Raw genomic sequence first — 228967 nt, forward strand, 5'->3', positions numbered from 1 at the left:
CCGACATCCGGGCGCTGTCCGCCGAGGTCGCGGTGGTGCCGCGGGCCCACGGCAGCGCGTTGTTCGAGCGCGGTGAGACCCAGATCCTGGGCATCACCACGCTGGACATGATCAAGATGGCCCAGCAGATCGACTCGCTGGGGCCGGAGACCACCAAGCGCTACATGCACCACTACAACTTCCCGCCGTACTCCACCGGTGAGACCGGCCGGGTCGGTTCGCCGAAGCGGCGCGAGATCGGCCACGGCGCACTGGCGGAGCGGGCGTTGGTCCCGGTGCTGCCCAGCGTCGAGGAATTCCCGTACGCCATCCGCCAGGTGTCCGAGGCGCTCAGCTCCAACGGCTCCACCTCGATGGGCTCGGTGTGCGCGTCGACGATGGCGCTGCTCAACGCCGGGGTTCCGCTGAAGGCCCCGGTCGCCGGCATCGCCATGGGCCTGGTGTCCGACGAGATCGAGAACGACAAGGGTGAGACCGAACGGCGCTACGTCGCGTTGACCGACATCCTCGGCGCCGAGGACGCCTTCGGCGACATGGACTTCAAGGTCGCCGGCACCCGGGAGTTCGTCACCGCGCTGCAGCTGGACACCAAGCTCGACGGCATCCCGTCACAGGTACTGGCGGGTGCGCTGGACCAGGCCCGGGATGCCCGGCTGACCATCCTCGACGTCATGGCCGAGGCCATCGACGGTCCGGACGAGATGAGCCCGTACGCGCCCCGGATCACGACCATCAAGGTGCCGGTCGACAAGATCGGCGAGGTCATCGGTCCGAAGGGCAAGATCATCAACGCGATCACCGAGGAGACCGGCGCGGAGATCTCCATCGAGGACGACGGCACCGTGTACGTCGGCGCCACCGACGGTCCTTCGGCGCAGGCCGCGATCGACAAGATCAACGCGATCGCCAATCCGCAGCTGCCCAAGGTCGGCGAGCGATTCCTCGGAACCGTCGTCAAGACGACCGATTTCGGCGCGTTCGTGTCGCTGCTGCCCGGCCGCGACGGGCTGGTCCACATCTCCAAACTCGGCCGCGGCAAGCGCATCGGCAAGGTCGAGGACGTGGTGAACGTGGGCGAGAAGCTGCGGGTCGAGATCGCCGACATCGACAGCCGCGGCAAGATCTCGTTGATCCTCGTCGATGAGGAGGGATCGGCCCCAGCGGCCGATGACAAGACGGTAGATGCCGCCACGTCCAGTAACTGATCCGCGCGAGCGGAGCCTGCGCCAGGGTGTCCGCGGCGGCGCATCCTCGACGGCCGGCCCTGCGACGGTGCGCCGCACCGTCCTGCCGGGTGGGCTGCGGGTGGTGACCGAGTACCTCCCGTCGGTGCATTCGGTGTCGGTCGGCGTCTGGGTCGGCGTCGGCTCCCGGGACGAGGGTCCCAGCGTGGCGGGCGCCGCCCATTTCCTGGAGCATCTGCTGTTCAAGTCGACACCGACGCGGTCGGCGGTCGACATCGCCCAGGCCGTCGACGCGGTCGGCGGTGAGCTCAACGCCTTCACCGCCCGCGAGCACACCTGTTATTACGCCCACGTCCTGGACGCCGATCTGGCGTTGGCCATCGACCTGGTGGCCGATGTGGTGCTGAACGGGCGTTGCGCCGCAGCCGATGTCGAGCTCGAACGCGATGTGGTGCTCGAGGAAATCGCCATGCGCGACGACGACCCGGAGGACAGCCTCGGCGATGTGTTCCTCGAGGCGATGTTCGGGAGGCACCCGGTCGGCCGGCCGGTGATCGGCAGTGTCGAAACGGTGTCGGCGATGACGCGCGCGCAGCTGCACTCGTTCCACATCCGGCGCTACACGCCGGACCGCATGGTCGTCGCGGTGGCCGGCAACGTCGACCACGACGAGGTCGTCGCCCTGGCGCACCGGCACTTCGGCGCCCGGCTGGTGCCCGGACGCACCCCCGTACCCCCGCGCAAGGGAGCCAGCCGGGTGCCCGGGCGGCCCGGGCTGAGACTGATCAGCCGCGACGGCGAGCAGACCCATGTGTCGCTGGGGGTGCGGACCCCGGGCCGGCACTGGGAGCACCGGTGGGCGTTGTCGGTGCTCAACAACGCGCTGGGCGGTGGGCTGAGTTCCCGGTTGTTCCAGGAGATCCGCGAACAGCGCGGGCTGGCCTACTCGGTGTACTCGACCGTCGACATGTTCGCCGACAGCGGAGCGTTGTCAGTGTACGCCGCCTGTCAGCCGGAGCGGTTCGACGAGGTGGTGCGGGTGACCACCGACGTGCTGCACCGGGTCGCCCGGGACGGCATCACCGAGGACGAATGCCGCATCGCCAAGGGCTCGCTGCGCGGCGGACTGGTACTGGGACTGGAGGATTCCGCGTCACGGATGCACCGGATCGGCCGCAATGAGCTGAACTACGGGGTGCACCAGAGCATCGACGAGACCCTGGCCAGAATCGACGCTGTCACTGCCGAGGAGGTCAACATGGTGGCGCGGCGCCTGCTCAACCGGCCGTTCGGGGCCGCGGTGCTGGGCCCACACCGTTCGGAAAAGTCACTGCCGCAACCCCTCTGGGCAATCGCCGGATGAGACGGTAACGTTGCGCCGGTGACTGGACTCTCGCGACGGACACTTCTCATCGGCGGGCTGGCGGTTGCCGGAGCGGGTCTGTGCGGCCTCGCCGCACCCCGGATCGCGCACGCCGCGCCGGCGATCCACCAACGGTTGACCGGGCTGGAGAACGACCACGACCAACTGATCGGCCTGTATGCGGTGGATCTGGGCTCGGGCCGGACCATCGCCCATCGTGAGCACGAATCGTTCGCCATGTGCTCGACGTTCAAGACCTACCTCGCCGCGGCCACGCTGCAGCGGGTGCAGCAGGGCGAATTACAGTTGGATCAACGGATCTTCGTGCCACCGGCGGCGATCGTCACGCATTCGCCGCGTAGCGAGGCGGCGGCGGGCGGACACCTGACCGTCGCCGAATTGTGTGCCGCGATACTGCAGGTCAGCGACAACGGTGCGGCCAACACCCTGTTGCAGACCCTCGGCGGACCGCCGGCGGTGACCGAGTTCGCGCGCAGCATCGGTGACGAGCGCTCGCGGCTGGACCGCTGGGAGGTCGCGCTGAACTCAGCGGTGCCGGGTGATCCCCGCGACACCAGCACACCTCGGGCACTGGGTGAGGGGTACCGCACCCTGCTCGAGGGCGACGTGCTCGCACCGCCCTACCGGGAGCAGTTGGTCGAGTGGATGCGGACCAACGAGACCTCCGCCATGCGGCCCGGCCTGCCGCCCGGGTGGGTCAGCGCCGACAAGACCGGCAGCGGCGATTACGGCACCACCAACGACGTCGGCCTGCTCTACGGACCGCAGGGGCAGCGGGTGGTCCTGGCCATTCTCACCCGGTCGGCATCCGACGATCCCGATGCGCAGAATCCGCGTCCGTTGATCGGCGAGATCACCGCGGCGGTGCTGCCGGAACTACTCGGCTGGCCGTCAGCCCAATAAGGTGGCGGGGTCGCTGTAGGGCAACCCGAGGTCGCCGGCCACCGAGGCGGAGAACAACTCGCCGAAGTGGGTGGCCAGGCCCCGGGCCAGCGCCGGGTCGGCGACGCAGGCCGCCCGCCACCCGTGGTCGGCCAGCCGCACCACATACGGCAGGGTGGCGTTGACCAGCGCGAACGTCGATGTCCGCGGCACCGCCCCGGGCAGGTTGCCGATGCAGCAGAACACGGTGTCGTGGACGTGGTAGGTCGGATCGTCGAACGTGGTGGGACGGGAGTCCTCGAAGCAACCGCCCTGGTCGATCGCCACGTCCACCACCACCGCCCCCGGCCGCATCCCGGCCACGGTGCTGTTCGACACCAGCTTGGGCGCCCGCCGGCCCGGCACCAGTACCGCGCCGATCACCAGATCGGCCTGCCGGACGGCGTCGTCGACGTCCAGGGCGGTGGAGAACCGGGTGCGGACCCGGCCGCCGAGGGCGACGTCGAGGCTACGCAGCCTGGCCACGTCGATGTCGAAAACGGTGACCGCGGCGCCCATTCCGGCGGCCGTGCGGGCGGCGTGCGCACCGGCGGTGCCGGCGCCGATGATCACCACGTCGGCCGGCGGAACGCCGGGCACCCCGCCCAGCAGCACCCCGCGGCCACCGCCGCCACGCATCAGGTGGTAGGCCCCGGTCTGTACGGCCAGCCCGCCGGCGACCTCGCTCATCGGCATCAGCAGCGGCAGCGCCCCGTCGGCGGTCTGCACCGTCTCGTAGGCGATCGCGGTGGTGCCGGCTGCCAGCAGGGCCTCGGTGGTCTGCCGGGACGCAGCCAGATGCAGATAGCAGAACAACACCTGACCGGAGCGCAGCAACGGCTGCTCCTGTTCGGTCGGGTCCTTGACCTTCAGGATGAGATCGGCTGTCGCCCAGATCGTTTCGGCGTCGTCACTGAGCTGGGCGCCGGCTGCGGCGAACTGGTCGTCGGTGATGGACGATCCCAGGCCGGCTCCGGACTCCACGAGCACCTGATGTCCGCGGCGCACCAGTTCCGCCACGCCGGCCGGGGTGATCGCGACCCGGTACTCGTGGGGTTTCGTCTCGGTCGGCACACCGATGCGCATGTCCTACTCCTCGCTGGTGAACGCCCCAGGCGGGCGCGCGTCACCATACGCGCACGGGATCGGACAGCGTGTCGGCAGGGTGGTCACCACGCGGTCCATCGTCTTACGGGCCCGGCCCGATCCGGACCCCGCCGTGGCCGCGGCCTGGCACCGGCGGGCGGGAACCGGCGGTTAGGGTTGGGTCATGCGAGTCGGAGTGCTGGGCGCCAAGGGCAAGGTCGGGGCAACCATGGTGCAGGCGGTGCAGGCCGCCGACGACCTCACGCTGTCGGCGGAGGTCGACGCCGGGGATCCGATCAGCGCACTGGTAGACACCGATACCGAGGTGGTCATCGACTTCACCCATCCCGACGTGGTGATGGACAACCTGAAGTTCCTGATCGACAACGGGATCCACGCCGTCGTCGGCACCACCGGGTTCACCGACGAACGACTCGACCGGGTGCGCGACTGGCTGTCGGCCAAACCGGGTGTGGGGGTGCTGATCGCCCCGAACTTCGCGATCGGCGCGGTGCTGTGCATGCAGTTCGCCCGGCAGGCGGCGCGGTTCTTCGAATCGGTCGAGGTCATCGAACTGCACCATCCGCAGAAGGCCGACGCCCCGTCCGGCACCGCCGCCCGGACCGCACGGTTGATCGCCGATGCGCGAAAAGGCATGCCGCCGAACCCCGATGCCACCAGCACCGCGCTGGACGGGGCTCGCGGCGCCGACGTCGACGGCGTCCCGGTGCACTCGGTGCGGCTGGCCGGCCTGGTCGCCCACCAGGAGGTGCTGTTCGGCACCCAGGGGGAGACGCTGACCATCCGCCACGACAGCATCGACCGCACCTCGTTCGTGCCCGGGGTGCTGCTCGCGGTGCGCAACATCGCCAGGCATCCGGGTCTGACCATCGGGATCGAACCGCTGCTCGACCTGACATGAGCGACCCTGACAGCAACGACGGGGGCGGCCGGGCGCTGCGGATCCAGCTGCTGATCGGCTTCATGTGTGTGGCGCTGGTCGTCTACTTCGTGCTGCTCGGGCGGCTGGGGTGGATGTTCATCACCTCCGGCAGCGCCGCCGCGGTCGGACTCGGCCTGGCGCTGATGATCCTGCCGTTCATCGGGGTGTGGGCGATGGTCAGCACCCTGCGTGACGGCCTGGCCCATCAACGGCTGGCCCGGATCATCGGGGAGGAGGGTTTCGAGCTCGACGTCAGCGACCTGCCGCGCCGACCCTCCGGGCGGATTCAGCGTGAGGCCGCCGACGCGCTGTTCGAGCAGGTCCGCGCGGAACTGGAAGCCGACCCGGACAATTGGCGGCGCTGGTACCGGGTGGCCCGCGCCTACGACTACGCCGGCGACCGGCGACGCGCCCGCGAGGCCATGCGCAAGGCCGTCGAACTCCAGGAGCGTGACCGATGACCAAGACGCTGCTGATCGTGCACCACACCCCGTCGCCGCACTGTCAGGAGATGTTCGAGGCGGTGCTGTCCGGAGCCACCGATCCGGAGATCGAGGGTGTGGAGGTGCTACGCCGGCCCGCGCTCACGGTGTCGCCGGTGGACTGGCTGGCGGCCGACGGCTACCTGCTCGGCAGCCCGGTGAACCTCGGTTACCTGTCCGGCGCGCTCAAACACGCCTTCGACACCGCCTACTACCAGATCCTCGACTCCACGTCCGGTCGGCCGTTCGGGGCCTGGCTGCACGGAAACGAGGGCACCGAGGGCGCCGAACGCGCCCTCGACGGCATCACCGGGGGACTGGGCTGGCAGCGCGCCGCCGAGACCGTGGTCGTGTCCGGCAAACCCGGCAAGGACGACCTGGAGGCCTGCTGGAATCTCGGTGCGACGGTCGCCGCGACCCTGATGGAGTAACCCGCGTGAGCGGCGCGGCGCTACGCTACTGAACCCGACACACCATGATCTCGACGGAGGCATCCCATGCCCGGTATCGCCGAACTCGCCCTGGGCGCCGCGCCGGTCGCCGGCGGGGCGCTGTTGGCCCTGGCAGCGGGCAATCTCAAGGGGCCGGATTTCCGCGGCATGATCGCCAAGGACATGGATCTGCTGGAGCGCATCCCGGTCGAGGACGTCGAGCGCCGGGCCCGGCTGCAGGCCAGCATCAACCAGCGGATCGATGACCTCATCGCGACCACCGAACGCAGCCGCGCGCTGCGCGAGGCGGCGATGTCCTACGGCGGCAATTGGCGCGACATCGTGCTGTTCATCTGCGCGGTGTTGTTCACCCTGGTGTGGTGGCACGTCGACCACGACCGGTCGAACTGGCTGGTGATGTTCGTGGTGCTGATCGGGTTCTGCGTGCTCACCGCGCTCTACGCCGTCCGCGGGATCCTCCGCGCGTTCGGTTCGTTGCGCCGGAATCGTCCGGATTAACCGGACAGTTCGCGGTCGAACAGCGCTCTCAGCGCATCCCAGTGCCGTTCGGCGGCCTGTTCGTCGTACGGCAGATTGTCGGGCACCGCAAACCCGTGGCCGGCCGGGTAGAACTCGATGGTGTGCTCGACGCCGGCGTCGGTCAGCGCCTTGCCGAGGGTCTCGGCGTGGGCGGGCGTGAAGCCGTCGTCATCCTGGGCGCCGGCGACGTAGACGGTGGCCTTGATGCGCTCCGCCAGCAGATGTGGGCTGGTCGGATCGTCGGTGACCAGGCCCGCGGCGTGGAACGAGGCGGCCGCGGCGACCCGGTCCGGGACCCGCCCGGCCACCGTCACCGACATCCGCCCGCCCATGCAGTAGCCGAACACCCCGAACCTGTCACCCTTGACCTCGGGGCGGCTCTGCAGGAAGTCGAAGAACGCCCTCGCGTCGGTCTCCATCATGTCCGGGGTGATGCTGCGGATCATCCGGTACAGCCTGGCGCGTTCGGACGGGTCGCCGAACACCGTGCGCATGTCGAATGGTTCCCACCGGCCGTGCCGGTAGTACACATCGGGCACCAGCACCGCGTAGCCGTAGCCGGCCAGGCGGTCCGCCATCTCGCGCATCAGGTCCCGTGTCCCACCTGCGTCGACGAAGAGCACGACGCCGGGCCACGGTCCGGCGCCGTCGGGGGTGTGCAGGGTCACGGGGCAGGTTCCGTCGGCGGTTGTGACGGTCGCAGAGATGACTGGCATGGCTTCCGTTGTACTCCATCCGGTGCGTGCGAAGTACGAAGTAAGCTATCGCTCGTGCCGATCAATGGGTCGATTCCGACGCCCTACGAAGACCTGTTGCGCCTGGTGCTCGAGCGCGGCACCCCGAAGGCCGACCGCACCGGCACCGGCACCCGCAGCCTGTTCGGCCACCAGATGCGCTACGACCTGTCCGCCGGCTTCCCGCTCATCACCACCAAGAAGGTGCACACCAAGTCGGTGATCTACGAGCTGCTGTGGTTCCTGCGCGGCGACTCCAACGTGCGCTGGTTGCAGGACCGCGGCGTCACGATCTGGGACGAGTGGGCCGACGACGACGGTGAGCTGGGCCCGGTCTACGGGGTGCAGTGGCGGTCCTGGCCGACCCCGTCGGGGGAGCACGTCGACCAGATCAGCGCGGCGCTGGAGCTGCTGCGCACCGATCCGGATTCGCGCCGCATCATCGTCTCGGCCTGGAACGTCGCCGACCTCGACGAGATGGCGCTGCCGCCGTGTCACACGCTGTTCCAGTTCTACGTCGCCGGCGGGCGGCTGAGTTGCCAGCTGTATCAGCGCAGCGCCGACCTGTTCCTGGGGGTGCCGTTCAACATCGCCAGCTACGCGCTGCTCACCCACATGATGGCGGCGCAGGCCGGCCTGCAGGTAGGGGAGTTCATCTGGACCGGCGGCGACTGCCACATCTACGACAACCACGTCGAGCAGGTGCGGTTGCAGCTGAGCCGCGATCCGCGCCCGTATCCGGAACTCGAACTGGCGCCGCGGGATTCGATCTTCGACTACACCTTCGAGGACGTCGTCATCCGGAACTATGACCCGCATCCGGCGATCAAGGCGCCGGTCGCGGTATGAGCGCAGGAGAGTCCCCGCGCGAGGTCGGGCTGATCTGGGCGCAGTCGACGTCCGGGGTCATCGGACGTGACGGCGGGCTGCCCTGGCAGCTGCCCGAGGATCTTGCCCGGTTCAAGGAGATCACCATGGGCCACACCGTGGTGATGGGCCGGCGCACCTGGGAGTCGTTGCCGGCCGCGGTGCGTCCGCTGCCGGGCCGCAAGAACGTGGTGCTGTCCCGCCGGTCCGACTATCCGGCCGAGGGCGCGCAGGTGGTGCACACGTTGGACGACGCGCTCGGCGACGGTGAGACCTGGGTGATCGGTGGTGCCGAGATCTTCGGGCTGGCACTGGAGGTGGCCACCAGGTGCGAGGTCACCGAGATCGAGATCGATCTGCGGCGGCGGGAGGGCGATGCGATGGCGCCCGTGCTCGACGAGTCATGGGTGGGAACCGTGGGGGAGTGGCGCACCAGTAGATCGGGGCTGCGCTACCGGTATTACCACTACACCCGGGTGTGAGCCCGGTGCGCCGGACTCCAGTACGGCTGACCCCCGTGCAGGCCAGGCGTATCGCGGTGGCTGCGCAGGGGTTTCACCAGCCCCGGCCGCGCGGACCGGTGACGCGGGCGCATCTGCGGCGGCTGATCGAGCGGATCCAGGTGCTGCAACTGGATTCGGTGTCGGTGTCGGTGCGGGCGCACTATGCGCCGGTGTTCAGCCGGCTCGGACCCTACGACCGGGACGTGCTCGACCGCGCCGCGTGGGACCACAGCGCCCGTGCGCCGCGGCTACTGGTGGAGTACTGGGCGCATGAGGCGGCGCTGATGGCCGTCGACGACTGGCCGTTGCTGCGCTGGCGGATGCGCCGGTACACGCACGGCAGGTGGGGCACCCACATCGTCAAACGCAACCCGAAACTGGTGGAGGAGGTCGTCGCCGCGGTCGCCGAACTCGGACCCAGCACCGCGGGACAGATCGAGGAGCATCTGGGTACCCGGCCGCGACGCGCCAAGGGCGCCTGGTGGAACCGCAGCGACACCAAATGGGTGACCGAGGCGCTGTTCGCGGCCGGGGTGCTGACGACGGCGACCCGGGTCGGGTTCGCCCGGCACTACGACCTCACCGAACGGGTGCTGCCGGCCGAGGTGGTGAACCGCCGGGTCGACGACGATGAGGCGATCTGCCGGCTGGTGCTGCGGGCCGCCGGCGCACTCGGCGTGGCGACCGAGGCGGATCTGCGCGACTACTTCCGGTTGTCGGCGGCGCAGACCCGGCCTGCGGTGGCCGCGTTGGTGGCGGCGGGGGAGCTGGAACCCGTCGACGTCGACGGCTGGGGCGCACCGGCGTATCTGCGTGTGGGACAGACGATTCCGCGGCGGGACCGGGGCACCGCGCTGCTGTGTCCGTTCGATCCGTTGATCTTCTTCCGGCCGCGGGTGCAGCGGCTGTTCGACTTTCACTACCGCATCGAGATCTACACCCCGGCGGCAAAACGGAAGTACGGCTATTACGTGTGGCCGTTCCTGCTGGACGGACAGCTGGTCGGGCGGGTCGATCTGAAACGCACCGACAATGCCCTGCACGTCGTCGGTGCTTTCCTCGAACCCGGTCAGGAGCCGGCGCGGGTGGCGCCGGCGCTGGCGGCGCAACTGCAGTCGATGGCCTCGTGGCTGGGCGTCGGGGCGGTGACCGTCGGCGAGCGCGGTGATCTCGTCGGCCCGCTCAGCACGGCGATCCGCCGCGGCGATTAGCACAGTGCACCGACAGTTTGGGGGGTTGTGGGGGTGGTTGTCCTCAATGGGGGTTTTGTCCTCAGTCGGGGTGTTGGGGGCTGCTGTGTCGAATGGGTGTTCGATACGGTGGGTTCATGGGTCAGCAGTTCGTCACCGCCGGGGCCGCCCGGGCGCGGGTGGGTGAGTTGCTGGCCGCGGTGGATGCGGCGTATGCCGAGATGCGCGCGTTGTGTCTCGATGAGGTCGGTACCGGGTTTCGGCTGGAGTTGGCCGAGCGGTTGGAGACGCAGTGTCGGATCAATCGGGGGTTGATGTATCGGGTGTTCGCCCAGTTGGCCGACCCGCCTGATGAACCGGCGATGGTGCCGGCGGTCAGAGACCGGTTGTGGGCGCGGTTGCGGATCACCCCTGGTGAGGTGAAACGCCGGTTGCGGGTGGCCGCACTGCTGCGGCCGCGCCGCCGGCTCAGCGGCCCACCACTGCCGCCGGTGTTGGCGCGGGTGGCCGGGGCTGTCGAGTCCGGGCTGCTCGGTGAGGAGCATCTGCGGGTCATCACCACGGTGATGGCTGCGTTGCCGTCGGCGGTGTCGGTGACCGATCGGGAGGCGGTGGAAGCCAGCCTTATCGCCGAGGCCGCCCGAAGTGATGCCGGCATCGTGCGGCAGGTGGGGCGGCGGATCGAGGAGATCTTCAACCCCGACGGGCATTACGACGATCAGGACCGGGCCCGCCGCCGCGGCATCCACCTCGGTGACCAACAGCGTGATGGGATGTCGGCGATCTCCGGGTGGATCGACCCGCAACTGCGCGCCTATCTGGAGGCCGTCACCGCCGCGGTCCGCCCGGGCCGCCATCTACCCCACACCACCACCGATACCACCGGCACCACCGGCACCACTGAGACCACCGGCACCGCCGGCACCGCCGGCACCGCTGCGACGGCCGCCGATACCGCTGCTGACGGGGTTGGGGATATCGATACCGGGGGTGTGGATTTGCGCAGTGCGGCTCAGCGCCGCCATGACGGGCTCACACTCGGGTTGAAGATCGCGGTGGCCTCCGGGCGGTTGGGGTCGCATCGGGGGCATCCGGTGACGGTGATCGTGCGCACCACCCTGGGCGAGTTGAATCAGGCCGCCCACGCCGTGGCCGACCCCAGGGTGTCGATGCCCGGGCCGGCGCGTACCGGGGGTACCGGGGTGCTGCCGATGCGGGAGTTGATCCGTATGGCCGCCGACGCCATCCACTACCTGGCGGTGTTCGACGACCACACCGAACGCCCACTGTATCTGGGCCGGCAGAAACGCATCGCCACCGCCGATCAGCGCCTCATCTGCTACGCCCGCGACGGCGGCTGCACCGCACCCGGCTGCGGTGAGCCCGGCTACCACGCCGAAACCCACCACCAACCCGCCTGGGAGGACGGCGGTCTCACCGACGCCGACCACCTGTTCTTCGCCTGCGGCCCCCACCACAGCGGCCTGACCGAAGGCCGCTGGCAGGCCACCATCACCCCCACCGGCCGACTCGCCTGGACCAACGACCACCACCCACCCACCGTCAACCACGCCCACCACCCCGAAGAACTCCTACGCGCACACACCGACCCACCAGAAGACCCCGGGTGACGGGTTCAGCGATGATTCCGGCCTCGTGCCGAGTCGGCTAGAAGCGGCCGCCGCCGCCGAAGAAGCCGCCCCCGCCCCCGGAGCCGCCGAACGAGCCGGGGCGGAACCCGCCGCCGCCCCCGCCGCCGAAACCTCCGCCGAAGCCGCCCCCGCCACGGAAGCCGCCGCTGAGGATGTTGCCGATCAGGATTCCGCCCAGCACCGCGCCCATGTCGCCGCCGCCGCGCCGGCCGTAGTGACCCAGGTACGCCTGCTGGGCGCGCTGCACATCGGTGTTGGCGAGGCTCTGCGCCTGCGCGGCCAATGCCGACGCGTGATTGGCGTGCGAAATGGCTTCCGCCGGAGCGGATGACCGTTTCGCCTCCGCCGCCTCGATGTGCCGGGTCGCCTCGGCCAACCGGGTGCGGGCCTCGGGACCGATGCTGCCGCGGCGGGTGTCGATGAACGCCGACACCGATCGCACCCGCGACCGGGCGGTGAACAACGCCTCGTCCAGCGAACGCTCCAGCCGGGCGGCCGCCTCCCGGTGCTCCTCGATGGTGGCCAGCAGCTGGTCCAACTCCGCGTCGGCCTCACTCAACGTGGTGAACGCCGTCAACGGATCGGTCGCACCGTCGCGTTGCGCCGCGGTCACCGCGGCCGCCGCGGTGTCGCGGGCGGCCGCCAGCTTGTCGGCCTGATCGGCTGCCGACGGCGGCAGGCCCTGCGCCAGCAGCGCCGCCGCCTGCCGGATCCCGTTCTGGATGTCGTCGATCGCCGCCGGCAGTTCGGCCGCCGCCCGACGGATGTCACCGCCGGCGCTGTCGATCGCATCCAGCAGCGAACGCGCCTGGCCCAGTGCCGATTCCGCCGAACGGACGCACACCACCAGGTCCATCTGCTCACCGGCAACCGGCCGGGCGGTCAGTTCACGCGCCCGGGTGATGTTCCGGTCGGCGAAGTCGAGCCGCTCCCTGGCCTCCGTGACGTTGTCGGCCACCGAGGACAGCGCCGCCGCGTCGAACTCCCGGCGCAGCTCCGCCAGACGCTGTTCGGCCGGGTCCAGCCGGGCGCTGATCTCGACCACCTGCTGGGTCAGCGCATCCAGCCGGGACGGGGCGTTGAGCACCAGTTCGCGCTTCCTGCCGAACGCCTCGGTCTGGGCGTCCAGCTCCCGGTCGGCCTCGGCGGCCGACACGATCACCCGGGTCAGCAGCTCCCGCCGCTGCGCCGGGGTCTCGGGGATCGCGTCGTCGAGCTGTTGGCGGATGGTGAACGCCTGCGCCAGCGCCCGCCGGGCGTTGTCCACCGCCCGGGTGAACGGTTCGGTCGCCTGCGCGCCGAACTCCTCGACGGCCAGCGCCAGCTCGTTGGCGCTGGTGCGTACCGCGTTGTCGACCTCGACGACCATCGACCTGGACAGCTCGTCCAATGTCTCCAGCGACAACGCCGCGAGCGCGTCCGGATCGGTTGGGTCGAGGCTGCGGGCACGCGCTATCTCGGCCTCCCGGCGTCTGCGGGCCCGCCGCGTCGACCACAGCCACAACGCCAGCACCCCGAGCCCGATCACCGCCAGCACGATCAGCACCCCGGTCCACGACACACCCGAACCCGCTCCGGCGGCCTCGTTCAGGCCGGTGGCCGCGGCCACCGCCGCACCTGCCCAGTCACTCTCCCGCAGCGCCGGTTCCACCAGATCGCGGCGGACGTCGTCGACCTCGGAGCCGGACAACCCGGGCGCCGACGGCGACACCAGCAGCGCGTAGGCGCGGTCCACGGTGGCCACCGCGAGCAGGCCGTCGTAATCACCGAGATCGCTGAGCCGGATGGTGCGGGTGGCCCAGTCCACCGCGCTCTGCCCGGAGAAATCCTCGACGTAGACCACCCACAGCCGCAGCCTGCGGTCGGTGTAGAGCTCGTCGACCGCGGCCCGCACCTGCGACATCTCGGCCGGGGACAGCACCCCGGCCTGATCGGTGACATAACCGGGCAGCCGGAACGGGGGCTCGGCAGCGGCCGGCGGGCCGAACAGCACGCCACCGGTCAGCACCAACGTCAGCAGCAACCACGGCACACCAAGCAAACGGGCAATGCGCATGCCGCCAATCTAGTGGCGCACCCGACGTGTCACCGGATCGCGCCGAACGATGCTGGCAGACTGTGCCTTGGTGGTAGCTCGAAACGATCCCTACAGTGACCTCGACCGGCAACGGATGGTGGCGGAGGAGCCCAAGCGTGCCGGGCTGCCCGGGACCGAGGTTCAGCACCGCACCGACTTCGCACGGGACCGGGCGCGGGTGCTGCACAGCGCGGCGCTGCGCCGGCTCGCCGACAAGACCCAGGTGGTCGGCCCCCGGCAGAGCGAGACCCCGCGCACCCGGCTCACCCATTCGCTGGAGGTCGCCCAGATCGGCCGGGGCATGGCGATCGAACTGGGCTGCGACCCCGACCTGGTCGATCTCGCCGGTCTGGCCCACGACATCGGGCACCCGCCGTACGGGCACAACGGCGAGCGTGCGCTCAACGAGCTGGTGGCCGACCACGGCGGCTTCGAGGGCAACGCCCAGAACTTCCGCATCCTCACCCGGCTGGAACCCAAAGTCCTTGACCCGCAAGGCAACAGCGCCGGGTTGAACCTCACCCGCGCGGCGCTGGACGCGGTCACCAAATATCCGTGGCACCGCGGCCCGCAAGGGGGCAAGTTCGGGTTCTACGTCGGGTTCCCAGGCGACGACGCGGCCGCCGCGGAGTGGATGCGCACCGGCGCGCCCCCGGGCCGGCGCTGCCTGGAGGCGCAGGTGATGGACTGGGCTGACGACGTCGCCTACTCGGTGCACGACGTCGAGGACGGGGTGATCTCCGGCCGGATCGATCTGCGGGTGCTCGCCGACGACGACGCCGCATCCGCCCTGGCCAAGCTCGGTGAGGAGTCGTTCGGGGCCAACCGCGACGATCTGCTGGCCGCGGCCGACCGGCTGTCCCGGATGCCGGTGGTGGCGGCGGTCGGCAAATACGACGGCACGCTGGCGGCGTCGGTGGCGCTCAAACGGCTCACCAGCGAACTGGTCGGCCGGTTCGCCAACGCGGCGATCGCGCACACCCGCGAATCGGCCGGCGGCGGGCGGCTGGCCCGCTTCGCAGCCGATCTGGCGGTGCCGCCGACGGTCACCGCCGAGGTGGCGATCCTGAAAATCCTGGCGTTGCAGTTCATCATGTCCGACCCGAAACACCTGCTCGTGCAGTCCGAGCAGCGGGACCAGATCAAGGCGGTGGCCGAGTTCCTGTTCGCCGGCGCCCCGGCGACGCTGGACCCGGTGTTCGTGCCGTACTTCAACGCCGCCGAGGACGATCAGGCCCGGTGGCGGGTGGTCATCGACCAGATCGCCTCGTTCACCGAGACCCAGTTGGAGCGTCTGTTCCCCGCGGCGAGCCGGCTGATCCCCGGCCAGCTCGAGGTGGACTTCTCCTGAACGCTCTCGAGCCGGTGACCACGCCCGGGGCTCTAGACTGAGCCGGTGGCAAGGATCGCGGACCGGGACATTGCGGAGATCCGTGACCGCATCCGCATCGACGAAGTCGTCGGCGATTACGTGCAGCTGCGCCGGGCGGGTGCGGATTCACTGAAGGGCCTGTGCCCCTTCCACGACGAGAAGACCCCGTCTTTCCACGTCCGGCCCAACCACGGCCACTTCCACTGCTTCGGCTGCGGTGAGGGCGGCGACGTGTACGCCTTCATCCAGAAGATCGAGCACGTCAGCTTCGTCGAGGCGGTGGAGCTGCTGGCCGACCGGGTCGGCTACACCATCACCTACACCGGGGCGCCCAGCCGGGTGCAACGCGACCGCGGCAGCCGCAGCAGACTGCTCGCCGCCAACGCCGCCGCCGCGGAGTTCTACGCCGAAGCGCTGGACTCCGACGAGGCCGCGCCCGCCCGCCAGTACCTGCTGGACCGCAATTTCGACGCCGAGGCCGCCAAGCGGTTCGGCTGCGGCTACGCGCCGTCGGGCTGGGACACGCTGACCAAACACCTGCTGCGCAAGGGGTTCGAGTTCAAGGAACTGGAGGCGGCCGGGTTGTCCCGGGAGGGCCGGCGCGGCCCGATGGACCGCTTCCACCGCCGGCTGCTGTGGCCGATCCGGATGTCGTCCGGCGAGGTCATCGGGTTCGGCGCCCGCCGCCTGTTCGACGACGACCCGATCCAGGCCAAGTACGTCAACACCCCCGAGACGGTGCTGTACCGCAAATCGCAGGTGCTGTTCGGCCTGGACCTCGCCAAACGCGACATCGCCAAGGGCCATCAGGCGGTGGTGGTGGAGGGCTACACCGATGTGATGGCCATGCACCTGGCCGGCGTCACCACCGCGGTGGCGGCCTGCGGCACCGCGTTCGGTGACGAACACCTCGCGATGCTGCGCCGGCTGATGATGGACGACCACTTCTTCCGCGGTGAGCTGATCTACGTGTTCGACGGCGACGAGGCCGGCCGGGCGGCGGCGATCAAGGCGTTCGACGGGGAACAGAAGCTCGCCGGCCAGTCCTACGTCGCGGTCGCCGACGATGGTATGGATCCGTGCGATCTGCGCCTGGCGCACGGCGACGGCGCGCTCCGGGATCTGGTGGCCCGGCGAACTCCACTGTTCGAGTTCGTGATTCGCGCCGCGCTCGAGGAACACGATCTGGACAGCGCCGAGGGCAAGGTCACCGCGCTGCGCCGGTGCGTGCCGATGGTCGCGCGGATCAAGGACTCGATGCTGCGCGACGAGTACGCCCGCCGGCTGGCCGGATGGGTGGGCTGGGCCGAGGTCGGTCAGGTGCTCGCCAGGGTGCGGGAGGAGGCCGCCAAGGGTTCCGGGGGTTCCGGGCGTGCCCCGGCCCGCACCCGCGGGGGCCGGCAGCGGATCCCCGACGGCGGTGCGGCCGACGGCAACGGCGACGGCGCCGCGGCTGCGCAGTGGCCCGATCCGGCCGATCCGGCCCTGTGGCCGCAGCGGGAGGCGCTCAAAGCGGCGTTGCAGTATCCGGCGCTGGCCGGCCCGGTGTTCGACTCGTTGACCGCCGACAGCTTCACCCACCCCGGCTATGCCGCGGTGTTCGCGGCGATCGCCGCGGCCGGCGGGGTCTCGGCCGGGGCGGCGAATGTCGGGTCCGGCGCCCAGTGGATCGACGCGGTCCGCGAACACGCCGGCTCACCGGCGGTGGCCAAGCTGGTCAACGAACTCGGGGTGGAGGCGATCAACGTCGACGACGACGAGCGCCGGCACCGCTACATCGGCGGGGTGTTGGCCCGGCTACAGGAGGTCTGGGTGGGCCGGCAGATCGCCGAGGTGAAATCCAAGCTGCAACGCATGTCGCCGGTGGAGCAGGGGGACGAGTACCACGCCCTGTTCGGCGATCTGGTGGCGATGGAGGCCTACCGGCGTAGCCTGCTCGAGCAGGCCAGCGGAGACGACCTCACTGCGTGATCGCCCGGCGCGGGTTATCGTGATCGGGTGAGCAGCATTCGTATGCGGCGTCGGCTGATCGCCGGGGCGCTGGCCGCGGTGGCGGTGGCCGCCCCGGCGGCGCTGACCGCCGCGACCGGCGCCGCGGAGTCCGAGGTCACCGCCGCGCCGCGGTGCCTGGCCTGGTTCGGCAACAAGGAGGACGGCAAGTGCCTGTCGTACTCCAACGGGCAACCGGTGGTCGGCGGAATGCCCGCGATCGGTATCGGCGGCCCCGGTAGCAGCAGTCCCGGGATCTACACCGGTCCGCTGCTGCCCGGAACCACCATCACGCAGCCCATCGGCTGACGGTCACCGCCTGGCGTTGCCGTTGGTCTCCGGCTGCAGCACGGTGGTGTTCGCGTCGATCGCGGCGACCTTGACGAACTGTGGGTCCGGTGACACCCGTTCGGCGATCTTGCGTCGTCCGGCGTCGATCAGCGCCTTGGCCGCCGGGCTGCTCGTCACCGCCCGGTAGGTGCCGGCGATCTGCTCGTAACGCCGCCTACCGGCCTTGGATCCCAGGACGTATCCGACGCCCAACACGATGACGTACCCGATCACTGAGGATTCCTCCCGCACGACTGCATGTGTCGTCCATCCTGCCTCATCGGCAGGCGAACCGTCGGCCCGGACATGGGTACCATCGGACACAGCGGATCCGACCCGCAGGCCCGGCCGGATCCCGGGGGTCCGGCCCCATTGGCGGCGCAGGCCTCACGTACGCTAGAGTCGTCCCCGCCCGCGGGACGAACCGCGCGGCAGGGCAATCCCCTGTAGCTCAATTGGCAGAGCATTCGGCTGTTAACCGAAGGGTTGTTGGTTCGAGTCCAACCGGGGGAGCCACTTCGGACAGGGTGCCCGGCCCCGCGGGCCGGGCCACCGACCGCCGCTTCGTGATCTCCCTCTACTGATTGCGGAAGATCTCGGGAATCTGTTGTCCCGGTTGCTGGCCCTGCTGACCCATCTTGGCCTGCTGCTGGCGTGCGGCCTGGGCCAGTGCGTCGAGCAGGGGATTACCCGACGGCAGCTTCTTGCGCTCCTCGTCGGAGAGTTCGTAGAACGTCCAGACGCCCCAGCTGGCCGGCCGGACATGCATGGTCGCGGGCTTGTTCAGGTTCTGCAGCACCACCGGAATCGGCACCACCCGATCGATCGTGGCCGCGCTGGCCATGTCGTCGGCGATCTTGTCCACATCGACGTCGTCGCCGAGCTGATAGATCAACGCCTGGTTTGTGGTGTGCGCCGGTCCCTGCAGGGCCAGATACCACGCCATCGACACATCTCCTTCGGTCATGGGAATCAGCCCGCTCAGCCTAGTAAGCCTCGGCCCGGTTCGGTGCCCGTCTCAGCGGTACGTGTTCCGTAAGCTCGTCGGCATGCGCAGGGTCAGAGCACGTGTCGCGCCGTCGGGTCCGGTGTCGCTCGTGATCGGGTTGATCATCGGGCTGGTGGCGGGGTGCGGCTGGAGCCCGCCCAGTTCCCAGCCTCCGCCGCCGGACACCTGCACCCCCACCGACGGGCCGGCCCCCGACACCGTCGCGGCCGCGATCGATCAGCTCCCGCGGGTGGACGGTCAGCCCTGGCGGGAGACCGCGCGGGGACACACCCACAACTGCCGGTTGTACTGGGTTCAGGTGATGCCGATCACCGGCCAGGACCGCGACACCCCGCAACAGGTGTTGTTCTTCGACCGCAACTCGCCGATCGGCACGGCCACCCCCGATCCGCGGCCGTATCTGCTGGTGCTGAACTCCGGCCCGGAGACCGTCACGGTGCAGTACCAGTGGCGTCAGGGCGACGACGAGCCGTGCTGTCCCACCGGGATCGGCACGGTGCGGTTCCAGATCGACGACGACGGGCGGTTGCGCGCGCTCGACCCGATCCCCGGCCCCTAGTCCGCCTGCAGAATCCGTTCGGGATGCAGCATCTCGGCGTCGCGCAGCTGTTCGGGGATACCGAAGCCGTCGACGAGTAACTCGGCGTACGGCCGCAGGGTCCGGCAGCGCTCGTTGATACCCCGGGTGACCGCCTTGGCGCGTTCGGTCGACAGGAAGCGGTGTTTGATGAACCAGGCCTCGTCGCGCTCGATCACCGACAACGCGTACAGATCGCACACCATGCCGAGGATGTGCGCGGCCTCCTCGTCCGGGCAGGCGTCGATCCCGGCGACGAACGCCTCCAGGATCACCCGGTCGATGTGCGCCCGGGCCGTGTGCAGCACATGGTCCTGCACGGCGTTGTACGCGTCGAACTCGCTCATCTCCTTGCTCTTGCCCTGCAGGCGGCGGGCCACCGACGACAGCATGTATTCCTCGCGGTCGGAGAACATCTGAAGCTGGGTGCCGCGGTTGAACAGGCTGCCCTCCTCCTCGCTGTCCTGCCGGTTGTCCAGGATGGTCTGGATGATCGGTTGCGCCGCGGTGCGTTTCAGCACCCGGGTGCCGACGGTGTTGGCGGCGAACCGTACCCACTCCACCGGGCTCATACTGCGGACGTCGTCGGCGTAGGCGGTGAGCAGTCCCTTGGCGACCTGCTGCAGCATCACGGTGTTGTCGCCCTCGAACGTGGTGAACACGTCGATGTCGCCGCGCAGCCCGACCAGCCGGTTCTCACCCATGTACCCGGCGCCGCCGCACGCCTCGCGGGACTCCTGGATCGCCCGGCTGGCATGCCAGGTGCCGACCGCCTTGAGGCCGGCCGCCCGGGCCTCCAGTTCGCGCTGCTCCTCGGGATCCGGGTCGTCCTGACTCTGCAGGTCGTGGCATTTGGCCACCAGTTCGTTCTGCGCGAACTGCAGCGCATACGATTCGGCGATCAACGGAAACAGCCGGCGCTGGTGCACCAGGTAGTCCATGATCAGCACCTCGGTGTCGTCGTCGCCGGGACCGGAGAACTGCCGGCGCTGCAACGCGTACCGGGTCGCGATGTCGAGCGCCACCCGCGCTGCCGCCGACGCGCTGCCGCCGACGGTGACCCGGCCGCGGACCAATGTGCCCAGCATGGTGAAGAACCGGCGGCCCGGGCTCTCGATCGGTGAGGTGTAGGTGCCGTCCTCGGACACGTCGCCGTACCGGTTCAACAGGTTCTCCCGGGGAACCCGCACGTGGTCGAACATGATGCGGCCGTTGTCCACCCCGGGCAGCCCGCCCTTGTAATCGTTGTCGGAGGTCGTCACGCCCGGCAGGTCGTTGCCGTCCTCGTCGCGGAGCGGCACCAGCAGACAGTGCACCCCGTGTTGCACCGGCGCACCGTCCTCGTGGGTGATCAGCTGCGCGAAAACCGCTGCCATCCGCGCGGTCTGGGCGGCCCCGCCGATGTAGTCCTTGCGCGACGTCGGGGTGGGGGAGTGGATGACGAATTCCCGGGTGGCCGGATCGTAGGTGGCGGTGGTCTCCAGCGCCTGCACGTTGCTGCCGTGGCCGGTCTCGGTCATCGCGAAGCAGCCCAGCAGATCGCAGTCGATGATGCGGCGCACATACTTGCGGTGATGCCGTTCGGTGCCGAGGTTCTCGATCGCACCGCCGAACAACCCCCACTGCACGCCGGCCTTGACCATCAGCGACAGATCCGACATGGCCAGCATCTCGATCCGGGTGATGGCCGCACCCACGTCCCCGGTGCCGCCGTGCTCCTTGCGGAAACCGTCCTCGGCCGCACCGGCGGCGGCCATGATCCGCAACTGTTCGTTCACCTTGGTGCGGGCGATGACGGTGTTGGGGGTGAAGTGCGGCCGGAACACCTCATCCGAGAGTCTCTCGCGCATCTCGTTCTTGACGTCGCGCCAGCGCCCGTCCAGTGCGTTGCGCAGATGTTCGGCAGTGGTGGTCATACCTGACGGTAGCCCGTGCGGGCCGATGGCAAACCGTGTCTCGAGCAACTGTCCCGGTCGAAGTGAGGATCGAGGTGAGGTGAGCCTGACTGGTCCGGGCCGGCAGCCGTGTCGTTGAATGAGGTATGGGTCCGTCGCGTCACCGGGGGAAGCTGCCACACGAGTTCGACCATCAGCACGGCGATGTCAGCGGCGGCTGGCTGCGGGCGGCGACGTTCGGCGCGATGGACGGATTGGTGTCCAACACCGCGCTGATCGCCGGTGTCGGCGCCGCCGCCGACGCCGAGACCGTGGTGCTCGGTGGGTTCGCCGGGCTGGCGGCGGGCGCGTTCTCGATGGCGCTGGGCGAGTACACCTCGGTGCAGACCGCCAACGAGCAGGTCGAGTCCGAAGTGCGGGTGGAACGGCGGGCCATCCGGATGTATCCCAGGGCGGAGGCCGCCGAACTCGCCAGGTCGCTGCAGGAGATCGGGCTGTCCAGAGAGACCGCCGAACGAGCGGCGGTGGAGATCCACCGCGACGAGGACACCGCCGTCAACGTCCACCTGGTGCGTGAGATCGGGGTCGACCCGCAGGAGACACCGTCGCCGCCCGTGGCGGCGGTGTCGTCGTTCCTGACCTTCGCGCTGGGGGCGCTGATTCCGCTGATCCCGTATCTGCTCGGGTTCGAGTCGTTGTGGCTGGGGCTCTCCGCCGGTGGGCTCGGACTGATCCTGGTCGGCGCGGTGACATCGCGGTTCACCCGCAAACCCCTGTGGTTCGCCTCCGGACGCCAGCTGCTGTTCGGGCTGCTGGCGATCGCGGCGACCTATGCCGTGGGCAGCCTGGTGGGTGCGGTCACCTGAGTTCGGTCGATTCGTGGGGTCGGGATGGCGGGTCGGCGGGCAGAACGGCCGGGTCCGCGGCGTCGGCCAGCAGTTGCCGCATGACGCGGACCGCATCGGCGAGCACCGCGCGGTCGGTGTCGCTGAGCCGGTCGATGTACGGGTCGATCGCGGCGGCGCGGTCCGCGCGGACCTGTGCCAGGGTGCGCACCCCTTCCGGGGTGATGCTGATCCGCACCGCGCGTCCGTCGTCGGGATCGACGGTGCGCGACACCAGACCGGCTTCCTCGAGTCGCCGCACCTGGGTGGTCATCGTCGGCTGTGAACAGTGGTCGAGCACCGCGAGGTCGGAGATGCGCGCCGATCCGCGATCCTGGATCGTCGACAGCAGCCGGGCCTGTGCGACCGGCAGCGGCAGTCGGATGCGCTGGGTGGCCAGTCGGTTGATGCGGGAGACCACCCACAGCAGGTCGGCGCCGAGGGAGGTGCTCGGGTCAACGGCCGGAGGCTTCATATCCACACGGTATCGAGGATTGCTGGGTTCCACCGGACGGGCACCGGGTCCGGGGCCGGCCCGACGGCCGGACCCGGTGTGAGCGGCCTGATGCGACCGCCGGCGCGGGCGGGCTGGCAGAATCGTGCAATGACCATGACCGGGCAGGCGCGCAGGCCACACCGGGCCGGATCTCTGCACCCGGTCGAGTTGGCGCACGCCTCGGTGATGGCCGCGCTCACCGCGGCGACCGCGATCATCGCCGTCGTCGTCCCGTTTGCTGCCGGGGTGTCGCTGCTGGGCACGGTGCCGATGGGCATGCTGGCCTACCGTTTCCGGTTCCGGGTGCTCATCGCGGCCACCGTCGCCGGCGCCACCATCGCGTTCCTGATCGCCGGCATGGGCGGATTCATGACCGTGGTCAACTGTGCCTACATCGGCGGGCTGACGGGAACCGTCAAACGCCGCGGCCGGGGGACCGGCACGGTGCTGGTGGCCGCGCTGATCGCCGGGGCCGCGTTCGGCGCGGCGATCGTGGGGGCGCTGACCGTGCTGTCCCGGCTGCGTCACCTGATGTTCGACACCATCACCGCCAATGTGCACGGCGTGGCGAGGATCATCTCCGGCATTCCCAACATGTCCGGGGCCGGTGAGCGGCTGCGGCGGGATTTCGAGACCATGCTGAGCTACTGGCCGGTGCTGATCCTCGCCGCCGGGGTCATCAGCATCACCGTGGTCACGCTGATCGGCTGGTGGGCGCTGTCGCGGGTGCTGGCCCGGCTGGTCGTCATCCCCGATGTGCACAAACTCGAATCGTTCGAGGACACCGGGCCGGTGGCGCCGGTGCCGCTACGGCTGCGTGACGTCCGCTTCCGATATCCGAATGCCGACCGGGACGCGCTCGGCCCGCTGACCATGACGGTGCAGCCCGGTGAGCACGTCGCGATCACCGGGGCCAACGGCTCCGGCAAGACCACGCTGATGTTGCTGCTGGCCGGGCGGGAACCCACCGCGGGCACCGTGGAACGCCCGGGCGCGGTCGGCCTCGGCCGGATGGGCGGCACCGCGGTGGTGATGCAGCATCCGGAGAGTCAGGTGCTGGGCACCCGGGTGGCCGACGACGTGGTGTGGGGCCTGCCGCCGGGAACCGCCACCGATATGCCCCGCCTGCTCGAGGAGGTCGGACTGGACGGACTCGCCGAGCGGGACACCGGCGCACTGTCCGGCGGTGAACTGCAGCGGCTCGCGGTGGCCGCGGCGCTGGCGCGGGAGCCGTCGTTGCTGATCGCCGACGAGATCACCAGCATGGTCGACCAGCAGGGCCGGGAGGCGCTGATGTCGGTGTTGTCCGGGTTGACCCACCGGCACCGGATGGCGCTGGTGCACATCACCCATTACGAGAGCGAGGCCGAGGCGGCCGACCGCACCATCGCGCTCACCGGCGTCGATGACCGGGGCACCGCCGGCGGCCAGATGGTCGAACACGTCGCCGCACCCGCACCGTCCCCGAACCCTGGCCGGCCCGACGGCGCGCCGGTGCTGCAGCTGACCGGCGTGGGCCACGAGTACGGCAGCGGAACACCGTGGGCGGCCACCGCCCTGCGCGACGTCGACCTGACCATTCACGAAGGCGAAGGGGTGCTGATCCACGGTCTGAACGGATCCGGCAAGTCCACGCTGGCCTGGATCATGGCCGGGCTGACGGTGCCGACCTGGGGCAGCTGCCTGCTCGACGGCGCCCCGGTCTCCGAGCAGGTCGGCGCGGTGGCGATCTCATTCCAGGCGGCGCGGCTGCAGCTGATGCGCAACCGGGTCGACCACGAGATCGCGTCCGCCGCCGGGTTCCCGGTCCGCGACCGGGCCCGGGTGTTGCGGGCGCTGGCCACCGTCGGGCTGGAGCCGGCCCTGGCCGACCGTCCGATCGACCAGCTCAGCGGCGGCCAGATGCGCCGGGTGGTGCTGGCCGGTCTGCTGGCCCGATCCCCGCGGGCGCTGATCCTCGACGAGCCGCTGGCCGGCCTCGACGCGGGCAGCCAGCGGGGTCTGCTGCGGATATTGGAGGAGCTCCGCGCGGCGGGTCTGACCCTGGTCGTCATCTCCCACGACTTCTCCGGGCTGGACGGATTGTGCACCCGCACGGTGCATCTGGAGAACGGGCGGGTCGTTCCGGCGCGGACCACCGCGGGAGGGATGTCATGACCGTCCCCACCCGGCAACGTAAACCCCTGGTGCTGCTTCGTCCGGTGCCGGGCCGCACCGTCATCCACGACCTGTGGGCCGGGACCAAACTCCTGCTCGTCGCCGCGATCGGAGTGTTGCTCACCTTCTACCCCGGCTGGGTGCCGATCACCGCGGTGGCGGTGCTGATCCTGATCGCGGTCCGGCTGGCCCGCATCCCGCGCGGGGTGCTGCCGACGATCCCACGCTGGCTGTGGGTGTTGCTGCTGCTCGGCGCGGTCACCGCCGCGTTCGCCGGCGGCAGCCCCGCCGTCACCGTGGCCGGGACCGAACTGGGGCTGGGCGGGCTGCTGAACTTCCTGCGCATCACGGCGCTGTCGATCGTGCTGCTGGCGCTCGGCGCGCTGATCTCCTGGACCACCAACGTCGCCGAGATCGCCCCCGCGGTGGCCGCGCTGGGCCGGCCGCTGCGGTGGCTGCGCATCCCGATCGACGACTGGGCGGTGTCCCTGGCGTTGGCGCTGCGCGCCTTCCCGATGCTCATCGACGAGTTCCGCATCCTCTACGCCGCCCGCCGGATGCGGCCCAGGCGGGTGCCGGCCACCCGCCGCGGCCGGCACAGGCAGTGGTGGATCGACGTCATCGACCTGCTGGCCGCCGCGATCGCCGCGGCGCTGCGCCGGGCCGACGAGATGGGCGATGCGATCACCGCGCGTGGCGGGGCCGGGCAGTTCTCCGCGCTCACGTCGCGGCCGCGCTGGCCGGACGCGGTAGCCGCGCTGACGGTGCTGGTGATCTGCGGATCGGCGCTGGCGCTGGAACTGACCATCGCCGGAACGAGCTGAACGAAAACCCCACCCCGGGACGGGTTCTCGGGGGACGTCCCGCGCGCCCCGCCCCTGCGGCCGGGCCCGGTCAGGCTACGGTGAAGGGGTGACAGCGCACCGAAATGTCGACGCCGACTTCGTTTCGCTGCCCCGGACCGCCCTCGCCGACGCGGCGCTCACCGCCGCCGTCGCCGCCGGAGCCAGCTACGCCGACCTGCGGATCCACCGCATCACCACCGAGATGGTGGTGCTGCGCGACGGTGAACTGCAGACCGCTGCGGTCGACCGCGAGGTCGGCCTGGCGGTCCGGGTCATCGTCGACGGCACCTGGGGGTTCGCCTCGCATGCCGACCTCACCCCGACCGTCGCCGCCGAGACCGCTCGCCGGGCGGTGCGGGTCGCCACCACGCTGGCGCCGCTGAACGCCGAACGGATCGAGTTGGCTCCCGAACCGGTGTACCGGGATGCGTCCTGGGTGTCGGACTACCGGATCGATCCGTTCGAGGTGCCCGGAGCCGACAAGATCGAGGTGCTGGCCGACTACTCCGCTCGGTTGCTGGCCGGCGACGGGGTGGACCACGTGTCCGCCGGTATGCAGGCCGTCAAGGAGCAGACCTTCTACGCCGACACCTTCGGCTCGTCGATCACCCAGCAGCGGGTGCGGGTCGAGCCGATGCTCGAAGCGGTGAGCGTGGACGCCGACGCGGGCGGTTTCGACAGCATGCGGACGCTGGCCCCGCCCACCGCCCGCGGCTGGGAGGTGCTCGCCGGCGACGAGGTGTGGGACTGGAGCGGCGAGATCGCCGAGATCCCCGAACTGTTGGCGGAGAAGGTCAAGGCGCCCACCGTCACACCCGGTCCCACCGATTTGGTGATCGACCCGTCCAACCTGTGGTTGACCATCCACGAGTCCATCGGCCACGCCACCGAGTACGACCGGGCCATCGGCTATGAGGCCGCCTACGCCGGGACGTCGTTCGCCACCCCGGACAAACTCGGGACGCTGCGGTACGGGTCACCGGTGATGAACGTGACCGCCGACCGCACCGTCGAATACGGTCTGGCCACCGTCGGTTACGACGACGAAGGGGTGCAGGCCCAGCGCTGGGATCTGATCCGCGACGGGATCCTCGTCGGCTATCAACTCGACCGGGTGTTCGCACCCCGGCTCGGGGTGGCCCGCTCCAACGGCTGCTCGTACGCCGATTCACCGCACCACGTGCCGATTCAGCGGATGGCCAATGTCTCGCTGCAGCCGGCCGAGCAGGACGTCACCACAGCGGACCTCATCGCGCGGGTCAGCGACGGGCTCTACATCGTCGGCGACAAGTCGTGGTCGATCGACATGCAGCGGTACAACTTCCAGTTCACCGGACAGCGGTTCTACCGTATCCGCAACGGCCGGCTCGCCGGACAGGTGCGCGATGTCGCGTACCAGTCCACCACCACCGACTTCTGGGGGGCGATGGAGGCGGTGGGCGGACCGTCGACGTGGCAGCTGGGCGGGGCGTTCAACTGCGGCAAGGCGCAGCCCGGTCAGGTGGCGCCGGTCAGCCACGGATGCCCGTCGGCGCTGTTCCGGGGGATCAACGTGCTCAACACGCGGGACGAGGGACGGTGACGGTGATCGGCGCGCAGCAGGTGGTGGACATCGCGTTGGCCGAGGCCGCCCGGCGCGGTAAGGCCGACGAGACCATGGTGCTGGTCACCGACCGGGCCGACGCCTCCCTGCGGTGGGCGGGCAATTCGATGACCACCAACGGGGAATCGGTGAGCCGCACCACGACCGTGGTGTCGGTGGTGCGCAGGGAGAACAGCACCCACGTCGCCTCGGTGCGCTCCAGCGAGGTGGACCCGGCGGCGATACCGGCGCTGGTGGCGGCCTCGCAGGATGCGGCGCTGACCGCGCCGGAGGCCCGGGACAGCGCCCCGCCGCTGCCGGGTGACACCACGCCCGACGACTGGGACGATCCGGTGCCGGGCACCGGGGTGGGCGAGTTCACCGCGATCGCCGACGGGCTGGTCCGCGGCTTCCGCGGCGCCGATCGGCTCTACGGCTATGCCCGCCACATCGTGGAGACCACGTTCCTGGCCACCTCCAACGGGTTGCGGCGGCGCTACACCCAGCCGACCGGCTCGGTGGAGATCAACGCCAAACGGGACGGCGCCAGCGCCTGGGTCGGGCTCAACGCACCCGACTTCACCGCTGTGACAGTGGATTCCATGCTCGAGGAGTTGTCCACCCGGCTGGGCTGGGCGCGGCGGCGAGTCGAGCTGCCCGCCGGCCGGTACGAGACGATCATGCCGCCGTCCACCGTGGCCGACATGCTGATCTACCTCAACTGGCACATGGACGGCCGCGGTGCGCAGGAGGGCCGCACCGCCCTGTCCGCGCCCGGCGGCGGCACCCGGGTGGGGGAGAAGCTGACCGACCTGCCGTTGACCATGTACTCGGACCCGACCGCCGACGGGTTGGAGTGCCTGCCGTTCGTGGCGGTGCCGGCGTCGTCGGACCGGGTGTCGGTGTTCGACAACGGGCTGGCGATCGGCCGGGTGGACTGGATCCGCGACGGGGTGATCAACGCGCTGGCCTATCCCCGAGCCGCCGCGGAGGAGTTCCACGCGCCGGTGGCGGTGCCCGCCGACAACCTGTTGATGACCGGTGGCACGGCGAGTGTGCGGGACATGGTGGCGCGCACCGAGCGGGGGCTGCTGCTCACCACGTTCTGGTACATCCGCACCGTCGACCCCACCACGCTGCTGGTGACCGGCCTGACCCGGGACGGGGTGTATCTGGTCGAGGACGGCGAGGTGACCGCGGCGGTGAACAACTTCCGGTTCAACGAGAGCCCGCTGGACGTGCTGCGCCGTGCGACCGAGGCCGGTGCCAGCGAATACACGCTGCCCCGCGAGTGGGGTGACTGGGCGACCCGGGCGAAGATGCCGGCGCTGCGGGTGCCCGACTTCCACATGTCGTCGGTCAGCCAGGCCCAGTAGGCCGGTACGGGTGCGGCACACCGCCCCATCGGCAAACTGACTCCGCGACGGCACGCCTCAGCTGAGCCGAACCCGCCGCCGGAGCCGGCGGCCTTTCGCACGCACGTGTGTGGGCCGGTGAGCCGCACCCTCGCCGTGCCCGGAATGTGTAGAGGTGGAGAATGGTTCGTCGTGTCACGGGACCGTCGCAGCCGGCCTTGCAGGGTGGTGCCGGCCGGGCCGGCCACCGCTGCCGCCGCGCCGTCCAGGAATTGCACCGACGCCCGCAACGCCGGATACAGCAACATGGCGGCGAGATACCGGCGATGTCGGGGTACACGGCGAACACCTGGACCGCGACCGCGACGGCATCGCCTGCGGGTCCCGCTGACCATCCGGGCGGGCGCACCGTCACTCGCCGGACGCCGCGGTATATCCTCTGCACGTCGGTACGAGGGGCGGTAGCTCAGTCGGTTAGAGCTGCGGACTCATAATCCGTCGGTCGCGGGTTCAAGTCCCGCCCGCCCCACCATGTGTTCTCTCGCGGGAGGCGACCGTCCCGGCACAGCCGGCCGATGCCGTGAGCAGGCGTGAGCAGGATTGTCCGCCACACGGTTGGGGTAGGCAGAAGTCACTGCGGCGGAGCGCTTTTCGTCAACACCAACGCTGCTTCGTCATAGGGGAACAGGCGATAGAACAGGCGGGATCCCGGTGTGATGAGCTGTGCGGCCTCGGCCTTGCTCACCAGCCGCGGGTCGGCCAACGCGACAGCCTTGCCGCGCTTGTGCAGCACCGCCGCGCCGGCGGCCAACACGTTCTTCACCCAGTCTGATTCAGGTCCGTAGCCGACGAGGAAGACGAAGCCGTCACGGGTCGGGAAAACCAAGAGGGGTGTTCGGTACCGCCTACCTGACTTGCGGCCAGTGTGCTCGAGTGTCCCCTGGGCCGGAAGCCAGGGTGTGAGGGCGCGGGCCAGCGGATTGGTCACTCGACGATTGAATTTTGCGACACGTCGCGGCACTCGCATGACAATCCAATCCTCGAACAGGGCGGTGTGGACGGCTGGCTGGTAGTCGAGCGTAGAGCCTGCCGTCGAGATGAGCCCACCTCTGGAGTGGCTCTCCGCTGCAAATGCGCAAACCCCACGTCGGGAGCCCCGACGTTCGACAATGAACGCGCGGGCCGTCCGACGGAGTGCGGCCCCGCGGAGGAGATGGTGCGATGAAGATCCGCATTTCGGGAACGATCAGATTCCTGCTTCTGGGCGCGGTCGCCGCCGCGCTGACGATTGCGCTGGCCGGGGCGCCGACAGCCGTTGCCGACGACCGGCTGCAGTTCACCGGGACGACGCTGTCGGGCACTCCCTTCGACGGGGCGAGCCTGGCCGGCCGGCCGGCGGTGCTGTGGTTCTGGACGCCGTGGTGCCCGTTCTGCAACGCCGAGGCGCCGAATGTCAGCCGGGTGGCGGCCGCCAATCCGGATGTCACCTTCGTCGGTGTCGCCGCCCGCGCCGATGTGGCCGCCATGCAGGACTTCGTGAACACGTACAACCTCGACTTCACGAACCTCAACGACGCCGACGGGTCGATCTGGGCGCGGTACAACGTGCCGTGGCAGCCGGCCTATGTGTTCTACCGGGCCGACGGATCGTCGAGCTTCGTGAACAACCCGACCGCGGCGATGTCCGAAGCGGAGTTGGCCGACCGGGTGGCGGCGCTGAAGAACTGATCGCGCGCACGCCGTGTCCGCGGACCTGCTGGCCCTCGCGTTCGGCGCAGGGCTGGTCGCCGCCGTCAACCCGTGCGGCTTCGTCATGCTGCCCGCCTACCTCGCCCTGGTCGTGCAGGGCGAGGCGACCGGCACTCTCGCCGCCGTCGGCCGGGCGGCCGCGGCCACCGCGGCGATGGCCGCCGGCTTCGTGTTGGTGTTCGGGAGCTTCGGTCTGCTGACGGTGTCCGCCGCGACCACGGTGCAGCGCTACCTGCCGGTCGCCACCGTCGTCGTCGGCGCCGGCCTGGTCGCGCTCGGGTTCTGGCTGCTCATCGGCCGCGAGCTGACCGGCTTGACATCGGTCACCCGGCGGGTGGAGAGGGCGCCCACCGCGCGGATCGGTTCGATGTTCGGCTACGGCGTGAGCTACGCCGTCGCGTCGCTGTCCTGCACGGTCGCACCGTTCCTGGCGGTCACCGGCGCCGGCCTGCGGGGGCAGTCGCTGTGGAGCACGCTGTCGATCTACCTCGCCTACGCTGCCGGGTTCACCCTGATCGTCGGTGTGCTGGCGATGGCCGCGGCGCTCACCCACTCGGCACTCGCGGTGCGGTTGCGCCGAATCGGGCGGTACGTCAACAGGATCAGCGGTGTGCTGTTGGTCGCGGTCGGCGGCTATGTCGCCTACTACGGGCTCTATGAGCTGCGGCTGTTCTGGGGCGGCGCCAACCCGCAGGACCCGGTGATCGAAGCGGCCGCGCGGGCCCAGGGCGCGATCGCGGGCTGGGTACACCGCCACGGCGGAGGGCCGTGGCTGGCGGCGACAGCGGTGCTGATGCTGGTGGTGCTCGCCACCGGGTTCGTCGCCCGGATCCGCAGGTCGGCGCGAAGGTGACCGCGCGTGACACCCGGCCGCAGCCGTCCGACAGGGACTTTGGTCCCGAATACCGCAATGACGAAAGTCCATGGGCACACGGTGATTCCCCGCTTTTCGGCCCTCTTTTCCCGGGACTTCCGGCCCTATCGGCGCATCGGCGCGCAGTGGTCTGATCGCACACGTACGCCCGCGGATCTCAGCTGAAAGGAGGAGGGCGATGAGTGCCATCAGTACTCGGCGTAATCCAGGGGCGTTGCTCACCAAAGCGACGGCCCCGCTGCCGACGGGCGGCGACGAGGCGATCCTGACGGACTTGTTGCTGCCCGGGCACGGGCGCACATTCGTCGACGAAGCCGATGAGGCCGATGAGGTCGGGCTGCTCGATGTCGACAGCGCAGAGCTGATCCCCGACGACCTCACCATGCCGGTCATCCCGAGGCGAGCCGACGAGTTCACCTGCTCGAAATGCTTCCTCATCCTCCACATCAGCCGACTGGCCATGGCCGACGACGGTCAACCGGCCTGCACCGACTGCGTGTAGCGAAGAACCCGGCCATGCGCGCGGACACCAGGCCTTTCGACGACCGGGTGGATGCCGGACGCCGGCCGGCCGAGCGCCTGGCTTCCTTCCGGGGCCGGGACGTGGTGGTGCTGGGTCTGCCGCGCGGCGGGGTACCGGTGGCCTTCGCGGTCGCCAGGGCGCTGCGGGCACCGTTGGATGTCCTGGTGGTGCGCAAGCTCGGGGTGCCGTTCCAGCCCGAACTGGCGTTCGGGGCGATTGGCGAGGACGGCGTCCGGGTGGTCAATGACGCCGTCGTCCGACGAACCCGCCTGACCAGAGCCGACATGGCCGCGGTGGAACGGCGGGAGCGGGCGGAGCTGCAGCGCCGCTCGGAACGCTACCGCGGTGGCCGCAGCCGGATCCCGCTCAGCGGGCGGGTCGCGGTCATCGTCGACGACGGTGTGGCCACGGGCGCCACCGCGAAAGCGGCCTGCCAGGTCGTCCGCGCCGAAGGCGCCGCCCGGGTGGTGCTGGCCGTTCCCGTCGGCCCGCCCGACGTCGCCGAACGCTTCGCCGGATACGCCGACGAGGTCGTGTGCCTGCAGACGCCGCCGTTCTTCTCCGCGGTCGGGCAGGGGTACCGCAACTTCACCCAAACCTCCGACGACGAGGTGATCGCGCTGTTGCGGCGCGCCCGGGCCGACGTCGCGGACACGGCGGCCGCCGACATCGGCGACCCACCGCCGCTGCGCGACGAGGAAGTGCGGGTCGACGCCGGGGGAGTGACGGTGACGGGGCATCTGACCGTCCCCGGACAACCGATCGGAGTCGTGGTCTTCGCCCACGGCAGCGGCAGGCACAGCCCCCGCAACCGATACGTCGCCGACGTCCTGCGCCGGGCCGGACTGGCGACTCTGCTGTTCGACCTGCTCACCCCGGACGAGGAGCTCGATCGGGCCAACGTCTTCGACATCGGCCTGCTGGCCGAGCGGCTCGTCGGCGTCACACAATGGCTGGCCGCCCAGCCCGAGACCGCGGCCCTGCCGGTCGGCTACTTCGGGGCCAGCACCGGGGCGGGCGCTGCGCTGGTGGCCGCCGCAGATCCGCGGGTGCAGGTGGCCGCGGTGGTGTCCCGCGGCGGCCGGCCCGACCTCGCCGGTCAGGCGTTGGGCAAGGTGCGTGCGCCCACGCTGCTGATCGTCGGGGGCCGGGACCGGTTCGTCCTCGAGCTGAACCACCAGGCCAGAGCAGCGATCCCGGCCGTCTGCGAGATCGCGGTGATCCCGGGGGCCACCCACCTGTTCGAGGAACCGGGTGCCCTCGATCAGGTGGCAGAACTCGCCCGGGACTGGTTCACCGACCATCTCAGCCGGACCGGCGCGAGTACCCGTCCCTGACCGAACCAGACATCGCCCTGCACAGCACATCCGGGTTGAGCGGTGATCGCGGGCCCGGCGGCGGGGGAGACGTAGGGCCCCTAGGAAAGAGGACTTCCTTCCCTACCCGCCACGTAGCGCCGATGTTCGGATGGACATGTGTGAGTCGAGCCCGGCCGGACCTCTGAGCCGTCGAAGCACACCGTCGTGCGATCGGCTGTTCGGCCACTGACCTTTTCGGCGACTACGCACACCGGATTTGTTGGTTTGAGCATCATTTGAGGGAATTTTTCGATGGGGAAGGTAGAAACCGTTGGCGCAGAGTCGACTTCAGAATCCGACGGCGATGGGCTGACCGACGTGGCCCGACCGGCGCATCAGCTCGGCCGGCGACTGCGGGTCGCCCTGGTGGCGCCGCCCTATTTCGACGTTCCGCCCCGGGCGTACGGGGGCATCGAAGCGGTGGTGGCCGACCTGGCCGATGCGCTGGTCGCGCACGGCCACGAGGTGACGCTGATCGGCGCCGGTGAACCGGGTACCTCCGCACGCTTCGAGCAGGTGTGGGAGCGCAGCGTGCCGGAGCTGCTCGGCAAACCGCTACCCGAGATGATCCATGCGCTCCGGACGCGACGCGCGATCGAGACGCTGGCCGCCACCGACGGTCTGGACGTCGTGCACGACCACACGCTGGCCGGGCCGCTCAACGCGTCGGCCTACCGCGGGCTCGGATTGCCGGTGGTGCTCACCACACACGGCCCCGTGCACGAGGAGATGTACGACTACTACCGCACCCTGGGCAGCGACGTGCATCTGGTCGCGATCAGCGACCGCCAGCGCTCCCTGGCGCCCGACCTAAACTGGCTGGGCCGCGTCCACAACGCGCTGCGCACCGACGAGTGGCCGTTCCACCCGGAGAAACAGGACTACGCGCTGTTCCTGGGCAGGTTCACCGCCGCCAAAGGACCCGATCTTGCCCTGCACGCCGCGCACCGGGCCGGGATCCCCCTCGTGCTGGCCGGAAAGTGCACCGAGCCCGCCGAGAAGGCCTACTTCCGTGAAACGGTCCAGCCCCTGCTGACCGACGCCGACCTGCTGTTCGGACAGGCCGATGCCCGTGCCAAGCGACGGTTGCTCAGCCGCGCGCGGTGCCTGGTGTTCCCGGTGCAGTGGGAGGAACCGTTCGGCATGGTGATGATCGAGTCGATGGTGTGTGGCACACCCGTCGTGGCGCTGCGCGGGGGCGCGGTCTCCGAGGTCGTCGTCGACGGTGTGACCGGATTCGTCTGCGACGACGCCGCCGATCTCGCCGACGCCATCAAAGAGGCTTCGCGGCTGGACCCGTATGCGTGTCGCCGGCATGTCGAGGCCAACTTCGGAGTGGACCAACTCGCTGTCGGCTACGAACAGGTCTATCGCCAGGCCATGGCTGCGATGGCGACGCCCGGGTCTGACCGCCCGACGTTGGGGATGAGCGCATAGGTCCGCCGCCGGGTGGTGTCTGACACACTGCACCAATGGCGTGGGATTTCAGCACCGAACCCGAGTTCCAGGAGAAGCTCGACTGGGTGAAGCAGTTCTGCGAGGAGAAGGTCGAACCGCTCGATCACGTGTTTCCCCACGCGGTGCGCTCACCCGACCCGGTGGTCAAGGCCTATGTGCGTGAGCTGCAACAGGAGGTCAGGGATCAGGGGCTGTGGGCGATCTTCCTCGACAGGGAACTCGGCGGCCCGGGATTCGGTCAGCTCAAGCTCGCTCTGCTCAACGAGATCATCGGACGCTATCCCGGCGCCCCGCAGATGTTCGGCGCGGCCGCACCGGACACCGGCAACATCGAGATGCTCGCCGCCTACGGCACCGAGGAGCAGAAGAAGCGCTGGCTCGAGCCGCTGCTGAACCAGGACATCTTCTCGGCCTACTCGATGACCGAACCGCAGGGCGGCAGCGATCCGAACCTGTTCGAAACCCACGCCGTGCGTGACGGTGACGAATGGGTGATCAACGGGGAGAAGTGGTTCACCTCGGCGGGCCGCGTCGCCGACATCCTGTTCGTGATGTGCACCAACGGCATGTTCGTGGTGCCGCGCGACACCCCGGGTGTGGAGATCATGCCCGAACCGCGCAACCACAACCACATCATCTACCGCGACGTGCGGGTGCCGCTCGACCACCTGCTGGGGCCGGAGGACGGCGCCAAGGTGCTGGCGCAGCGCCGGCTGGGCGGCGGGCGCATCCACCACGCCATGCGCACCATCGCGCAGTGCAATCTGGCGTTCGACATGATGTGCGAACGGGCGTTGAGCCGGAAATCGCACGGCAAGGTCATCGCCGAACATCAGATGGTGCAGGAGAAGATCGCCGAGTCCTACGCGATGATCAGGATGCTGCGCCTGTACGTGCTGGAAACCGCCTGGAAGATCGACCAGACCTCCACCCAGGAGGCGCGCACCGACATCGCCGCGGTGAAATTCACCATGGCGCGGGTGCTGCGCGAGGTGTCGTTCAACGCGCTGCACATCCTCGGCTCGCTGGGCACCACCGACCTCACCCCGCTGCAGGCGATGTATGCCAACGCTCCTACGATGGGCATCGCCGACGGCGTCGACGAGGTGCACATGGCCACCGTCGCCCGCCGGGTGCTGCGGGACCATGCGCCCCACGAAGGATATTTCCCTACCGAATTCATCCCCTACAAGCGGGAAGCCGCGTGGCGGAAGATGAAACCCGTGCTCGACGCGCGGCCGGACCTCGCCGCATCAGCGGAGGCGTACCAGAGGTACTTCGCCATCCGGCGTCGCTGACGGGCGCCGGGCCGTCACGGCGGACCAAGAATCTCGATGATTCGAACTCTGGCCACGTCCGGACACGGGTGTGACGATCCCTGTCGTGGTCTGTTGTCGCCGGTGAGCGGATCGGAATCGGCTGTGCCGACCGTCCGCGCGTTCTGACCGGCGCTGCCGCGAACGCATCAGACCAAGTCTCTCGCATCATCCCGTAGTCCCAACGCGTCATCCGATGAAAGGAGTATGGCCGTGACCGCCGCTGTCGATACCCCCACCAGGATCACCCCGCTCGAACCGGTCGAGCTCGACTCGAAGACGCTCGGCTTCCCCGAGAACAACGTCGCCTCGATCCCGCCGCTGGCCAGGCACTGGCAGGAGCTCGATCTCCGCGAGATCCTCTCCCGCCCCGCGGCTTTCCTTTCCGTAAGCCAGTCGAACTCGCTGTACAAGCCCGGCGGTGTGCAGTACGCGGAAGGGCACGCCTTCCGCGGCAGCCTGGAGGCCACCGTCAAAGCGGTGCAGGCCGCCCGTGAGGCGTCGAACTTCGTGTCATTCAACTGGATCGGATACTCGGTGTTCCGAAACGACTACCCGAAGACCGATTTCGACCGGGTGCAGTACCACGCCTGGACCGGGCACATCGACGCCACCCCCGAGCAGATCGCCTGGGACAACGAGCTTGTCGCCGAGTTGCGGGAACTGGTTCGGCCCGGCGACAACGAACTGTACGAGACGGCCTTGCAGACCGCGTTCGTCGGGACCGATCTGCCGGGCACCCTGATCCGGCAGAAGGTCGAGGTCGTGGTCATCACCGGCATCCACCTCGACTGGTGCATCGAGGGCAACGCCCGGGCCGCCCGCGACCACGGACTGTTGCCGATCGTCATCGGCGACGCCACCGGCGCGGCCCACCCCGATCAGGAACCCGCGGCGTTCGAGCGGATCAACAACTACTTCGCCCCGGTCATCACGTCCGATCAGTTCGTGGAGTGGGTGACCCGCTGATGGGCAATGTGGGCCTGCTGCTGGTCGGCGTGGTGCTGTTCGTGAACGGTCTGGTGTCGGTGGGGGTGGTCAGCCCGCGCAGCGCCGCCGCCGTTGAACCTCTTCGTGGGGGCCGCGCAGGTGTTGCTGCCGACGTTGATCCTGGTCACCGCGGACGGGAACCCCGAGGTCATCAACGCCGCCTGGCCCAGCTATCTGTTCGGCTTCACCTATCTGTGGTTCGGCCTGATCCAGATCTTTGATCTCGATCCCAAGGGATTCGGCTGGTACAGCGCGTTCGTGGCGGCGATCGCCGCGTTCCACGCGGTGAAATCCGTCGGGTCCGATCCGGTGTTCGCGGTGATCTGGGCGACCTGGACCATCATGTGGACGTTGTTCTTCGTGCTGCTCGGGCTCGGTGTCACCACCGCGGGCCGGCTCGACCTGGGCCATTTCACCGGATGGTTCCTGGTGCTGCTCGGCATCCCGACCTGCACGGTGTCGGCGATCCTGCTGCTGAACGGCGTCTGGGTCACCTCCGCCGGCGCGGGTCTGCTGGCGCTGGCCGCACTGCTCGCCGGTGCGGTGGGGTCCGGTGTGCTGGCCGGCCGCAGTGCCCGGAGATCCGGTGTCGTCGAGGCGGATTCGCCCCGGATATCCGGAGCGGGGGAGCGGGTGCCCCAACCGGCGTAGATCGCCTCTGGACCCGGCCGGCCGGCGAGCCGGACGTGAATCACCTCAGCCGCGAGGTACCTCAGCGCAAGCTGCGCCGCATGGCAGCCGCACATACCGTGTGCGCCCGGACCCGGCGGGGTGGCAGCCGAGCAGACGTACCTGCCCGGGACGCCGATCGTTTAATCGTTTAGGGGTGCAACGTGATCCGTGGTCCGAAGATCAGCTGCCGGATGTCCTTGGCGCCGGTGAGGATGTCGCCGCCGACGTAGTTCGGGTTGAACACCGACATCTCGGTGGTCGACCGGACCGCCATGCCGACGACGCGGTCCCGGAACCCGGGGGCGAACCACTCCAACTGGCTGTTGCGACGCATGTTGGCCAACCGTCATTCGGGCGTGAACCCTTCCTCGTCTAGGCGTTGCAGGCCGTGTGCGTCGGTGAGTTCGGCGCGGAATTCAGGGTGTTGCCAGTCGAACCGCACCCATTCTCTGAGTGGGCGTGGGTTACCGGTCATGGCATCTGCAACCAGCATCGCGCTGCGCCCGTTCGACAATGCAAGAACAACTACTTCGTTGAACGGTTTGCTACCCCGCGATGGTTGGTCCAGAATATTCTCCAGTTCTTCCCAGTTGGCACGCATAGATGTGCCCCATTGACCGTTCCAGATCTCAATGGTTGATGGGGTGAGGCGCAGATAATGGCCACCTCCGTGCGTGAGCATTCGATAAAGGGTTGGAGCACCGAACAACACAAGGGAGATACAGGAGGCCGGAACGATTACTCGCATAACTCCGGTCGGACCGTAGTCAACCATGTTGAGCGGCGCAAAGATCAAATACAATACCGCGGCAAGGAAGATGGCAGCCGTGGATACGCCAAACGCAACATCCACGATTTTCTGAGGCCGCATCGTGACGCCTGTTGCGTCATACTCTCTCCTCGGCCTTGTCCGCCCCGAGGTCGTGTAGGCGAAATAATAGGAAAAACCAAATGACCACATGGCCAGGCCGAGAATGATTGCTGCCGTTGCGAAACTGCCGCGCAGCAACCACACCATCACCCAAACTCCGGAAAAACTCCGAGCCCGGCTAATCCTACTGAAAGGATGAGAACTTTCAGTGGCGGCTTCATCGCGGGCACAAGGTGTTTCCGAGGCAGTTGCCGAGGGTTCGGCCGCCGGCGGATGCAGCGAATACCGCTGGGATGGCTAGCCAGGGACCGCCCGCGGACGTGCCCATGCCGACGTATTCGGCTCCGATGCGGACATAGTCGGACGCCTCCGCCGTGAGCATCGGGATGCCGCGTCCGGCTTGAGCTTCCAGTCCACTCATGCCTGTACTGGCAGTGGTCAAAATGGGATGGTTGAAGAGTTCCAGTGGGACGTCTTCTTCAGGTCGATCCGGAGGTTTGATGGCGATGCTGCGGTGACCGTCGGGATAGCCTCTGATCGTGGTCCGTGTGCCGTTCGCATATTGGATAGTGGTGGAACTCGAACCGGCCCAGTCGTGTAGAGCAGATTCATTGAAAGTCACGGACGTAGCCTTCGAGATGCGACTATTCCGAGGTCGGCCTCGCGGATGAGCTCCGCTGCGATGTCGACTTGACCGGCGAGGGCACGCTGGATGTTGGGATCAACTTCCATGTGCGCTCTCTGTTTCTACAAGATCAGTCGATGCGATAGCTAGACACTAACGGATGCTGGCAGCGGGTTTTTACAGCAATTTCGTCAGGACCGTGGCTCGCGTCGAGCGCCTGCTGATCGATGCCTTACAGGCGGACGCGCTCACTCACCGACGGTGCACGAGGAGATGAACCGCGGGTTAGCGGTGAACAGCGGGCCCGATGACAGTACGCCATAGTTCGACGAAGCCGCTCTTCATCAGCTTTCTGCTGAGGCCGTCCGATACCAGCGCCACGGGGGAGCCACCGTGTGATCGAATTCTATTGCAGCGCCAACGAAGTCGCTTGCCCACTGCGTGAGGATCACGTTGAGTTCGCCTGGTGGGTTACTTCCTGGGCGTCTCCGGATTGCCCGGACCAGCCCGGCCATCAGTCGTGTTTCGCCTCGTAGCGCAGCAGGACCGTGCCGCCGGGAAAAGTGCGGTTTTTCCGACAGGCGCAACGAGATCCATGACGGCACGGTGGGGAAGAACCGGGTGCCGCCGCCCACGACGATGGGCGCCATCACCATCCGGAATTCGTCCACCAGCCCGGCCAGCACGATCGGTGCGGCCAGTGTCGCGCCGGCCACCTCCAGTGTGCCGTCGGTTTCGGCTTTCACTTTCCGCACCATCTCGACCGGATCGCCGCGTTCCAGGCGGGAGTTCCAGTCGACCGTCTCCAGGGTGCGCGAGAACACCACCTTGGGCATATCGTGCCAGACGCCGGCGTAGTCGCTGATCAGGGACGTGGCGTCCGGGCTTGGTCGGCGGTCGGCCAGTACGTGGACATCAGTTCGTAGAGCCGCCGGCCGTAGAACGCGCACGCGGTCTCCCGTTCGACGTCGTTCCAGTACTGGTGCAGTTCCTCGCTCGGTTCGGACCAGTCGATGCTGCCTTGGGCGTCGGCGATGTAGCCGTCCACCGACACGTTGAAGCCATAGATGAGTTTGCCCACGTCATTCAGACCGCACCGGAGGGCCAGACTCATCGCGATGCCACACGGGAGAAATACGAGCGCACGCAGTGCTCATCAAGCTGGTGCCGGCAGTTGACTTCGCGCAGAGTACGCGGAGGGGCGAGCAACAGCAATCATCATGCCGAGCACACCGGCTTCTCCGGTGTGCTCGGTCTGGTCACCGGATTCGCCCTGCTGCTCATGGGCAGATCCAGCGCTCGACTCGCCGTCGATGTCACGGCCCTCGGCCCCGGTGATCGAGTGGTGGACTGCGGCGGTGAAGTTCACCCACCGGCTTGTTGGTTGGAGACAAAAATTGCGGTATACGGTGGGTTATGGCCCAGGCTCCCGACAAGGCTCCGGATGCCGGCAGCTGCTCGAGCTGCTGCGGGACAGCGTCGAGGGCAATATCGACACGATCTTCTCGGCGATCCAGCACGACATCCCGATCGAGGAGGTGGCGCCGCCGACCGCCGCGCTGGAGTACGCCCGACGGCTGGCCCGGCACGGCGTCGAGCCGCACGCCCTGCTCCGCGCCTACCGGCTCGGCCAACAGAAACTCCTCGACATCGTGTTGCACGAGATCCGGTCGCTGGACTGGGAGCGGGAGGTGAGCCTGGAGTTCGTGGTAGGCGTCACCAACGCCACCTTCGGCTACATCGACGGGATCTCCCAGCGCGTGGTGGAGGTGTACCAGCAGGAACGGGAGCGCTGGCTGGAGAACCGCAACAGCCTGCGCGCCATGCGGGTCCGCGAGTTGCTGGACGGGGGAGAGGTGGACGTCGACACGGCGTCCGCGACCGTCGGCTACCCGCTGCGGCGTACACATCTGGCGGTGTGCGTGTGGACGCCCGACGGTTCGGCGGGAGACAACGAGCTGGACCGGCTGCAGCGTTACGTCCGCGGCCTCGCCGAGGCGCTCGGCGCGCCGGGCGACTCCCTGTTCATTGCCCTGGACCGGCTCACCGGATGCGGCTGGATCCCGCTGCCCGGGGACGCGGCCACCGGTGCGGTGGCCGGGGTGCGCCGGTACGCCGCCGAGCATCCCGATGGTCCGCACCTCGCGCTGGGTGATCCGCTGCCGGGCCTCGACGGATTCCGGCGCAGCTACCGGCAGGCGCTGCGGACCCGCGCGGTGGCGGTGGCCGCCGGCGCATCGGCGCCGCGGGTCACCGCGGCGGCGGACCCCGGTCTGTCCGCGGCGGCGTTGCTGACCGGAGACCTCGCCGAGGCGCGGACCTGGGTGCAGGAAGTGCTCGGCCCATTGTCGGCAGACACCAAAAACGATGCCCGGCTGCGCGAGACCCTCGGGGTGTTCCTGCGGCACGGGTCCAGCTACACCGCCGCGGCCGATGAGCTCAACCTGCACTTCAACACCGTCAAGTACCGCGTGCAGCGGGCCGTCGAACGGCGCGGCCGGCCCATCGTCCCTGATCGGCTCGATGTCGAGCTGGCCTTGCTGATCTGTCAGTGGTTCGGCGCCGCGGTGTTGCGGCCGCAACGCTGACCGTGCTTGGCCGGAAAGCGATTTCGACGCCACCGGCCTGAGGTGACACCCTTGGAAGAGACATCCTGGAGCAGACACCCCATCCGGCAGAAAGGATCGCGAATGACCTCGTCGTCCGGCGGCTCGCGTGTCGGCACCCGATTCGGACCCTACGAACTGCGGTCGTTGATCGGCGTCGGGGGAATGGGGGAGGTCTACCGGGCCTACGACACGGTGCGCGGCCGGATGGTGGCGCTCAAACTGTTGCGTCCCGAACTGGCGGCCGACCCGAACTTCCAGGAGCGGTTCCGGCGGGAGTCGCGGCTGGCGGCGCGGCTGCAGGAGCCGCACGTCATCCCGGTGCACGACTTCGGCGACATCGACGGGGTGCTCTACATCGACATGCGGCTGGTCGACGGGGCCAGCCTGAAGGACATTCTGCGCAGCTCAGGTCCTCTCGAGCCGGCCCGGGCCGCCGCGATCATCAAACAGGTGGCGGCCGCGCTGGACGCCGCCCACGCCGACGGCCTGATCCACCGCGACATCAAACCCGAGAACGTCCTGCTCACCGCGGATGACTTCGCCTACCTCGTCGATTTCGGCATCGCGCATGCCGGCGGCGACGCCGGCGTGACACGGACCGGGATGCTGATCGGCTCCAGCGCGTACATGGCGCCGGAGCGGTTCGCCAACGGCCGGGTCGGGCCGGCGGCCGACATCTACTCGCTGACCTGTCTGCTGTACGAGTGCCTCACCGGCCGGCCACCATTCGACACCGGTGACCTGCAGCAGCTAATGAGCGCACACATGTTCGCGCCACCGCCGCGGCCCAGCGCGGTGCGCCGCGGCCTCGACCGCGGCTTCGACGACGTCATCGCCACCGGGATGGCCAAACAGCCCGAAGCCCGGTTCGCGACGGCCGGTCAGCTCGCCGCGGCCGCCACCGCTGCCGCGGAGGCGCACGCCACACCAGCCGCCCCGGGCCCGTCGCCCGCCCCGGCGCCGACGCTGCAGTTCACCCAGCCCTATCCGCCGGACGCCACCGGCTACACCCCCTATCCGCCGGAGCAGTCGGCGTTCGGGCAGACGCCGCCCGGAACGAGCCGGCGGGCCACCGGCGGATCACGGCTGACCCGGGCGCAACAGGTGGTGGTCGCGGCGGTGATCGTGCTGTTCGGGGTGGCCGCCGGACTCGCGGCGGTGCTGGTGTCCGACCGGGACGGCCCTGCGCCGTCATCGCAGCTCGCCGTGCCGCCGGCGCAGACCACCGAGCCGACCGGGACGACCGCCGCGCCGACGACCGGCCCGACCCGCAGCTCCACCCCCACGACCCCGACGACCCGCACGACTCCGACGACCACCACATCCCCGGAGCGCACCTCGCCGGTCCCGTCCGCATCCCCGGCGACACCACCGGCGACCCCGCCCACATCCCCGACATCGCCGGTGGCATCCCCGGTGACACCGGCAGCGGTGCCCGGCGCGGATCGTCAGGGCTTCATCGGGCACGCCGCCCGGTGCGATTCGGGCAGCACGCCGGCGGCCATGGTGCGCACCGACAACTCACTGGCCGTGGTCTGCGAAACCCGGTCCGGAGATTACTACTACCGCGGGGAACGGCTCAGCGACGGCGCGAGCATCGAACTGCGCAACGCCCGCCCGGCCGGTGACGGCTTCGACGCCGTCAACCCCGCCGACGGCACCCGCTACGAGGTGCGCCCCGATCGGCTCACCATCATCAGCAACGGCCGCATCGACGCGAACGAACCGGTGCAGCAGTACGCGGGGCGCTGAGGCGGCCCGGTGTCACCAGTGCCAGACGGACATGTCGCCCGGCGGATACTCCATGCACACATCGGTCGCCGCGGCGACCACACCCTTGTTGTTGAAGAAGATCTTCGCCCAGTTCGGCCACCGGAACGCCATCGGCTCACCGTAGATGTTGGTGGCGATCTCCTCCGAGTAGGCGCGGCGCTCGGCCGGGCTCAGCGAGTAGAACCAGTGGATGCGGTCGCGGGCGCCCTGCTGCACATCGGCCGGCTTGTTGTTGTAGTCGATCATGTACCGCTCGTAGTACACCGGCCGGGTGTCGCGCACCGCGGCGAGGATCTGTTCGGCGTCGCAGGTGGTGTGGATCATCCGCCGGGGAATCGGATAGTCCTCGGTCGAATCAGCCGCGGCCACACCCGGAGCGACCGCCGCGCCACCCGCGACGAGCAGCATGGCGATACCGGACCGCACCACGTTCTTCACGTCGAACCCCCGCTTGGCTTGCATCTTGGTCAATTCCCGGGTCCCTTCCGTCAGTTCCGGGCGGCGGCCGCTTCGAGCACGTGCCGGTTCTCGGGGCAGTAGAAGTCGATGGCGGCACCGAGGAACTGCCACGCCTGTTCGGTGGTGCTCTCTCGATGCAACTGCGCCTCGACGAACTCCGCCGACTCGAAGGCGTCGTGGTCGATGCCCCGGTGCAGCCGCTTGCAGGTGATCTTGGCGATCCACGCGTTGTAGTCCCGCTGGCCGTAGATGCCGAAAGTGTGCAGGTGGCTGGCGAAATCCGTGTCCCTATCGGCTTGCGCCACCGGGGCGAAACCGATAGCGGCGCAAGCCAACACCGCTGCCATCAGGAGACGTTTCATACCGACACCCTATCGGTCGTGGCCGGCCCCCGAGGCGGTACCGACGGCCAAGGTTGCGGAACCGGCCGTTTCCGCACGAACTGCGGCCACCAGAACCAGCGGCCCAACAGGGTGGCGATGGACGGCATCATGAACGAGCGCACCACGAAGGTGTCGAACAGCAGACCCAACCCGATTGTGGTGCCCACCTGGCCCATTACCGTCAGATCGCTGACCACCATCACCATCATGGTGAGGCCGAACACCAGGCCGGCGGCGGTGACCACCGAGCCGCTGCCGCCCATGGCGCGGATCATCCCGGTGTTCAAGCCGGCGGGAATCTCCTCCCTCAGGCGGGCCACCACCAGCAGGTTGTAGTCCGCCCCCACCGCCAACAGGATGATGAGCGCCATCGGGAACACCATCCAGTGCATCTCGAGCCCGACGATGTATTGCCAGATCAGCACCGAGACGCCGAAAGACGCGGCCAGCGAGAGGGTTACGGTTCCGACGATGACCGCCGCCGCCACGACCGCCCGGGTCAGGATCAGCATGATGATGAAGATCAGGCAGACCGCGGCGATCGCGGCGATGATCAGGTCGTACTTGGTGCCGTCGGACATGTCCTTGAACACCGCTGCGGTGCCGCCCAGATAGACCCGGGAACCCTCCAGGGGCGTGCCCTTGATCGCCTCTACGGCCGCCTTCTTGATCGGCTCGATCTTTGCCAGACCTTCCGGCGTCATCGGATCGCCCTGATGGGAGATGATGAACCGGACCGCGTGCCCGTCCGGCGACAGGAACTGCTCCAGACCCCGCTGGAAGTCGGGGTTGTCGAACGCCTCCGGCGGCAGATAGAACGAGTCGTCGTTGCGGGCCTGGTCGAACGCCTCACCCATGGCGTTGGCGTTCTCCTGCATCTCGGCCATCTGATCCTGCAGGCCGGCGTTGGTGGCCTGCATCGTCAGCAGCATCGACCGCATCGTCTTCATCGTCGCCACCGTGGTGGGTAGCAACGTGAGCATCTGCGGCATCAGATCGTTGAGCCGATGCATGTGCGGCAACATGTTCTGGATGTCGTCGGTCATCGTGTTGATGCCGTCGAGGGTGTCGAACACCGACCGCATCGCCCAGCAAACCGGGATGTTGTAGCAGTGCGGCTCCCAGTAGAAGTAGTTGCGGATCGGCCGGAAGAAGTCGTCGAACTCCGAGATGCTGTCGCGCATTTCGGCGACGTGCGCGGCCATCTCGTCCATGTCTCGGACCATGTTGTCGGTGGTCTCGACCATCTCCTCCATCAGCGCGATCATCTTGTCCATGGTGTCGATCATCAGCTGCATCTCATCGGCCTGGACCAGCATGTCGGCCATCCGGTCCTGCATGTACTGCTGATTGAGGATCTGCAGCGTGCCCTGCTGGCTGATCATGAACGGGATCGAGCTGTGTTCGATCGGGGTGCCCTCCGGGCGGGTGATGCCCTGCACCCTGCTGATGCCCTCCACCTGGAACACCGCCTTGGCGATCTTCTCGATCACCAGGAAATCGGCCGGGTTGCGCAGGTCGTGATCGCTCTCGATGAGCAGCAGCTCCGGGTTGAGCCGGGCCGGGTCGAAGTGCCGCTCGGCGGCCTCGTAGCCCGCGTTGGACGGGAAGCTGGCCGGCAGATAGTTGCGGTCGTTGTAGTTGGTGCGGTAGCCGGGCAGCGCCAGCAGACCCACCAGCGTCACCGCGACCGTAGTGACCATGATCGGACCGGGCCACCGGACCACCGAGGCGCCGACCTTGCGCCAGAATCGGACGCGGGCGGCCCGCTTGGGCTCCAGCAGCCCGAATCTGGTGGCCACCGTGATGATCGCCGGCCCCATCGTCAGCGACGTGACGATCAGCACGATCATCCCGATGGCCAGCGGCGGGCCCAATGACTGGAAGTACGGCAACCGGGTGAAGCTCAGGCAGAACGTCGCCCCGGCGATGGTCAGACCAGACGCCAGGATCACGTGGGCGGTGCCGCCGAACATGGTGTGATAGGCGGTCGCCCGGTCCGCGCCGACCGAGCGGGCCTCCTGATAACGGCCGATGAGGAAGATCGCGTAGTCGACCGCGATCGCGATCGCCAGCGTCACCAGCAGGCTGGTCGCGAAGGTGGAGAGCCCGATGATGTTGTGGTAGCCGAGGAACGCCACCACGCCGCGGGTCGTCAGCAGCCCGATCAGCACCATGAACAGGGCGATCAGCACCGTGATGACGGACCGGTAGACGAACAGCAGCATGGTGGTGATCACCAGGAAGGTCAGCGCCTCGATCACCCGCAGGCTGCTGTCGCCGGCCTCCTGCTGATCGGCCGACATCGCCGCGCCGCCGGTGACGAACGCCTGCACCCCCTCCGGGGCCATCTCCTCGGAGACGGTGGCGATCATCTCCCGGACCGTCTCGACCGACTCGTTGGCCAGCGCCTCGCCCTGGTTGCCGGCGAGTTTCACCTGCACATAGGCCGACTTGCCGTCCGGGCTCTGCACACCGGTCGCGGTGAGTGGGTCGCTCCACAGGTCCTGCACGTTCTCGACGTGCGCGTCGTCGGCCTCCAGCCGCTTGACCAGCTCGTCGTAGAAGGCGCGGGCGTCGGCGCCGAGCGGTTCCTCGCCCTCCAGGACGATCATCACCTGGCTGTCCGAGCTGCCCTCGTCGAACAGTTCGCCGACGCGCTTCATCGCGACCATCGACGGCGCCTCGTCGGGGCTCATCGACACCGCACGCATCTCGCCGACGACCTCGAGCTGCGGAACCGTGATGTTGAGCAGCGCGATCAGCGCGATCCAGCCCACGATGATGGGCAGCGACAGCCGGCGGATCCAGGTCGAGATGAAGCTGGGGCCGTGGGTGGAGACCTTGATGTCGAGGCGGTCGGTGGGCGCCTCGTCGGTACGCACGTGGCCGGGGTTCGCGGTCATGCGGACTTCTCGATGCAGTACGTCTGGGCGTTCACGCCGGTGGAGACACTTTCTACTCGGAGCTCACCGTCGACGATGATGCGGCAGCCGATGTGGTCGGCGTTGCCCTGCGCCACGATGTGCGCCAGCGCCGACGGTGCGGTGGTGCTGAGGGTGATGGACCAGGGCAGGGTGACGTCGTTGACCCGTTGGGTGCGCGCGTCGAGGTCGAGATAGTTGATGTCGACGACCGCGCCCGGCGTGCCGAAGATCTCGTACGTCACCACCTTGGGGTCGAACGGCTCCGGATCGTCGGCGAACACGATCGGCGTGACGATGTGGCTCTCCGCGGCGAAGATCTGGCGGACGCGATCGACGGCGAAGGCACCGACGGCGACCACGGCCGCGATGAGAAGGGGCATCCAGAACCGTCTGAGCGTTTTGATCATCCGAACCCCTGATGTCGGCTGGTCTGCTGAGCTAGGGTCACTTCACCGGGCGGTGCCCGACGGCACGGTGACGGTGGCGGCAGCGATGCGGCGCTCCCCGCGAAGTGCCGCGCTGCCTGCTGCCAGGTTCTCGCTCCGGCCGGATTTCGCGCTGCTCGCTCGCACTGTTGAACCCTTCCCGGCGTTAGTCGACTGAAACGTTAGCACGTCAAACTAGGACGTTAGCCTACATAACTTATTTGTGGACACCCCGTCGGGGCTCCGTGTCGGCCGAGGCTGCGCCGGGAACTGACCACACCGTGAGCAAACAGTCCCGACCCGCGCATCTCGACCCGGTCACGGCAGCGTATCAATTCGCTACGGCGCTAAGCACATTGACCAAGCGGGAAACTACTGTCAGGCCGGTGTCCGGGTTTCCGGCCCACGGTGCCCGGCACGAAAGGTCTGACATGTCGGCTCTCCGTCGAGTGATATCCGCCACTGCAGCCACGGCAGCCGTGTCGTTGCTGCTCGCGCCGAGTGAGCTGACCCCGCCGGCGGCCGCCGACCCCTGTTCGGTGCCGACCGGTCCCGCCGCGAGATCGCTGACGCCGAACTTCCCGCAGCTGCCGCTGCTGCACCTGCCGATCGGGCGCAAGCCGGCGTTCCTCAACGGCGACACCAGCGCCGCCGCCCGCCAGGAGGCGGCCACCGCCGACGCCGCGGTCGCGCCGGACACCCCACCGGCGGCGGCGGAGGCCCCGGAGGCCGAGACCGCGACGATCGTGGACTGGATCACCGGGCCCAACAGCACCTCCTACACCCGTTTCGGTATCTCCGGCACCGATCTGGGCATCATGTGGGACAACGGATCCGCCACCGAGCCGCAGGTGCTGATCGCCTTCGGCGACACCTTCGGCGACTGCGGGGTGCCGGGTCAGGAGTGGCGCAAGAACGCGCTGTTCCGCAGCTCGGACCGCAATCTGGCGGACGGCATGACCATTCCCGACCCCCGGTACGGCGACGTGTACGCCGGGTCGCCGGTCACCCGGGAGCGGCCCGACTTCTCCCGGCAGGTGATCGCCAGCCTCGGTCTGGCCGCCCAGGAGGTCACCGTCATCCCGACGGCCGGGATCTCCGTGGGCTCAACGCAGTACGTGAACTTCATGTCGGTGGCCCAGTGGGGCGCGCCGGGACAGTGGTCGACGAACTTCTCGGCGGTCGCGGTGTCCACCGACAACGGCGAGACGTGGACGGTGCCGCGGGAGAGCATCCGGCCGGCGTGGTTCAACTCGGTGCCCGGGGTGCCGTTCATCTGGGGCTACCAGAACTTCCAGATGGGCGCCTACCTGCGGCACAACGGTTACGTCTACGCCTACGGCACCGGCGCGGGCCGCGGCGGGATGCCGTTCCTGGCCCGGGTGCCCGAGCACTCGGTGGCGAACCTGGCGGCCTACGAATACCACACACCGTTCGGTTGGCTGCGTGGGCTGCCGTTTCTGGCGATCCAGGTGGTGTGGGCGCCGAGCAGCGAACTCTCGGTGGCCTGGAACGACTACCTGCAGAAGTTCGTGATGCTCTACACCAACACCGCCAGCAGTGTGGTGATGCGGACCGCGGACAAACCGGAGGGGCCGTGGAGTGCGGCGAAGACCATCGTGACGTCCACCCAGGTGCCCGGCGGCATCTACGCGCCCTACATCCACCCCTGGTCGAAGGGCCGGGACCTGTATTTCACCCTGTCGCTGTGGTCGACCTACAGCGTCATGCTGATGCGCACCACGCTGCAGAAGTGATCCGCACGCCGCGCCCGGCCGACCGGTCAACCGGCGGCCCGGGGGCGGACCGCCGGAACCGCGGCCAGCAGCGCGCGGGTGTATTCGTGCTCCGGCGCGGCGAACAACTCGGCCGCCGGGCGGTACTCCACCGTCTCACCGGCCCGCAGCACCAGCACGTCGTGGCTCATCCGCTCGACCACCGCGAGGTCGTGCGCGATGAACAGGTAGGTCAGTCCGAGTTCGCGCTGCAGATCGGCCAACAGGTCCAGAACCCGGTCCTGCACCGAGACATCAAGTGACGCAGTCGATTCGTCGAGGATGAGCAGATCCGGATCGGTGGCCAGCGCACGGGCCACACTGACCCGTTGCCGCTGTCCGCCGGACAGCTCATGCGGATAGCGGGCGCCGAAATCGGCCGGCAGACCGACCAGTTCGAGCAGGTCGGCGACCCGCCGGCACCGGGCCCGGTCGCCGTCGGCCAGGCCGTGCACCCGAAGTGGCTCGGAGATCGAATCTATAACCCGCATACGGGGATTCAACGAGGAGAACGGATCCTGGAACACCAGGCTGATGCGTCGGCGCAGCCGCCTGCGGTCCCGGCCACGGACACCGAACAGATCCACACCGGCCAGGGTGGCGCGGCCGGCGGTGGGGCGCACCAACCCGGTCAGCGCGGCGGCGACCGTCGACTTGCCGGAACCGGACTCGCCGACCAGGCCCAGAGTGGTCCCGCGCCGGATAGACAACGACAGATCCGAGACCGCCCGCACCGTGGACCGCCCGGTCGGGGTGGACACGTCGTAGCGCACCTGCAGACCCTCGACCCGCAACAACACCTCGGTCGAGGTCACCTGCGGAGGCCCACCGACGCCGAGCCGGGGCCGGGCGTGCAGGAGTTCACGGGTGTAGGGGTGTCGCGGCCGCTCGAACACCTCGGCGATGTGCGCCTGCTCCACCGCGGCGCCGTGCCGCAGCACGGTCACCTCGTCGGCGACCTCGCCGATCACGCCGAGGTCGTGGCTGATCCACACCACCGCGGTGCCGAAGTCCCGCTGCAGCTCGCGGACCAGTTCGATGATCTGCGCCTGGGTGGTGACGTCGAGCGCCGTGGTCGGCTCGTCGGCGATCAGCACCTCCGGGTCACACGCCAGCGCGATCGCGATCATCACCCGTTGCCGCTGCCCGCCCGACAGCTGATGCGGGTAGGACCGCAGCCGGGCGGCGGGATCGGGCAGCCCGACCGCGGTCAGCAACTCCAGCGCCCGGCCCCGCGCCGCCCGGCGGGTCATCCCGCGGTGCGCCTCGAGCACCTCGGTGATCTGCCGTTCCAGGGTGAGCAGCGGGTTCAGCGAGGTGCCCGGATCCTGGAACACGAAACCGACCCGGTTGCCGTGCACACTGCGCAACAGCCGCGGCGGCGCGCCGATCAGTTCGACGCCGCCGACCGTGGCCGAACCCGTCACCACCGCGCCAGGGGCGTCGAGCAGACCGGCGGCGGCCAGCACCGTCATCGACTTGCCGGACCCGGATTCGCCGACGATGCCGAGGGTCTGACCGCGCGCCACCGCGAAGGAGACACCCCGCACGATCTCCCGGCGACCGATCCGCACCCGTAGATCGCGGACGTCGAGCACCGGGCCGGTCACCACGCGCTCCCGGCCCGCCGACCGCGGCCCGGTCGCTGCCGGGCCCGGCGCTGAGTTTCGATCACGGTGCGCTGCTTGGGGTCCAGCACGTCGCGCAGGCCGTCCCCGAACAGATTGCAGGCCAGCACCGCGGCCACGATGGCGGCGCCGGGAAACACCGCCATCCACCACGCCAACGTCACGAACCCCTGCGAATCGAAGATCATCCGGCCCAGCGACGGCTCCGGCGGTTGAATCCCCAAGCCCAGGAAGGACAATGCCGCCTCGGCGAGGATCGCGAACGCCAGCGACAACGACGTCTGCACGATCAGCGGCGCGGCGATGTTCGGCAGGATGTGCCGGCGCAGGATGTAGGCGTGTCCGGTGCCCATGGTGTGCGACGCCTGCACGAAGGGTTCGACCCGGACGCCGAGCGTGCCTGCCCGCGCCACCCGGGCGAAGATCGGGGTGAAGACGATGCCGATGGCCAGCATGGTCGTCGTCATCCCAGGGCCGAGGATCGCCACGATCGCCAGCGCCAGCAGCAGCACCGGGAACGCGAACAGCACGTCGACGAGCCGCATCAGCACGGTGTCCAGCCAGCCGCCCCGGTAGCCCGCGAGCAGCCCGACGAGGATCCCGACCGCGGCGGCGAACGCCACACTCACCGCCGCCACCCGCAGCGACGCCTGGATGGCCACCAGCACCCGGGACAACACATCGCGGCCGAGTTCGTCGGTGCCGAACCAGTGCGCCGCGCTGGGCGGCTGCAACGCCTCCGGCACGTTGATGTCGTTGACCCCGTACGGGGCCAGCCAGGGCGCGGTCACCGCCACCGCCACCAGCAGTGCCAGCAGTGCCGCGCTGAGCAGCGTGACCGGGTTGGCCGCCAACAACCGCCAGGCCGCCACCCGGGACACCGCGTCCGGTTCGCCGCCGGTCAGGTCGTCGGCCGTCATGCCAGCCGGATCCTCGGGTCGACGATCGCGTACAGCAGGTCCACCAGCAGATTGATGAGCAGGAACAGCGCCGCGATCAACAGCACCGCACCCTGGATCACCGGATAGTCGCGGGCGGCGACGGCGTTGTAGACCAGCCGGCCCAGCCCCGGCCAGGCGAAGACCACCTCCACCACGATCACCCCGCCGAGGATGGTGGCGAGCTGGATGCCGGTGATGGTCAGCACCGGGATGAGCGCGTTGCGCACGGTATGCCGGACCGTCAGCACCCACGGCGACAGTCCCTTGGACCGGGCGGTGCGGACGTGACCCGCCGCGGCCACCTCCAGCACCGCCGACCGGATGTAGCGGGTCATGATCGCCGCGGCGACCAGGCCGACCGTCAACGCCGGCAACACGAGGTGGCGCAGCCAGCCCACCGGATCGTCGGACAGGGCGCGGTAACCCGATGTCGGCAACCAGCCCAGGGTCGAGGCGAACAGCGCGATCAACAGGATGCCCATCCAGAAGTCGGGCACCGACACCCCGACCTGGCTCGCCACCCGCACCGCCGCGGCGCCGGCCCGGCCGTCGCGCAACGCCGACCAGATCCCGGCCGGCAACGCGATGGCCAGGGCGATCGCGATCCCGGCCAGGGCCAGTGACACGGTGGCGGGCAGTCGTTCCAGCAGCACCAGGGTGACCGGGTCGCCGTTGCGGAAACTGACCCCCAGATCGCCGCGCACCGCTGAGGTGAGATAGCCGACGAACTGTTCGAGGATCGGGCGGTCCAGGCCGCTGGCCGAACGCAGCGCCTGATACGCCTCCGGGGTGTAGCGGGTGCCGAGCGCGATCCGCACCGGGTCGCCGGGCACCAACTGCATCAGCCCGAACACCACCACCAGCACCCCGAACAACACCGCCAGCGAGTACAGCAGCCGCCGGCCGAGGAACCGGGCGATCGGGTGGGTGACGAACCTCATGGCGGGCCGTCCCGGTTCAGGCCGTCCCGGTTCAGGGATGCATCGCGGAACCGCACGGCGGCGTCGCGGCGGGCCCGATATCCGGACAGGTCCGGACTCCACGCCTGGACCACCGCCGGGTTGTAGAGGAACAGATACGACACCCGATCGGCGATCAGCGTGGCGGCGCGGTCGTAGAGCGCCTTGCGCCGGTCCCGGTCGGGTTCGGCGCGGGCGGCGTCGAGCAGGCGGTCCACCTCCGGATCGGAGAACCGCTGGGCGTTGCTCGCACCGTCGGTGTGGTGCTGGGCGTAGTAGTAGTCGTCCGGGTCGATGTTGCCGAGCCAGCCCATCATCAGCATGTCGAAGGTGCCGTTGTTCTGCTCGTCCAGCCAGGTGGCGAAGTCGACGGTGCGGATGTCGACGGTGATGCCCAGCGGCGCGACGTTGTCGGCGATGATCTGGGCCGCGGTGACGGTCTGCGGATAGTCGCCGGTGACCAGCATGTCGAGCCGCCGGGGCGGGTCCACACCGGCGGCGCGGGCCTCGTCGAGCAGCGCTCGGGCGCGGTCGAGGTCGTAGCGGTACCTGTCGTAGTGGGTGTACCAGAAGTCGCCCGGCGGGATGGCCAGCTGATTGGCGGTCGCGGTGCCGTACCCGGTGGCCGTCACGATCGCCTCACGGTCGATGCCGAAGGCGATGGCCCGCCGCACCCGCAGGTCGTGCCACGGGGCGCGGGCGTGGTTGAGCGCCAGATACCAGTAGTCATTGCTCGGCGTGACCGCAAGCGTCAGCGAGTCGTCGTTGCGCAACTGGGTCACCCGCTGGGTCGGAATCGCGTCGGTCCAATCGATTTCACCGGCCTGCAGGGCCGACAGGGCGGTGGCCGGCTCGGAGATGAACCGGAACGTGACGCCGTTGAGCCGTGGCGGCCCAGCCCAGTGGTCGTCGTTGGCGACGAGCGTGATCGAATCCCCGCTGCGGGCACCGCGGAACTCGAACGGACCGGTGCCGACCGGGTGGGTGGCGATCCGGCCGGTCTCCACGTTGGCGCGCTGCACAATCGCCATCCCCTTGAAGCCACCGAGGTTGGTCAGCAGGTTCGGGGTGGGCCGGGCGACGGTGATGCGCACGGTGAGCGGATCGACCGCGGTGACCTCGGTGACCGCGCTGAGCCGGTCGACGTTGGTCAGGTGCTCGTCGATGATGCGCCGGTAGGAGAACACCACGTCGTCGGCGGTGAGCGGGCTGCCGTCGTGGAACGTCACGCCCGGGCGCAACCGGAACGTCCACACCCGCTGATCGGCGCTGACCTGCCAGGACTCGGCCAGCGCGGGGCGCATCCGCAGGTCCTCGTCGGGTTCGACCAGGGTGTCGAAGACGTTCTCCAGCACCTGGAACGAGAAGTACGCACTGGTCTTGTGCGGATCGAGTTGATCGGGCTCACCGGCGATGGCCGCGATCAGATTGCCGCTCAAGTCGCCGAGATCGACGCGCTGACCGGGGGCGCAGCCGGTGGCCGCGATCAGCAGCACGGCGACCAGGTTCGACACGCACCGGGACAGGGTGGACCGCCCCGCCGGCTCTCGCATCGCAAACCCCCGTCGTATCGCGGACTTCCCACCGTAGTCGGCATCCCGGTCTGACAAGCTGAACCCCGGGATCCGCCACTCGGGCGTGGCGGGACGGACACCGCCGCGATAAACGGCGTTGTGATAATCGGGTCGGGGACGGTCAGCGGAAGGGACGTCGATGAGGGTCATCACGCACGCGTTCGCGGTGCTGGTGGTGTTGTTCGGTGGCGCGGTCGCGGTGGCGGGCGACGCCGCGGCGGACAGCCAGCCGCTGCAGGGCGTGTACGCCTACCACGAGGAGGGCGCGCCGGAGGGCACCACCTGGACGGTCACCCCGACCTGCTCGCCCACGGTGGGCGATCTGCGTGAGCCGCTGTACCTGCCGGTGGGTTGCACCCTGCACGTGACCAGCGCGACGCCGGCCCAGGTGACGTTCGAGGAACGTGCCGCCAACTTCGGCGGCGACGCCCGGTTGGTGGCCGGACGATGGCAGCTGGTGGCGAACAAACTGGAGGGCACCCGCTGCCCGGACGGCGGCACCAGGCCCTCCACCGACGTCTACGAATTCGACAACGAGACGTTGACCGGAACCCGCACCGTCACCCAGCCGGGGGAGTGCGGACTGCTGCCGTCGATGGAGAAGCGGGCGTTCACGCTGACGTTCCTGCGGCCGCTGCCGCGACCGGTCGAGCGGTACCCGTTCTACTGCGAACCCGGCGGCCTGCGGGCCTGCTGGTGACCTTCCGGTAGGGTGCCCTCGGATCATGCCGGATGGAATAGGACTGTCGGTCGGCGCCACCACCCTCGCGGCGGTGGTGGTCGGGCGGACCGCGTTGACCCGCACCCCGGTGTTGACGCGGTACCCGCATCGGCCGCCGGAAGTCGGTGTGCCGAGCGAGAATCCCCAGCTCACCGAGCGTGGTCTGATCATCACCGACTTCGTCGACCGGGTCGGCGACCCGGTCGGGATCGTGGCGCCGGACGGATCCACCCATCCCGGGGAGGCGGTGCTCGCCGATGCGCTGCACGCGCTGTGGCGCACCGTCGCACCGCTGGGATCACCGGACGATCCGATCGGTGTCGCTCACCCGGCGCACTGGCAGCCCGTCGCGGTCGAGGCGCTGCGCGGCCGGCTGGCCGCCCAGCGGGACCAGGCCCCCGTACTGGCGCAGGCCCCGCTGGTGTCCGACGCCGAGGCGGCGCTGACCGCTCTGCAGGCCGACCCCGGCCTGCCCACCAGCGGGATCGTCGCGCTGTGCGACTTCGGCGGCACCGGCACCAGCCTCACCATCGCCGACGCGGCCGACGGCTACCGCCCGGTGGCGCCGACACTTCGCCACCTCGATCTGTCCGGTGAGCTGATCGATCAGGCGCTGCTGAGACATGTGCTGGCCGATCTGACCGAGGCCGGCGTGGTCGACGCGTCCGGCACCTCGGCGATCGGATCGCTGAGCCGGTTGCGCGCCCAGTGCCGCACCGCCAAGGAACGGTTGTCGACGACCGCGGTCACCACCCTCACGGCCGAGGCGCCCGGCCGACCGCATGAGCTGCGCCTCACCCGCGACGAGCTGGATGCGGTGCTGCGCCCACCGCTCGACGAGTTCTTGACCGCGGTGCAGTACACCTTGGACCGCAACGGGATTCGACCCTCCGATCTGACCGCGGTGGCCACCGTCGGCGGCGGGGCTCGCATCCCGCTGATCACCGCCGCACTGTCGGAGCGGTTCCGCGTCCCGGTCGTCACCACCCCGCAGCCGGAACTGACCGCTGCGATCGGCGCCGGTCTCACGGCGGTGCGGGCTCTGCAGGCCGGCCCCGCCGACGAAGCCACCCAATGGGCCGCCGCGGTGCCGGATCAGGCCGACACCCAACTGTGGGACGGGGCCGACCAACCCGGGTCCGACCAACTCGGGGCCGATCCGACCGGTGCGGCGCCCGCGCTGGCGTGGTCGCAGGCCGACGACGTCCCCGAGGTGTCCGACGTGTACGCGCCGGAGCCGGAGTTCGGCGCCGGCGCGGCCCGGCCGGAGCTCGGCTTCGAGGAGCCGGCACCGGCCGGGGCCGCCGAGCCGCTGCCCTGGTACCGGCGGCCGCAGGTGCTGTTCGCCGCCGGGGTGGTCGCGGTGCTCGTCGCGCTGATCGCCGCGATCGTCACGCTGCGCGACGGTGACACCCCGGCGCCCGCGTCGACCACCGAACCGACCGAGCCGACCACGACCGAACCCGCCGGAACCGTCGTCACCGAGGCGCCGCCCCCGGCGGAACCTGCTGCGCCGCAACCGCCGCGGACGGTCTACGAGACGGTGCCGCAGACCCAGGCGCCCCCGCCGCCTGCCGAGGCGCCGCCCCCGGCACAGGAACCCCCACCGGCCGAGGAACCCCCACCGGCCGAGGAACCGCCGCCGGCGACCGAGGAACCGCCGCCGACCACCACCCGGCCGCGCTGGCTACCCACCCTGCCCCGGCCCACGCTGCCGACCCTGCCGACCATTCCGGGGCTGCCGGCACCGCCGGCGCCGCCGGCAGAAGCGCCCTGATCCCGCGATCCGATGCGGTCAGCCCGTCGGGTGCGGGCGTTTGACCAGCACCAACTGGGCCATAGGCAGCTGGCTCTCCTGCGGGTCGGCGGCCATCCGGGCGGCCACCCCGGCCTCCAGCCGGTCACCGACCAGGGCCGGGTCCGCGGGTGCGGTGGCCAGTAACGCCGGCAGCACCGCGGCCCGGCAGAACGCGCCCCACTGCGCGCCGAACGCCGCGGCGTCACCGTCCACCCGGTACTGCGCGTAGTAGCGGTCCTGGGCGTCGAACACCTCGAGGTGCTCGACCTCCAACCGCTCATAGCGGCCCGACGGTGCGAACGGCGCCACGAAATCCGCTGCGCTGCGGCCGACGATCGGCAGCACCATCCGGCGCCACTGGTCGTCGGTCAGCACCCCGTCGTCGCGCAGTTCGGCCAGGGTGTCGCGCAGCGCCGCCAGCAGCGGCCGGTGACCGAACTCACCGGAGTCGTGCAGCGCCATGGTCATCACCAGCAGCCGGCCGTGCGGGGCCAGTTCGCGGCCCCGGAAGGCGAGGAAATCCTGCCAGTCCCGGGCGGCCTGCCGGGCGTAGGCGGTGCGCACCCGGTCGTCGCTGCTGCCCGCGGCCACCAGATGGTCCGGAACCGGCTCCGGCACCCGGCTCAGAAACTGGATCGCCCACGCCGACCAGCCGAGATTCACGCTGTTGGACGGCAGGATCTGATCGAAGAACGAGCGGCCGACCGCGGAGGTGAACGTCGCCGGATCGTGGGCGAGATAGCTGTCCGGATCGTTGCTCAGCGTGTCGAACAACGCGCTGAAGTCGTTCTTCGGCACATCGGTGTGGGTGACCAGCACCGAATGGTCGGCGCTGGTGCGGCTCCGCAGCACGTCGATCGCCGCGCAGATCGGGCGCAGCGAGTTGTGCCCGGTCGCCGCGCCGTAGTCGGCGATGACGATCGGCTGCGGCGGGCGGGGCAGCGCCACCGCCCCGGCGGCCTGCTCGAAAAGCCGTATCGCCTCGGCCAATCCGGCGGCCTGCAGCCGCGAGCGGGCGGTGTAGGTGCTGCTGCCCACCGGCACCGGGCGCACCACGGCACTGGATTCGGGCAACTGACCTTCGGGCTTCATCACCCATGACGGTAGTCCGCGGCGCACCGGTTCGCCGCCGGTGCGCCGCGGTCACCTCGGGACGACGCCGAATGCGTCAGAGCCCCGGGCCGGAGCCCGTCAGTAGCCCCGTTTGACCCACTCGTCGTAGTTGACGATCTCGTCGCCGATCGTGGTGGAGTCGCCGTGGCCGGTGTAGACCACCGTCTCGTTCGGCAGCTTGCCGAGCCGGCCCTTGATCGACTCGAGGATCGTCGGGAAGTCCGAGAACGACCGGCCGGTCGCGCCCGGGCCGCCCTGGAACAGGGTGTCGCCGCTGAACACCGCGTTGAGCTCGGGGGCGTGCCAGCACACCGAACCGGGGGAGTGGCCGGGGGTGTGCAGCGCACGCAGCTCGATACCGCCGGCCCGAAGCGTCTGACCGTGCTCGACGGTGCGGAAGTCCTTGTCCGGATGCGTCATCCGCCACAACATGTCGTCGGCGGGATGCATGAGCACCGGCGCGTCGAGTTCGCTGCCGAGTTCCGGGGCGACGGTGATGTGGTCGTTGTGGCCGTGCGTGCACACCACCGCCACCACGTGGCGATCGCCGACCGCGGCCTTGATCGGCGCCGCCTCATGGGCGGCATCGAACACGATCACCTCTTTGTCGTCGCCGACGATCCAGATGTTGTTGTCGACATCCCAACTGCCGCCGTCGAGTTCGAACTTGCCGCTGGTGACGACCCGTTGAATCGGCCCCCCGTTCACTTGAGCACCACCACCGACCGCAGCACCTCACCACGTTGCATCTTCTCGAACGCTCCTTCCACCTCGTCGAGCGCGATGCGCTCGGTGACGAACTTCTCCAGCGGCAGGCGTCCCTGCAGATACAGGTTGATCAGGGTGGGGAAGTCCCGTTCGGGCAGGCAGTCGCCGTACCACGACGACTTGAGCGAGCCGCCGCGGGAGAAGAAGTCGATCAGCGGCATGTCGATGCGCATGTCCGGGGTCGGCACCCCGACCAGCACCACCGTGCCGGCCAGATCGCGCGCGTAGAACGCCTGCTCCCAGGTCTCCGGCCGGCCGACGGCGTCGACCACCACATCGGCGCCGAAGCCGTCGGTCAGCTCCTGGATGGCCTCCACCACATCGGTGCTGCTCGCGTCGATGGTGTGGGTGGCGCCGAACTCGCGCGCCCAGTCGAGCTTCTTGGCGTCGGTGTCCACCGCGATGATCTTCTTCGCGCCCACCAGCGCCGCCCCGGCGATCGCGGCGTCGCCGACACCGCCGCAGCCGATCACCGCCACGGTGTCGTCGCGGCTGACCGCGCCGGTGTTGATCGCCGCGCCGACGCCCGCCATCACCCCGCAGCCGAGCAGACCGGCGACCGCCGGATCGGCGGCCGGATCGACCTTGGTGCACTGACCCTCGTGCACCAGGGTCTTCTCCGCGAACGCGCCGATACCCAGCGCCGGGGTGAGTTCGGTGCCGTCGCCGAGCGTCATCTTCTGCGTGGCGTTGAAGGTGTCGAAGCACAGATGCGGCCGGCCCCGCTTACAGGCCCGGCACTGCCCGCACACCGCCCGCCAGTTGAGCACGACGAAGTCGCCCGGTTCGACGTTGGTGACCCCGGACCCGACCGATTCCACTGTGCCCGCGGCCTCGTGGCCCAGCAGGAACGGGAATTCGTCGTTGATGCCGCCCTCGCGGTAGTGCAGGTCGGTGTGGCACACCCCGCACGCGGTGACCTTGACGACCACCTCACCCGGACCGGGATCCGGGATGACGATGTCCACGACCTCGACCGGCTCGTCCTTCTTGCGGGCGATCACCCCGCGCACCGATTGACTCATGGCTCCAACCTAGCCGCCCGTGGCAGGCTGGGCACATGCTGCGATCGCCGGTGCTGTACCTCAGCCACGGCGTCCGCAAGTAGAGTCGCCGGGCATGGGTGCCCTGGATGTGCTCGCCGACTGGCCCGTCGACAACGTCGCCGCCACGGTGGTCGGGCCCGACGGTGTGCGCGCCGACCGGGGGGATCTGCGCCGGGAGTTCGCGCTGGCGTCGGTCACCAAACCGCTTGCCGCGCGGGCCGCGCAGATCGCGGTCGAGGAGGGGGTCGTCGAGCTGGACACGCCCGCCGGACCGCCCGGATCGACAGTGCGGCATCTGCTCGCCCACACCTCCGGGGTGTCGATGAACTCCGCCGAGACGCTCAACGAGCCCGGACAGCGGCGGGTGTACTCGAACTACGGGTTCCGGTTGCTGGCCGAGAAGATCGAGCAGGAGTCCGGCATCGGGTTCGCCGAGTACTTCCACGAGGCGGTGTGCGAGCCGCTGGGCATGTCCGACACCGCGCTGCCGGGCGGTGCGGCGGCCGCCGGATTCGGCGCCGGGTCCACGGTCGCCGATCTGGCGCTGTTCGCCGTGGACCTGCTGCGGCCGCGGCTGGTGTCGCAGCAGATGCACGACGAGGCGACGTCGGTGCAGTTTCCCGGGCTGGACGGGGTGCTGCCCGGTTTCGGGGTGCAGCGGCCCAACGACTGGGGGCTGGGTTTCGAGATCCGCGGCACCAAATCGCCGCACTGGACCGGGTCGGCCAACTCGCCCCGCACGTTCGGGCATTTCGGCCAGTCAGGAACGTTTTTGTGGGTCGATCCGGCGGTTGACCTGGCGCTGGTGGTGCTGACCGACCGCAATTTCGGCAACTGGGCGTATGAGCGGTGGCCGGCGCTGTCGGACGGGGTTTTGCGAGAATTCGCGTCCCACTAGCGCAACAGGCGTCTCACAAGGCACAATAGACACGCACGACACAACTTCATGTATGCATCCGCGCGCAGAGCATCGCTTTGTCGGTCCGCAAGGTCGTTGGGGAAGACGTCCCTCGTGGAGCCGAAGGAGCAGCAGATGCGTGCGTCGAACCAGTTTGCCGACGCGACGACAGGCGTGGTGTACATCCACGCCTCACCCGCGGCGGTGTGCCCGCATGTCGAGTGGGCGCTGTCGTCGACCCTGCAGGCGCGGGCGAACCTGAAGTGGACCCCGCAGCCGGCGATGCCGGGGCAGCTGCGCGCCGTCACCAACTGGGTCGGACCGGTGGGCACCGGCGCGCAGTTGGCCAGTGCGCTGCGGTCCTGGTCGGTGCTGCGGTTCGAGGTCACCGAGGACCCCAGCCCGGGGGTGGACGGGCACCGCTGGTGCCACACCCCGCAACTGGGGTTGTGGAGTGGCCCGATGAGCGCCAACGGCGATGTCATGGTCGGCGAGATGCGGCTGCGGGCGCTGATGGCCGCCGGCGCCGATGTGCTGGCCGCCGAGCTGGATTCGGTGCTCGGCACCGCATGGGACGAGGCGCTGGAACCCTTCCGGGACGGCGGTGAGGGCGCCGAGGTCAGCTGGCTGAGCCGGGGCGTGGGTTAACCCTCGCGCAGTGCGTCGGTGGCTCGGGCGACGCGCTGGTTGATCCCCCGCACCGCGTCGAGCAGCAGCCGCAGTTCGTCGGTGCGATAACTATCGAGATGGTCGTTCAGTGACTCGCCGAGTCCGGCGAACAGCGGCGCGATCCGGGCGGCCGCGGCCTCGTCGAGTTCGACGAGCACTCGCCGACGATCGTCGTCATCCCGCCGGCGATGGACGAAACCGGCCGCTTCCAACCGGTCGATCATGGCGGTGACGGCTCCGCCGCGGGTGAGGTCGGTGCGCTCGGCGAGCTGACCCGCCGTCAGCGGCCCCTCCATGCTGAGCACATTGAGGCAGTTGAAGTCGGTGACCGCGATGCCCAACCGGGCGGCCACCGCCGAATGCAGCATCACCGAGCGCAGCGCCTGCACCCGGAATTCCGCGTTGAGCTCCGCCAGGATCTGCGGGCGGTCCGAAGTCGTCACCGTCCCCCCTTCTCTCGTTTTCAGAGTCTCTCTATAGTAGAGATATCTGCCGCGTCGTGCGGCACACGCAACCGAGGGGGCGACATCCAGGAGGGACGACAACCAGGAGGGGGAAGACGTCGATGGTGAAACCGTCAGCTCGACAGTCGGTGCTCCGGCATCCGGCGCTGTGGCTGTGGCTGCTGGTGATCTTCGTCGGCATCCAACTCGGCGCCGGGCTCTACGAGAAGATCGTCGTGGTCCCGCTGTGGGAGAGCGTGCCGGGCGGCGACGTCCTCGACCGCATGCACTCGTCCGGGATGTACGCGGCGGGCCGGTCGTTCTGGCCGTTCGTCTCCATGCCGGTGGCACTGCTCGCCGTGGTGAACCTCATTCTGGCGTGGCGCTCGCGTGCCCCACACCGGCGCTGGTGGCTGGCCGCCGCCGGAATCATGGTGGGCTACGCGGTGTTCAGCTACGGCTACTTCGTGCCCCAGATGCTGATGCTGCAGAGCGCGGCGGACGGCTGGGCGCCGGAGCGGGTGGAGTCGGTCGTCGACTGGTGGACGTCGCTGAATCATCTGCGGCTGCTGCTGGGGGTCTGCGGCTGGTTGTGCGCGCTGAAGGCGCTGTCGCTGCTGGGGCCGGGCGTCACGGCCCGAGATCGATCGTCCGCGCCCGCCGAAGCGCCCGCGCGGCCATCGCCGAGCACAGCACCGTCAGCGCGGTGAGGGTCTGCAGCACCAGATGCTGCAGATCCGGGCCGATCCGGCCGTCGATCACCGGTAGCACCGAGACCGTGTCGGAGAACTGGTCGAGCTTGCGGTCGGCGCCGTCGGCGGCGACGCCGGTCAGGTACGGCACCCACCACGTCCACAGCTGCAGACCGAGGTAGACGCCGTAACCGACGGTCGCCGCCGCGGCGGTCCACCACAGACCGACCGCGAACAGCGCCATGTAGGCCAGTTGCTGCAGGACGTTCACGGCGATGCTGGCCTGCAGGTCGTAATCGGCCGGGCGGGAGGCGAGATCGTTGAGCGGATACAGATCGACCACCTCCGTCGCCACCCAGTAGGCGAGCAGTACGACCTGCAGCAGCGTCGCCAACCTGTGCCAGCGCATATCCCTACCTCTCGGTGTCCGGACGGTCCGATCCGGTCTGCATCCGCAGCACCAGCACCAGACCGATCACCAGATACAACACGGCCAGAACGACGGTCGCCCACTGATCTCCGGTGTACCGGAAGAACACCGGCACGGTGTTGAAGGACAGATTCGCCGCACCGTGCAGCAGCAGCGCGGCGAGCACACTGCCGCCGGTGTGTGCCGCGACCCAGACGAAAAGCAGTGAGGCGCCGACGATCATCATGGTGAACACCGCAAACGGGGCGTCGTGCTGGGTGGTTCCGGGGACGAACGCCATCGGCAGATGCCAGACCGCCCAGATCAGACCGAGCACGACACCGGCCGCCAGCGGTGACAGCCGCCGCTGCAGCCGGGGCAATGCGTAACCGCGCCAACCGAACTCCTCACCCAGCGGAGCGATGATCGACGACACCGCCGCGGCCGCGGTCGGCGCGACGAACCAGGCGTCGGCGCCGGAGACCGGCCGCGTCAGCGCCACCGCGGCCACCGCGACGACGAACGGCGCCAACAGCACCACGGCATACCAGCGCAGGCCGAATCGCCACCGTCCGGCGGACTTCCACAGCTGCGCGGCGCCGCGGCGGCCCGCAGTGACCGACACCACCGCGAACGCGGTCAGCGTCGGCGCGAGAATGCCGAAGAGCCGCAACAGCGCCTGATCGTCGGCACGCACCGAGATCACACCCCGGGCGGCCAGGATGACCGGCAGATAGCACAGCCAGGTGGCCGCCAGCGTGAGGACGAAGAAGGCGACGAGCGCGACCAGCGGGCGACGCTCGGCGGGTGGCGTGGACCTGTGCGCCGACCTCATCGCCGTGGAGTGCGGATCCGCAACGCGCCCGGCACCGCCGACACCTCGACCGGCAACGGGCAGGCGTATTCACCGTCGGCGTAGGCGTTGATGCCCGGGCAGTCGATCCCGATCGTGCGGACCCGTTCGGTCGTCACCTCGTCGAGTTCGACGTGGGTGCCCTTGAACACGGTGGGGAACAACCGGATCAACCTGGTGCGCGACTCCGTGGCGATCATCGTGACGTCGAGCAGCCCGTCGCGGGGATCGGCGTTCGGGCAGATCAGCATCCCGCCGCCGTAGCTGCGGGTGTTGCCGACCGCGGCCAGCGTCAGCATGGTCTGCACCTCGCGGCCGTCGAGGGTCAGCCGGAACGGCAGCAGGCGCAGCTTCGACAGTTCGGCGAGCACGGCCAGGTTGTACCGCATCCGCCCGTGCGGCCACCGCATCCGGTTGGTGCGGTCGGTGACCAGCGAGTCGAACCCCGCCGCCAGTACTGTGCCGAACCACTTGTCGGTCCCGTCGGCGCCGCGGATCCGGCCCAGGTCGACCACCTCGGTGACACCGTCGACCACGACGTCGGCGGCGGCCTCCGGATCCTTTGTCGGGATGCCGAATTCGCGGGCGTGGTCATTGCCGGTGCCGGCCGGGATGATGCCCAGCGGAACATCGGTTCCGGCGAGCACCTGTAGGGCCAGCGAGACGACGCCGTCCCCGCCGACCACCACCAGGGCGTCCATGTCGTGGTCGAGGGCGCCCTCGACCAGCCGACGGGCATGGTCGGCGTCGCGGCCGGCGATCGCCACCACGTCCACCCCGCGGGCGGTGAACCGCGCCGCCGCGCGCTCCGCGGCGTGCGGGGCGCTCCCGTGCCCGGAGGCCGGGTTCGTCAGCATGGTGATCCTGCCGACGGTCACGGAATCAGCTTGCCCGGGTTGAGGATTCCAGCCGGATCCAGGGTGGCCTTCACCGCGCGGAGGATGTCCACGCCGAGTCCACCGACCTCGTCGCGCATCCATGGCCGGTGGTCGGCGCCGACCGCGTGGTGGTGGGTGATCGTGCCGCCGTGGCGCATCATGGCGTCGGAGGCGGCGGCCTTGGCGGTGCGCCACTGCTCGATCGGGTTGCCCCGCTGGGCGGCCACCACCGTGAAGTACAGCGACGCACCGGTGGGGTACACATGCGAAATGTGACACATCACCAGCGCCGAGGTGCCGGATTCACCGAGTGTGCTCGTCAGCGCGTCGGTGACGGCCGCCTTCAGCGTCGGGATGTTGGACCAGGTGGTCGCCGTCTCGAGGGTCTCGCACAGCGCCCCGGCCGACAGCAGTGAGTCGCGCAGATACGGGGCGCTGAACCGGCCGTGCTCCCAGGCGCGGGCGGGTTCCTCACCCAGCGAGGTGCCGCCGTGCGCGGCGAGCACCGCCGCCGTCTCGGCATGCCGGCTCTCGGCGTGCGCCGCGGTGCCCTCGAACACGGTGATGGCCAGACAGCCGCCGGTGATGCTCTGATCGCCGATGTTGTCGGTGGTGGCCAGGTTGACACCGGTCTCGGCCTCGTCGGACAACCGGATCACGGTCGGCCCGGTGCCGATCTGGGTGACCGCACGCAGCGCCGCGGTGCCGGTCGCGAAATCCGGGAACGACCAGGCCTCGTAGCGCACCGCCTCGGGCACCGGCCGGACGCGCACCCGCACCCGGGTGATGACGCCGAAAACTCCTTCAGATCCGATGAGCAGGTGCCGCAGGTCCGGGCCCGCCGCCGACTCCGGGGCGCGGCCCAGGTCGAGCACACCGGTCGGGGTGATCGCCCGCACGCCGCGGACCATGTCGTTGAACCGTCCGTAGCCGGCCGAGTTCTGCCCCGACGAGCGGGTCGCGGCGAAACCGCCGATGCTGGCGAACTCGAAGCTCTGCGGAAAGTGGCCGAGCGAGAAGCCGCGGGCGCGCAGCGTTTCCTCGGCCGCCGGCCCGGTCATGCCCGCGCTCAGCTCGGCCAGCTGGGAGACCTCGTCCAGCCAGATCAACCGGTTGAGGCGGCGCAGGTCCAGCGCCACCACCGAGCCGAACTCCCCGCGGATCGGGTCGAGGCCGCCGACCACGCTGGTGCCACCGCCGAACGGCACCACCGCGATGCGCCGGGAACCGCAGATGCGCAGGATCTCGGCGATCTGGTCCTCATCGGCGGGCAACACCACCGCGTCCGGGGCGTCCTGCTCCGGTTGCCGGCGGCGCAGCAGGTCGAGGGTGGACTTGCCGCCGGCGTGCAGCAGGCGGCTGTGCTCATCGACCCGGCAGAAATCGGCGCCGACAACGCCTGCCAGCGCGTCACGGTCGGCGTCGGAGAGCGCCGACGGCCGCAACCGCACCTGGTCGGGGGAGAGGTCCGGGGTGGGCGGCCCCTCCACCCCCAGCGCCTCTCTGAGCAGGGACCGGATGCCGTCCGACAGGGGTCTGGCCGCGGCCGGATCCCCCCAGGCGTTCCATTTCATCGGGGGTGACAGGTGGTTCTCCGGTGCCGACATAAGTTACAGTATTACAGAAGTTGTCAATCCGTAATGGAGGTTCGGTGGAGGACCGGATACTCGACGCCGCCGCGGCCAGTGTGCTGGCCGTGGGAGTGAACCGGGTGACGCTCACCGACATCGCGCGGCGGGCCCGGGTCAGCCGGCCGACCATCTACCGGCGCTGGCCCGACACCAACGCGTTGCTGGCCAGCCTGTTGACCACCCGGATCACCGCGGTCCTCGACGAGGTGCCCACACGCGGCAACGACCGGGAATCGCTGGTCGAACGGATCGTCGGTTTCGCCGAACGGCTGCGCGCGGACGAGGTGGTGATGTCGGTGCTGTACGGGGCGCCGGAGTTCACCATGGTCTACATCACCGACCGGCTCGGCTCGAGCCAGCGGATCATGATCGAGGCGCTGGCCCGCGAGATCGCCGAGGCCCAGGAGACCGGCACCGTGCGGGCCGGCGATCCGCATCAGCTCGCGGCCATGTGCGGGCTGATCGCACAGTCGGCGGTGCAGTCCGCCCGGATCGTCGAGCCGTTCCTGGACTCCGAGGCGCTGGCCGCTGAACTGCGACGGTCCCTGAACGGATATCTCAAACCGTGAGCGCGAAGAAGGGGGACGCCACCGCCCTCAACGCCTCCCGGCGGGCCGCCGAGCTGACCGCCCTGGCCGAACAGCGGCTCGACATCCTGGTCATCGGCGGCGGTATCACCGGGGCCGGCATCGCGCTCGACGCGGCCAGCCGGGGCCTGACCGTGGCGCTGGTGGAGAAACACGATCTGGCGTTCGGCACCAGCCGGTGGAGTTCGAAGCTGGTGCACGGCGGCCTGCGCTACCTGGCCAGCGGCAACATCGGCATCGCCCGGCGCAGCGCCGTCGAACGCGGCATTCTCATGACCCGCAACGCCCCGCACCTGGTCAAGGCGATGCCCCAGCTGGTGCCGCTGATCCCGACCATCGGCACCCTGGAGCGGGCGCTGGTGCGCACCGGGTTCCTGGCCGGTGATGTGCTGCGCCGGCTCGCCGGGACGCCGGCGTCGACGCTGCCGCGATCCGGGCGGGTCGACGCAGGGCGGGCCGCCGAACTGGTGCCGGCGGTGCGCCGTGACCGGTTGGACGGCGCGCTGCTGGCCTACGACGGACAACTCATCGACGACGCCCGGCTGGTGACCGCCGTCGCGCGCACCGCCGCCCAGCACGGGGCGCGGATCCTCACCCGGGTCGCCGCCGACCGCGCCCGCGGCGACGGCGCCGCGTTGACCGATCAGCTCACCGGGGAGTCGTTCGACGTGGCGGCCCGGGCCGTCATCAACGCCACCGGGGTGTGGGCCGGTCAGGTGGACCCGGCGCTGCGGTTGCGGCCCAGCCGCGGCACCCACCTGGTCTTCGACGCTGCCGCATTCGGCAATCCCGTTGCTGCCCTGACGATCCCGATCCCCGGCGAGTTGAACCGGTTCGTCTTCGCGATGCCCGAACAACTGGGCCGGGTGTATCTCGGGCTCACCGACGAGGACGCCCCCGGGCCGATCCCGGACGTGCCGCAGCCGACTCCGCAGGAGGTGTCGTTCCTGCTCGACACCGTCAACACCGCACTGGCCACCGCGCTCGGGCCGGACGACGTGATCGGCGCGTACGCGGGGCTGCGGCCGCTGATCGACACCCCGGGCGGCCGCACCGCCGACATCTCCCGCGACCACGCGGTGGTGGAGTCCGACACCGGGTTGTTCAGCGTCCTCGGCGGCAAGCTCACCGAATACCGGCACATGGCCGAGGATGCGGTGGATCGCGCGGTCACGTCGCGCGGACTGCGGGCCGGCGAGTGCCGCACCCGCAACCTGCCGCTGGTCGGCGCCCCCGCCAACCCGGTGGCCACCTTCCGCAGCGCGGTCGACTCGGGGGCCGAGTTGCCGGCCCGGCTGCCGTCCTCACTGGTCGCCCGGTACGGCGCCGAGGCGCCCAACGTCATCGCCCGCGCGGCGTGTGACCGTCCCACCGATCCGGTCGCCGAGGGTATCGACGTGATCCGCGCCGAGTTCGAGTACGCGGTCACCCACGAGGGCGCGATGACCGTGGAGGACATCCTGGACCGACGCACCCGCATCGGGCTGGTCGCCGCGGACCGGCAACGCGCCGTCGCCGCGGCCGAGGAGATCCTCGCCGCCGCCGAATAGCGATTTCGGCGTGCGCACGATCGCTCAGCGACCGCGAGCACGCCGAAATCGCAGGGATTACAGCGGGATGTTCTTGTGCCGACCGCGGCGGGCGGGCGCCTCGGCCAGGGCCTGGGCCAGCTTGCTGCGGGTCAGCGACGGGTCGATCTTCTCGTCCACCACGCCGATCTCGATGGCCGAATCCACCCCGCCGGCGATCTTCTCGTGTTCGACCGCCAGCTGTTCGTGCAGCGCCTCCCGCTCGACCGGATCCTCGACGGCGGCCAGCTTCTTCTTGTGCAGGATGCCGACCGCGGCCTTGGCTCCCATCACGGCGACCTCGGCGTCGGGCCACGCGAACACCTTGGTGGCGTTCAGCGACCGGGAGTTCATCGCGATGTAGGCGCCGCCGTAGATCTTGCGGGTCACCAGCGTCACCCGCGGCACGCTGGCCTCACCGAACGCGTGCAGCAGTTTGGCGCCGCGGCGCACCACACCGCCCCACTCCTGGTCGACGCCGGGCAGGTAGCCGGGCACGTCGACGATCACGACCAGCGGAATGCCGAACGCATCGCAGAGCCGCACGAAACGTGCCGCCTTCTCGGCGCTCTCGGAGTTCAGGCAGCCGCCCAGCCGCAGCGGGTTGTTGGCCAGCACCCCGACCGTGCGCCCGGACAACCGGCCCAGGCCGACCACCATCGACGGCGCCCACTTGGCCTGGAACTCCTCGAACGTGCTGACTCCGTCCTCCTTGTCGAGCAACTCGGTGACGATCGGGTGCACGTCGTAGGCGCGTCGCGGCGACTCGGGCAGCAGCGCGTGCAGATCGGACTCGCCGGCCTCGGCCTTGGCGCGGTCGAAATGCCCCTGCTGGCAGAACAATCCGACCAGACGACGGCCCCGCTCGTAGGCGTCGAGCTCATCGTCGGCGACGATGTGGCAGACCCCGGACTTCTTGTGATGGGTGTCGGGCCCGCCGAGGCTGGCCATGTCGACGTCCTCGCCAGTGACGCTGCGCACCACATCGGGTCCGGTGACGAACACCCGGCCCTCCGGTGCCATGATGACGACGTCGGTCAGCGCCGGACCGTACGCGGCGCCGCCGGCGGCGAAACCGACCACCACCGAGATCTGCGGTATGTATCCGGAGGCCCGGATCATGGCCTCGAAGACCAGGCCGACCGCGTGCAGGGCGCGGACACCCTCGGCCAGCCGGGCGCCGCCGGAGTGCCAGATCCCGACGATCGGGCTCTGCTCCTCGATCGCGGTGTCGTAGGCGTCGACGATGTGACGGCAGCCGTCGGTGCCCATGGCGCCGCCCATCACGGTGCCGTCGGTGCAGAACGCGATGGTGCGCACACCGTTGACGGTGCCGGCCGCGGCCAGCACACCCGAGCGGTCCCGTTCGTGCAGCAGCTCGATGCTGCCGTCGTCGAAGAAGGTGCTCAGCCGCAGCAGCGGATCGCGCGGATCGAGCGATTCGCCGACGGCCTCGGGGGCCATGATCGTCATAGATTCTCCTCCTCAGCCGCCGGTTGGCGGCCGACGCCGCCCGGTGTCGGCGTCAGTACTTCCCGAAGGCGAGCGCGACGTTGTGCCCACCGAATCCGAACGAGTTGTTGATCGCGTACTTGAAGTCGCCGGTGCGCGGTTCGCCGGCGACGACGTCCAGGTCGATCTCCGGGTCCTGGTTCTTCAAATTCAGCGTCGGCGGGATCACGCCGTCCCGCAGCGCGAACACGGTGAGGATCGACTCGACCGCGCCCACCGCGCCGACCGAGTGCCCCAGCGCCGCCTTCGGCGCGTACACGGCGGGCCGGTGACCCTTCATCGCGTTGTTGATCGCCTTGCCCTCCGCGACGTCGCCGACGGTGGTGCCGGTGGCGTGCGCGTTGACGTGGTCGATGTCCGAGGGCTGCAGCCCGGCCAACTCGATGGCCCGCGTCATCGCCCAGCCGGCCTGTTCACCGTTGGGGTCGGGCGCGACGATGTGGTAGCCGTCGGAGGTGATGCTGGCCCCCATCAGCCGGCCGAGGATGTTGGCGCCGCGGGCCTTGGCGTGCTCCTCGGTCTCGATGACCATCAGCGCACCGGCCTCACCGAACACGAACCCGTTGCGGTCCTTGTCGAACGGTTTGCATGCGCCAGGGGGGTCGTCGTTGGTGGTGGAGAGCACGATGCGCATCTGGGCGAAGCCGGCGATCGGCACCGCTTCGATCTTGGTCTCGACACCGCCGCAGATCGCGATGTCGGCCTCGCCCAGCACGATGTTGCGCCACGCGTGCGCGATGCCCTCGGAGCCGGAGGCGCAGGCCGACACCGGGGTGATCACCCCGGCGCGGGCCTTGCGCTCCAACCCCACCGCCGCGGCCGCGGCGTTGGGCATGTACTTCTGCACCGCCAGCGGCGACACCGCCTTCAGCCCCTTGGCGCGCATGTCGTCGTAGCTGAAGACGAGCTCCTCGGTGGAGCCCATCCCGGTGCCGATCGACACCATCAACCGCCGCGGGTCGACCTCCGGCGAACCGGCGTTCTCCCACACCCGGCGGCTGAGCACCGTGGACATCTTCTGCAGGTAGGACAGCCGACGCAGCTCCACCCGGGTCAACTCGGAATCGAAGTCCTCGAGCAGATGCCCGCCGATGCGGACCGGTAGGTCGTACTTCTCGATGAAATCGTCCTCGAGCAGACGAATGCCGCTCTGACCGTCCAGCAGCTTCTTCCAAGTGCCTTCAGCGTCGGTGGCGAGGGCCGTCGTCATCGCGACCCCGGTGACGACCACGTTGGGGAAACCATTCCCGGTGGCCAAGCGCGTCCTTGCCATTCCCGCTCCGATGGGTCCTTTCGATCAGTGCCGATCAGTAACGCCCGAAGGCCAGGGCGACATTGTGACCACCGAATCCGAACGAGTTGTTGATGGCGTACCGGTAGTCGCCATAACGTGGCTCGCCCGCGACGATATCGAGATCGATCTCGGGATCGGGGGTCTCGTAGTTGAGGGTCGGGGGGATGACCCCGTCCCGCAGCGTCAGCACGGTCAACACCGATTCCAGCGCGCCGACCGCCCCGATGGAGTGGCCGAGCGCCGACTTGGGTGCGTACACCGGAGCGTGTTCGACTCCGGCGACCCGGATCGCGTTCGCCTCGGCGGTGTCACCGATGGGGGTGCCGGTCGCGTGTGCGTTCACATGGTCGATGTCCTTGGGGGACAGGCCCGCGGTCTCCATCGCACGCTTCATCGCGTGCCCGGCGCGCACGCCGTCGGAGGCCGGAGCCACCATGTGGAAGGCATCGGAGGTGATGCCCGCACCGAGCAGCCGGGCCAGCGGCTGGGCGCCGCGCGCCTTGGCGTGCTCCTCGGTCTCGATGACCATGAGCGCACCGGCTTCGCCGAACACGAACCCGTCGCGGTCCTTGTCGAACGGCCGGGACGCGCCCTCGGGGTCGTCGTTGCGGGTGCTCATCGCGCGCATCATCGAGAACGCCGCGATCGGCAGCGCCTCGATGCCACCCTCGACACCACCGACCACGGCGATGTCGGCGTCGCCCATGACGATCTGCCGCCAGCCGTGGGCGATGGCCTCCGAACCCGACGCGCAGGCCGACACCGGGGTGATGACCCCGGCCCGGGCGCCGAGTTGCAGACCGACCACCGCGGCCGCGCCGTTCGGCATGATCATCTGAACGGCGAGCGGCGACACCTTGCGGGGCCCGCCCTCGTTCATCGCGTCATAGGTCTCGACGATCTTCTCGCCGCCACCCAGACCGGTGCCGATCACGACCGAGAACCGGTCCGGATCGACCTCCGGATTGCCGGCCGCATCCCACACCCGACCGCTGAGCAGCTTCGCCATCCGCTGGACGTAGGACATCCGCCGGATGTCGATGCGGGTCATGTGGTCATCGACGGCCTCCTTGAGGTGGCCGCCGATGCGGACCGGCAGATCCCACTTCTCGATGAAGTCGTCCTCGAGGACGTGGATGCCGCTCTCGCCGGCCAACAAACCCTTCCACGTGCCCTCGACGTCAGGCGCGATCGAAGTCGTCGCCGTGACGGCGGTCACCACAACGCTGGGGTAACCGCCGTTAGCAGTGGAAGGCTTTGTCATGAACGCTCCGCTTCGATCTTCTCGCGGATCGCGGCGGCCGCCTCGGGGTTCTCTTCCTCGAGCTTCTGGATGTAGGCGACCACGTCACCGACGGTGCGCAGCCCGGCGAGGTCCTCGTCGGGGATCTTCACGCCGTACTTGTCCTCGGTCTGCACCGCGATCTCGACCATCGACAGCGAGTCGATGTCCAGGTCGTCGACGAAGCTCTTCTCCGGGGTGACCTCGGACGGCTCGATACCGGTGACCTCTTCGATGATCTCGGCGAGACCGGCGATGATTTCTTCCTGAGTGGTGGCCACAGTGGCTCCTTCTACTAATCGGTGTTGATACGCATCGATTGCGATACGCGCCCTTCGCGCTGCGAAAAGCTCGGGACGTCGATATGTGGTCGATATGTGGTTGTGTCCTCGGCGAACCGAGTGTCAGGCGAGCTCGGTCAGCCCGTCGAGGTCGTTGGGAGCCTTGACGGCGCGGGTCGGCACGCCCCGCAGCTCCCGTTTGGCGATGCCGGTGAGCGTTCCCGCCGGCGGGAACTCGACGAGCGCCGCCACACTACGCTCCCGCATGGTGGCGGTGCACAGGTCCCACCGCACCGGCCGGGTCAGCTGAGCCACCAGCTTCTCCATCGCATCGGCGGCCGAGGCCACCGGCTGCCCGTCGGCGTTGGACAGCAGCGTCATCGTCGGCTCGGCGGTGGACACGGCCTGCGCGGCCGCCGTGTAGCCGTCCAGCGCCGGGGCCATGTAGTGGGTGTGGAACGCGCCGGCGGTGGCCAGCGGCCGCACCCGGGCCTTGGCCGGGGGATCCTCGGCGAGCTTCTCCAACGCCGCGACCGCACCGGCGGCGACGATCTGCCCCGCCGCGTTGCGGTTGGCCGGCGTCAGTTCGAGCGCCTCGAGCCGGGCCAACACCTCGGCCTCGTCACCGCCCAGCACCGCGGACATGCCGGTGGGCTCGACGGCGCAGGCCCTGGCCATCTCCGCGCCGCGGGTGGCGGCCAGTTTGACTGCGTCGTCGGCCGAGATCACCCCGGCGATCGCGTAGGCGGCGATCTCGCCGACCGAATGGCCGGCCACGATGGTGTCCGGGCCGGTGGTCAGCAGCCCCCGCCGGACGGCCTCCTCATGGGCCAGCAGCGTCGCCGCGACCACCAGCGGCTGGGTCACCGCAGTGTCGGTGATCTCCTCGGCCGACGCGGTGGTGCCGAGCCGGACCAGGTCCAGGCCGCTGATCTCGGACCAGGTGGCGAGACGGTCGGCCGCGCCGGGCAGCTCCAACCACGGGGTGAGCATGCCGGGCGTCTGAGAACCCTGTCCGGGCGCGAGCAACGCAAGCACAGTCTTCTGAGGCACGTGTTTAAGAGAACACTGTGAAGTCTGATTTGTGGGGTGTAAGAGACTATGAACATAGTCTTATGTTTTTGTGGAATCCCCACAAATCTGCATGTGATGCGACTCCATCGATATCGGGCCGCGATCCGTTACATCGCCCGGTGTCCGCCCGCGGCCTGACCGCGCCACCCCGCCGTCGATCCGAGATCGGGGTTTACCGTGCTCGACTGGTACGACTGCCGAGTGAGGCGGCTCACAGAAACCGCCACCCGTAGCACATAGGCGTCCCGCGGCACCGCCGGATCGCGTCCGGTGATCTCCGCGATGCGGCGGAGTCGGTACCGGACCGTATTTGGATGAACGAACAATCGGCGGGCGCACGCCTCGATCGCCCCACCGGATTCCAGGAACGCGTCGAGCGTCTCGGTCAGCGTGGGGCCGGCATCGGCCAGCGGCCGCATCACCTCGCTCTCCAGCGCCGCGATCGCGGTCTGATCGCCCAGCAGGGCCCGCTCGGGCAGCAGTTCGCGGGCCGGAACCGGCCGGGGCGCACCGCTCCAGCCCGCGACGGCGTTCATCCCGGCGATCGCCTCGGTGGCACTGCGGTAGGCCGCCGAGAGGGTCGGCGCGGTCGGGCCGAGCACCACCGGGCCGTCGGCGAACACGTCCAGCAGATCGGTGAGGAACCTGTCCGTGGGGGACAGCGCACCGGACACGATGGTGACCAGCCAGGTGCCGTGGACGTCGGACAACGCGGTGCGGCCGTGCCGGTTGGCGACGTGGTGGACGTCCTGGCTGACCACCTCCAGCCGGTCGGGTCGGGGCAGCCCGACCACCACGGTGGCCGGCGCGGTGGCGTCCCAGTTCAGGGCGGCGGCCTGGGACTGCAGTTCGGGCCCCACGGCGCCGCGCACCACCGCGTCCACCACGTTGGCCTCCATCCGGGTGTCCCAGGCGCCCCGGGCCTCGGCGGCGTCGGCGTAGGCGGTGGCCGCGGCGAAGGCCAGATCCCGGCTGTACCGCAGGATGCCCGCGGTCAGCGCGGTCACCTGTTCCTCCGAGCGGGCCAGCAGCGGCACCACCTGTTCGAAGAACTCCATGGTGGTCCGGACCATCTCCACGGTCTGGCGCAACGCGATGCGCCGGGTCAGGTCCTGCGGCACCACCTCGAACGCCTGCATGGTGTAGGTGACGTTGCTGCGCGGGTCGCGCATCCACTCCACGAAGTTCACCACCGCGGTCTGCACCACCAGATGAACGCTGGCCCGCTGGGAGGCCTCCAGGTCGGCGAAGAACGGCAGCCGTTCCTCCATCGTGTGCACGGCCTCGGTGGCGAGCCGCCCGGAGTACTGCTTCAACCGGCGCAGCACCGACTCCGGCACCGATTCGAGCACCTCGAGGGTGGACTGCGGTGGAACGAACCGATTGTCGGGCACGCCTGAAATCTACGCGATTCTGCTGGCAGATTCCTCCAAAGGATCACGCACCGGTCACGCCACCCCCGGGTCGGAGGTCTGCTCGGGCGCCGCCATCACATCGTCGATGCGGTAGCGCCGCGCGGCCTCGACGGCCACCGACCGATCCAGGTTGCCGTCCCGGGCCAGACCCTCCAGCACCGCGACGGCCACCGACTCCGCATCGGTGTTGAAGTACCGCCGCGCCGCCGGCCGGGTGTCGGAGAACCCGAAACCGTCGGTGCCCAGCGTGATGTAGGTGCCCGGCACCCAGGCCCGGATCTGTTCGGGCACCGCGCGCATCCAGTCCGACACCGCCACCACCGGACCGGACGCATCGGCCAGCGCCCGGGTCACATACGGGGTGTCGGCGGGCTGGTCCGGATGCCGCAGCCGCTGCTTCTCGATCGTGACGCCGTCCCGGTTGAGCTCGCCCCAACTGGTCACCGACCACACGTCGGCGGCCACGTCCCAGTCCTCGGCCAGCAGATCGGCCGCGCGCAGCGCCTCGGGCATCGCCACCCCGGACGCGAGGATCTGCGCGGTGTGGGTGCGCTTCTGCGGCGCCCGGCGATACCGGTAGATGCCCCGCAGCAGGCCCTCGACGTCCAGATCCTCCGGTTCGGCCGGCTGCCGGTAGGGCTCGTTGTAGATGGTCAGGTAGAAGAAGACGTTCTCCGGGTTCTCGCCGTACATGCGGTGCAGACCGCTCTCGACGATGTGGGCGATCTCGTAGGCGAACGCCGGGTCGTAGGCGACCACCGCCGGGTTGGTCGACGCCAGCAGCAGCGAATGCCCGTCGGCGTGCTGCAGCCCCTCACCGACCAGCGTGGTGCGCCCTGCGGTCGCGCCGAGCAGGAACCCGCGGGCCATCTGATCCCCGGCCGCCCACAGGTTGTCGCCGGTGCGCTGGAACCCGAACATCGAATAGAAGATGTAGATCGGGATCATCGGCTCGTTGTGGGTGGCGTACGACGTGCCGGCCGCGATGAAGCTGGCCGACGAGCCGGCCTCGTTGATGCCCTCGTGCAGGATCTGGCCGGCTTCGCTCTCCTTGTACGCCAGCATCAGATCGGCGTCGACCGACGTGTACAGCTGACCGTTGGGGTTGTAGATCTTCAGCGACGGGAACCACGAGTCCATCCCGAAGGTGCGCGCCTCGTCCGGGATGATCGGGACGATCCGCCAGCCGAGCTCCTTGTCGCGCAACACTTCCCGGAAGGTCCGGACGGTGGCCATGGTGGTCGCCACCTCCTGGTTGCCCGACCCCTTGCGCACCGAACGGAAGATGTCGCTGCCCGGTATCCTCAGCGCCTTGGACGTGGTGCGGCGCTCCGGCACGAACCCGCCCAGCGCCCGCCGGCGCTCCAGCATGTACCGGATCTCCGGGGCCTCCGGGCCGGGGTGGTAGTAGGGCGGCAGGTACGGGTTCTCCTCGAGCTGCTCATCGCTGATCGGGATGCGCATCGCGTCCCGGAAGTGCTTGAGGTCGTCGAGCGCGAGCTTCTTCATCTGGTGGGTGGCGTTGCGGCCCTGGAAGTTGGCGCCCAGCGAGTAACCCTTGATGGTCTTGGCCAGGATCACCGTCGGCTGGCCCTTGTGCTCGACGGCCGCGCGGTAGGCGGCGTAGACCTTGCGGTAGTCGTGGCCGCCGCGCTTGAGGTTCCAGATCTCCTGGTCGGTCATGTTCTGGACCAGCGCCTTGGTGCGCGGATCGCGGCCGAAGAAGTGCTCGCGCACATAGGCGCCGTCGTTGGCCTTGTAGGTTTGGTAGTCGCCGTCGGGCGTGGTGTTCATCAGGTTGACCAGGGCGCCGTCCTTGTCGGCGTGCAGCAGCGCATCCCACTCCCGGCCCCAGACCACCTTGATCACATTCCAGCCGGCGCCGCGGAAGAACGCCTCCAGCTCCTGGATGATCTTGCCGTTGCCGCGCACCGGGCCGTCCAGGCGCTGCAGGTTGCAGTTGACCACGAAGGTGAGGTTGTCCAGCCCCTCCAGCGCGGCCACATGCGCGGCGCCGCGGCTCTCCGGCTCGTCCATCTCGCCGTCGCCGAGGAAGCACCACACATGCTGACCCGAGGTGTCCTTGATGCCGCGGTTGTGCAGATAGCGGTTGAACCGGGCCTGGAAGATCGCGTTGATCGGCCCCAGCCCCATCGACACCGTCGGGAACTCCCAGAAGTCGGGCATCAGCCGGGGGTGCGGATAGGACGGCAGCCCGCCGCCCGGATGGCTGTGCTCCTGGCGGAACCCGTCGAGTTGGTCGGCGGTGAGCCGGCCCTCCAGGAACGCCCGGGCGTAGATGCCCGGCGAGGCGTGACCCTGGATGAACACCTGGTCGCCACCGCCCGGGTGGGCCTTACCGCGGAAGAAGTGGTTGAACCCGACCTCGTAGAGCGTCGCCGAGGACGCGTAGGTCGAGATGTGCCCGCCCACACCCACTCCGGGGCGCTGGGCGCGATGCACCATGATCGCCGCGTTCCACCGGATCCACAGCCGGAAGCGGCGTTCGGTGTCCTCGTCGCCCGGGAACCACGGTTCGTTCTCGGTCGGGATGGTGTTGACGTAGTCGGTGGAGGTCAGCGCGGGGATCGCGACCCGCTGTTCGCGGGCGCGTTCGAGCATCCGCAGCATCAGGTACCGCGCCCGCGCCGGACCGGACCGCTCCACCAGTTGGTCGAACGACTCCAGCCACTCGGCGGTCTCCTCGGGGTCGATGTCCGGCAGATACGCCGCGACCCCGTCGCGGATCACCCGTACCCGACCGTGTCCGGTGGTGGATTTTGAGTTTTGGGCCAGGTCCTGGCGCACGAACTCGGTGGTCAACTTCCGCTCCTCGGTTGTGCCGGTAAGGCGGCTTGTGCGATCGGTTCCCGATCGGCCTTTGGCGACCTCTATCCTTCCCCTATGGTGCCCCACATGCACCGTCGGGGTGTGGCCCGCGATACGGCCGCACCGGGCGGTTTCCGGGGGCGGCGGCTCACCGGTTCGGTGGTCGGTGGACTGGCGGCACTGGCCATGGTCGTGGTCGGTTGCACGAGCCTCACCGCCGGCAGCGGCCAGGCCGACGCCGAGGAGGTCCCGGTCTACCGCGCGTCGGTGTCCTCGTCGATCGCGGCGTCGGCGGCCAGCTCCAGCGCCCGGGAGTCCGAGCGGCAGCGGTCGTTGACCCGGCAGGCGGTGCACAATTCCTGTGACGCGTTGAGCACCAGCAGTGTGGACGCCATCCGGGCGGTCAACGCCTATGTCGACGCGTTCAACAGCACCGGCGACGTCGGCGCGAAGGTCCGCCCCGCGGTGGACGCGCTGAACCACAGCGCCGACCTGGTGCAGAGCAGCCTGTCCGACGCGTTGACCCCCGAACTGCGCGACGCGCTGACCGCGTGGACCACCGCCGCGCGCGAGGTCGGGGTGGCCATCGAGGAGGACCATCCGACCGACGAGTTCAACGCCGGGGTGGACCGGCTCAACCAGTCCCGGGCGCTGGCGCTGACCCTGTGCGACGCCGCATATTGACCACAACTGCCGCGCCGGAACCCCGTCCCGGCGGTCGGCGTGCGACGATAGAGCGATCTCACATCACAGCTGAAGGAGGACCGACGGTGGTCGCGGCGGCGAACGCCCCGAACTACGCCCAACGACTGGGCATCCGAAAAGACCAAGTGGTGCAGGAACTGGGCTGGGACGAGGACGTCGATGACGATATCCGAGCCGAGATCGAGGAGCTGACCGGAGCCGAGCTGCTCGACGAGGACACCGATGAAGTCGTGGACGTGGTCCTGCTGTGGTGGCGGGACGGCGACGGTGACCTCGTCGACCGGCTGATGGACGCGATCGCGCCGCTGGCCGACGACGGTGTCATCTGGGTGATCACGCCCAAGACGGGTAAACCGGGCCATGTGCTGCCGGCCGAGATCGCCGAATCCGCGCCCACCGCGGGCCTGATGCAGACCTCGTCCGCCAACCTGGGGGACTGGATCGCCAGCCGCCTGGTTCAACCGAAGGCTCGCTCCGGAAGGCGGTAGACATTGCTGGAGGTGGGCGTCGAGGCGCCGGACTTCACGCTCAAGGATCAGAACGGCCGGTCGTTCACGCTCAGCGACCTACGCGGCGAGAAGAACGTGCTGATCGTGTTCTTCCCGCTCGCGTTCACCGGGATCTGCCAGGGGGAGCTGGACGAGATCCGCGACCATCTGCCCGAGTACGAGAACGACGACACCCAGACGGTCGCCATCTCCGTCGGTCCGCCGCCGACCCACAAGATCTGGGCGATCCAGAGCGGGTTCACCTTCCCGGTGCTGTCGGATTTCTGGCCGCACGGCGCCGTCGCCCAGGCCTACGGGGTGTTCAACGAGACGGCCGGGTTTCCGAACCGGGGCACGTTCGTGGTCGACCGCGCCGGCATCATCCGATTCGCGGAGATGAAGGATCCGGGTGAGCCGCGGGACCGGAAGGTCTGGAGCGAGGCGCTCGAGGCGCTGCGGAAGAGCTGACCGGATTTCCGGTACCGCGCGGCGGTTGGGTAACCTCTGCACCCGATAACAGGGCGTGTAGCTCAGTGGTAGAGCTCTGGTTTTACACACCAGCGGTCGGGGGTTCGATCCCCTCCGCGCCCACTACACCACCCGCCGTCCGAGGCGCGCGCGGATCCGCATGTCCCACAGATACAGCCGGTAGCCGAACTGCCACGCCTCCCGCGGGATCACCCGGTCGGCGATGCGCAACGCCGCCAGCAACCGCTCGAAGGTGCGCTGCTGCGCGCCGGACCAGTCCAGCTTCATCTGGTCGCGGAATTCCGGCGGCAGAAAACCGGTGGTGGCGAACAGATTGAACCGGCCCAGCGTCGCCGAGACCGGTGTCGGCAGGAACGCCATGGCGGCCACCCCGAGCAGGTGCTCGCGCACCGGCGGATCGATGCGCAGCTCGTCCAGAGACCGCTTCCAGTACTCGTCGAACGCCTGCCGGTCCGGCGGCCACATGTCCTCCCGCACCTGCAGCGTGGTGCCCAGCGTGCGGGCGTCGCGGTACACCGCGTCGGCGTCGGCGTCGTCGAGCGGGCCGTAGAGGAACTCGTGCATGTCGATGTAGTAGCGGAACAGGCAGGCCGCCACCCACAGCTGCAGCTTCGGGTCGAAGGCGTTGTAGGACACCGGGCTCGTAGGGGTGGACCGGACCTGCGCGTGTGCGGTGTTGACCGCGTCGCGGATCAGCCGGCGGTCGGCCTCGGTGCCCATCGTCGCCGCCGCCAGGTAGGTACCGGTGGTGCGGGCCCGTTTGAACGGATGCTTGTAGACGTTGCCGCTGTCCACCGGGCTCTCCAGCACCCCGTAGCCCACCCCGGGCAGCGCCAGCTGCATGATCACGTTGGCCGCGGGCAGCAGCGCCGCCGCCGGGTTGAGCAGATCGACCACCCGGGTCGGATGGCGGGGCGGGCCCCAGCGCAGTCTCATGAACCGAGTACATCACGTGTGTGAGACCCTGCCCAGGTGTTCGCGCCCCGCTGTGCCCGGGCGGTGGGCATCGCCGCCGGGTATCTCGCCGATGTCGCACTGGCGGACCCGTCCCGCGGCCACCCCGTCGCCCTGTTCGGCAGCGCCGCGTCGGCCCTGGAGCGGGTGACCTACGCCGACAGCCGCGCGGCCGGCGCCCTGCACACCGGCGCGCTGTTGAGCGCGCTGGCCGCGCTCGGACTGCTCACCGCGCGGTCGCACACCGGTCGTGGCGCCGGCTGGACCGCCGCCGCGACCACGGCGGCGACCTTCACCGCGCTGGGCGGGACCTCGCTGCTGCGCACCGGGGACCGGATGGCGGCGCTGCTGCGTGACGGCGACATCGACGGCGCCCGCGCCCTGCTGCCCGCGTTGTGCGGCCGGGACCCCGACGCCCTCGACCCCGCCGGGTTGACCCGCGCCGCAGTGGAATCGGTGGCCGAGAACACCTCCGACGCGCAGGTGGCGCCGCTGCTGTGGGCCGCGGTCGGCGGGGTACCGGCGGTGCTGGTCTACCGCGGCGCCAACACCCTCGACGCGATGATCGGGCACAGGTCCCCGCGGTACGCCCGATTCGGCTGGGCCGCAGCACGGTTCGACGATCTGATGAACCTCGTCGCGGCCCGTGTCACGGCCGCGCTGACGGTGGTGTGCGCGCCGCTGGTCGGCGGCTCAGCCGCGGCCTCGTGGCGGGCCTGGCACCGCGACGCCCGCCGGCACCCCAGCCCCAACGCCGGGGTGGTGGAGGCGGCCTTCGCCGGTGCGCTGGGAATCCGGTTGGGTGGCCCCACCCGCTACACCCACCGGCTCGAGATCCGGCCCACCCTCGGCGACGGCCCCGCGCCGGACGTCGCCGATCTGAGCCGGGCGGTGCGGTTGTCCCGCGCGGTGCAGACCGCGGCGGCGGGTCTGGCCGTCGGGCTGGCCGGGATGCTCAGCGCCGCCCGTAGCGGTCGGCGAGTTTCTCCTCGGCGGTGAGCGGCTTCCCGGCCGCGGCATCCCCTCGGATGTCCGCCTGGGCCCGGTCCTGTTGTGCCGCCTTCTCCCGGCGGCGCTGCTGCACCTCGGCCCACACGAAATAGCCCAGGCCGATCGGGGCGATGATGCCGAACGCGATCCACTGGATGCCGTAGGACAGGAACGGCCCGGCGTCCAGATGCGGCAGCTCGATCTCGCCGAGCCCGCCCGGCTGCCCGCCGACCAACTGCAGATAGGAGCCGGTGAGCGGAACCCCGGTGAGCTCTGCGATCTGCGCGGTGTTGATCGAGTACACCTGCAGGGCGCCGTCGCCGTGGAACGGTTCCCGGCCGGGGTTGACGCCCTCCGAATCGCGGAGCCGGGCGGTGATGGTCACCGGCTCCCGCGGCACCGGGGGGATGTCGGGCACCCGGCCCTGTTCAGGACGCACATATCCGCGGTCGACCAGCACGGTCGGTCCGCCGTCGACGGCGAACGGCACCAGCACCTCGAACGCCGGCTCACCACCGATGGAGCGCAGCCGGGCCAGCACCTGCGCCTCGGGGAGATAGCGCCCGGTGGCGGTGACGCGACGCCACTGTTCGTCGGGCGCGGCCGAATCCTGTTCCGGCAGCAGCGTCGTCACCGGCACCGGTTCGGCCGTCAGCGACCGTTCGATCTGCGCGTTCTCCCGCGACGTCTTGCTGTTCTTCCCGAGCTGCCAGGGCGCCAACACTGTGAAGCACAGATATGCGAAGGCCAGCACCACCACGATCAGTGCCAGCCAGCTCGGCCTCAGCAGGAACGCCCAGCGCCGCATCAGCTCGCCAGCCCGCGTGCGTCGAGTTGTTCGTCGACCCACTCGTGCAGCCCGGGCAGGCTGGCGTCGATGACCCGGAACACCTCGTCGAAGTCGGACTGGGTGCCGTAATACGGGTCCTCGACGTCCAGCGCGTGCGCACCGGAACGCGGATCGAAGGACCGCAGCATCCGCAGCCGGTCGTGCGGCACCCCGAGGTCGACGAGGATGCGCTGATGGTTGCGGCCCATCGGCACCACCAGATCCGCGGACAGATGATCGTCGTCGAGCTGCGCGGCGCGGTGGTCGGTCGGATACCCGTTGGCGCGCAGCGTGCGCCGGGCCCGCTCGTCGGCGGGCGCGCCGACGTGCCAGCCGCCGGTGCCGGCGCTGGTGACCCGCATCGCGTCGGCCAGGCCGCGCTGCGCGATCTGGTGGGCGAACATCTTCTCGGCCATCGGGGACCGGCAGATGTTGCCCGAACAGACGAACGTCACGTGCAGCAGATCAGACACTCAACACCTCACGAAGCTCCGCGACGGTGGCCACGTGCGCATAGGCCGGGATGGCGTCCTCATGGGCGAAATCGTCCCGGCCGTAGCCCCATCCGACGACGACGGTGTCGATGCCGTGCGCCGCGGCGCCCTCCACGTCGTGGCAGCGGTCACCCACCATCAGCACCCGCTCGGGCAGCGGCTGCAGCGCCTGCAGCGCACGGGCCAGCACATCGGCCTTGGCGGCGCGGGAACCGTCCACACTGGCCCCCGCGATGAACTCGAAGTGATCGGCCAACCCGAAATGGGCCAGGATGCGCTGCGCGGTCGGTTCGGCCTTCGAGGTGGCCACCGCGAGCCGCACCTCGGCGGCGCGCAGGTCGGCCAACAGCTCCGGAATGCCGTCGTAGACCCGGTTCATGGCCCATCCGCGGGCGCGGTAATCCTGCCGGTACGCGTCGATCGCGGCGTCGGTCTGATCGCCCAGCCCCAGCGAGCGCAGCGTGTGGTGCATCGGCGGGCCGATGATCCGGGCGGCCAGGTCGCCGTCGGGCACCGCCGCGCCCACCGAGGCCAGGGCATGGCGAAAGCTGGACACGATGCCCTCCGCCGAGTCGGTCAGCGTGCCGTCCAGATCGAAGATCACCAACTCCGGCCGCAGCGCCGGATCCACGGGCCGGCGGGCCGCGTCCACGGCACCCGCCGGCACGGCGGCCGTGTCGTCGCGCGTCTCAGTCACACACTCATTGTCCCCGATGTCGGCAGTGGTCCCCGCCTGGTCACGACCGGCCTCGGTCGTGACCCACTACTGTCGAGGCGTGACCATTCGGTTAGCGGACATCATCGAGGTGCTGGACGAGGCCTATCCGCCGCAGCTGGCCCAGGACTGGGACTCGGTCGGGCTGGTGTGCGGCGACCCGTCCGAACCAGTCGAATCTGTGACCGTGGCGGTGGACGCCACCCCGGCCGTCGCCGCCGAGGTGCCCGAGCGGGGGCTGCTGCTGGCGCATCACCCGCTGCTGCTGCGCGGGGTGGACACGGTCGCCGCCGACACCCCCAAGGGCGCGCTCATCCACGATCTGATCCGGACCGGCCGGGCGCTGTTCACCGCGCACACCAACGCCGACTCGGCCGATCCCGGCGTCTCCGATGCGCTGGCCGAGGCGCTCGGGCTCACCGTCGAGGAGGTGCTCTCCCCGGTGCCGGCCGGACCCGATCTGGACAAATGGGTCGTCTTCGTGCCGCAGGACGACGCCGAGAAGGTGCGTGAGGCGATGTTCGCCGCCGGGGCCGGCCGCATCGGCGACTACTCGCACTGCAGCTGGAGTGTGCCGGGCACCGGGCAGTTCCTGCCGCACGACGGCGCGCAGCCGGCGATCGGCAGCGTCGGCACCGTCGAACGGGTGGCCGAGGACCGCGTCGAGATGATCGCGCCGGCCCGGGTGCGGGCCGCGGTGCTGGCGGCGTTGCGCAGCGCCCACCCCTATGAGGAGCCGGCGTTCGACATCTTCGCGCTGGCCCCCGTCCCGGGTGCGGCCGGGCTGGGCCGAATCTGCTCGCTGCCGGAACCGGAACGGTTGGCGGCGTTCGTGTCCCGGGTGCGAAAGGCGCTGCCCGCCACCTCGTGGGGAGTACGCGCCGCCGGCGACCCCGACGCCCCGATCTCGCGGGTGGCGGTGTGCGGGGGAGCGGGGGACTCGCTGCTCGGCACCGTCGCGAAGGCCGGTGTGCAGGCCTACGTCACCTCCGATCTGCGGCACCATCCCGCCGACGAGCACCGGCGCGCCTCGCCGGTGGCGCTCGTCGACGTCGCGCACTGGGCCTCCGAATACCCCTGGTGTGAGCAGGCGGCGCAGGTGTTGCGCGCGCGGTTCGGGGCCGACCTGCCGGTGCGGGTGTCCACCGTGCGCACCGATCCCTGGAACGTCGCACCCGTGACGGAGAGAGAGTCATGAAGGCTGGAGTGGACCAACAACGGCTGCTGCTCGAGCTGGCCGAGATCGACGCCGAACTGGCGCGGATCGACCACCGCACCAAGAACCTGCCGGCCCGCGCCGAACTGGAGGCCCAGCAGCGCCGTCATCAGGAGGCCACCGACCGGCTGGCGGTGCTCGGCATCGCCGTGGAGGACATCGACGCCGAGGCGGCCAAACTCGAGTCGGAGATCGAGGCGGTGCGTCGTCGCGAGGAACGCGACCGCGCCATGCTGGAGGGCGGCGGCGTCAACGCCAAACAACTCACCGAACTGCAGCACGAGCTCCAGACCCTGGAGCGGCGCAAGAGCAGCCTCGAGGATTCGCTGCTGGACGTCATGGAACGTCGCGAACAACTCGACGCCGAACGGGCCGGGGTCTCGGCGGAGGTCGACGAGCTGCAGCAGCAGGTGCAGAACGCGCAGCAGACCGTCGACGACGCGCTCGCCGAGCTCGCCCGGACCCGTCAGCAGCGGACCGCGCGGCGCGAGGAGCTGATCGCCGAACTCGACGCCGAGCTGGTGGCGCTCTACGAGCGGCAGCGCACCCGCGGCGGCGTCGGCGCCGGACCGCTGCAGGGCGGCAGGTGTGGCGCCTGCCAGATCGAGATCGACCGTGGCGAGTTGGCCCGGTTCTCCGCGGCCGCCGAGGACGATGTGCTGCGCTGCCCGGAGTGCGGCGCGATCCTGTTGCGAGTCAAGGAATTCAACCGGTGAAGGTGATCGTCGAGGCGGACGGCGGCTCCCGCGGCAACCCGGGGCCGGCCGGATACGGGGCGGTGGTGTACTCCGCCGACAGCGGCGAGGTGCTGGCCGAGACCAAACAGTCGATCGGCCGGGCCACCAACAACGTCGCCGAGTACCGGGGTCTGATCGCCGGACTCGAGCAGGCCGCCCGGGTGGGCGCCACCGAGGTCGAGGTCCGGATGGACTCCAAGCTCGTCGTCGAGCAGATGGCCGGCCGGTGGCGAGTCAAACATCCTGACCTGCAACCGCTTTCGCAACAGGCCAAGACGCTGGCCGCCCGGTTCGGCCGGGTCAGCTACCGGTGGGTGCCGCGCGCCGAGAACTCCCGCGCCGACCGGCTCGCCAACGAGGCCATGGACGCCGCCGCGGAGGGCGAACCAGAGCCGGGGAAACAGGCCGGCAACGGGGGCACGGGCACCAACCCGGCCGGCTGGACCGGCGCGCGCGGTGAACCGACCCGGTTCCTGCTGTTGCGGCACGGTCAGACCGAATTGTCCCGCGAACGCCGCTATTCCGGGCGCGGGAATCCGGCGCTGACGGACCTGGGGCGGCGGCAGGCCGAGGCGGCGGCGCAGTACCTGGCCGCCCGCGGGGGCATCGACGCGGTCATCAGCTCTCCGCTGCAGCGGGCCTACGACACCGCCGCGGCGGCGGCCAAGGCCCTCGGGCTGGACGTCACCGTCGACGACGACCTCATCGAGACGGACTTCGGCGCCTGGGAGGGCCTGACCTTCGCCGACGCCGCCGCTCGCGACCCGGAGCTGCACCGGCGCTGGCTGCGCGACACCAGCGTGCAACCGCCCGGCGGGGAGAGTTTCGACGCTGTCGCGCAACGGGTCCGCCGGGCGAGCGACCGCATCATCGCCGAGCACCGTGCGTCGACCGTGCTGGTGGTCTCGCACGTGACCCCGATCAAATCGGTTCTGCGGGTTGCCCTCGACGCCGGCGCGGGCCTGCTCTACCGGCTGCATCTGGATCTCGCCTCGTTGAGCATCGCGGAGTTCTACCCGGACGGTGTGGCGTCGGTGCGGTTGGTCAACCAGACCGACTATCTGCGCGGCTAGAGTTCGGCGGGTTTGCCGCAACCCGGTGGCGGGCACGCTGTGGCGATGTGGGACTGCATTGTCATCGGCGGCGGCGCGGCCGGATTGAGCGCCACCCTGGTGCTGGGCCGCGCCAAACGCCAGACCCTGATGATCGACGCCGGGCGGCAGAGCAATCTGGCCGCCCGCCAGGTCGGCGGGCTGCTCGGGCAGGACGGCCGCGCGCCCGCCGACTTCTACGCCGCCGGCCGCGCCGAAGTCGCGTCGTATCCCGGTGTGGTGGTGCGCCACGGCGCCGAGGTGGTCGACGGTGAGCGCACCGCCGACGGGCACCGGGTGACCTTGGCCGACGGGACGTCGGAGTGCGCGCGACGGCTGCTGCTGGCCACCGGAATGCAATACCGGCCACCGGAGCTGCCCGGGGTCGCCGAGCTGTGGGGGAAGACGGTGTTCCACTGCCCGTTCTGTGACGGGTGGGAGATGCGCGACCGACCGCTGGCGGTGCTCGCCCGCGGGGAGAAGGCCTTGGCGGAGTCGTTGATGCTGCGCGGGTGGAGCGATGACGTGGTCCTGCTCACCGACGGGCCGAGCGAGTTGGACGGCCCGGCGTGCGAACGGCTGAACGCGGCCGGGGTCCGGATCGACCAGCGGCCGGTCGCCCGGCTCATCGGCGCCGACGGACAGCTGAGCGGGATCGAGTTCGCCGACGGGGATCGGCTGGACCGGTGCGGTCTGCTCGCCGAGACCACCCTGCACCAGCGGTCGGATCTGGCCGACCGGCTCGGGGCGCGGTCCGGCGAGTCCACCCCGCTGGCGCAGCACCCGATCGATGTGGACGGCATGGGCCGGACCGCCGCGCCCGGGGTCTTCGCCGCGGGCGACGTCAGCGCCCAGGTGCCGCAGGTCGCCGCGGCGATGTCGGCCGGGCTCATCGCCGCGACGTCGACGGTGCAGAGCCTGCTCGCCGAGGACAGCGGCCTGCCGTTCCCGCCGTGGCGCGACGATGCCGGTGAATGACGCGGCCTGACGGCCGGGGGTTCGCGGAATCGGCGCCGGACGCGCTACGTTGATATGCGCGGACGAGTTGGCCGGGCGGCCGCGGGTCGTCGAAAGACGGCACGAGGAAAGTCCGGACTTCACAGAGCAGGGTGGTTGCTAACAGCAACCCGAGGTGACTCGCGGGACAGTGCCACAGAGAACAGACCGCCACCGTCGCGTCTCCGGGCGTGGCGGGGGTAAGGGTGAAACGGTGCGGTAAGAGCGCACCAGCATCCCGGGTGACCGGGATGGCTAGGCAAACCCCACCCGAAGCAAGGCCAAGAACGCCGCACCTCGGTGCGGCGGCGCAGGCGCTCGAGGGTTGCTCGCCCGATGCCTGCGGGTAGGCCGCTTGAGGCACCCGGTGACGGAGTGTCCAGATGGATGGTCGCCGCCCCGCCGCCGCGGTAGCGGTGGTGGGGTACAGAATCCGGCTTACAGGCCGACTCGTCCGCCCCAGGCCTTTCAACCGCGCTTGCGGTATCTGCGCACCGCCTTGCGCAGCTTCTTCAACGCCGGGTCGAGTTGCGCCCGGCAGCGCTGCGCCAGCGCCACCTCCTGCTGATACAGCAGACCGTAGGTGAAGGTGTCCGCCCCGGCGGCGTGCGCGGCGTCGGCCTGTGCGATCAGATGGGCGCGGCTGACCACACTGTCCTGATGCTCGCCCAGCAGGGTCTGCACCGCCTCCGCCCGGTCGGCCACCTCGGCGGCGCCGGCTGCGGCGGCGAGGTACCGCAACCGCTTGGCGCCCTTGCGGATCCGGTGCAACGCCTCGTCCCGCTCGTCGTCCCCGGCGGCCCGGTCGGCGGCCTTGGCCGCCTTGCGGACCCGTTCGTGGGCCGCCGTCACCGCAGCGGCCGGCCCGGCCCCCGACCCGGTGGCGGGCCCGTCCCCGGTGGCCGGCGCCGCGCGGGTCAGCTCCTCCAGCGCGTCGAGCAGCCGGAAGTACCGGTCGGACCGCAACGCTGCGAGCACCCGGCGGTGCCCGGTCCGGTACCGCCGTCGGGCACCGCCGACCAACTGCTCGCGGACCGGTCCGCGCACCAGATCGTCCGGCAGGGCGTCGAGCGCCCGCTCGTAGCGCTCGGCGAGCACCTCGGCGTCCCGCGCCAGCCCCAGCACCCCCGCCAGCTGACGCAGCTCGTCGAGCACCTCGGCGTCGTCGGTGAGCCCGAACACCGACGGCGCCGACTGCAACAGGCTGCGCAGCTTCCGGGTGGTGACGCGCATCTGATGGACCGCGTCGTCGGCGTCCGCGCGCACCGCGCGATCCCACCGCAGCAGCTCCTCGACCTGCTCGGCCACGGCGCGGTGGATCGGATCGGCCGGCGGTTCGGCGCGGCCCGGGCCGTCGATTCCGGCGGCGAGTACCCGCGCCAGCTTGGACCCGTGCCCGGCCGGCGTCGCACCGGCGTCGAGCAGCCGGTTGGCCAACCGGTCCAGCACGGCGCGGTCGGTGACGCCGTCGGCGAGTTCCAGCTCCCACTCCCGCCACCGCCGCCGCACCCCGTCGGCCGGCCCGTCGCTCGCCGGGCCGATCGGGGTCGCGGACACCCGGTCGTCACAGAACGTGGCCAGCAGCTCGCCGTCCCGGCCGTAGAGCAGGTCCACGGTGCGGTGGGTGTCGATCCGGGCGACCGACACCAGCGGGCGGTCCCGCACGATCGCCGACACCGTGTCCCGCAGTGCGGCCGGCACCTCGCCGGGCGGCTGTCCGTCGCCCAGCGGGGCGCGCAACTCGGTGCGGGTCCCCGGGCCGGCGGGCAGCTTCAGATGCCAGCCCGCGTCCGCGCCTCCGGTGCGGCGGCGCAGGGTGATATGGCGGGCCGCGAGATCATGCGCAAGTGTGTCGAAATAAACAGCGGTCAGCGAAACCGACGGAGACCGCTCCACCCGGGCCACCACGGCCAGACCATCGAACGACGGCGCCGTGACGTTGTCGCCCGCATCGAACTTGCGCTCAACCTCCTGGTAACAGGCGGTTTCGGGTGACTCGGTGGCCATTATCACCCCATCTGCCGGTCCGCGGAATCCGACCTTGATCACCCAAGCCTGCCACGACGGGACCGGCTCGCGGTGCGCCGGCGAAAACAGCGAAAAACAGCCACACCCCCTACTGCTGGTCAATAAAACTAAGGCGTGCTCTTAAGATTGCTCTTATGAGTTCAGTAAGAGCGTCAACGGCGGCCGGGATGGCCAAGTTCAAGCTCGAGGACTATCTCGACGCCGCGGGCAACATCGTCATGCCCGAGGGCATCACCCTGACCTCTTACCTCGAGGACAACGTCGCCGAGCTCGGCGACACCCCCGCCTACCGCTATCTGGACTTTCAGGACGACCACCGGGGCCGGGTGGTCGAGCTCACCTGGCGTGAATTCGGTGTCCGGCTGCACGCCATCGGCGCGCGGCTGCAGCAGGTGACCAAGCCCGGCGACCGGGTCGCGATCGTCGCGCCGCAGGGCGTCGACTATGTGGTCGGCTTCTTCGCAGCCATTCACGCCGGGCTCATCGCGGTGCCGTTGTTCGCGCCGGAACTCCCGGGACACGCCGAACGGCTCGACGCGGTGCTCGCCGACGCCCTGCCGTCGGTGGTGCTCACCACCACGGCCGCCGCCGAGGCCGCCGGCGTGTTCCTGCGCAAACTGCCGCGCGAGCGCCGGCCGCGGATGATCGCGGTGGACGCGATCCCGGACTCGGTGGGGGCCACGTTCAAACCGGCCCAGCTGAAGAGCAGCGACCTCGCCTACCTGCAGTACACCTCCGGATCGACCCGGACCCCGGCCGGGGTGGAGATCACCCACCGTTCGGTGTGCACCAACGTGCTGCAGATGATCCTCTCGGTGGGGCTGGACTGGAACATCCGCAGCGTCAGCTGGCTGCCGCTGTTCCACGACATGGGTCTGCTGATGATCATGTACCCGGCGCTGTTCGGCGGGTATCTCACGCTGATGTCGCCGGTGTCGTTCGTGCGCCGGCCGTACCGCTGGCTCAAGGCGCTGGCCGAGGAGTCCGTGCACGGCCCGGCCTTCGCCGCAGCCCCGAACTTCGCGTTCGAGCTGGCCGCCCAGCGCGGCCGCCCGCCGGCCGGTGAGTCGCTGGACCTGAGCAACGTGGCCGGGCTGATCAACGGTTCGGAACCGGTGAGCATCCACTCGATCAACAAGTTCACCGAGGCGTTCGCGCCGTACGGGCTGCCGGCCACCACCGTCAAGCCGTCCTACGGAATGGCCGAGGCGACCCTGTTCGTGTCCACCATCCCGCCGGACGCCAAGGCCACCGCGGTGTACCTGGACCGGGAGAAGCTCAACGCCGGATACGCGGTCAAGGTCTCACCCGACGCCGACAACGCGGTGCCGCACGTGTCGTGCGGGCACGTCGCCCGCAGCCAGTGGGCGGTGATCGTCGACCCGGAGACCGAGGTCGAACTGCCCGAAGGCCGGGTCGGTGAGATCTGGCTGCACGGCGACAACGTCGGCCGCGGCTACTGGGGCCGCCCCCGCGAGACCGAGATCTCGTTCGGCAACAAGCTGCAGTCCCGCCTGGAGGTCGGCAGTCACGCCACCGGGGTGCCCGAGGACGCGCTGTGGTTCCGCACCGGCGACCTGGGTATGTACCTCGACGGCGAGCTGTACATCACCGGCCGGATCAAGGACATGATCATCGTCGACGGCCGCAACCACTACCCCCAGGACGTGGAGGCCACGGTGGCCGCCGCGTCCAAGCAGGTGCGGACGGGTTACGTGGCGGCGTTCTCGGTGCCCGACGAGGACGGCCGGGAACGGCTCGTGATCATCGCCGAGCGGGCGCCGGGCGCCGGGAAGGCCGACCCGGAACCGATCCGGGACACCATCCGCGCCGCGGTCTCCCGCTACCACGCCCTGCCCATCCACGACATCAAACTCGTTGCTGCCGGGGCTATTCCGCGCACCACCAGCGGCAAGCTGGCCCGCCGCGCCTGCCGTGCCGAGTATCTCGCGGGCGAGTACGGACCGGTGGCGCGATAGAGTCGCCGGGTGACCGAATACCAGACCCTTACCTTCGAGCAGTCCGGACCCGTCACCCGCATCGTGCTGAACCGGCCGGATGCGGCAAATGGCATGAACGCCACCATGACTGCCGAACTCGCCGATGCGGCGCGGCGCTGCGACAACGCGGCCACCAAGGTGGTCGTGCTCACCGGTGCGGGCCGGTTCTTCAGCGCCGGCGGCGATCTGAAGGACTTCGCCGACGCCGCCGACCGGAGCCGTCACATCAAGGGTGTCGCCGACGATCTGCACCGTGCGGTCTCCACATTCGCCCGGATGAACGCCGTTGTCATCACCGCGGTCAACGGCACCGCCGCCGGGGCCGGGTTCTCGCTCGCCGTCACCGGTGATCTGGTGCTGGCCGCCGAATCCGCCTCGTTCACCATGGCCTACACCCGGGTGGGGCTGAGCCCCGACGGCGCCGCCTCGTACTACCTGCCGCGCCTGATCGGCATCACCAAGACCAAGGAATTGATGCTGACCAACCGCACCCTGTCCGCGCAGGAGGCGGCCACCTGGGGACTGGTGACCGAGGTGGTGGCCGACGATCAGCTCGCCGCCCGGGCCGATCAGCTCGCCGAACAACTCGCTCAGACGGCCGGCGGGTCCAACGGCGGGGTCAAGAACCTGCTGCTGTCCACGTTCGCCAACGGGCTGGAGGAGCAGATGGAGGCCGAGGGCCGACTGATCGCCCGCCTCGCCGACTCGGCGGACGGCCGCGAGGGCGTCGACGCGTTCCTGGCCAAACGCCGTCCCGCGTTCGGCTGAGACAGGGGAGGCTCAGAAGCAGTGCTGCTCGGCCGGGAACGTCCCGGCCGCCACCTCTTCGGCGAATTGCGCTGCCGCACGGCCCAGTTCGGCGCCGACCTCACCGAACCGTTTGACGAACCGGGCGGTCTTGCCGGCGGTCATACCGGCCATGTCCTGCCACACCAGCACCTGCGCGTCGCAGTTGGGGCCCGCTCCGATCCCCACGGTGGGGATGGTCAGCTTCCCGGTGATCTGGGTGGCCAGTTCGGCCGGCACCATCTCCATGACCACCGCCACGGCGCCGGCCTCCTGCACCGCCAGCGCATCGTGGATGGTCTGCTCACCGGCTTCGCCGCGGCCCTGCACCCGGAACCCGCCCAGGGTGTTGACGCTCTGCGGGGTGAACCCGATGTGCGCCACCACCGGGATGCCGGCGGCGGTCAGCGTCGCGATCTGCTCGGCGACCCGCTCACCGCCCTCGAGCTTGATCGCGTGCGCGCCGGCCTCCTTCATGAACCGGGTGGCGCTGGCCAACGCCTGCTGGGCGCCGGACTCGTAGCTGCCGAACGGCAGATCCGCCACCACCAGCGCGTGCGGGGCGCCCCGCACCACACCGCGCACCAGCGGGATCAGTTCGTCGACCGAGATCGGCACGGTGGTGTCGTAGCCGTACACCACGTTGGCGGCGGAATCTCCCACCAGCAGCACCGGGATCTGCGCGTCGTCGAAGATCCGGGCGGTGGAGTAGTCGTAGGCGGTCAGCATCGCCCACTTGTGGCCCTCGGCCTTCCACTTCTGCAGATGGTGTACGCGGACCTTCGTACGAGATTGCTGGGTACGGGGCCGCGCCGGGGTGTTCGCGTCGGTGGCGGCACCGTACACGGAGTGCTCAGACATCATCGTCCCTGTTCGTCGGGCTGGTCGACCCTCGAGGCCCGTGCCGGGTCCCCGGGTTCGTCTGACATCCGCAAGTCTGCCACCGTGGCGCGACGACCGGTAACTCCAGTTGAGTGGATTTCCTCACACCGGGGTGCCGCCGCCCTACGATCGCGGCATGCAACGGCTCAGCGGACTCGACGCCAGCTTCCTGTACCTGGAGACACCTGACCAGCCCCTACACGTCTGCTCGATCCTGGAACTGGACACCTCCACGATCCCCGGCGGCTACGACTTCCACCAGCTGCGCGAGGCGCTGCTGCTGCGGATCAAGGCGATGCCGGAGTTCCGGGAGAAGCTGGCCGACAACCGGTTCAACCTGGACCACCCGGTGTGGGTCGAGGACGCCGACTTCGACGTCGACCGTCACCTGCACCGCATCGGTCTGCCGGCGCCGGGCGGGCCGGCCGAACTGGCCGAGATCTGCGGGCATCTCGCCGCTCTGCCGCTGGACCGGTCCCGGCCGCTGTGGGAGATGTGGGTGATCGAGAACATCGACGGCACCGACCCGCGCAGTGGCGGGCCGTTGGTGGTGCTGACCAAGGTGCACCACGCCGCGGTCGACGGGGTGACCGGCGCCAACCTGCTGTCGCAGGTGTGCACCACCGAAGCCGACACGCCGCCACCCGAACCCGTCCAGGGCGCCGGCACCGCGTCCGATCTCGAGATCGCGCTCAGCGGCGCGGTGCGGTTCGCCACCCGGCCGCTCAAACTGCTGAACGTGTTGCCGACCACGGCGAACTCGGTGCTGGACACCGTGCGGCGGGCCCGCGCCGGACGGACCATGGCCCGGCCGTTCGCGGCGCCGTCCACACCGTTCAACGCCAACGTCACCGGCCGGCGCAACGTCGCGTTCACCCAGCTCGACCTCGAGGACGTCAAGCGGATCAAGGACCACTTCGGCGTCAAGGTCAACGATGTGGTGATGGCGTTGACCTCCGGCGCGCTGCGCTCCTACCTGCTGGAACGGGATCAGCTGCCGGACAGTCCGCTGATCGCGATGGTGCCGGTGTCGGTGCACGACAAGACCGACCGGCCCGGCCGCAACCACGTGTCGGGCATGTTCTCCAGGCTGGAGACCACCATCGAAGACCCGGCCGAGCGGCTGCGCGCCATCGCGAACGCCAATTCCGTTGCCAAACAGCACAGTTCGGCGATCGCGGCCTCGCTGCTGCAGGACTGGACGCAGTTCGCGGCGCCGGCGGTGTTCGGGGTCGCGATGCGGGTGTACGCCGCCAGCCGGCTGGGCGAGGCCAAACCCGTCCACAACCTGGTGGTCTCGAACGTGCCGGGACCGCAGGTGCCGCTGTACTTCCTGGGCGCCGAGGTCAAGGCCATGTACCCGCTCGGCCCGATCTTCCACGGCTCCGGACTCAACATCACTGTGATGTCGCTGACCGGCCGGCTCAACGTCGGGATGGTGTCCTGCCCGGAGCTGATGCCGGACCTGTGGGAGCTGGCGGAGGGATTCGAGCGTGCCCTGCGCGAACTGCTCGACACCGTCGGGTGACCGCCGTTCGGCGACCCACACCCGGGGTCGCCTGGGCGGCGCCGAACGGGGTTCATGGCAGCATGTGATGCCATGAACCTCAGAGTCGGGGCGCCGACGTCCCGCGCCCTGCCCGCCGCGGCCCTGCTGCTGGCGCTGGCGCTGGTCGCGGGCTGCAGCAAGATCGTCGACGGGCGCGCACTGGTGGCGGTGCCGCCGCCCGGAACACCGGTGGAGTGGGTGCCGTGCCAGTCCGGAGGCGCCGGTGAGAGCTCCGGTGTGCTGGCCGGCGCCGAGTGCGGTCTGCTGTCGGTGCCGGTCGACTACGACGAACCCGACGGTGAGGCGGCCCGGCTGGCGCTGATCCGGTTCCCGGCCACCGGCGACCGGATCGGCTCGCTGGTGATCAACCCGGGCGGGCCGGGGGAGTCCGGTGTGGAGGCCGCGGCGCAGATGCTCGCCACCATCCCGGCGCCGGTGCGGGAACGGTTCGACGTCGTCGGTTTCGATCCGCGCGGGGTGGCCAACTCGTCGCCGGCGGTTTGGTGCAACTCCGATGAGGACAACGACCGGCTGCGCGCCGACCCGCAGGTCGACTACTCGCCCGAAGGGGTCGAGTACATCGAGAACCAGGCCAAGGAGTTCGTGCAACGCTGCCTGGACAAGACCGGTGAGAAGTTCCTGGCCAACGTCGGAACGGTCAACGTCGCCAAGGATCTCGACCTGATCCGCGAGGCCGTCGGCGACGACGAATTGACCTACCTCGGCTACTCGTACGGCACCCGGATCGGTGCGGCCTACGCCGAGGAGTTCCCGGACAAGGTGCGCGCGATGATCCTCGACGGCGCGGTCGACCCCAACGCCGACCCGATCGAGGCGGACATCCGGCAGGCCAAGGCGTTCCAGACCGCGTTCGACGACTACGCCGCCGACTGCGCCACCAACCCGGACTGCCCGTTGGGCACCGATCCCGAGAAGGCCGTCGAGGTGTATCGCAGCATGGTCGACCCATTGGTCGAGCAGCCGGCCGAGACCTCTGATCCGCGAGGACTCAGCTACAGCGACGCGATCGTCGGCACCATCCTGACGCTGTACTCTCCGGAGCTGTGGCGGCTGCTGACCCAGGGCCTGACCGAGCTGAAGGAGGGCCGCGGCGACACCCTGTTGCGGCTGGCCGACGTCTACATGAAACGCGACAAGGACGGTCACTACAGCAACTCCACCGACGCCCGGATCGCGGTCAACTGCGTCGACAAACCCGCGGTCACCGACCGGGAGAAGATCGTCGAGCTGGACCGCCAGTTGCGTGAGGTGGCGCCGTTCATGAGCTACGGCGAGTTCACCGGCCACGCCCCGCTGGGCACCTGCGCCTTCTGGCCGGTGCCGCCGACCAGCACCCCACACGAGATCGAGGTCGAGGGGCTGCCGCCGGTGCTGGTGGTGTCCACCACCAACGACCCGGCCACCCCGTATCAGGCCGGTATCGACCTGGCCCGCCAGCTCGGCGGCACGCTGGTGACCTACGAAGGCACCCAGCACACGGTGGTGTTCCAGGGCGACGCCTGCATCGACGAGATCGCCACCGCCTACCTCATCGACGGCGAACTGCCGGCCGACGGCGCGCGGTGCTGACAGGTCACCATCCGGTTTCCGACCGATCTCCGGTGCGGCACAAGCCGCGACCCACTCCGGTGCGCCGTGCGACGATGAGGGCCATGTGGCGGGTGGGAAGGTTGATGGCGGCTGCACTCGCCGCACTGTTGCTTGTCGGCGTGTTCGTCCCGCCGGCGTCCGCCACACCCGGTGAGACCCCGGTCTCGAACACCGGGATCGCGCCGGTGTGGGGGGACTGCTCCCGGTTCATCCCCAACGCCGCCGCGCTCCCGACCGCCCGCTGCGGCTACCTCCCGGTGCCGCTCAACTGGGCCGAACCGGACGGGCCGCAGGTGCAGCTGGCGGTGATCCGGGTGCCCGCCGACGGTCCGAAGGTCGGCGCGCTGTTCGTCAACCCCGGCGGCCCCGGCGGTTCGGCGGTCAACACGGTGGCCGGCATGGCCGCCGCGCTGGCCGGCACCGACGTCACCAGCCGGTTCGACCTGATCGGATTCGACCCCCGCGGTGTCGGCCACTCCCTGCCGGAGCTGCGGTGCCGCACCGACGCCGAATTCGACGCCTACCGCCGCGAACCCATGGCCGACTACAGCCCGGCCGGGGTGGCCCACATCGAAGAACTGCACCGCCGGTTCGCGCAATCCTGCCTGGACCGCAACGGCGCCGACTTCCTGGCCGGTCTCGGCACCGCCAACGCGGCGCGCGACATGGACGCGGTGCGTGCGGCGCTGGGCGAGGAGCAGATCAACTATCTGGGCTTCTCCTACGGCACCAGACTCGGCGCCGCCTACGCCGAACAGTTCCCCGACCGGGTGCGGACCATGGTGCTCGACGGCGCGGTCGACCCCAGCCAGGACCCGCTGGCCGGCACCACCCGCCAGATGGCCGGATTCCAGGCCGCGTTCGACGAGTACGCCGCCGACTGCGCGCGGTCCCCGGACTGCCCGCTGGGCACCGATCCCGCCAAGTGGGTGGCCCGCTACCACGAACTGGTCGACCCGCTGGTGCACCGGCCGGCCCCGACGTCGGACCCGCGCGGACTGAGCTATCAGGACGCGATCACCGGCACCGTCCAGGCGCTGTACTCGCGCCAGTACTGGAAGTACCTGACCAGTGGGCTGCTCGGGCTGCGGCGCGGCACCGATCCGGTCGACCTGCTGCTGCTGGCCGACGAATACCTGCGCCGGGACGTCAACGGGCACTACCAGAATCAGCAGGACGCCTTCACCGCGATCCGGTGTGTCGACGCGCCCTATCCGACCGATCCGGCGGTCTGGGCCGAGACCGACCGGCAGGTCCGGGCCGTGGCGCCGTTCCTGTCCTACGGCGAGTTCACCGGATTCGCGCCGCGCAACGTCTGCGCGATGTGGCCGGTGCCGCCCACGTCGACACCCGCGCCCGCGACCTCACCGGGACCGGGGAAGGTGGTCGTGGTGTCCACCACCCGCGATCCGGCCACCCCGCACGAGGCGGGGCTCGCGCTGGCCCGGCAGCTCGACGCCGCGCTGATCACCTTCGACGGCGCCCAGCACACCGTGGTGTTCAACGGGAACCCGTGCGTGGACACCGCGGTGCTGAACTTCCTGATCGACGGGGTGCCACCACCGAACGGACTGGCCTGCTGAACCCCTGCGTAACACAGAATTAACAGCGGCTGCCTACGCTCACGGGATGGACCGTCAGAAGGAATTCGTGCTGCGCTCGCTGGAGGAGCGGGACATCCGCTTCGTCCGGTTGTGGTTCACCGATGTGCTCGGGTTTCTGAAGTCGGTGGCGATCGCGCCCGCCGAGCTCGAAGGCGCCTTCGAGGAGGGGATCGGCTTCGACGGTTCGGCCATCGAAGGGTTCGCCCGGGTGTCCGAGGCCGACATGGTGGCCCGTCCCGACCCGTCCACCTTCCAGGTGCTGCCGTGGACCGGTGACTCCGGAAAGCACTATTCGGCCCGCATGTTCTGCGACATCACCATGCCCGACGGGTCGCCGTCCTGGGCCGATCCGCGGCACGTGCTGCGCCGCCAGCTGGCCAAGGCCGGCGATCAGGGTTTCACCTGCTACGTGCATCCGGAGATCGAGTTCTTTCTGCTCAAACCCGGCCCGCACGACGGCAGCCCGCCGGTGCCCGCCGACACCAGCGGCTACTTCGATCAGTCCGTGCACGACACCGCGCCGAACTTCCGCCGGCACGCCATCGAGGCGCTCGAACAGATGGGCATCTCGGTGGAGTTCAGCCACCATGAGGGTGCGCCCGGCCAGCAGGAGATCGACCTGCGCTATGCCGACGCGCTGTCGATGGCCGACAACGTGATGACGTTCCGCTACGTCGTCAAGCAGGTGGCCATCTCCGACGGGGTGCGGGCGTCGTTCATGCCCAAACCGTTCGCCGAGCATCCGGGTTCGGCCATGCACACCCACATGAGCCTGTTCGAGGGCGACACCAACGCCTTCCACAGCCCCGACGACCCGCTGCAGCTGTCGGACGTCGCCAAGTCGTTCATCGCCGGAATCCTTGAGCACGCCAACGAGATCAGCGCGGTCACCAACCAGTGGGTGAACTCCTACAAGCGGCTGGTGCACGGCGGTGAGGCCCCGACCGCGGCGTCCTGGGGTGCGGCCAACCGCTCGGCGCTGGTGCGGGTTCCGATGTACACGCCGCACAAGGCGTCGTCGCGGCGCGTCGAGGTGCGCAGCCCGGACTCGGCGTGCAACCCGTACCTGACGTTCGCGGTGCTGCTGGCCGCCGGTCTGCGCGGGGTGGAGAAGGGCTATGTGCTCGGACCGGAGGCCGAGGACAACGTGTGGACGCTGACCCCCGAGGAGCGCCGCGCGATGGGCTTCAAGGAACTGCCGTCCAGCCTGGGGCAGGCGCTGGCGGAGATGGAACGCTCCGAACTGGTCGCGGAGGCCTTGGGCGAGCATGTCTTCGACTTCTTCCTGCGCAACAAGCGGGCCGAGTGGGAGAACTACCGCAGCCACGTGACGCCCTACGAACTGAAGAACTATCTGTCGCTGTAACTCGCGGTGACCTGCGATAGCGTCGAGTCGTGACCGGACCCGTGACCGACCGACCGACCCTGCCGGGCCCCGGCCGACTCGGCCTGGTCCGGCGGGACGCCCGCGATCACCTCGACGCCCTCGGTTGGAACACCGACGACCACGTCGACCTGCTCTGGTCGTTGTCCCGGGCGCCGGACGCCGACCTCGCACTGCACACCATGGTGCGGCTCGCCGAAGCGGTCGGCGACGACTGGCCCCGGCTGCATCAGACGCTGCTGCGCGACCGCAGCCTGCGCGGCCGGCTGTTCTCCGTGCTCGGCTCGTCGGCGGCGCTGGGGGACCACATGGTGGCCCACCCCGACGCCTGGCAGATGCTGGCCGGCGATGTGCGGCTGCCCACCTTCGACGAGCTGCGCACCACGTTCGTCGACGCCGCCCGCGACACCGACGACCCCCGCGCCACCAGCGCGCTGGTGCCCCGGCTGCGGCGGCTGTACCGGGACCAGATTCTGCTGCTGGCGGCGCTGGATCTGGCGTCGGTGGTCGAGGACGAACCGTGGATGCCGGTCACCGAGGTCGGCGCCCAGCTGTCCGACATGGCCGATGCGGCCCTGGCGGCCGCGCTGACCGTCGCCACCCGGGCGGTGTGCGGGGACGAACCGCCGCCGCGGCTGGCCGTCATCGCGATGGGCAAGTGCGGGGCCCGCGAACTCAACTACGTCAGCGACGTGGACGTGATCTTCGTCGCCGACGACGCCGAACCCGACCAGCTCACGGTCGCCACCCGGATCGCCGGGCAGCTCATGCGATTCGCCGCCGACGCGTTCTTCGAGGTCGACGCGGCGCTGCGGCCGGAAGGCAAACGCGGGCAGCTGGTCCGGACGCTGGACTCACACGTCGCCTACTACCGTCGGTGGGCCAAGACCTGGGAGTTCCAGGCGCTGATGAAGGCCCGGCCGGCGGCCGGCGACCCGGAGCTGGGGCAGCGCTACATCGACGCGGTGATGCCGATGGTGTGGACCGCCAGCGAGCGGGAGGACTTCGTCGCCGAGGTGCAGGCGATGCGCCGCCGCGTCGAGTCGCTGGTACCCGCCGACCGCCGGGAACGTGAACTCAAGCTCGGCACCGGCGGGCTGCGTGACGTCGAATTCGCCGTCCAGCTCCTGCAATTGGTGCACGGCCGCACCGACGAATCGCTGCGGGTGGCATCGACCGTCGACGCGCTCACCGCGCTCGGCGCGGGCGGCTACATCGGCCGCGACGACGCCGCCAACATGCGGGCGTCCTACGAGTTTCTGCGGCTGCTCGAACACCGGCTGCAGCTGCAACGGCTCAAACGCACCCACCTGCTGCCCGAACCCGACGACGACGAGGCGCTGCGCTGGCTGGCCCGCGCCGCCCACATCCGGCCGGACGGCCGGCACGACGCCCTGGGCGTGCTGCGCGAGGAACTCAAACGCCAGAGCCGGCGGGTGTCGCGGCTGCACGCCAAGCTGTTCTACCAACCGCTGCTGGAATCGGTAGGGCAGCCCGTACAGGGCATCACCGCCAGCATGCCGACCGAATCCGCCGAGCGGCTGCTGGCCGCACTCGGCTACGACGGCCCGCAGAACGCGTTGACCCATCTGGCGGCGCTGACCGGGCAGAGCGGGCGCCGCGGCCGGGTGCAGCGGGTGCTGCTGCCGACCCTGCTGGAGTGGTTGGCCGACACACCCGACCCCGACGGTGGGCTGCTGGCCTACCGGCGGATCAGCGAGGCGTTGGCCGATCAGCGCTGGTATCTGGCGACACTGCGGGACGAGGGCGCGGTCGCCAAACGGCTGATGCGGGTGCTGGGCACCTCGGCCTACGTGCCCGACCTGCTGATGCGGGCGCCCGATGTCATCCAGTCCTACGCCGACGGGCCGGACGGGCCCAAGCTGCTGGAGACCGATCCCGAATCGGTGGCCCGCGCGCTGATCGCCTCGGCCGCACGGTATCCCGACCCGGTCCGCGCGATCGCCGCGGCCCGCACCCTGCGGCGCCGCGAACTGGCCCGCGTCGCCTCGGCCGATCTGCTGGGCATGCTCGACGTGGTCGAGGTGTGCCGGGCGCTGACCTCGGTGTGGGTGGCGGTGCTGCAGGCCGCGCTGGACGCGGTGATCCGCGCCAACAGCCGCGACGGGCAGGCTCCCGCCCGGATCGCGGTGATCGGCATGGGCCGGCTCGGCGGCGGAGAGTTGGGTTACGGCTCGGACGCCGATGTCATGTTCGTCTGCGAACCCGTGGAGGGCGCGGACACCGGCCCGAACGGCGACGAGTCCGGTGTGGTGCGCTGGGCCACCGGGATCGCCGAGCAGGTCACCGCGCTGCTGGGCACCCCCAGTGTCGACCCGCCGCTGGAACTCGACACCACACTGCGACCGGAGGGACGCAACGGTCCGCTGGTGCGCACCCTGGCGTCATATGCGGCCTACTACAAGCAGTGGGCCCAGCCGTGGGAGGTGCAGGCACTGCTGCGCGCCCACGCGGTGGCCGGTGATCCCGATCTGGGACAACGGTTTCTGCGCATGATCGACGATGTCCGCTATCCGCCGGGTGGCGTCGCGCCGGAGGCGGTGCGCGAGATCAAACGGATCAAGGCCCGGGTGGACGCCGAGCGGCTGCCGCGCGGCGCCGACCCCAACACCCACACCAAACTCGGCCGCGGCGGACTCGCCGACATCGAGTGGACGGTGCAGCTGCTGCAGCTCAAACACGCCCACGAGGTGCCCGCGCTGCACAACACCTCGACCCTGCAGACGCTGGACGCCATCGGTGCGGCGGAACTGTTGCCGCAGAGCGATGTCGAACTGTTGCGGGAGGCCTGGTTGCTGGCGACCCGGGCCCGCAACGCGCTGGTGCTGGTGCGCGGCAAGCCGACCGATCAGCTGCCCGGCCCCGGCAAGCTGCTCAACGCGGTGGCGGTCGCGGCCGGCTGGACCGCCGACGCCGCGGCGTCGCCGACCTCGGGCAGCGACGACGGCGGCGAGTTCCTGAACCACTATCTGCGCGTCACGAGACGGGCGAAAGCCGTGGTACGCAAGGTGTTCGGATGAGGATCAGGTGAAGTTCTACATCAGCCCGGCCTTCCTGAGAACCGGTGAGATCGTCGAGATCGCCAAGGCCGCCGAGGATCTCGGCTACGACGGGATCGCGATCCCCGACCATGTGGTGAACCTGGAGTCACTGGACACCCCGTACCCGTACACCCGCGACGGGCGGCGGCGCTGGGAACCCTTCACCGACTGGCCCGACCCGTGGGTGCTCATCGGGGCGCTGGCGCAGGCCACCAGCAGACTGCGGTTCGTCACCACGGTGTACATCCCCGCCATGCGGGATCCCTACTCGGCGGCTAAAGCCATTGGCACCGCGGCATTCCTGGCCGGGGGGCGGGTCGAACTCGGCGTCGGGGTGGGGTGGTGCGCCGAGGAGTTCGCGTTGATGGGGCAGCGGTTCGACCGGCGCGGCAGACGCACCGACGAGATGCTGCGGCTGTTCCGCGCACTCTGGCAGCCCGGCTGGACAGAGTTCCACGGCGAGTTCTACACCACCCCGCGGCTGGAGATGGAGCCGACACCGCCGCACATCCCGATCTATGTCGGTGGGCTGTCGGAGAACGCGCTGCGCCGCGCGGCCCGCCACGACGGCTGGATCGGCGATCTGATCAGCACCGACCGGGCCATCGGGATCGCCCGCCGGCTACATCAGCTGCGACGTGAAAACGGTCTGCCCGCCGACGATTTCACCATCCTGACACCGTTGACCGACGCTCTGGTCCGGGCCGACTACGACCGGGCGGCCGCCGCCGGGATCACCCACATCCTCACCCAGCCGTGGATGTTCTACACCGGCCCGCAGGCGACCCTGGCCGAGAAGATCGACGGGATGAAGCGTTACCGCAAGGACCTCGCGCTCGACGGCTAGAGCGACCGGGCGATGATCTGTTTCATCACCTCGTTGGCCCCGGCATAGATCCGCTGCACCCGGGCGTCCTCGTACATCCGCGCGATCAGATACTCCCGCATGTAGCCGTAGCCGCCGTGCAACTGCACGCACCGGTCGACCACCTCGCACTGCCGGTCGGTCAGCCAGTATTTGGCCATCGCGGCGTCGGTGCCGTCGAGTTCGCCGCGTAGATGCGCCTCCACACACTGATCGAAGAAGGCCCGGCAGGTGCGCGCGATGGTGGCGCATTCGGCGAGTTCGAAGGCGGTGTTCTGGAAGTCGAAAATGCTCTGGCCGAACGCCTCCCGGGACTTGGTGTAAGCCACCGTGTCGTCCACCGCGCGCTCCATGCCGCCCATCGCCTGGGCGGCGACCGCCAGCCGTTCCTGGGCGAGCTGATCGATCATCTGGCCGAAACCCTTGCCCTCCTCGGCGCCGAGCAGGTTGGCGACCGGCACCCGCACATCGGTGAAGGACAGTTCGGCGGTGTCGGCGCCGTGCTGGCCGACCTTGTCCAGTACCCGGGTGACCTGATATCCGTCGCAGTCGCGCAGATCCACGATCAGCAGCGAGATCCCGCGGGCACCGGCCTTCGGATCGGTCTTGACCGCCAGCAGGATCATGTCGGCCGACCCGCCGTTGGTGATGAACGTCTTCGAGCCGTTGACGATGTACTCGTCGCCGTCGCGGACCGCGGTGGTGCGGATCGCCTTGAGGTCCGACCCGGCGCCGGGTTCGGTCATCCCGATGGCGCTCAGCACCTCGCCGGTCGCCATCGGCGGAAGCCATTGCCGCTTCTGCTCTTCCGAGCCGTACTTGACGATGTAGTGCGGCACGATGCCGCTGTGCACCGCGATGCCCAGCGACAGGTCACCGGAGTAGCCCTGGGCGTCGAACACCGCCACGTCGTGCGCGAAGGTGCCGCCCCCGCCGCCGTACTCCTCGGGAACCGAGCACAGCAGCAGGCCCAGCTTGCCGGCCTCGAGCCACACCTGCCGGTCGATGTGGCGCTGGGCGTCCCAGGTGTCGACGTGGGCCACCACCTCGCGCTCGAAGAACTCGCGGGCGAGGTCGTAGAGCGCTCTGACCTCGTCATCGAACCACGGGGACATCCGCTTGGTGATCATGGCGCTCAGTATCGCCCGCGGCCCGGTGGGCGTGGAAGTCGGGATCCGCCCACCGGAACGTCGCCGGCCGGCCTGATCAGGCCCGGTCTGGTCAGGCCGTGGCGGGGGCGCGCCGTCGCATCATCGCGTCCAGTGCCCACGCGCCCGGCCCGGTCGCCGCCAACAGCAGGAACCCGAAGCAGTACAGCAGTGCGGGCTCGCCACCGTTGACCACCGGCCAGAAACTGGTGGGTTCGCCCTCCAGCGGTGGCCAGTGCATCCAGAAATAGGCGACGGCCATCTGCCCGGAGCCGATGATGGCCGAGATCCGGGTGAACAGCCCGACCGTCACGAGCAGGCCGACGATCAGTTCGATCAATCCGGCCCACCAGACCGGCCAGGTGCCGACCGGCACGGATTCCCCGTGCGGCCAGCCGAACAGCTTCATCGCCCCGTGCAGGGCGAACAGCAGCCCGATGATGATCCGGAACAGGGCCAGCGCGGGAGTGGACAAGCGCGCCAACCGGGCGTCGACTGTGGTCGTCATGAGCAGACGATAAAGCCAGATCGGCCGGGCCGCGCGGCGAATCGCCGCCCCGGTTCGATCGATCCGGTCCGATCGATCCGGTCCGATCAACCCCGGTCCGATCAGCCCGGTCCGATCACGATTCCAGCATCAGGGTGACCGGGCCGTCGTTGACCAGCGCGACCGCCATGTGCGCACCGAACACCCCGGTCTCCACGTGGGCGCCGAGCGAGCGCAGCGCGTCGGCGAACGCGGCGACCAGCGGTTCGGCGACCGATCTCGGGGCGGCCGCGTTCCACGACGGGCGCCGGCCCTTCACGGTGTTGGCGTACAGGGTGAACTGGCTGACCACCAGGATCGGGGCGCCGACGTCGGAGGCCGACTTCTCGTCGTCGAGAATGCGCAGCCGCCACAGTTTCTCGGCCAGCCGTTCGGCGGTGGCCGCATCGTCGTCGTGGGTGACCCCGACCAGCGCCAGCAACCCCTGACCGGCCGGCCCCTGACCGTCGGGATCGATCGCGCCGACCACCTCACCGTCCACCGTCACACTCGCCGAGGACACCCGCTGCACCAGAACTCGCACGGGCTCATTCTGGGCAGTCGGGTGTCCGCGGTCGGTATCGGGGGTCGTCGGTAGCGGGGTCTACGACGGCGCAGTCGACATGCTCAGCAGTCGAAGTACAGGGCCACCTCGTAGGGATGCGGGCGGATCTGCACCGGCAGGATCTCGTTCTCCCGCTTGTAGGCGATCCAGGTCTCGATCAGATCCTCGGTGAACACCCCGCCCTCGGTGAGGTAGTCGTGATCGGCCTCGAGGTTGTCGATCACCGCCGACAGCGACGTCGGGGCCTGCGGGATGTTGGCGGCCTCGTCCGGCGGCAGTTCGTAGAGGTCCTTGTCGATCGGGGCCGCCGGCTCCATCTTCTTCTTGATGCCGTCGATCCCGGCCATCAGCATCGCCGCGAACGCCAGGTAGGGGTTGCCCGACGAGTCCGGGCAGCGGAACTCCAGGCGCTTGGCCTTGGGATTGTTGCCGGTGATCGGGATGCGCACACAGGCGCTGCGGTTGCGCTGGCTGTACACGAGGTTGATCGGCGCCTCGTACCCGGGCACCAGCCGCTTGTAGGAGTTCACCGTCGGGTTGGTGAACGCCAGCAGCGACGGCGCGTGGTGCAGGATGCCGCCGATGTAGTGGCGTGCGATGTCCGACAGCCCCGCATAGCCGGACTCGTCGTGGAACAGCGGTTTGCCGTCCTTCCACAACGACTGGTGCACGTGCATACCTGAGCCGTTGTCACCGAATAGCGGCTTGGGCATGAAGGTGACGGTCTTGCCGGCCTGCCAGGCGGTGTTCTTGACGATGTACTTGAACAACAACACGTCGTCCGCCGCGTGCAGCATGGTGTTGAACTTGTAGTTGATCTCGGCCTGACCGCCGGTGCCCACCTCGTGGTGGCCCCGCTCGAGCTCGAAGCCGGCGTTGATCAGGTTGGTGCACATCTGGTCCCGCAGATCCACGTAGTGGTCATACGGCGCGACCGGGAAGTAGCCGCCCTTCGGGCGGACCTTGTAGCCGCGGTTCGGGCGGCCGTCCGCCTCGGCGGGCTCACCGCTGTTCCACCAGCCGGCCTCCGAGTCCACCTCGTAGAACGTGCCGTTCATCCGGGAGTCGAACGACACCGAGTCGAAGATGTAGAACTCCGCCTCGGCGCCGAAGTAGGCGGTGTCGGCGATCCCTGTGCTGATCAGGTAGTTCTCCGCCTTACGGGCGACGTTCCGCGGGTCGCGGGAATAGGCCTCCCGGGTGAACGGGTCGTGCACGAAGAAGTTCATGTTGAGCGTCTTCGCGGCCCGGAACGGGTCGATACCCGCGGTGTTGGGGTCCGGAAGCAGCATCATGTCGGACTCGTGGATCGACTGGAATCCCCGCACCGATGAGCCGTCGAACGCCAGTCCGTCCTCGAACACGTCAGCGGTGAACGCGGAGGCCGGAACGGTGAAGTGCTGGACGACGCCCGGCAGATCGCAGAACCGGATGTCGACGTACTCGACATTTTCGTCCTTGATCAGCTTGAGAATGTCGTCCGCGGTCTTTTCTGCCACTGTGGAACGTCTCCTTTACTGGTAACCCGCGGGTTGACGCTAAGGATGTGATGTTGCACGGCCGTCAACCGGATGTTGCGCTGAAGTTACGCAATGCGACGCGCCGTTCGCTGGGGATTCCCGGGTCCGCCTATTCTGGCAGCATGGCCCGCGCAACGGGATCGTGGCTGTCCGGTCCCTCATCTGCTTCCGCTGACGACGGATATCCCGGCGAGCGTCTGGGGTTCCCCGAACACGGCCCGGGCTCGATCGCCCGGTTCGGCCGCCGGCTCGGGGCGCTGCTCATCGACTGGCTGATCGCCTACGGCCTGGCCGCGCTGGCGATGGCGTTCGGGTGGGTGTCGATGACCGGGCTGTCCACCGCGGTGCTGGTGATCTGGTTGGTGCTCGGCGTGGTCGCGGTGCGCGCGTTCGGCTTCACCCCGGGGCAGTACGTGCTGGGCCTGGCGGTGATCTCGATCGACGGCCGACTGTTTGTGAGCATCTGGCGTGCGTTGGTGCGCAACCTGCTGATCGTCCCGGTGATCCCGGCGCTGTTCACCAACCGCGATTTCCGCGGCATGCACGATCTGTTGTCCGGAACCGCGGTGGTGCGTCGCTAGCGCTCAGCGGGGTGGGATGCGCTTCGCGCGAGCGCTCAGCGGGGTGGGATGCGCTTCGCGCGAGCGCTCAGCGGCGCCGCACGGTTCGCTGCATACCGCGCAGTTTCGCCTGCGACGGCAGCGGGCCCTTCGGCATCGCCGCGGCCGGGCCGGCCTTGGCGCTCAACGCCGCCAACCGCGATTCCAGCGCGTCCATCTGCTTCACCGAGATGTTGGACGGCAGCCTGGTCAGGTGGCGCTCCAGCTTGGCCAGCGGCACCTGACCCTCGTCGTTGCCCACCACGATGTCGTAGATCGGCACATCACCCACCAGCCGGGCGGTGCGCTTCTTCTCCTGGGCCAGAAGTGGTTTTAACCGGGTGGGGGAGCCCTCGCCGACCAGGATCACACCGGGGCGGCCGATCACCCGGTGCACCGCATCGAAGTGACCGGTGGCCGCGACGCCCGGGGTGACCCGCCACTTGCCGCGCATGTTCTCCAACGCCCATGCCGCCGCGCCGGTCTGCCCCTCGGCCTTCTGGTAGACGGTCCTCTGCGCCCGGCGGCCGAAGATGATGAACGCCACCAACGCACCCAGCACCACGCCCAGCGGGATCAGCATGTACATGGTGAACCCACCGGCCAGCACACCCAGCACCACCGATGCGGCGACGATCAGCACGAACGCGCTGATCATGTAGGGGAGCAGGCGCTTGTCCTCCTGGCGTTGGATCTTGAACGCCTGCCACAACTGACTGCGGCGCTGTCTGGCCGCGGCTTTACGGGCGGCTTTCGCCTCGGCCTTCGCGGCCTTGGCAGCTGCGGAATTGCGGGACTTCACCATTACCTCAGGATACGGGGGGCCGAGACTGCGCCACCTGGGCGTACAGTCGCCCGGCCCGGTAGCTGGACCGCACCAGCGGGCCGGCCAGCACACCGGCGAAACCGAGTTCCCGGGCGAACTGCTCGTATTCGACGAACTCGTCGGGATGCACCCACCGTTCCACCGGATGGTGCCGGGGCGACGGTCGCAGATACTGCGTGATGGTGACGATGTCACAGCCCGCCTCGTGCAGGTCCCGCAGCGCGGTGCGGACCTCGTCGGGCGTCTCGCCCAGGCCGAGGATCAGGTTCGACTTGGTCACCAGTCCGTAGTCGCGGGCGGCGGTGAGCACCGCCAGGCTGCGGTCGTAGCGGAACGCCGGGCGGATCCGCTTGAAGATGCGCGGCACCGTTTCGACGTTGTGCGCCAACACTTCCGGGCGGGTTTCGAACACCTGCTCGAGCAGCTCCGGATCGCCGTTGAAGTCCGGGATCAACAACTCCACCCCGGTGTTCGGGTTGAGCGCCTTGATCGCGCGGACGGTCTCGGCGTACAACCAGGCGCCGCCGTCGGGGAGATCGTCGCGGGCCACCCCGGTGACCGTCGAATAGCGCAGCCCCATCGCGTGCACGCTCTCGGCGACCCGGCGCGGCTCGTCGGTGTCGAGCTCGGCCGGTTTGCCGGTGTCGATCTGGCAGAAGTCACACCGGCGGGTGCACTGCTCGCCGCCGATCAGGAAGGTCGCCTCGCGGTCCTCCCAGCATTCGAAGATGTTGGGGCAGCCCGCCTCCTCGCACACCGTGTGCAGACCCTCGCGCCGGACCAGCGCCTTGAGGTCGCGGTACTCCGGACCCATCGTCGCGCGGGTCTTGATCCACGGCGGTTTGCGTTCGATCGGGGTCTGCGCGTTGCGCACCTCCAGCCGCAGCAGTTTGCGGCCCTCCGGCGTGACTGTCACGTCTCCAACGCTACCTTCAGGCGTCCGTCGAGCGCATCGGCCACGGTGACGGCCACCCGGTCGGTCACCTCGGCGACCGTCACCCGCCGGCCCAGCTCCGCCGTCAGCGACGTCACCCCGGCGTCGGTGATCCCGCACGGCACGATCGAGGAGAACGCGCCGAGGTCGCAGTCGCAGTTCAGCGCGAACCCGTGCATGGTCACCCCGCGGCTCACCCGGATCCCGATCGCCGCGACCTTGCGGGCCGGCCGCGCACCCGAAGGTGCGACCCAGACCCCGGAGCGGCCCGCCACCCGCACGGTGGGCAGACCCACCGCGGCGCACACCGCGATCAGCGCCTCCTCCAGCCGCCGGACGAAATCGACCACGTCCATCGGTTCGGCCAGGCCGACGATCGGATAGCCGACCAGCTGGCCCGGGCCGTGCCAGGTGATCTTGCCGCCCCGGTCGGTGTCGACCACCGGGGTGCCGTCCTGCGGCCGCTCATGCGGTTCGGTGCGGCGGCCCGCGGTGTAGACCGGCGGGTGCTCCAGCAGCAGCAACGTGTCCGGGCCACCGGCCACCCGGGCGTCACGCAACTCACGCTGCAGCTGCCAGGCGTCGTGGTAGCCGACCCGGCCCAGCCGGCGCACCTCGATCGCCGTACCCGCCGAACGGATGGAACCCATGGTGCCGACGGTACTACCGGCCAGGTCAGCGGGCGTCCGGACCGGCCGTCGCATACGCCAGCGCGGCCCCGATGGTGTTGTGCCGGAACCCGAATCCGGCCGCCTCCAGCGCTGCCGGAACCACCCGCTGGCCGGCCAGCACCCCCTCCTCGGCGAACTCGCCGAGCAGCGCCCGCACCGCGACGCCGGGCAACACCCACGGGGCGGGGCGGTTGAGCGCCCGGCCCAGCGCGGCGGTGAACTCGGCGTTGGTGACCGGCGCCGGGCCGGTCAGATTGACCGGCCCGGACAGCGCGTCGTCGGTCAGGAGCCGCTGCAGCGCCCGAACCTCGTCCTCCAGGCTGATCCAGGACATGTACTGGCATCCGCTGCCCAGCCGGGCCCCCAGCCCGGCCGCGAACAGCGGGCGCAACCGGCTCAGCAACCCGCCGGACGGCGACACCACCAGCCCGGTGCGGGCCAACACCACCCGCACCCCGGCCTGCCGGGCCGGCGTCGTCGCGGCCTCCCAGTCCTGGCACAGCCGGGCCAGGAACCCCTGACCGGGCGGCGCCGACTCGTCCACCGCGCGGTCCCGGGTGTCCCCGTACACGCCCACCGCGCTGGCGTTGACCAGGACCGGGACACCGGCCTCGACCACGGCGGCGGTCAGCACCTCGGTGGGGGTGATGCGGCTGTCGCGCAGCTGCTGTTTGAACGAGCCGGACCAGCGTCTGGCCCCGATGTTCACCCCGCACAGGTTGACCACCGCGTCGACGCCGCGCAGCCGGTCCGCGTCGAACTCACCGGAGTCGGGGTTCCAGAACAGCTCGTCCGGGTTCGCCGGGGCCCGCCGCACGATCCGCAGCACCCGGTGGTCGGCGGCCCGCAGGGCGTACACCAGTGCCGATCCGATCAGCCCGGAGGACCCGGCGATCGCGATCACGGCCATGGTCTACAGCCCCAGTTCAGCCTCGAATGCGCCCTCTTCCAGCCGCTTCTTGATGGTGGTGAGGAACCGTCCGGCGTCGGCGCCGTCGATCAACCGGTGGTCGTAGGTCAACGGCAGGTAGCACACCGACCGGATGCCGATCGACTCGTTGCCGAACTCGTCTTCGATCACCCGCGGCCGCTTGACGATCGCGCCGGTGCCCAGCATCGCCGCCTGCGGCGGAACCAGGATCGGGGTGTCGAACAGCGCACCCTGGCTGCCGATGTTGGTGATGGTGAACGTGCCGCCGGACAACTCGTCGGGCTTGAGGTCACCGGACCGGGCGCGGGCGGCGATGTCGGCGATCGCGCGGGCCAGCCCGCCCAGCGACAGATCACCCGCGTTGTGGATCACCGGTGAGAGCAGCCCCTTCTCGGTGTCCACCGCGATGCCGAGGTGCTCGGCGTCGTAGTAGGTGATCTCCTTGGTCTCCTCGTTGTAGCTGGCGTTGACGTTCGGGTGCGCCTTCAACGCGTCGATCACGGCGCGGGCGATGAACGGCAGGTAGGTCAGGTTCACGCCCTCCCGCTCGCGGAACTCGGCCTTGGCCCGCGCCCGCAACGCCACGATCTTTGTCATGTCGACCTCGTGGACCTGCGTCAACTGGGCGGTGGTCTGCAGCGACTCACGCGTGCGCTGGGCGGTGATCTGCCGGATCCGGCTGGCCTTCTTGGTGGTGCCGCGCAGATGCGCCAACGGCGACTCCGGCGCCGCCGATGCGGCGGCCGCAGCAGGCTTTGCGGTCTCGGCGGGCTCGGCGGCGGGAGCCTCGGCGGCCTTCTTGGCGGCCTCGGCGGCGGCCAGCACGTCCTGCTTGCGGATCCGGCCCCCGACGCCGGTGCCCTTCACCGTCGACAGGTCCACGCCGTGCTCGGCGGCGAGCTTGCGCACCAGCGGGGTGACATACGGGCCCGACTCCCGCTGCGGGGCCTGTCGGGCCGGCTGCGGCTGGGGCTCGGGCCGGGATTCGGGCTGCGGTTGCGGTGCGGCCTTCTGCTCCGGCTCCGGCTCCGGTTGCGGCGCCGGCTCGGGCTCGGGTCGGGGTTCGGGTTCGGGCTCGGGCTGCGCCCCGGCTTGAGCCCCGGCCTCGCCGATCACCGCCAGCTCGCCGCCCACCTCGACGGTGGCGTCCTCCTCGGCGGTGATCGACACCAGGGTGCCGGCCACCGGCGACGGGATCTCGGTGTCCACCTTGTCGGTCGACACCTCCAGCAACGGCTCATCGACCTCGACCGTGTCGCCGACCTTCTTCAACCACCGCGTCACCGTGCCCTCGGTGACCGACTCGCCCAGTTCGGGCATCAGCACCGGGGTGGTCTTCCCGCCACCACCGGCGGCCGGCTTCGCCGCCGGCGCCTCGTCAGCCGGGGCCTGCGGAGCCGGGGCCTCCTCGGCAGGGGCCTCGTCGGCCGGGGCCGAGGCGTCCTCGGCGGGGGCCTGGGCGGGGGCAGGGGCCTGGCCGTCGCCACCGGCCACGTCCTCGTCCGCGTCGGCGATCACCGCGAGCTCACCGCCGACCTCGACGGTGTCGTCCTCCTGGGCGATGATCTTCTTCAACACACCCGATGCGGGCGCCGGGATCTCCGTGTCGACCTTGTCGGTCGAGACCTCGAGCAATGGTTCATCCTGCTCGACCGTGTCACCCTCCTGTTTGAGCCAACGGGTGACAGTCCCCTCGGTGACGCTCTCACCGAGTGCGGGCATCTGGACAGAGATGGCCATAGAGTTGACTCCCTCGAACGGTCAGTCGGCACGGATCGAATGTCTATACCCATCCTTTCACGTCCGTACTGGGACGTCGTGGCGGTACCGTCAGGCCGGACTCTGGCACTATCGAGTTCTGGAGCGAACCCGCGGCGGCCGACGTGAGCGGGCGAGAAACTCCCTTGCAGTGATCAGAAGTTGACCCAGCGTTCCGTAACCAGTGAGGAGTCCGCCCGGGTGGGACTGTTCGACCGGCTGCGCCGGAGCCGCACCACGCGTCGTGCCGGCCACGACCGCGAATCCGATCTGACGTATCTGCGCCGGTGGGTCGCCGAACACGGCGGCGCCGAGGGCGGCGTGGAGGGTTTCATCGAGCCCAAGACCACCGTCACCGACGTCACCGTGGTGCTGGTGGCGGCCGACGGGCAGTGGACCCGGCGGCCGGCCGGGGGAGAGGCCGGCGCCCGGCGGCTGGCCGACCGGCTCAAGATCCCGGTCTACGACGTGGAGAAGGTCGGCTACCCCCAGCGGATGCGCGACTACGACGCCCGGCGCCGCATCGAGCGCAAACGCGCCGCCCGCCGCGAACTCGAAGAGCGCTGACCGCGTCTTGACACCGCCCCGCGCGGGCCGTTCGATACCAGGGGTATCGAACCAGCGGAGGGCTGATGGCAACCGAGCACTTCATCGACAGCAGCGGTGGTGTCCGCATCGCGGCCTACGAAGAGGGCAACCCCGACGGGCCGACCGTGGTGCTGGTGCACGGATGGCCGGACTCGCACGTGGTCTGGGACTCGGTGGCGCCGCTGCTGGCCGACCGGTTCCGGATCATCCGCTACGACAACCGCGGTGTCGGCCGGACGACGGCGCCCAGGCGTGTCGCCGACCACACCATGGCGCGGTACGCCGACGACTTCGGCGCCGTCATCGACGCGCTGGCCCCCGGACAGCGGGTGCACGTGCTGGCCCACGACTGGGGTTCGGCGGGGGTGTGGGAGTACCTGGCCCGGCCCGAGGCCGAGGACCGCATCGCGTCGTTCACCTCGGTCTCCGGGCCCAGCGGTGACCACCTGGCCCGGTACGTCCTGGACGGGTTGGCGGCGCCGTACCGGCCGCGCCGGTTCCTGCGGTCGCTGACGCAGCTGCTGCGGCTGTCCTACATGGGGTTCTTCTCGATTCCGGTGCTGGCGCCACTGCTGGTGCGCGGTGTGCTGAGCAAGGCGTTGCGGCGGTCGCTGCGGCTGCGCGACGGGGTTCCCGCCGACCGGCTGCACCACTCCGACACCTTCGCCGCCGACGCCGCTCGCAGCATCAAGGTGTACGGCGCCAACTTCTTGCGCACCCTCAGACACGCCCGCACCGACCACTTCGTGCGGGTTCCGGTGCAGTTGATCGTCAACACCCGCGACCCCTACGTGCGGCCGCACGTGTACGACGAGACCGACCGCTGGGTGTCGAGACTGTGGCGGCGTGACATCAAGGCCGGCCACTGGTCGCCGATGTCGCATCCGCAGGTGCTGGCCACCGCGGTCACCGAACTCGCCGACCACCTCGCCGGCGCGCCGGCCGGCCGTGCCCTGCTGCGCGCGCAGGTCGGCCGTCCGCGCGAGTACTTCGGCGACATGCTGGTCGCCATCACCGGAGCCGGCGGCGGCATCGGCCGGGAGACCGCGCTGGCGTTCGCCAGGGAAGGCGCCGAGGTGATCGTCAGCGACATCGACGAGGCCACCGCCAAGGACACCGCCGCGGAGATCGCGGCCCGCGGGGGAGTGGCACACGCCTATCAGCTCGACGTGTCCGACGCCGCCGCGGTCGACCGGTTCGCCGACGAGGTGTGCGCCCGGCACGGGGTGCCCGACATCGTCGTCAACAACGCCGGCATCGGCCACGCCGGCCGGTTCCTCGACACTCCGCGCGATCAGTGGGACCGGGTGCTCGAGGTCAACCTCGGCGGGGTGGTCAACGGCTGCCGGGCCTTCGCGCCGCGGCTGGTCGAACGCGGCACCGGCGGCCACATCGTCAACATCGCCTCGATGGCGTCCTACGCACCGCTGCAGTCGCTGAACGCCTACTGCACCTCCAAGGCCGCGGTGTACATGTTCTCCGACTGCCTTCGGGCCGAACTCGATTCGGCCGGCATCATGCTGACCACCATCTGCCCGAGCACGGTGAACACCAACATCATCGGCAGCACCCGGTTCAACGCCCCGGACGGGCTCGACGATGTGGTCGACACCCGCCGCGAACAGTTGCAGAAGCTGTTCGCGCTGCGCCGGTTCGGGCCGGACAAGGCCGCCAAGGCGATCGTCTCGGCGGTCAAGCAGAACAAGCCGATCCGGCCGGTGATGCCGGAGGCGTACTTCGTCTACGGCGTGTCGCGGGTGCTGCCGCAGGCGTTGCGCAGCACCGCGCGCGGCCGGGTGCTGTAGCGGGCCGGCTGTAGCGAACCGGCTGTAGCGAACCGGCTGTAGCGAACCGGCTGTAGCGAACCGGGGGGCAGGTGCACCGCCGACGGTGAGAGTGCGGCGGCGGTGGTGACTGTGCAGTGGCGGTGCCGGGTGTGCCGGGGCGGCGGCGATCGTGCCGCCAGGGTGGGAAATCCGGAGGAATCACGCCGCTGGTTCACGCTGGAGGCGGCGGCTGCACGTTCACCGCGGTGGGTGCACGTTCACCGCGGTGGGTGCACGTTCACCCGCCGACCGCGCCGACCGCGCCGACCGTCGGGCCCGGCCCGCGTCCGGGCTCAGCCGTTCCGGCAGATGTCCTTGAGGACCGCGAACAGCGTGCGCGTCGGCACCCCGGTGCCGCCCTTGGGGGTGTAACCCCACGGGCTGCCGGTGTTGTAGGCCGGGGCGGCGATGTCGATGTGCGCCCACTGCACCCCGTCGGCGACGAACTCCCGCAGGAACGCGCCCGCGAGCAGCATGCCCGCATACCGGGACGAGCCCACATTGGCCAGATCGGCGACCGTCGACTTCAGTTCCTCTTTCAGCTCCTCGGGCAGCGGCATCGCCCAGCCGTTCTCGCCGACCCGCTGGGACAGGGCGGCCACCCGGTCGCGGAACTCGTCACTTCCCATCACGCCCGGGGTGCGCGCCCCCAGCGCGATGGTCTGCGCACCGGTCAGCGTCGAGGTCTCGATCAGATAGTCCGGTTCGTCCTCACACGCCCGCACGATCGCGTCGGCCAGGATCAACCGGCCCTCGGCGTCGGTGTTGAGCACCTCGACGGTGGTGCCGCCGTACTGGGTCAGCACGTCGCCGGGCCGCTGCGCGGTGGCCGACGGCATGTTCTCGGCCATCGGCACGGTGGCGATCACGTCGATCGGCAGCTGCTGCTGCGCCACCAGCACCATGGTCGCGATCACCGCCGCGGCGCCGCTCATGTCCGACGTCATGTGGTGCATGTTGGCGGCCGGCTTGATCGAGATGCCGCCGGTGTCGAAGGTGATGCCCTTGCCGACCAGCGCCACCTTCTTCCGGTTCTCGCCGTCGCCGCCCCGGTGGGTCAGCCGCACCAGCCGCGGCGGCCGCGACGACCCCTGACCGACGCCGACGATCCCGCCGTACCCGGCCTCGGCCAGCGCCTTCTCGTCGAGCACCTCCACGGTCAGCCCGGCCGACTCGCCCAAAGCCTTTGCCCGACGGGCGAATTCGTCCGGATACAGGTGGCTGGGAGGGGTGTTCACGAAATCCCGGGCGATCGCCACCGCGGAGGCGACCTGGGTGGCCCGCCGCACCGCGGACTCGGCCGCGTCCGCTTCGGACGTCAGCACCGTGACCGACCGCAGCCCGTCGTCCTTGGGGGCGGTCTTGTCGCTGCGGAACTCGGTGAACCGGTAGGCGCCCATGATCAGTCCCTCGACGGTGGCCTCCAGATCCACCGCCGACAGCGTGGTCACCGCCGCCGCGGTCTTGTCCAGCGAGCGCGCGGCGGTGCCGGCGGCCCGGCGCACCACATCGGCCGGCCACTCGTCGCGCCTGCTGCCCATCCCGATCGTCAGCACACTGGCCACCGGCAGCGAGTCGATCACCAACCGGTGCACCTGACCCTCGGCGCCGGTCCCGCCGACGGCGGTCAGCGCCGACTCGATCGCACCGACGGCCGCATCGGGCAGATACCGGTCGGCGGCCAGCACCGCGGGGGTCCCGGTGTCCGGATCATCGCCGTTCTCGGCCTTGACGACGGGGATGATCAGCACCGCCTCGTCGACGCCGCTGCTCGGCAGGGAGGTACTGACGGTCACATTGGGGGCCTGATAGCCAGGTGTTGCGGGACTCACGAGGCTCAACGATAGCTAGGGTGACCGGGGTGAGCGATATCCAGCACGGGCCTCTCGAGGAGCGACACCGTCAACTCGGTGCCAATTTCGCCGAATTCGGCGGCTGGCTGATGCCGGTGTCCTACGCCGGCACGGTCAGCGAGCACACCGCGACGCGCACCACGGTCGGGCTGTTCGACGTCAGCCATCTGGGCAAGGCGCGGGTGCGCGGGCCCGGCGCCGCGGACTTCGTCAACTCGGCGTTCACCAACGATCTGCGCCGGATCGGTCCCGGCAGCGCGCAGTACACCTTGTGCTGCACCGAATCCGGTGGCGTGGTCGACGATCTGATCGCCTACTACATCTCCGACGACGAGATCTTTTTGGTGCCCAACGCCGCCAACAACGCCACCGTGGTCGACCTGCTGCGCCGGCACGCCCCGGCCGGGGTCGAGGTGATCGACGAGCACCGCGCCCACGCCGTGTTCGCGGTGCAGGGACCGAGATCCGCCGACGTGCTGTCCGGGTTGGGACTGCCGGTCGACATGGACTACATGGCCTTCACCGACGCCACCCTCAACGGGGTCGAGGTGCGGGTCTGCCGCACCGGATACACCGGCGAACACGGCTACGAGGTGCTGCCCCCGTGGGAGTCGGCCCTGCCGGTGTTCGACGCGCTGGTGGACGCGGTGCAGGCGGCCGGCGGGCAGCTCGCCGGGCTGGGCGCCCGCGACACGCTGCGCACCGAGATGGGTTACCCGCTGCACGGCCACGAGCTGTCGCCGGACATCTCCCCGCTGGAGGCCCGCTGCGGCTGGGCGGTGGGCTGGAAGAAGGAGCGGTTCTGGGGCCGCGACGCGCTGCTGGCCGAGAAACAGGCCGGCCCGCGGCGGCTGCTGCGCGGGCTCAGGGCGGTGGACCGCGGGGTGCTGCGCGCCGGGCTCAGCGTCTACGACGGCGACACCGTGGTCGGCACCACCACGTCGGGCACGTTCTCGCCGACCCTGAAAGTCGGGATCGCGCTGGCGTTGATCGACACCGAGCACGGCATCCCCGACGGTGCGCGGGTCAGCGTCGACGTGCGCGGCAGGCGGATCGGCTGCGAGGTGGTCAAGCCGCCGTTCGTCGAGGTGAAAACCCGCTAGCGGGCCGGTTTACAATCGGGACATGACTGACGGCCCCCTCGAGTTCACCGTTGAGCGCAACGCGAATCCGGCGAGCGACGAGGTACGAGCCCAGATTCTGGCCGATCCCGGGTTCGGCCGTTATTACACCGATCACATGGTGTCGATCGACTACACCGAAGAGAACGGTTGGCACAACGCCCGGGTGCTGCCGTACGGACCGATCCAACTCGACCCGTCGGCGATCGTGCTGCACTACGCCCAGGAGGTCTTCGAGGGACTCAAGGCCTACCGCTGGGCCGACGGGTCGATCGTGTCGTTCCGGCCCGAGGCCAACGCCACCCGGCTGAACACGTCGGCGCGCCGGCTGGCGATTCCGGAGCTGCCCGAAGAGGTGTTCCTCGAATCGCTGCGCCAGCTCATCGCCGTCGACGAGTCGTGGGTGCCGGCTGCCGGCGGTGAGGAGTCGCTGTATCTGCGGCCGTTCATCTTCGCCACCGAACCCGGGCTCGGGGTGCGGCCGTCGAAGGAATACCGCTACATGGTGATCGCCTCGCCGGCCGGGGCGTACTTCCCGCGCGGCATCAGACCGGTCAGCGTGTGGCTGACCACCGAGTACGTGCGGGCCTGCCCGGGCGGCACCGGCGCGGTGAAGTTCGGCGGCAACTACGCGGCCTCGCTGCTGGCGCAGGCCCAGGCCGCCGAACAGGGCTGCGATCAGGTGGTGTGGCTGGACGCCATCGAACACCGCTACGTCGAGGAGATGGGCGGGATGAACCTGTTCTTCGTCTTCGGGAGCGGCGGTTCGGCGCGGCTCGTCACCCCGGAGCTGTCCGGCTCACTGCTGCCCGGCATCACCCGACTCTCGTTGCTGCAGTTGGCCACCGACGCCGGCTTCACCGTCGAGGAACGCAAGATCGACGTCGACGAATGGCAGAAGAAGGCGGCCGCCGGCGAGATCACCGAGGTGTTCGCCTGCGGCACCGCCGCGGTGATCACCCCGGTGTCGCACGTCAAACATGCCGACGGGGAGTTCACGATCGCCGACGGTGAGCCCGGTGAGGTCACCATGGCGCTGCGCGACACCCTGACCGGCATCCAGCGCGGCACCTTCGCCGACACCCACGGCTGGATGACCCGGTTGAACTGAACGACGGCCCCGAACTGAACGCCGGCGCCGAACTGAACGCCGGCGCCGAACTGAACGCCGGATACCGTCAGCGCACCGCGAGGCCGACGGCCGCGACGGTGGTGGCCACCTCGATCACCGCGCCGAGCACATCGCCGGTGACACCACCGAACCGCCGCACGCAGTGCGCCACCAGCAGCGCGGCACATCCCAACGCGACCAGCACCGCCACCGGGCCCTGCCACGGCCGCGGACCGGCCCACACCGCCAGCACCGCCACCGCGGCCACCCAGCCGGCCACCACCGCGACCGGCTGACTGCCCGCCACCGCGGCCCCCAGGCTGCTGCCCGCCGCGGCCGGCACCGACCGGCGGCACGCCAGGACCGCGGCCACCCGGCCGGCCGTCAGCGCCACGATCACCCCGAGCGCCGACAGCTCGGCCAACGCCAGCGCCTGGACGACGACGGCCACCACCACGGCCGCCACCCCGAACGGGCCGGCGGACCCGTCCCGCATCACCGCCAGCGCCCGCTCGGGCGGACCGTAACAACCCAGACCGTCGACGGTGTCGGCCAACCCGTCGATGTGCAGGCCCCGGGTGAGCAGCAACAACACCGCCACCGTCAACACCCCGGCCAGGGCGCTGCCGGCGCCGAATGCCCAGCCCGCGGCGGTCAGCACCGCGGCGGCCAGCGCGCCGAGCGCCATGCCCACCACCGGCAGCGCGGTCACCGTCCCACGGCCCAGGCCGGCGTCGGCGGGGCCCGGCAGCACGGTGCCGAACGCGAAGGCGCCGGCCAGCGGTCTGATCACGGCCCGGTGCTCACCCGGGCCTCGTCGAAGGTGGCCATGTCCGCCAGCACGGCCACCGCGGCCCGCACCACCGGCAACGCCATCGCCGCCCCGGTGCCCTCGCCGAGCCGCATCCCCAGATCCAGGATCGGTTCCAGCTCGAGGCGCTGCAGCGCCAGCGCGTGCGCGGGTTCGGTGGAGCGGTGGCCCGCCTGCCACCACTGCCGCGCGCCGGGCGCGAGCTGTTCGGCCAGCAGCGCCGCGGCCGCCGAGACCAGACCGTCCAGCAGCACCGGGGTGCGGCGCACCGCGGCCTGGGCCAACAAACCGGTGATCGCCGCCAGATCCGCACCGCCGCACACCCGCAGCAGCGTGATCGGATCCGATCCGGCGCGGCGCGCCCGGAACATCGCGTCGCGCACCGCGGCGGTCTTACGCATCCATCCGGTGTCGTCGATCCCGGTGCCCCGCCCGATCACCGCCACCGGTTCGGTGTCGGTCAGAGTCCCGATCAGAGCCGTTGCCGCCGTGGTGTTTCCGATGCCCATGTCACCGGCGATGAGCAGATCGGCGCCGGCGTCCACCTCCTCGTCGGCGATGCGCCGGCCGGCCTGCACGGCCGCGACGGTCTGCTCGGCGGTGAGGGCGTCCTCGACCGCGATGTTGCCGCTGCCGCGGCGGATCTTGTGCCGCCCGATTGCCTCGGTGAGCGGTTCGTCGACGTCGACGGCCATGTCGACCACCCGCACACCCGCCCCGGCGACCCCGGCCAGCACATTGATCGCCGCGCCGCCGGTCTGGAAGTTCGCCATCATCTGGGCGGTCACCTCCACCGGGTAGGCGGACACCCCGGCCCGGGCGACACCGTGGTCGCCGGCGAACACCACCACCCGGGCGCGCTCGAATTGGCGTGGCGGACAAAGGCTCTGGCAGGAGGCCACCCACACCGACAGGTCCTCCAGCCGGCCCAGCGATCCGGCCGGCTTGGTCAGCTCACCCTGGCGCGCCCGCGCCGCCGCGGCGGCCGCCTCGTCGGGCGGCTCGACCGGGCCGATGTCCACGGTGCTCACACGGGCTCCTTGACCGTGACCGGTTGACCGGCGACGACCAGCACCACCCGGTCACACACCCGGGCCAATCGCTGATTGAGCGTGCCCAGCGCATCGGCGAACCGCCGGCCGACCGCGGTGGTCGGCACCACGCTGAGCCCGACCTCCGGGCTCACCACCAGCAGGGTGGAGCGGAAATCGGCCACCGCCGCGACGAGTTCGTCGGTGTCGGCGGTCACCGATCCGCCGGACCAGGCGTCGTGCCGGTCCATGGTGGCGGTGAGCCACCCACCCACATCGTCGATCATCGTGGGCAGATCCGGATACGTTCGCAACTGCGTTGCCACATCGGTGGTTTCGCACGTCGACCAATGGGCGGGGCGGCGTCGCCGGTGCGCCGACACCCGCGCGGCCCAGTCGGTGTCGGCGTCGGGGACGCGGCCGGTGGCCAGATAGCGCGCCGGGGCGTCACCAACCGCGTCGGCCAGTGCGGTCTCCGCCCACTGCGACTTCCCCGATCGGATTCCGCCGAGCACCAGGATGCGCACGTCAGCGTCAGGTGATCTCGGCGCCGCGTTCCACCTGCGGCCGCGGGGCCCGCATCCGGCGCAGCTGCGAGGCCCGGCTGGCCGCGTAGAAGCCCAGCCGCCAACCGGTTTCGGTGTTGTCCGGGAACTTCGCGTCGACCATGCGGTTGACCTTGCGGCCCAGCACGAACGCGTCGATCAGCATGATCACCATCAGGCCGAGCATCGCCGGTGACATCGCCGCCTGCACCTCGACCGAGGGCACCGACAACATCACGAAGATCAGGGCCAGCGCGGCCGGCATGAACAGGCCCAGCACGTTGCGCCGGGCGTCGACGATGTCGCGGACATACCGCCGCACCGGGCCCTTGTCCCGCGGCAGCAGGAAGTCCTCCTCGCCGGCCATCATCCGTTCCCGCCGCTCGTTGAGCTGTGCGCGACGCTCGGCCCGCAGCGCCTTGCGCTCCTCCTTGCTCATCGACTTGCGCAGTTCCTTGCGGCGGCGACGGGCCTCCGCGGCGGTCATCGGCGCCGGGGCCACCGGGCCGCGCCGGCGGGCGGACTCGGAACGCTTCGGGGTGGGACGGCCCTTGGGCGGGGTGGTCCGGGACTCCTTGCGACGCCTGCGTTCGCTCCGGGTCGTCTTTCCGGAGCCGGTGTCGGACGAGTCGCCGGACGACACCGGATCGGTGGTGGCGGCGGTGTCGGCGCCCGTCGATCCCGCGGTCGTCTGTGCGTTGTCCTTCTTCCGGCCCAGCAGATTCACACCGTCCAGATTAGTCTGCTCGGATGGTGGGCCGGCAGCCGGACAGCGCGGCACGACACGTCCTGATCGCCCCCGACTCGTTCGGCGGCACCCTCACCGCGGTCCGGGCCGCGGAGGCGATCGCCGCCGGATGGCGCCGCGGCCGCCCCCACGACGAGATCACCCCCGCACCCCAATCCGACGGCGGTCCCGGCTTCGTCGACGTGCTCGCCACCCGGCTGGGGGAGGTGCGCACCACCCGGGTGGACGGCCCCCTGTCGGCCGAGTCGTCGGCCGATGTGTCCGCCGACTGGCTGTTCGACCCGGCCGATCCAGCCACCGCCTACCTGGAATGCGCCCAGGCCTGCGGGCTCACCCTGCTGCCGCGCCCGCCCGACCCGACCACGGCCGAGGCCGCGCACAGCCGTGGTGTCGGGCAACTCGTCGCCGCCGCGCTGGCCGCCGGCGCGCGGCGCCTCGTGATCGGCCTCGGCGGCAGCAGCTGCACCGACGGCGGCCGCGGCATGTTCGAGGCGTTCGGGACCATCGCCGACGCCCGCGCCGCGCTGGCCGACGTCGAACTGATCGCCGCCACCGATGTGGAGCATCCGCTGCTCGGGCCGATGGGTGCCGCGCGGGTGTTCGGCCCGCAGAAGGGCGCCGACCCGGCCACCGTGGCACGGCTCGAGGACCGGCTGGCCGCATGGGCGGTCGAACTCGCGCGGGCGGCCGGGCGCGACGTCAGCGCCGAACCCGGGGCCGGCGCCGCCGGGGGACTGGGCGCCGCCCTGCTGGCCCTCGGTGCGCGCCGCACCTCCGGTGCGGCGGTCATCGCCGAGCACACCGGGTTGGCCGACGACATCGCCGCGGCCGATCTGATCCTCACCGGCGAAGGCCGGCTCGACCATCAGTCGGTGCACGGCAAGGTGGTCAGCGCGCTGGCCGGCGCGGCCCGCTCCCACCGGGTCCCGGTGGTGGTGCTGGCCGGTCAGGTGCAGTTGGACGCCGCGGCGATGCGCGCCGCGGGCATCGCCGCGGCCCACTCGCTGGCCGAGTACGCCGGTTCGGCGCAGCGGGCGATGAGCGACGCGGCGAATCAGCTGACCGGACTGGCCGAGTGGGTCGCGGCACACTGGGGCGGCGACGGCCGGACGGCGTGAGGAATAGCCCGCCGACAAGGTACCGTTGAGGAAGTGGACTGGGCAGAACCGTCAGCTGGCCTGCCGGGGCTGTCAGCTTCGTAAGAGCGATTACCCGCCCACGAACGGCAACAGGGGAGTGCAATGACTGTTCAGGACGACTCGGCGACTGGCACCAAGACCCACGGCGTCATCCTGACCGAAGCGGCCGCGTCGAAGGCCAAGGCGCTGCTGGACCAGGAGGGCCGTGACGATCTGGCGCTGCGGATCGCCGTGCAACCGGGTGGCTGCGCCGGTCTGCGATACAACCTCTTCTTCGACGACCGTCAGCTCGACGGCGATCTCACCGCCGAATTCGGTGGTGTCACGCTGACCGTCGACCGGATGAGCGCCCCCTACGTGGAGGGCGCCACGATCGATTTCGTCGACACCATCGAGAAGCAGGGCTTCACGATCGACAACCCGAACGCCACCGGCTCCTGCGCCTGCGGCGACTCGTTCAACTGACGAGCGGGCGTTCGAGTCCGACCGACCTGGGGCGCGCCGGTCAGTACTGACTGCCGGTGCGCACCAGGTAGTTGCACACCAGGATCTCGTTGTCCTGGTACAGCAGTTCGGCGATGCCCTGAACCTCGGTCTCGGCGGGTTCCCGGGCGCTCGTGCCGCCGGCCGGCACGACCCGCATGCTGAACAACACCCGGGCCTGGTTGACCGACAACCGCACCATCTTGTCGATGCCGGTCACCTCGGCACGGTCGTACTGTTTGCGGAACGCGTCGCTGTTGAGGGTGGCCACCTCGAGATCCGACCGCCGCTGCTTGACCTCGTCGTACATGCCGCACAGGGCGTGGCGGGCGACCGTCTCGTCGTCACCGTCGGCGAGCGCGTCCAGATACCGCTGGATCTCGGCCCTGGCCGCGGTCTCGGTGAATCCGGCGCCGGGCCGGCCCGAGCCGCCCCGGGTGGCGAACACCACCGCGGCTCCGGCACCGACCACCACCCCGATCACCGCCAGCACCGTCAGCACCCGGCGCCACCGGCGTCCGGGGTACTGCACCGGTGGTGGCAGCATCCCCGGATAGGCCGAGCCCGCGGGTTCCGGATACGGCACACCGGGGTCGTCGGGGCCCGGGACGGGCGGTTCCGATCCGGGTGGTTTCGGTACGGGTTGTTGGGCGCGAAACTGGTCGGGGTACGGATATGGACCAGTCAAAAGTTGCTCCCCCGGAAGTCTGGGTGGCTGAGTCTGGATTACTGGGGCCTGTCTACAGTGACCGGACGGGCACTTGTAGGCAGGTTAGCGCAACTGTCGGGCCCATCCGATCGTTAGCATGATTAAGCATCTCCGACGGTTCGACGATTGAAGGGTTGACGTCACGTGACCATTGCGGTGACCGGTTCCATCGCCACCGACCATCTGATGCGGTTCCCGGGCAAGTTCTCCGAGCAGCTGCTGGCCGATCACCTGCAGAAGGTGTCGCTGAGCTTCCTCGTCGACGACCTGGTGGTGCACCGCGGCGGGGTGGCGGGCAACATGGCCTACGCGATCGGACGGCTGGGCGGCAGCGTCGCCCTGGTGGGCGCGGCCGGCCCCGATTTCGCCGAGTACCGGCAGTGGCTGGAGTCGGTCAACGTCGACTGCGGCTGTGTGCTGCTGTCCGAGACCGCCTACACCGCCCGGTTCGTCTGCACCAGCGATGAGGACATGGCCCAGATCGCGTCGTTCTACCCGGGCGCGATGTCGGAGGCGCGCAACATCTCGCTGGCCGACGTGGTGGCCCGGATCGGCACCCCGGAACTGGTGATCATCGGCGCCAACGATCCCGAGGCGATGTTCCGGCACACCGAGGAGTGCCGTGAGCTGGGGTTGGCGTTCGCGGCCGACCCGTCCCAGCAGCTGGCCCGGCTCAGCGGCGAGGAGATTCGCCGGCTGATCAACGGCGCCACCTACCTGTTCACCAACGACTACGAGTGGGATCTGCTGCTCACCAAGACCGGATGGTCCGAGGCCCAGGTGATGAGCCAGATCGGCCTGCGGGTGACCACGCTGGGCCCCAAGGGCGTCGATCTGGTCAGCTCCGACGGCACCTTCGTGCACGTCGGCGTGGTGCCCGAGAAGGAGCGGGTCGATCCCACCGGCATCGGCGACGCGTTCCGGGCGGGGTTCCTGACCGGGCGCAGCGCCGGCCTGAGCCTGGAACGCTCGGCGCAGCTGGCGTCGCTGGTGGCGGTCCTGGTGCTGGAGGCGCCCGGCCCGCAGGAGTGGGTGTGGGACCGCGAGGACGCCCTGCGCCGGCTCGCCGACGCCTACGGCGCCGAGGCCGCCGCGGAGATCGCCCCAGCCCTGCCCTGAGGGCGCCGGGTCTCAGGGCGCCGGAGTCTCGCACCGAAGGTCTCGGGGCGCCGGGGTCTCAGGGCGCCGGGGTCTCGGGGCCGCCGGAGTCTCAGCGCCGGGGTCTCAGGGCGCCGAAGGTCTCGCGCCGAACGTGTATTCCGTGCGCTGAATCCGGCCGTGGGCCGCATGGAATGCACGTTCGGTGAGTGGGGGCGCGGGGTCAGAGCTGCACGGGGTAGTGCGGTTCCCGGATCGTCGGGGTGACGGTCCGCTCGATGAAGATCGCGTGCCACAGCAGAAAGATCAGCACCGTCCACAGCCGGCGGCTGTGATCGCTCTCACCCACCCGGTGCTCGTCGAGCATCCGACGCACCGCCGCCAGATCGATCAGCTCGGAGGCCTGCGACGACCCCACCAGCTGGTAGGCCCAGTCCAGGAGTTCGCCGGCCCGCAGCCAGTGCCGGATCGGCACCGGGAAACCGAGTTTCGGACGGTTGAGCACATGCGCCGGCACCACCGACTCCAAGGCGCGGCGCAGCGCGTACTTGGTGGTGGACCGGGTGATCTTCTGCTCCAGCGGCAGCCGGGACGCCACCGCGAAGACCTCCGGATCCAAGAACGGCACCCGCAACTCCAGCGAGTTGGCCATCGTCATCTTGTCGGCCTTGACCAGGATGTCGCCGCGCAGCCAGGTGAACAGGTCGACATGCTGCATCCGGGCGACCGGATCCCAGCCCACCGACTCGGCGTAGATCGGGGCGGTGACATCGGTGTGCGTCCACTCCGGCCGGAACTGGCGCAGCACCGCCCGCAACTGGGCGTCGGAGAAACTGCGCGCGTTGCCGTAGTAGCGCTCCTCGAGGGTGAGCGAGCCCCGGTGCAGCAGGCTCTTGCCCCGCATCCCCTCGGGCAGCGGATTCGACATCCGGCCCACCGACCGGCGCAGCCGGCGGGGCAGATAGTCGAACGGTTTGAGCGACAGCGGCTCGCGGTAGATGGTGTATCCGCCGAACAACTCGTCGGCGCCCTCACCGGACAGCACCACCTTGACGTGCTTGCGGGCCTCCCGGGCGATGAAGAACAGCGGCACCAGCGCCGGGTCGGCCACCGGATCGTCGAGGTACCACACGATCTCCGGTAGCGCCTCGACGAACTCGGCCTGGGTCACCACCTTGGTGACGTGCCGCGCCCCGATCGCCTCGGCGGAGGCGACGGCCACATCGACCTCGGAGAACCCCTCCCGCTCGAAACCGGTGGTGAACGTGATCAGCCGCGGGTTGTGCCGCATGGCCAGTGCCGCGATCGCCGTCGAGTCGATGCCGCCGGACAGGAACGCCCCGACGGTGACGTCGGCGCGCATATGCTTGGCGACCGAATCCTCCAGCGCCGCGGTGATCTCCGCGTAGCGCTCGTCGGCGGTTCCGGTGCTGAACGGCACCGCGGTGAACCGCGGGCGGAAGTAGCGGGTGATCTCGGGCTGCTGTCCGGGCCGCATCCGCGCGTAACAGCCCGATTCCAGCCGCCGGATGCCCCGGTGCAGGGTCTCCGGCTCGGGCACGTACTGCAGCACCGTGTAGTGCTGCACCGCGCGTTCGTCGAGATCCAGGTCGACACCCAGCAGCGGCGCCAGCTCCAACAGCGATTTCTTCTCGCTGCCGAACGCGGCGCCGCCCGGGCCGGTGGCCATGAACAGCGGCTTGATGCCGAACGGGTCGCGGGCGCAGAACAGCTCACCGCGCTCGGTGTCCCACAACGCGAACGCGAACATCCCGCGCAACCGGTTCAGCGCCGCGGTGCCCCAGTGGTGGTAGGCGGCGATGATCGCCTCGCCGTCGCCGTCAGTGACGAATCTCGCACCGAATTCGTCGCGCAGCGTCTCGCGCAGTTCGACGTAGTTGTAGATCTCCCCGTTGAACACCAGCACGTAACGTTCGGGGGAATCCGGTGGCCCCCACCGCAGCGGCTGGTGGCTGTGGGCGATGTCGATGATCGACAACCGGTTGAATCCGAAGACGACGGTCGCCGCATCCGGGTCATCAGCCCAGGTCCCGGGCTCGTCGGGGCCGCGGTGACGCATCATCGCCGACGCCTTGGAGACCGCGGTCACCAGGTCGCCGGAAGCCTCCGCGGACGGGTCACGTAGGTAAGCCAGCAGTCCGCACACCGCGTCAGTATGCCGAATCGCCGAGGTGTGTCGAGCGCAGTACCCGGCGTGGTCTACGCTGCGTAGTATTCGCGTATTCGCACAACAGGTCACCGGCCGCTCCGCGGTCGGGTTCTTCGACTTCTAGTAGGAGGCGCCAGCGTGACACCTCGCCGACTCCGGGTGGTGGCGTTGTCAGTCGTCCTTGCCGGGATGGCACTGCTACTCAGCGGGTGCAGCTGGTCGGACGTGCTCGGTCTGGGGTGGCCCAAGGGCATCACGCCCGAAGCCCACGTCAACCGGGAACTGTGGATCGGGTCGGTGATCGCCTCATTGGTGGTCGGCGCGATCGTATGGGGTCTGACCTTCTGGACATGCGCATTCCACCGTAAGAAGAAGGGCGACACCGAGCTACCGCGTCAGTTCGGCTACAACATGCCGCTGGAGCTGGTGCTCACCGTGACCCCGTTCCTGATCATCTCGGTGCTGTTCTACTTCACCGTGGTGGTGCAGGAGCGGATGCTGCACAAGGAACCCGACCCCGAGGTGGTCGTCGACGTGACCGCCTTCCAGTGGAACTGGAAGTTCGGCTACCAGTCGGTGAACTTCAAGGACGGCACGTTCACCTACGACGGCCGTGACGAGGAGCGCAAGGCCGCGGTGGCGTCCATCCCCGAGGGCGTCGACGAGCACGGCCAGGAGATCCGCGGCGCGGTGCACGGCGCCAACCCCCAGGACCGCTCGTACCTGAACTTCAACGAGGTCGAGACGGTGGGCACCACCAGCGAGATTCCGGTGCTGGTGCTTCCGGCCGGTAAGCGCATCGAGTTCCAGATCGCGTCGGCCGACGTCATCCACGCGTTCTGGGTGCCGGAGTTCCTGTTCAAGCGGGACGTCATGCCCGATCCGCAGGCCAACAACTCCGACCACATCTTCCAGATCAGCGAGATCAACCAGACCGGCGCGTTCGTCGGGCGCTGCGCCGAGATGTGCGGCACCTACCACGCCATGATGAACTTCGAGATCCGCGTTGTGGAGCCCAACGACTTCAAGGCCTACATGCAGGAGCGGATCGGCGGGGCCAGCAATGCCGAGGCGCTGCTGGCGATCAACCAGGAACCCACCGCGATCACCACCTCCCCGTTCGATTCCCGGCGGGGTGAGCAGGTGCCGCCGCAGGCGAGCAGGTAAAGGGCGACCATGCATATCGAAGCCAGAATTTTCGAGATCCTGACCGCGTTCTTCGTCCTCACGGCGATCGTGTACGCCGTGCTGACCGGCATGTTCGCGGACGGGGGAGTTGAGTGGGCCGGCTCCACCGCCCTGGTGATGACCGCCGGGCTCACGCTGATCATCGGCACCTTCTTCCGGTTCGTAGCCCGTCGCCTCGACACCCGGCCCGAGGACTACGAGGACGCCGAGATCAGCGACGGCGCCGGTGAACTGGGCTTCTTCAGCCCGCACAGCTGGTGGCCGATCCTGATCGCCGCGGCGTTCTCCACCGTCGGCGTGGGGCTGGCGCTGGGGCTGTGGTGGCTGTTCACGGCGGCGGTCGCGATGGTCATCGCCGCGGTCGCCGGCCTGGTGTTCGAATACCACATCGGCCCCGAGAAGCACTGAGTTCGATACCGGCCCTGCTCCCCGGCCCAGGTGAAGGTCACAATAGGAGCAAAAGTCACCCCGCCACCCGCGCTGCGCTGTTCGCTCGCGGGTGGCGTTTGGGTAGTGTGGCTACGCGCTGGCCGACACCGAGCGCGGCCAGGACGCGATCATCCGCCGGTGAAGTAGTCGGAGAAGGATAGGCGTAGATGAGCGGGCCGAATCCCCCAGGATCGGACTCTGCCGGGTCCGATCGGCCGGAACCGGAATCGGGTCGGGCTGGCGATCAGCCGGATCCGGAGCAACCTTCGGACGACGTTGCTGACCACGCCCCGGAGACCGCCGAGACGGACTTCTACTCGCGGGCGTACTCGGCGCCGGAGTCCGAGCAGTTCAGCAGCGGGCCGTACGTGCCGCCCGATGCCGCGCTGTACGACTACGACGACTATGACGCAGCCGTCGCCGACCAGCCGCCCCCGCGCTGGCCGTGGGTGGTCGGTGTCGCGGCCATCATCGCCGCGGTGGCGCTGGTGGTGTCGGTGTCGCTGTTGGTGACCAGCACCGACACCGAGACCCTGGCGACGCCGGAGACCTCCACGTCCACGGCGCCGCCGGTCCAGGACGAGATCACCACGACCACGCCGCCGCCCCCACCGCCGCCGGAGACCACCGAACCTCCGCCGCCGCCCCCGCCCCCGGAGACGGTGACGGTGACCCAGGAGCCGCCGCCTCCGCCGCCCCCGCCGGCCGAGGAGCCGCCGCCCCCGGCGACGACGACCGAACAGCCGCCGCCGGCCACCACCACGACGACCACCACGACCACCCCGGCCGGACCCCGGCAGGTGACCTACTCGGTGACCGGTACGAAGGCACCCGGGGACATCATCACGGTGACGTTCACCGACGCCTCCGGCCGCAGCCGCACCCAACGCAACGTCTACATCCCGTGGACGTTCACCGTGACGCCGATCTCCCAGTCGGAGATCGGCTCGGTGCAGGCGTCGAGCCTGTTCTTGGTCAGCAAGCTCAATTGCACGATCACCACCAGCGACGGCGAGGTGCTGTCGTCGAACCACAACAACGCGGCTCAGACGAGCTGCTGACGATCGGGAACCGCTGAGAGCGTAGAGGTATGGACACCGGACACAGTCGGTTCGACAACACCGACCGCATCCTGATGGGCGTGTGCGCGATCCTGTGGCTGGCCGCGGTGGGGGCGGCGGTGGCCGCGGTGGTCGGGCTGGTCGATCTCGGCCGGGGGCGGCCCGCCCCGGCGGAGGAGGCCGGCACACCATGGCTGCTCTACACCGTCATCGCGGTGTCGGCGCTGATCATCATCGCCGCCGTGCCGCTGCTGCTGCGGGCGCGGCGCAGCGCCGGCGACGAAGCGGAGCCCGCGGCCCGACCGCCGGTGGGTCCCGGTGCCCCGCGCGGTGCAGCGCCCGCCCGGCCACCGCGGGCATTCGGCCCCGCCGCCGATCCGGGGGTGCGCCGTGGCCAACCACTGCCCGCCGACCGGGGCAGGCGCCTACCGCTGGCCGCGATCGATCAGATCTGGCTGCGCGCCGGGCTGGCCATCTTCAGTGCCATCGGGGCCGCGACGCTGCTGATCGGTGCAGCGACGTACCTGATGGCGGTGGACGCGACCGGCGCCGGGTGGGGCTGCTATGCCGTCGCCGGGCTGATCACCGTCGCGATGCCGGTCATCGGGTGGTGGTTCCTGCGCGAGTTGCGGGAACTGGTCGATCACGAGCGTTGAGGTCCGGCGGGGGATCGAGCTCGGCGATGAGATCCTCGACTCTGGCCTTGATGTCGTCCCGGATCCGGCGCACGTCGTCGAGATCCTTGCCGGCCGGATCGTCGAGCACCCAGTCACGGTAGGACCTGCCGGGAAATATCGGGCAGGTGTCACCGCAGCCCATGGTGATCACGACATCGGAGGCCTGTACCGCGTCGGTGGTCAGCACCTTGGGTTGGTGGGTGGAGATGTCGATGCCGACTTCGGCCATCGCTTCGACGGCGGCGGGGTTGAGTTGGTCCGCCGGAGCACTGCCCGCCGAGCGGACCTCGATGCGGCCCCCTGCGAGAGCGGTGAGGAAACCAGCGGCCATCTGGGAACGGCCGGCATTGTGCACGCAGACGAACAGAACAGATGGTGTGGGGTTGTCGGTCGCGGAATCGGAAGTCATGGGGCGAGCGGTGTCCTTTCGAAACGTTGGCGCAGCGCCAGGGATACGTAGATCAGTGCGACGAGCACCGGCACTTCGATCAGTGGTCCGACGACGGTGGCCAGGGCCTGCCCGGAGGTGGCGCCGTAGGTGGCGATCGCTACCGCGATGGCGAGTTCGAAGTTGTTGCCGGCGGCGGTGAACGCCAGGGTGGTGGTGCGTTCATAGCCCAGGCCCAGCGCAGCACCGGTCAGGTAGCCGCCGCCCCACATGATGGTGAAGTAGGCCAGTAACGGAAGCGCGATGCGGGTCACGTCGAGCGGTCGGTTGGTGATCTGATCCCCTTGCAACGCAAAGAGAATCACGACGGTGAACAGTAACCCGTACAACGCCCAGGGGCTGACCCGGGGCAGAAATATCGACTCGTACCAGTCGCGGCCCTTGGTGCGTTCACCGACGCGCCGGGACAGGTATCCGGCCAGCAGAGGGATACCGAGGAAGATCAGTACCGATTTGGCGATCTGCCATGGCGAGGTATCGATGGTCGTCTGTTCCAGGCCGAGCCAGCCGGGCAGCACCGACAGGTAGAACCAGCCCAGCACGGCGAACATGATGACCTGGAAGATCGAGTTGAGCGCGACCAGCACGGCGGCGGCTTCGCGGTCACCGCAAGCCAAGTCGTTCCAGATGATGACCATCGCGATACAGCGGGCCAGGCCGACGATGATCAGCCCGGTGCGGTACTCCGGCAGATCGGGTAGCAGCAGCCAGGCCAGCGCGAACATCAGGGCCGGGCCGAACACCCAGTTGAGCACCAGCGAGGACAGCAGCAGGCGGCGGTCACCGGTGACGGTGTCGAGCCGGTCATAACGCACCTTGGCCAACACCGGGTACATCATGATCAGTAGCCCGAGTGCGATGGGAAGTGAAATACCGTCGATCGCAACGCTTTCCAGCGCGGTGTTCAGGCCGGGAATCCAGCGTCCCAGCAGCAGGCCGGCAATCATGGCGGCACCGATCCAGACGGTCAGGTACCGGTCCAGAACCGACATCCTGCCGACGACGGGCGGGGGCGATGCCGGGGCAGCGGCGGTCACCGCGGCGCCCCGACGGGTGCGGTGCCGGTGGCGCCGAGCAGTGCCGACAGGCTCGCCAACGCTTGGGGCACCACCGCGTAGTAGACCCATGAGCCGCGCCGTTCGGACGTCAGTAGGCCGGCCTCACGCAACACCTTGAGGTGGTGCGACACCGTCGGCTGCGACACCTCGAGACCGGTCGAGATGTCGCAGACGCAGGCTTCGCCGCCGGCATGGCTGGCTATCGCGGAAAACAACTGCAGGCGTACGGGATCGGCCAGCGCCTTGAGGGTGGTTGCCACGTCCGCGGCCTCGGCCGCCGACAGTGGTTCCCGCAGCAGTGCGGCCGGCGGGCAGGTCGCCGCCCCATCTATCGACTCCCACAGCGACTTCGACATATATCTATATTGATAGTCGTCGAATCCGTCGTCAAGTGAACGCGTGGTGAACATTGCGGTCGGGATCCCTCGCCGGGCGGCGGCCGTAGGCCAGGTGGCCACCGCCGCAACGGTGACCACCTGGCCCGTTAGGCCGCGTCGTCAGCAGCAGGCCGCGGTATCGGCTGGTCGGTCGGCCTCCGCGGTGGATGTGTCACCACAGCACTGCGCGCCGTCGGCGTCGGCCTGGCGGTGTTGCGGGCTGCTGCCGAAGGTTTCCGAGTCGGCCAGCACGGTGTACACCTCCCACTTTTCGCCGGCCGGCCCGGTGACCCAGACCTTGTCCTGGGTGGCGAAACAACAGGTGGTGTTGATCTCCTCCGCGGTGACCAACCCGGCGCCGCTGAGCCGGGCGATCTCGGCGTGCACCCGCTCACTGGAGTCCACCTCGACGCCGAGGTGGTTGAGCGTGCCGCCGATGCCGGGGTTTTCGATCAGCACCAGCTTCAGTGGCGGTTGAGTGACCGCGAAGTTGGCGTATCCGGGTTTGACCTTCGCCGGGGGGGTGTTGAACAAGGTGGTGTAGAACTCGATGGCGTCGTCGAGATTGTCGACGTTGAGCGCTAACTGGACACGGGACATGATCGTCCTCCACTAGGATTGTCATATATGTCGAAATGGCGCCGAACCAAGCGTGCGCGCTATTTCGATATATGTCAAGAAGCTGCCGGGAGGAATTTCATGCCCAAACCGTTGCCCGTGATCGACATGTCCAGTCCGGTGTGCTGCGAGCCGGTGGCCGCGGGTCCGGTCAGCGACGAGGACGCGCTGCAGATCGCGTTGCGGCTCAAGGCGATCGCCGATCCGGTCCGGGTCAAGATCGTGTCGTTTCTGTTCAGCGCCGACGGAGGGGAGAAGACCAGCGGGCAGCTGGCGGCGAAGTTGAGCCTGGGTGAGTCCACTGTCAGCCATCACCTCGGCCAGCTGCGCAAGGCCGGGCTGGTGATCTCAGACCGCCGCGGAATGAACGTCTTTCACCGGGTGCGCCCGGACGCGCTGCAGGCGTTGTGTGTGGTGCTCGACCCGAACTGCTGCACGTAGCGGGCTTCGAACAGAGCCGCCAGAAAACGAAACCCGCCCCGGCAGTGTGCCGGGGCGGGTCTCGTTCAGCTGATCGGGTCAGCGCCGGGCGACCTCGCCGTTGCCCTGACCGTCTCGGAGGTTCTCCTGATATTCCTCCAGCGCGGCCAGCGCCTTCCGTTCCGAAGCATGGGCCGCCTCGACCAGCGCCTCGTGTTCGGAGATCGGGTCCGGCGTGATGAAGCTGCCGGTACCCGGCACACCGCCGGCGCCCAGCTTGTTCATCCGCTTGGGCACCGGAGCGCCCTGGTACTCCAACGGAATCGGGTGACCGTGCTCGTCAACCGGTCCGAGCGGCTGATGCAGCTCGATGTAGGCGCCGTGGGGGAGCCGCTTGATGATGCCGGTCTCCACGCCGTGCTCGAGCACCTCGCGGTCGCTGCGCTGCAGGCTGACCGCCCACCGGTAGGCGACGAAGTAGACGATCGCCGGCAACACCACCATGCCGATCCGGCCGATCCACGTCGTCGCGTTCAGCGAGATGTGGAACTTCCACGCGATGACGTCGTTCATCGCCGCCAGGGTCATCAGCAGGTAGAACGAGATCGCGGCGGCGCCGATACCGGTACGCACCGGCACATCACGCGGACGCTGCAGCAGGTTGTGGTGAGCGTCGTCGCCGGTCAGCTTCTTCTCCACCCAGGGATAGACGATGAGCCCGATGAACACCACGGCCATCGCCAACGCCACCCAGGTCGACGCCGGAATGGTGTAGTTGCCGATGTAGATCTCCCACGGCGGGAAGATACGGGCCATGCCCTCGGTCCACATCATGTAGAAGTCCGGCTGGCTACCCGCGGAGATCTGTGACGGACGGTACGGGCCGAGGTTCCAGATCGGGTTGATCTGCAGCAGCCCGCCCATGATGCCGAGCACACCGACCGTCATCGCGAAGAACGCGCCCGACTTCACCGCGAACACCGGCATCACCCGGACACCGACCACGTTGGTCTCGGTGCGGCCCGGACCGGGGAACTGGGTGTGCTTCTGGAACCACACCAGCGCCAGGTGGGCGCCGACCAGGGCCAGCATGATGCCCGGCAGGATCAGGATGTGCAGGGCGTACATCCGCGGGATGATGATGTTGCCCGGGAAGTCCCCACCGAACAGCATCCAGTGCAGCCAGGTGCCGATCACCGGCATGCCCAGCGTGATCGAGGAGAACGAGGCCCGCAGCCCGGTGCCCGACAGCAGCTCGTCGGGCAGGGTGTAGCCGAAGAAGCCCTCGAACATCGCCAGGATCAACAGCAGGCAGCCGATCACCCAGTTGGCCTCACGCGGCCGGCGGAACGCGCCGGTGAAGAACACCCGCGCCAGGTGCACCATGATCGCCGCGGCGAACAGCAGCGCCGCCCAGTGGTGGATCTGGCGCACGAACAACCCGCCGCGCACCTCGAAGCTGATGTTCAGCGCGGTCTCATAGGCCCGCGACATCTCCACACCGCGCAGGGGCTGGTACACCCCGTCGTAGACCACGTGCGCCATCGACGGGTCGAAGAACAGCGTGAGATAGATGCCCGTGATGATCAGCACGATGAAGCTGTACAGGGCGATCTCACCCAGCAGGAACGACCAGTGGGTGGGAAAGACCTTGTTCAGCTGCCGTCGTACTGCCGCTGACGGGTGGTACCGAGAATCGATCGCTTCGCCCTGCTTGGCGGCGATCTCAGCCAATTTCGGACTCATTATGACTTCCGTTCCCAGAATGCCGGTCCAACGGGCTCGATGAAGTCACCGTTGGCGACGAGATACCCGTCTTCGTTCACGGTAATCGGCAGCTGCGCCAACGCGCGAGCAGCAGGACCGAACACGGGCCTCGCGTAGTGCAGCAGGTCGAACTGCGACTGGTGGCACGGGCACAGCAGCAGGTGCGTCTGCTGCTCGTAGAGCGATGCCGGGCAGCCCAGATGCGAGCAGACCTTGGTGTAGGCGAAGAACTCGCCGTAGTTGAAGCTCTCCTGGCCCTTGCGCTTGACCACCCGCGGCATGTCCTGCGGGCGGATCCGGATGAGCATGACCGGGTTGCGGACGCCCATCGCGATCTCGGTCAGCTTGTGCGCGGACTCCGGGGTGGTGCCGTCACCGTCGGACTCCCGCCACGGGAACACGGTCTCCATACCGCCGGCGTCGATGTCCTCGGGCCGCACCTTCTGGAACGGGGCGGTCCCGACGGCGCCGGTGGAGCGGACCAGGTAGATCGTCTCGCCCGGGTAGCGCGGGGTCCATCCCGAGGTCCACAGCTCGGCCTTCTTCCCCTCGGCGGTCGGCACCACCGGCTTCCACGGGTTCTTCACCAGACCGCCGACGAACGCCACCAGCGTGCCCAGCCCGAAGGCGCCGAGGCCCAGCCCCAGCGACAGGCCGATCACCTTGCGCCGCTTGATCGTCGAGCCTTCCAGCGCATCGGTCAGGTTGGCCACGATGGTCTTGCGGTGGATCTCGGGGGAACGGCCGTCGTGCCGCTCCTGGATCGAGATCTCGTGCGGGATGAACTTCTTCTGGTACAGCACCGCACCGATGCCGATGGACAGAATCGACAACCCGAAGGTCAGCCCGTACAGCGGGGTGGTCAGGTTGTAGATCCACGCCCCCTCGTCACCGAGCGGGCGGTACTCCCACGGCCAGAACAGGAAGATCAGCAGCAGGGCCAGACCGGAGAAACCACCGAGCATCAGCCAGAACGCGACCTGGCGCTCGGCGCGCTTCTCGGCCTTGGTGCCCGGCACCGGCCAGCGCGGCTCCTTGAACACCGTCTGGACGCCGTCGAGCTTGCCGCCGAGCTCAAGGAGCTCCTCGCGGGACATCTGGGCCAGTTCGGCTTCCGTGGGCTGGCCCGGAACCCCGAGCTGACCCGGGGTGTCGGTGCCCTTGACGTCGTCGGTCATACGCGATCCACCGTCGGCTTCACGCTGATCACTCATGCCCGAGCTCCAATCCACAGAGCGGCGGCGATGACGGCCACCGTTCCGATGATCCAAATCGCCATGCCTTCGCCGACCGGCCCGAACCCGCCGAGGCCGTAGCCGCCGGGGTTACCGGCCTTGGTGGCCTGCTGGACGTAGGCGATGATGTCGGCCTTGTCCTCCGGGGAGAGTTGCCGATCGGAGAACTTGGGCATGTTCTCCGGACCGGTCAGCATCGCGGTGTAGATCTGGGCCGGCTCCAGGTTGTCGAGGTCCGGCGCGTACTTGCCGGACGACAGGGCGCCACCGCGACCGGTGAAGTTGTGGCAGGAGGCGCAGTTCATCCGGAACAGGTCGCCGCCGCGTGCGACGTTGTCACCGATCAGCGACTGCTGCGCGATCTCACCGTTGGCGTCGCGCACCACGGTGGGGCCGCCGCCGTTGGCCTGGATGTAGGCGCCGAGCGCGTCCATCTGGGCCTGGTCGAAGTCGGGGGTCTTCTCCGGCGCCTGGGCCTGACCGGTCTTCGCCGGCATCCGGCCGGTGGAAACCTGGAAGTACACCGAGGCCTCGCCCACACCGATCAGGCTGGGTCCGCGGTCGTACACCCCCTGCAGGTTGGCGCCGTGGCAGCTGATGCACGACGTCTCGTACAGCTCCTTGCCGGTGCGCAGTAGCGCCGACTGTGCTTCGTCGGCCACTGCCACCTGTGGCGTGGGCGTAAAGGTGGCCGCGAGGCCACCGGCGACTGTCAGCCCGAACAGCAGCAGGATGCCTGCTGATATGCGTCGGCGCAGCCGGCGGCGGGACTTGTCGGTCATCGAACCCCTTCTATTCGGCTGTGGATGCTGGGAGCTCATCGCGGCGTCCTGCCGCTGGGCTCATCAGTCCGAGTCCGATCGGCGAGCTGGGCGGCGATCATCGGACGAAGTAGATGGTGGCGAACAGCGCGATCCAGACGATGTCGACGAAGTGCCAGTAGTACGAGACCACAATCGCCGCGGTCGCCTGGGCCGGCGTGAACTTGCTCATCTTGGTGCGGAACAACAACAGCACGAACGCCACCAGACCGCCGATGACGTGCAGGCCGTGGAAGCCGGTGGCCATGTAGAACACCGAGCCGAAGGCACTGCTCGAGATGGTGGTTCCGGCCTTGACCAACTCGACGTACTCGTAGCCCTGCCCGAGTACGAAGAAGGTCCCCATCGCCAGCGTGATCAGATACCAGCGGCGGAGGCCGAACACGTCGCCGCGTTCGGCGGCGAACACACCCAACTGGCAGGTGAACGAGGACGCGATCAGCACGAGCGTCACCGGTACGGCCTGCCACAGGTTGAGGTGTGTCGGGGGTGGCGGCCAGTCGCCGCCAGCCTGAGCACGCGCCACGAAGTACATCGCGAACAGTCCAGCGAAGAACATCAACTCACTGGAGAGCCAGACGATGGTCCCGACACTGACCATGTTTGGCCTGTTCAGCGAATGAACGCGCGACGTAATTGCGGTTCCGGAGGTCCCAACAGCGGTCGTCACATCATGAAGTATGACGCTTTGTAGTTGGTGATCTCCACCCGGGTCGCGCAATTAGCGATAATCGGTCAATGGCATCCGTTCAACCTCGGCCGATGACGCTGGCCGACACTCCGGCGTGGGCGTCCGTCCTGGCCCGCCTGACCACCAACGAGTCGCTCCCGGTCGGGCATGCCGCCTGGGCCATGGACCAGATCATGACCGGCGCGGCGACACCCGCCCAGATCGCGGCGTTCGCGGTGGCGTTGCGGATGAAGCGGCCCACCCCCGCCGAGGTGCACGAGCTGGCCGAGATCATGCTGTCGCACGCCCGCCGGGTGCCCACCGACGAGATCGGCACCGACACCGTCGACATCGTCGGCACCGGTGGCGACGGGCACAACACGGTCAACCTGTCGACGATGGCGGCGATCGTGGTGGCGGCGTGCGGGGTGCCGGTGGTCAAGCACGGCAACCGGGCCGCGTCGTCGCTGTCCGGCGGCGCCGACACTCTCGAGGCGCTCGGGGTGCGGATCGACCTGAGCCCCGAGGAGGTGCAGCGCAGTGTGCGCGAGGTGGGCATCGGGTTCGCGTTCGCGCCGCAGTTCCACCCGTCCTACCGGCACGCGTCGGTGGTGCGGCGCGAGATCGGCGTGCCGACGGTGTTCAACCTGCTCGGCCCGCTGACCAACCCGGCCGCCCCGCGCGCGGGCCTGATCGGTTGCGCCTGGGCGGATCTGGCCGAGGTGATGGCCGGCGTGTTCGCCACCCGGGGCTCCAGCGTGCTGGTGGTGCACGGTGATGACGGACTCGACGAGCTCACCACCACCACGACGAGCACCATCTGGCGGGTGCAGGCCGGAACCGTCGAGCGGCTCACCTTCGATCCGGCCGCGTTCGGTTTCCCACGCGCCGATCTGTCCGCGCTGGTCGGTGGGGATGCGCAGGCCAACGCCGCCGAGGTGCGCGCGGTGCTGGGCGGCGCCAAGGGCCCGGTGCGCGACGCGGTGATCCTCAACGCCGCGGGGGCGATGGTGGCGCACGCCGGTCTATCCAGCGACGCCAAATGGGTGCCGGCGTGGGAATCCGGCCTGGCCCGCGCCACCGAGGCGATCGACTCCGGGGCGGCCGAACAACTGCTCGCGCGTTGGGTGCGGTTCGGTCAGCAGCTCTGACGGCGTCTGCTCGGCGGCCATCCGGGCCGACCGGGCCGTCGCGGCCCACGCCGCCCACCGTCCGGCCGCGTTGACCGGGGTGGCATACCCCGGATCCGCCCGCACGATCCGCACCCCGGGCCGGGCGAGCCAGCGGGCGATCAGCGCGGTCTCCTCGACCAGCGCGCCGCCCAGCGGCCCGGGGTTCGGCAGGATCGTCTGAGCACCCGCGCACAGCGCGTCGACGACCGGCATCGGCGGGACACCGCGGGCGGCGGTGCCCGCGGCGGCGAGCTGACCGTGCCGGATCACCGCGAGATGCCAGCCGCCGGCGCCGTCCGGGCAGGCGGCCACCATTTCGGTGACCGCGGCCAGCGCCCGCAGCCGCTGCCCGCGCCACAGCGTCTCGATCGTGGTGGCGGCGTGGTCCCGCAGTCGGGCGGCCGATTCGTAGCGGGTGCGAGCGGCCAGTTCGGTGATCTGTGCCAGCATCGCGGTGAGCGGACCGCTGTCGGCGCCCTCGATCAGGTCGGCCGCACGTGCGGTGGCGGCCGCGTAGCCGACCGGGGTGGCGCCCTGGGGGGCGGGGCAGGGGGCGACCTCCCGTTCCGGGCAGCGGTGCAGCGCCGAGCGGCCCAGCCGGGTGGTGCAGGTGCGGACCCCGGTGAACCGGGCCAGCACGTCGGCGGTGTCGGCGGCGTCCGCGCGGGACCGGAACGGTCCGATCACCCGGTCGTGGCGCGGGGTGCGGACCACGGAGAACCGCGGAAACGCCTCGTCGGTCAAGGTGATCCACCACCACTTGTGCGGGAACTTGGAGCGGCGGTTGTAGGGCGGCGCGTGGGCGGCCAGCAGCCGCAGCTCCCGCACCCCGGCCTCGAGGTCGTGAGCGCATTCGACGTGGTCGACCGCGGTGGCCAGCGAGGCCATCTCCTTCATCCGGGGCCGCGGATCGGCGCCGGTGAAGTATTGGCGGACCCGGCGCCGCAGGTCCACCGCCGTGCCGACGTAGAGCACCTCGCCGCCCGGCCCGCGGAACAGATACACCCCCGGACAGCGGGGCAGCCGGTCGGCCAGACCGCGGTTGCGCCGCTGCGCGGGCGTGACATCGGGCAGATACGCCTGCAGATCGGCGAAGGTGTGCACCCCCTGGTTGCCGACCCGTTCGATCAGCCCGTGCAGCACGTGGACGGTGGCGCGGGCGTCGTCGAGCGCACGGTGCGTGGGTGTGGTGGGCGACCCGAACAGCCGGGCCAGCGCCGCCAACCGCAGACTGGGCGCCTCGTCGCGGGTGAGCACCCGACGGGCCAGCCGCACCGTGCACAGCACCTGCGGGCGGGGCCAGTCGATGCCGCAGCGTTCGGCCGCGGCGCGCAGGAATCCGATGTCGAAGCCGGCGTTGTGGGCGACCAGCACCGCGCCGCGGCTGAACTCCAGAAACGTCGGCAGCACCGATTCGATCGGCGGGGCGTCGTACACCATCGCCGAGGTGATCCCGGTCAACGCGACGATCTGCGGCGGAATGCTGCGGCCCGGGTCCACCAGTGTGGCCAGCTCGCCCAGCACCTCACCGCCGCGCACCTTGACCGCGCCGATCTCGGTGATCGCGTCGGGATCCTCGCCGCTGGAGCGGCCGCCGGTGGTCTCCAGGTCGACGACGACGAACGTGGTGTCCCGCAGCGGGACAGCGTCCAGATCGAACGCCAGCTGGCCCATGGCGATGACGCTAGGGACGCCCACCGACATCCCCACACCGCGACACGCGCCGGCCGGATCTGTCGGTGCGTGTCGTTAGCGTGCCCGGCAACACCGGACGAAAGGAACACCATGACGCCAGACGAGAGCCTCACCGACCGTCCCCGCCCGCAGGACCGGGACGAAGGGGACGAAGGGACCGTAGTCATCGACTGTGATCACTGCGCGGTGCGCGGCCCGGGATGCACCGACTGTGTCGTCAGTGTGCTGCTCGGGGTGCCGGACAGTTTGCTGGAGGATGAACGGCGGGCGCTGGAAGTGCTGGCCGAGGCCGGTCTGGCCCCCAGACTGCGGCTCGTACCGGTTCACCGTGGCCGCGGATCCGGCGTTGCCTGACGACACGCGCCGGGGAGATGGCCGGAAAATTCTTCTTCAGGGCTGTTAGATTTGCGTCTCTGTTGGACAAGCCCGATGCCGTTTCGTAACCTGTTCGAGACCTTTTCGCGGTTCGGAGCGGCCAGAAACCCGGTAGCTGTAAGGACGCAATACGTTGAGGATCGACCGTGCGCACCGGATCATCCGTTCTGTTCATCGACCCCTCATCGCACTGATCGCCGGCCTGACGTTACTGGCCACCGGTATCGCGGCCCCCGGGCACGCAGACCCTGCCGATGACGCGCTGGCAAAGCTGCAGGAGCTGTCGCGGCAAGCCGAACAGACCACAGAGGCGATGCACTCCGCCCGGCTCGACCTGGAGGAGAAGCTGGCTGCGCAGCGTGCCGCCGAGGAGAAGGCCGCCGCGGACGCCGCCGCCGCGGACGCCGCCACCGCTCAGCTGGCGAACTACCAGACCGCGGTCGACAAGCTCGCCGCGTCGCAGTACATGGGGGGCCGTACCGACGGCTTCAACGCGATCCTCACCGCCCGCTCACCGCAGCAGCTGATCGATCAGCTCGCCGTGCAACGGGTGATGGCCACCGAGATGTCGGAGCAGATGCACCGGTTCCGGCTCGCCCAGGAGGAGGCCGCGAAGGCCGCCGAAGCGTCCGCGAAGTCGGCCGCCGAGGCCCGGACCGCCGCCGAGCAGGCCGCCGCGGTGCGCGCCGAGCTGCAAGCCAAGCAAAGTGAGCTGCAGCAGCAGATCGAGGTGGTCAAGGCCCAGTACGAGGCGCTCACCCCGGATCAACGGGAGGCGCTGGCCGCGATGCCGCCGGTGCCGCCCGGCACCCCCACCGGGGAGTTGCCAGGACAGCACGACACCGAGGTGCTGGCCGCGCCCGGCATCCCGCCCGGCGACCTCGCCCCCGAGGCGGCCGTCCCCGGCGGCCCGTCGAACGACCGTGCCACCGTCGTGCAGGCCGCGCTGAGCCGGATCGGCTCCCCGTACTCGTGGGGTGGTTCCGGCCCCAATGCCTTCGACTGCTCCGGGCTGGTCATGTGGGCGTTCCGGCAGGGCGCCGGGATCAATCTGCCGCACTCCAGCCAGGCCCTGGCCCGCGGTGGGCAGCCGGTGTCGATGGCCGACATCCAACCCGGCGATGTGGTCACCTACTACTCCGACGCCTCCCACGCCGCGATCTACATCGGCAACGGGATGATGGTGCATGCCTCGACCTACGGCACACCGGTGCGGGTCGCCCCGGTGAACAATGCGCCGATCTACAACATCCGCCGGTACTGAATCCGCCGGTACCGGATCCACCGGTGCCGGATCCACCGGTGCCGGATCCGCCGGTGCCGGCCGCCGGCTGCTGACGCTGGCCCTGCTCGCCGAGCTCGTCGGTGCGGCGGTGGTGGTGTGGCCCGGCTCCCCGTCGGCGGCGCCCGCACCGTCACCGCCGTCGGAATCGGCGCTGGCCGCGGGCGAATCCGTGCCCGCCGGGCCGGCGGCGCCCACCGAACGCGTCCTGGCCGACGGTCGGCGGGCCCGGTTGGTGGATCTGGGTGGACCGCACACCGCCGGGCTGCTGAACCGCATCGCCGCCGAACTGGACGCGGCGGCCGCTGCGGTGACCGCGTTCTGGGGGGACGACTGGTCCCGCGAGATCGTGATCGCGGCGGCCGCCACCGATGAGCAGTTCACCGCGCTGGCCGGCGGCGGGCCGGACATCGCCGCCGCGGCCGTCGACGGGCGCATCGTGTTCGCTCCCGGCGCGGCCGGGATGAGCGCCGATGCGCTGCGGATGGTGTTGCGCCACGAGCTTTTCCATCACGCCGCGCTGCCGCGGACGGCGGGCGACGCGCCACGCTGGCTCACCGAGGGGGTGGCGGACTTCGTGGCCCGGCCCGGCGGCCGGCCGGAGTTGACGGACGCCGAGGCGCAGGCCACCCGGCTGCCGACCGACGACGACCTCGACACCCCCGGACCGGTCCGCGCCCACGCCTACGACCGCGCATGGTGGTTCAGCAGTTACGTCGCCGACCGGTACGGCCCGGCGGCCCTGCGCGATCTGTATCTGCGGGCCTGCGGACCCGGACACCGTGACGTGGCGACCGCGGTGCGCGACGCGCTCGGCGCCGAACCCGATGTGGTGCTCGCCGGTTGGCGCCGGTGGCTGACCGACTAGCGTGACCGGGGTGAGCCGGGTTCTCCTCGTCACCAACGACTTTCCGCCGCGTCCCGGCGGCATCCAGTCCTACCTGCACGAACTGGTGCTCCGGTTGGTGCGGACCCAGTCGCACGTCGTGACGGTGTACGCGCCGCGGTGGCGCGGATCCGACGACTTCGACGCCGAGGCGGCGCGCACCGGTTACCGGGTGGTGCGTCACCCCGGCACGCTCATGCTGCCCGAACCGTCGGTGGCCCGCCGGATGCGGCGGCTGATCCGCGACGAGGGGATCGACACGGTGTGGTTCGGCGCCGCCGCACCGCTGGCGCTGTTGGCCGGCACCGCCCGCGCCGCCGGCGCGCGCCGGGTGCTCGCCAGCACCCACGGCCATGAGGTCGGCTGGTCGATGCTGCCGGTGGCGCGGCACGCACTGCGCATCATCGGGGACAACACCGACGTGCTGACCTACGTCAGCCGGTACACCCGGCGGCGGTTCGCATCGGCCTTCGGCCCGCGGGCCGGCCTGGAACACGTACCGCCGGGGGTGGACATCGACCGGTTCGCACCCGACCCGGTGGCCCGCACCGCGCTGCGGACCCGCTACCGGCTGGGCGAGCGGCCGGTCGTGCTGTGTCTGTCCCGGCTGGTTCCCCGCAAGGGACAGGACATGCTCATCCGGGCCCTGCCGATGATCCGCCGGCGGGTCGGCGACGCGGTGCTGGTGATCGTCGGCGGCGGCCCGTACCGGACCGCGTTGCAGCGCCTGGCGCATCGGTACGACGTGGCCGCGCATGTGGTGTTCACCGGGGGTATCCCGGCCGAGGAACTGCCCGCCCACCACGCGATGGCAGACGTCTTCGCGATGCCGTGCCGGACCCGCGGCGCCGGTCTGGACGTCGAGGGGCTGGGCATCGTCTACCTGGAGGCCTCGGCCACCGGGGTGCCGGTCGTCGCCGGCCGGTCCGGCGGCGCCCCGGAGACCGTGCGGCACGGCGAAACCGGGCTGGTGGTCGACGGCCGTGACGTACGCGAGATCGCAACGGCGGTCGGCGATCTGCTGTCCGATCCCGATCGGGCCGCCGCGATGGGCGCGGCCGGCCGGCAGTGGGTGGTACAGCAGTGGCAGTGGCAGACCCAGGCCGACCGGCTGGCCCGGCTGCTGCAGGTGTGACGCTGCGGTGTGACGGGCACCGGCGTCAGGACGAGTAGATCTTCTCGATCTCCGCCGCGTACTTCTCGGCCACCACCGCGCGCTTGAGTTTCAGCGTCGGGGTCAGTTCACCGTCCTCGACGGTGAAGTCGACCGGCAGGATCCGGAACTTGCGGATCGCCTCGGCGCGCGACACCGCCTTGTTGGCCTGCTGGATCGCCTCGTCGATCTCGGCGACCAGATCGGGATCCTCGGTCATCTCCGCCAGGGTGGCGTCGGGGTTCTTGCCGCGGTGCTGCTTCCAGGTTTCGAAGGCCTCGGGATCGATGGTGATCAGCGCGCCGATGAACGGTTTCTGATCGCCCACCGCCATCGCCTGGCTGATCAACGGGTGGGCGCGCAGCTGATCCTCCAGCACCGCCGGGGCGACGTTCTTGCCGCCCGCGGTGACGATGATCTCCTTCTTGCGGCCGACGATGGTGAGGAAGCCGTCGTCGTCGATGCTGCCGAGATCGCCGGTGTGGAACCAGCCGTCGACGATCGCCTCCTTGGTGGCCTCCTCGTTCTGCCAGTAGCCGTTGAACACCACGCCGCCCTTGACCAGCAGCTCGCCGTCCGGCGCGAGTTTCATGCTGCAGCCCGGCACGAGCTTGCCCACGGTGCCGATGCGCAGATCGTCCATCCGGTTCACCGTGATCGCGGCGCTGGTCTCGGTCAGCCCGTAGCCCTCGTACACGGTGACACCGGCGCCGCGGAAGAAGTGGCCGAGCCGGGCGCCCAACGGCGCACCGCCGGAGATCGCCGCCCGGCACTCACCGCCCAGCGCGGCACGCAGCTTCCCGTACACCAGCTTGTCGAACAACGCATGTTTGGCGCGCAGCCACAGCCCGGGGCCGCCGGTGTCGAGCGCCTTGCTCCAATCGATCGCGGTCCGCGCGGCCTGGGCGAAGATCGCGCCCTTGCCGCCCTCTTGTGCGTTCAATTCCGCGGTGTTGTAGACCTTTTCGAACACCCGCGGCACCGACACCACCGCCGTCGGCTTGAACTCGCCGAACAGTGGCACCAGGTTGGCCAGGTCGCTGGTGAAGCCCTGGGTGACCTTGCTGTGGAAGGCCGCCATCGAGATCGCGCGGGCCAGCACGTGGGCCAGCGGCAGGAAGGTCAGCATGCGCTGCCCCTTGTCCAGCAGGGTGGGGAAGCAGTCCCGGTCGGCGCGGACCTCGTGCACCAGGTTGGAATGGGTCAGCACACAACCCTTCGGGCGGCCGGTGGTGCCGGAGGTGTAGATCAGCGTGGCCGGGTCGGCCGCGCGGATGCCCGCCAGCCGGTTGTCCAACTCGGCGCGGTCCACCCCCGAACCGGCCGCGGTGAGCTCGTCGATCGCCGTCGGGCCGGATCCCTCGATGAGCAGCGTCTTGCGCAACGCCGGGGCGTCGTCCTGCACCGACTTGACCAGTTGGCCGTGTTTCTCGGTCTCCACCACCGCGAGCACCGCGCCGGAGTCCTGCAGCACCCAACGCACCTGATCGGCGGAGGAGGTCTCGAATATCGGCACAGTCAACGCCCCGACCGCCAGGATCGCGTAGTCCAGGATCACCCACTCGTAGCGGGTGGCCGACATCAGCGCGACCCGGTCGCCGGGCTGCACCCCCTCGGCGATCAGCCCCAACGCGGCTGCGCGGACCTGCTCGGCGGCCTGCGCGCAGGTGACATCGGTCCACCGCCCGTCGATCCGGCGTCGGAAGATGACATGCTGCGGATCGTCGCGTTCGTGGTCGAACACGGCACTGACGATGTTGTCCCGCTCGCCCACGGTGAAGGTGGCGGGTTCGTGAAACTCACGCACAGTCGAGCCTCTCTACTTGCAGCGGCGTCGGTCACACCAGCCTAGTCATCCCGGTGAGCCCGCGGTGAGGGCGTATGTGAAGCTTAAGACGACCATGAACAGCATCCAGATCGCAGACGAGACCTTCGTTGCGGCCGACCCGGTGCAGGTCGGCCGGGCGGTGGCGGATCGGGCCAGCTGGCAGCGCTGGTGGCCGGACCTGTGGCTGACCGTCGCCGAGGACCGCGCCGAACAGGGGCACCGCTGGTCGGTCACCGGTGCGCTCACCGGGACCATGGAGATCTGGCTGGAGCCGATGATGGACGGGGTGGTGCTGCACTACTTCCTGCACGCCGAACCGTCCGGGGTGTCGGCCTGGCAGCTGGCCAGGATGAACCTGCCCAAACTCACCCACCGCTACCGGGTGGCCGGCAAGGAGATGGCGTTCGAGATCAAACAGCGGCTGGAGGCGTCGCGTCCGGTGGGCGTCTCGCGGCTGGCCTGATAGCTCGATGACGCCGTCCGGGGGAGGGTAGATTTCTGCCAACGGCCGCGACTCGCGGCACAGCGAATCAGGGGAGTGGAGTGGCGGACAAGACGGCGCAGACGATCTTCATCGACGCCGACCCCGAGACGGTGATGGGTGTGATCGCCGACCTCGGGTCGTATCCGGAGTGGGTGGCCGAGTACAAGCAGGCCGAGGTGCTCGAGACCGACGACCGCGGTTACCCGAAGATCGCCCGGCTGGTGCTGGACGCCGCGGTCCTCAAGGACACCATGGTGTTGTCCTACGACTGGGCGCCGGACGGCAGATCGGTGACCTGGTCGCTGGTGGAGAGCTCGCTGCTGCGGTCGCTGCAGGGGGCCTACCGGTTGGCGCCCAGCCGCACCGGCACCGACGTCACCTATGAACTGGCGGTCGATCTGAAGGTGCCGATGATCGGCCTGCTCAAACGGAAGGCGGAACGCCGCCTCACCGACACCGCGTTGAAGGACCTGAAGAAACGAGTCGAGGCTGAGTGACACCGCACCGCCCCCGCCGGACCACGCTCGGATCAGCCTGTTCGTCGGGAAGGGCGGGGTAGGCAAGTCGACGCTGGCGACGGCGACCGCCGTGCGGGAGGCGCGCGCCGGTCAGCGGGTGCTGGTCGTGTCCACCGACCAGGCCCATTCCACCGGGGACGTCCTCGGTGTGCCGGTCACCCCGACCGGTCGCCGCGAGCCCACCCGGGTGCTGGCCGATCTGGAGGCCTCGGCCGCCGTCGGAGGCGGGTCACTCGACGCACTGGCGTTGGACACCCTGGAACTGCTGGCCGCCCGGTGGGCCGAGGTCGCCGGCCCGGTCGCCGCCCGGTTCCCCGACTCGGACCTGGACATCCTTGCCCCCGAAGAACTTTCCGCGCTGCCCGGGGTGCAGGAGGTGCTCGGTCTGCACGAGGTGGCGGAGTTGGCCGCCGCCGGGCGGTGGGATCACGTCGTGGTGGACTGCGCGTCGACCGCCGACGCGTTGCGGATGCTCACCCTGCCCGACACGTTCAACGTGTACCTGGAACGGGCCTGGCCGCGGCACCGGCGGTTGTCCACCGGCATCGATGATCCGCGCAGCGCCGCGGTGGTCGCCCTGGTGGAACGGCTCGCCGCGGCCACCGAACGGCTCAGCGCGTTGCTCACCGACGAGACCCTGGTCAGTGCGCACCTGGTGCTCACCGCCGAACGGGTGGTGGCCGCCGAGGCCGTGCGCACCTTGGGCTCGCTCGCGTTACTCGGGGTGCGCGTGCCCGAACTGATCGTGAATCAGATTCTGGTGCAAGATGACTCGTTCGAATACCAGAATCTGCCCCAACATCCGGCGTTCGACTGGTACGCCGAGCGGATCGCCGAGCAGCGGGCGGTGCTCGACGAACTGGAGGCCGCCATCGGGGATGTGGCGCTGGTGCTGGTGCCGCATCTGCCCGGCGAGCCGATCGGGCCCAAGGCGCTGGCCGAGCTGTTGGACAGTGCGCGGCGCCGGGACGGCTCACCGCCGCCGCAGCCCCTGCGCCCGGTGGTGGACCGGGAGTCGGGATCCGGACTGCAGGCGGTCTACCGGTTGCGACTAGAGTTGCCGCATGTCGATCCGGGCGCGCTGACGCTGGGGCGGGTCGATGACGACCTGATCATCGGTGTCGGCGCACTGCGGCGGCGGGTCCGGCTGGCGTCGGTGCTGCGCCGGTGTCTGGTGCTCGACGCGGCCCTGCGTGGCAACGAGTTGACCGTGCGATTTCGACCCAATCCGGAGGTGTGGCCGACGTGAATGGTCCTCACGCGGACCTCGGGCCGGAATTGCGGCAACTCGCGCAGGCGATCCTGGATCGGCTCGATCCGGCGGTGCGGACCGCGGCGGCGATGGCGGCCGGCCGCGGCGACGGTCCCGGGCGTTGCCAACAGGTGTGGTGCCCGGTCTGCGCGCTGGCCGCGCTGGTGGCCGGCGAACACCATCCGTTGCTGTCGGTCATCGCCGAGCACAGTGTCGCGCTGATGACGGTGATCCGCGCGATGGTGGCCGACATCGAGGCCGCCGGAAACGGTGACCGCCCGCCGGAGGGGCCACCCGAACCGCCCACCGGCCCGCCGGGCCCCGAAGGTGATCGGCCGCCGCCGGGCCCCGGTCGCTATCAGCACATTCCGATCACCGTCGAAGAGTAGAAACCGTGCTGTGGTGACGGTCGTGGCGGCTCGGTAAAGTTGTCGCAAGGCGTCGCCCGGCGCTCGTCGTCAGTGGAGGGTCCATGTGGTATTGGCTGTTCAAGTACATCCTGCTGGGACCCTTGCTCGCTGCCATCGGTCGGCCGAAAGTGGAAGGGCTGGAAAACATTCCGGACTCCGGTGCGGCGATTCTGGCCAGTAATCACCTGGCGGTGATGGACAGCTTCTACCTACCGCTGGTGGTGCGCCGGCGGATCACCTTCCTGGCCAAGTCGGAGTACTTCACCGGAACCGGTGTGAAAGGCCGCTTCCTGGCGTGGTTCTACACCGCGGTGGGCCAGGTGCCGATCGACCGCACCAACGCCGACGCCGCCCAGGACGCGCTCGACACGGCCGCGCGCATCATCGGTGAGGGCAAGCTGCTGGGCATGTATCCCGAAGGCACCCGGTCGCCCGACGGTCGGCTCTACAAGGGCAAGACCGGCCTGGCCCGGTTGGCGCTGCAGACCGGGGCGCCGGTGGTGCCGGTCGCGATGATCGGCACCGACGTCGTCAACCCTCCGGGCAAGAGGGGGCTGCGGCCCGGCCGCGTGCAGGTCAAGATCGGCAAGCCGATGGACTTCAGCCGGTTCGAGGGGATGGCCGGGAACCGGTTCATCGAACGCGCGGTCATCGACGAGGTGATGTACGAGCTGATGCGGTTGTCCGGTCAGGAGTACGTGGACCTCTACGCCGCCGACGTCAAGAAGGCCGCCCTCGAAGCCGCCGACGGCACCGGCGGCGGGAAGGCCGCGACATCCTCGGCGCGCATCCCCGACACCGCCGCCGGTTGAAGAGTCGGGCTCAGTGACTGATCAGCGTGACTGATCAGCCGGCGTCATCGATCAGCCGCCGTCATCGATCAGCCGCCGGTCGGCACCCGCTCGGCGTCGACCGGGCGCGGCCGGGCGGAACCGGATCCGAGCGCACCGATCACCACGATCAGCACCAGCGCCCACCACACATAGGAACCGCCGAGCAGTTGGCGCCACAACGAAGCGGTCATCTCCTCGTTCTCCGGCAGCAGCCTGATCGGCGTCCACACCAGCAGTGCCACCCCGGCCGCGGCGGTCACCCCCAATGCCCGCACGCGATGACGGGCGGACACCACCGCGGCCACCAGCACCGCCGGCAACGCCCACACCCAGTGGTGCGACCACGACACCGGCGACACCACCAACCCGAACATCGCCACGCAGATCAGCGCCAGCACCGACGCCTCATCCGCGCAGACCCGGGACCGCAGCACCCGCCGGACCGCCCAGACCGTCAGCGCCAGCACCGCGAAGCAGGCCAGCACCCACAACAGGAACCGGGTGTCCTCGTCGAGCCCCAGCCGGGCCAGGGCGCCGGCGATGTTCTGATTGGTGTTCAGCGTGGCGGTGCCGATGCGGTCGGTGTTGCTGACCGTGTGGGTCCAGTACTCCCACGAATCCCGCCAGGCCAGCGCGAAACCGGCCAGGGTGGCGAGCACCGCGGTGACCGACGCGGTGATCAGGGCGCGGCCGTCGCGGCGCAGCAGGAAGTACAGCAGAAACACCGCCGGGGTGAGTTTGAGCGCGATCGCCACCCCCAGCAGCGCCCCGCGCGGCCACGGTGTGCGGCGTGGCACGCAATCGGCGATCACCAGCGTCATCAGCACGACGTTGATCTGCCCGAACTCGAAGTTCGACCGGATCGGCTCCAGCAGGATGATCGCCGGCGCCACGATCGCGGCGGCCAGCCAGGACCGGCGCAGCCAGGCCGGCTCGGTGGTCATCGCGGTGTCCGGCCAGACGTCGAGACGGGTCAGCACGATCACCGTGGCGACCACCAGCAGCACCAGTGTGGTCAGCGTGATGGCCACCGCCGCCGCCTCCAGCGACAGCCAGGCGAAGGGCGCGAACGCGACCGCGGCCAGCGGGGGATAGGTGAACGGCAGGTTCAGCCCGGCCCGGGTCTCGAAGATCGCACCGTCGGCGTACAGGGGGTCGCCGTCCAGCCACGCCCGCCCACCCATCCGGTAGACGTCGATGTCGATCCGGTACGGCAGATGCCCCAGCAACCGCCAGCCCGCCCATATCAGTGCGGCCAGTGTGATCAGCTGAAACATCCGCCAGGCCAGGGCGGCTCTGGGTTTACCCAGCCGCCCGTGCACCTCAGCCCCGCCGGGCGACCGCCGAATACTCATGTCGCAAAACAGCCTATCGGGGTCCGCCACCCCGACGGCCGGTATCCCGCTGCGGGCAGCGTAGGTTGCTCCCGCTGCGGGCAGCGTAGGTTGCTCCCGCTGCGGGCAGCGTAGGTTGCTCCCGCTGCGGGCAGCGTAGGTTGCTCCCGCTGCGGGCAGCGTAAGTTGCTCCCGCTGCGGGCAGCGTAAGTTGCTTACGTGTTCGAAAGTGATCGGTGGGACTTCATCACCCATGACCGGCTGCCGTTGCTGTTCTGCCTGATCGCTTTCATCCTCACCTTCCTGGTGACCCGGCTGATCGTGCGGTACATCCGTCGCCACGCCGACAGTGACGCACCACGCAAGTGGTGGCAGCCCCGCAACATCGCGGTGTTCACCGAGGAGGGCGGGCCCGGCGGGCTGCACATCCATCACGTGGTGCTCGGGGTGGTGCTGGTGCTGGTCTCCGGGGTGGCCCTGGTGACCTTGTCGGTCTCCGGCGGGGTGCCCGAGATCACCGTCGCAGCAACCTTTTTCGGTATCGGAGCCGCGCTGGTGCTGGACGAGTTCGCGCTCATCCTGCATCTGTCCGACGTGTACTGGACCGAGGACGGCCGGACGTCGGTGGATGCGGTGTTCGTGGCGGTCGCGGTGGCCGGTCTGCTGATGCTCGGATTCAACCCGCTGTCGTTCTTCGACGTCGGGATGTGGCGGGACGACGAGTCGGTGGCCGCCCGGCTCACCGTGATCGCACTGGCGCTGGTCACCCTGATGCTGGCGGTGGTGGTGCTGCTCAAGGGCAAGGTGTGGACCGGCCTGGTCGGGATGTTCATCACACCGCTGCTGGTGATCGGGGCGATCCGGTTGTCCCGTCCACACGCTCCGTGGGCCCGCTGGCGCTACACCGGCCGACCGCGCAAGATGCACCGGGCCCTGCTCCGTGAGCGGCGGGTGCGCCGCCCGGTGGTGCAGGCCAAGATCTGGTTTCAGGACGCGATCGCCGGGATGCCACGGTTTCCCGACGACGCCAAAGTCGATGAGCAGCTCGACCGTGAGATCCGGGCTGCGCCGGCGCCGCCGGACCGCGCGGGCGCGACGAGCATGAGGAGCTGATTTGCGCTATTTCTACGACACCGAGTTCATCGACGACGGGGTGACGATCGAGTTGATCTCGATCGGCGTCGTCGCCGAGGACGGCCGGGAGTACTACGCCGTCTCCACCGAGTTCGACCCGGACCGGGCGGGCAGCTGGGTGCGCAAGAATGTGCTGCCCAAACTGCCGCCGCCGTCGTCCCCGCTGTGGCGGTCGCGCCGGCAGATCCGGGACGACCTGGAGGAGTTCTTCGGCATCGATGACGACGGGTCGGCGGCCGCCGGCAGGGATCCGATCGTGCTGTGGGCCTGGTTGGGGGCGTACGACCACGTGGCGCTGTGCCAGTTGTGGGGTCCGATGACCGAGCTGCCGCCGGCGTTGCCCCGGTTCACCCGCGAGCTGCGGCAGCTGTGGGAGGACCGCGGCTCACCGCCGCTGCCGGCCAAACCGAGCGATTCCCACGATGCGCTGGTCGACGCCCGGTACAACCGGCGCCGATTCGAACTGATCACCGCTGCGGCGCCCGGTTACCATTGACTGGTGAACTGGACCGTCGACGTGCCGATTGATCAGCTGCCGGCGTTGCCGCCGCTGCCGGCGGACCTGCGCCAGCGCCTGGACGCCGCCCTGGCCAAGCCGGCGCTGCAGCAACCCAGTTGGGATCCGGATCTGGCCAAGGCGATGCGCACCGTGCTCGAGAGCGTGCCGCCGATCACCGTGCCGTCCGAGGTCGAACGGCTCAAGAGCCTGCTCGGCGAGGTGGCGCGCGGAAAGGCCTTCCTGCTGCAGGGCGGTGACTGCGCCGAGACGTTCGTCGACAACACCGAACCCCACATCAAGGCCAACATCCGCACCCTGCTGCAGATGGCGGTGGTGCTCACCTACGGGGCCAGCACCCCGGTGGTGAAGATGGCCCGGATCGCCGGCCAGTACGCCAAGCCGCGTTCGTCCGACACCGATGCGCTGGGGCTGAAGTCCTACCGCGGCGACATGATCAACGGATTCGCCCCGGACGCTTCGGCCCGCGAGCACGACCCGTCGCGTCTGGTGCGCGCCTACGCCAACGCCAGCGCGGCGATGAACCTGGTGCGGGCGCTGACCTCGTCGGGGCTGGCGTCGCTGCATCTGGTGCACGACTGGAACCGCGAATTCGTCCGAACCTCCCCGGCCGGCGCCCGTTATGAGGCGTTGGCCGGTGAGATCGACCGCGGTCTGCGGTTCATGAGCGCGTGCGGGGTGGCCGACCGCAATCTGCAGACCGCCGAGATCTACGCCAGCCATGAGGCGCTGGTGCTCGACTACGAGCGGGCCATGCTGCGGCTGTCCGAGGAGACCGGCGAACCCAAGCTCTACGACCTGTCGGCGCACTATCTGTGGATCGGGGAGCGCACCCGCCAGCTCGACGGCGCCCACATCGCGTTCGCCGAGGTGATCGCCAACCCGATCGGGGTCAAGATCGGCCCGACCACCACCCCGGAGGTGGCGGCGGAGTACGTCGAGCGGCTGGACCCGAACAACGAGCCCGGACGGTTGACCCTGGTCAGCCGCCTGGGCAACCACAAGGTGCGGGATCTGCTGCCGCCGATCATCGAGAAGGTTCAGGCCACCGGGCACACGGTGATCTGGCAGTGCGACCCGATGCACGGCAACACCCACGAGTCCTCCACCGGGTACAAGACCCGCCACTTCGACCGCATCGTCGACGAGGTGCAGGGCTTCTTCGAGGTGCACCGCGCGCTGGGCACCCACCCGGGCGGCATCCATGTCGAGATCACCGGTGAGAACGTCACCGAATGCCTCGGCGGCGCCCAGGACATCTCGGACACCGATCTGGCGGGGCGCTACGAGACCGCCTGTGATCCGCGGCTGAACACTCAGCAGTCGCTCGAGCTCGCGTTCCTCGTCGCGGAAATGCTGCGCGATTAGACACTGCGGAAATGCTGCGCGATTGAACACCGCGGAAATGCTGCGCGACTGACCGGGTTTCGGCCTCAGGGAAGCAGCATGTCGAGATTGCTGCCCAACGTCCACGCACCCGCGGCCAGCAGACCTGTCAGGGTCAGGACCGCCACCAGCCACGCCAGCGCCATGCGTTTGTTGCGCTGCCGGGCCCAGTAGAACTCCGACATCTCTATTCCGGCGAAATACCTTGCCGGCGGGACGGCTTCGTCCTCCCAGGAGTCATCCCCGAAATCGGGCGCCGTCGCGTCCGCCGGGTCGCGGGGCAGTTCGCGGGTCAGCCGCAGCGGCGGCCCGGCCGGCGGCGCGGGTGGCGGGGCGGGCGGGGGTTGCAGGGTGGTCGTGGGCCGCGCCGACTGGCTGTGCTGGCGTATCGCCGAGAGATGCTGCGCCGAGTTGCGGGGGGCGGGCACCCGGAAGGGCGGCAACTCGAGTTCGGCCACCAGATCCGCGACGGCGGCGGCCATGTCATGGGCGTCGGCGAAGCGGTCCGCCGGATCGCGGGCCGTCGCGGTGGCCACCAGCTCGTCGAACTGCGGTGGCACACCGCTGATCGCCGAGCTCGGCGGCGGCACGTCGTTGTCCAGTCGCTGATACGCCAGGGCCAGCGCGTTGTCACCGGTGAACGGTGTGTTCCCGGTGAGCATTTCGTAGGTCAGGATGCCGACGGCGTAGACATCGCTGCGGGGCGTGGCATCCCCGGTGGCGACCTGCTCGGGCGACAGATACGCCGCGGTGCCCAATATCACGCTGTCCGAGGTGATCTTGGCCTCGGCAACGGCACGTACCAGACCGAAGTCGGCGATCTTCACCTCGCCGTCGTCGGAGATCAACACGTTCTCCGGCTTGATGTCGCGGTGCACCAGCCCGGCGCGGTGGGCGACCGCCAACCCGCCGAGCACCGGCGCGAGCACCGCCGCCGCGGCGTGCGGCGGCATCGGGCCGCGTTCGCGCAGCAGCTCACGCAGGGTGCCCCCCTCGATCAGCTCCATCACCAGATACGGGGGATGGCTCGCCGGACTTCCCGGCCCCTGGTCGTAGACCGCGACCAGGCCGGGATCCTTCAGCCGGGCCGCCGCGCGGGCCTCCCGCTGGAACCGGGTCAGAAACTGCTGATCGCCGGCATACCGGGAGTCCATCACCTTGACCGCCACCGGCCGGTCCAACCGCAGATCGAGTCCGCGGTACACCGCCGACATCCCGCCGGTCGCGATCAGTGTGTCGATGCGGTAGCGCCCGTCCAGCACCGTCCCGGCGAAAGGATCCGACTGCTGGTAGGTCTCCACCGAAGACATGCTACGAGGCCACCTATCATTCATGCGATGAGCAGTGTTCCGGCCGCCGACGATGTCCTGGACCCCGACGAACCCGTGTACCGGTTGGCGGAGGTCGCCGAGCTGTTGGGCATTCCCGTGACCAAGGTGCAACAGCAACTCCGCGACGGTCAGCTGGTGGCGGTGCGCCGCGACGGCGCCCCGGTGATCCCGAAGATCTTCTTCGACGACGACGGGCAGGTGGTCAAGAACCTGCCCGGATTGTTGATCGTGCTGCGCGACGGCGGCTACCGCGAGACCGAGATCGTGCGCTGGCTGTTCACCCCGGACCCGTCGCTGACGATCACCCGTGACGGCAGCCGGGAACCGCTGAGCAACGTCCGTCCGGTCGACGCCCTGCATTCGCATCAGGCCCGCGAGGTGGTCCGCCGGGCCCAGGCGATGGCCTACTGACCGGGCTTACCGACCGGGCCTATCGACCGGATTCACCCGCGGATCCACCGGACTGCGGAATCGGCTCGGCCGGTGTCGATTCGGTGCGGTAGAGCCACCACCACGCCGCCACCGCGCATCCGGTGGCGATCAGGACGTGCGTCCACGAATACATGCCGTGGGCGCCGTCCGGCCGGAAGATCACCATGATCCAGGTGGAGAACCCGGCGATCAGCGCGATCGCCGGCCGGCTCTGCGCCAGCGCCGACAGCACAGCCAGCGGCCAGGTGTAGTACCAGGGCAGCGCGGCCGGTACGAACAGCACCACCACCAGCATCGCCACCGCGATGCCGGTCAACGCGCCGCGGTCGTCGTGGCGGAACCGCCACCACACCACCGGCAGGGTGACCACGATGATCGCGATGCCGATGATGCGGGTGACCTCGAGCACCGCGTAGAAGTTGACCGGCAGGAACATTCCGCCGATCGCGTTGGTGAGGTTGGCCACCGCGGTCGGCACGGTCAGCCAGTTGATGATCTTGACCGACCCGGCGAGGGCGGTCAGCCAGCCCAGTCCGACCCCCGCCACCCAGGACAGCACCGCGAACACCGCAGCGAAGATCGCCAGGGACGCCGCGGTGGCGATCGCGAACGCCGCCGCAGGGCTCAAGGAGCGCTGTTCCCGGAGCTGCCGCATCCACACCCACACCATGAACGGAAGGGCAAGGCCGGCGGTCGCTTTCACCGCCACCGCCACGGCGATCGAGGCGACCCCCCACACCGGGTGCCGGGACAGGGTCAGCGCGATGCCGGCCATCATCAGGCCGACCATCAGCATCTCGTTGTGCACCCCACCCATCAGGTGGATGATCACCAGCGGGTTGAGCACGCAGATCCACAGTGCCGCAGCCGGGTTCGCGCCGATGTGGCGGGCCACCCGGGGCGCCGCCCAGATCAGCAACGCCAACCCGGGCAGCATGCACAACCGCAGCAGCATGGTGCCGGCGACGACGTTGTCGTTCACCAGCATCGTGACGAACTTGGCCACCAGGATGAACGCCGGGCCGTACGGCGCGGTGGTGGTGGTCCAGATCGGGCTGACGTCGTCGAGCAGGGGATTCGGGTTCTCGACCGGACCGACCAGGTAGGGGTCGAAACCGTCCCGCAGCAATGCGCCCTGGGCGAGGTAGGAGTAGGTGTCGCGGCTGAACACCGGCACACTCAACAGCAGCGGCACCAGCCAGAAGCCGGTGGTGGCGATCATCCCGTACTCGGTTGCCCGGCCGGTGATCACGTGCCGACCCAGCCACAGCCAGGCGATGAGCATCAGGGTGACCCCGGTCCACAGCAGGGTCGACGACACCACCAGACCGTGGCCGAACCGCAACCAGGACAGGTACAGCGATTCCAGCAGCGGATCGTGCACGCGGGTGCTTCCGGCGCCCAGCCCGCCGGCGGTGATCAGCACCGCGCCCAACCCGCCCAGCAGCGCGGGCCGGCCCGCCGCGGACCGGGCGAACTGGTTGAGCCGGGAGATCTGGCCGCCGAGACCGGATTTGGGCAGATCGGTGGACGACGTCGAGGCGGTCATGGTCAGGCGGACCGGTTGGCAGCCGATCGGGCCAACTCGGACAGACCGACCTTGGCCGCTTCGTGGATGGGGGCGGCGTCGAGCCGGCGCAGCGCCCGGGTGGTGAGGGTCTCGATGCGGTCCTCGACGGCGCGCAGCGCTCCCACCTTCTCGATGGCGCCGCACACCTCGGTGACCTGCTCATCGGACAGTTCGGTGCCGATCGCGGTGCGCAGCAGTTCGGCGGCCGCCGGATCGCGCTGCTCGGCCAGCTCCACCGCCTCGGCCAGCAGCACGGTCCGTTTACCGGACCGCAGGTCGTCACCGGACGGTTTGCCGGTGACGGCCGGATCGCCGAACACGCCGAGCACATCGTCGCGCAGCTGGAAGGCCACGCCCAGATCGTTGCCGACCTCGTGGAAGGTGGCCAGCACGTCGGGGCGGTCCGCGGCGGCCGCGGCGCCGAGCTGCAGCGGCCGCGTCACCGTGTACGACGCGGTCTTGTAGGTGTTGACGGTCATCGCAGAGGCCACCGAGTCCGCTCCACTGGATTCGTTGACGATGTCGAGGTACTGCCCGCCGAGCACTTCGGTGCGGATGTCGGCCCACACCCGGCGCACCCGGCGGTGCGCGTCGACGGACAGGCCGGCGCTGCCGACGGCGTCGTCGGCCCACACCAGCGCGAGATCACCGAGCAGGATCGCCGCGGAGAGTCCGAACTGTTCGGCCGAGCCGCGCCAGCCCCGGCTGCGGTGGGTGTCGGCGAACAGCCGATGCACGGTCGGCAGACCCCGCCGGGTGGCCGACGCGTCGATCACGTCGTCGTGGACCAGCGCGCAGGCGTGCAGCAGCTCCAGCGCGGCGAACAGCCGCATGATCTCCGGGGGGACCGGGGCCGGCTCGTCGGCGACCGCCCGCCAGCCCCAGTAGGCGAAGGCCGGCCGGATCCGTTTGCCACCCCGCAGCACGAATTCCTCGAGCGCGGCGGTCATGTGGGTGTAGTCGGATCCGATGTAGGCGCTGTCCTCGCGGCGCTGCCGCAAGTAGTCGCGGAGTTCATCGGTGACGGCGTTGGCCAACTCCACGGCTGACGGTGCCGCTGTATGCACGCTCAGCGGGCGCCCCTTTCTGTGCTGGCCGACGGTGCTTTTCTGAGAGCCTTCAGGTATTCAGAGTAGATCCTGTCCTCATCTCAGTGGCAAGTCAGGGCAGGTGAGCGGGTGAAGCGGATCGCACCGGCGATCGCGGCGGCAGGTTCAGCTGTCCTGGGGCTGGATCTCCCACACCTTCGGGGAGCGGTCCCGGCTCCGCCACGCCAGGACGGCGATGACGGCGGCGACGGCGAAGGACACCACACCGAGCCAGATCGCGGCCTTGACGAACGAACGGGTGCTGGGATCGGTGTAGCGGGCCTGGGCCGACATCGTGCTCACCACCCCCGGCCGCAGCTTCCACTCCACGATCTCGGCGCTGATCCTGTTGCCGTTGGTGGAGGTCACCTCGCCGGGGAACGACACCGTCAGCGACACATCGGCCTGTGGGTCGTTGAGCGTGGTCAGGTCGACCCGGCCCTCCAGGATGACGACGTTGCCGGCCCGGCGCAGGGACAGGTCCATCCCGGCCGCTTCCCGGTTCAGGTTCGCCAGCTGGGGCAGCTCGGCGAAGGTGAGACCGGAGAAGGTTGCCTGGGTGCCGACGTAGTCGTCGCGTTCGTACCTGGAGACCGACACCTTGTTGGCGAACGGCAGCGAGTTCACCAGCTGCGGCCCCTCGTCGGCGGGGTCCTCGACCTTGGCCGCGGCGATGATCTGCCCGGAGACCCGGTCGTCGGGGGACACCGTGATCGAGGCCCGGACCCGGACACACCCGACCAGCGCGGGCAGCATCAGCAACAACGCCAGCACGGCGATCACCCGGATTCGGCGGGAACGTGTCGGCACGTGGGTATCGTGCCAGACTCGGCGCGGTGCCGGGGGGACAGCCGGCTCGGCGCCATCCATCACCCCCTACGTCAGGGCCCCTTGCATCAGGGCCCCGACATCAGGACGGGGGACATCCGGGGCGGGGTCACAGCGGTAGGGGCCGGCCGAGGATCGCGAACGCCCGCGGGTCACCGGTGAAGTGATAGCCGCGGATCACATCGGTGAACCCGAGTCGGCGATACAACCGCCAGGCCCGGTTGGCCTCCCGTTCGATCTCCGGGGTGGACAGCAGCACGTAGGCCTCCGGCCGATCGGCGAGCAGCCGCCGCGCCAGCGCCTCGCCCAGGCCGCGGCCCTGAGTCCGCGGCGCCACGTGCAATTCGGTGAGCTCGAAGTAGCTGGAGGTCAACTCCGCAATGCGGGACCGGTCCACCCCGACCCGGTGCAGCCCCTGCACCACCTGCTGCTGCCACCACTGATCGGGGGCCCCGCAATAGCCGTAGGCGATTCCGAGCAGCGGGGCGTCGGCCAGGGTGGCCTGGGACGGCGGCGAGTCGCCGGGCGCGCCGTCCGGAACCTCCACGGCGGCGACGGCTTTCCAGCCGGGGCGGCGCGTGTGCTCGAGCCACATCCCGGCCCGCTGGTTCTCGGTGCCGCGGGGATAACGCATGGCGTCGACGTAGACGGTCAACGCGTCGCGGAGCCGGCGTTGCATGTCGCTCGGCGACAGATCGATCAGATATGTCGCCAACTTTCAGGACACCTCCCGCTGTGGTGTGTGATCATCCGCCATTATCGGGTTCCGGTGGCGGTGAACCGCACCGCGGTGTCGACACCATCGCGACGATGCGGGTTGTTTCGGGTCCGCGCGCAGATCGGGAAAGTGAAGTAGGTGGTACTGCCCAGAGCGACCTCGTATCATGGCTGTAAAGTGCCCGTCTTTGGGCGGGAGACCACCACGCTGAAACCAGCGGCCGCGGCGAAACAGGGAGGGACGAATGCCACTCTCCGATCATGAGCAGCGCATGCTCGAACAGATCGAGAGCGCGCTCTATGCCGAGGACCCCAAGTTCGCTTCGAGCGTTCGCGGTGGCACCTTGCGCGCCCCGTCGGCCCGCCGCCGGCTGCAGGGTGCGGCGCTGTTCGTCGTCGGTCTGGCGATGTTGGTGGCGGGGGTGGCGATCACCGCCACCATGATCGGCGGCTTCCCGATCCTGTCGGTCATCGGTTTCATCGTGATGTTCGGCGGTGCGGTGTTCGCCATCACCGGTCCCCGGGTCCCGGGTGAGCCGGTGTCGGCGGCCGGCGGGCCGCGGTTCAAGCGGACCAGGGGTTCGGGGAGTTCGTTCACCGCCCGCATGGAGGACCGGTTCCGGCGGCGCTTCGACGAGTGACCCCCGGCCCCGCCTACTGAGAGGGTTCGAAAGAGGGACAGCCCACAGCGGCTGTCCCTCTTTTTGTGTCTTTCCGCGGTGTCTACGGATTCCGGGTTTCATCCCGTCGTTCTTTCCACGCCGTTATCTCCATGACGCTTCTTCCACGTCGTGCCAGCGTGGCTCCCCGCTTACCTGCCCGTTTGGGGGGAAGGTGGCGGGCAGTGGGGAGTTTTTCCCAACTCGGGGGGTGTGAGTGGACGAAAGTGGGGGAATGTGGGGTAAAGTGGCGGGCAACGGAGCAACCGGAGTTCCGGAGCATGGCGGGGAGGTGGCCGTATGTTCCTCGGCACCTACACGCCCAAGCTCGACGACAAAGGGCGGTTGACGCTGCCCGCCAAGTTCCGCGACGCGCTGGCAGGAGGGTTGATGGTCACCAAGAGCCAAGACCACAGCCTGGCTGTCTATCCACGTGCGGAATTCGAGAAGCTGGCCCGGCGGGCGTCGCAGGCCTCACGGAGCAATCCCGAGGCGCGGGCGTTCCTGCGGAATCTCGCCGCGGCCACCGATGAACAGCACCCTGACTCACAAGGCCGGATCACGTTGTCGGCCGACCACCGCCGCTACGCCAACCTGACCAAGGACTGCGTGGTGATCGGTGCGGTCGACTACCTGGAGATCTGGGACGCCCAAGCCTGGCAGGAGTACCAGCAGATGCACGAAGAGAGCTTCTCCGCGGCCACCGATGAAACTCTGCGCGACATCATCTGATTCGGTTGCCGACAACCAGCCGACACCCGAATCGCGATGCCATGAGTCCCGGTCCCTTGAATCGTGGCCTCTGCCCGAACCGGCCCTGGCGTACTTCCCCGACGCCAGGTCCGTCTCGGACAGGGACCTCGGTGCAGGGGATCTCTGCTCTGGGATTCGCTTCGGGATCGTTCCGGACGATCGCCGGACCCAGCGCCTGAGCACGGGCCGGCCCGGGAGAACGCGCGACAGGAGACGACACGCAACGGGGGGAGGTGGTGGTATGTCGGAGACGTACGGCCACATCCCGGTTCTGCTCGACCGCTGTGTTCAGTTGCTGCGCCCCGCGCTCACCCGTCACCACCCCGACGGAGCCGGCGCCGTGCTGCTCGACGCCACGCTGGGCGCCGGCGGGCATGCTGAACGGTTTCTCACCGACCTGCCCGGCCTGCGGGTGATCGGACTCGACCGCGATCCCGACGCGCTGGCCGTCGCCGCCGATCAGCTGGCTCGTTTCGGCGATCGGGTGCAACTCGTGCAGACCCGGTTCGACGGTATCCCGCGCGACACCGAATTCGACGGTGTGCTCTTCGATCTGGGTGTGTCATCGATGCAGTTGGACCGGCCCGAACGCGGGTTCTCCTACTCCGCCGACGCGCCGCTCGACATGCGGATGGACCCGACGGCGGAACTGACCGCCGCCGAGGTGGTCAACACCTACGACGAGAAGGCACTCACCCGGGTGCTGCGGGAGTTCGGTGAGGAGCGCTTCGCCAGCCGGATCGCCGCCCAGATCGTGCGCCGGCGCGCCCGGCGACCGTTCCGCACCACCGGGGAGCTGGTCGAGCTGCTGTACGAGACGATCCCGGCCCCGGCCCGGAGGACCGGCGGTCATCCGGCCAAACGCACCTTCCAGGCGCTGCGTATCGAGGTCAACGCGGAGCTCGAGGCCCTGCGTGCCGCGTTGCCCGCGGCCATGGCCGCGCTGCGGGTCGGCGGCCGCATCGCGGTCATGTCGTACCAGTCGCTGGAGGACCGGATCGTCAAAGCCGAGTTCGCCGCCGCGACCGCATCCCGCACCCCGCCCGGTCTGCCGGTCGAGCTGCCCGGTCACGAGCCGGAGTTCCGCGCCCTGACCCGCGGCGCCGAACGGGCCGACGACGCGGAGATCGAACGCAATCCACGCAGCGCCCCGGTGCGGCTGCGGGCACTGGAAAAGGTTGCCAGAAGGGATAACTGACGATGGCCAAGCGACCTGCGCCGGTGCGTGGTGAGGACGAACGGCAGAGATCGGCGCGGCGGCGTGGCCGCGCCGATCAGCGTCGCCGCCGCAGCGGTGACGCGCCGGCCCGCACGCGTTCCGGCGCGGCCCGTCGGCCCGACCGCCAGACCCGCGACCGGCGGCAGCGGCCGCACCGGTCGGCGCCGCAGACCGCACCCATTCCCCGGCCCGTCGACGACCGCGTCCGGCCCGCCAGCAGCAGCGCCGCGAAGGCCCGTGCGAAGGCCCGCAAAGCGAAGGCTCCCAAAGCGGTACGGCCGCCACTGCGGCAACGGCTGATCGCCCGGCTGGCATCGATCGACCTCGATCCGCGCAGCTGGCTCAACCGGGTGCCGTTCGTGGTACTGGTGATCGGGTCGCTGGCGCTGGGGCTGGGCGTCACCCTGTGGTTGTCCACCGGAGCGGCGGAGCGGTCCTATCAGCTCGGCGCCGTGCGGGAGACGAATCAGGCTCTGCTGCAACAGAAGGAACGTCTCGAACGGGAGGTGCTGGAGGCGCAGGCGGCGCCGGCCCTGGCCGAGGCGGCCCGCGAACTGGGCATGATCCCCTCTCGGGACACCGCACGGCTGGTGCAGGATCCGGCCGGGAACTGGATCGTGGTGGGCACTCCGAAACCGGCCGAAGGAGTGCCACCGCCACCGCTGAACACGCCGTTGCCGGAACGGACGGCCGCACCGACACCACCGCCACCCGCCGCGCCGCCGCCGGTCGACGAGCGCGAGGTCCCCGTCCGGGTGACACCACCCGGCGCTGACACCCGGGTACAGCCGCCGGTCGGACCGGGCGCCGATGCGGTGCCGATGGCCGTTCCGGGAGTGGAGGTGCCGCACGGCATGTCCGGTCTGCCGGCCGTTCCCGGACCGGTGCACCTGCCCGGGGCGGCGGCGCCGGCAGCCCCGGTTCCGGATCAGGCTGTCCCGAATCCGCAGCCGGCAGTCCCGAATCCGCAAGCGGCAGTCCCGAACCCGGGGGCCACGGATCCGGTCCCGGAAGTGCCGGCGGGGCAGTCGGCGCAACGCGGGCAGGACGGCCGGCCCCAACCGCAGGCGCAGGGTCCGGCTGAGGTTCCGGTGGAACGCTTCAGCCCGGTCCGCACCGGTCAGGAGCCGACCGGATGAGCCGCGCGAAACGTCAGGCCGGACAGCGCGGGGAGGGCCGTTCGGCCCGGGCCCGGCGCACCCGGCAGATCGTCACCGAAACCGGCGCGCAGACCGCGTCGTTCGTCTTCCGGCACCGCATCGGCAACGCGGTCATCTTCCTGGTGCTGGTCGTCGTCGCCGCTCAGCTGTTCAACCTGCAGGTGCCGCGGGCGCCGGCACTGCGGGCCGAGGCGGCCGGTCAGCTCAAGGTCACCGATGTGGAACCGGCGATGCGCGGCGCCATCGTCGACCGCGACTTCGACAAGCTGGCGTTCACCATCGAGTCGCGGGCGCTGACGTTCCAGCCGCAGCGCATCCGCAAACAACTCGTCGAGGCCAAGGAGAAGAAGTCCGACGCGCCCGAACCGGCGGACCGGCTCACCGAGATAGCCCACGGCGTCGCGGAGAAGCTGAACCACAAACCGGACGCCACCTCGTTGCTCAAGAAGCTGATGAGCAACGAGACGTTCGTGTATCTGGCCCGCGCCGTCGATCCCGCGGTCGCCTCCGAGATCACCAGGGAATTCCCCGAAGTCGGCTCGGAGCGCCAGGATCTGCGGCAGTATCCGGGCGGATCGCTGGCCGCCAACATCATCGGCGGCATCGACTGGGACGGCCACGGGCTGCTCGGGCTGGAGGACGCCCTGGACGCGGTGCTGGCCGGCACCGACGGTTCGATCACCTACGATCGCGGCTCCGACGGCGTGGTGATCCCGGGCAGCTACCGCAACCGGCACGAGGCGGTGGACGGCTCCACCGTGCAGCTGACCATCGACGACGACATCCAGTTCCACGTCCAGCAGCAGGTGCAGCTGGCCAAGGACGCTTCCGGCGCCAAGAACGTCTCGGCGGTGGTGCTGGACGCCAGAACCGCCGAGGTGCTGGCGATGGCGAACGACAACACCTTCGATCCGTCCCAGGACATCGGCCGCCAGGGCGATCGTCAGATGGGCAATCTGCCGGTCACCTCACCGTTCGAGCCCGGCTCGGTGCAGAAGCTGGTCACCGCCGCCACCGCCATCGAGGACGGGCTGACCACGCCCGACGAGGTGCATCACGTGCCCGGATCCATCCACATGGGCGGGGTCACCGTCGGCGACGCCTGGGAACACGGCGTGATGCCCTACACCACCACCGGGATCTTCGGGAAGTCCTCCAACGTCGGCACCCTGATGCTGGCCCAGCGGATCGGCCCGGAGCGGTACTACGAGATGCTGCGCAAATTCGGGCTGGGTCAACGCACCGGTGTCGGGCTGCCCGGGGAGAGCGCCGGCCTGCTGCCGCCGATCGATCAGTGGTCCGGCAGCACCTTCTCCAACCTGCCCATCGGCCAGGGCCTTTCGATGACGCTGCTGCAGATGGCCGCGATGTACCAGACCATCGCCAACGACGGGGTGCGGGTTCCGCCGCGCATCGTCAAGGCCACCATCGCCCCCGACGGCACCCGCACCGAGGAACCGCGACCCGAAGGGGTGCGGGTGGTGTCGGCGGAGACCGCGCGCATCGTGCGCGACATGTTCCGTGCCGTGGTGCAGCGCGACCCGCGCGGCATCCAACAGGGCACCGGCCCGCAGGCCGCGGTGGAGGGATTCCAGATCGCCGGGAAGACCGGCACCGCCCAGCAGATCAACCCGGCCTGCGGCTGCTACTACAGCGACGTGTACTGGATCACCTTCGCCGGTATCGCGACGGCGGACAACCCGCGGTACGTCATCGGGGTCATGATGGACGCACCGCACCGCGCCGCCGACGGCTCACCCGGATCCTCGGCCGCGCCGCTGTTCCACAACATCGCCTCCTGGCTGTTGCGCCGGGAGAACGTCCCGCTGTCACCGGATCCTGGTCCGCCGCTGCTGCTGCAAGCCACCTGACCGCAGGGTCGGCGGCAGTGCGCTCGGTACTGTGTGATGGCCATGAACTTGCGTCCCAGCGATCCGGTCGGCGCCTCCCTGCGGCATCTCGCCGAACAGGTGCACGCGGTGCCGATCGGCTCGGTCGAGGTTCCCGATCTCCACATCAGCGGTATCACCCTGCGCAGCCAGGACGCCCGCCGGGGTGATCTGTTCGCCGCCCTGGCCGGCGCCAGCGCGCACGGCGCCGATCACGCCGCCGATGCGGTGGCGCGCGGCGCGGTCGCGGTGCTCACCGACAGCGCCGGCGCGACCCGGCTCGACGGCACCGTGCCGGCGCCGGTCCTGGTGCACCCCAACCCGCGCACCGTGCTCGGCGAGCTCGCCGCCACCGTCTACGGTCGGCCGGCCGACCGGCTGCGCGTCATCGGCATCACCGGCACGTCCGGGAAGACCACCACCGCCTACCTCGTCGAGGCCGGGCTGCGCGCCGCCGACCGGGTGCCGGGGCTGATCGGCACGGTGGGGGTGCGGATCGACGGCATGGACGAACCGAGCGCGCTCACCACGCCCGAAGCCCCCGACCTGCAGGCGTTGCTGGCGGTGATGGCCGACCGCGGGGTGGACACCGTGGTGATGGAGGTGTCCAGCCACGCCCTGAGCCTGCACCGGGTGGACGGGGTGCGGTTCGCGGTCGGCGGGTTCACCAACCTGTCCCGCGACCACCTCGACTTCCACCCGACCATGGCCGACTACTTCGCCGCCAAGGCCCGGCTGTTCGATCCCCAGGCACCCACCTGCGCCGAGAGATCGGTGATCTGCATCGACGACGAGGCGGGCCGGGCCATGCTGGCCGGGGCGCACCGGCCGGTGTCGGTGAGCGCCACCGGGCAGCGGGCGGACTGGGTCGCCGAGGACGTCCGGTTCGCCGGGCCGACGGCCCAGGACTTCACCGCCGTCGACCCGGCCGGGGTGCGGCACCGGCTGCGGGTCGGGCTGCCCGGCCGGTTCAACATCGCCAACTGTCTGCTTGCGGTGGCGCTGCTGGACGCGGTGGGGGTGTCACCCGCCCAGGCCGCTCCGGGCCTGCGCACCGCAACCGTGCCGGGCCGGCTGGAACCGGTGGACCGGGGTCAGGACTTTCTCGCGCTCGTGGACTACGCGCACAAACCCGGAGCGCTGAGCGCGGTGCTGGACAGCCTGCGGGCGTCGGCCACCGGCCGGCTGGCGGTGGTGTTCGGCGCCGGCGGCAACCGCGATCCGGGCAAACGGGAGGAGATGGGACGAGTGGCTGCCGAACGGGCAGACCTGGTCGTGGTCACCGATGACAATCCGCGGGACGAGGACCCGGCGGCGATCCGCGCGGCGATCGTGGCGGGTGCCAAATCCGTTGCCGGACAAGCGCAGATCGTCGAGATCGCGGACCGCCGGGAGGCGATCGACCATGCGGTGCGGTGGGCCGGCGCCGGGGACGTCGTGCTGATCGCCGGCAAGGGGCACGAGAGCGGGCAGACCCGCGGTGGGCAGACCCGCCCCTTCGACGACCGGGCCGAGCTGGCGGCGGCGCTGGTGGCGCGCACATGATCGAGCTGAGCATCGCCGAGATCGCCGACATCACCGGCGGCCGGCTGTCCGACATCACCGCCGAACAGGCGGCCGCGACCAAGGTGACCGGCACCGTCGAATTCGACTCCCGGAAGGTGACGCCGGGCGGGCTGTTCCTGGCGTTGCCCGGCGCCCGCTCCGACGGCCACGACCACGCCGCCGACGCGGTGGCCGCCGGAGCCGTCGCGGTGCTGGCGGCCCGGCCGGTCGGGGTGCCGGCCATCGTCGTCGACCCCGAGCCCACCGACACCTCGAGCGGGGCCGGTGTGCTCGAACACGACACCGACGGTTCGGGCGCGGCGGTGCTGGCGGCGCTGGGCCGGCTGGCCCGCGCGGTGGCCGACGAACTCGTCGCCGGGGGGCTGAGGATCGTCGGGGTCACCGGATCGTCGGGCAAGACCTCCACCAAGGATCTGCTGGCCGCGGTGCTGGCCCCGCTGGGGTCGGTGGTGGCTCCGCCCGGCTCGTTCAACAACGAACTGGGCCACCCGTGGACGGTGCTGCGGGCCGACCGCGACACCGACTACCTGGTGCTGGAGATGTCGGCTCGCCACCGCGGCAACATCGCGGCGCTGGCCGAGATCGCGCCGCCGTCGGTGGGTGTGGTGCTCAACGTCGGCACCGCCCACCTCGGTGAGTTCGGCTCCCGCGACGCCATCGCCGCCACCAAGGCCGAACTGGCCGAAGCCGTTCCATCCACCGGCCTGGTGGTGCTCAACGCCGACGACCCGGCGGTGGCCGCGATGGCCGAGCGGACCGCGGCCCGGGTGGTGAGGGTGGCGCAGGACCCGGGGGAGCGTCAGGTGGACGTGTGGGCCGAGCGGGTGTCGCTGGACGAACTGGCCCGGCCCCGGTTCACCCTGCGCACCCCCGACGGCGCGGTGGAGGTCGCGCTGACGGTGCACGGTGAGCATCAGGTGTCCAACGCCCTGGCCGCGGCCGCGGTGGCCCTGCACTGTGGGGCCACCCTGGAGCAGGTGGTCGCCGCGCTGGCGGGCGCGGGCCCGGCCTCGCCACGCCGGATGCAGGTCAGCACCCGCAGCGACGGGGTCACCGTGATCAACGACGCCTACAACGCCAACCCCGACTCGATGCGGGCGGCGCTGAAATCGCTGGTCTGGATGGCCAAGGCGGGCGGACGCGCGGGCGGGCCGCCGCGCCGCAGCTGGGCGGTGCTGGGGGAGATGGCCGAGCTCGGCGACGACGCGATAACCGAACACGACAACATCGGCCGGTTGGCGGTGCGCTTAGATGTCTCTCGACTCATCGTGGTTGGAACCGGGAGGGCTATGAGCGCGATGCACCACGGCGCGGTCATGGAGGGATCGTGGGGCGCCGAGTCGACCATGGTCTCCGATGCCGACGCCGCACTGCGGCTGCTGCGATCCGAACTGCAGGCCGGTGACGTCGTGCTGGTCAAGGCCTCCAACGCGGCGGGGCTGGGCGCGCTGGCCGACGCCCTGGCCGCGGAATCGGGGGACACCGGTCGATGAGGCAGATTCTCATCGCCGCCGGCATCGCGCTGGCGGTGTCGATCCTGCTCACCCCGGCGCTGATCAGACTGTTCACCCGCCAGGGCTTCGGCCACGAGATCCGCGAGGACGGCCCGCCGAGCCACCACAAGAAGCGGGGCACCCCGTCGATGGGCGGGGTGGCGATCCTGGCCGGGATGTGGGCCAGCTACCTGGGCACCCACCTGGTCGGCATCGCGCTGGACGGCCGCGGCCCGTCCGCCTCCGGGCTGCTGGTGCTGGGCCTGGCCACCGCGCTGGGGCTGGTCGGCTTCATCGACGATCTGATCAAGATCCGCCGCGCCCGCAACCTCGGGCTGAACAAGACCGCCAAGACCGTCGGCATTCTGCTGGCGGCGGTGGCGTTCGGGGTGCTGGCGCTGCAGTTCCGCAACGCCGACGGGCTCACCCCCGGCGCCGCCGAACTGTCCTATGTGCGCGAAATCGCCACGGTCACCATGCCCTACCTGGTGTTCGTGCTGTTCTGCGTGCTGGTGATCAGCGCCTGGTCCAACGCGGTGAACTTCACCGACGGGCTGGACGGGCTGGCCGCCGGGGCGATGGCGATGGTGTGCGCCGCCTATGTGCTCATCACCTTCTGGCAGTACCGCAACGCCTGCGCCACCAGCCCCGATCTGGGCTGCTACAACGTGCGCGATCCGCTGGATCTGGCGATCGTCGCCGCCGCCACCGCCGGGGCGTGTATCGGGTTCCTGTGGTGGAACGCCGCACCGGCGAAGATCTTCATGGGCGACACCGGATCGCTGGCGCTGGGCGGCATCATCGCCGGCCTGTCGGTGACCAGCCGCACCGAGATCCTGGCGATCGTGCTGGGCGCGCTGTTCGTCGCCGAGGTCACCTCGGTGGTGGTGCAGATCCTGGTGTTCCGCACCACCGGCCGGCGGGTGTTCCGGATGGCGCCGTTCCACCACCACTTCGAACTGGTCGGCTGGGCCGAGACCACGGTGATCATCCGGTTCTGGCTGCTCACCGCGATCGCCTGCGGGCTGGGGGTGGCGCTGTTCTACGGCGAGTGGCTCACCACCGTCGGAGCGTGAGATGACCGCCGGGCTCGCGCCGCTGGAGCCGGGCGCGGCCGTGCTCGTCGTCGGCGCCGGCATCACCGGCCGGGCGGTCCTGGCCGCGTTGGCGCCGTTCGACGTGCGGGCCACACTCTGTGACGACAATCCGGCGGCGCTGGCCCCGCACGCCGACCGCGGGGTGGCGGTGCTCGACCCGGCCGCCGCCGAGAACCGGATCGGCGATTTCGCGCTCGTGGTCACCAGCCCCGGACTGCCGCCGACGGCGCCGGTGCTGGTGGCCGCCGCGGCGGCCGGGGTGCCGGTGTGGGGTGATGTCGAGCTGGCCTGGCGGCTGGACGCCGCGGGCCGGTTCGGCGCGCCGCGCCGCTGGCTGGTGGTCACCGGAACCAACGGCAAGACCACCACCACGTCGATGCTGCAGGCCATGCTGCTGGCCGACGGCCGCCGCAGCGCGCTGTGCGGCAACATCGGCAACCCGGTGCTGGACGTCCTGACCGAACCCGTCGACCTGTTCGCGGTGGAGCTGTCCAGTTTCCAGCTGCACTGGGCGCCCTCGGTGCGCCCGTACGCCGGGGTGGTGCTCAACATCGCCGAGGACCATCTGGACTGGCACGGCTCGCTCACCGCCTACGCGCAGGCCAAGGCGCGGGTGCTGGGCGGGACGGTAGCGGTGGCCGGGGTGGACGATCCGATGGCCGCGCGACTGCTGGCCGCGGCGGCGGCGCCGCGCAAGGTCGGGTTCCGGCTCGGGGCGCCCGCCGCGGATGAGCTCGGGGTGGCCGACGGCATGCTGGTGGACCGGGCGTTCGCCGACGGGCTGCCGCTGGTGGCGGTCGACCGCATCCCGGTCGCCGGGCCGGTCGGAATCCTCGACGCGCTGGGCGCCGCGGCGCTGGCCCGCGCCGTCGGGGTGGCGGCCGAGTCGATCGCCGCCGGGCTGACGGCGTTCGAGGTCGGCCGGCACCGCGCCGAGCTGATCGCCACCGCCGGCGGCATCAGCTACGTCGACGACTCCAAGGCGACCAATCCGCACGCGGCGGCCGCGTCGATCGCCGCCCACCCACGGGTGGTGTGGATCGCCGGCGGCCTGCTCAAGGGCGCGGCGGTGGACGAACTGGTCGCCGAGGTGGCGGACCGGCTGGCCGGGGTGGTGCTGATCGGTCGGGATCGCGAAATCATTGCCCAAGCGTTATCGCGACACGCCCCCGAGGTTCCCGTCGTCTCGGTGGTGACGGGGGACGATTCTGGGATGCAAGCGACAGCTGGGGCACCTGTTAATGCTGTGACTCGTGTTGTTGAGGCCACGGAACCGATCGGGCCGGCCGTGATGACCGCGGCGGTGGCCGCCGCCCGGGCGCTGGCGAGCCCCGGTGACACTGTGCTATTGGCGCCGGCCGGCGCATCGTTTGACCAGTTCAGCGGGTATGCGGACCGAGGCGATGCGTTCGCTGCCGCGGTCCGTGCGGCCATCCGGTAGGAGGGGCCGGTGAGCGCCATCCTGGACCGGTTGAGACACCGGCGGACCAGCCCTGCCGCCGACGACTCCGCCTCCGAGCCGGGCGAGCGGGAGGCCTCCGGGCCGGCGGGGGAGGCCGGTGCCGGGTCGACCGGCAGACCCGCCGGAACGGCGATCACCGGCGTGCGCACCCGGATCAGCGCCTGGATCGGCCGGCCGATGACGTCGTTCCACCTCATCATCGCGGTGACCGCGCTGCTGACCCTGCTCGGGCTGACCATGGTGCTGTCCGCCTCGGGGGTGCGGTCCTACGGCGACGACGGTTCACCGTGGGCGATCTTCAGCCGCCAGGTGCTGTGGACCCTGATCGGGTTGGTCGCGTTCTACGTCGCGGTGCGCACCCGGATCCGGGTGCTGCGGAGGTTCGCCTTCGCCGGCTACCTGGTCACGATCGTGCTGTTGATCCTGGTGCTGATACCCGGCATCGGCACGGTCGCCAACGGTTCCCGCGGCTGGTTCGTGTTCGGGAGCCTGTCCATGCAGCCCTCGGAGGTCGCCAAGATCTCGTTGGCGCTGTGGGGTGCGCACCTGCTGGCCGCCCGGCGGATGGAACGGGCGTCGCTGCGCGAGATGCTGATTCCGCTGGTGCCGGCCACCGTGGTGGCGCTGGCGCTGATCGCCGCGCAGCCCGACCTCGGGCACACGGTGTCGTTGGGCATCATCCTGCTGGCCCTGCTGTGGTACGCGGGTCTGCCGCTGCGGGTGTTCGTCAGCTCGCTGGTGGCGATCGTCGCCGCGGCGGCCGTGCTGGCCATGGCCGAGGGCTACCGCTCGGTGCGGGTGCAGTCCTGGCTGAATCCCAACGCCGACCCGCAGGGCGCCGGTTATCAGGCTCGGCAGGCCCGGTTCGCGCTGGCCAACGGCGGGTTCTTCGGCGAGGGGCTGGGTCAGGGCACCGCCAAGTGGAACTACCTGCCCGAGGCGCACAACGACTTCATCTTCGCCATCATCGGTGAGGAACTCGGGTTCGTCGGTGCGATGGCGGTGCTGTGCCTGTTCGGCCTGTTCGCCTACACCGGCATGCGGATCGCCCGCCGCTCCGTCGACCCGTTCCTGCGGCTGTTCACCGCGACCGCCACGATGTGGCTGCTCAGCCAGGTGTTCATCAACGTCGGTTACGTGGTCGGCCTGCTGCCGGTGACCGGGCTGCAGTTGCCGCTGATCTCCGCCGGCGGCACCGCCTCGGTGACGACGCTGTTCATGATGGGGCTGATCGCCAACGCGGCCCGACACGAACCCGAGGCGGTGGCGGCGTTACGGGCCGGCCGCGACGATCGGGTGAACCGTTGGCTGCGGCTGCCGCTGCCCGAACCGTACGCGCCGACGCGGCTGGAGGCGGCGCGGGACCGGTTGCGCTCCCGGCCCGGCCGGCAGCGGGGCTCCAAGCAGGCCCCCCGGCAGACGGCCCGGACCCGGCGGGCCGCGGTGCGCACCGGGCATCCGGCGGATCGGCCGGCGCGTCGCTCAGGGCATCATGGAGGCGGTCGACGTTCCGGCGGCCGCGTCCGGCAGGATCGGACCGCACGTCGGAGCGGGGCCGCCCGCTCGGGTGCGGGTCAGCGACAACAGGGCCGACGGGCCCGCGCACTGGAAGGTCGACGTCAGGGGTGATTCACTCGGGCAGCGAGCCGCTGCCGTCCGGGGGCGAGCGTGGCATCCCGGGCCCGGCGGGGCGGGGGATGCCGGACCCGGAGGACCGGGAGATGGTGGACCGGGAGATATCCGTGGTGCTGGCCGGCGGTGGCACCGCCGGCCATGTGGAACCCGCGATGGCGGTCGCCGATGCGCTCACCGCGCTGGAACCGGGGGTGCGGATCACCGCGTTGGGCACCCACCGTGGGCTGGAGACCCGGCTGGTGCCCGAACGCGGCTACCGGCTCGAACTGATCACACCGGTGCCGCTGCCCCGTAAACCCACCGCCGATCTGGCCCGGCTCCCGCTGCGGGTGCGCCGGGCCGTGCGCGAGACCCGCGCGGTGCTCGACGCGGTGCGGGCCGATGTGGTCATCGGGTTCGGCGGCTACGTCGCGTTGCCCGCTTACCTGGCCGCGCGCGGCGGTCTGCGGCGACGGTCGGCGGTGCCGGTGGTGGTGCACGAGGCCAACGCCCACGCCGGATGGGCCAACCGGGTCGGGGCGCGTGCGGCGCAACGGGTGCTCTCGGCGGTGCCCGATCCGGGTCTGGGCCCGGTCGAGGTGGTCGGGGTCCCGCTGCGCAGCTCCATCACGTCGATGGACCGCCACGCGCTGCGGGCCGAGGCGCGGGCGTGTTTCGGGTTCGACGCCGACGCCCGGGTGCTGCTGGTGTTCGGCGGATCGCAGGGCGCCCAGTCGATCAACCGCGCCGTCGCTGCCGCTGCGCGACGTCTCGCGGCGGCGGGCATCTCGGTTCTGCACGCGCACGGCCCGAAGAACACGCTGCAGCTGCCGGCGCCGGCCGACGGCGCCCCGCCGTACGTGGCGGTGCCGTACCTGGACCGGATGGATCTGGCCTACGCGGCCGCCGATCTGGCGATCTGCCGGTCGGGGGCGATGACGGTGGCCGAGGTCTCGGCGGTGGGTCTGCCCGCGATCTACGTCCCGCTGCCGATCGGCAACGGCGAACAGCGGTTCAACGCGCTGCCGGTGGTGCAGGCCGGCGGCGGCCTGCTCATCGACGACGCCGACCTCGGCCCGGATCTGGTCGCCGACACCGTGATCGGGCTGTTGACCGATCCGGCCCGGCTGGCCGCGATGACCACCGCCGCCGCCCTGGCCGGCCATCGCGACGCGGCCGAACAGGTCGCCAAGGTGGCGCTGGAGGTGGCCCGCGACGGTCGCCGGGCTCGGGACGGGTCCGCGGGACGGGTCGTGCGCAGGACCAGCAGGAGCCGGCGAGAGGGCGGGCGGTGACGCAGGCCTCGTTACCCGCGGAGCTGCGGCGGGTGCACATGGTCGGCATCGGCGGGGCCGGGATGTCCGGCATCGCCCGCATCCTGCTGGACCGGGGCGCGCTGGTGTCGGGTTCGGACGCCAAGGAGTCCCGCGGGCTGGTGGCGTTGCGGGCCCGCGGCGCGCAGGTGCGGGTCGGCCATGACGAGTCGTCGCTGGATCTGCTGCCGGGCGGGCCGACCGCGGTGGTGACCACCCATGCCGCGATTCCCAAGACCAACCCCGAACTGGTGGAGGCGCGGCGCCGCGGCATCCCGGTGATCCTGCGCCCGGTGGTGCTCGCCAAGCTGATGGCCGGGTACACCACGTTGATGGTGACCGGCACCCACGGGAAGACCAGCACCACCTCGATGCTCACCGTGGCGCTGCAGCACGGTGGCTTCGACCCGTCCTTCGCGGTCGGCGGTGATCTGGGCGAGGCCGGCACCAACGCCCATCACGGCAGCGGGACGGTCTTCGTCGCCGAGGCCGACGAGAGCGACGGCTCGCTGTTGGAGTACACCCCCGACGTCGTGGTGGTGACCAATATCGAGGCCGACCACCTGGACTTCTTCGGCAGTCCGCAAGCCTACACCGCGGTGTTCGACGACTTCATGGAACGGCTGGCGCCCGGTGGTGTGCTGATCGCCTGTGTGGACGACCCGGGCGCGGCCGCCCTGGCCGACCGCACCGCCGCGCTGGGCATCCGGGTGCTGCGCTACGGCAGCCCGGCCCCGGGGCGGCCGGCGACCGAGCTGGCCGGCGCGCTGGTCGGGTGGGAGCATCAGGGCACCGGCGCGGTGGCCCAGATCCAGTTGGCGGGGGAGAACCACCCGCGTGCGATGCGGCTGGCGGTGCCGGGCCGGCACATGGCCCTCAACGCGCTCGGCGCACTGCTGGCGGCGCTGCAGGTCGGCGCCCCGGCCGACACCGTGCTCGACGGGCTGGCCGGGTTCGAAGGGGTGCGGCGGCGTTTCGAGCTGGTCGGCACCGCCAACGACATCCGGGTGTTCGACGACTACGCCCACCATCCCACCGAGGTCCGCGCGACGCTGGCGGCGCTGCGGGATGTGTTGCGCGACAGCGGCGATCGGCGGGGGCGGGCCATCGTGGTGTTCCAACCGCACCTGTACTCGCGCACCGAGGCCTTCGCGGCGGAGTTCGGCGCGGCGCTCAGCGCCGCCGACGAGGTGTTCGTGCTCGACGTGTATGCCGCGCGGGAACAACCCATCGCCGGGGTGAGCGGTGCGACCGTCGCCGAGCACGTGCGGGCGCCGGTGACCTACGTCCCGGACTTCTCCGCCGTCGCGGCCCGGGTGGCCGAGGTCGCCGCACCCGGCGACGTGGTGCTGACCATGGGCGCCGGCGACGTCACGCTGCTCGGTCAGGAGATCCTCAGTTCGGTGCGGGTGGTCGCCAACCGGGCCGGTCCGGGATCGCGGGGGATGAACCGGTCGTGACCGATCCGGAAGGGATCGAACCGGCGGGGACCGACGCGACCGGGGACCCGCACGGATCCGGGGTGACGCCGCCCGGCGCACCCGAACCCGGTGCCGCATCCGACCCGAGACCCGACCCCAACCCCGAGATGGACGCCGACCTCGCCGAATCGCGTTCGCAGTTCGAGGATTTCGAAGGCCCCCGGCGGCGTGCCCGCCGGGAGCGGGAGCAGCGGCGCGCCGCGGCGGCCCGGGCCCGGGCCATCGAACAGGCCCGCCGGGAGGCCAAGCGCCGGCTGCTGGCCGGTCAGGCGGAGCAGGCCGCCGGCCTGGACCGGCGCGCGGCGCGGGCGCTGAAGGCGTTGATGTGGGCGGCGGTGGTCAGCGTGGTCGCGGTGGCGGTGGGTCTGCTGCTGTACTTCACCCCGATCATGTCCGCGCGGGCGGTGATCGTCACCGGACTCGGCGAGTTGACCGAGCAGGAGGTGGTCGAGGTGGCCGCGATCCCACCCGGTGCACCGCTGCTGCAGGTCGACACCGACGAGGTGGCCGGACGGGTGGCGCAGATCCGCCGGGTGGCCAGCGTGCGGGTGCAGCGGGAGTATCCGTCGTCGGTGCGGATCACCGTCGTCGAACGGGTGCCGGTGGTGGTCAAGGACTATCCGGACGGTCCGCATCTGTTCGACCGGGACGGGGTGGATTTCGCCACCGCGCCGCCGCCGCCGGGACTGCCGTATCTGGACACCGACAATCCGGGGCCCAGCGATCCGGCGACCCAGGCCGCGCTGCAGGTGATGACGGCGCTGCGGCCGGAGGTGGTCGAGCAGGTGAGCAGGATCGCGGCGCCGTCGGTGGCGTCGATCACGTTGACGCTCAACGACGGCCGCGTGGTGGTGTGGGGGACCAACGACCGCACCGAGGAGAAGGCGATGAAGTTGGCGGCGTTGTTGACCCAGCCCGGCCAGACCTACGACGTCTCCAGCCCGGATCTGCCCACCGTCAAGTGACGGTGTGGGCAGAAACTTCTCCGCCCATCGGCGCGCCTGCGCGGATACCGACCCGAGTCGCCCTACGGTTCTGGTTGCACGGATTTACTTGACATAACTCTAAGCCTCTGGTTGAGGTTGAGGGTTTTGCCAACCGAGGCGGTCAAGGATTCGGCGCCCCGAACGGCAACTCAGGGAGGAAGACGATCGATGACCCCCCCGCACAACTATCTCGCCGTCATCAAGGTGGTCGGCATCGGCGGTGGCGGCGTCAATGCCGTCAACCGAATGATCGAACAGGGCCTGAAGGGCGTGGAGTTCATCGCCATCAACACCGACGCTCAGGCGCTGCTGATGAGCGATGCCGACGTCAAACTCGACGTCGGCCGGGAATCCACCCGAGGGCTGGGCGCCGGTGCGGACCCCGAGGTGGGCCGCAAGGCCGCCGAGGACGCCAAGGACGAGATCGAGGAGCTGCTCCGCGGCGCCGACATGGTGTTCGTCACCGCCGGTGAGGGCGGCGGCACCGGCACCGGCGGAGCCCCCGTGGTGGCGAGCATCGCCCGTAAGCTCGGCGCGCTGACCGTCGGCGTGGTGACCCGGCCGTTCTCGTTCGAGGGCCGGCGGCGCAGCAATCAGGCCGAACAGGGGATCGCCGCGCTGCGGGAGAGCTGCGACACCCTGATCGTGATCCCGAACGACAGGCTGCTGCAGATGGGCGATGCCGCGGTGTCACTGATGGACGCCTTCCGCGCCGCCGACGAGGTGCTGCTCAACGGCGTGCAGGGCATCACCGACCTGATCACCACCCCGGGCCTGATCAACGTCGACTTCGCCGACGTCAAGGGGGTGATGAGCGGCGCCGGCACGGCGCTGATGGGCATCGGCGCGGCGCGCGGCGACGGGCGGGCGCTCAAGGCCGCCGAGATCGCGATCAACTCCCCGCTGCTGGAGGCGTCGATGGAGGGCGCCCACGGCGTGCTGCTGTCCGTGGCCGGCGGCAGCGACCTGGGTCTCTTCGAGATCAACGAGGCCGCCTCGCTGGTGCAGGACTCGGCCCATCCGGAGGCCAACATCATCTTCGGCACCGTCATCGACGACTCGCTGGGCGACGAGGTGCGGGTGACCGTGATCGCCGCCGGGTTCGACGCCTCGGGTCCGAGCCGCAAACCGGTGGTCAACACCCCGAGTGCGGCGTCCACCCAGCCGATCGCCCCGGGCCGCGCCGGATCGGTGTCCTCGACGTTCTCCCCGGGCGAGGCGACCAGCGTGCCGGTGCACTCCAACGGCGCGACGGTCAGCGTCGGCGGCGAGGACGACGACGATGACGTCGACGTTCCGCCCTTCATGCGACGCTGATCGATACTGGGGACTGTGACCGTCCGCATCCGGCGCGTGATCACCACCCGCGCCGGCGGCGTCTCGGCGCCGCCCTACGACAGCTTCAATCTCGGCGACCACGTCGGTGACGATCCGGCCGCGGTGGCCGCGAACCGCGCCCGATTGGCGGCCACGATCGGTCTCGGTGAGGACCGATTGGTATGGATGAATCAGGTCCACGGAGACCGAATTGTCGTGGTCGACGATACGGTCGATCATGCGGTGGATGACGCCGACGGATTGGTGACCACAACACCGCGTTTGGCATTGGTTGTCGTGACCGCCGATTGTGTGCCGGTTTTGATGGCCGATGCGCGGGTCGGCGTGGTCGCGGCCGTCCATGCCGGCCGGGTCGGGGCGCAACGCGGTGTGGTGGTGCGGGCGGTGCAGACCATGCTCGACGTGGGCGCCCGGGTGGAGGACATCTCGGCGCTGCTCGGACCGGCGGTGAGCGGACGGAACTACGAGGTGCCCGCCGAGATGGCCGATGAGGTGGAACGAGCGCTGCCGGGCAGTCGCACCACCACCGCCAAGGGCACCCCGGGACTGGACCTCAGAGCTGGAATCGCCCGTCAGCTAACCGAATTGGGCGTCACCGCCATCGACATCGACCCACGCTGCACGGTGGACGACCCGGACCTGTTCAGCCATCGTCGGGGTGCGCCGACCGGCCGGTTGGCGTCGCTGATCTGGATGGAGTGATGCGAGGTGACTGATTCGGGTTCCGGGTCCCGACGGGCCCAGTTGGCCGTGGCGCTGGCGGCGCTGCGGGCCCGGTTGGAACAGGCCGCGGTGGCGGCCGGAAGGGCGGCCGACGAGATCGAATTACTGCCGATCACCAAATTCTTCCCGGCCTCCGATGTATTGATTCTTCACGGGCTCGGAATTTCTGCGTTCGGTGAATCCCGCGAACAGGAAGCGTCGGCGAAAATTGCCGAGGTGAATCGGAATTTGTCGGTCGAACAAAACGCATCACCGATTCGCTGGCATATGGTCGGCCGCATTCAGCGCAATAAGGCCAGAGCGGTGGCGCGGTGGGCGTATGCCGCCCACTCCGTCGACAACGCGAAACTGGTCGCCGCGCTGAGCCGGGGTGCCGTCCAGGCTCTCGACGAGGGCGTGCGCACCGCGCCGGTGCGGGTCTATGTCCAGGTCAGCCTCGACGGCGACGAACGGCGGGGCGGGGTGGACGTCGGCCGGCCGCAGCTGGTCGACGAGTTGTGCGCGGCGGTGCACGACGCCGCCGGGCTGGAGCTCGTCGGGTTGATGGGGATTCCGCCGCTGAACTGGGACGCCGAGGAGGCGTTCGCCCGGCTGGCGGCCGAGCACGCCCGGGTGCAGGAGGGCTATTCACACCGGCTGGGGCTGTCGGCCGGCATGTCCGGCGACCTCGAGGCGGCGGTGAAACACGGTTCGACATGTGTGCGTGTCGGTACCGCGTTGTTGGGGCCGCGCCCGCTAACGTCACCCGCAGTAGTCACTCCAGTCACACCTTCATCACAGACACCCCCAATCACTAGAGCCTCAGAAGGGTCGCGCGATGAGCACACTGCATAAGGTCAAGGCCTACTTCGGAATGGCACCGTTGGATGACTACGAGGACGAGTACTACGAGGACGACGAGCGTGGCCCCTCGCGCGGTGGGTATGCCCGCCGGCCGCGTGCCGAACGCTTCGAGGACGACGAGTACGGTCCGGTCGACGGTCGCGATTACGACGGTCCTGACTACGAAGCCCCCGGCTACCGTGGCGGATATCACGACGACCCGCGTTTCGAGCCCCGGATGCGGGCTCCGCGGGAGTTCGACCGGCCACACGACATGGGCCGGCCGAGGTTTGCCCCACTGCGCGGCGCGACCCGCGGTGCACTGGCGATGGATCCGCGCCGGATGGCGGAGTTGTTCGACGCCGGCAGCCCGCTGTCGAAGATCACCACGCTGCGGCCGAAGGACTACAGCGAGGCCCGCACCATCGGTGAGCGCTTCCGCGACGGCAACCCGGTGATCATGGACCTGGTCGCGATGGACAACGCCGACGCCAAGCGGCTGGTCGACTTCGCGGCCGGGCTGGCGTTCGCGCTGCGCGGCTCCTTCGACAAGGTCGCCACCAAGGTGTTCCTGCTGTCCCCGGCGGATGTGGACGTCACCGCCGAGGAGCGCCGCCGGATCGCCGAGGCCGGTTTCTACAGCTACCAGTAGAGCTACCGGCAGCGGTTTCCGGCCCCCGCCACCGGAACCCGGCTCGGCCCGGCCCGGCGGCATCCGGCACGCCGGGTAGGCTGACGACATCACGCGGGTGAGGGTGGTGCATCCGGCCGACGACGGCCGGCGATGGTTCACCCCACCTGTATCGAATGTCACATCGGGCGCTAGTAAAGGACGACATAGTTGTCGCTGTTTTTCACCATCCTTGGGTTGGCGCTGTTCGTTTTCTGGCTGCTGCTCATCGCCAGGGTCGTGGTCGAGTTCATCCGGTCCTTCAGCCGGGACTGGCACCCCAAGGGTCTGACCGTGGTGATCCTGGAGACCATCATGACGGTGACCGATCCGCCGGTTCGGCTGCTGCGGCGTCTCATTCCGCAGCTCACGGTGGGTGCGGTCCGGTTCGACCTGTCCATCATGGTGCTGCTGCTGGTGGCGTTCATCGGTATGCAGCTGGCCTTCGGCGCCGCGGCCTGAACGCCGACGGGCCGGGCCGGGGCCCGAGCCCGCCGCGGTGGGGCGGCCGAGTTTGCCAGAAGAACTGGAATATCACTAAGAAGATTGAAATAAGCTCTTAATAATCGGCCGCCCCTGCAACCGCCGGGTCTGGTGTGACAGGATGGACGCCAGTTACCAGCCGACGAGGCTCTACACTTTGAAATCGGTTGACGGTCCAGACTCCAAGGGGGCATAGAATGCCGCTCACACCAGCCGACGTACACAATGTCGCGTTCAGTAAGCCGCCGATAGGAAAGCGCGGTTATAACGAGGATGAGGTCGACGCGTTTCTCGATCTGGTCGAGAACGAACTCGCCCGCCTCATCGAGGAGAACACCGACCTGCGCCAGCGGGTGGCGGAGTTGGACCAGGAATTGCAGGCCGCTCGTGCGGCGGCCGGCGGCGGACAGTCGACTCAGGCGATTCCGCTGTACCAGCCGGAACCGGAACCCGAGCCTGCGCCCCAGCCCGAGCAGTCGACCGCCGTCAGCGAGGATCAGCACCTCAAGGCCGCCAAGGTCCTGAGCCTGGCCCAGGACACCGCCGACCGTCTGACCAGCACCGCCAAGGCGGAGTCGGAGAAGATGCTCGCCGATGCCCGCGCCCAGGCCGACGCGATGATCGCCGAGGCGCGCAGCACCGCCGAGACCACCATCGCCGATGCGCGTCAGCGTTCCGAGGCGATGCTCAACGACGCCAAGACCCGGTCCGAGGCTCAGCTGCGCCAGGCGCAGGAGAAGGCCGACGCCCTGCAGGCCGACGCCGAGCGCAAGCATTCCGAGATCATGGGCACCATCAACCAGCAACGCACCGTGCTGGAGGGACGCCTCGAGCAGCTGCGCACCTTCGAGCGCGAGTATCGCACCCGGCTCAAGACCTATCTGGAGTCCCAGCTCGAAGAGCTCGGTCAGCGTGGCTCGGCGGCGCCGGTGGACTCGACCGCCAACAGCGACAGCGGCGCCTTCAACCAGTTCACCCGCGGAAGCAACTGAGCTGATCTTGACTGAGCTCACAACCCGTGTTCGGGCGGTCCCGTGCTGATCATCGCGTTGGTCATGGCCGTGATCGGCCTGGCGGCGCTGGTGACCGCCGTGGTCACCAGCAACGAGGTGATCGCGTGGGTGTGCATCGGGGCCAGCCTGATCGGTGTGATCCTGCTGATCGTCGACGCGGTCCGGGAACGCAGCCGGCCTGCCGCCGGGGCCGCGGAACCCGGCGGGAGCGGCGAGCCTGAATCCGAGACCGACACCGACACCTCGACGGAGCGCGGCTTCGATGCCGACTACCCCGAGGACACCGAGTTCGGGGCCCCCGAATACCCCGCCGACGAGGTGGAACACTCCGCCGACGAGGTGGGGGAGACCACCCGGGACGAGGACGCCGCCACCGACGACACCACGGTCATCGCCGCGGTGTCCGACGACACCACGGTGCTGGACCCCGTCTCCGACGAACCCGGTGCACCCGGTGCACCCGGGCCAGCCGGCGAGGGGGACCTCGGTGGGCCCGGGCCCGATGACGACCTGACCGCCGGGGAATCCGGCGACAGCGCCGTGGACGAGCACCGCACCCGCTGATCGGCCCGCCTCGGCGATACCGGCCATGGGCATCGAATACGAGAGCGTCGTCCCGCACCCGATCGCGGATGTATTCGCGTGGTACGGCCGGCCGGGTGCGTTGACACGCCTCATACCGCCGTGGCAGCCGATGACCGCGGTGGCCGAGGCCGCCTCGCTGGCCGACGGCCGCGCTGTGCTCGCCCTACCCGGCGGGCTGCGGTGGGTCGCCCAGCACGATCCGGCCGGATATGTTCCGCCCCGCCGGTTCGTGGACACACTCGCCTCCGGCGGCCCGCGGTCCTGGCCGACCCGGCTGATCGGACACTGGCAGCACATCCACGAATTCGACCCCGTCGACGACGGGCACACCCGGGTCCGTGATCGCGTGCGGGCGCCCGTCCCCCGGGCTCTGCTCGAGCCGATGTTGCGGTACCGGCACCGTCAACTGGCCGACGATCTCGCCGCGCACCGCGAGGCGGCCGCTGCCAGGGCGGGACCGTGGACGCTCGCCGTGACCGGGGCCTCCGGTCTGGTCGGCTCCGCGCTGACGGCGCTGCTGAGCACCGGCGGGCATCGGGTGATCCGCCTGGTGCGCCGGCCGGCCCGGGGGCCCGGGGAGCGGCGGTGGGAACCGGAGTATCCCGCCCCGGATCTGCTCGACGGCGTCGACACCGTCATCCATCTGGCCGGCGCCTCGATCGCCGGGCGGTTCACCGCGCAACACCGCGCCGCCATCCGTGACAGCCGCATCGGGCCCACCCGCAGGCTCGCCGAACTCGCCGGCCGCGCCGCCGGTGTCCGCACGTTCGTCAGCGCCTCGGCGATCGGCTACTACGGCCCCGACCGGGGCGATGACCTCCTGACCGAGGCCGACGCGCGCGGGGACGGCTTCCTCGCCGACGTGGTCGCCGACTGGGAGGCCGCCACCGAGCCGGCGCTCGCCGCCGGCGTGCGGGTGGTGTGCGTGCGGACCGGGATCGTGCAGGCCGCCCGGGGCGGCACGCTGAGGGTGCTGCGGCCGCTGTTCTCGGCCGGGCTCGGCGGGCCGATCGGCGGCGGTACGCAGTGGCTGTCCTGGATCGGTCTCGACGACCTGCTCGACGTCTACCACCGCGCCGCCTACGACATCCGGCTGACCGGACCGGTCAACGCGGTGGCGCCGCATCCGGTGCGCAACAGCGACTACACCGCGGCGCTGGCCGGGGTGCTGCGCCGCCCGGCGCGCATTCCGGTGCCCCCGGCCGTGCCACGGCTGCTGCTCGGCGCGCAGGGCGCCACCGAACTCGCGCTGGCCGATCAGCGGGTGGTGCCCGCCGAACTTCAGCGGCTGGGTCACCGGTTCCGCCATCGCACGATCACCGAGGCGCTGGCGCATCAACTGGGCCGGGGCTGACCTTCGGCCCGACGTGACAGGGCTTGCCGTGACAGGGCTCACCGGGTGACCTCTGCCGTGGAAAACCTCAGTAGTGTGTATCCAGTGAGCTTTCCAAATGCGGGCGTCGGCCCGGGGGAGTCGTCGCAGTGAACGTCACCGCGACGGTGTGGGCGATCACGATCGGTGTGATCCTGGCGCTGTTCGCCTTCGACCTGATCTTCCACGCGCGTAAACCGCATGCGCCGAGCTTCCGGGAATCGGCGGTCTGGTCGGCCGGCTACGTCACGCTGGCCCTGGTGTTCGGCCTGATCGTGCTGTGGCTGTGGGGAATCGACTACGCGGGGGAGTATTACGCCGGCTTCGTGACCGAATGGGCGCTGTCGGTGGACAACCTGTTCGTGTTCACCATCATCATGAGCAGCTTCGCGGTGCCCCGGGAACACCAGCCCAAGGTGCTGCTGATCGGCATCCTGATGGCGTTGGGGATGCGGGGCATCTTCATCGCGCTCGGCGCGGCGGCGATCAACACGTTCAGCTGGGTGTTCTACCTGTTCGGCCTGTTTCTGGTGTGGACAGCCGTCGGCCTGCTCCGCGAAGGCGGGCACGAACAGGAGGTCGAGGAACAGCGGGAGAACCGCATCGTGCGGACCGTGCGGCGGTTCGTCCCCACCACCAGGCAGTACCACGGCGCCAAGTTGAGCGTCCGCATCGACGGTAAGCGGGTGGTCACCCCGATGCTGTTGGCGCTGATCACGATTGGCTTCACCGACATCCTGTTCGCGCTGGACTCGATCCCGGCGATCTTCGGCCTGACCCGCGAACCCTACATCGTGTTCACCGCCAACGCCTTCGCGCTGATGGGTCTACGGCAGCTGTACTTCCTCATCGGCGGGCTGCTGGACCGGCTGGTCTTCCTGTCCTACGGCCTGTCGCTCATCCTGGCGTTCATCGGCGTCAAGCTGGTGTTGCACGCCCTGCACGAGAACGAGCTGCCGTTCGTCAACGACGGGCAGCCGGTGGCGGTACCCGAGGTGTCCACCGGGGTGTCGCTGGCCTTCATCGGCACGGTGCTGGTCATCACGACCGTCGCCAGCCTGCTCAAGACGCGTCGCGACGAGAAGCAGGCCAAGAAGGCCAACAGGATCCCGGAAGTACGCGAAGTCAGCTGAGGACGTTCAGCGGCAGGGTGACCGAGCCACGATCGCCGCTCACCGCGATCGTGTAGCGGCCGTCGGCCGGCAACGGCATCTGCATCGGGTAGAAGACGAAGCCGACCTCGCCGCCCAGGCTGGATTCCGGCACGGTCAACTGCGCGCTCTGGATGTTGCCCGCCGGATCGGTGACCGTCACATCGATTTTCGGCTGATCGTCGGATCCCTCGGGCTGGATCAGCACCACCAACGTCGCCTCGGCCGCGCGTTCCGGCCCCACCTTGCAGGCGCTGATCACACCACCGGTGATGTTGAGCTTGTTGTCCTGTACGGACGCCGATTCGGCCAGCAGAGCGCCAGTTACGATCACCGACCCAACATATCAACGCGCACGCCCCGGGGCGCCGAAACCTCCGATCCTCAGGTCCATCAAGGAATTTCGCGAACCAAGGCGTCCGGAGCGAATTCGTTCCCGGGTTCAGCGCTCACTGCTGCTGTTGCTGTTCGTCGGCCAGGTAGCGGTTGTGCTCGTCGTGCGCCCGGCGGATCAGATCCAGCAGTTCTGCCTCGTCCCGCACGATCATGGCGCGGTGCTTGGCCGGCAGCGCGGCGATCTTCTGCTCCTCGCGGCACAGCTCCTCGAACGCCTTCGCGCGTTCCTCGGTGAATCCGCCGTAGTAGGCCTCGTCGAGGTAGGCGGTGGCGTACCGGCGCACCTTCGCCACCGAGTTCCTCGCCTTGCCCCTCGGCGACACCAGCGACGCCACGGTGGTGACGGTCAGCGTGGCGAGAATCACCACCAGCGACAACGGGGTGCTGACCTCGACCACATTGACCGGTTCACCGTCGTTGATGAACGGCACATTGTTCTCGTGCAGGGCGTGCAGGAACAGCTTCACCCCGATGAACCCGAGGATGAACGCCAGCCCGAAGTGCAGATACACCAGCCGGTCCAGCAGGCCGTCGATGAGGAAGTACAACTGGCGCAGCCCCAGCAGTGAGAACGCCGTCGCGGTGAACACGATGTAGACGTTCTGGGTGAGGCCGAAGATCGCCGGGATCGAGTCCAGCGCGAACATCAGGTCGGTGCCGCCGATGGCCACCATCACCAACAGCATCGGGGTGAGCACCCGTTTGCCGTCCCGGACGGTGACGATCTTGTCCTCGTCGTACTCGCTGGTGGTGGGGAAGAACCGTTTCGCCAGCCGGATGACGACGTTGTCGGCGGTGCGGTCCTCATCGCTGGGCACCAGCAGCTGCCCGGCCGTCATGACGAGGATGAAGCCGAACACGTAGAACACCCACGCGAACGCGTTGATCAGGGCGGCGCCCAGAAAGATCATCCCGGTGCGGGCGATCAGCGCGAACACGATCCCGAACAGCAGCACCTTCTGCTGATCGGCCCGGGGCACCTTGAAGCTGGCGATGATCACCAGGAACACGAACAGGTTGTCCACCGACAGCGCCTTCTCGGTGATCCAGCCGGCGAAGTACTCCAGGCCCGGGTCGGTGCCGCCGAAGATCGTCACCCCGACGCCGAACAGGACCGCGAGGCCGACGTAGAACGCCGACCATTTCGCCGCCTCCGGCAGCGTCGGGATATGCGCCTTGCGGACGTGGAAGAAGAAGTCGAACGCCACCAGCGCGGCGATCAGGGCGATGGTGAGAGCCCAGATGAGCGGCGGAACGACCATCGGTCCCCATCTCTTCGCGCCGGCCGGCACGGAACCGTCCGTGCGGGTGGTGTGCGGAGGAGTGGTGTCCGAGGGGGGACTTGAACCCCCACGCCCGTTTATAGGGCACTAGCACCTCAAGCTAGCGCGTCTGCCATTCCGCCACTCGGACCCGGTGTGGGCAGCTAAGGCTATCGGATTCCGTCTCGCCGCCCAAACCCGAGTACCCAGTCTACGTTCTGCGCTGCAGGTCCGGGACCGGTGGTGCCCGAACCGGCCGAGACGATCCCGCGATCGGGGGCCATCAGTGGTAGGAAAGGGTTGTGACGAACCCGCCCCAGCCCGCCGACGAAGTGGTGGATCTCGTCAGCACGCTGATCCGCTTCGACACCTCCAACACCGGCGACCCGGCCACCACCCGGGTGGAGGCCGAGGCCGCGCACTGGGTGGCCGACCGGCTCCGGGAGGTCGGATACCAGACCGAGTACGTGGAGGCCGGCGCGCCGGGGCGGGGCAACGTGTTCGCCCGGCTGCCCGGCGCCGACCCGTCCCGCGGCGCGTTGCTGGTGCACGGCCACCTCGACGTGGTGCCCGCCGAACCGGCCGACTGGAGTGTGCACCCGTTCTCCGGGGCCGTCGAGGACGGCTACGTGTGGGGTCGCGGCGCGGTCGACATGAAGAACATGCTCGGCATGATGCTGGCGGTGGCCCGGCACTTCAAACGGGCCGGGATCGTGCCGCCCCGCGACATCGTGTTCGCGTTCCTCTCCGACGAGGAGCACGGCGGCACCTACGGGGCGCAGTGGCTCGTCGACCACCGCCCGGATCTGTTCACCGGCGTCACCGAGGCCATCGGGGAGGTCGGCGGGTTCTCCCTGACCGTGCCCCGCAAGGACGGCGGGGAACGGCGGCTGTATCTGGTCGAGACCGCCGAGAAGGGGCTGGCGTGGATGCGGCTCACCGCCCGCGGCCGCGCCGGCCACGGCTCGATGGTCAACGACGACAACGCGGTGACCGCGGTCGCCGAGGCGGTGGCCCGGCTGGGGCGGCACCGGTTCCCGCTGGTGCTCACCGAGTCGGTGCAACAGTTCCTGGAGGCCGTCGCCGAGGAGACCGGTTACAGCTTCGACGTGAACTCCCCGGATCTGGAGGGCACGATCGCGAAACTGGGCGGCGTCGCCCGCATCGTCGGGGCCACCCTGCGCGACACCGCCAACCCCACCATGCTGACCGCCGGTTACAAGGCGAACGTGATCCCGCAGACCGCGGAGGCCATCGTGGACTGCCGGGTGCTGCCCGGCCGGCGCGCGGCCTTCGAGCGGGAGGTCGACGAACTCATCGGCCCCGACGTGGAACGCAGCTGGGAACGCGATCTGCCCGCGGTGGAGACCACCTTCGACGGTGAGCTGGTCGACGCGATGAACGCCTCGCTGCTGGCGGTGGACCCCGAGGCCCGCACCGTCCCGTACATGATGTCCGGCGGGACGGATGCGAAAGCGTTCCAGCGGCTGGGTATTCGATGCTTCGGTTTCGTTCCGCTGCGGCTTCCGCCGGAACTGGACTTCTCGGCGCTGTTCCACGGCGTCGATGAGCGGGTGCCGGTCGACGCGCTCGAATTCGGCGCCCGGGTGCTGGACCACTTCCTGCAACACTGCTGAGACGAAAGGACTGGCTGAGCGTGGCTTTTCCGTACAACCCCTACGATTTCCTGCCCAAGCTGCCGACCTTCACACTGACCTCCGAGTCGATCACCGACGGCCAGCCGCTGGCCAACGATCAGGTCAGCGGGATCATGGGCGCCGGGGGCAAGGACATCTCCCCACAGCTGAGCTGGTCGGGATTCCCGGCGGAGACCCGCAGCTTCGCGGTCACCGTGTTCGACCCGGACGCGCCGACCGCCTCCGGTTTCTGGCACTGGGCGGTGGCCAACCTGCCCGCCGACGTCACCGAACTGCCCGCGGGCGCCGGTGACGGCAGCCCGCTGCCCGGGGGCGCGATCACGCTGCGCAACGACGCCGGGTCGCACCGCTACATCGGGGCCGCCCCGCCGGCCGGACACGGGTTCCACCGCTACTTCGTCGCCGTGCACGCCCTGCCCGTGGAGAAGCTGGACCTGACCGAGGACGCCTCCCCGGCGTTCCTGGGCTTCAACCTGTTCCAGCACGCGATCGCCCGGGCGCTGATCCACGGCACCTACGAACAGAAGTAGCGCCGCCGCTTTTCGCGAGCAGACGCGAACACCCCCTGATTCCGCCGGAGTCGGGGGGTTTCGCGTCTGCGGCGGGGTCAGCCGTCGTTCACCGCGGAGCCGACGGCCTCGGACAGCGACGAGAATCCACCCTCGCGCAGTTTGCGGGCGATGCCGTCGTGGAGGCGTTTGGCCCACAACCCGCCGCCGTAGACGAAACCGGTGTAGCCCTGCACCAGGGATGCACCGGACACGATCCGCTCCCAGGCATCGTCGGCGGTTTCGATACCGCCCACACTGATCAACACCAGCCGGTCGCCGACGCGGCGGTACAGCCGGCGCAACACCTCCGCCGAGCGGGCCGCCACCGGGGCCCCGGAGATCCCGCCCGGCCCGAGCTCGTCCACGCCCGGGGTCCGCAGACCCTCGCGGGACACCGTGGTGTTCGTCGCCACGATGCCGGCCAGGCCCACATCCACGGCCAGATCGGCGATGTCGTCGATGTCGGCGTCGGACAGATCGGGGGCGATCTTCACCAGCACCGGGGTGGAGGTGGCCGCCTGTACCGCGGACAGGATCGGCCGCAGCGATTCGACGGCCTGCAGATCCCGCAGCCCGGGCGTGTTCGGGGAGCTGACGTTGACCACCAGGAAATCGGCCAGCGGCCCCAGCAGTCCCGCGCTCTCGGCGTAGTCGGCGACGGCGTCCTCGGGCGGGGTGGCTTTCGTCTTGCCGATGTTGACCCCGATCGGCACCGGGGAGCGGTGCCGGGCCAGCCGCATCGCCAGCTCATTGGCGCCACGGTTGTTGAAGCCCATCCGGTTCAGCAGCGCCCGGTCGTCCGGCAGCCGGAACATCCTCGGCGGCGGGTTCCCCGGCTGCGGATGCGCTGTGACGGTGCCGATCTCGGCGAACCCGAACCCCAGCGCACCCCAGGTGGACAGGCCGAGTCCGTCCTTGTCGAAACCGGCGGCCAGCCCCACCGGGCCCGGGAACCGTACCCCGAACACGGTGCTGGCCAGGATCGGGTCGCGCGGCGCCAGCCACCGGGTCAGCGCGGCCCGCAGCCCGGGCACCGCGGTGACCATCCGCAGCAGGGCGAACACCCAGAGGTGAATGCGTTCCGGCGGGAACAGGAACAGCACGCGCCGCAGGCCGCGGTACATCACAGCGCCGGGCGGCTCGGGATGCCCAGCCGGTCCGCGGGGGTCTTGCGGCGCCGCAACAGGACACGCCGGCTGCCGTCGTTGTACAACCGCACCCGGGTCAACTCCCAGCCGCGGTACTCCGCCTCGATGGACAGTCGCACCGATGCGCTGAGCCGGGTCACGTCCGGGGGCAGCCGCAGCGGCACCCACTCGTACTCGTCGGACAGATCCTTGTCCCACCCGGCCGGCATCCGGCCGCGGGGCAGCGGCTGCCCGCCCGTGTCTTGCCCGCGTGTCGTCATCCGCTCACCACTGCATCGGAAATGATCTGCACCCCCGCTCCTGAGCCGGACACCACATACAGCGTGCCAGATGCGTCGTCGAAGGCCAGCGCGTTGGGCTGCTGGACGGTCCGGTACCGGATCCTTTCGACCGGTATGCCGGTCGAAAGGTCGTAGCCGATCACGGTGTTGGTGGCGGTCTGCGACACCCAGGTCAGCGACCGCGACCCGGCCAGGCCGTACGGCGAGTCCGGCACCGGGTACCGCTGCCGCATGAGCAGCGGGTCGACGCTGAACACCAGCAGTTCGCCGCCGCGGGTGTCGGCCACCAGCACCCGGCCCGCCGGATCGGTGGCGAGTGTGGTGGCGCCGTCACCGGCGCGCAGCGCGTGGCGGGGGTTGCGGCCGCTGTTGTCGACGGTGGTGACCAGGCTCTGCGCCCGGTCCAGCACCACCGTGTCGCCGCCCTGGGTCACCAGTGCGTCCACCCGCACGAACGACGTCACCTCCCCGCCGACGGTGGTGTCGGAATCCAGGGTGTAGACGCCGCCGTCGGCGCTGCCGAGCACCAGCCGGCCGTCGTCGTGCCGGGCGATCGCGGTGAACTCGGTGTCCTGATGCCCGTCGACCTCCACTTTCTCGGCCGCGACCTGCTCCGCGGGCCCGGACAGGTTCATCCGCAGATATCCGCCGCGGGTGGCCAGATAGACCGTTCCGGCGCCATCCCCGCATATCGCGGTGGCCTCCGCGGGGAGCGCGACGGTGCGCGGCGCGACGCCGGGGGTCGAGGGCAGCAGCGCCACCGCCGGGACCGTGCCCAGCACCACCAGGGTGTCGGTGCCCGGATCGAACAGCGCCGCCCGTGCGGAGAGGTCCAGGGCGCGCACCGTGCCGGCGGGGTCGCCGGTGACCGGGGGAGAGGCCGCCGGGGTGGCCGGTGCGACGGTCGCCGGGCCCCGGTCGACGGGATTTCCTCCCGAGCAGCTGAGCAGCAGCGGAACCGCGGCGAGGGCGGCGCCCAGCCGGATCAGCCGGGCGGACGGGTTTGAGCGGGGTCGCAACGGGTAGCTCCCGGTTCGGTAGACGTCGGATGAACGGAGAAGGGCAGCGTCCACCGAAGTCTAGGCAACCGTCGCCGCCCTGAAACGGGGGCGATTGTCCACGGTGAACGGCCGTATCGGAGGTACAGTGCGAACCATGGCCCGCATCGCGAACAGCACGGCGGGGAACGCCACCGCCGGCGACTCGGAGTTCGTCATCGAAGACCTCTCGGTGGGCGTGCACGCCAGCGGGTACGGCCGGGTCGGTGACGGGCGCAGCTTCTGCTTCTACACCGAGCGTCAGCAGCTGGTCGTCGAGGTGTACCGGCCGCGGTGGTCCGGGCCGGTGCCGCAGGCCGAGGACATCGTCGCGACCGCCCACCGCAGGCTCACCGACATCGACGTCACCGACGAACGCAGCGTGGCGGCCGCGGTGCGCGACGCGGTGGCCGGCGCCCGGCCGGTGGCGCGCACCGCTCTCTAGAGCGTGTACTGAATCTGCCGCCCGCGGGCGCCACGGTACGGTCGTCGTCGTGACAGACGCGCCGGCCATGTCGTGGTTGCAGGTGATCGTGCTGTCGGTGGTGCAGGGTCTGACCGAATTCCTGCCGATCTCCTCGTCGGGGCATCTGGCCATCACGTCGAAGGTGTTCTTCGACGGCGACGCGGGAGCATCGTTCACCGCAGTCACCCAGATCGGCACCGAGGCGGCGGTGTTGCTGTATTTCGCGCGGGACATCGGCCGGATCGTCAAGGCCTGGTTCGGCGGTCTGTTCGACGCCGCCCGGCGCGACGCCGACTACCGGATGGGTTGGTTCGTGATCATCGGCAGCATCCCCATCGGGGTGTTCGGGCTGGTGTTCACCGACGACATCCGCACCGGTGCGCGCAATCTGTGGCTGGTCGCGACGGCGCTGATCGTGTTCTCCGTCGTGATCGCGGCGGCCGAGTATCTGGGCCGCCAGAATCGGCAACGAGAAGAACTGACCTGGAAGGACGCCGTCATCGTCGGATTCGCCCAATGCCTGGCGCTGATCCCCGGGGTGTCGCGCTCCGGCGCGACGATCAGCGCGGGGCTGTTCCTCGGCCAGAACCGTGCGCTGGCCGCGCGGTTCGGGTTCCTGCTGGCCATTCCGGCGGTGTTCGCCTCCGGGTTGTTCTCGCTGCCCGACGCGTTCAACCCGTCCGGCGCCGGGATGAGCGCCACCGGCGCGCAGCTGCTGGTGGCCACGGTGATCGCGTTCGTGGTGGGCTTCGCCGCGGTGGCGTGGTTCCTGCGGTTCCTGGTGCGGCACAGCATGTATTGGTTCGTCGGCTACCGGATGCTGCTCGGCGCGGTGGTGCTGGTCCTGCTGGGCGCCGGGGTGGTGACCGCCACATGACCGTGATCCTGTTGCGGCACGGGCGCTCGACCGCCAACACCTCGCACACCCTGGCCGGGCGCACGGCGGGCGTGGACCTCGACGAGAAGGGCCGCGAACAGGCGGCCGCGCTGGTCGACCGGATCGGCGAGCTGCCGATCCGCGCGATCGTCCGGTCACCACTGCTGCGGTGCCGGCGCACCGTGGAGCCGCTGGCGGCCGCACTCGGGCTGGAACCCGTTGTCGACGACCGGCTGATCGAGGTGGACTACGGCGCCTGGACCGGCCGCAAACTCAGCGAACTCGTCAAGGAACCGCTGTGGGCGGTGGTGCAGCAGCAGCCCAGCGCCGCGGTGTTCCCGGACGGGGAGGGGCTGGCCCAGGTGCAGGCCCGGGCGGTCGCGGCGGTCCGTGAACACGACCGCCGGCTCGCCGAGGAACACGGCGCCGACGTGCTGTGGCTGGCCTGCAGCCACGGCGATGTGATCAAGGCGGTGCTGGCCGACGCCCTGGGCACCCACCTGGACAGCTTCCAGCGCATCGGCGCAGATCCGGCGTCGATGAGCGTGATCCGTTACACCGCGGTGCGGCCCTTCGTGATGCACGTCAATCACACCGGTGCGCAGTTGACGGCCGGCCTGCTCCCGAAGCCGGCGCAACCCGATCAGCCCCAGGGCGACATCCCGGCCGAGGACGCCGTGGTGGGCGGGTCCACCGAGTAACAGCGACGGTATTTTGGGAGGTGCCATGGCCCGCGCAATCCACGTGTTCCGCAAACCCGACCGTTTCGTGGCCGGGACGGTCGGCGAGCCCGGAAACCGGACGTTCTACCTGCAGGCGGTGTCGGACAAGCGGGTGATCTCGGTGGTGCTGGAGAAGCAACAGGTCGCGGTGCTGGCCGACCGGATCTCCGCGCTGCTGGAGGAGATTCACCGCCGGTTCGGCACCCCGATCCCACCCGACACCGACGTCGTGGAGGATCTCAGCCCGCTCATCACCCCGGTCGACGCCGAGTTCCGGGTCGGCACCATGGGGCTGGGCTGGGACGCGGAGGCCCAGACCGTGGTGGTGGAGTTGCTGGCGGTGTCCGACAACGACTTCGACGCCTCGGTGGTGCTCGACGACGCCGAGGAGGGCCCCGACGCGGTGCGGGTGTTCCTGACACCGGAATCGGCACGCCAGTTCGCCGCCCGCTCCCAGCGGGTCATCGCGGCCGGACGGCCGCCCTGCCCCCTGTGCGACGAGCCGCTGGACCCCGAGGGTCACATCTGCGTGCGCACCAACGGCTACCGACGCGGCGCGTTCGCCGACGCAGATGATGAGCCCGACTTCTGACGGCGCGCGCACGCACGAGGTGCTGCAGCACGGCGAGCTGACCGTCATCGGCCGGATCCGCTCGGCCAGCAACGCCACCTTCCTGTGCGAGGCGCAGCTGGACGAGCAGCGGGTGCACTGTGTGTACAAACCGGTCGCCGGCGAGGCCCCGCTGTGGGACTTCCCGGACGGCACCCTCGCGGGCCGGGAACGCGGCGCCTACCTGGTGTCGGTCGCGCTGGGCTGGAACATCGTGCCGTACACCATCATCCGGGACGGGCCGGCCGGCGCCGGGATGGTGCAGCGCTGGATCGACCAACCGGGCGACACCGACGACCCGGCCGGTTCCGAGAGCGCGGAGCAGCCCGGGTCCGGGCCCGATCTGGTCGACCTGCTGCCGGCCGGGCAGGTGACGCCCGGCTATCTGGCGGTGCTGCAGGCCTACGACTACGCCGGCAACGAGGTGGTGCTGGCACACGCCGACGACGAGCGGTTGCACCGCATGGCGGTCTTCGACGTGCTGATCAACAACGCCGACCGCAAGGGCGGCCACATCCTGGCCGGGGTCGACGGCGGCGTGTACGGCGTGGACCACGGGGTCACCCTGCATTCCGAGGACAAGCTGCGCACCGTGCTGTGGGGGTGGGCCGGCAAACCGGTCGACGACGCCATGCTGAGCGCCGTGGAGCGGTTGCGCCGTCAACTCGACGGCGCGCTGGCCGAGGAACTGCGCGCCCACATCACCGAACGCGAGGTGGCCGCGCTGCGGTCCCGGGTCCACGCGTTGCTGGACAATCCGGTCATGCCCACGCCGGACCGCCGGCGTCCCATCCCCTGGCCGGCGTTCTGATGAGCCTCACCGACGCCGAGCTGGCCGCACAGGTGGCGGCCGAAGCCGGTGAGATGCTGCTGGAGCTGCGCGAAGAGGTCGGCCACTGGGACCCCTACGATCTCGGCGACCTGGGTGACAAGCGCGCCAACGTGCTGATCCTGGACCGGCTGCGGGCGGCCCGCCCCGACGACGCGGTGCTGTCGGAGGAGGCGGTCGACGACATGTCGCGGGTGCGCGCCGACCGGGTGTGGATCGTCGACCCGGTGGACGGCACGCGGGAGTACTCGATGCCCGGCCGGGAGGACTGGGCCGTGCACATCGCGTTGTGGCAGCGCGGCGACGACCCCGCGGCGCCGCACGGCCGGATCACCGACGCCGCCGTCGCGCTGCCGGCCCGCGGCGAGGTGTATCGCAGCGACACCGTCACCCCGCCGGGGCCGAGGCCGGACCGGCCGATCCTGATCACGGCGAGCGCCAGCCGCCCGCCGGCGGTGCTGTGGTGGATCCGCGACCGGCTCGACATCCGGCTGGTGCGGATCGGTTCGGCCGGTGCCAAGGCGATGGCCGTCGTGCGCGGCGACGTCGACGCCTATCTGCACGCCGGCGGGCAGTGGGAGTGGGATTCGGCGGCGCCGGCCGGGGTGGTGCAGGCGGCCGGGCTGCACGCGTCGCGCATCGACGGGTCGCCGTTGATCTACAACCGGCCCGACCCGTATCTGCCCGATCTGCTGATGTGCCGACCGGAGCTGGCGCCGGTGCTGCTCGAGGCCATCCACAGCGCGTTCTGACGGTTCCGGGAATCTTTCCGGCCGCCGTATTGTCTGCACCCTGGGAGAGTCCGCGTCACCACACACCAGCGGGAGGCCGTCCTGAGCGCACACCCTAGAGTCGGAGTCATGCAGTCTTGGCCGGCGCCCGAGGTGCCGACGCTTCCGGGGCAGCCTCCACCGTTACGGCTCTACGACAGCGCCGATCGGCAGATCCGTCCGGTGACCCCGGGGCGCACCGCGACCATGTACGTGTGCGGAATCACCCCGTACGACGCCACCCATCTCGGTCACGCCGCCACCTATCTGGCGTTCGATCTGATCTACCGGGTGTGGCTGGACTCCGGGTTCGACGTGCACTACGTGCAGAACATCACCGACATCGATGATCCGCTGCTGGAGCGGGCCGAGCGGGACGGGGTGGACTGGCGTGACCTGGCCGCGCGGGAGACCCGGCTGTTCACAGAGGACATGGCCGCGCTGCGGGTGCTGCCGCCGCGCGACTACGTGGCGGCGACCGAGGCCATCGACGAGGTCATCGAGCTGATCGAGAAGATGCTCGCCGCGGGCGCGGCCTACGTGGTCGACTGCGACGTGCCCGGCGCCGACTATCCCGATGTGTACTTCCGGGCCGACGCCACCGAACAGTTCGGCTACGAGTCCGGCTACGACCGCGAGACCATGGCCCGGCTGTTCGCCGAGCGGGGCGGTGACCCGGACCGTCCCGGCAAGCTCGACCCGCTCGACGCGTTGCTGTGGCGGGCGGCCCGGCCGGGCGAGCCGAGCTGGCCGTCACCGTTCGGGCCCGGCCGGCCGGGCTGGCATGTGGAGTGTGCCGCGATCGCGCTGAGCCGGATCGGCACCGGCCTGGACATCCAGGGCGGCGGCAGCGATCTGATCTTCCCGCACCACGAGTTCTCGGCCGCTCACGCCGAATGTGTGACCGGTGAGCGCCGGTTCGCCCGGCACTACGTGCACGCCGGGATGATCGGCTGGGACGGCGAGAAGATGTCCAAGAGCCGCGGCAACCTGGTGCTGGTGTCGGAGTTGCGCGCCGCCGGGCACGATCCGGCGGCGATCCGGCTGGGCCTGCTGGCCGGGCACTACCGCGCGGACCGGTTCTGGAGTGATCAGCTGCTGGCCGAGGCCACCGAACGGCTGCACCGGTGGCGCAGCGCCACCGCGCTGCCGGCCGGACCCGACGCGACCGATGTGGTGGCGCGGTTGCGGCGGTACCTCGCCGACGATCTGGACACCCCCAAGGCGCTTGCCGCACTTGATGGTTGGTGCACCGACGCGCTGGAGTACGGCGGCGACGACCCGGACGCCCCGGGCGCCGTCGCCGCGGCGGTGGATGCGCTGCTCGGGGTGGATTTGCGGGGACCGCTCGAGTAGTTTTCCCGCACATGACCCCAGTGACCGGCAAAGTCGTCTTCATCACCGGCGGTGCCGCCGGGATCGGCGCCGAGGTGGCGCGCCGCCTGCACGCCCGGGGCGCCAAGGTGGTCCTCACCGACGTCGACGAGGTGGCGCTGCGCGGTATGCTCAGCGAATTGGGTGCGGACCGGGTGCTCACCCGGGTCGCCGACGTACGTGACCTGACCGCCATGCAGGCCGCCGCGGACGCCGCGGTGGAGCGGTTCGGCGGAATCGACGTCACCGTGGCCAACGCGGGCGTCGCCACCTACGGCTCGGTGCTGGCGGTCGACCCGGCCGCGTTCAAACTGCTCATCGACGTCAACGTGACGGGCGTGTTCCACACGGTGCGGGCCACCCTGCCCGCGCTCATCGACCGCCGCGGCTACGTGCTGATCGTGTCCTCGCTGGCCGCGTTCGCCGCCGCCCCCGGGATGGCGCCGTACGACGCGGCCAAGGCCGGCGTCGAACACTTCGCCAACGCCCTGCGGATGGAGGTCGCCCACCAGGGCGTCGACGTCGGCTCGGCGCACATGTCGTGGATCGACACCGCGATGGTGCGCGACACCAAGGATGATCTGCCCAGTTTCCGGGAGATGCTCACATCGCTGCCCGGACCGCTGGGCAGGACCACCTCGGTCGACAAGTGCGCCGACGCGTTCGTCAAGGGCATCGAGCGGCGCAGCAGCCGGATCTACTGCCCGCAGTGGGTGGGCCTGGTGCGGTGGCTCAAACCCGTGCTGTCCACCCGGCTCGGGCAGGCCCCGATCCTCAGGACCGCGCCCAGGCTGGTGCCGCAGATGGACGCCGAGGTGGCCGAGCTGGGCCGGTCGGTCAGCGCGCGGGTGGCCGCCGTCAGAACAGACGATCCGGACAGTGCGGACGGTTAGCGCCGACGGCTGGTTGCGTAACGCCATGGCGATCTGAGCGCCGAATTTCCGCCACAGCGTTACGCAACCGTCGGTGATGAGCGGCGGGGTCGGTCAGCCGCCCCGATAGCCGGGGCCGCGTCGGCGCAGGTATCGCTCGAACTCCGCGGCCAGCGCGTCGCCGTCGATCTTCAGGGCCTCGCTCATGTCGAGTTCGGCGTCGCCGCGCTCCTCGAGGGCCGCGACGTATTCGGCCAGTTCGTCGTCCTCCGACGTCAACTCGGTGATCGCCTGCTCCCACTCCTCGGCCTGGACGGGCAGGTCGTCCAGCGGCACCTCGACGTCGAGGACGTCCTCCACCCGGCGCAGCAGGGCCACGGTCGCCTTCGGGTTCGGCGGCTGCGACACGTAGTGCGGAACCGCCGCCCAGAACGTCACCGCCGGAATGCCGGCCTGCACGCACGCGTCCTGCAGCACCCCGGCGATGCCGGTCGGGCCCTCGTAGCGGGACTCCTCGAGGCCGAAGTACTTCGCCGAGTCGCCGGAGTAGGCCGCCCCGGACACCGGCACCGGACGGGTGTGCGGGGTGTCGGCCAGCAGCGCGCCGAGGATCACCACCGTCGTGACGTTGAGTTTCGTGGCGATGTCGAGCAGTTCGGCGCAGAACGTGCGCCAGCGCAGATTGGGTTCGACGCCGTGCATGAGCACGATGTCGCGGTCACTGCCGGGTGGACGGCAGTGCGAGATGTGCATCGCGGGCCACACCAGTTCCCGCGTCACCCCGTCGACTTGGCGGATCACCGGCCGGTTGACCTGGTAGTCGTAGTAGGACTCGTCGTCGATCTCCATGATCGGCCGCGCCCCCCAGATCGCGTCGAGGTGCTCCAACGCATCGCTGGCGGCGTCGCCGGCGTCATTCCAACCCTCGAACGCCGCCACCACGATCGCGTCGTGCAGTTCGGGCAGGCCTTTCGAGCGGGAATCGGATCCGGAACTGGACCCGTAATTGGACGAGGTCACACCGCCAGCCTAAGGCCTGTGCGGGGGTGCGCGACGGCGGTCGACCAACCAGCCCCGCCGGGTCGATGCCGGGTCGGTGAATGAAACAGGTTGCACATGACGACTACGCTGTCGGTGTGACCCCTGTTGACACGGCTGTCTACGACACTGACCTGCTCGAAACACTGTCCCGACGGGTCATGGTGGGTGACGGCGCGATGGGCACCCAGCTTCAGGCCGCGGACCTGACGCTCGACGACTTCAACGGCCTCGAGGGCTGTAACGAGATTCTCAACGAGACCCGCCCGGACGTCATCGCCGAGATCCACCGCAATTATCTGGCGGCCGGGGCGGATGCCGTCGAGACCAACACCTTCGGCTGCAACCTGTCCAACCTCGGCGACTACGACATCGCCGACAAGATCAGGTCGCTGTCGGAGCAGGGCACCGCGATCGCCCGCCGGGTGGCCGATGAGATGAGCACACCGGATCACCGCCGGTACGTGCTGGCGGCGATGGGTCCGGGAACCAAGCTGCCCACTCTCGGGCACACCGAGTTCGGGGTGATCCGCGACGCCTACATCGAGGCGGCGCTGGGGATGCTGGACGGCGGTGCGGACGCGATTCTGATCGAGACCTGTCAGGATCTGCTCCAGCTGAAGGCGGCGGTGCTGGGCGCGCGGCGGGCGATGGCCCGGGCCGGCCGGCACATCCCGATCATCACCCATGTCACCGTGGAGACCACCGGCACGATGCTGCTGGGCAGTGAGATCGGCGCGGCGCTGACGGCGATCGAACCGCTCGGGGTGGACGTCATCGGGCTGAACTGCGCGACCGGTCCGGCCGAGATGAGCGAGCACCTGCGGTATCTGTCCCGCCACTCCAGGCTGCCGGTGTCGGTGATGCCCAACGCCGGTCTCCCGGTGCTCGGGCCCGACGGCGCGGTGTACCCGCTGCGGCCGGACGAACTCGCCGAGGCGCTGGCCGGATTCGTCAGCGAGTTCGGGTTGTCGCTGGTCGGCGGGTGCTGCGGCACCACACCGGAACACATCCGCCAGGTGGTCGACGCGGTGTCCGGGGTGCAGCGCGCCGGACGGCAGATCAGCTACGAACCCGGGTTGTCGTCGCTGTACACCAGCACCCCGTTCGCCCAGGACGCATCGGTGCTGATGATCGGTGAGCGGACGAACGCCAACGGCTCCAAGGCTTTCCGCGAGGCGATGATCGCCGAGGACTATCAGCGCTGCCTCGACATCGCCAAGGAGCAGACCCGCGACGGTGCGCATCTGCTGGACCTGTGCGTCGACTATGTGGGCCGCGACGGGGTCGCCGACATGAAGGCGCTGGCCAGCCGGCTGGCCACCGCGTCGACGCTGCCCATCATGCTGGACTCCACCGAAACCGACGTGCTGCGAGCCGGTTTGGAGCACCTCGGTGGCCGGTGCGCGGTCAACTCGGTGAACTACGAGGACGGCGCGGGCCCGGAGTCGCGGTTCCACAAGACCATGGAGCTGGTCGCCGAACACGGCGCCGCGGTGGTGGCGCTGACCATCGACGAGGAGGGGCAGGCCCGCACCGCCGAGCACAAGGTGGCGATCGCCGAACGGCTCATCGAGGACATCACCACCAACTGGGGTGTGGAGAAGTCGTCGATCCTCGTCGACTGCCTGACCTTCACCATCTGCACCGGGCAGGAGGAGTCGCGCCGGGACGGCATCGAAACCATCGAGGCGATCCGGGAACTGAAGAAGCGTCATCCCGACGTGCAGACCACGCTGGGCCTGTCGAACATCTCGTTCGGCCTGAATCCGGCGGCCCGGCAGGTGCTCAACTCGGTGTTCCTGCACGAATGCCGGGAAGCCGGGCTGGATTCGGCGATCGTGCACGCATCAAAGATCCTGCCGATGAACCGGATCGACGAGAAGCAGCGTGAAGTCGCTCTCGACCTCATCTACGACCGCCGCCGCGAGGGATACGACCCGCTGCAGGAACTGATGACGATGTTCGAGGGCGTGTCGACCGCCGACTCGAAGGAGAGCCGCGCCGCCGAGCTGGCGAAACTGCCGGTGCTGGAACGGCTCGCGCAGCGCATCGTCGACGGTGAGCGCAACGGCCTGGAAGCGGATCTCGACGAGGCGATGACGATCAAACCGCCGCTGGAGATCATCAACGAACACCTCCTGGCCGGCATGAAGGTCGTCGGTGAGTTGTTCGGCGCCGGGCAGATGCAACTGCCGTTCGTGTTGCAGTCCGCAGAGGTGATGAAAGCCGCTGTGGCGCATCTCGAACCGCACATGGAGAAGTCCGAGGACGACTCCGGCAAGGGGCGCATCGTGCTCGCCACCGTCAAGGGCGACGTCCACGACATCGGCAAGAACCTCGTCGACATCATCCTGACCAACAACGGCTACGAGGTCGTCAACCTCGGCATCAAGCAGCCGATCAGCACCATCCTCGAGGTGGCCGAGGACAAGAACGCCGATGTGGTCGGCATGTCCGGGCTCCTGGTGAAGTCCACCGTGGTGATGAAGGAGAACCTCGAGGAGATGAACGCCCGCGGTGTGGCCGAACGGTTCCCGGTGCTGCTCGGGGGAGCGGCCCTGACCCGCGGCTACGTCGAGGACGATCTGTCCGAGATCTACGAGGGCGAGGTGTACTACGCCCGCGATGCGTTCGAGGGTCTGCGGCTGATGGACCGCATCATGAGCGAGAAGCGCGGCGGCGGCCCGGATCCGGACAGTCCGGAGGCGATCGCGGCCCGCGAGAAGGAGGCCGAGCGCAAGGCGCGCCGGGCCCGTTCGAAACGCATTGCGGCCGAACGCAAAGCTAAGGAGGAGCCGGTCGAGGTGCCGGCCCGTTCCGATGTCGCCGCCGATGTCGAGGTTCCGGTGCCCCCGTTCTGGGGCACCCGCATCGTCAAGGGGGTCGCGGTGGCCGATTACGCCGGCACCCTCGACGAACGCGCGTTGTTCCTGGGGCAGTGGGGGTTGCGCGGAGCGCGTGGCGGCGACGGACCGTCCTATGAGGAACTGGTGGAGACCGAGGGACGGCCGCGGCTGCGCTACTGGCTGGACCGGTTGGCCACCGAGGGCATCCTCGCGCACGCCGCGGTGGTGTACGGCTACTTCCCGGCGGTGTCGCAGGGTGACGACGTGATCGTGCTCACCGAACCGGAACCCGATGCGGACGAACGGTTCCGGTTCACCTTCCCGCGCCAGCAGCGGGGCCGCTTCCTGTGCATCGCCGACTTCATCCGGTCCCGGGAGCTGGCCGCGAAGACCGGGCAGGTCGACGTGTTGCCCTTCCAGCTGGTGACCATGGGCCAGCCGATCGCCGACTTCGCCAACGAGCTGTTCGCGTCGAACGCCTACCGCGACTACCTCGAGGTACACGGCATCGGCGTGCAGCTCACCGAGGCGTTCGCCGAGTACTGGCACCGGCGTATCCGGGAGGAACTGCGGTTCGGCGACCGTGCGATGGCGGCCGAGGATCCCGAATCCGTCGAGGAGTACTTCAAGCTCGGCTACCGCGGCGCCCGCTTCTCCTTCGGCTACGGGGCGTGCCCGGATCTCGAGGACCGCAAGAAGATGATGGAACTGCTCGAGCCGGAGCGGATCGGCGTGGTGTTGTCGGAGGAACTACAGCTGCATCCCGAACAGTCCACCGACGCGTTCGTGCTGCACCACCCCGAGGCCAAGTACTTCAACGTCTGAGCGGCCCGGAGCACGCTCAGCGGAACAACTCGGCGTGCCGGGTGGCCCACTGCGCCACCGATTCCGCCGGCGTACCGGTGAGTTCCTCGACGAGCCGATTCGCCCGCTGGGGTGCACCGTCGGCCAGCAGGTCGAGGTACCAGCGTGCCCGGGCGCCCATCACCGGTTCCAGCGCGCGTTCGGCCTCGGCCCGATCGCATCGCCGGAACGTGACATCCACGCCGATACCGACGCCGATCTGCTCGGCGATCCGGGCGCGGGTGAGTGCCTGCGGCCCGGTCAGCTCATACATCCGGCCGTGATGTGACGGGTCCGGCTCGGCCAGCAGATGCGCCGCGACCCGGGCGATGTCATCCATCGAGATGGGGGCTTCGACGACGTCGGGGTACGGTTCGCGCACCGTGCGGGTGGTCTTGATCTGCTCGGCCCAGAGGGTGAAGTTCTCCAGGAACTCACCGGGCCCGAGCTGGGTGCTGGTGAGCGGGGCGGCGGCGATGGTGTCGGCGTGCTGCTGCCAGTGCGCCCCGCCCGACAGCGCCACCACATATTCGACCCCGGCCTGTTCGGCCAGCTCCAGGGTGGTCGGCAGGGTGGCGGGCAGCGGGGCCAGATACATCCGCCGCACCCCGTGCAGCGCCGCCGGCAGCGTCTCGGGCCGTCCCAGATATCCGGTGACCGCGGTCACCGACTCCGGCAGCTTCGCCTTGGCGGGATCGGTGGTCAACGCGCGAATATCGGTGGCGCCCAGCGCGATCAGGTGATCCACGACACGGCGGCCGATGTTCCCGGTGGCCCCGGTCACCAGAATGGTCATGATTTCGACCCTACGGGCGACCCATGACAGAATCGCGCCATGCGAGCGGTGCTGTGGGATATGGACGGCACCCTCGTCGACTCCGAAAGACTGTGGGATCTCTCACTGCGGGAGCTCTACCGGCGGCTCGGCCGCGAGCTGCGGCCGGAGGTGCGCGCCGCCACCGTGGGCGGCGCCGCCGACACCGTCATGCGCATCGTCTACGACGACCTCGGGCTGGACCCGGATCCGGAGGCGATGGCGCGCACGGCGGATTGGTTGCACGACTACACCGGGGAACTGTTCGCCTCGGGCCTGCCGTGGTGTGCCGGGGCCCGCGAACTGCTCGACGAGCTGGCCGCGGCCGCGGTCCCGATGGCGCTGGTCACCAACACCCGCCGCACGCTGACCGAGCAGGCGCTGCACAGCATCGGGCGGCACTACTTCGCGGTGACCGTCTGCGGCGACGAGGTGCCCAACGGCAAACCGGCGCCGGACATCTACCACCGCGCCGCCGATCTGCTCGGGGTCGCGCCGGAGGCGTGTCTGGCCGTGGAGGATTCGCCCACCGGCGCCGCCGCGGCCGAGGGCGCCGGTTGCCCGGTGCTGGTGGTGCCCAACGCGCTCGAGGTGCAGCACAGTCCACGCCGTCGGCAGATCCCGTCGCTGACCCACGTGGACGTGCCGTTGATGCGGGAGATCCACGCCGATCTGAGCGCCGCGCCGGGTCCCGGAGTGCCCGCCGGACACCGGCCGCTGTGATTGAATGTGACCCTCGTCACGCGCTGTCGCGGAAGGTCGTCACATGGCCGGTCAGGGTCCCGTCGAGCAGGTAGGCGCCGGCTCGGCCGATGAGGAGTTCAGCTCCGGCCGCAGTGCGGTGCGCATCGCATCGGTGGCGGCGCTGGGCGGGCTGCTGTTCGGCTACGACAGCGCGGTGATCAACGGCGCCGTCGCCGCCATCCAGGATCAGTTCGGCATCGGTGACGCGGTGCTGGGATTCGCCGTCGCCTCGGCGCTGCTCGGCGCGGCCGTGGGTGCGGTGACCGCCGGCCGCGTCGCCGACCGGATCGGCCGGCTCGCGGTGATGAAGATCGCCGCGACGCTGTTCTTCGTCAGCGCGTTCGGCACCGGCTGGGCCGTCGACGTCTGGATGGTGGTCGTGTTCCGCATCGTCGGCGGCATCGGCGTCGGTGTGGCCTCGGTGATCGCCCCGGCCTACATCGCCGAGACGGCGCCGCCGCACATCCGCGGGCGGCTCGGCTCGCTGCAGCAGTTGGCGATCGTCTCCGGGATCTTCCTGTCGCTGCTGATCGACGGGATCCTCGCCGCACTCGCCGGCGGTTCGCGCGAGGAACTGTGGCTGAACATGGAGGCCTGGCGCTGGATGTTCCTGATGATGGCCGTTCCGGCCGTCCTCTACGGCGCCCTGACATTCACCATCCCCGAATCGCCGCGCTATCTGGTGGCCACCCACCGGGTGCCGGAGGCGCGTCGGGTGCTCAGCCGGTTGCTGGGGGCGAAGAACCTGGAGATCACCATCAACCGGATCGAGCGGTCACTGCGTGCCGAGAAACCGCCGTCCTGGTCGGATCTGCGCAAACCGACCGGCGGGATGTACGGCATCGTGTGGGTCGGGCTCGGGCTGTCGATCTTCCAGCAGTTCGTCGGCATCAACGTGATCTTCTACTACTCCAACGTGCTGTGGGAGGCGGTCGGGTTCGACGAGAGCCAGTCGTTCCTGATCACCGTGATCACCTCGGTCACCAACATCGTCACCACGCTGATCGCGATCGCCCTGATCGACAAGATCGGCCGAAAACCGTTGTTGCTGATCGGCTCCACCGGAATGGCCGGCACGCTGGGCGTCATGGCGGTGATCTTCGGCACCGCACCGGTGATCGACGGCCAACCGCAACTCGGTGACGTCGCCGGCCCGGTCGCTCTGGTGGCGGCGAATCTGTTCGTGGTCTCCTTCGGGATGTCGTGGGGACCGGTGGTGTGGGTGCTGCTGGGCGAGATGTTCCCGAACCGCATCCGCGCCGCCGCGCTGGGCCTGGCCGCGGCCGGGCAGTGGACGGCGAACTGGGTGATCACCGTGACCTTCCCCGGCCTGCGGGAGCACCTCGGGCCGGCGTACGGCTTCTACGCCCTGTGCGCGGTGCTGTCACTGCTGTTCGTGTGGCGGTGGGTGGCCGAGACGAAGGGCAGGACGTTGGAGGACATGCAGCCCGACGTGCCGGGTCACGATCGCGCCTCCGCACCCGGGTGAGCGCAGCTCTTGGCGCCCGACATGGGACAATCCATCATCGTGAAGACCTTCGATGCCTTGTTCGCCGAGCTCAGCGACAAAGCGCGGACCCGGCCGGCCGGCAGCGGCACGGTGGCTGCGCTCGACGCCGGCGTGCATGGGATCGGTAAGAAGGTCCTCGAGGAGGCCGGTGAGGTCTGGCTGGCGGCCGAGCACGAGTCCGACGACGCGCTCGCCGAGGAGATCAGCCAACTGCTGTACTGGACGCAGGTGCTGATGATCGCGCGCGGCATCACCCTCGACGACGTCTATCGGAAGTTGTGATGCTGCGTATCGCCATGCCCAACAAGGGCACCCTCAGTGAACCGGCGGCCGAGATCCTCGCCGAGGCCGGATACCGCCGCCGCAGCGACACCAAGGATCTGACCGTCGTGGACCCGGTCAACGAGGTCGAGTTCTTCTTCCTGCGGCCGAAGGACATCGCAATCTACGTCGGTTCGGGGGACCTGGATCTGGGCATCACCGGACGGGATCTCACCGCCGAGTCGGGGGCGCCGGTGCGTGAGCGGTTGGCGCTCGGCTTCGGTTCCTCCACGTTCCGCTACGCCGCGCCGGCCGGCCGGAAGTGGACCGTCGCAGATCTGGCCGGTAAGCGGATCGCCACCTCGTTTCCCAATCTGGTGCGAAAAGACCTGGCGGCCCGCGGGATCGACGCCACGGTGATCCGGCTCGACGGTGCGGTGGAGATCTCGGTGCAGCTCGGTGTGGCCGACGCGATCGCCGATGTGGTGGGCTCCGGCCGCACCCTGGGCCTGCACGGGCTGGTGGCCTTCGGCGAATCGCTGTGCGACTCCGAGGCGGTGCTGATCGAGCGCATCGACGCCGACCCGTCCAATGCCGCCGCGCGGGACAAGCTGGTGGCCCGGGTGCAGGGTGTGGTGTTCGGCCAGCAGTACCTGATGCTCGACTACGACTGCCCCCGTGACGTCCTCGACGACGCGATGGCGATCACCCCCGGGCTGCAGTCGCCCACCGTGGCGCCGCTGGCCGACCCGGCCTGGGTGGCGGTGCGCGCCATGGTGCCACGCCGGGACGTCAACGCGATCATGGACGAACTCGGAGCGATCGGCGCGAAGGCGATCCTGGCCTCCGAGATCAGGTTCTGCCGCTTCTAGATTCGCCGGGCCCCTACCGCCCGGTTGGCGAACCCCGGGTGAGCGCTGCCGTGGCGTGTTAGCGTCCCGCCATGACGCATGCGTTGGTGCTGCTGTCCGCCCTGCTGATCGGTGTGGTCGCCGGGCTGCGCGCGCTCACCGCCCCGGCGGTGCTGGCCTGGACGGCGATGCTGGGCTGGCTGGTCCTGGACGGCACCTGGGTGGAGTGGTTGGGCCACCCGGAGACCGTCACGGTGCTGACCATCTTCGCCGTCGGTGAACTGGTCATGGATCAGCTGCCCGGGGTCCGCAGCCGCACCGCGTCGTTGCCGTTCCTCGGCCGGCTCATCGCCGGCGGCTTCGCCGGCGCCGTGGTGGGCACCGCATGGGGCTATCCGATCGGCGGTCTGGGCGCCGGATTGATCGGCGCGGTGCTCGGCACCATCGGTGGCTATCAGGTCCGTACCAGGCTGACGACCGCCTCGGGCGGTCGGGACTGGCCGTTCGCGGTGTTGGAGGATCTGGTCGCGGTGGCCGGCGGTGTGGCGGTGGCCGCCCTGGTGGCTGGACTCTAGATTGTGGATGCCGCAACGCATTTCGATGCGATGATCATCGGCGCCGGGCAGGCCGGCCCGCCGCTGGCCGGCCGGTTGGCCGACGCTGGTCAGCGGGTGGTGCTGATCGAACGCCGATTGATCGGCGGGACCTGTGTGAACTACGGCTGCATTCCCACCAAGACCCTGGTGGCCAGCGCCCACGCCGCGCATCTGGCCCGCCGCGCAGCCGACTACGGGGTCCGCACCGGCCCGGTGACGGTGGACATGGCGCGGGTCAAGGCCCGCAAGGACGCGATCATGCTCGACGATCGGCGGGGCCTGGAGTCGTGGCTGCAGGGTATGGACGGGTGCACGGTCGTCCGCGGGCATGCCCGATTCGAGGATCCGCACACCGTGCGGGTGGGCGAGCGGTTGTTGAGCGCGGACCGGATCTTTCTGAACGTCGGCGGCCGGGCGGTGGTGCCGGACCTGCCCGGGCTGGCCGACGTGGACCATCTCACCAACGTGTCGATGCTGGAATTGGACACGCTGCCGGAGCATCTGGTGATCGTGGGCGGCGGCTACATCGCGCTGGAGTTCGCGCAGATGTACCGCCGTTTCGGCGCCCGGGTCACGGTGGTGCAGCGCGGATCCCGGCTCGCGTCGCACGAGGACGCCGATGTGTCGGCGGCGATCCACGACATCCTCGCGGGCGAGGGCATCGATATCGTCGTGGACGCGTCCGCCATCCGGTTCGCCCGGTGTGACGGGGGTGTCGCGGTGACGCCGGCCGACGGCGCCGAACCCGTGGTGGGCAGCCATCTGCTGATCGCGGTGGGCCGCCGGCCCAACACCGACGACCTGGCCCTGGACCGTGCCGGGGTGGCCGTCGATGAGCGCGGTCACATCGTCGTCGACGACCGGTTGCGCACCACCGCCGAACACATCTGGGCGATGGGGGACTGCAACGGCCGCGGGGCGTTCACCCACACCGCCTACAACGATTTCGAGATCGTCGCGGCCAATCTGCTCGACGCCGATCCACGCGGGGTCGGGGACCGGGTGCGGGCCTACGCGATGTACATCGACCCGCCGTTGGGCCGGGCCGGCATGACCGAGGACGAGGTGCGCGCGTCCGGGCGCAAGGCGTTGCTGGCGAAGCGTCCGATGTCCCGGGTGGGGCGTGCGGTGGAGAAGGGTGAGACGCAGGGTTTCATGAAGGTGCTGGTCGACGCGGACACCGCGGAGATCCTGGGTGCGGCCATCCTCGGGGTGGGCGGCGACGAGGTGGTGCACGCGATCGTCGACGTGATGGCGGCGCGGCAGCCCTACACCGCCATATCGCGCACCATGCACATCCACCCCACGGTCAGCGAGCTGCTGCCGACGCTGTTGCAGGATCTGCAGCCGCTGCGGTGACGGCGCGGCCGGCGAGCAGCTGCGCGGTCACGGTCGCGACCCGGCGGCCCAGATGCCGGCAGGTGCGAATGTCGGCGTCGTGGACCTGCTCGGGGCCGGCGTCGACATCGGTCTGGCCGCCGGCGCCGATGAAGAACCCGAGCCGGTTCAGATCCTGTTCGCTGGCCGCCGAGCTGTTCCAGCCGGCCACCAGGCCCAGGTTGACCCAGTGCATGTGGTGCTGGGCGGCGAAGACGGCCAGCGACAGCAGCGTCTGCAGTTTGTCGCCGCTCTTGCCGCCCGAGTTGGTGAAACCGGCCGCCACCTTGTCCCGCCAGGTGCCCTCCTGACAGCGGCGGCCGGTCTGTTCGGTGAACGCCTGGAACGCCGCCGACACGTTGCCCATGTAGGTCGGCGTGCCGAAGATGATGCCGTCGGCGCCGTCGAGCACCGCCCAGCCCTGCTCCGTCAGCGCGTCGACCGGGAGCACCGTGACGTCGGCGCCGGACTCGCGGGCGCCCGCCGCGACCGCCTCGGCGAGTCGTGCGGTGTGGCCGAATCCGGAATGGTAGGCGATCGCCAATGTAGGCCGAATCCTGTTGTTTGACATTAGGATTCCTTTCGATAATGGTGTGCGATCCGGTCGTAGCGGGCGGACCAGTTGGGCGGGGCGGCGCCGGTCAGATGCGCCTCGAGCCGGTCGAGGTAGGCGTGTGTTCCCGGCCCGAAGCCGTAGGCGTTGTCGACGCCGAGGCCGCGGTGGGTGAACCGCAGCAGGGTGCCGTCGCCGTCGGGGGTCAGTTCGAAGCGGACCACCCCGGGTTCGACGACCTGTTGGTTCCATTCGTGTTCGAAGACGTGCGGGGGATCCCAGACGCGGATGCGGCCGGTCATCTTCTTCATCTCCGGGGGATAGGGCGGCCCGGTCGGGACCGTCTCGATCACGCCGCCCTCGCGGGGATCGATGGTGGTCGCGCCCATCCACTGAGTTCGCTGCACCGGATCGGTGATCGCCTGCCAGACCGCGTGTACCGGGAACGGCAGGCGGCGTTCGAAGGTCAGCACCGCCCGGTCGCCCTCGATGCTGATCCGTCCGGCGCGTTCGGTCATCGGTCCTCCCGGTTCGTCTCGTCCCGATGGGTCTCGTGCAGGTGCCGCTCCAGGGCGTCGAGCCGGCCGGCCCAGTAGCGCCGGTACCGGTCGATCCAGGTGTCGATCGCGATCAGCCCGTCCGCGCGCAGGGCGTAGATGCGCCGCTGGGCGTCCGGCCGGACCTCGACCAACCCCACCTCGCGCAGCACCCGCAGATGCCGGGAGACCGTCGGCTGGGTCAGCCCGGGCAGGGTGGCGGCCAATTCGCCCGCGGTGCGCTCACCCTCGGTCAGGGCGTCGAGCAGAGCGCGCCGGTTCGGCTCGGCGATCGCCTCGAACACATCCACGAATCAAAATATTACTCGTTATCTATATAGATACAAGTCTAAATATGGTGGCGGTGTGAGCTGCCGGCCGAGGGGGGTGCGGATCAGCCGAGCCGTTGCACCAGCAGCGTCTGCGCGCAGGTGCCGACGAATCCCTGCCGGTCGAACACCTCGGCGGTGGTCACCCCGATCCCGTCCGGGCCGATGGAGGCGCGGGCCCGCACCGCGAAATCGTCGCCGACCGGGAGCCGGTGCAGGTGCACCGTGGTGTCGGTGTTCATGAACACGAACCGGTTCGGATCCAGTACCGCGCCGATGCCGTTGGCCGAGTCGACCACCATGGCCAGCCGCTGTAGGGGAGTCGGGTCGTCGGTGTCGACCACCCGGGCCAGGGGCGTCATCCACGCCACCGTGCCGGATTCGCCGGCGGACTCCTGCCGGCGGAAGTCGATGGTCTCCAGGTAACCCGGCGCGCCGTGCCAGGCGTGCGGTTCACCGACCACCGGCCCCTCCTGCAACGGCGGATGTCGATCGGTGGCCACATCGGCGGTGTCGCTGACGGCCAGCAGCCAGGCCGACAGCCGCGCCACCGCCCGCCAGGAGCCGTCCGGGCGCTGTGCCTGCATCTCGGCCGTCCGCAACGAGATACGGCTGCCGGGCCGCTCGGTCCAGGCGCGGACCCGCACCGGCGCGACGGGGATGGGCCCCAGGATGTCCATCACCAGCCGGCCCACCCGCAGCCGGGGCCCGGTGGTGCCGTCCAGGGAGTCCTCGACCAGTTTGGTCAACAGCGCCAACGGCGGCGACCCGTGTTGGATCCCGGCGTCCCAGTTGCTGCCGGTGGCGCCGGTGGATTCGAGCACCTCGAACTCGCCGTCGGTGCGCAGCCGTCGGTAGTAGAACCTCGTCACGCCGCGATCTCCGCCGGCCAGCCCGGATACGGCGGGGGTGTGCCGCCGAAGACCGGGCAGTGCGCCCGGTGCACGCACCAGTCGCACAGTTTCGACGCGTTCGGCCGGAAATCGCGGTCGGCACCGGCCTTTTGGATCGCCCGCCAGATCGCCATCAGGGTGCGTTCGAACCGCAGCAGCTCGTCGTGGTCGGGGGAGTAGTCCAACAGCTGCCCGTCGGCGAGGTAGATCAGCCGCAGCCGGGCGGGCAGCACGCCGCGGGAGCGCAGCACCGCCACCGCGTAGAACTTCATCTGGAACAACGCCTTGGCCTCGGCCACGGCCCGCGCCGCCGGCGGCGCCTTGCCGGTCTTGTAGTCCACCACCCGCAGTTCGCCCGTCGGGGCGAGGTCGATGCGGTCGATGAACCCGCGCAGCAGGGTGCCGTCGGCCAGCTCGACCTCGACGAACTCCTCACAGGCGTGCGGATCGAACCGGGTCGGATCCTCGAGCCGGTAATAGCCCGACACCAGGCTGCGGGCCTCGGCGAACAGGTCGGCGCGTTGCGGGTCGGCCCATTCGGCGGCCAGCTCGGGCTGTCTGGCCAGCACCTGCTCCCAGGCCGGCCCGATCAGCCCCAGCGCGGTGTCCCGGTCCCGTTGTGCCGCCGGCAGTGCGTAGAGCTGCTCGAGCGCGGCGTGCACCACCGAACCCCGCACCTGGGCGGGGGACGTCGGTTCGGGCAGCCGGTCGATGGCGCGGAACCGGTACAACAGCGGGCATTGTTTGAAATCAGCCGCACGCGAGGGCGACAGCGCCGGCCGGCGGACGCCGGCTCCCCCGGACGGCTGGGAGACCTCCGGCCCAGTGGACATGGGCCCAGCCTAGAAGGCGCTGACGACAACCCGATGATCCGCCGCGGCGCGTCAACTGGCAGGCTGGGCAATTGTGTCCAGAACCGGTCCGTTCGCTGTCGGTGATCGCGTTCAGCTCACCGACGCCAAGGGGCGGCGCTACACGATGGTGCTCAAGCCCGGCGGCGAATTCCACACCCATCGTGGCGTCGTCGCGCTCGACGACGTCATCGGACTGCCCGAGGGCAGCGTGGTGACCGCCTCCAACGGCGACAAGTTCCTGGTGATGCGTCCGTTGCTGACCGATTTCGTGCTGTCGATGCCGCGCGGCCCGCAGGTCATCTACCCCAAGGACGCCGCGCAGATCGTGCACGAGGGCGACATCTTCCCCGGAGCCCGGGTGCTGGAGGCCGGCGCCGGCTCCGGCGCGCTGACCTGCTCACTGCTGCGGGCGGTCGGCCCGGAGGGGTCGGTGACGTCCTACGAGGTGCGCGACGACCACGCCGAACATGCGGTGCGCAATGTCACCACGTTCTTCGGGGAACGCCCCGCGAACTGGGAGCTCGTGGTGGCCGATCTCGCCGACTACGCCGGCGGCGAGGTCGACCGGGTGGTGCTGGACATGCTGGCGCCGTGGGAGGTGCTCGACGCCGTCGCCCGCGCCCTGGTCGCCGGTGGGGTGTTGATGGTCTACGTCGCCACCGTGACCCAGCTGTCCCGGATCGTCGAGGCGCTGCGCGAACAGCAGTGCTGGACCGAACCCCGGGCCTGGGAGACGATGCAGCGCGGTTGGCATGTGGTGGGGCTCGCGGTGCGTCCGGAGCACACCATGCGCGGCCACACCGCGTTTCTGGTCAGCGCGCGCAAACTCGCGCCCGGGGCCGTCGCGCCCACGCCGCTGCGGCGCAAGCGCCAGATCTAGGTGTAACTCCCAGACAGGTTGTGAACGGCGTGGTGAGCGGAAGTAGGTGAGGACCTCCGGTATCGGTGTGGTTACCAAACACGCACATCCGATTACCGAGAGGTCCTCATGGTCCACGCTAATGCTTCGTTGACTCCTCGTGGGCGGTTGCGGCTTGCGCAGGCTGTTGTTGATCAGGGCTGGAGTTTGCGGCGCGCTGCTGAGCGGTTCCAATGTTCGGTGGCCACAGCCAAGAAATGGGCCGACCGTTATCGCGACGGTGGCGAAGCAGCGATGGTAGACCGGCCCAGCCGGCCGCATCGCAGTCCGTTGCGGTTGCCGAAACGACGTGAGCGGCGCATCGTCAACCTGCGCTTCACCCGGCGGTGGGGCCCACATCGTATCGCCGCCCATTTGCGGTTGGCGCGGTCAACGGTAGAAGCGGTGTTACGCCGCTACCGCATGCCATTGCTGCGGCACCTGGACCAGAACACCGGGTTGCCGGTACGCCGGCCCAAACCCCGCCGCTATGAGCACCCGGCTCCCGGCGACTTGGTCCATGTCGACGTCAAGAAACTGGGCCGCATCCCCGACGGGGGCGGCCATCGCAAGCTGGGTCGCCAAGCCGGCCGGCGCAACCGCTGCGGCATGGGATACACGTTCTTGCACCACGCCGTTGATGACCACTCCCGGCTGGCGTATTCCGAGGACCTCGCCGACGAACGCAAAGAAACCGCCGCGGGGTTCTGGAAACGCGCCAGCGCGTTCTTCGCCGACCATGGCATTACCGTCAAGCGGGTGTTGACCGACAATGGATCCTGTTACCGGTCAAAGAATTTCGCTGAAGCGCTCGGCCCCGACATCGCCCACAAGAGGACCCGGCCCTACCGGCCGCAGACCAACGGCAAAGTCGAGCGATTCAACCGCACCCTGACCACTGAATGGGCCTATGCGCAGACCTACCGCTCTGAGGCCGAACGCGCCGGAACCTACCAGCACTGGCTGCATCACTACAATCACCACCGACCCCACACCGGCATCGGCGGAATGACACCTATCGACCGCCTACGCGTTCACAACCTACCCGTGAAGAACATCTAGTCGTCGGTGCTGCGGCGCAGACCGCGGCGGGCGGACAGCAGTTCCACCTCCGGCCGGGTGGCCACCAGCCGTTCGGCCGCGTCGAGCACCGCCACCACGTGCGCGCGGTCACCGGCGACCAGACATATCCCGACCTGTGCCCGGCGGTACAGGTGCTGATCGCCGGTCTCGGCCGCCGAGACGGCGAAGCGCCGCTGCAACTCGGCGATCACCGGCCGTACCACCGACCGCTTCTGCTTCAGTGAGCGCACATCACCGAGCAACAGATCGAACTCCAGCCAGCCGATCCACATGTCAGCGCGGCGGGGTGGGGGACTCGGCCGGTCCCATCTCCAGCAGCGTGTCGGCCGTCTCGCGGGTCAGCTGCCAGTTGCCGTGGGCGTCGGTGGTGAACTCCATCGGAAAACTGAACGTGTTGGTGTCCGGATCGGGGCCGGTGGCGGTGATCGTCGCGACCACCCTGTCGGCTTCGGTGTCCGACCACATCAGGTCGGCGGCGGCGAAGGTGACCGGCTGATACCCGCCGTCGCGCAGGGCGCGCGCGAACCTGTCCAGCCCCTCGGCGTCGGCCGGGGTGGCCTTCTGAACGGCAGCGGTCTTCTCCGCCCCGGGAACGGCGGCGTCCGCGAGCCGGTACAGCACATCGGTGAGCGCCTCCGGCGCGGGCAGCGGCGCCGCGGCCGGTGGCGGTGGCGCCGCCATGCTGGGCCGGACCTGTTGGGCCCCGGTGTGGTCGCCGGTGCGGCTTTCGGGTTGGGGGCCGCACCCGGCGAGTCCGAGCGCCGCCACCAGGGCGGCGCTCAGAACCGCGGTACCGATGAAGCGCTCACCAGCGCAACGCCTGCCGAAAGAACCCAGTCCCAACCGAAGTCCTCACCGCTGTCCGACCGAGGTCATGACGAGGCCTACCGGGATCCGATGCAGCACCCGCTCACGAGAGGGCCGACTGCAGCAGCGCCAGGCCCGAGGCCCGCGACAACTTCCAACCGCCGTCGTTGACCAACGTGATCCGCTCGGTGGTCGGCGTCAGGTTCGGCCCGGACGCGGTCACCGTGGCGGCGGCCAGCCCCGGACCGACGGGGACGATCTCCGACACCCGGAAGCTCAACGGGAAATAGCCCTTCTCCACGGCCGACTGGACCAGCCGATCCGCGGTGCGGCCCTCCACGATGCCGACCCCACCCTCGATCAGATCGGCCTTCTCCCGGAACGGAACATTCGGGTTACCCAGACCGTTGAGCACCGCATAGACCTGGTCCGCGGTGGGCGCGTCCACCGCGGGTTGCCGGGGCGCGGGTTGCTCGGGCAACGGCGTGCCGAACACGACGGGCTGGACGGTCGGGCTGGCCGTCAGCGAGCCGGCGGCCACCGTGGTCACCCCCGCCGCGGCACCGGCGAAAGCGATGGCGGCGGCGCCGGTTACAAGGCTCGTCTTGAGGCGATTCAGGGTCACTACTGTCCTTTCAATCTGCCCGACTCATCGAAGAGGTTAACAGCGTCTCCAGTGTGTCGAAATCCTGATCCGCACGCGATCGCCAAAACGCCGGTAGCGTTGAACTGTCCACCGCACCAACTTCTGGTGTGGGAAAGGAGCGCAGTATGAGTGAGTCAGAGCGTTCGGGAGCACACCCAGACGGTTTCGACCGGCCCATGTCCAGCGAGGATGCGGCCGAGTTGGAGGAACTGCGCCGGGAGGCCGCGATTCTGCGAGAGCAGTTGGAGAACGCGGTCGGCGCCCAGGGCGGGATGCGCGGTGCCCGCGACATCCATCAACTCGAAGCGCGGATCGATTCGTTGGCGGCGCGAAATGCCAAGTTGATGGAGACCCTCAAAGAGGCCCGTCAACAGCTCCTGGCGTTGCGCGAAGAGGTGGACCGACTCGGGCAGCCGCCGAGCGGCTACGGCGTGCTGCTCGACATCCAGGAAGACGGCACCGTCGATGTGTTCACCTCGGGCCGCAAGATGCGCCTGACCTGCTCGCCCAATATTGACGTGAAGACGCTCAAGAAGGGGCAGACGGTCCGACTCAACGAGGCGCTCACGGTTGTGGAAGCGGGCGCTTTCGAGTCGGTCGGCGAGATCAGCACCCTGCGTGAAGTGCTGGCCGACGGTCATCGTGCGCTCGTCGTGGGGCACGCCGACGAGGAACGCATCGTCTGGCTGGCCGAACCGTTGGTGGCGCCCGAGCACGTCAAGGACGACGCCGAGCTCACCGAGGAGCAGCGTTCCCGCAAGCTGCGGCCCGGTGACTCGCTGCTGGTCGACACCAAGGCCGGATACGCCTTCGAGCGCATCCCCAAGGCCGAGGTCGAGGATCTGGTCCTCGAAGAGGTGCCCGACGTCAGCTACGAGGACATCGGTGGCCTGTCCCGGCAGATCGAGCAGATCCGCGACGCGGTCGAGCTGCCGTTCCTGCACGGCGACCTGTACAAGGAGTACTCGCTGCGGCCGCCCAAGGGTGTGCTGCTCTACGGTCCGCCCGGTTGCGGTAAGACGCTGATCGCCAAGGCGGTGGCCAACTCGCTGGCCAAGAAGATGGCCGAGGTGCGGGGCGAGAACGCCAAGGAGGCGAAGTCCTACTTCCTCAACATCAAGGGTCCGGAGCTGCTGAACAAGTTCGTCGGTGAGACCGAGCGGCACATCCGGCTGATCTTCCAGCGGGCCCGCGAGAAGGCCTCCGAGGGCACCCCGGTGATCGTGTTCTTCGACGAGATGGACTCGATCTTCCGCACCCGCGGCACCGGTGTGAGCTCCGACGTGGAGACCACGGTGGTGCCGCAGCTGCTGAGCGAGATCGACGGTGTGGAGGGGCTGGAGAACGTCATCGTGATCGGTGCCTCCAACCGCGAGGACATGATCGACCCGGCGATCCTGCGGCCGGGCCGGCTGGACGTGAAGATCAAGATCGAGCGTCCGGACGCCGAGGCGGCGATGGACATCTTCAGCAAGTACCTCACCCCGGACCTGCCGGTGCACGCCGACGATCTGGCCGAGTTCGGCGGCGACCGGGAAGCGTGCATCAAGGCGATGATCGAGAAGGTCGTCGACCGGATGTACGCCGAGATCGACGAGAACCGGTTCCTGGAGGTCACCTACGCCAACGGTGACAAGGAGGTCATGTACTTCAAGGACTTCAACTCCGGGGCGATGATCCAGAACGTCGTCGACCGGGCCAAGAAGTACGCGATCAAGTCGGTGCTCGAGACCGGTCAGCCGGGCCTGCGCATCCAGCATCTGCTGGACTCGATCGTCGACGAGTTCGCCGAGAACGAGGATCTGCCCAACACCACCAATCCGGATGACTGGGCACGGATCTCGGGCAAGAAGGGCGAACGGATCGTCTACATCCGCACCCTGGTCACCGGGAAGACGTCGAGCGCGTCGCGGGCCATCGACACCGAGAGCAACCTGGGTCAGTACCTGTAGCGCAACAGACAGAACAGCGGCCGGCGCGGTGGCGTCGGCCGCTGTTCTCGTCGAGGCGCCTGGTCAGTCCTTGCGGCGGATCGCCGACTCGACCTCGTCGGCCGGGATGTCCTTGGTGCAGAAGAACCAGTCTTCGCACTTCACCCCGTCGGCGCCGGCCATCCGCTCCTCGGCGGTGTCGTAGGAACTGGCCGTGGGCACGATCACCGGCTCACCCGGGCGCCAGTCGGCCGGGGTGGCGACCCCGAAGTGGTCGGCTGCCTGCAGCGCCTTGGTGACCCGCAACAGCTCGTCGAAGTTGCGTCCCAGGCTCAGCGGGTAGTAGATGATGGCGCGGATGACGCCCTGCGGGTCGATGAAGAAGACCGCGCGAACCGCCTTGGTGGAGTCCTCGCCCGGCATGATCATCCCGTACTTCCGGGCGACCTCCATGGTGATGTCTTCGATGAGCGGGAACGTCACCTCGACGTTCTCCATGTCGCGGAAGCGGATCTTCTCCTTGATGGTGCGCAGCCACGCGATGTGGCTGTAGAGACCGTCCACCGACAGGCCGATGAGTTCGGTGTTGTAGTCGGCGAATTCCTGCTGCATCGCCGCGAAGGTCATGAACTCGCTGGTGCACACCGGGGTGAAGTCGGCCGGGTGGGAGAACAGGATCACCCATTTGCCGGCGTAGTCGGCCGGGAAGTTGATCTCACCTCGGGTGGTGACGGCGGTGAACTCCGGCGCGGGGTCACCGATCCGCGGCATGGCGACGGGCGCCGGGGCCGGGGTCTCGGCTGTGGTCATGAGGGCTCCTCTCAGGTGGTCGTTCCTTCGGCAACACCGTAGTCAGCAAAGGTGATCGGGCGGAACGTCCGGTCCGGGAATCCGGGGTGTCCACCGCCAGCGCGCGGTAACCGGCGTTCCACAGCCATTCGACCGGCCCGCGGTCGAATCGGCGCAGCCACAGGTGCGCGAACGCGATCATGATCGCCGTGACGACCAGGTAGACCGCGATGGTGGCGGGCACCCGGTGCTGTGGCGGCACCGCGGCGGCCACCCCCAGTCCCCAGCCGTAACAGATGGCCGAGGCCACCAGGTTCTGCAGGATGTAGCAGGACAGCGCGGTGCGGCCGACCGCCGCCAGCGACCGGCCGACCGGCCCGGGCCCCGGGCGGCCGGCGCGGCGCAGACAGAACTCGGCGACGACCGCCAGCAGCGCCAGGGCGACCACCGGCGCGGTCACATAACGCGAGACGAGCAGGCCGGGCATGCCCCCGCAGACCTCCAGGATGAAGTCGATCGGGAGGGCGGCGCCGAATCCCAGCCACATCAGGCGGCGGCGTAACGGCCGGCCCCGGGTGTCTAGGACACCGGCGCGGTACAGCTGTGCGCCGAGCATGAACAGCGCCACCGACATCGGGAAGATCAGGATCGTCTCGGCGCGGAACAGCAGCGCATTGTCCAGCCGGAACAGCACCAGGTCCCACCAGGAGCCCTCGGCGTAGGGGTTGGGGGACAACCCGATGGGCTCGGCCGGCTCCCCGCCGCCGAGTGCGAGCAAAGCGCCGGCAAGCGCGGTCAACAGCGCCAGGTGCACTCCCGCCGCGAGCGCGATGATCCGCCGCTGCGTCCGTTCGCCGGTGACCAGCAGATAGGACACCACCCACCCGGTGACGGCATACCCCATCAGGATGTCGAACTCGGTCATCAGCACGAAGTGCACGACCCCGTCGAGGAGCAGCAGCGCCGCCCGCCAGGGATAGCCGCCGGGCCAGCGCAGGCCGGCACGCAGTGCCGAACGCTGTTGCAGCGCAAGCCCGATGCCGAACATGACGGTCAGCAGGCCGAGGAACTTGCCCTGGGTCAGCTGCTGCAGCACGACCTCCACCGGCCGCCACGCCCCGGGGGCCGCGGCGTCGCCCTGCAGATAGCCGATCAGTCCGTCCGGGGTGGTGTAGATCCAGATGTTGGTGCCCAGCGTGCCGAGGATGGCGATGCCGCGCAGCACGTCCAGTGAGACGTAGCGGGGGGAGGCCATGGCCGCGCACGCTACCATACGAACGTATTGGTGCTGGTAGCGTCGAGGGCGGGCGACAGCGAGGTGCACATGAGCCAGCAGTACGACCGCATGGTCGACGTCGTGCTGAGCGTCCTCGTCAGCGACGGATTCGAGGGCGTGTCGGTGCGTAAGGTCGCCGCCCGGGCCAACGTCTCGATCGGCGCTGTGCAGCACCACTTTCCGACCAAGGACGCGATGCTGCAGGCGGCGATGGACACCGCGGCCCGGCGGTTCCGGCAGCGGCTGGCCGAACGGATGGACCCCACCATGCCGGCCGCCGAACAGCTGGAGACCGTCGCCGTCGCACTGGCCTGCGCCGACCCCGCCGAACGGGAGACGGCCGTCACCTGGCTGCTGCGGCTGGCGCGCGCGGCGGTCAACGAGCAGGTCGCCGAACGGCATCGCAGCGAGTGGCGGGCCCTGGAGGCGTTGCTGCGCGATCTCATCGCGGCGGCCGCACCCGCCGTGGACGCCGACGACGCGGCGGCCGAGTTGCTCGCGCTCCTCGACGGTCTGGCGGGTTCGGCCGCGGTGGAGCCGGACCGGATCAGCCCGGACCGAGCCGAGCGGCTGGTCCGCGGCCACGTGCGGCGGCTGCTGGACCGGGGCCGCTGATCGCCGCTAGTGCCGCTGGTCGAAGAAGCCGCCGCGATCCTTTGCCGGACGCCCTTCTTTCAGCACCAGCAGGATGTTGTCCGGATTGCCGACCGAGGCGATGTCGTCGAGCGGATTGCCCCGCACCACGACGACGTCGGCCAGCTTGCCCGGCTCCAGGGTGCCGAGTTCGCGGTCCAGCCCGCACAGCTGCGCCGAGGTGCGGGTGCCGGCCACGATGGCCTCCATCGGGGTCAGACCGCCGAACCTCACCAGCAGTCCCAGCTCGGCCAGGTTGGTGCCGTGATCGGGGCTCAGCCCGGCGTCGGTGCCCAGTGCGATCTTCACCCCGGCCGCCGCCGATTCGCCGACGGCGCGGTGGGCGATCTCGTGCCAGTGCGCGCTCTTGGCCTTGGCGGCCGGGGAGACCTCGACGTCGTGCATCGTCTCCAGCAGGGTCGGCACCAGATAGGTGCCCTGGTCCACCATGCGGCGGCGCAGTTCGTCGTCCAGCGCGTAACCGTGCTCGATGCTGGTCACCCCGCCTTCCACCGCGGCCTTGACGCCGGCGTAGCCGATGGCGTGCGCGGCGACCGGCCGGCCGCCGTAGGCCTGGCACTCCTCGACGACCGCGGCGACCATCTCGGTGCGCATGCCGAGCCAGTCCGGCTGATCGGTGGGGGAGGACACCCCGCCGCTGGAGGCGACCTTGATCAGGTCGGCGCCCTGGGCGATCAGGTCCCGTACCCGGCGGCGGACGTCGTCCACGCTGTCCACCCGGGCGCCGCCCATCATCGCGGTGGCGTCGATCCCGGACGGCAAGCGGAAGTCGGCATGCCCGGCGGTCTGACTGAGCATGTTGACCGCCACCTGCAGCCGCGGGCCCGGGATCAGTCCGTCGGCCACCGCCTGGCGCACCCCGGTGTCGATCCCCATCAGATCCCGCGCGGTGGTCACCCCGTTCTCCAGCGTGACCTTGAGCCGGTCCAGCAGCTGGAAGGTGTGGTAGCTCTCGGTCACCAGCGCGCGCTCGTAGACGCTGCCGCGGGTGCCGGGCAGTGAGAAGTGGACATGGCAGTCGAAGAATCCGGGACACACCGCATTGCCGCCCACGTCGATGCGGGTGGCGCCATCGGCTGATGGCGGAATGTCGTCGCCGGGCCCGGCCCAGCCGATCCGGCCGTCGTCGATCAGCACCGCCGCATCCCGCACCGGCGGGACACCGGTACCGTCGATCAGCAGCGCGTTGTGCAGCAACAATTTGGACACCACTGATCCCTACCACGCACGGGCCGGTTTCGTGCGTCACCTAGGCTGGTTCGTATGCAGAGGATTATGGGAACGGAGGTCGAGTACGGCATCTCGTCGCCGTCGGACCCGACCGCGAATCCGATCCTGACCTCCACTCAGGCGGTGCTGGCCTATGCGGCCGCCGCCGGGCTGCAGCGGGGCAAACGCACCCGTTGGGATTACGAGGTGGAGTCACCGTTGCGCGACGCCCGTGGCTTCGATCTGAGCCGGTCAGCCGGGCCGCCGCCGATCGTGGACGCCGACGAGGTCGGCGCCGCCAACATGATCCTGACCAACGGCGCGCGACTGTACGTCGACCACGCTCACCCGGAATACGCCGCGCCGGAGACCACCGACCCGCTCGACGCGGTGATCTGGGACAAGGCCGGCGAACGGGTGATGGAGGCCGCCGCCCGGCATGTCGCCAGCGTGCCCGGCGCGGTGAAGCTGCAGTTGTACAAGAACAACGTCGACGGCAAGGGCGCCTCCTACGGTTCCCACGAGAACTATCTGATGAGCCGGCAGACGCCGTTCTCGGCGGTGATCACCGGCCTGATCCCGTTCTTCGTGTCCCGCCAGGTGATCTGCGGGCAGGGCCGGGTCGGCATCGGGCCGTCCGGCGACGAACCCGGATTCCAGCTGGCGCAGCGTGCCGACTACATCGAGGTCGAGGTCGGCCTGGAGACCACGCTCAAGCGCGGCATCATCAACACCCGCGACGAACCGCACGCCGACGCCGACAAGTACCGGCGGCTGCACGTGATCATCGGCGACGCCAACCTCGCCGAGACCGCGACCTACCTCAAACTGGGGACCACCGCGCTGGTGCTGGACCTGATCGAGGAAGGCCACCAGATCGGGATCGATCTGTCCGATTTGACCCTGGCCCGGCCGGTGCACGCGGTGCACGTGATCAGCCGGGACCCGACGCTGCGCGCCACCGTGGCGCTGGCAGACGGGCGGGAGCTGACCGGGCTTGCGCTGCAACGCATCTACCTCGACCGGGTGGCCAAGCTCGTCGACGCCAAGGATCCGGACCCGCGCGCGTCGCACATCCTGGAGACCTGGGCCGAGGTGCTGGACCTGCTCGAACGCGATCCGATGGAATGCGCGGAGATCCTGGACTGGCCGGCCAAGCTGCGGCTGCTGGAGGGGTTCCGGCAGCGGGAGAACCTGAGCTGGAACGCGCCGCGGCTGCACCTGGTGGACCTGCAGTACTCCGATGTCCGGCTGGACAAGGGTCTGTACAACCGGCTGGTCGCCCGCGGCTCGATGAAGCGGCTGGTCACCGAACAGCAGGTGCTCGACGCCGTGGACAACCCGCCGCCGGACACCCGGGCGTATTTCCGCGGCGAGTGCCTGCGCCGGTTCGGTTCGGACATCGCGGCCGCCAGCTGGGACTCGGTGATCTTCGATCTGGGCGGCGACTCCCTGGTGCGGATTCCCACGCTGGAACCGCTGCGCGGGTCCAAGGCGCACGTCGGGGAGTTGCTGGACTCGGTGGACAGCGCCGTCGAACTGGTCGAGCAACTCACCACCTGAGTGGCGCGGCAAGCGCAACTATCCCAGGCAATTCCGGCGTCTGGCGGTAGTGTGGGAGTAACGGTGGGTGGCTGTGGGCCCGCCGATAACGAGTGCAGGAGGCAGCGATGGCTCAGGAGCAGACCAAGCGTGGCGGTGGTGGCGGCGAAGACGACGATGTCACCGGCAGCTCGGCCGCCGGACAGGAGCGTCGCGAAAAGCTCGCCGAGGAAACCGACGATCTGCTCGATGAAATCGATGACGTGCTGGAAGAGAACGCCGAAGACTTCGTGCGCGCGTACGTCCAAAAGGGCGGACAGTGACCTGGCCTGAGCAAGAGAAGCTGGCCTTACCGCAACCGACCCCGGGAGCTCCCGCGACATCCGTGCACCTGTCGTCCTTCTCCGATTTGCTGCGGCGGCAGGCTCCGCACCTGTTGCCCGGCGCCGGCGATCCCCCGCCGGTGGCCGCGGGGGACGCGCTGCCGCACGGCACCACGATCGTCGCGCTGAAGTACCCGGGCGGCGTGGTGATCGCCGGTGACCGGCGCTCCACCCAGGGCAACATGATCGCCGGCCGGGACGTGCAGAAGGTCTACATCACCGACGACTACACCGCGACCGGCATCGCCGGCACCGCCGCGATCGCGGTGGAGTTCGCCCGGCTCTACGCGGTGGAACTGGAGCACTACGAGAAGCTCGAGGGCGTGCCGCTGACCTTCAACGGCAAGGTGAACCGGCTGGCCATCATGGTGCGCAGCAACCTCGGGGCGGCGCTGCAGGGTTTCGTGGCGCTGCCGCTGCTGGTGGGCTACGACCTCGACGACCCCAACCCGGAGGCGGCCGGACGGATCGTGTCGTTCGACGCCGCCGGCGGGTGGAACTTCGAGGAAGAGGGCTACCACGCGGTGGGGTCGGGCTCGATCTTCGCCAAGTCGTCGATGAAGAAGCTGTATTCACAGGTGACCGACGCCGACTCGGCGTTGCGGGTCGCGGTGGAGGCGCTCTACGACGCCGCGGACGACGACTCGGCCACCGGCGGACCGGACCTGGTGCGCGGCATCTATCCGACGGCGGTGATAATCGACGCCGACGGCGCCGAGGAGGTGCCGGAGTCCCGGATCGCCGAGCTGGCCCGCGAGGTCATCGAAAGCCGTTCTCGAGCAGATACTTTCGGGCCGGACGCGCACCGGGGGATTGACGCGCGAGGAGATTCGTGACCTTCCCGTACTTCATCTCGCCTGAACAGGCGATGCGTGAGCGTTCCGAGCTCGCGCGCAAAGGCATCGCCCGCGGCCGCAGCGTCGTCGTGCTCGCCTACGCCGACGGTGTGCTGTTCGTGGCGGAGAACCCGTCCCGGTCGCTGCAGAAGGTCAGCGAACTCTACGACCGGGTGGGATTCGCCGCCGTCGGCCGGTTCAACGAGTTCAACAACCTGAGGCGCGGCGGGATCCAGTTCGCCGACACCCAGGGCTATGCCTACTCGCGGCGCGACGTCACCGGCCGGCAGCTGGCCAACGTGTACGCCCAGACCCTCGGCACGATCTTCACCGAGCAGCCCAAACCCTATGAGGTGGAGCTGTGCATCGCCGAGGTGGCGCACTACGGGGAGAGCAAACCGCCGGAGCTCTACCGGATCACCTACGACGGGTCGATCGCCGACGAACCGCATTTCGTGGTGATGGGCGGCACCACCGAGCCGATCATCGCCGCGCTCAACGAGTCCTACACCGAGAACGCGGATCTGACGACCGCGATGCGGATCGCGGTGAACGCGCTGCAGGCCGCCCCGGAGGGCGGGGAGCAGCGGGTGCTCGGCCCGGAGACCCTGGAGGTCGCGGTCCTCGACGCCACCAAGCGGCGGCGGGCGTTCCGCCGGTTGACCGGTTCGGTGCTCGAGGAGCTGCTGCCCAAACCGGATCCGGGCACGCCACCTCAGCAGGAACCCCCGCAGCCGGCCCGGTAACCGGCCCCGGTGACGGGCCCGTGCCCGGGTGGGCGACAGGTGGGCGGCACCGCGATCGACGCCCGCTGGGCGAAATCTGCGTGCTGTGTCTCCCCGCCCGACGCGCCCGCCGGACCCGGGACGACCCGCACATCTGGTGCCTTCGCCGCCACTTCCCGAAAACACCCCGTAAGCTCGATGATGTGCAGCGACGAATTATGGGCATCGAGACGGAATTCGGTGTCACCTGCACGTTCCACGGTCACCGCAGGCTCAGCCCGGACGAGGTCGCCCGGTATCTGTTCCGGCGGGTGGTGTCGTGGGGCCGCAGTTCGAACGTTTTCCTCCGCAACGGTGCCCGGCTGTACCTGGATGTCGGAAGCCATCCGGAGTACGCCACCGCGGAATGTGACAATCTGATCCAGCTGGTCACCCACGACCGCGCCGGGGAGCGGGTGCTCGAAGACCTGCTCATCGACGCCGAGCAGCGGCTCGCCGACGAGGGCATCGGCGGCGACATCTACCTGTTCAAGAACAACACCGACTCGGCCGGCAACTCCTACGGCTGCCACGAGAACTATCTGATCGTGCGGGCCGGGGAGTTCTCCCGGATCTCCGACGTGCTGCTGCCGTTCCTGGTGACCCGCCAGCTGATCTGCGGAGCCGGCAAGGTGCTGCAGACCCCGAAGGCGGCCACGTTCTGCCTGTCCCAGCGCGCCGAGCACATCTGGGAGGGCGTGTCGAGCGCGACCACCCGCAGCCGGCCGATCATCAACACCCGCGACGAACCGCACGCCGACGCCGAGAAGTACCGCCGGCTGCACGTCATCGTCGGCGACTCCAACATGAGCGAGACCACCACCATGCTCAAGGTGGGCACGGCGGCGCTGGTGCTGGAGATGATCGAGGCCGGGGTGCCGTTCCGCGACTTCTCGCTGGACAACCCGATCCGGGCGATCCGCGAGGTCAGCCACGACCTGACCGGGCGCCGTCCGGTGCGCCTCGCCGGCGGGCGTCAGGCCAGCGCGCTGGACATCCAGCGCGAGTACTACGCCCGCGCGGTGGAGTATCTGCAGAACCGGGAACCGAGCTCGGAGCTCGACCAGGTGATGGACCTGTGGGGCCGACAACTCGACGCGGTGGAGAGCCAGGACTTCGCCAAGGTCGACACCGAGATCGACTGGGTGATCAAGCGCAAGCTGTTCCAGCGCTACCAGGACCGCTACAACATGGAGTTGTCCGATCCCAAGATCGCCCAGCTCGATCTGGCCTACCACGACATCAAGCGGGGCCGCGGGGTGTTCGACCTGCTGCAGCGCAAGGGGCTGGCGGCCCGGATCACCACCGACGAGGAGATCGAGGAGGCGGTCAACACGCCGCCGCAGACCACCCGGGCCAAACTGCGCGGTGAGTTCATCGCGGCGGCCCAGGAGGCCGGCCGCGACTTCACCGTCGACTGGGTACATCTGAAGCTCAACGATCAGGCGCAGCGCACCGTGTTGTGCAAGGACCCGTTCCGATCGGTCGATGAACGGGTCAAGCGGCTGATCGCCAGCATGTGACGCCTATAGAGTTGGTTCGGTGGCGATCTCCAAAGTCGAGCGGTTGACGAACCTGGTCATCGCACTGCTGTCCACCCGCACCTATCTGCCCGCCGAGCGCATCCGCGAACTCGTCGCCGGCTATGCCGACTGCCCCACCGACGAGGCCTTCTCCCGGATGTTCGAGCGGGACAAGAACGAACTGCGGGATCTGGGCATCCCGCTGGAAACGGGACGGGTGTCCCAGTTCGACCCGGTCGAGGGGTACCGGATCAACCGGGAGGCCTACCGGCTGCCGCCGGTCGAGCTGACCGCCGAGGAGGCCGCCGCGGTCGCGGTGGCCACTCGGCTGTGGGAGTCCCCGGAGTTGATCACGGCAACCCAGGGCGCGTTGATCAAGCTGCGGGCCGCCGGCGTCGACATCGACGCCGACACCCCGATCGCGATCACCTCGAGCACCGCGCTGCCCGGACTGCGCGGGTCCGAGGATGCGCTGGGGGTGCTGCTGGCGGCGATCGACAACGGGCAGGCGGTGCAGTTCTCACACCGGCCGTCGCGCACCGAGCCGTCCCGCACCCGCACCGTGGAGCCGTGGGGGGTGGTCACCCACCGCGGCCGCTGGTATCTGGTCGGCCACGACCGCGACCGCGACGACACCCGCACCTTCCGGCTGTCGCGCATCGATTCCGACGTCAAGCCGATCGGCCCGGCCGGGGCGGTGCGGCCCCCGGAGGGGGTCAACCTGCGTGACATCGTGCAGCGCGCCGTCGCCGCCTGGCCCACCAGCAACGAGCAGGCCCGGGTCTGGGTGGCCGACGGCCGCGCCATGACCCTGCGCCGGCAGGCCACTGCGGCCGAACCGATGACGCTGGCCGGCCGGAACGGGCAGGTGCTCACCCTGGAGGTCGGTACCGGGGACCGGATGGCCCGGGAGATCGCCAGTTACGGGCCTGACGCGGTGGCGTTGGAACCGGTGTCGCTGCGGGCGGACGTGATCGAGCGGTTGCGGGCGCAGGCGGGCGTGTCGGAGGAGCGGATCGCGCAATGAGTAAAGCGTCGACCCGGTTGGTGCGGCTGCTCAACATGGTGCCGTACTTCCAGGCCAACCCGAGGATCACCTTCGCCGAGGCCGCCTCCGATCTGGGGGTGAGCGTCAAACAACTGCGCGAGGACCTCACCCAGCTGTGGATGTGCGGACTGCCCGGATACGGACCGGGCGACCTCATCGACTTCGACTTCTCCGGCGACACCGTCGAGGTGACGTTCTCGGCCGGGATCGACCACCCGCTGCGGCTGACCTCGCCGGAGGCCACCGGCATCCTGGTGGCGTTGCGGGCGCTGCTCGACGTGCCCGGAATGGTCGACCCGGCGGCCGCCCGAAGCGCGATCGCCAAGATCGAACAGGCCGCGGGCACCGTGCAGCACAGCGCCGAAACCGCGGTGGACGAGCGGGCCCCGGCCGAGAGCGCGGCGGCCGCCGCGGTCCGCGCCGCCACCCGCGACAAGCGAGCGCTGGCGCTGGAGTACTACTCGGCCTCCCACGACCAGTTGTCCAGCCGGATCGTCGACCCGATCCGGGTGG

Annotated in this window: 221 protein-coding genes, 4 tRNA genes, 1 other RNA gene and 4 pseudogenes (2 of these 230 cut by a window edge); 137 read left to right on the top strand and 93 right to left on the bottom strand. The window is 69.7% G+C overall.

Translation table 11 applies throughout. The features are described 5' to 3' along the window. The 3 genes in view from CKW28_RS08545 to bla are tightly spaced (at most 18 nt apart) and all read left to right on the top strand, a layout consistent with a single transcriptional unit that may run on beyond the window. Positions 1–1205, top strand: the 3' portion of a protein-coding gene (locus CKW28_RS08545; RefSeq protein WP_040546217.1) for a polyribonucleotide nucleotidyltransferase. 1051 nt of this gene lie to the left of the window's left edge; the window shows 1205 of its 2256 coding nt (coding positions 1052–2256); its start codon lies beyond the left edge, outside the window; its stop codon occupies positions 1203–1205. Continuing rightward, positions 1183–2547 carry a M16 family metallopeptidase gene (locus CKW28_RS08550; protein ID WP_081475432.1) on the top strand — a complete coding sequence of 455 codons (1365 nt, stop codon included), beginning with the start codon at positions 1183–1185 and terminating at the stop codon, positions 2545–2547. The genes CKW28_RS08545 and CKW28_RS08550 overlap by 23 nt, the downstream gene beginning before the upstream one ends. Before the next feature lie 18 nt (positions 2548–2565). Continuing rightward, positions 2566–3471 (top strand): class A beta-lactamase, encoded by a 906-nt coding sequence (gene bla, locus CKW28_RS08555; RefSeq protein WP_003924356.1) that lies wholly within the window; start codon positions 2566–2568, stop codon positions 3469–3471. Here the strand turns inward: bla and ald are convergent. Then, positions 3460–4575, bottom strand: coding sequence for an alanine dehydrogenase (ald, locus tag CKW28_RS08560; protein WP_003924355.1), 1116 nt, complete (start codon positions 4573–4575; stop codon positions 3460–3462). The genes bla and ald overlap by 12 nt on opposite strands. Before the next feature lie 184 nt (positions 4576–4759). On the opposite strand from ald, the gene dapB reads away from it, so the two are divergent. The 4 genes from dapB (at position 4760) to CKW28_RS08580 (ending at position 6950) form a co-directional block, all read left to right on the top strand. Continuing rightward, the gene (gene dapB / locus CKW28_RS08565) at positions 4760–5497 is read left to right on the top strand and encodes a 4-hydroxy-tetrahydrodipicolinate reductase (RefSeq protein WP_003924354.1); all 738 of its coding nucleotides are present in this window, start codon (positions 4760–4762) and stop codon (positions 5495–5497) included. Continuing rightward, positions 5494–5979, top strand: coding sequence for a tetratricopeptide repeat protein (locus CKW28_RS08570; protein WP_003924353.1), 486 nt, complete (start codon positions 5494–5496; stop codon positions 5977–5979). The genes dapB and CKW28_RS08570 overlap by 4 nt, the downstream gene beginning before the upstream one ends. Then, positions 5976–6431 carry a flavodoxin family protein gene (locus CKW28_RS08575; protein ID WP_003924352.1) on the top strand — a complete coding sequence of 152 codons (456 nt, stop codon included), beginning with the start codon at positions 5976–5978 and terminating at the stop codon, positions 6429–6431. The genes CKW28_RS08570 and CKW28_RS08575 overlap by 4 nt, the downstream gene beginning before the upstream one ends. A gap of 66 nt (positions 6432–6497) precedes the next feature. Then, positions 6498–6950, top strand: a complete 453-nt coding sequence (locus tag CKW28_RS08580; RefSeq protein WP_003924351.1) for a hypothetical protein — start codon at positions 6498–6500, stop codon at positions 6948–6950. Here the strand turns inward: CKW28_RS08580 and CKW28_RS08585 are convergent. Continuing rightward, positions 6947–7687, bottom strand: a complete 741-nt coding sequence (locus CKW28_RS08585) for a dienelactone hydrolase family protein (RefSeq protein WP_003924350.1) — start codon at positions 7685–7687, stop codon at positions 6947–6949. The two genes, CKW28_RS08580 and CKW28_RS08585, sit on opposite strands and share 4 nt — an antisense overlap. A 72-nt stretch (positions 7688–7759) precedes the next feature. On the opposite strand from CKW28_RS08585, the gene CKW28_RS08590 reads away from it, so the two are divergent. The 4 genes from CKW28_RS08590 to CKW28_RS08605 all read left to right on the top strand — a co-directional run bounded on the left by CKW28_RS08590 (position 7760) and on the right by CKW28_RS08605 (position 11896). Beyond that, the gene (locus CKW28_RS08590; RefSeq protein ID WP_197700636.1) at positions 7760–8554 is read left to right on the top strand and encodes a thymidylate synthase; all 795 of its coding nucleotides are present in this window, start codon (positions 7760–7762) and stop codon (positions 8552–8554) included. Next, on the top strand, positions 8551–9054 hold the full coding sequence (locus CKW28_RS08595; protein ID WP_003924348.1) for a dihydrofolate reductase: 504 nt from the start codon (positions 8551–8553) through the stop codon (positions 9052–9054). The genes CKW28_RS08590 and CKW28_RS08595 overlap by 4 nt, the downstream gene beginning before the upstream one ends. Before the next feature lie 5 nt (positions 9055–9059). Then, complete coding sequence (locus tag CKW28_RS08600; RefSeq protein ID WP_040546222.1) at positions 9060–10286, top strand: winged helix-turn-helix domain-containing protein; 1227 nt, start codon at positions 9060–9062, stop codon at positions 10284–10286. Positions 10287–10402: 116 nt separating this feature from the next. After that, complete coding sequence (locus tag CKW28_RS08605) at positions 10403–11896, top strand: HNH endonuclease signature motif containing protein (protein ID WP_040547188.1); 1494 nt, start codon at positions 10403–10405, stop codon at positions 11894–11896. 37 nt (positions 11897–11933) lie between these two features. On the opposite strand, the gene CKW28_RS08610 is transcribed toward CKW28_RS08605, so the two are convergent. Beyond that, positions 11934–13973, bottom strand: coding sequence for a TPM domain-containing protein (locus CKW28_RS08610; RefSeq protein WP_040546312.1), 2040 nt, complete (start codon positions 13971–13973; stop codon positions 11934–11936). A 49-nt stretch (positions 13974–14022) separates the two neighbouring features. Between CKW28_RS08610 and CKW28_RS08615 the strand changes: the two genes are divergently transcribed. Genes CKW28_RS08615 through CKW28_RS08625 form a run of 3 tightly spaced genes read left to right on the top strand, consistent with a single transcriptional unit; the run spans position 14023 to position 17664 of the window. Then, positions 14023–15345 carry a deoxyguanosinetriphosphate triphosphohydrolase gene (locus CKW28_RS08615; RefSeq protein WP_050811916.1) on the top strand — a complete coding sequence of 441 codons (1323 nt, stop codon included), beginning with the start codon at positions 14023–14025 and terminating at the stop codon, positions 15343–15345. Positions 15346–15390: 45 nt separating this feature from the next. Next, the gene (dnaG, locus tag CKW28_RS08620; protein WP_003924596.1) at positions 15391–17337 is read left to right on the top strand and encodes a DNA primase; all 1947 of its coding nucleotides are present in this window, start codon (positions 15391–15393) and stop codon (positions 17335–17337) included. A 42-nt stretch (positions 17338–17379) separates the two neighbouring features. Next, positions 17380–17664, top strand: coding sequence for a DUF7155 family protein (locus CKW28_RS08625; RefSeq protein WP_003924597.1), 285 nt, complete (start codon positions 17380–17382; stop codon positions 17662–17664). 3 nt (positions 17665–17667) lie between these two features. Here CKW28_RS08625 and CKW28_RS08630 read toward each other — a convergent pair whose 3' ends face one another. After that, entirely contained in the window at positions 17668–17919 is a 252-nt protein-coding gene (locus CKW28_RS08630) for a hypothetical protein (RefSeq protein WP_040546350.1), read from the bottom strand. Between the two features lie 206 nt (positions 17920–18125). On the opposite strand from CKW28_RS08630, the gene CKW28_RS08635 reads away from it, so the two are divergent. Next, positions 18126–18201: transfer RNA gene (locus tag CKW28_RS08635), tRNA-Asn, on the top strand. 61 nt (positions 18202–18262) lie between these two features. Here CKW28_RS08635 and CKW28_RS08640 read toward each other — a convergent pair. Next, positions 18263–18652 carry a hypothetical protein gene (locus tag CKW28_RS08640; RefSeq protein WP_003924599.1) on the bottom strand — a complete coding sequence of 130 codons (390 nt, stop codon included), beginning with the start codon at positions 18650–18652 and terminating at the stop codon, positions 18263–18265. An 82-nt stretch (positions 18653–18734) separates the two neighbouring features. Here CKW28_RS08640 and CKW28_RS08645 point away from each other — a divergent pair, with 82 nt between their 5' ends. Continuing rightward, positions 18735–19253: an LppP/LprE family lipoprotein gene (locus CKW28_RS08645; protein ID WP_110844393.1), complete on the top strand. Its 519-nt coding sequence runs from the start codon at positions 18735–18737 to the stop codon at positions 19251–19253. Here CKW28_RS08645 and CKW28_RS08650 read toward each other — a convergent pair. Next, a complete protein-coding gene (locus tag CKW28_RS08650) occupies positions 19250–21187 on the bottom strand; it encodes an acyl-CoA dehydrogenase family protein (RefSeq protein WP_003924602.1) in 1938 nt (645 codons plus the stop codon). The two genes, CKW28_RS08645 and CKW28_RS08650, sit on opposite strands and share 4 nt — an antisense overlap. 125 nt (positions 21188–21312) lie before the next feature. Here CKW28_RS08650 and CKW28_RS08655 point away from each other — a divergent pair, with 125 nt between their 5' ends. Continuing rightward, positions 21313–22032 (top strand): VIT1/CCC1 transporter family protein, encoded by a 720-nt coding sequence (locus CKW28_RS08655; RefSeq protein WP_003924603.1) that lies wholly within the window; start codon positions 21313–21315, stop codon positions 22030–22032. Here CKW28_RS08655 and CKW28_RS08660 read toward each other — a convergent pair. Continuing rightward, positions 22025–22525 (bottom strand): MarR family winged helix-turn-helix transcriptional regulator, encoded by a 501-nt coding sequence (locus CKW28_RS08660; RefSeq protein WP_003924604.1) that lies wholly within the window; start codon positions 22523–22525, stop codon positions 22025–22027. The two genes, CKW28_RS08655 and CKW28_RS08660, sit on opposite strands and share 8 nt — an antisense overlap. A gap of 129 nt (positions 22526–22654) precedes the next feature. Here CKW28_RS08660 and CKW28_RS08665 point away from each other — a divergent pair, with 129 nt between their 5' ends. From CKW28_RS08665 to CKW28_RS08685, 5 genes are all read left to right on the top strand, one after another. Then, positions 22655–24703 (top strand): ABC transporter ATP-binding protein, encoded by a 2049-nt coding sequence (locus CKW28_RS08665; protein ID WP_003924605.1) that lies wholly within the window; start codon positions 22655–22657, stop codon positions 24701–24703. After that, the gene (locus CKW28_RS08670) at positions 24700–25527 is read left to right on the top strand and encodes a CbiQ family ECF transporter T component (protein WP_003924606.1); all 828 of its coding nucleotides are present in this window, start codon (positions 24700–24702) and stop codon (positions 25525–25527) included. The genes CKW28_RS08665 and CKW28_RS08670 overlap by 4 nt, the downstream gene beginning before the upstream one ends. Positions 25528–25615: 88 nt before the next feature. Continuing rightward, on the top strand, positions 25616–27130 hold the full coding sequence (locus CKW28_RS08675) for a TldD/PmbA family protein (RefSeq protein WP_003924607.1): 1515 nt from the start codon (positions 25616–25618) through the stop codon (positions 27128–27130). 2 nt (positions 27131–27132) lie between these two features. Then, the gene (locus CKW28_RS08680) at positions 27133–28506 is read left to right on the top strand and encodes a metallopeptidase TldD-related protein (RefSeq protein WP_003924608.1); all 1374 of its coding nucleotides are present in this window, start codon (positions 27133–27135) and stop codon (positions 28504–28506) included. Positions 28507–28940: 434 nt separating this feature from the next. Beyond that, positions 28941–29017: transfer RNA gene (locus tag CKW28_RS08685), tRNA-Ile, on the top strand. A gap of 99 nt (positions 29018–29116) precedes the next feature. On the opposite strand, the gene CKW28_RS08690 is transcribed toward CKW28_RS08685, so the two are convergent. Beyond that, positions 29117–29512 carry a nitroreductase family deazaflavin-dependent oxidoreductase gene (locus CKW28_RS08690; protein WP_003924610.1) on the bottom strand — a complete coding sequence of 132 codons (396 nt, stop codon included), beginning with the start codon at positions 29510–29512 and terminating at the stop codon, positions 29117–29119. A gap of 194 nt (positions 29513–29706) precedes the next feature. Between CKW28_RS08690 and dsbE the strand changes: the two genes are divergently transcribed. From dsbE to CKW28_RS08730, 9 genes are all read left to right on the top strand, one after another. Next, a complete protein-coding gene (dsbE, locus tag CKW28_RS08695) occupies positions 29707–30213 on the top strand; it encodes a disulfide bond-forming protein DsbE (RefSeq protein WP_003924612.1) in 507 nt (168 codons plus the stop codon). Between the two features lie 13 nt (positions 30214–30226). Then, on the top strand, positions 30227–31087 hold the full coding sequence (locus CKW28_RS08700) for a cytochrome c biogenesis CcdA family protein (RefSeq protein ID WP_003924613.1): 861 nt from the start codon (positions 30227–30229) through the stop codon (positions 31085–31087). Positions 31088–31286: 199 nt separating this feature from the next. Next, positions 31287–31610, top strand: coding sequence for a DUF4193 family protein (locus CKW28_RS08705; RefSeq protein ID WP_040546313.1), 324 nt, complete (start codon positions 31287–31289; stop codon positions 31608–31610). Positions 31611–31624: 14 nt separating this feature from the next. Beyond that, positions 31625–32968, top strand: coding sequence for a phosphoribosyltransferase family protein (locus CKW28_RS08710; RefSeq protein WP_003924615.1), 1344 nt, complete (start codon positions 31625–31627; stop codon positions 32966–32968). Between the two features lie 339 nt (positions 32969–33307). After that, positions 33308–34426, top strand: a complete 1119-nt coding sequence (locus CKW28_RS08715) for a glycosyltransferase family 4 protein (protein ID WP_003924616.1) — start codon at positions 33308–33310, stop codon at positions 34424–34426. A gap of 35 nt (positions 34427–34461) precedes the next feature. Beyond that, positions 34462–35745: an acyl-CoA dehydrogenase family protein gene (locus CKW28_RS08720; RefSeq protein ID WP_003924617.1), complete on the top strand. Its 1284-nt coding sequence runs from the start codon at positions 34462–34464 to the stop codon at positions 35743–35745. A 225-nt stretch (positions 35746–35970) separates the two neighbouring features. Beyond that, on the top strand, positions 35971–36732 hold the full coding sequence (locus tag CKW28_RS08725) for a cysteine hydrolase family protein (RefSeq protein ID WP_003924619.1): 762 nt from the start codon (positions 35971–35973) through the stop codon (positions 36730–36732). After that, positions 36732–36974, top strand: a complete 243-nt coding sequence (locus CKW28_RS24495; RefSeq protein ID WP_435405816.1) for an AmiS/UreI family transporter — start codon at positions 36732–36734, stop codon at positions 36972–36974. The genes CKW28_RS08725 and CKW28_RS24495 overlap by 1 nt, the downstream gene beginning before the upstream one ends. Beyond that, positions 36868–37404: an AmiS/UreI family transporter gene (locus CKW28_RS08730; protein ID WP_435405817.1), complete on the top strand. Its 537-nt coding sequence runs from the start codon at positions 36868–36870 to the stop codon at positions 37402–37404. The genes CKW28_RS24495 and CKW28_RS08730 overlap by 107 nt, the downstream gene beginning before the upstream one ends. Positions 37405–37445: 41 nt before the next feature. Here the strand turns inward: CKW28_RS08730 and CKW28_RS08735 are convergent. From CKW28_RS08735 to CKW28_RS23795, 5 genes and pseudogenes are all read right to left on the bottom strand, one after another. Continuing rightward, positions 37446–37744 (bottom strand): annotated as a pseudogene (locus CKW28_RS08735) (phytoene desaturase family protein); the annotation flags it as partial. A gap of 27 nt (positions 37745–37771) precedes the next feature. Beyond that, complete coding sequence (locus CKW28_RS08740) at positions 37772–38443, bottom strand: hypothetical protein (RefSeq protein ID WP_081475442.1); 672 nt, start codon at positions 38441–38443, stop codon at positions 37772–37774. Between the two features lie 70 nt (positions 38444–38513). Further along, positions 38514–38918, bottom strand: a complete 405-nt coding sequence (locus CKW28_RS23560; protein WP_131588015.1) for a hypothetical protein — start codon at positions 38916–38918, stop codon at positions 38514–38516. A gap of 517 nt (positions 38919–39435) precedes the next feature. Further along, positions 39436–40002: pseudogene (locus CKW28_RS08745) on the bottom strand (dihydrofolate reductase family protein). A gap of 75 nt (positions 40003–40077) precedes the next feature. After that, complete coding sequence (locus CKW28_RS23795; protein WP_162292322.1) at positions 40078–40290, bottom strand: hypothetical protein; 213 nt, start codon at positions 40288–40290, stop codon at positions 40078–40080. 40 nt (positions 40291–40330) lie between these two features. On the opposite strand from CKW28_RS23795, the gene CKW28_RS08750 reads away from it, so the two are divergent. Together CKW28_RS08750 and CKW28_RS08755 are read left to right on the top strand one after the other, a co-directional pair. After that, positions 40331–41509, top strand: coding sequence for a PucR family transcriptional regulator (locus CKW28_RS08750; RefSeq protein WP_003924622.1), 1179 nt, complete (start codon positions 40331–40333; stop codon positions 41507–41509). A 102-nt stretch (positions 41510–41611) separates the two neighbouring features. Continuing rightward, complete coding sequence (locus CKW28_RS08755) at positions 41612–43282, top strand: serine/threonine-protein kinase (protein ID WP_003924623.1); 1671 nt, start codon at positions 41612–41614, stop codon at positions 43280–43282. A 12-nt stretch (positions 43283–43294) separates the two neighbouring features. Here the strand turns inward: CKW28_RS08755 and CKW28_RS08760 are convergent, their stop codons facing one another. From CKW28_RS08760 to CKW28_RS08775, 4 genes are read right to left on the bottom strand one after another with little or no spacing between them, the layout of a single operon-like run. Then, entirely contained in the window at positions 43295–43765 is a 471-nt protein-coding gene (locus tag CKW28_RS08760) for a DUF5078 domain-containing protein (RefSeq protein ID WP_040546358.1), read from the bottom strand. A gap of 26 nt (positions 43766–43791) precedes the next feature. After that, the gene (locus tag CKW28_RS08765; RefSeq protein WP_003924625.1) at positions 43792–44124 is read right to left on the bottom strand and encodes a DUF732 domain-containing protein; all 333 of its coding nucleotides are present in this window, start codon (positions 44122–44124) and stop codon (positions 43792–43794) included. Beyond that, positions 44121–47051 (bottom strand): MMPL/RND family transporter, encoded by a 2931-nt coding sequence (locus CKW28_RS08770; RefSeq protein WP_003924626.1) that lies wholly within the window; start codon positions 47049–47051, stop codon positions 44121–44123. Before CKW28_RS08770 ends, CKW28_RS08765 begins: the two co-directional genes overlap by 4 nt. After that, a complete protein-coding gene (locus CKW28_RS08775; protein ID WP_040546315.1) occupies positions 47048–47479 on the bottom strand; it encodes an MmpS family transport accessory protein in 432 nt (143 codons plus the stop codon). The genes CKW28_RS08770 and CKW28_RS08775 overlap by 4 nt, the downstream gene beginning before the upstream one ends. Before the next feature lie 449 nt (positions 47480–47928). Here CKW28_RS08775 and CKW28_RS08780 point away from each other — a divergent pair, with 449 nt between their 5' ends. After that, positions 47929–49254 (top strand): glycoside hydrolase family 183 protein, encoded by a 1326-nt coding sequence (locus tag CKW28_RS08780; protein ID WP_040546316.1) that lies wholly within the window; start codon positions 47929–47931, stop codon positions 49252–49254. 26 nt (positions 49255–49280) lie between these two features. Here the strand turns inward: CKW28_RS08780 and CKW28_RS08785 are convergent, their stop codons facing one another. Genes CKW28_RS08785 through CKW28_RS08800 form a run of 4 tightly spaced genes read right to left on the bottom strand, consistent with a single transcriptional unit; the run spans position 49281 to position 54353 of the window. Next, positions 49281–50885 carry an ABC transporter ATP-binding protein gene (locus CKW28_RS08785; protein ID WP_003924629.1) on the bottom strand — a complete coding sequence of 535 codons (1605 nt, stop codon included), beginning with the start codon at positions 50883–50885 and terminating at the stop codon, positions 49281–49283. Next, positions 50879–51820, bottom strand: coding sequence for an ABC transporter permease (locus CKW28_RS08790; protein WP_003924630.1), 942 nt, complete (start codon positions 51818–51820; stop codon positions 50879–50881). Before CKW28_RS08790 ends, CKW28_RS08785 begins: the two co-directional genes overlap by 7 nt. Next, on the bottom strand, positions 51817–52782 hold the full coding sequence (locus CKW28_RS08795) for an ABC transporter permease (protein ID WP_003924631.1): 966 nt from the start codon (positions 52780–52782) through the stop codon (positions 51817–51819). The genes CKW28_RS08790 and CKW28_RS08795 overlap by 4 nt, the downstream gene beginning before the upstream one ends. Then, on the bottom strand, positions 52779–54353 hold the full coding sequence (locus tag CKW28_RS08800) for an ABC transporter substrate-binding protein (protein ID WP_003924632.1): 1575 nt from the start codon (positions 54351–54353) through the stop codon (positions 52779–52781). The genes CKW28_RS08795 and CKW28_RS08800 overlap by 4 nt, the downstream gene beginning before the upstream one ends. A 160-nt stretch (positions 54354–54513) precedes the next feature. Here CKW28_RS08800 and CKW28_RS08805 point away from each other — a divergent pair, with 160 nt between their 5' ends. Together CKW28_RS08805 and CKW28_RS08810 are read left to right on the top strand one after the other, a co-directional pair. Next, positions 54514–55074, top strand: coding sequence for a hypothetical protein (locus tag CKW28_RS08805; RefSeq protein WP_003924633.1), 561 nt, complete (start codon positions 54514–54516; stop codon positions 55072–55074). A 25-nt stretch (positions 55075–55099) separates the two neighbouring features. Continuing rightward, the gene (locus tag CKW28_RS08810; RefSeq protein WP_003924634.1) at positions 55100–56872 is read left to right on the top strand and encodes an Hsp70 family protein; all 1773 of its coding nucleotides are present in this window, start codon (positions 55100–55102) and stop codon (positions 56870–56872) included. Between the two features lie 18 nt (positions 56873–56890). Here CKW28_RS08810 and CKW28_RS08815 read toward each other — a convergent pair whose 3' ends face one another. The 3 genes from CKW28_RS08815 to CKW28_RS08825 form a co-directional block, all read right to left on the bottom strand. Further along, on the bottom strand, positions 56891–57985 hold the full coding sequence (locus CKW28_RS08815) for a class I SAM-dependent methyltransferase (protein WP_003924635.1): 1095 nt from the start codon (positions 57983–57985) through the stop codon (positions 56891–56893). Between the two features lie 99 nt (positions 57986–58084). Next, positions 58085–58714, bottom strand: a complete 630-nt coding sequence (locus CKW28_RS08820) for an MBL fold metallo-hydrolase (protein WP_003924636.1) — start codon at positions 58712–58714, stop codon at positions 58085–58087. Next, the gene (locus tag CKW28_RS08825; RefSeq protein ID WP_003924637.1) at positions 58711–59799 is read right to left on the bottom strand and encodes an S-(hydroxymethyl)mycothiol dehydrogenase; all 1089 of its coding nucleotides are present in this window, start codon (positions 59797–59799) and stop codon (positions 58711–58713) included. Before CKW28_RS08825 ends, CKW28_RS08820 begins: the two co-directional genes overlap by 4 nt. A 94-nt stretch (positions 59800–59893) precedes the next feature. Between CKW28_RS08825 and CKW28_RS08830 the strand changes: the two genes are divergently transcribed. Beyond that, positions 59894–60718 (top strand): serine hydrolase domain-containing protein, encoded by an 825-nt coding sequence (locus CKW28_RS08830; RefSeq protein WP_003924638.1) that lies wholly within the window; start codon positions 59894–59896, stop codon positions 60716–60718. Positions 60719–60853: 135 nt separating this feature from the next. Continuing rightward, positions 60854–61366: a DUF3145 domain-containing protein gene (locus CKW28_RS08835; protein WP_003924639.1), complete on the top strand. Its 513-nt coding sequence runs from the start codon at positions 60854–60856 to the stop codon at positions 61364–61366. Here the strand turns inward: CKW28_RS08835 and CKW28_RS08840 are convergent. After that, on the bottom strand, positions 61363–61830 hold the full coding sequence (locus CKW28_RS08840) for a MarR family winged helix-turn-helix transcriptional regulator (protein ID WP_003924640.1): 468 nt from the start codon (positions 61828–61830) through the stop codon (positions 61363–61365). The two genes, CKW28_RS08835 and CKW28_RS08840, sit on opposite strands and share 4 nt — an antisense overlap. A 122-nt stretch (positions 61831–61952) precedes the next feature. On the opposite strand from CKW28_RS08840, the gene CKW28_RS08845 reads away from it, so the two are divergent. Beyond that, entirely contained in the window at positions 61953–62540 is a 588-nt protein-coding gene (locus tag CKW28_RS08845; protein WP_081475443.1) for an anthrone oxygenase family protein, read from the top strand. On the opposite strand, the gene CKW28_RS08850 is transcribed toward CKW28_RS08845, so the two are convergent. From CKW28_RS08850 to CKW28_RS08865, 4 genes are read right to left on the bottom strand one after another with little or no spacing between them, the layout of a single operon-like run. Next, positions 62461–62931, bottom strand: coding sequence for a hypothetical protein (locus tag CKW28_RS08850; RefSeq protein ID WP_003924642.1), 471 nt, complete (start codon positions 62929–62931; stop codon positions 62461–62463). The genes CKW28_RS08845 and CKW28_RS08850 overlap by 80 nt on opposite strands. 4 nt (positions 62932–62935) lie before the next feature. Continuing rightward, the gene (locus tag CKW28_RS08855; RefSeq protein ID WP_003924643.1) at positions 62936–63766 is read right to left on the bottom strand and encodes a CPBP family intramembrane glutamic endopeptidase; all 831 of its coding nucleotides are present in this window, start codon (positions 63764–63766) and stop codon (positions 62936–62938) included. After that, on the bottom strand, positions 63763–64641 hold the full coding sequence (locus CKW28_RS08860; protein ID WP_040546370.1) for a diacylglycerol kinase: 879 nt from the start codon (positions 64639–64641) through the stop codon (positions 63763–63765). Before CKW28_RS08860 ends, CKW28_RS08855 begins: the two co-directional genes overlap by 4 nt. A 17-nt stretch (positions 64642–64658) precedes the next feature. Next, positions 64659–66236, bottom strand: coding sequence for an FAD-binding oxidoreductase (locus CKW28_RS08865; protein WP_003924645.1), 1578 nt, complete (start codon positions 66234–66236; stop codon positions 64659–64661). 77 nt (positions 66237–66313) lie between these two features. Between CKW28_RS08865 and CKW28_RS08870 the strand changes: the two genes are divergently transcribed. Then, positions 66314–66862 (top strand): TetR/AcrR family transcriptional regulator, encoded by a 549-nt coding sequence (locus tag CKW28_RS08870; RefSeq protein WP_003924646.1) that lies wholly within the window; start codon positions 66314–66316, stop codon positions 66860–66862. Continuing rightward, entirely contained in the window at positions 66859–68430 is a 1572-nt protein-coding gene (locus tag CKW28_RS08875; protein WP_003924647.1) for a glycerol-3-phosphate dehydrogenase/oxidase, read from the top strand. Before CKW28_RS08870 ends, CKW28_RS08875 begins: the two co-directional genes overlap by 4 nt. Positions 68431–68487: 57 nt before the next feature. Here the strand turns inward: CKW28_RS08875 and CKW28_RS08880 are convergent, their stop codons facing one another. From CKW28_RS08880 to aceE, 7 genes are all read right to left on the bottom strand, one after another. Then, positions 68488–69921 (bottom strand): acyl-CoA carboxylase subunit beta, encoded by a 1434-nt coding sequence (locus CKW28_RS08880; protein WP_003924648.1) that lies wholly within the window; start codon positions 69919–69921, stop codon positions 68488–68490. A 52-nt stretch (positions 69922–69973) separates the two neighbouring features. After that, positions 69974–71233, bottom strand: coding sequence for a 3-oxoacyl-ACP synthase KasB (gene kasB, locus CKW28_RS08885; protein ID WP_040546321.1), 1260 nt, complete (start codon positions 71231–71233; stop codon positions 69974–69976). 34 nt (positions 71234–71267) lie between these two features. After that, the gene (kasA, locus tag CKW28_RS08890) at positions 71268–72518 is read right to left on the bottom strand and encodes a 3-oxoacyl-ACP synthase KasA (RefSeq protein ID WP_040546322.1); all 1251 of its coding nucleotides are present in this window, start codon (positions 72516–72518) and stop codon (positions 71268–71270) included. Beyond that, entirely contained in the window at positions 72515–72817 is a 303-nt protein-coding gene (gene acpM, locus CKW28_RS08895) for a meromycolate extension acyl carrier protein AcpM (protein ID WP_003924651.1), read from the bottom strand. The genes kasA and acpM overlap by 4 nt, the downstream gene beginning before the upstream one ends. 123 nt (positions 72818–72940) lie before the next feature. After that, positions 72941–73855 carry an ACP S-malonyltransferase gene (locus CKW28_RS08900; protein ID WP_003924652.1) on the bottom strand — a complete coding sequence of 305 codons (915 nt, stop codon included), beginning with the start codon at positions 73853–73855 and terminating at the stop codon, positions 72941–72943. A 143-nt stretch (positions 73856–73998) separates the two neighbouring features. After that, entirely contained in the window at positions 73999–75285 is a 1287-nt protein-coding gene (locus CKW28_RS08905; protein ID WP_003924653.1) for a PucR family transcriptional regulator, read from the bottom strand. A 54-nt stretch (positions 75286–75339) separates the two neighbouring features. Then, on the bottom strand, positions 75340–78129 hold the full coding sequence (gene aceE, locus CKW28_RS08910) for a pyruvate dehydrogenase (acetyl-transferring), homodimeric type (protein ID WP_003924654.1): 2790 nt from the start codon (positions 78127–78129) through the stop codon (positions 75340–75342). Positions 78130–78222: 93 nt separating this feature from the next. Here aceE and CKW28_RS08915 point away from each other — a divergent pair, with 93 nt between their 5' ends. The 4 genes from CKW28_RS08915 to CKW28_RS08930 all read left to right on the top strand — a co-directional run bounded on the left by CKW28_RS08915 (position 78223) and on the right by CKW28_RS08930 (position 79919). Beyond that, positions 78223–78819 (top strand): Rv2240c family protein, encoded by a 597-nt coding sequence (locus CKW28_RS08915; protein WP_234785046.1) that lies wholly within the window; start codon positions 78223–78225, stop codon positions 78817–78819. A gap of 86 nt (positions 78820–78905) precedes the next feature. Beyond that, the gene (locus CKW28_RS08920) at positions 78906–79328 is read left to right on the top strand and encodes a DUF3052 domain-containing protein (RefSeq protein WP_003924656.1); all 423 of its coding nucleotides are present in this window, start codon (positions 78906–78908) and stop codon (positions 79326–79328) included. Between the two features lie 3 nt (positions 79329–79331). Next, on the top strand, positions 79332–79796 hold the full coding sequence (locus CKW28_RS08925; RefSeq protein WP_003924657.1) for a peroxiredoxin: 465 nt from the start codon (positions 79332–79334) through the stop codon (positions 79794–79796). A gap of 51 nt (positions 79797–79847) precedes the next feature. After that, a tRNA-Val gene (locus tag CKW28_RS08930) sits at positions 79848–79919 on the top strand. Here CKW28_RS08930 and CKW28_RS08935 read toward each other — a convergent pair. Next, entirely contained in the window at positions 79920–80753 is an 834-nt protein-coding gene (locus tag CKW28_RS08935; RefSeq protein ID WP_003924658.1) for an oxygenase MpaB family protein, read from the bottom strand. Between the two features lie 36 nt (positions 80754–80789). On the opposite strand from CKW28_RS08935, the gene CKW28_RS08940 reads away from it, so the two are divergent. After that, positions 80790–81770 (top strand): cobalamin biosynthesis protein, encoded by a 981-nt coding sequence (locus tag CKW28_RS08940; RefSeq protein ID WP_040546325.1) that lies wholly within the window; start codon positions 80790–80792, stop codon positions 81768–81770. Here CKW28_RS08940 and CKW28_RS08945 read toward each other — a convergent pair. The 3 genes from CKW28_RS08945 to CKW28_RS08955 are packed head-to-tail and all read right to left on the bottom strand — an operon-like array spanning position 81727 to position 83751. Continuing rightward, a complete protein-coding gene (locus CKW28_RS08945; protein WP_003924660.1) occupies positions 81727–82569 on the bottom strand; it encodes an SURF1 family cytochrome oxidase biogenesis protein in 843 nt (280 codons plus the stop codon). The two genes, CKW28_RS08940 and CKW28_RS08945, sit on opposite strands and share 44 nt — an antisense overlap. Next, entirely contained in the window at positions 82569–83063 is a 495-nt protein-coding gene (locus CKW28_RS08950; protein ID WP_003924661.1) for a low molecular weight protein-tyrosine-phosphatase, read from the bottom strand. Before CKW28_RS08950 ends, CKW28_RS08945 begins: the two co-directional genes overlap by 1 nt. Continuing rightward, positions 83056–83751 carry an HAD-IA family hydrolase gene (locus tag CKW28_RS08955; protein ID WP_234785049.1) on the bottom strand — a complete coding sequence of 232 codons (696 nt, stop codon included), beginning with the start codon at positions 83749–83751 and terminating at the stop codon, positions 83056–83058. Before CKW28_RS08955 ends, CKW28_RS08950 begins: the two co-directional genes overlap by 8 nt. A gap of 109 nt (positions 83752–83860) precedes the next feature. On the opposite strand from CKW28_RS08955, the gene CKW28_RS08960 reads away from it, so the two are divergent. From CKW28_RS08960 to rnpB, 5 genes are all read left to right on the top strand, one after another. Then, positions 83861–84997 carry a Nif3-like dinuclear metal center hexameric protein gene (locus CKW28_RS08960; protein WP_003924663.1) on the top strand — a complete coding sequence of 379 codons (1137 nt, stop codon included), beginning with the start codon at positions 83861–83863 and terminating at the stop codon, positions 84995–84997. Then, positions 84994–85731 carry a zinc ribbon domain-containing protein gene (locus tag CKW28_RS08965; RefSeq protein ID WP_040546326.1) on the top strand — a complete coding sequence of 246 codons (738 nt, stop codon included), beginning with the start codon at positions 84994–84996 and terminating at the stop codon, positions 85729–85731. The genes CKW28_RS08960 and CKW28_RS08965 overlap by 4 nt, the downstream gene beginning before the upstream one ends. After that, positions 85728–86825, top strand: coding sequence for a bifunctional RNase H/acid phosphatase (locus tag CKW28_RS08970; protein ID WP_003924665.1), 1098 nt, complete (start codon positions 85728–85730; stop codon positions 86823–86825). The genes CKW28_RS08965 and CKW28_RS08970 overlap by 4 nt, the downstream gene beginning before the upstream one ends. A 45-nt stretch (positions 86826–86870) precedes the next feature. Beyond that, positions 86871–87821 carry an NAD(P)/FAD-dependent oxidoreductase gene (locus CKW28_RS08975; RefSeq protein ID WP_040546378.1) on the top strand — a complete coding sequence of 317 codons (951 nt, stop codon included), beginning with the start codon at positions 86871–86873 and terminating at the stop codon, positions 87819–87821. A 63-nt stretch (positions 87822–87884) separates the two neighbouring features. Next, positions 87885–88296: RNase P RNA component class A (rnpB, locus tag CKW28_RS08980), an RNA gene on the top strand. Between the two features lie 11 nt (positions 88297–88307). On the opposite strand, the gene CKW28_RS08985 is transcribed toward rnpB, so the two are convergent. After that, positions 88308–89846, bottom strand: coding sequence for a CYTH and CHAD domain-containing protein (locus CKW28_RS08985; protein ID WP_003924667.1), 1539 nt, complete (start codon positions 89844–89846; stop codon positions 88308–88310). Positions 89847–90001: 155 nt separating this feature from the next. Here CKW28_RS08985 and CKW28_RS08990 point away from each other — a divergent pair, with 155 nt between their 5' ends. Together CKW28_RS08990 and CKW28_RS08995 are read left to right on the top strand one after the other, a co-directional pair. Continuing rightward, positions 90002–91846: a fatty acyl-AMP ligase gene (locus CKW28_RS08990; protein WP_234785047.1), complete on the top strand. Its 1845-nt coding sequence runs from the start codon at positions 90002–90004 to the stop codon at positions 91844–91846. 9 nt (positions 91847–91855) lie between these two features. Beyond that, complete coding sequence (locus tag CKW28_RS08995) at positions 91856–92635, top strand: enoyl-CoA hydratase/isomerase family protein (RefSeq protein WP_003924669.1); 780 nt, start codon at positions 91856–91858, stop codon at positions 92633–92635. Positions 92636–92647: 12 nt separating this feature from the next. Here CKW28_RS08995 and panB read toward each other — a convergent pair whose 3' ends face one another. Beyond that, the gene (gene panB, locus CKW28_RS09000) at positions 92648–93514 is read right to left on the bottom strand and encodes a 3-methyl-2-oxobutanoate hydroxymethyltransferase (RefSeq protein ID WP_003924670.1); all 867 of its coding nucleotides are present in this window, start codon (positions 93512–93514) and stop codon (positions 92648–92650) included. 157 nt (positions 93515–93671) lie between these two features. Here panB and CKW28_RS09005 point away from each other — a divergent pair, with 157 nt between their 5' ends. From CKW28_RS09005 to CKW28_RS09030, 6 genes are all read left to right on the top strand, one after another. Continuing rightward, positions 93672–95063, top strand: coding sequence for a WS/DGAT/MGAT family O-acyltransferase (locus tag CKW28_RS09005; protein ID WP_003924671.1), 1392 nt, complete (start codon positions 93672–93674; stop codon positions 95061–95063). A gap of 72 nt (positions 95064–95135) precedes the next feature. Continuing rightward, positions 95136–96674 (top strand): alpha/beta hydrolase, encoded by a 1539-nt coding sequence (locus CKW28_RS09010; protein ID WP_003924672.1) that lies wholly within the window; start codon positions 95136–95138, stop codon positions 96672–96674. Positions 96675–96748: 74 nt separating this feature from the next. Next, on the top strand, positions 96749–98278 hold the full coding sequence (locus tag CKW28_RS09015; protein ID WP_040546380.1) for an alpha/beta hydrolase: 1530 nt from the start codon (positions 96749–96751) through the stop codon (positions 98276–98278). A 46-nt stretch (positions 98279–98324) separates the two neighbouring features. Continuing rightward, positions 98325–99665, top strand: coding sequence for a type I glutamate--ammonia ligase (gene glnA, locus CKW28_RS09020; RefSeq protein ID WP_003924674.1), 1341 nt, complete (start codon positions 98325–98327; stop codon positions 99663–99665). A gap of 29 nt (positions 99666–99694) precedes the next feature. Further along, a complete protein-coding gene (locus CKW28_RS09025) occupies positions 99695–102724 on the top strand; it encodes a bifunctional [glutamine synthetase] adenylyltransferase/[glutamine synthetase]-adenylyl-L-tyrosine phosphorylase (RefSeq protein WP_003924675.1) in 3030 nt (1009 codons plus the stop codon). Positions 102725–102731: 7 nt separating this feature from the next. Next, positions 102732–103592 carry a TIGR03619 family F420-dependent LLM class oxidoreductase gene (locus CKW28_RS09030; RefSeq protein ID WP_003924676.1) on the top strand — a complete coding sequence of 287 codons (861 nt, stop codon included), beginning with the start codon at positions 102732–102734 and terminating at the stop codon, positions 103590–103592. Here CKW28_RS09030 and CKW28_RS09035 read toward each other — a convergent pair. From CKW28_RS09035 to glnA (CKW28_RS09050), 4 genes are all read right to left on the bottom strand, one after another. Further along, the gene (locus CKW28_RS09035; RefSeq protein ID WP_003924677.1) at positions 103589–104740 is read right to left on the bottom strand and encodes an acyl-CoA dehydrogenase family protein; all 1152 of its coding nucleotides are present in this window, start codon (positions 104738–104740) and stop codon (positions 103589–103591) included. The two genes, CKW28_RS09030 and CKW28_RS09035, sit on opposite strands and share 4 nt — an antisense overlap. Positions 104741–104831: 91 nt before the next feature. Next, positions 104832–105266, bottom strand: a complete 435-nt coding sequence (locus tag CKW28_RS09040; protein ID WP_040546382.1) for a DoxX family protein — start codon at positions 105264–105266, stop codon at positions 104832–104834. 115 nt (positions 105267–105381) lie between these two features. Continuing rightward, entirely contained in the window at positions 105382–105828 is a 447-nt protein-coding gene (gene dtd / locus CKW28_RS09045; protein WP_040546328.1) for a D-aminoacyl-tRNA deacylase, read from the bottom strand. Between the two features lie 83 nt (positions 105829–105911). Then, positions 105912–107348: a type I glutamate--ammonia ligase gene (glnA, locus tag CKW28_RS09050; RefSeq protein WP_003924680.1), complete on the bottom strand. Its 1437-nt coding sequence runs from the start codon at positions 107346–107348 to the stop codon at positions 105912–105914. Positions 107349–107491: 143 nt separating this feature from the next. Here glnA (CKW28_RS09050) and CKW28_RS09055 point away from each other — a divergent pair, with 143 nt between their 5' ends. Beyond that, positions 107492–107950, top strand: coding sequence for an RDD family protein (locus CKW28_RS09055; RefSeq protein WP_003924681.1), 459 nt, complete (start codon positions 107492–107494; stop codon positions 107948–107950). Between the two features lie 67 nt (positions 107951–108017). Here the strand turns inward: CKW28_RS09055 and CKW28_RS09060 are convergent, their stop codons facing one another. The 5 genes from CKW28_RS09060 to sucB are packed head-to-tail and all read right to left on the bottom strand — an operon-like array spanning position 108018 to position 113070. Beyond that, entirely contained in the window at positions 108018–108773 is a 756-nt protein-coding gene (locus tag CKW28_RS09060) for a DUF4191 domain-containing protein (RefSeq protein WP_003924682.1), read from the bottom strand. Between the two features lie 4 nt (positions 108774–108777). Then, entirely contained in the window at positions 108778–109710 is a 933-nt protein-coding gene (lipA, locus tag CKW28_RS09065) for a lipoyl synthase (RefSeq protein WP_003924683.1), read from the bottom strand. Further along, entirely contained in the window at positions 109707–110378 is a 672-nt protein-coding gene (gene lipB / locus CKW28_RS09070) for a lipoyl(octanoyl) transferase LipB (protein ID WP_040546384.1), read from the bottom strand. Before lipB ends, lipA begins: the two co-directional genes overlap by 4 nt. 25 nt (positions 110379–110403) lie before the next feature. Continuing rightward, positions 110404–111309: a TIGR01777 family oxidoreductase gene (locus CKW28_RS09075; protein WP_003924687.1), complete on the bottom strand. Its 906-nt coding sequence runs from the start codon at positions 111307–111309 to the stop codon at positions 110404–110406. A 3-nt stretch (positions 111310–111312) separates the two neighbouring features. After that, on the bottom strand, positions 111313–113070 hold the full coding sequence (gene sucB, locus CKW28_RS09080; protein WP_003924688.1) for a 2-oxoglutarate dehydrogenase, E2 component, dihydrolipoamide succinyltransferase: 1758 nt from the start codon (positions 113068–113070) through the stop codon (positions 111313–111315). Positions 113071–113289: 219 nt separating this feature from the next. Between sucB and CKW28_RS09085 the strand changes: the two genes are divergently transcribed. After that, positions 113290–113655, top strand: a complete 366-nt coding sequence (locus tag CKW28_RS09085; protein ID WP_003924689.1) for a hypothetical protein — start codon at positions 113290–113292, stop codon at positions 113653–113655. A 65-nt stretch (positions 113656–113720) separates the two neighbouring features. Next, positions 113721–115481: an SDR family oxidoreductase gene (locus CKW28_RS09090; protein WP_003924690.1), complete on the top strand. Its 1761-nt coding sequence runs from the start codon at positions 113721–113723 to the stop codon at positions 115479–115481. A 314-nt stretch (positions 115482–115795) separates the two neighbouring features. Here CKW28_RS09090 and CKW28_RS09095 read toward each other — a convergent pair whose 3' ends face one another. Further along, positions 115796–117334: a leucyl aminopeptidase gene (locus CKW28_RS09095; RefSeq protein ID WP_234785048.1), complete on the bottom strand. Its 1539-nt coding sequence runs from the start codon at positions 117332–117334 to the stop codon at positions 115796–115798. Between the two features lie 29 nt (positions 117335–117363). Here CKW28_RS09095 and gcvT point away from each other — a divergent pair, with 29 nt between their 5' ends. Together gcvT and CKW28_RS09105 are read left to right on the top strand one after the other, a co-directional pair. Beyond that, positions 117364–118458 (top strand): glycine cleavage system aminomethyltransferase GcvT, encoded by a 1095-nt coding sequence (gene gcvT, locus CKW28_RS09100; RefSeq protein WP_040546385.1) that lies wholly within the window; start codon positions 117364–117366, stop codon positions 118456–118458. A gap of 22 nt (positions 118459–118480) precedes the next feature. Next, entirely contained in the window at positions 118481–119587 is a 1107-nt protein-coding gene (locus CKW28_RS09105) for a branched-chain amino acid aminotransferase (RefSeq protein WP_003924693.1), read from the top strand. Between the two features lie 67 nt (positions 119588–119654). Here the strand turns inward: CKW28_RS09105 and CKW28_RS09110 are convergent, their stop codons facing one another. The 4 genes from CKW28_RS09110 to CKW28_RS09125 are packed head-to-tail and all read right to left on the bottom strand — an operon-like array spanning position 119655 to position 122701. Further along, a complete protein-coding gene (locus CKW28_RS09110; RefSeq protein ID WP_003924694.1) occupies positions 119655–120380 on the bottom strand; it encodes an adenosylcobinamide-GDP ribazoletransferase in 726 nt (241 codons plus the stop codon). Further along, the gene (cobT, locus tag CKW28_RS09115; RefSeq protein ID WP_003924695.1) at positions 120377–121429 is read right to left on the bottom strand and encodes a nicotinate-nucleotide--dimethylbenzimidazole phosphoribosyltransferase; all 1053 of its coding nucleotides are present in this window, start codon (positions 121427–121429) and stop codon (positions 120377–120379) included. The genes CKW28_RS09110 and cobT overlap by 4 nt, the downstream gene beginning before the upstream one ends. Beyond that, positions 121426–121956 (bottom strand): bifunctional adenosylcobinamide kinase/adenosylcobinamide-phosphate guanylyltransferase, encoded by a 531-nt coding sequence (locus tag CKW28_RS09120; protein ID WP_003924696.1) that lies wholly within the window; start codon positions 121954–121956, stop codon positions 121426–121428. The genes cobT and CKW28_RS09120 overlap by 4 nt, the downstream gene beginning before the upstream one ends. A 7-nt stretch (positions 121957–121963) precedes the next feature. Beyond that, the gene (locus CKW28_RS09125) at positions 121964–122701 is read right to left on the bottom strand and encodes a DUF3043 domain-containing protein (protein WP_040546332.1); all 738 of its coding nucleotides are present in this window, start codon (positions 122699–122701) and stop codon (positions 121964–121966) included. Between the two features lie 23 nt (positions 122702–122724). On the opposite strand from CKW28_RS09125, the gene CKW28_RS09130 reads away from it, so the two are divergent. Both CKW28_RS09130 and CKW28_RS09135 read left to right on the top strand, forming a co-directional pair. Beyond that, a complete protein-coding gene (locus CKW28_RS09130; RefSeq protein WP_003924699.1) occupies positions 122725–123840 on the top strand; it encodes a glycerate kinase family protein in 1116 nt (371 codons plus the stop codon). A gap of 123 nt (positions 123841–123963) precedes the next feature. Further along, positions 123964–124326 carry a HesB/IscA family protein gene (locus CKW28_RS09135; protein ID WP_003924700.1) on the top strand — a complete coding sequence of 121 codons (363 nt, stop codon included), beginning with the start codon at positions 123964–123966 and terminating at the stop codon, positions 124324–124326. A gap of 40 nt (positions 124327–124366) precedes the next feature. On the opposite strand, the gene CKW28_RS09140 is transcribed toward CKW28_RS09135, so the two are convergent. Next, complete coding sequence (locus tag CKW28_RS09140; protein ID WP_003924702.1) at positions 124367–124930, bottom strand: Rv0361 family membrane protein; 564 nt, start codon at positions 124928–124930, stop codon at positions 124367–124369. Between the two features lie 267 nt (positions 124931–125197). On the opposite strand from CKW28_RS09140, the gene CKW28_RS09145 reads away from it, so the two are divergent. Next, positions 125198–126172: a carbohydrate kinase family protein gene (locus tag CKW28_RS09145; RefSeq protein ID WP_003924704.1), complete on the top strand. Its 975-nt coding sequence runs from the start codon at positions 125198–125200 to the stop codon at positions 126170–126172. A 202-nt stretch (positions 126173–126374) separates the two neighbouring features. On the opposite strand, the gene asnB is transcribed toward CKW28_RS09145, so the two are convergent. Continuing rightward, the gene (gene asnB / locus CKW28_RS09150; RefSeq protein ID WP_003924705.1) at positions 126375–128318 is read right to left on the bottom strand and encodes an asparagine synthase (glutamine-hydrolyzing); all 1944 of its coding nucleotides are present in this window, start codon (positions 128316–128318) and stop codon (positions 126375–126377) included. A gap of 141 nt (positions 128319–128459) precedes the next feature. On the opposite strand from asnB, the gene ctaC reads away from it, so the two are divergent. From ctaC to CKW28_RS09170, 4 genes are all read left to right on the top strand, one after another. Further along, a complete protein-coding gene (ctaC, locus tag CKW28_RS09155; RefSeq protein ID WP_040546336.1) occupies positions 128460–129488 on the top strand; it encodes an aa3-type cytochrome oxidase subunit II in 1029 nt (342 codons plus the stop codon). 9 nt (positions 129489–129497) lie between these two features. Continuing rightward, positions 129498–129917, top strand: a complete 420-nt coding sequence (locus tag CKW28_RS09160; RefSeq protein ID WP_003924709.1) for a cytochrome c oxidase subunit 4 — start codon at positions 129498–129500, stop codon at positions 129915–129917. A 188-nt stretch (positions 129918–130105) separates the two neighbouring features. Further along, positions 130106–130999 carry an MmpS family transport accessory protein gene (locus CKW28_RS09165; protein WP_003924710.1) on the top strand — a complete coding sequence of 298 codons (894 nt, stop codon included), beginning with the start codon at positions 130106–130108 and terminating at the stop codon, positions 130997–130999. A gap of 29 nt (positions 131000–131028) precedes the next feature. Then, entirely contained in the window at positions 131029–131655 is a 627-nt protein-coding gene (locus CKW28_RS09170) for a DUF2561 family protein (protein WP_003924712.1), read from the top strand. Here CKW28_RS09170 and CKW28_RS09175 read toward each other — a convergent pair. The 4 genes from CKW28_RS09175 to CKW28_RS09190 all read right to left on the bottom strand — a co-directional run bounded on the left by CKW28_RS09175 (position 131600) and on the right by CKW28_RS09190 (position 134159). Further along, complete coding sequence (locus CKW28_RS09175) at positions 131600–132085, bottom strand: arsenate reductase ArsC (RefSeq protein ID WP_003924713.1); 486 nt, start codon at positions 132083–132085, stop codon at positions 131600–131602. The genes CKW28_RS09170 and CKW28_RS09175 overlap by 56 nt on opposite strands. Continuing rightward, a complete protein-coding gene (gene arsB / locus CKW28_RS09180; RefSeq protein ID WP_003924715.1) occupies positions 132082–133116 on the bottom strand; it encodes an ACR3 family arsenite efflux transporter in 1035 nt (344 codons plus the stop codon). Before arsB ends, CKW28_RS09175 begins: the two co-directional genes overlap by 4 nt. A 41-nt stretch (positions 133117–133157) precedes the next feature. Then, on the bottom strand, positions 133158–133538 hold the full coding sequence (locus CKW28_RS09185) for an ArsR/SmtB family transcription factor (RefSeq protein WP_003924717.1): 381 nt from the start codon (positions 133536–133538) through the stop codon (positions 133158–133160). 141 nt (positions 133539–133679) lie between these two features. Continuing rightward, positions 133680–134159, bottom strand: coding sequence for an ArsI/CadI family heavy metal resistance metalloenzyme (locus tag CKW28_RS09190; protein ID WP_003924718.1), 480 nt, complete (start codon positions 134157–134159; stop codon positions 133680–133682). 99 nt (positions 134160–134258) lie between these two features. Between CKW28_RS09190 and CKW28_RS09195 the strand changes: the two genes are divergently transcribed. After that, complete coding sequence (locus CKW28_RS09195; RefSeq protein WP_003924719.1) at positions 134259–134618, top strand: Rv2640c family ArsR-like transcriptional regulator; 360 nt, start codon at positions 134259–134261, stop codon at positions 134616–134618. A gap of 78 nt (positions 134619–134696) precedes the next feature. On the opposite strand, the gene qcrB is transcribed toward CKW28_RS09195, so the two are convergent. The 4 genes from qcrB to ctaE all read right to left on the bottom strand — a co-directional run bounded on the left by qcrB (position 134697) and on the right by ctaE (position 139090). Further along, entirely contained in the window at positions 134697–136343 is a 1647-nt protein-coding gene (gene qcrB / locus CKW28_RS09200) for a cytochrome bc1 complex cytochrome b subunit (protein WP_003924720.1), read from the bottom strand. Then, on the bottom strand, positions 136343–137542 hold the full coding sequence (qcrA, locus tag CKW28_RS09205) for a cytochrome bc1 complex Rieske iron-sulfur subunit (protein ID WP_003924722.1): 1200 nt from the start codon (positions 137540–137542) through the stop codon (positions 136343–136345). Before qcrA ends, qcrB begins: the two co-directional genes overlap by 1 nt. A 32-nt stretch (positions 137543–137574) precedes the next feature. Continuing rightward, positions 137575–138381, bottom strand: coding sequence for a cytochrome bc1 complex diheme cytochrome c subunit (gene qcrC, locus CKW28_RS09210; RefSeq protein ID WP_003924724.1), 807 nt, complete (start codon positions 138379–138381; stop codon positions 137575–137577). Between the two features lie 97 nt (positions 138382–138478). Next, positions 138479–139090 carry an aa3-type cytochrome oxidase subunit III gene (gene ctaE / locus CKW28_RS09215; protein WP_003924725.1) on the bottom strand — a complete coding sequence of 204 codons (612 nt, stop codon included), beginning with the start codon at positions 139088–139090 and terminating at the stop codon, positions 138479–138481. A gap of 68 nt (positions 139091–139158) precedes the next feature. Between ctaE and trpD the strand changes: the two genes are divergently transcribed. Then, complete coding sequence (trpD, locus tag CKW28_RS09220; RefSeq protein WP_081475445.1) at positions 139159–140241, top strand: anthranilate phosphoribosyltransferase; 1083 nt, start codon at positions 139159–139161, stop codon at positions 140239–140241. On the opposite strand, the pseudogene CKW28_RS09225 reads toward trpD, so the two are convergent. After that, positions 140179–141966: pseudogene (locus CKW28_RS09225) on the bottom strand (DEDD exonuclease domain-containing protein); the annotation flags it as partial. The gene trpD and the pseudogene CKW28_RS09225 sit on opposite strands and share 63 nt — an antisense overlap. Before the next feature lie 81 nt (positions 141967–142047). On the opposite strand from CKW28_RS09225, the gene CKW28_RS09230 reads away from it, so the two are divergent. The 4 genes from CKW28_RS09230 (at position 142048) to CKW28_RS09245 (ending at position 145635) form a co-directional block, all read left to right on the top strand. Continuing rightward, a complete protein-coding gene (locus tag CKW28_RS09230) occupies positions 142048–142311 on the top strand; it encodes a hypothetical protein (RefSeq protein WP_003924729.1) in 264 nt (87 codons plus the stop codon). A 154-nt stretch (positions 142312–142465) separates the two neighbouring features. Then, positions 142466–143596, top strand: a complete 1131-nt coding sequence (ripC, locus tag CKW28_RS09235; RefSeq protein WP_003924731.1) for a peptidoglycan hydrolase RipC — start codon at positions 142466–142468, stop codon at positions 143594–143596. Next, a complete protein-coding gene (locus tag CKW28_RS09240) occupies positions 143565–144482 on the top strand; it encodes a peptidase (protein WP_003924733.1) in 918 nt (305 codons plus the stop codon). Before ripC ends, CKW28_RS09240 begins: the two co-directional genes overlap by 32 nt. Positions 144483–144492: 10 nt before the next feature. Further along, positions 144493–145635 (top strand): glycosyltransferase family 4 protein, encoded by a 1143-nt coding sequence (locus tag CKW28_RS09245; protein ID WP_040546394.1) that lies wholly within the window; start codon positions 144493–144495, stop codon positions 145633–145635. 25 nt (positions 145636–145660) lie between these two features. Here CKW28_RS09245 and CKW28_RS09250 read toward each other — a convergent pair whose 3' ends face one another. Beyond that, positions 145661–147460 (bottom strand): AMP-dependent synthetase/ligase, encoded by a 1800-nt coding sequence (locus CKW28_RS09250; RefSeq protein ID WP_003924735.1) that lies wholly within the window; start codon positions 147458–147460, stop codon positions 145661–145663. A 94-nt stretch (positions 147461–147554) separates the two neighbouring features. Here CKW28_RS09250 and CKW28_RS09255 point away from each other — a divergent pair, with 94 nt between their 5' ends. The 5 genes from CKW28_RS09255 (at position 147555) to CKW28_RS09275 (ending at position 150957) form a co-directional block, all read left to right on the top strand. Beyond that, complete coding sequence (locus CKW28_RS09255) at positions 147555–147944, top strand: hypothetical protein (protein ID WP_003924736.1); 390 nt, start codon at positions 147555–147557, stop codon at positions 147942–147944. Positions 147945–148024: 80 nt separating this feature from the next. Further along, positions 148025–148462 carry an SRPBCC family protein gene (locus CKW28_RS09260; protein WP_003924738.1) on the top strand — a complete coding sequence of 146 codons (438 nt, stop codon included), beginning with the start codon at positions 148025–148027 and terminating at the stop codon, positions 148460–148462. After that, positions 148455–149732, top strand: a complete 1278-nt coding sequence (locus CKW28_RS09265; RefSeq protein ID WP_081475446.1) for an ArsA family ATPase — start codon at positions 148455–148457, stop codon at positions 149730–149732. Before CKW28_RS09260 ends, CKW28_RS09265 begins: the two co-directional genes overlap by 8 nt. Next, positions 149729–150124, top strand: coding sequence for a hypothetical protein (locus CKW28_RS09270; protein WP_040546396.1), 396 nt, complete (start codon positions 149729–149731; stop codon positions 150122–150124). Before CKW28_RS09265 ends, CKW28_RS09270 begins: the two co-directional genes overlap by 4 nt. An 83-nt stretch (positions 150125–150207) precedes the next feature. Next, complete coding sequence (locus tag CKW28_RS09275) at positions 150208–150957, top strand: lysophospholipid acyltransferase family protein (RefSeq protein WP_003924741.1); 750 nt, start codon at positions 150208–150210, stop codon at positions 150955–150957. 68 nt (positions 150958–151025) lie between these two features. Here the strand turns inward: CKW28_RS09275 and CKW28_RS09280 are convergent, their stop codons facing one another. Further along, a complete protein-coding gene (locus CKW28_RS09280) occupies positions 151026–152333 on the bottom strand; it encodes a glycosyltransferase family 87 protein (protein ID WP_003924743.1) in 1308 nt (435 codons plus the stop codon). A gap of 198 nt (positions 152334–152531) precedes the next feature. Between CKW28_RS09280 and CKW28_RS09285 the strand changes: the two genes are divergently transcribed. From CKW28_RS09285 to CKW28_RS09295, 3 genes are read left to right on the top strand one after another with little or no spacing between them, the layout of a single operon-like run. After that, positions 152532–153425, top strand: a complete 894-nt coding sequence (locus CKW28_RS09285; RefSeq protein ID WP_003924745.1) for a hypothetical protein — start codon at positions 152532–152534, stop codon at positions 153423–153425. Between the two features lies 1 nt (position 153426). Then, complete coding sequence (locus CKW28_RS09290) at positions 153427–153942, top strand: polyadenylate-specific 3'-exoribonuclease AS (protein WP_003924746.1); 516 nt, start codon at positions 153427–153429, stop codon at positions 153940–153942. A 3-nt stretch (positions 153943–153945) separates the two neighbouring features. Next, positions 153946–155331, top strand: coding sequence for a class II 3-deoxy-7-phosphoheptulonate synthase (locus tag CKW28_RS09295; RefSeq protein WP_003924747.1), 1386 nt, complete (start codon positions 153946–153948; stop codon positions 155329–155331). A 65-nt stretch (positions 155332–155396) separates the two neighbouring features. Here the strand turns inward: CKW28_RS09295 and CKW28_RS09300 are convergent, their stop codons facing one another. Further along, positions 155397–156659: a protein kinase domain-containing protein gene (locus CKW28_RS09300; RefSeq protein ID WP_003924748.1), complete on the bottom strand. Its 1263-nt coding sequence runs from the start codon at positions 156657–156659 to the stop codon at positions 155397–155399. A gap of 27 nt (positions 156660–156686) precedes the next feature. On the opposite strand from CKW28_RS09300, the gene CKW28_RS09305 reads away from it, so the two are divergent. Then, entirely contained in the window at positions 156687–157091 is a 405-nt protein-coding gene (locus CKW28_RS09305; protein ID WP_003924749.1) for an Rv2175c family DNA-binding protein, read from the top strand. Positions 157092–157110: 19 nt separating this feature from the next. On the opposite strand, the gene CKW28_RS09310 is transcribed toward CKW28_RS09305, so the two are convergent. From CKW28_RS09310 to CKW28_RS09325, 4 genes are all read right to left on the bottom strand, one after another. Continuing rightward, the gene (locus CKW28_RS09310) at positions 157111–158661 is read right to left on the bottom strand and encodes an alpha-(1->6)-mannopyranosyltransferase A (protein ID WP_003924750.1); all 1551 of its coding nucleotides are present in this window, start codon (positions 158659–158661) and stop codon (positions 157111–157113) included. A 2-nt stretch (positions 158662–158663) separates the two neighbouring features. After that, positions 158664–159749, bottom strand: coding sequence for a bifunctional (2E,6E)-farnesyl/geranyl diphosphate synthase (gene idsA2, locus CKW28_RS09315; protein ID WP_040546345.1), 1086 nt, complete (start codon positions 159747–159749; stop codon positions 158664–158666). 147 nt (positions 159750–159896) lie between these two features. Next, on the bottom strand, positions 159897–160526 hold the full coding sequence (locus tag CKW28_RS09320; RefSeq protein ID WP_220096799.1) for an LppM family (lipo)protein: 630 nt from the start codon (positions 160524–160526) through the stop codon (positions 159897–159899). A 181-nt stretch (positions 160527–160707) separates the two neighbouring features. Next, positions 160708–161313, bottom strand: a complete 606-nt coding sequence (locus tag CKW28_RS09325; protein ID WP_003924754.1) for a GNAT family N-acetyltransferase — start codon at positions 161311–161313, stop codon at positions 160708–160710. 247 nt (positions 161314–161560) lie between these two features. Here CKW28_RS09325 and CKW28_RS09330 point away from each other — a divergent pair, with 247 nt between their 5' ends. From CKW28_RS09330 to CKW28_RS09435, 23 genes and pseudogenes are all read left to right on the top strand, one after another. Further along, positions 161561–161956 carry an SCO2097 family morphological protein gene (locus CKW28_RS09330; RefSeq protein ID WP_040546346.1) on the top strand — a complete coding sequence of 132 codons (396 nt, stop codon included), beginning with the start codon at positions 161561–161563 and terminating at the stop codon, positions 161954–161956. A 318-nt stretch (positions 161957–162274) separates the two neighbouring features. Continuing rightward, positions 162275–162706 (top strand): division/cell wall cluster transcriptional repressor MraZ, encoded by a 432-nt coding sequence (gene mraZ, locus CKW28_RS09335; protein WP_003924758.1) that lies wholly within the window; start codon positions 162275–162277, stop codon positions 162704–162706. Further along, positions 162681–162845: pseudogene (locus tag CKW28_RS24500) on the top strand (hypothetical protein); the annotation flags it as partial. The gene mraZ and the pseudogene CKW28_RS24500, both read left to right, overlap by 26 nt. Positions 162846–162968: 123 nt before the next feature. Continuing rightward, a complete protein-coding gene (gene rsmH / locus CKW28_RS09340; protein ID WP_003924759.1) occupies positions 162969–163925 on the top strand; it encodes a 16S rRNA (cytosine(1402)-N(4))-methyltransferase RsmH in 957 nt (318 codons plus the stop codon). Between the two features lie 2 nt (positions 163926–163927). Further along, positions 163928–165085, top strand: a complete 1158-nt coding sequence (ftsL, locus tag CKW28_RS09345; RefSeq protein ID WP_064774586.1) for a cell division protein FtsL — start codon at positions 163928–163930, stop codon at positions 165083–165085. Continuing rightward, positions 165082–166977: a peptidoglycan D,D-transpeptidase FtsI family protein gene (locus tag CKW28_RS09350; protein WP_003927670.1), complete on the top strand. Its 1896-nt coding sequence runs from the start codon at positions 165082–165084 to the stop codon at positions 166975–166977. Before ftsL ends, CKW28_RS09350 begins: the two co-directional genes overlap by 4 nt. A gap of 42 nt (positions 166978–167019) precedes the next feature. Further along, the gene (locus tag CKW28_RS09355; RefSeq protein WP_003927671.1) at positions 167020–168540 is read left to right on the top strand and encodes a UDP-N-acetylmuramoyl-L-alanyl-D-glutamate--2,6-diaminopimelate ligase; all 1521 of its coding nucleotides are present in this window, start codon (positions 167020–167022) and stop codon (positions 168538–168540) included. Continuing rightward, entirely contained in the window at positions 168537–170054 is a 1518-nt protein-coding gene (locus CKW28_RS09360) for a UDP-N-acetylmuramoyl-tripeptide--D-alanyl-D-alanine ligase (RefSeq protein ID WP_003927672.1), read from the top strand. Before CKW28_RS09355 ends, CKW28_RS09360 begins: the two co-directional genes overlap by 4 nt. Continuing rightward, entirely contained in the window at positions 170051–171130 is a 1080-nt protein-coding gene (gene mraY, locus CKW28_RS09365) for a phospho-N-acetylmuramoyl-pentapeptide-transferase (protein ID WP_003927673.1), read from the top strand. Before CKW28_RS09360 ends, mraY begins: the two co-directional genes overlap by 4 nt. A 1-nt stretch (position 171131) precedes the next feature. Next, positions 171132–172592: a UDP-N-acetylmuramoyl-L-alanine--D-glutamate ligase gene (gene murD / locus CKW28_RS09370; RefSeq protein WP_003927674.1), complete on the top strand. Its 1461-nt coding sequence runs from the start codon at positions 171132–171134 to the stop codon at positions 172590–172592. Positions 172593–172601: 9 nt separating this feature from the next. After that, positions 172602–174242 (top strand): putative lipid II flippase FtsW, encoded by a 1641-nt coding sequence (gene ftsW / locus CKW28_RS09375; protein WP_003927675.1) that lies wholly within the window; start codon positions 172602–172604, stop codon positions 174240–174242. Positions 174243–174310: 68 nt separating this feature from the next. Next, positions 174311–175522, top strand: a complete 1212-nt coding sequence (murG, locus tag CKW28_RS09380; protein WP_050812099.1) for an undecaprenyldiphospho-muramoylpentapeptide beta-N-acetylglucosaminyltransferase — start codon at positions 174311–174313, stop codon at positions 175520–175522. After that, complete coding sequence (gene murC, locus CKW28_RS09385) at positions 175519–177000, top strand: UDP-N-acetylmuramate--L-alanine ligase (RefSeq protein WP_003927677.1); 1482 nt, start codon at positions 175519–175521, stop codon at positions 176998–177000. The genes murG and murC overlap by 4 nt, the downstream gene beginning before the upstream one ends. Before the next feature lie 128 nt (positions 177001–177128). Next, positions 177129–177986, top strand: coding sequence for a cell division protein FtsQ/DivIB (locus tag CKW28_RS09390; protein WP_110844494.1), 858 nt, complete (start codon positions 177129–177131; stop codon positions 177984–177986). A 189-nt stretch (positions 177987–178175) separates the two neighbouring features. Then, a complete protein-coding gene (gene ftsZ / locus CKW28_RS09395; protein WP_003927679.1) occupies positions 178176–179324 on the top strand; it encodes a cell division protein FtsZ in 1149 nt (382 codons plus the stop codon). Positions 179325–179339: 15 nt separating this feature from the next. Further along, positions 179340–180047 (top strand): peptidoglycan editing factor PgeF, encoded by a 708-nt coding sequence (pgeF, locus tag CKW28_RS09400; protein WP_003927680.1) that lies wholly within the window; start codon positions 179340–179342, stop codon positions 180045–180047. A gap of 6 nt (positions 180048–180053) precedes the next feature. After that, positions 180054–180902, top strand: a complete 849-nt coding sequence (locus CKW28_RS09405; protein ID WP_040548399.1) for a YggS family pyridoxal phosphate-dependent enzyme — start codon at positions 180054–180056, stop codon at positions 180900–180902. Further along, positions 180886–181542 carry a cell division protein SepF gene (locus CKW28_RS09410; RefSeq protein WP_003927682.1) on the top strand — a complete coding sequence of 219 codons (657 nt, stop codon included), beginning with the start codon at positions 180886–180888 and terminating at the stop codon, positions 181540–181542. Before CKW28_RS09405 ends, CKW28_RS09410 begins: the two co-directional genes overlap by 17 nt. Positions 181543–181731: 189 nt before the next feature. Next, entirely contained in the window at positions 181732–182022 is a 291-nt protein-coding gene (locus tag CKW28_RS09415; RefSeq protein ID WP_003927683.1) for a YggT family protein, read from the top strand. A gap of 218 nt (positions 182023–182240) precedes the next feature. Then, positions 182241–183035: a DivIVA-like cell division protein Wag31 gene (gene wag31, locus CKW28_RS09420; protein WP_003927684.1), complete on the top strand. Its 795-nt coding sequence runs from the start codon at positions 182241–182243 to the stop codon at positions 183033–183035. A gap of 42 nt (positions 183036–183077) precedes the next feature. Further along, the gene (locus CKW28_RS09425; protein ID WP_003927685.1) at positions 183078–183620 is read left to right on the top strand and encodes a hypothetical protein; all 543 of its coding nucleotides are present in this window, start codon (positions 183078–183080) and stop codon (positions 183618–183620) included. 25 nt (positions 183621–183645) lie between these two features. Then, positions 183646–184995 carry a TIGR01777 family oxidoreductase gene (locus CKW28_RS09430; protein WP_003927686.1) on the top strand — a complete coding sequence of 450 codons (1350 nt, stop codon included), beginning with the start codon at positions 183646–183648 and terminating at the stop codon, positions 184993–184995. A 128-nt stretch (positions 184996–185123) separates the two neighbouring features. Further along, on the top strand, positions 185124–186146 hold the full coding sequence (locus CKW28_RS09435) for a TerC family protein (RefSeq protein ID WP_003927687.1): 1023 nt from the start codon (positions 185124–185126) through the stop codon (positions 186144–186146). Here the strand turns inward: CKW28_RS09435 and CKW28_RS09440 are convergent. The 3 genes from CKW28_RS09440 to CKW28_RS09450 all read right to left on the bottom strand — a co-directional run bounded on the left by CKW28_RS09440 (position 186139) and on the right by CKW28_RS09450 (position 187973). Continuing rightward, positions 186139–186498, bottom strand: a complete 360-nt coding sequence (locus CKW28_RS09440; protein WP_003927688.1) for a hypothetical protein — start codon at positions 186496–186498, stop codon at positions 186139–186141. The two genes, CKW28_RS09435 and CKW28_RS09440, sit on opposite strands and share 8 nt — an antisense overlap. A gap of 115 nt (positions 186499–186613) precedes the next feature. Further along, on the bottom strand, positions 186614–187822 hold the full coding sequence (locus CKW28_RS09445) for a TerC family protein (RefSeq protein WP_003927689.1): 1209 nt from the start codon (positions 187820–187822) through the stop codon (positions 186614–186616). 62 nt (positions 187823–187884) lie between these two features. Further along, positions 187885–187973, bottom strand: a tRNA-Leu gene (locus CKW28_RS09450). Between the two features lie 151 nt (positions 187974–188124). Between CKW28_RS09450 and CKW28_RS09455 the strand changes: the two genes are divergently transcribed. Beyond that, positions 188125–189459, top strand: a complete 1335-nt coding sequence (locus tag CKW28_RS09455; RefSeq protein WP_003927690.1) for a M20/M25/M40 family metallo-hydrolase — start codon at positions 188125–188127, stop codon at positions 189457–189459. Between the two features lie 20 nt (positions 189460–189479). Continuing rightward, complete coding sequence (locus CKW28_RS09460) at positions 189480–190010, top strand: YbhB/YbcL family Raf kinase inhibitor-like protein (RefSeq protein ID WP_003927691.1); 531 nt, start codon at positions 189480–189482, stop codon at positions 190008–190010. A 77-nt stretch (positions 190011–190087) separates the two neighbouring features. Here CKW28_RS09460 and CKW28_RS09465 read toward each other — a convergent pair whose 3' ends face one another. The 3 genes from CKW28_RS09465 to CKW28_RS09475 are packed head-to-tail and all read right to left on the bottom strand — an operon-like array spanning position 190088 to position 192479. Continuing rightward, entirely contained in the window at positions 190088–191155 is a 1068-nt protein-coding gene (locus CKW28_RS09465) for a quinone-dependent dihydroorotate dehydrogenase (RefSeq protein ID WP_003927692.1), read from the bottom strand. After that, complete coding sequence (locus CKW28_RS09470; protein ID WP_003927693.1) at positions 191155–191439, bottom strand: DUF5703 family protein; 285 nt, start codon at positions 191437–191439, stop codon at positions 191155–191157. Before CKW28_RS09470 ends, CKW28_RS09465 begins: the two co-directional genes overlap by 1 nt. After that, on the bottom strand, positions 191436–192479 hold the full coding sequence (locus CKW28_RS09475; RefSeq protein WP_040548402.1) for a YncE family protein: 1044 nt from the start codon (positions 192477–192479) through the stop codon (positions 191436–191438). The genes CKW28_RS09470 and CKW28_RS09475 overlap by 4 nt, the downstream gene beginning before the upstream one ends. 136 nt (positions 192480–192615) lie before the next feature. Between CKW28_RS09475 and CKW28_RS09480 the strand changes: the two genes are divergently transcribed. The 8 genes from CKW28_RS09480 (at position 192616) to CKW28_RS09515 (ending at position 199038) form a co-directional block, all read left to right on the top strand. After that, the gene (locus CKW28_RS09480) at positions 192616–192942 is read left to right on the top strand and encodes a hypothetical protein (protein ID WP_050812097.1); all 327 of its coding nucleotides are present in this window, start codon (positions 192616–192618) and stop codon (positions 192940–192942) included. A 67-nt stretch (positions 192943–193009) separates the two neighbouring features. Further along, complete coding sequence (locus CKW28_RS09485) at positions 193010–193840, top strand: undecaprenyl-diphosphate phosphatase (RefSeq protein WP_003927696.1); 831 nt, start codon at positions 193010–193012, stop codon at positions 193838–193840. Next, a complete protein-coding gene (locus CKW28_RS09490) occupies positions 193837–194541 on the top strand; it encodes a histidine phosphatase family protein (RefSeq protein WP_003927697.1) in 705 nt (234 codons plus the stop codon). Before CKW28_RS09485 ends, CKW28_RS09490 begins: the two co-directional genes overlap by 4 nt. A 25-nt stretch (positions 194542–194566) precedes the next feature. Continuing rightward, entirely contained in the window at positions 194567–195154 is a 588-nt protein-coding gene (locus CKW28_RS09495) for an Rv2134c family protein (protein WP_003927698.1), read from the top strand. Continuing rightward, entirely contained in the window at positions 195138–195983 is an 846-nt protein-coding gene (locus CKW28_RS09500) for an Rv2133c family protein (RefSeq protein ID WP_081475597.1), read from the top strand. The genes CKW28_RS09495 and CKW28_RS09500 overlap by 17 nt, the downstream gene beginning before the upstream one ends. Beyond that, positions 195983–196753, top strand: a complete 771-nt coding sequence (locus CKW28_RS09505) for a 3'(2'),5'-bisphosphate nucleotidase CysQ (RefSeq protein ID WP_003927700.1) — start codon at positions 195983–195985, stop codon at positions 196751–196753. The genes CKW28_RS09500 and CKW28_RS09505 overlap by 1 nt, the downstream gene beginning before the upstream one ends. Before the next feature lie 108 nt (positions 196754–196861). After that, positions 196862–198127, top strand: coding sequence for a cysteine--1-D-myo-inosityl 2-amino-2-deoxy-alpha-D-glucopyranoside ligase (mshC, locus tag CKW28_RS09510; RefSeq protein WP_040548406.1), 1266 nt, complete (start codon positions 196862–196864; stop codon positions 198125–198127). Between the two features lie 11 nt (positions 198128–198138). Further along, positions 198139–199038, top strand: coding sequence for an SDR family oxidoreductase (locus CKW28_RS09515; RefSeq protein ID WP_040548408.1), 900 nt, complete (start codon positions 198139–198141; stop codon positions 199036–199038). Between the two features lie 93 nt (positions 199039–199131). Here CKW28_RS09515 and CKW28_RS09520 read toward each other — a convergent pair whose 3' ends face one another. After that, positions 199132–200037, bottom strand: a complete 906-nt coding sequence (locus CKW28_RS09520) for a PAC2 family protein (protein WP_003927703.1) — start codon at positions 200035–200037, stop codon at positions 199132–199134. A gap of 80 nt (positions 200038–200117) precedes the next feature. Between CKW28_RS09520 and metH the strand changes: the two genes are divergently transcribed. Then, complete coding sequence (gene metH / locus CKW28_RS09525) at positions 200118–203729, top strand: methionine synthase (protein ID WP_040548411.1); 3612 nt, start codon at positions 200118–200120, stop codon at positions 203727–203729. Positions 203730–203745: 16 nt separating this feature from the next. Here the strand turns inward: metH and CKW28_RS09530 are convergent, their stop codons facing one another. Next, the gene (locus CKW28_RS09530; protein ID WP_003927705.1) at positions 203746–204543 is read right to left on the bottom strand and encodes an SDR family oxidoreductase; all 798 of its coding nucleotides are present in this window, start codon (positions 204541–204543) and stop codon (positions 203746–203748) included. A gap of 39 nt (positions 204544–204582) precedes the next feature. Here CKW28_RS09530 and CKW28_RS09535 point away from each other — a divergent pair, with 39 nt between their 5' ends. From CKW28_RS09535 to CKW28_RS09560, 6 genes are all read left to right on the top strand, one after another. Continuing rightward, on the top strand, positions 204583–205284 hold the full coding sequence (locus tag CKW28_RS09535) for an HAD family hydrolase (protein WP_040548414.1): 702 nt from the start codon (positions 204583–204585) through the stop codon (positions 205282–205284). A gap of 43 nt (positions 205285–205327) precedes the next feature. Further along, the gene (locus CKW28_RS09540) at positions 205328–206794 is read left to right on the top strand and encodes a sugar porter family MFS transporter (protein ID WP_003927707.1); all 1467 of its coding nucleotides are present in this window, start codon (positions 205328–205330) and stop codon (positions 206792–206794) included. 21 nt (positions 206795–206815) lie between these two features. Then, entirely contained in the window at positions 206816–207097 is a 282-nt protein-coding gene (locus tag CKW28_RS09545; protein WP_003927708.1) for a phosphoribosyl-ATP diphosphatase, read from the top strand. Continuing rightward, a complete protein-coding gene (gene hisG, locus CKW28_RS09550; protein WP_003927709.1) occupies positions 207097–207948 on the top strand; it encodes an ATP phosphoribosyltransferase in 852 nt (283 codons plus the stop codon). The genes CKW28_RS09545 and hisG overlap by 1 nt, the downstream gene beginning before the upstream one ends. A gap of 71 nt (positions 207949–208019) precedes the next feature. Continuing rightward, positions 208020–208502, top strand: a complete 483-nt coding sequence (locus CKW28_RS09555) for a DUF4126 family protein (protein ID WP_003927710.1) — start codon at positions 208020–208022, stop codon at positions 208500–208502. 30 nt (positions 208503–208532) lie between these two features. After that, positions 208533–209882, top strand: coding sequence for an FAD-containing oxidoreductase (locus CKW28_RS09560; RefSeq protein WP_003927711.1), 1350 nt, complete (start codon positions 208533–208535; stop codon positions 209880–209882). On the opposite strand, the gene CKW28_RS09565 is transcribed toward CKW28_RS09560, so the two are convergent. The 5 genes from CKW28_RS09565 to CKW28_RS09585 form a co-directional block, all read right to left on the bottom strand. Beyond that, positions 209833–210471 carry a flavodoxin family protein gene (locus CKW28_RS09565; protein ID WP_040548417.1) on the bottom strand — a complete coding sequence of 213 codons (639 nt, stop codon included), beginning with the start codon at positions 210469–210471 and terminating at the stop codon, positions 209833–209835. The two genes, CKW28_RS09560 and CKW28_RS09565, sit on opposite strands and share 50 nt — an antisense overlap. Continuing rightward, the gene (locus CKW28_RS09570) at positions 210471–210971 is read right to left on the bottom strand and encodes an SRPBCC family protein (protein WP_003927713.1); all 501 of its coding nucleotides are present in this window, start codon (positions 210969–210971) and stop codon (positions 210471–210473) included. The genes CKW28_RS09565 and CKW28_RS09570 overlap by 1 nt, the downstream gene beginning before the upstream one ends. Beyond that, positions 210968–211300: an ArsR/SmtB family transcription factor gene (locus CKW28_RS09575; RefSeq protein ID WP_003927714.1), complete on the bottom strand. Its 333-nt coding sequence runs from the start codon at positions 211298–211300 to the stop codon at positions 210968–210970. The genes CKW28_RS09570 and CKW28_RS09575 overlap by 4 nt, the downstream gene beginning before the upstream one ends. 83 nt (positions 211301–211383) lie before the next feature. Then, a complete protein-coding gene (locus CKW28_RS09580) occupies positions 211384–212190 on the bottom strand; it encodes a thioesterase family protein (RefSeq protein WP_003927715.1) in 807 nt (268 codons plus the stop codon). Next, the gene (locus CKW28_RS09585) at positions 212187–213044 is read right to left on the bottom strand and encodes a RecB family exonuclease (RefSeq protein ID WP_050812098.1); all 858 of its coding nucleotides are present in this window, start codon (positions 213042–213044) and stop codon (positions 212187–212189) included. The genes CKW28_RS09580 and CKW28_RS09585 overlap by 4 nt, the downstream gene beginning before the upstream one ends. Before the next feature lie 73 nt (positions 213045–213117). On the opposite strand from CKW28_RS09585, the gene CKW28_RS09590 reads away from it, so the two are divergent. After that, on the top strand, positions 213118–213945 hold the full coding sequence (locus tag CKW28_RS09590) for a tRNA (adenine-N1)-methyltransferase (RefSeq protein ID WP_061252293.1): 828 nt from the start codon (positions 213118–213120) through the stop codon (positions 213943–213945). Positions 213946–214053: 108 nt separating this feature from the next. After that, positions 214054–215025 (top strand): IS481 family transposase, encoded by a 972-nt coding sequence (locus tag CKW28_RS09595; protein ID WP_095176442.1) that lies wholly within the window; start codon positions 214054–214056, stop codon positions 215023–215025. On the opposite strand, the gene CKW28_RS09600 is transcribed toward CKW28_RS09595, so the two are convergent. The 3 genes from CKW28_RS09600 to CKW28_RS09610 form a co-directional block, all read right to left on the bottom strand. After that, the gene (locus CKW28_RS09600; protein ID WP_003923394.1) at positions 215022–215318 is read right to left on the bottom strand and encodes a DUF503 domain-containing protein; all 297 of its coding nucleotides are present in this window, start codon (positions 215316–215318) and stop codon (positions 215022–215024) included. The two genes, CKW28_RS09595 and CKW28_RS09600, sit on opposite strands and share 4 nt — an antisense overlap. Before the next feature lies 1 nt (position 215319). Continuing rightward, positions 215320–215883 (bottom strand): lipoprotein LppK, encoded by a 564-nt coding sequence (gene lppK / locus CKW28_RS09605; RefSeq protein ID WP_494337698.1) that lies wholly within the window; start codon positions 215881–215883, stop codon positions 215320–215322. Between the two features lie 73 nt (positions 215884–215956). Next, entirely contained in the window at positions 215957–216478 is a 522-nt protein-coding gene (locus tag CKW28_RS09610; RefSeq protein ID WP_003923396.1) for an MTB12 family secreted protein, read from the bottom strand. 146 nt (positions 216479–216624) lie between these two features. Here CKW28_RS09610 and arc point away from each other — a divergent pair, with 146 nt between their 5' ends. Then, positions 216625–218451, top strand: a complete 1827-nt coding sequence (gene arc, locus CKW28_RS09615) for a proteasome ATPase (protein WP_040545786.1) — start codon at positions 216625–216627, stop codon at positions 218449–218451. A gap of 63 nt (positions 218452–218514) precedes the next feature. Here the strand turns inward: arc and CKW28_RS09620 are convergent, their stop codons facing one another. Both CKW28_RS09620 and CKW28_RS09625 read right to left on the bottom strand, forming a co-directional pair. Further along, complete coding sequence (locus tag CKW28_RS09620) at positions 218515–219240, bottom strand: peroxiredoxin (protein WP_003923398.1); 726 nt, start codon at positions 219238–219240, stop codon at positions 218515–218517. Then, the gene (locus tag CKW28_RS09625; protein ID WP_003923399.1) at positions 219185–220474 is read right to left on the bottom strand and encodes a DUF418 domain-containing protein; all 1290 of its coding nucleotides are present in this window, start codon (positions 220472–220474) and stop codon (positions 219185–219187) included. The genes CKW28_RS09620 and CKW28_RS09625 overlap by 56 nt, the downstream gene beginning before the upstream one ends. A gap of 30 nt (positions 220475–220504) precedes the next feature. On the opposite strand from CKW28_RS09625, the gene CKW28_RS09630 reads away from it, so the two are divergent. After that, positions 220505–221110, top strand: coding sequence for a TetR/AcrR family transcriptional regulator (locus tag CKW28_RS09630; protein WP_235653881.1), 606 nt, complete (start codon positions 220505–220507; stop codon positions 221108–221110). Positions 221111–221116: 6 nt separating this feature from the next. Here CKW28_RS09630 and CKW28_RS09635 read toward each other — a convergent pair whose 3' ends face one another. After that, on the bottom strand, positions 221117–222358 hold the full coding sequence (locus CKW28_RS09635) for an amidohydrolase family protein (RefSeq protein ID WP_003923401.1): 1242 nt from the start codon (positions 222356–222358) through the stop codon (positions 221117–221119). A gap of 54 nt (positions 222359–222412) precedes the next feature. On the opposite strand from CKW28_RS09635, the gene dop reads away from it, so the two are divergent. The 7 genes from dop to CKW28_RS09670 form a co-directional block, all read left to right on the top strand. After that, entirely contained in the window at positions 222413–223921 is a 1509-nt protein-coding gene (gene dop, locus CKW28_RS09640) for a depupylase/deamidase Dop (protein ID WP_003923402.1), read from the top strand. Positions 223922–224028: 107 nt separating this feature from the next. After that, positions 224029–224223, top strand: coding sequence for a ubiquitin-like protein Pup (locus tag CKW28_RS09645; RefSeq protein WP_003923403.1), 195 nt, complete (start codon positions 224029–224031; stop codon positions 224221–224223). Further along, positions 224220–225119: a proteasome subunit beta gene (prcB, locus tag CKW28_RS09650; RefSeq protein WP_081475397.1), complete on the top strand. Its 900-nt coding sequence runs from the start codon at positions 224220–224222 to the stop codon at positions 225117–225119. Before CKW28_RS09645 ends, prcB begins: the two co-directional genes overlap by 4 nt. Further along, the gene (gene prcA, locus CKW28_RS09655) at positions 225116–225865 is read left to right on the top strand and encodes a proteasome subunit alpha (protein WP_003923405.1); all 750 of its coding nucleotides are present in this window, start codon (positions 225116–225118) and stop codon (positions 225863–225865) included. The genes prcB and prcA overlap by 4 nt, the downstream gene beginning before the upstream one ends. Positions 225866–226047: 182 nt before the next feature. Further along, positions 226048–227406: a Pup--protein ligase gene (gene pafA, locus CKW28_RS09660; protein ID WP_003923406.1), complete on the top strand. Its 1359-nt coding sequence runs from the start codon at positions 226048–226050 to the stop codon at positions 227404–227406. Positions 227407–227425: 19 nt separating this feature from the next. After that, on the top strand, positions 227426–228433 hold the full coding sequence (locus CKW28_RS09665; RefSeq protein WP_003923407.1) for a helix-turn-helix transcriptional regulator: 1008 nt from the start codon (positions 227426–227428) through the stop codon (positions 228431–228433). Further along, on the top strand, positions 228430–228967 hold the 5' portion of the coding sequence (locus tag CKW28_RS09670; RefSeq protein WP_003923408.1) for a helix-turn-helix transcriptional regulator. It continues 446 nt past the right edge of the window; 538 of the gene's 984 nt are visible here — the first part of the coding sequence; the start codon lies at positions 228430–228432; its stop codon lies off the right edge, out of view. The genes CKW28_RS09665 and CKW28_RS09670 overlap by 4 nt, the downstream gene beginning before the upstream one ends.

The organism is Mycolicibacterium thermoresistibile (assembly GCF_900187065.1).
In the GTDB taxonomy this organism is placed as follows: domain Bacteria; phylum Actinomycetota; class Actinomycetes; order Mycobacteriales; family Mycobacteriaceae; genus Mycobacterium; species Mycobacterium thermoresistibile.

Coding starts and splice junctions, on each gene's coding strand:
- CKW28_RS08550 (WP_081475432.1), top strand. CDS start 1,183: ATGCCGCCACGTCCAGTAACTGATCCGCGCGAGCGGAGCCTGCGCCAG.
- ald (WP_003924355.1), bottom strand. CDS start 4,575: ATGCGCATCGGTGTGCCGACCGAGACGAAACCCCACGAGTACCGGGTC.
- dapB (WP_003924354.1), top strand. CDS start 4,760: ATGCGAGTCGGAGTGCTGGGCGCCAAGGGCAAGGTCGGGGCAACCATG.
- CKW28_RS08570 (WP_003924353.1), top strand. CDS start 5,494: ATGAGCGACCCTGACAGCAACGACGGGGGCGGCCGGGCGCTGCGGATC.
- CKW28_RS08575 (WP_003924352.1), top strand. CDS start 5,976: ATGACCAAGACGCTGCTGATCGTGCACCACACCCCGTCGCCGCACTGT.
- CKW28_RS08580 (WP_003924351.1), top strand. CDS start 6,498: ATGCCCGGTATCGCCGAACTCGCCCTGGGCGCCGCGCCGGTCGCCGGC.
- CKW28_RS08585 (WP_003924350.1), bottom strand. CDS start 7,687: ATGCCAGTCATCTCTGCGACCGTCACAACCGCCGACGGAACCTGCCCC.
- CKW28_RS08595 (WP_003924348.1), top strand. CDS start 8,551: ATGAGCGCAGGAGAGTCCCCGCGCGAGGTCGGGCTGATCTGGGCGCAG.
- CKW28_RS08605 (WP_040547188.1), top strand. CDS start 10,403: ATGGGTCAGCAGTTCGTCACCGCCGGGGCCGCCCGGGCGCGGGTGGGT.
- CKW28_RS08610 (WP_040546312.1), bottom strand. CDS start 13,973: ATGCGCATTGCCCGTTTGCTTGGTGTGCCGTGGTTGCTGCTGACGTTG.
- CKW28_RS08615 (WP_050811916.1), top strand. CDS start 14,023: ATGCTGGCAGACTGTGCCTTGGTGGTAGCTCGAAACGATCCCTACAGT.
- CKW28_RS08625 (WP_003924597.1), top strand. CDS start 17,380: ATGCGGCGTCGGCTGATCGCCGGGGCGCTGGCCGCGGTGGCGGTGGCC.
- CKW28_RS08640 (WP_003924599.1), bottom strand. CDS start 18,652: ATGACCGAAGGAGATGTGTCGATGGCGTGGTATCTGGCCCTGCAGGGA.
- CKW28_RS08645 (WP_110844393.1), top strand. CDS start 18,735: ATGCGCAGGGTCAGAGCACGTGTCGCGCCGTCGGGTCCGGTGTCGCTC.
- CKW28_RS08650 (WP_003924602.1), bottom strand. CDS start 21,187: ATGACCACCACTGCCGAACATCTGCGCAACGCACTGGACGGGCGCTGG.
- CKW28_RS08655 (WP_003924603.1), top strand. CDS start 21,313: ATGGGTCCGTCGCGTCACCGGGGGAAGCTGCCACACGAGTTCGACCAT.
- CKW28_RS08660 (WP_003924604.1), bottom strand. CDS start 22,525: ATGAAGCCTCCGGCCGTTGACCCGAGCACCTCCCTCGGCGCCGACCTG.
- CKW28_RS08665 (WP_003924605.1), top strand. CDS start 22,655: ATGACCATGACCGGGCAGGCGCGCAGGCCACACCGGGCCGGATCTCTG.
- CKW28_RS08670 (WP_003924606.1), top strand. CDS start 24,700: ATGACCGTCCCCACCCGGCAACGTAAACCCCTGGTGCTGCTTCGTCCG.
- CKW28_RS08690 (WP_003924610.1), bottom strand. CDS start 29,512: ATGCGAGTGCCGCGACGTGTCGCAAAATTCAATCGTCGAGTGACCAAT.
- dsbE (WP_003924612.1), top strand. CDS start 29,707: ATGAAGATCCGCATTTCGGGAACGATCAGATTCCTGCTTCTGGGCGCG.
- CKW28_RS08705 (WP_040546313.1), top strand. CDS start 31,287: ATGAGTGCCATCAGTACTCGGCGTAATCCAGGGGCGTTGCTCACCAAA.
- CKW28_RS08710 (WP_003924615.1), top strand. CDS start 31,625: ATGCGCGCGGACACCAGGCCTTTCGACGACCGGGTGGATGCCGGACGC.
- CKW28_RS08720 (WP_003924617.1), top strand. CDS start 34,462: ATGGCGTGGGATTTCAGCACCGAACCCGAGTTCCAGGAGAAGCTCGAC.
- CKW28_RS08725 (WP_003924619.1), top strand. CDS start 35,971: ATGGCCGTGACCGCCGCTGTCGATACCCCCACCAGGATCACCCCGCTC.
- CKW28_RS24495 (WP_435405816.1), top strand. CDS start 36,732: ATGGGCAATGTGGGCCTGCTGCTGGTCGGCGTGGTGCTGTTCGTGAAC.
- CKW28_RS08740 (WP_081475442.1), bottom strand. CDS start 38,443: ATGGTGTGGTTGCTGCGCGGCAGTTTCGCAACGGCAGCAATCATTCTC.
- CKW28_RS08755 (WP_003924623.1), top strand. CDS start 41,612: ATGACCTCGTCGTCCGGCGGCTCGCGTGTCGGCACCCGATTCGGACCC.
- CKW28_RS08760 (WP_040546358.1), bottom strand. CDS start 43,765: ATGCAAGCCAAGCGGGGGTTCGACGTGAAGAACGTGGTGCGGTCCGGT.
- CKW28_RS08765 (WP_003924625.1), bottom strand. CDS start 44,124: ATGAAACGTCTCCTGATGGCAGCGGTGTTGGCTTGCGCCGCTATCGGT.
- CKW28_RS08770 (WP_003924626.1), bottom strand. CDS start 47,051: ATGACCGCGAACCCCGGCCACGTGCGTACCGACGAGGCGCCCACCGAC.
- CKW28_RS08775 (WP_040546315.1), bottom strand. CDS start 47,479: ATGATCAAAACGCTCAGACGGTTCTGGATGCCCCTTCTCATCGCGGCC.
- CKW28_RS08780 (WP_040546316.1), top strand. CDS start 47,929: ATGTCGGCTCTCCGTCGAGTGATATCCGCCACTGCAGCCACGGCAGCC.
- CKW28_RS08790 (WP_003924630.1), bottom strand. CDS start 51,820: ATGACGGCCGACGACCTGACCGGCGGCGAACCGGACGCGGTGTCCCGG.
- CKW28_RS08795 (WP_003924631.1), bottom strand. CDS start 52,782: ATGAGGTTCGTCACCCACCCGATCGCCCGGTTCCTCGGCCGGCGGCTG.
- CKW28_RS08800 (WP_003924632.1), bottom strand. CDS start 54,353: ATGCGAGAGCCGGCGGGGCGGTCCACCCTGTCCCGGTGCGTGTCGAAC.
- CKW28_RS08805 (WP_003924633.1), top strand. CDS start 54,514: ATGAGGGTCATCACGCACGCGTTCGCGGTGCTGGTGGTGTTGTTCGGT.
- CKW28_RS08810 (WP_003924634.1), top strand. CDS start 55,100: ATGCCGGATGGAATAGGACTGTCGGTCGGCGCCACCACCCTCGCGGCG.
- CKW28_RS08815 (WP_003924635.1), bottom strand. CDS start 57,985: ATGAAGCCCGAAGGTCAGTTGCCCGAATCCAGTGCCGTGGTGCGCCCG.
- CKW28_RS08825 (WP_003924637.1), bottom strand. CDS start 59,799: ATGAGTCAATCGGTGCGCGGGGTGATCGCCCGCAAGAAGGACGAGCCG.
- CKW28_RS08830 (WP_003924638.1), top strand. CDS start 59,894: ATGGGTGCCCTGGATGTGCTCGCCGACTGGCCCGTCGACAACGTCGCC.
- CKW28_RS08835 (WP_003924639.1), top strand. CDS start 60,854: ATGCGTGCGTCGAACCAGTTTGCCGACGCGACGACAGGCGTGGTGTAC.
- CKW28_RS08845 (WP_081475443.1), top strand. CDS start 61,953: ATGGTGAAACCGTCAGCTCGACAGTCGGTGCTCCGGCATCCGGCGCTG.
- CKW28_RS08850 (WP_003924642.1), bottom strand. CDS start 62,931: ATGCGCTGGCACAGGTTGGCGACGCTGCTGCAGGTCGTACTGCTCGCC.
- CKW28_RS08855 (WP_003924643.1), bottom strand. CDS start 63,766: ATGAGGTCGGCGCACAGGTCCACGCCACCCGCCGAGCGTCGCCCGCTG.
- CKW28_RS08860 (WP_040546370.1), bottom strand. CDS start 64,641: ATGCTGACGAACCCGGCCTCCGGGCACGGGAGCGCCCCGCACGCCGCG.
- CKW28_RS08865 (WP_003924645.1), bottom strand. CDS start 66,236: ATGAAATGGAACGCCTGGGGGGATCCGGCCGCGGCCAGACCCCTGTCG.
- CKW28_RS08880 (WP_003924648.1), bottom strand. CDS start 69,921: ATGACGATCATGGCCCCCGAGGCCGTCGGCGAATCGCTCGATCCGCGC.
- kasB (WP_040546321.1), bottom strand. CDS start 71,233: ATGGCAAGGACGCGCTTGGCCACCGGGAATGGTTTCCCCAACGTGGTC.
- kasA (WP_040546322.1), bottom strand. CDS start 72,518: ATGACAAAGCCTTCCACTGCTAACGGCGGTTACCCCAGCGTTGTGGTG.
- CKW28_RS08915 (WP_234785046.1), top strand. CDS start 78,223: ATGCACCGTCGGGGTGTGGCCCGCGATACGGCCGCACCGGGCGGTTTC.
- CKW28_RS08935 (WP_003924658.1), bottom strand. CDS start 80,753: ATGAGACTGCGCTGGGGCCCGCCCCGCCATCCGACCCGGGTGGTCGAT.
- CKW28_RS08945 (WP_003924660.1), bottom strand. CDS start 82,569: ATGCGGCGCTGGGCGTTCCTGCTGAGGCCGAGCTGGCTGGCACTGATC.
- CKW28_RS08965 (WP_040546326.1), top strand. CDS start 84,994: ATGAAGGCTGGAGTGGACCAACAACGGCTGCTGCTCGAGCTGGCCGAG.
- CKW28_RS08975 (WP_040546378.1), top strand. CDS start 86,871: ATGTGGGACTGCATTGTCATCGGCGGCGGCGCGGCCGGATTGAGCGCC.
- CKW28_RS08985 (WP_003924667.1), bottom strand. CDS start 89,846: ATGGCCACCGAGTCACCCGAAACCGCCTGTTACCAGGAGGTTGAGCGC.
- CKW28_RS08990 (WP_234785047.1), top strand. CDS start 90,002: ATGAGTTCAGTAAGAGCGTCAACGGCGGCCGGGATGGCCAAGTTCAAG.
- panB (WP_003924670.1), bottom strand. CDS start 93,514: ATGTCTGAGCACTCCGTGTACGGTGCCGCCACCGACGCGAACACCCCG.
- CKW28_RS09005 (WP_003924671.1), top strand. CDS start 93,672: ATGCAACGGCTCAGCGGACTCGACGCCAGCTTCCTGTACCTGGAGACA.
- CKW28_RS09010 (WP_003924672.1), top strand. CDS start 95,136: ATGAACCTCAGAGTCGGGGCGCCGACGTCCCGCGCCCTGCCCGCCGCG.
- CKW28_RS09015 (WP_040546380.1), top strand. CDS start 96,749: ATGAGGGCCATGTGGCGGGTGGGAAGGTTGATGGCGGCTGCACTCGCC.
- glnA (WP_003924674.1), top strand. CDS start 98,325: ATGGACCGTCAGAAGGAATTCGTGCTGCGCTCGCTGGAGGAGCGGGAC.
- CKW28_RS09035 (WP_003924677.1), bottom strand. CDS start 104,740: ATGATCACCAAGCGGATGTCCCCGTGGTTCGATGACGAGGTCAGAGCG.
- CKW28_RS09040 (WP_040546382.1), bottom strand. CDS start 105,266: ATGACGACCACAGTCGACGCCCGGTTGGCGCGCTTGTCCACTCCCGCG.
- CKW28_RS09055 (WP_003924681.1), top strand. CDS start 107,492: ATGGCCCGCGCAACGGGATCGTGGCTGTCCGGTCCCTCATCTGCTTCC.
- CKW28_RS09060 (WP_003924682.1), bottom strand. CDS start 108,773: ATGGTGAAGTCCCGCAATTCCGCAGCTGCCAAGGCCGCGAAGGCCGAG.
- lipB (WP_040546384.1), bottom strand. CDS start 110,378: ATGGGTTCCATCCGTTCGGCGGGTACGGCGATCGAGGTGCGCCGGCTG.
- CKW28_RS09075 (WP_003924687.1), bottom strand. CDS start 111,309: ATGGCCGTGATCGCGATCGCCGGGTCCTCCGGGCTGATCGGATCGGCA.
- sucB (WP_003924688.1), bottom strand. CDS start 113,070: ATGGCCATCTCTGTCCAGATGCCCGCACTCGGTGAGAGCGTCACCGAG.
- CKW28_RS09090 (WP_003924690.1), top strand. CDS start 113,721: ATGGCAACCGAGCACTTCATCGACAGCAGCGGTGGTGTCCGCATCGCG.
- CKW28_RS09105 (WP_003924693.1), top strand. CDS start 118,481: ATGACTGACGGCCCCCTCGAGTTCACCGTTGAGCGCAACGCGAATCCG.
- CKW28_RS09130 (WP_003924699.1), top strand. CDS start 122,725: ATGGTGGGCCGGCAGCCGGACAGCGCGGCACGACACGTCCTGATCGCC.
- CKW28_RS09135 (WP_003924700.1), top strand. CDS start 123,964: ATGACTGTTCAGGACGACTCGGCGACTGGCACCAAGACCCACGGCGTC.
- CKW28_RS09160 (WP_003924709.1), top strand. CDS start 129,498: ATGCATATCGAAGCCAGAATTTTCGAGATCCTGACCGCGTTCTTCGTC.
- CKW28_RS09165 (WP_003924710.1), top strand. CDS start 130,106: ATGAGCGGGCCGAATCCCCCAGGATCGGACTCTGCCGGGTCCGATCGG.
- CKW28_RS09170 (WP_003924712.1), top strand. CDS start 131,029: ATGGACACCGGACACAGTCGGTTCGACAACACCGACCGCATCCTGATG.
- CKW28_RS09175 (WP_003924713.1), bottom strand. CDS start 132,085: ATGACTTCCGATTCCGCGACCGACAACCCCACACCATCTGTTCTGTTC.
- arsB (WP_003924715.1), bottom strand. CDS start 133,116: ATGTCGGTTCTGGACCGGTACCTGACCGTCTGGATCGGTGCCGCCATG.
- CKW28_RS09185 (WP_003924717.1), bottom strand. CDS start 133,538: ATGTCGAAGTCGCTGTGGGAGTCGATAGATGGGGCGGCGACCTGCCCG.
- CKW28_RS09190 (WP_003924718.1), bottom strand. CDS start 134,159: ATGTCCCGTGTCCAGTTAGCGCTCAACGTCGACAATCTCGACGACGCC.
- CKW28_RS09195 (WP_003924719.1), top strand. CDS start 134,259: ATGCCCAAACCGTTGCCCGTGATCGACATGTCCAGTCCGGTGTGCTGC.
- qcrB (WP_003924720.1), bottom strand. CDS start 136,343: ATGAGTCCGAAATTGGCTGAGATCGCCGCCAAGCAGGGCGAAGCGATC.
- qcrA (WP_003924722.1), bottom strand. CDS start 137,542: ATGACCGACGACGTCAAGGGCACCGACACCCCGGGTCAGCTCGGGGTT.
- qcrC (WP_003924724.1), bottom strand. CDS start 138,381: ATGACCGACAAGTCCCGCCGCCGGCTGCGCCGACGCATATCAGCAGGC.
- trpD (WP_081475445.1), top strand. CDS start 139,159: ATGGCATCCGTTCAACCTCGGCCGATGACGCTGGCCGACACTCCGGCG.
- CKW28_RS09230 (WP_003924729.1), top strand. CDS start 142,048: ATGACGCCAGACGAGAGCCTCACCGACCGTCCCCGCCCGCAGGACCGG.
- CKW28_RS09240 (WP_003924733.1), top strand. CDS start 143,565: ATGCGCCGATCTACAACATCCGCCGGTACTGAATCCGCCGGTACCGGA.
- CKW28_RS09255 (WP_003924736.1), top strand. CDS start 147,555: ATGAACAGCATCCAGATCGCAGACGAGACCTTCGTTGCGGCCGACCCG.
- CKW28_RS09275 (WP_003924741.1), top strand. CDS start 150,208: ATGTGGTATTGGCTGTTCAAGTACATCCTGCTGGGACCCTTGCTCGCT.
- CKW28_RS09280 (WP_003924743.1), bottom strand. CDS start 152,333: ATGAGTATTCGGCGGTCGCCCGGCGGGGCTGAGGTGCACGGGCGGCTG.
- CKW28_RS09300 (WP_003924748.1), bottom strand. CDS start 156,659: ATGTCTTCGGTGGAGACCTACCAGCAGTCGGATCCTTTCGCCGGGACG.
- CKW28_RS09305 (WP_003924749.1), top strand. CDS start 156,687: ATGAGCAGTGTTCCGGCCGCCGACGATGTCCTGGACCCCGACGAACCC.
- CKW28_RS09310 (WP_003924750.1), bottom strand. CDS start 158,661: ATGACCGCCTCGACGTCGTCCACCGATCTGCCCAAATCCGGTCTCGGC.
- CKW28_RS09320 (WP_220096799.1), bottom strand. CDS start 160,526: ATGCTGCCCGCGCTGGTCGGGTGTGTCCGGGTCCGGGCCTCGATCACG.
- CKW28_RS09330 (WP_040546346.1), top strand. CDS start 161,561: ATGCCACTCTCCGATCATGAGCAGCGCATGCTCGAACAGATCGAGAGC.
- mraZ (WP_003924758.1), top strand. CDS start 162,275: ATGTTCCTCGGCACCTACACGCCCAAGCTCGACGACAAAGGGCGGTTG.
- rsmH (WP_003924759.1), top strand. CDS start 162,969: ATGTCGGAGACGTACGGCCACATCCCGGTTCTGCTCGACCGCTGTGTT.
- ftsL (WP_064774586.1), top strand. CDS start 163,928: ATGGCCAAGCGACCTGCGCCGGTGCGTGGTGAGGACGAACGGCAGAGA.
- CKW28_RS09350 (WP_003927670.1), top strand. CDS start 165,082: ATGAGCCGCGCGAAACGTCAGGCCGGACAGCGCGGGGAGGGCCGTTCG.
- CKW28_RS09355 (WP_003927671.1), top strand. CDS start 167,020: ATGAACTTGCGTCCCAGCGATCCGGTCGGCGCCTCCCTGCGGCATCTC.
- CKW28_RS09360 (WP_003927672.1), top strand. CDS start 168,537: ATGATCGAGCTGAGCATCGCCGAGATCGCCGACATCACCGGCGGCCGG.
- mraY (WP_003927673.1), top strand. CDS start 170,051: ATGAGGCAGATTCTCATCGCCGCCGGCATCGCGCTGGCGGTGTCGATC.
- murD (WP_003927674.1), top strand. CDS start 171,132: ATGACCGCCGGGCTCGCGCCGCTGGAGCCGGGCGCGGCCGTGCTCGTC.
- murG (WP_050812099.1), top strand. CDS start 174,311: ATGCCGGACCCGGAGGACCGGGAGATGGTGGACCGGGAGATATCCGTG.
- CKW28_RS09390 (WP_110844494.1), top strand. CDS start 177,129: ATGGACGCCGACCTCGCCGAATCGCGTTCGCAGTTCGAGGATTTCGAA.
- ftsZ (WP_003927679.1), top strand. CDS start 178,176: ATGACCCCCCCGCACAACTATCTCGCCGTCATCAAGGTGGTCGGCATC.
- CKW28_RS09410 (WP_003927682.1), top strand. CDS start 180,886: ATGAGCACACTGCATAAGGTCAAGGCCTACTTCGGAATGGCACCGTTG.
- wag31 (WP_003927684.1), top strand. CDS start 182,241: ATGCCGCTCACACCAGCCGACGTACACAATGTCGCGTTCAGTAAGCCG.
- CKW28_RS09430 (WP_003927686.1), top strand. CDS start 183,646: ATGGGCATCGAATACGAGAGCGTCGTCCCGCACCCGATCGCGGATGTA.
- CKW28_RS09445 (WP_003927689.1), bottom strand. CDS start 187,822: ATGGTCGTTCCGCCGCTCATCTGGGCTCTCACCATCGCCCTGATCGCC.
- CKW28_RS09465 (WP_003927692.1), bottom strand. CDS start 191,155: ATGTACCGCGGCCTGCGGCGCGTGCTGTTCCTGTTCCCGCCGGAACGC.
- CKW28_RS09470 (WP_003927693.1), bottom strand. CDS start 191,439: ATGACGACACGCGGGCAAGACACGGGCGGGCAGCCGCTGCCCCGCGGC.
- CKW28_RS09480 (WP_050812097.1), top strand. CDS start 192,616: ATGGCCCGCATCGCGAACAGCACGGCGGGGAACGCCACCGCCGGCGAC.
- CKW28_RS09485 (WP_003927696.1), top strand. CDS start 193,010: ATGTCGTGGTTGCAGGTGATCGTGCTGTCGGTGGTGCAGGGTCTGACC.
- CKW28_RS09490 (WP_003927697.1), top strand. CDS start 193,837: ATGACCGTGATCCTGTTGCGGCACGGGCGCTCGACCGCCAACACCTCG.
- CKW28_RS09495 (WP_003927698.1), top strand. CDS start 194,567: ATGGCCCGCGCAATCCACGTGTTCCGCAAACCCGACCGTTTCGTGGCC.
- CKW28_RS09500 (WP_081475597.1), top strand. CDS start 195,138: ATGAGCCCGACTTCTGACGGCGCGCGCACGCACGAGGTGCTGCAGCAC.
- CKW28_RS09505 (WP_003927700.1), top strand. CDS start 195,983: ATGAGCCTCACCGACGCCGAGCTGGCCGCACAGGTGGCGGCCGAAGCC.
- mshC (WP_040548406.1), top strand. CDS start 196,862: ATGCAGTCTTGGCCGGCGCCCGAGGTGCCGACGCTTCCGGGGCAGCCT.
- CKW28_RS09515 (WP_040548408.1), top strand. CDS start 198,139: ATGACCCCAGTGACCGGCAAAGTCGTCTTCATCACCGGCGGTGCCGCC.
- metH (WP_040548411.1), top strand. CDS start 200,118: ATGAAACAGGTTGCACATGACGACTACGCTGTCGGTGTGACCCCTGTT.
- CKW28_RS09530 (WP_003927705.1), bottom strand. CDS start 204,543: ATGACCATTCTGGTGACCGGGGCCACCGGGAACATCGGCCGCCGTGTC.
- CKW28_RS09535 (WP_040548414.1), top strand. CDS start 204,583: ATGCGAGCGGTGCTGTGGGATATGGACGGCACCCTCGTCGACTCCGAA.
- CKW28_RS09540 (WP_003927707.1), top strand. CDS start 205,328: ATGGCCGGTCAGGGTCCCGTCGAGCAGGTAGGCGCCGGCTCGGCCGAT.
- CKW28_RS09545 (WP_003927708.1), top strand. CDS start 206,816: ATGGGACAATCCATCATCGTGAAGACCTTCGATGCCTTGTTCGCCGAG.
- hisG (WP_003927709.1), top strand. CDS start 207,097: ATGCTGCGTATCGCCATGCCCAACAAGGGCACCCTCAGTGAACCGGCG.
- CKW28_RS09555 (WP_003927710.1), top strand. CDS start 208,020: ATGACGCATGCGTTGGTGCTGCTGTCCGCCCTGCTGATCGGTGTGGTC.
- CKW28_RS09560 (WP_003927711.1), top strand. CDS start 208,533: ATGATCATCGGCGCCGGGCAGGCCGGCCCGCCGCTGGCCGGCCGGTTG.
- CKW28_RS09565 (WP_040548417.1), bottom strand. CDS start 210,471: ATGTCAAACAACAGGATTCGGCCTACATTGGCGATCGCCTACCATTCC.
- CKW28_RS09570 (WP_003927713.1), bottom strand. CDS start 210,971: ATGACCGAACGCGCCGGACGGATCAGCATCGAGGGCGACCGGGCGGTG.
- CKW28_RS09585 (WP_050812098.1), bottom strand. CDS start 213,044: ATGTCCACTGGGCCGGAGGTCTCCCAGCCGTCCGGGGGAGCCGGCGTC.
- CKW28_RS09595 (WP_095176442.1), top strand. CDS start 214,054: ATGGTCCACGCTAATGCTTCGTTGACTCCTCGTGGGCGGTTGCGGCTT.
- CKW28_RS09600 (WP_003923394.1), bottom strand. CDS start 215,318: ATGTGGATCGGCTGGCTGGAGTTCGATCTGTTGCTCGGTGATGTGCGC.
- arc (WP_040545786.1), top strand. CDS start 216,625: ATGAGTGAGTCAGAGCGTTCGGGAGCACACCCAGACGGTTTCGACCGG.
- CKW28_RS09620 (WP_003923398.1), bottom strand. CDS start 219,240: ATGACCACAGCCGAGACCCCGGCCCCGGCGCCCGTCGCCATGCCGCGG.
- CKW28_RS09625 (WP_003923399.1), bottom strand. CDS start 220,474: ATGGCCTCCCCCCGCTACGTCTCACTGGACGTGCTGCGCGGCATCGCC.
- dop (WP_003923402.1), top strand. CDS start 222,413: ATGCAGAGGATTATGGGAACGGAGGTCGAGTACGGCATCTCGTCGCCG.
- CKW28_RS09645 (WP_003923403.1), top strand. CDS start 224,029: ATGGCTCAGGAGCAGACCAAGCGTGGCGGTGGTGGCGGCGAAGACGAC.